The 230686-nt window shown below is 47.5% G+C and carries 184 protein-coding genes and 1 riboswitch (2 of these 185 cut by a window edge); of the genes, 142 read left to right on the top strand and 42 right to left on the bottom strand.

Features of this window, described 5'->3' with window-relative positions:
* On the bottom strand, positions 1 to 214 hold the start of the coding sequence (locus MKY28_RS28120; RefSeq protein ID WP_340937603.1) for a hypothetical protein. The gene continues 701 nt to the left of window position 1, outside the view; 214 of the gene's 915 nt are visible here — the first part of the coding sequence; its start codon is at positions 212 to 214; its stop codon lies off the left edge, out of view.
* 375 nt (positions 215 to 589) lie between these two features.
* Here MKY28_RS28120 and MKY28_RS28125 point away from each other — a divergent pair, with 375 nt between their 5' ends.
* The 7 genes from MKY28_RS28125 (at position 590) to MKY28_RS28155 (ending at position 8275) form a co-directional block, all read left to right on the top strand.
* The gene (locus tag MKY28_RS28125) at positions 590 to 934 is read left to right on the top strand and encodes a Na-translocating system protein MpsC family protein (RefSeq protein ID WP_017691786.1); all 345 of its coding nucleotides are present in this window, start codon (positions 590 to 592) and stop codon (positions 932 to 934) included.
* Between the two features lie 250 nt (positions 935 to 1184).
* Positions 1185 to 2255, top strand: a complete 1071-nt coding sequence (locus MKY28_RS28130; protein WP_036613093.1) for an ABC transporter substrate-binding protein — start codon at positions 1185 to 1187, stop codon at positions 2253 to 2255.
* A 267-nt stretch (positions 2256 to 2522) separates the two neighbouring features.
* The gene (locus MKY28_RS28135) at positions 2523 to 3461 is read left to right on the top strand and encodes a nucleoside hydrolase (protein WP_340937604.1); all 939 of its coding nucleotides are present in this window, start codon (positions 2523 to 2525) and stop codon (positions 3459 to 3461) included.
* Positions 3462 to 3665: 204 nt separating this feature from the next.
* Positions 3666 to 4487, top strand: coding sequence for an ABC transporter permease (locus MKY28_RS28140; protein WP_036612869.1), 822 nt, complete (start codon positions 3666 to 3668; stop codon positions 4485 to 4487).
* Between the two features lie 4 nt (positions 4488 to 4491).
* Positions 4492 to 5283, top strand: a complete 792-nt coding sequence (locus MKY28_RS28145) for an ABC transporter permease (protein WP_017691790.1) — start codon at positions 4492 to 4494, stop codon at positions 5281 to 5283.
* A gap of 18 nt (positions 5284 to 5301) precedes the next feature.
* Positions 5302 to 6360 (top strand): ABC transporter ATP-binding protein, encoded by a 1059-nt coding sequence (locus tag MKY28_RS28150; protein ID WP_340937605.1) that lies wholly within the window; start codon positions 5302 to 5304, stop codon positions 6358 to 6360.
* A gap of 175 nt (positions 6361 to 6535) precedes the next feature.
* On the top strand, positions 6536 to 8275 hold the full coding sequence (locus MKY28_RS28155) for an adenine deaminase C-terminal domain-containing protein (RefSeq protein WP_340937606.1): 1740 nt from the start codon (positions 6536 to 6538) through the stop codon (positions 8273 to 8275).
* Between the two features lie 181 nt (positions 8276 to 8456).
* Here MKY28_RS28155 and MKY28_RS28160 read toward each other — a convergent pair whose 3' ends face one another.
* Together MKY28_RS28160 and MKY28_RS28165 are read right to left on the bottom strand one after the other, a co-directional pair.
* Positions 8457 to 8642: a hypothetical protein gene (locus tag MKY28_RS28160; protein WP_076332428.1), complete on the bottom strand. Its 186-nt coding sequence runs from the start codon at positions 8640 to 8642 to the stop codon at positions 8457 to 8459.
* A 209-nt stretch (positions 8643 to 8851) separates the two neighbouring features.
* Positions 8852 to 9115 carry a hypothetical protein gene (locus MKY28_RS28165; protein ID WP_340937607.1) on the bottom strand — a complete coding sequence of 88 codons (264 nt, stop codon included), beginning with the start codon at positions 9113 to 9115 and terminating at the stop codon, positions 8852 to 8854.
* Between the two features lie 288 nt (positions 9116 to 9403).
* Between MKY28_RS28165 and MKY28_RS28170 the strand changes: the two genes are divergently transcribed.
* The 3 genes from MKY28_RS28170 (at position 9404) to MKY28_RS28180 (ending at position 12342) form a co-directional block, all read left to right on the top strand.
* Positions 9404 to 10141, top strand: a complete 738-nt coding sequence (locus MKY28_RS28170; RefSeq protein ID WP_340937608.1) for an HAD family hydrolase — start codon at positions 9404 to 9406, stop codon at positions 10139 to 10141.
* A gap of 382 nt (positions 10142 to 10523) precedes the next feature.
* Positions 10524 to 11003 carry a Dps family protein gene (locus tag MKY28_RS28175; protein ID WP_179088680.1) on the top strand — a complete coding sequence of 160 codons (480 nt, stop codon included), beginning with the start codon at positions 10524 to 10526 and terminating at the stop codon, positions 11001 to 11003.
* Between the two features lie 127 nt (positions 11004 to 11130).
* Complete coding sequence (locus MKY28_RS28180) at positions 11131 to 12342, top strand: nitric oxide synthase oxygenase (RefSeq protein ID WP_340937609.1); 1212 nt, start codon at positions 11131 to 11133, stop codon at positions 12340 to 12342.
* 49 nt (positions 12343 to 12391) lie between these two features.
* Here MKY28_RS28180 and MKY28_RS28185 read toward each other — a convergent pair whose 3' ends face one another.
* Positions 12392 to 13753, bottom strand: coding sequence for an MFS transporter (locus MKY28_RS28185; protein ID WP_340937610.1), 1362 nt, complete (start codon positions 13751 to 13753; stop codon positions 12392 to 12394).
* Between the two features lie 255 nt (positions 13754 to 14008).
* On the opposite strand from MKY28_RS28185, the gene MKY28_RS28190 reads away from it, so the two are divergent.
* Genes MKY28_RS28190 through MKY28_RS28205 form a run of 4 tightly spaced genes read left to right on the top strand, consistent with a single transcriptional unit; the run spans position 14009 to position 17795 of the window.
* The gene (locus MKY28_RS28190) at positions 14009 to 15118 is read left to right on the top strand and encodes an ABC transporter ATP-binding protein (protein WP_036612848.1); all 1110 of its coding nucleotides are present in this window, start codon (positions 14009 to 14011) and stop codon (positions 15116 to 15118) included.
* Positions 15108 to 15941 (top strand): ABC transporter permease, encoded by an 834-nt coding sequence (locus tag MKY28_RS28195; RefSeq protein ID WP_017691799.1) that lies wholly within the window; start codon positions 15108 to 15110, stop codon positions 15939 to 15941. The genes MKY28_RS28190 and MKY28_RS28195 overlap by 11 nt, the downstream gene beginning before the upstream one ends.
* Entirely contained in the window at positions 15916 to 16725 is an 810-nt protein-coding gene (locus tag MKY28_RS28200) for an ABC transporter permease (RefSeq protein ID WP_036612847.1), read from the top strand. Before MKY28_RS28195 ends, MKY28_RS28200 begins: the two co-directional genes overlap by 26 nt.
* Entirely contained in the window at positions 16722 to 17795 is a 1074-nt protein-coding gene (locus MKY28_RS28205) for an ABC transporter substrate-binding protein (RefSeq protein ID WP_074092622.1), read from the top strand. The genes MKY28_RS28200 and MKY28_RS28205 overlap by 4 nt, the downstream gene beginning before the upstream one ends.
* Positions 17796 to 18121: 326 nt before the next feature.
* On the opposite strand, the gene MKY28_RS28210 is transcribed toward MKY28_RS28205, so the two are convergent.
* The 6 genes from MKY28_RS28210 to MKY28_RS28235 form a co-directional block, all read right to left on the bottom strand.
* Positions 18122 to 18622, bottom strand: coding sequence for a hypothetical protein (locus tag MKY28_RS28210; protein ID WP_253503891.1), 501 nt, complete (start codon positions 18620 to 18622; stop codon positions 18122 to 18124).
* Between the two features lie 252 nt (positions 18623 to 18874).
* Positions 18875 to 19771, bottom strand: a complete 897-nt coding sequence (locus tag MKY28_RS28215; protein ID WP_179086526.1) for an Abi family protein — start codon at positions 19769 to 19771, stop codon at positions 18875 to 18877.
* Between the two features lie 172 nt (positions 19772 to 19943).
* On the bottom strand, positions 19944 to 20945 hold the full coding sequence (locus tag MKY28_RS28220) for a cation diffusion facilitator family transporter (RefSeq protein WP_143781454.1): 1002 nt from the start codon (positions 20943 to 20945) through the stop codon (positions 19944 to 19946).
* A gap of 144 nt (positions 20946 to 21089) precedes the next feature.
* Positions 21090 to 21686: an SMI1/KNR4 family protein gene (locus MKY28_RS28225; protein ID WP_076328695.1), complete on the bottom strand. Its 597-nt coding sequence runs from the start codon at positions 21684 to 21686 to the stop codon at positions 21090 to 21092.
* Positions 21687 to 22009: 323 nt separating this feature from the next.
* The gene (locus MKY28_RS28230) at positions 22010 to 22780 is read right to left on the bottom strand and encodes a DODA-type extradiol aromatic ring-opening family dioxygenase (RefSeq protein ID WP_340937612.1); all 771 of its coding nucleotides are present in this window, start codon (positions 22778 to 22780) and stop codon (positions 22010 to 22012) included.
* Entirely contained in the window at positions 22780 to 23454 is a 675-nt protein-coding gene (locus tag MKY28_RS28235) for an alpha/beta hydrolase (protein ID WP_100528303.1), read from the bottom strand. Before MKY28_RS28235 ends, MKY28_RS28230 begins: the two co-directional genes overlap by 1 nt.
* 228 nt (positions 23455 to 23682) lie before the next feature.
* Here MKY28_RS28235 and MKY28_RS28240 point away from each other — a divergent pair, with 228 nt between their 5' ends.
* Both MKY28_RS28240 and MKY28_RS28245 read left to right on the top strand, forming a co-directional pair.
* The gene (locus MKY28_RS28240; protein ID WP_340028182.1) at positions 23683 to 24048 is read left to right on the top strand and encodes a glyoxalase superfamily protein; all 366 of its coding nucleotides are present in this window, start codon (positions 23683 to 23685) and stop codon (positions 24046 to 24048) included.
* A gap of 67 nt (positions 24049 to 24115) precedes the next feature.
* Complete coding sequence (locus MKY28_RS28245; protein ID WP_036667855.1) at positions 24116 to 24655, top strand: helix-turn-helix domain-containing protein; 540 nt, start codon at positions 24116 to 24118, stop codon at positions 24653 to 24655.
* Between the two features lie 292 nt (positions 24656 to 24947).
* On the opposite strand, the gene MKY28_RS28250 is transcribed toward MKY28_RS28245, so the two are convergent.
* The 5 genes from MKY28_RS28250 to MKY28_RS28270 all read right to left on the bottom strand — a co-directional run bounded on the left by MKY28_RS28250 (position 24948) and on the right by MKY28_RS28270 (position 29397).
* Positions 24948 to 25667 (bottom strand): 3-ketoacyl-ACP reductase, encoded by a 720-nt coding sequence (locus MKY28_RS28250; protein ID WP_340028183.1) that lies wholly within the window; start codon positions 25665 to 25667, stop codon positions 24948 to 24950.
* 78 nt (positions 25668 to 25745) lie between these two features.
* The gene (locus MKY28_RS28255) at positions 25746 to 26645 is read right to left on the bottom strand and encodes a DUF4097 family beta strand repeat-containing protein (RefSeq protein ID WP_340028184.1); all 900 of its coding nucleotides are present in this window, start codon (positions 26643 to 26645) and stop codon (positions 25746 to 25748) included.
* A complete protein-coding gene (locus tag MKY28_RS28260; RefSeq protein ID WP_340937614.1) occupies positions 26642 to 27235 on the bottom strand; it encodes an HAAS signaling domain-containing protein in 594 nt (197 codons plus the stop codon). The genes MKY28_RS28255 and MKY28_RS28260 overlap by 4 nt, the downstream gene beginning before the upstream one ends.
* The gene (locus MKY28_RS28265; protein WP_036667851.1) at positions 27228 to 27557 is read right to left on the bottom strand and encodes a PadR family transcriptional regulator; all 330 of its coding nucleotides are present in this window, start codon (positions 27555 to 27557) and stop codon (positions 27228 to 27230) included. Before MKY28_RS28265 ends, MKY28_RS28260 begins: the two co-directional genes overlap by 8 nt.
* Before the next feature lie 295 nt (positions 27558 to 27852).
* Positions 27853 to 29397: an FAD-dependent oxidoreductase gene (locus tag MKY28_RS28270; protein ID WP_340937615.1), complete on the bottom strand. Its 1545-nt coding sequence runs from the start codon at positions 29395 to 29397 to the stop codon at positions 27853 to 27855.
* 368 nt (positions 29398 to 29765) lie between these two features.
* On the opposite strand from MKY28_RS28270, the gene MKY28_RS28275 reads away from it, so the two are divergent.
* Entirely contained in the window at positions 29766 to 32588 is a 2823-nt protein-coding gene (locus MKY28_RS28275) for a glycoside hydrolase family 3 C-terminal domain-containing protein (protein WP_340937617.1), read from the top strand.
* A gap of 148 nt (positions 32589 to 32736) precedes the next feature.
* On the opposite strand, the gene MKY28_RS28280 is transcribed toward MKY28_RS28275, so the two are convergent.
* From MKY28_RS28280 to MKY28_RS28290, 3 genes are all read right to left on the bottom strand, one after another.
* Positions 32737 to 33576, bottom strand: a complete 840-nt coding sequence (locus MKY28_RS28280; RefSeq protein WP_340937618.1) for a methyl-accepting chemotaxis protein — start codon at positions 33574 to 33576, stop codon at positions 32737 to 32739.
* Positions 33577 to 33792: 216 nt separating this feature from the next.
* Entirely contained in the window at positions 33793 to 34302 is a 510-nt protein-coding gene (gene nrdG / locus MKY28_RS28285) for an anaerobic ribonucleoside-triphosphate reductase activating protein (protein WP_036667845.1), read from the bottom strand.
* A complete protein-coding gene (locus tag MKY28_RS28290; RefSeq protein ID WP_051447284.1) occupies positions 34299 to 36260 on the bottom strand; it encodes an anaerobic ribonucleoside triphosphate reductase in 1962 nt (653 codons plus the stop codon). Before MKY28_RS28290 ends, nrdG begins: the two co-directional genes overlap by 4 nt.
* A 481-nt stretch (positions 36261 to 36741) precedes the next feature.
* Between MKY28_RS28290 and MKY28_RS28295 the strand changes: the two genes are divergently transcribed.
* Complete coding sequence (locus MKY28_RS28295) at positions 36742 to 38379, top strand: hybrid sensor histidine kinase/response regulator (protein ID WP_100528311.1); 1638 nt, start codon at positions 36742 to 36744, stop codon at positions 38377 to 38379.
* Between the two features lie 153 nt (positions 38380 to 38532).
* Entirely contained in the window at positions 38533 to 39471 is a 939-nt protein-coding gene (locus MKY28_RS28300) for an aldo/keto reductase family protein (RefSeq protein WP_047840782.1), read from the top strand.
* Positions 39472 to 39611: 140 nt separating this feature from the next.
* Here the strand turns inward: MKY28_RS28300 and MKY28_RS28305 are convergent, their stop codons facing one another.
* Positions 39612 to 40724: a GGDEF domain-containing protein gene (locus tag MKY28_RS28305; protein WP_100528313.1), complete on the bottom strand. Its 1113-nt coding sequence runs from the start codon at positions 40722 to 40724 to the stop codon at positions 39612 to 39614.
* Positions 40725 to 40995: 271 nt separating this feature from the next.
* Here MKY28_RS28305 and MKY28_RS28310 point away from each other — a divergent pair, with 271 nt between their 5' ends.
* From MKY28_RS28310 to MKY28_RS28410, 21 genes are all read left to right on the top strand, one after another.
* Positions 40996 to 41391 (top strand): Fur family transcriptional regulator, encoded by a 396-nt coding sequence (locus MKY28_RS28310; protein WP_036612807.1) that lies wholly within the window; start codon positions 40996 to 40998, stop codon positions 41389 to 41391.
* Positions 41367 to 42173 (top strand): winged helix-turn-helix transcriptional regulator, encoded by an 807-nt coding sequence (locus tag MKY28_RS28315; RefSeq protein ID WP_036612804.1) that lies wholly within the window; start codon positions 41367 to 41369, stop codon positions 42171 to 42173. Before MKY28_RS28310 ends, MKY28_RS28315 begins: the two co-directional genes overlap by 25 nt.
* A 290-nt stretch (positions 42174 to 42463) precedes the next feature.
* Positions 42464 to 43927, top strand: a complete 1464-nt coding sequence (locus tag MKY28_RS28320; RefSeq protein WP_047840780.1) for a catalase — start codon at positions 42464 to 42466, stop codon at positions 43925 to 43927.
* Between the two features lie 208 nt (positions 43928 to 44135).
* Complete coding sequence (locus MKY28_RS28325; RefSeq protein ID WP_036612800.1) at positions 44136 to 44552, top strand: BlaI/MecI/CopY family transcriptional regulator; 417 nt, start codon at positions 44136 to 44138, stop codon at positions 44550 to 44552.
* A 1-nt stretch (position 44553) separates the two neighbouring features.
* A complete protein-coding gene (locus tag MKY28_RS28330; RefSeq protein WP_036667841.1) occupies positions 44554 to 45414 on the top strand; it encodes a M56 family metallopeptidase in 861 nt (286 codons plus the stop codon).
* A 50-nt stretch (positions 45415 to 45464) separates the two neighbouring features.
* The gene (locus MKY28_RS28335) at positions 45465 to 45878 is read left to right on the top strand and encodes a DoxX family protein (protein WP_340937620.1); all 414 of its coding nucleotides are present in this window, start codon (positions 45465 to 45467) and stop codon (positions 45876 to 45878) included.
* Positions 45879 to 46174: 296 nt separating this feature from the next.
* Positions 46175 to 46876: a pirin family protein gene (locus MKY28_RS28340; RefSeq protein WP_127548899.1), complete on the top strand. Its 702-nt coding sequence runs from the start codon at positions 46175 to 46177 to the stop codon at positions 46874 to 46876.
* Between the two features lie 44 nt (positions 46877 to 46920).
* The gene (locus MKY28_RS28345; protein WP_036612792.1) at positions 46921 to 47256 is read left to right on the top strand and encodes a hypothetical protein; all 336 of its coding nucleotides are present in this window, start codon (positions 46921 to 46923) and stop codon (positions 47254 to 47256) included.
* Positions 47257 to 47430: 174 nt separating this feature from the next.
* On the top strand, positions 47431 to 49026 hold the full coding sequence (locus MKY28_RS28350; RefSeq protein ID WP_340937621.1) for a spore germination protein: 1596 nt from the start codon (positions 47431 to 47433) through the stop codon (positions 49024 to 49026).
* 4 nt (positions 49027 to 49030) lie between these two features.
* Positions 49031 to 50230, top strand: coding sequence for a Ger(x)C family spore germination protein (locus MKY28_RS28355; protein WP_100528317.1), 1200 nt, complete (start codon positions 49031 to 49033; stop codon positions 50228 to 50230).
* A complete protein-coding gene (locus MKY28_RS28360) occupies positions 50223 to 50444 on the top strand; it encodes a hypothetical protein (protein WP_127548905.1) in 222 nt (73 codons plus the stop codon). Before MKY28_RS28355 ends, MKY28_RS28360 begins: the two co-directional genes overlap by 8 nt.
* Positions 50445 to 50500: 56 nt before the next feature.
* Positions 50501 to 51703 carry a GerAB/ArcD/ProY family transporter gene (locus MKY28_RS28365; RefSeq protein WP_340937622.1) on the top strand — a complete coding sequence of 401 codons (1203 nt, stop codon included), beginning with the start codon at positions 50501 to 50503 and terminating at the stop codon, positions 51701 to 51703.
* A 131-nt stretch (positions 51704 to 51834) separates the two neighbouring features.
* Positions 51835 to 52665 carry a uroporphyrinogen-III synthase gene (locus tag MKY28_RS28370; protein ID WP_340937623.1) on the top strand — a complete coding sequence of 277 codons (831 nt, stop codon included), beginning with the start codon at positions 51835 to 51837 and terminating at the stop codon, positions 52663 to 52665.
* A 205-nt stretch (positions 52666 to 52870) separates the two neighbouring features.
* Positions 52871 to 54370, top strand: coding sequence for a cobyrinate a,c-diamide synthase (locus MKY28_RS28375; protein WP_340937624.1), 1500 nt, complete (start codon positions 52871 to 52873; stop codon positions 54368 to 54370).
* 178 nt (positions 54371 to 54548) lie between these two features.
* Complete coding sequence (locus MKY28_RS28380) at positions 54549 to 55271, top strand: SDR family oxidoreductase (RefSeq protein ID WP_340937625.1); 723 nt, start codon at positions 54549 to 54551, stop codon at positions 55269 to 55271.
* A gap of 43 nt (positions 55272 to 55314) precedes the next feature.
* On the top strand, positions 55315 to 55953 hold the full coding sequence (locus tag MKY28_RS28385) for a ThuA domain-containing protein (RefSeq protein WP_036667831.1): 639 nt from the start codon (positions 55315 to 55317) through the stop codon (positions 55951 to 55953).
* Positions 55954 to 56025: 72 nt separating this feature from the next.
* Complete coding sequence (locus tag MKY28_RS28390; RefSeq protein ID WP_036612779.1) at positions 56026 to 56406, top strand: phasin family protein; 381 nt, start codon at positions 56026 to 56028, stop codon at positions 56404 to 56406.
* Positions 56407 to 58077, top strand: a complete 1671-nt coding sequence (locus MKY28_RS28395; protein WP_340937626.1) for an ABC1 kinase family protein — start codon at positions 56407 to 56409, stop codon at positions 58075 to 58077.
* Between the two features lie 518 nt (positions 58078 to 58595).
* Positions 58596 to 60047: a SulP family inorganic anion transporter gene (locus MKY28_RS28400; RefSeq protein ID WP_340937627.1), complete on the top strand. Its 1452-nt coding sequence runs from the start codon at positions 58596 to 58598 to the stop codon at positions 60045 to 60047.
* A gap of 325 nt (positions 60048 to 60372) precedes the next feature.
* The gene (locus tag MKY28_RS28405) at positions 60373 to 60597 is read left to right on the top strand and encodes a hypothetical protein (RefSeq protein ID WP_340937628.1); all 225 of its coding nucleotides are present in this window, start codon (positions 60373 to 60375) and stop codon (positions 60595 to 60597) included.
* 994 nt (positions 60598 to 61591) lie between these two features.
* Positions 61592 to 63214, top strand: a complete 1623-nt coding sequence (locus tag MKY28_RS28410; protein WP_340937629.1) for a DEAD/DEAH box helicase — start codon at positions 61592 to 61594, stop codon at positions 63212 to 63214.
* 491 nt (positions 63215 to 63705) lie between these two features.
* On the opposite strand, the gene MKY28_RS28415 is transcribed toward MKY28_RS28410, so the two are convergent.
* Positions 63706 to 64638 (bottom strand): hypothetical protein, encoded by a 933-nt coding sequence (locus MKY28_RS28415; protein WP_340937630.1) that lies wholly within the window; start codon positions 64636 to 64638, stop codon positions 63706 to 63708.
* A gap of 408 nt (positions 64639 to 65046) precedes the next feature.
* On the opposite strand from MKY28_RS28415, the gene MKY28_RS28420 reads away from it, so the two are divergent.
* The 21 genes from MKY28_RS28420 (at position 65047) to MKY28_RS28520 (ending at position 100246) form a co-directional block, all read left to right on the top strand.
* Complete coding sequence (locus MKY28_RS28420) at positions 65047 to 66840, top strand: vWA domain-containing protein (protein ID WP_340937631.1); 1794 nt, start codon at positions 65047 to 65049, stop codon at positions 66838 to 66840.
* 296 nt (positions 66841 to 67136) lie between these two features.
* Positions 67137 to 70526, top strand: coding sequence for a tubulin-like doman-containing protein (locus MKY28_RS28425; RefSeq protein WP_340937632.1), 3390 nt, complete (start codon positions 67137 to 67139; stop codon positions 70524 to 70526).
* A gap of 1 nt (position 70527) precedes the next feature.
* Positions 70528 to 72975, top strand: a complete 2448-nt coding sequence (locus tag MKY28_RS28430; RefSeq protein WP_340937633.1) for a transcription initiation factor TFIID — start codon at positions 70528 to 70530, stop codon at positions 72973 to 72975.
* An 85-nt stretch (positions 72976 to 73060) separates the two neighbouring features.
* Complete coding sequence (locus MKY28_RS28435; protein ID WP_340937634.1) at positions 73061 to 74344, top strand: vWA domain-containing protein; 1284 nt, start codon at positions 73061 to 73063, stop codon at positions 74342 to 74344.
* A gap of 19 nt (positions 74345 to 74363) precedes the next feature.
* Positions 74364 to 75011 carry a beta-mannanase gene (locus MKY28_RS28440; protein WP_076209731.1) on the top strand — a complete coding sequence of 216 codons (648 nt, stop codon included), beginning with the start codon at positions 74364 to 74366 and terminating at the stop codon, positions 75009 to 75011.
* An 89-nt stretch (positions 75012 to 75100) separates the two neighbouring features.
* Positions 75101 to 76360 carry a TRAFAC clade GTPase domain-containing protein gene (locus MKY28_RS28445; protein ID WP_024632789.1) on the top strand — a complete coding sequence of 420 codons (1260 nt, stop codon included), beginning with the start codon at positions 75101 to 75103 and terminating at the stop codon, positions 76358 to 76360.
* The gene (locus MKY28_RS28450; RefSeq protein ID WP_340937636.1) at positions 76357 to 79572 is read left to right on the top strand and encodes a GAP1-N2 domain-containing protein; all 3216 of its coding nucleotides are present in this window, start codon (positions 76357 to 76359) and stop codon (positions 79570 to 79572) included. The genes MKY28_RS28445 and MKY28_RS28450 overlap by 4 nt, the downstream gene beginning before the upstream one ends.
* A 487-nt stretch (positions 79573 to 80059) precedes the next feature.
* Positions 80060 to 80944, top strand: a complete 885-nt coding sequence (locus tag MKY28_RS28455) for an ABC transporter ATP-binding protein (protein WP_036612750.1) — start codon at positions 80060 to 80062, stop codon at positions 80942 to 80944.
* Positions 80945 to 81183: 239 nt separating this feature from the next.
* Positions 81184 to 81663 (top strand): glutathione peroxidase, encoded by a 480-nt coding sequence (locus MKY28_RS28460; RefSeq protein ID WP_047840764.1) that lies wholly within the window; start codon positions 81184 to 81186, stop codon positions 81661 to 81663.
* Between the two features lie 485 nt (positions 81664 to 82148).
* Positions 82149 to 83510 carry an FAD-dependent oxidoreductase gene (locus MKY28_RS28465; RefSeq protein WP_074092585.1) on the top strand — a complete coding sequence of 454 codons (1362 nt, stop codon included), beginning with the start codon at positions 82149 to 82151 and terminating at the stop codon, positions 83508 to 83510.
* A 377-nt stretch (positions 83511 to 83887) separates the two neighbouring features.
* Positions 83888 to 84739: a formate/nitrite transporter family protein gene (locus MKY28_RS28470; RefSeq protein ID WP_340938067.1), complete on the top strand. Its 852-nt coding sequence runs from the start codon at positions 83888 to 83890 to the stop codon at positions 84737 to 84739.
* Between the two features lie 424 nt (positions 84740 to 85163).
* On the top strand, positions 85164 to 87227 hold the full coding sequence (locus tag MKY28_RS28475) for a molybdopterin-containing oxidoreductase family protein (RefSeq protein WP_340937637.1): 2064 nt from the start codon (positions 85164 to 85166) through the stop codon (positions 87225 to 87227).
* A 192-nt stretch (positions 87228 to 87419) separates the two neighbouring features.
* Positions 87420 to 88643, top strand: a complete 1224-nt coding sequence (locus tag MKY28_RS28480) for an MFS transporter (RefSeq protein ID WP_026081431.1) — start codon at positions 87420 to 87422, stop codon at positions 88641 to 88643.
* Positions 88644 to 88848: 205 nt separating this feature from the next.
* Entirely contained in the window at positions 88849 to 89763 is a 915-nt protein-coding gene (locus MKY28_RS28485) for a class I SAM-dependent methyltransferase (protein ID WP_340937638.1), read from the top strand.
* 269 nt (positions 89764 to 90032) lie between these two features.
* Positions 90033 to 91580, top strand: a complete 1548-nt coding sequence (locus MKY28_RS28490) for a response regulator (RefSeq protein WP_036667809.1) — start codon at positions 90033 to 90035, stop codon at positions 91578 to 91580.
* Positions 91581 to 91912: 332 nt separating this feature from the next.
* Entirely contained in the window at positions 91913 to 92773 is an 861-nt protein-coding gene (locus tag MKY28_RS28495; RefSeq protein WP_235193717.1) for an ABC transporter permease, read from the top strand.
* 15 nt (positions 92774 to 92788) lie between these two features.
* The gene (locus MKY28_RS28500) at positions 92789 to 93658 is read left to right on the top strand and encodes a carbohydrate ABC transporter permease (protein WP_036667808.1); all 870 of its coding nucleotides are present in this window, start codon (positions 92789 to 92791) and stop codon (positions 93656 to 93658) included.
* A gap of 27 nt (positions 93659 to 93685) precedes the next feature.
* Positions 93686 to 95335: an ABC transporter substrate-binding protein gene (locus MKY28_RS28505; protein WP_340937639.1), complete on the top strand. Its 1650-nt coding sequence runs from the start codon at positions 93686 to 93688 to the stop codon at positions 95333 to 95335.
* A 92-nt stretch (positions 95336 to 95427) separates the two neighbouring features.
* Positions 95428 to 97203, top strand: a complete 1776-nt coding sequence (locus tag MKY28_RS28510) for a sensor histidine kinase (protein WP_340907293.1) — start codon at positions 95428 to 95430, stop codon at positions 97201 to 97203.
* A complete protein-coding gene (locus tag MKY28_RS28515; RefSeq protein WP_340937640.1) occupies positions 97182 to 98474 on the top strand; it encodes an ABC transporter substrate-binding protein in 1293 nt (430 codons plus the stop codon). Before MKY28_RS28510 ends, MKY28_RS28515 begins: the two co-directional genes overlap by 22 nt.
* Positions 98475 to 98671: 197 nt before the next feature.
* Positions 98672 to 100246, top strand: a complete 1575-nt coding sequence (locus tag MKY28_RS28520; protein ID WP_340937641.1) for a hypothetical protein — start codon at positions 98672 to 98674, stop codon at positions 100244 to 100246.
* A gap of 52 nt (positions 100247 to 100298) precedes the next feature.
* On the opposite strand, the gene MKY28_RS28525 is transcribed toward MKY28_RS28520, so the two are convergent.
* The 3 genes from MKY28_RS28525 to MKY28_RS28535 all read right to left on the bottom strand — a co-directional run bounded on the left by MKY28_RS28525 (position 100299) and on the right by MKY28_RS28535 (position 104875).
* Positions 100299 to 102011, bottom strand: a complete 1713-nt coding sequence (locus MKY28_RS28525) for an ABC transporter ATP-binding protein (RefSeq protein ID WP_036612711.1) — start codon at positions 102009 to 102011, stop codon at positions 100299 to 100301.
* 78 nt (positions 102012 to 102089) lie between these two features.
* The gene (locus tag MKY28_RS28530; protein WP_340937642.1) at positions 102090 to 103118 is read right to left on the bottom strand and encodes an ABC transporter substrate-binding protein; all 1029 of its coding nucleotides are present in this window, start codon (positions 103116 to 103118) and stop codon (positions 102090 to 102092) included.
* A gap of 110 nt (positions 103119 to 103228) precedes the next feature.
* Positions 103229 to 104875 carry an AraC family transcriptional regulator gene (locus MKY28_RS28535; protein WP_340937643.1) on the bottom strand — a complete coding sequence of 549 codons (1647 nt, stop codon included), beginning with the start codon at positions 104873 to 104875 and terminating at the stop codon, positions 103229 to 103231.
* Positions 104876 to 105405: 530 nt separating this feature from the next.
* Between MKY28_RS28535 and MKY28_RS28540 the strand changes: the two genes are divergently transcribed.
* On the top strand, positions 105406 to 106395 hold the full coding sequence (locus MKY28_RS28540) for a LacI family DNA-binding transcriptional regulator (protein ID WP_076253661.1): 990 nt from the start codon (positions 105406 to 105408) through the stop codon (positions 106393 to 106395).
* A gap of 161 nt (positions 106396 to 106556) precedes the next feature.
* Positions 106557 to 109949, top strand: a complete 3393-nt coding sequence (locus MKY28_RS28545; protein ID WP_340937644.1) for a GH36-type glycosyl hydrolase domain-containing protein — start codon at positions 106557 to 106559, stop codon at positions 109947 to 109949.
* Positions 109950 to 110028: 79 nt separating this feature from the next.
* Here the strand turns inward: MKY28_RS28545 and MKY28_RS28550 are convergent, their stop codons facing one another.
* Positions 110029 to 111228 carry a methyltransferase domain-containing protein gene (locus MKY28_RS28550; protein ID WP_340937645.1) on the bottom strand — a complete coding sequence of 400 codons (1200 nt, stop codon included), beginning with the start codon at positions 111226 to 111228 and terminating at the stop codon, positions 110029 to 110031.
* Positions 111229 to 111495: 267 nt separating this feature from the next.
* Between MKY28_RS28550 and MKY28_RS28555 the strand changes: the two genes are divergently transcribed.
* Together MKY28_RS28555 and MKY28_RS28560 are read left to right on the top strand one after the other, a co-directional pair.
* The gene (locus tag MKY28_RS28555; RefSeq protein ID WP_340937646.1) at positions 111496 to 111996 is read left to right on the top strand and encodes a GNAT family N-acetyltransferase; all 501 of its coding nucleotides are present in this window, start codon (positions 111496 to 111498) and stop codon (positions 111994 to 111996) included.
* A 26-nt stretch (positions 111997 to 112022) separates the two neighbouring features.
* Positions 112023 to 112811, top strand: coding sequence for an SDR family oxidoreductase (locus MKY28_RS28560; RefSeq protein WP_047840749.1), 789 nt, complete (start codon positions 112023 to 112025; stop codon positions 112809 to 112811).
* Between the two features lie 113 nt (positions 112812 to 112924).
* Here the strand turns inward: MKY28_RS28560 and MKY28_RS28565 are convergent, their stop codons facing one another.
* The gene (locus MKY28_RS28565) at positions 112925 to 113473 is read right to left on the bottom strand and encodes a GNAT family N-acetyltransferase (RefSeq protein ID WP_036612698.1); all 549 of its coding nucleotides are present in this window, start codon (positions 113471 to 113473) and stop codon (positions 112925 to 112927) included.
* 126 nt (positions 113474 to 113599) lie between these two features.
* A complete protein-coding gene (locus MKY28_RS28570) occupies positions 113600 to 113863 on the bottom strand; it encodes a DUF2164 domain-containing protein (RefSeq protein ID WP_076253656.1) in 264 nt (87 codons plus the stop codon).
* Between the two features lie 259 nt (positions 113864 to 114122).
* Here MKY28_RS28570 and MKY28_RS28575 point away from each other — a divergent pair, with 259 nt between their 5' ends.
* Positions 114123 to 115856, top strand: coding sequence for a glutamine--tRNA ligase/YqeY domain fusion protein (locus MKY28_RS28575; protein ID WP_127548964.1), 1734 nt, complete (start codon positions 114123 to 114125; stop codon positions 115854 to 115856).
* 259 nt (positions 115857 to 116115) lie between these two features.
* Entirely contained in the window at positions 116116 to 116673 is a 558-nt protein-coding gene (locus MKY28_RS28580; RefSeq protein WP_036612690.1) for a stalk domain-containing protein, read from the top strand.
* 191 nt (positions 116674 to 116864) lie between these two features.
* Here MKY28_RS28580 and MKY28_RS28585 read toward each other — a convergent pair whose 3' ends face one another.
* Positions 116865 to 118094, bottom strand: a complete 1230-nt coding sequence (locus tag MKY28_RS28585) for an MFS transporter (protein WP_340937647.1) — start codon at positions 118092 to 118094, stop codon at positions 116865 to 116867.
* A 126-nt stretch (positions 118095 to 118220) separates the two neighbouring features.
* Between MKY28_RS28585 and mobA the strand changes: the two genes are divergently transcribed.
* On the top strand, positions 118221 to 118850 hold the full coding sequence (gene mobA, locus MKY28_RS28590) for a molybdenum cofactor guanylyltransferase (RefSeq protein WP_340937648.1): 630 nt from the start codon (positions 118221 to 118223) through the stop codon (positions 118848 to 118850).
* On the opposite strand, the gene MKY28_RS28595 is transcribed toward mobA, so the two are convergent.
* Positions 118820 to 119764 carry an AraC family transcriptional regulator gene (locus MKY28_RS28595; RefSeq protein WP_340937649.1) on the bottom strand — a complete coding sequence of 315 codons (945 nt, stop codon included), beginning with the start codon at positions 119762 to 119764 and terminating at the stop codon, positions 118820 to 118822. The genes mobA and MKY28_RS28595 overlap by 31 nt on opposite strands.
* Positions 119765 to 120039: 275 nt before the next feature.
* Here MKY28_RS28595 and MKY28_RS28600 point away from each other — a divergent pair, with 275 nt between their 5' ends.
* The 6 genes from MKY28_RS28600 (at position 120040) to MKY28_RS28625 (ending at position 128585) form a co-directional block, all read left to right on the top strand.
* Positions 120040 to 122043 carry a beta-galactosidase gene (locus MKY28_RS28600; protein ID WP_340937650.1) on the top strand — a complete coding sequence of 668 codons (2004 nt, stop codon included), beginning with the start codon at positions 120040 to 120042 and terminating at the stop codon, positions 122041 to 122043.
* A 329-nt stretch (positions 122044 to 122372) separates the two neighbouring features.
* Complete coding sequence (locus MKY28_RS28605; protein WP_340937651.1) at positions 122373 to 124163, top strand: sensor histidine kinase; 1791 nt, start codon at positions 122373 to 122375, stop codon at positions 124161 to 124163.
* Entirely contained in the window at positions 124160 to 125269 is a 1110-nt protein-coding gene (locus tag MKY28_RS28610; protein ID WP_340937653.1) for a response regulator, read from the top strand. The genes MKY28_RS28605 and MKY28_RS28610 overlap by 4 nt, the downstream gene beginning before the upstream one ends.
* Positions 125270 to 125416: 147 nt before the next feature.
* Positions 125417 to 126697: an ABC transporter substrate-binding protein gene (locus MKY28_RS28615; protein ID WP_047840742.1), complete on the top strand. Its 1281-nt coding sequence runs from the start codon at positions 125417 to 125419 to the stop codon at positions 126695 to 126697.
* A gap of 179 nt (positions 126698 to 126876) precedes the next feature.
* Positions 126877 to 127761, top strand: coding sequence for a carbohydrate ABC transporter permease (locus MKY28_RS28620; RefSeq protein ID WP_017691891.1), 885 nt, complete (start codon positions 126877 to 126879; stop codon positions 127759 to 127761).
* Positions 127758 to 128585 carry a carbohydrate ABC transporter permease gene (locus MKY28_RS28625; protein ID WP_047840740.1) on the top strand — a complete coding sequence of 276 codons (828 nt, stop codon included), beginning with the start codon at positions 127758 to 127760 and terminating at the stop codon, positions 128583 to 128585. Before MKY28_RS28620 ends, MKY28_RS28625 begins: the two co-directional genes overlap by 4 nt.
* A gap of 161 nt (positions 128586 to 128746) precedes the next feature.
* On the opposite strand, the gene MKY28_RS28630 is transcribed toward MKY28_RS28625, so the two are convergent.
* Positions 128747 to 130240, bottom strand: coding sequence for an aminotransferase-like domain-containing protein (locus MKY28_RS28630; protein ID WP_340938069.1), 1494 nt, complete (start codon positions 130238 to 130240; stop codon positions 128747 to 128749).
* Between the two features lie 135 nt (positions 130241 to 130375).
* Here MKY28_RS28630 and MKY28_RS28635 point away from each other — a divergent pair, with 135 nt between their 5' ends.
* On the top strand, positions 130376 to 130984 hold the full coding sequence (locus tag MKY28_RS28635; protein WP_340937655.1) for a LysE/ArgO family amino acid transporter: 609 nt from the start codon (positions 130376 to 130378) through the stop codon (positions 130982 to 130984).
* A 213-nt stretch (positions 130985 to 131197) separates the two neighbouring features.
* Here the strand turns inward: MKY28_RS28635 and MKY28_RS28640 are convergent, their stop codons facing one another.
* The 3 genes from MKY28_RS28640 to MKY28_RS28650 form a co-directional block, all read right to left on the bottom strand.
* Positions 131198 to 132034 carry a methyl-accepting chemotaxis protein gene (locus MKY28_RS28640; RefSeq protein WP_036612668.1) on the bottom strand — a complete coding sequence of 279 codons (837 nt, stop codon included), beginning with the start codon at positions 132032 to 132034 and terminating at the stop codon, positions 131198 to 131200.
* A 376-nt stretch (positions 132035 to 132410) separates the two neighbouring features.
* A complete protein-coding gene (gene moaA, locus MKY28_RS28645) occupies positions 132411 to 133412 on the bottom strand; it encodes a GTP 3',8-cyclase MoaA (RefSeq protein ID WP_100528370.1) in 1002 nt (333 codons plus the stop codon).
* Between the two features lie 119 nt (positions 133413 to 133531).
* A complete protein-coding gene (locus MKY28_RS28650; RefSeq protein ID WP_340937656.1) occupies positions 133532 to 135757 on the bottom strand; it encodes a methyl-accepting chemotaxis protein in 2226 nt (741 codons plus the stop codon).
* A gap of 364 nt (positions 135758 to 136121) precedes the next feature.
* Here MKY28_RS28650 and MKY28_RS28655 point away from each other — a divergent pair, with 364 nt between their 5' ends.
* From MKY28_RS28655 to MKY28_RS28705, 11 genes are all read left to right on the top strand, one after another.
* Positions 136122 to 136946 carry an ABC transporter ATP-binding protein gene (locus tag MKY28_RS28655; protein WP_340937657.1) on the top strand — a complete coding sequence of 275 codons (825 nt, stop codon included), beginning with the start codon at positions 136122 to 136124 and terminating at the stop codon, positions 136944 to 136946.
* Positions 136927 to 137739, top strand: coding sequence for an ABC transporter permease (locus MKY28_RS28660; RefSeq protein WP_340937658.1), 813 nt, complete (start codon positions 136927 to 136929; stop codon positions 137737 to 137739). Before MKY28_RS28655 ends, MKY28_RS28660 begins: the two co-directional genes overlap by 20 nt.
* Positions 137736 to 138674 carry an ABC transporter permease gene (locus MKY28_RS28665; protein WP_340937659.1) on the top strand — a complete coding sequence of 313 codons (939 nt, stop codon included), beginning with the start codon at positions 137736 to 137738 and terminating at the stop codon, positions 138672 to 138674. The genes MKY28_RS28660 and MKY28_RS28665 overlap by 4 nt, the downstream gene beginning before the upstream one ends.
* Positions 138675 to 138814: 140 nt before the next feature.
* Positions 138815 to 139879: an ABC transporter substrate-binding protein gene (locus tag MKY28_RS28670; RefSeq protein WP_340937660.1), complete on the top strand. Its 1065-nt coding sequence runs from the start codon at positions 138815 to 138817 to the stop codon at positions 139877 to 139879.
* A 21-nt stretch (positions 139880 to 139900) separates the two neighbouring features.
* A complete protein-coding gene (locus MKY28_RS28675) occupies positions 139901 to 141274 on the top strand; it encodes an aspartate aminotransferase family protein (RefSeq protein WP_340937661.1) in 1374 nt (457 codons plus the stop codon).
* A gap of 97 nt (positions 141275 to 141371) precedes the next feature.
* A complete protein-coding gene (locus MKY28_RS28680) occupies positions 141372 to 142661 on the top strand; it encodes a M20 family metallo-hydrolase (RefSeq protein WP_340937662.1) in 1290 nt (429 codons plus the stop codon).
* A 4-nt stretch (positions 142662 to 142665) separates the two neighbouring features.
* Complete coding sequence (locus MKY28_RS28685; protein ID WP_340937664.1) at positions 142666 to 143547, top strand: nitrilase-related carbon-nitrogen hydrolase; 882 nt, start codon at positions 142666 to 142668, stop codon at positions 143545 to 143547.
* Between the two features lie 49 nt (positions 143548 to 143596).
* Entirely contained in the window at positions 143597 to 144964 is a 1368-nt protein-coding gene (locus tag MKY28_RS28690) for an NAD(P)-dependent oxidoreductase (protein WP_340938070.1), read from the top strand.
* Positions 144965 to 145443: 479 nt separating this feature from the next.
* Positions 145444 to 146739, top strand: a complete 1296-nt coding sequence (preA, locus tag MKY28_RS28695; protein ID WP_340937666.1) for an NAD-dependent dihydropyrimidine dehydrogenase subunit PreA — start codon at positions 145444 to 145446, stop codon at positions 146737 to 146739.
* A complete protein-coding gene (gene hydA / locus MKY28_RS28700) occupies positions 146736 to 148181 on the top strand; it encodes a dihydropyrimidinase (RefSeq protein WP_340937667.1) in 1446 nt (481 codons plus the stop codon). The genes preA and hydA overlap by 4 nt, the downstream gene beginning before the upstream one ends.
* Complete coding sequence (locus MKY28_RS28705) at positions 148181 to 148408, top strand: hypothetical protein (protein ID WP_047840726.1); 228 nt, start codon at positions 148181 to 148183, stop codon at positions 148406 to 148408. Before hydA ends, MKY28_RS28705 begins: the two co-directional genes overlap by 1 nt.
* A gap of 16 nt (positions 148409 to 148424) precedes the next feature.
* On the opposite strand, the gene MKY28_RS28710 is transcribed toward MKY28_RS28705, so the two are convergent.
* The 8 genes from MKY28_RS28710 to MKY28_RS28745 all read right to left on the bottom strand — a co-directional run bounded on the left by MKY28_RS28710 (position 148425) and on the right by MKY28_RS28745 (position 158095).
* Positions 148425 to 150065 (bottom strand): PucR family transcriptional regulator, encoded by a 1641-nt coding sequence (locus MKY28_RS28710; RefSeq protein ID WP_340937669.1) that lies wholly within the window; start codon positions 150063 to 150065, stop codon positions 148425 to 148427.
* Between the two features lie 498 nt (positions 150066 to 150563).
* Positions 150564 to 153788, bottom strand: coding sequence for an efflux RND transporter permease subunit (locus tag MKY28_RS28715; RefSeq protein ID WP_340937670.1), 3225 nt, complete (start codon positions 153786 to 153788; stop codon positions 150564 to 150566).
* A gap of 33 nt (positions 153789 to 153821) precedes the next feature.
* The gene (locus tag MKY28_RS28720) at positions 153822 to 154769 is read right to left on the bottom strand and encodes a TetR/AcrR family transcriptional regulator (RefSeq protein WP_340937671.1); all 948 of its coding nucleotides are present in this window, start codon (positions 154767 to 154769) and stop codon (positions 153822 to 153824) included.
* Positions 154770 to 154982: 213 nt separating this feature from the next.
* Positions 154983 to 155114, bottom strand: coding sequence for a hypothetical protein (locus MKY28_RS28725; RefSeq protein ID WP_256721316.1), 132 nt, complete (start codon positions 155112 to 155114; stop codon positions 154983 to 154985).
* A gap of 209 nt (positions 155115 to 155323) precedes the next feature.
* Entirely contained in the window at positions 155324 to 155638 is a 315-nt protein-coding gene (locus MKY28_RS28730) for a DMT family transporter (RefSeq protein ID WP_017691901.1), read from the bottom strand.
* Entirely contained in the window at positions 155638 to 155979 is a 342-nt protein-coding gene (locus MKY28_RS28735; RefSeq protein ID WP_047840722.1) for a DMT family transporter, read from the bottom strand. The genes MKY28_RS28730 and MKY28_RS28735 overlap by 1 nt, the downstream gene beginning before the upstream one ends.
* Entirely contained in the window at positions 155976 to 156599 is a 624-nt protein-coding gene (locus MKY28_RS28740) for a TetR/AcrR family transcriptional regulator (RefSeq protein ID WP_340937674.1), read from the bottom strand. Before MKY28_RS28740 ends, MKY28_RS28735 begins: the two co-directional genes overlap by 4 nt.
* Before the next feature lie 125 nt (positions 156600 to 156724).
* Positions 156725 to 158095: a phospholipase D family protein gene (locus MKY28_RS28745; RefSeq protein WP_253509316.1), complete on the bottom strand. Its 1371-nt coding sequence runs from the start codon at positions 158093 to 158095 to the stop codon at positions 156725 to 156727.
* A 372-nt stretch (positions 158096 to 158467) separates the two neighbouring features.
* Between MKY28_RS28745 and MKY28_RS28750 the strand changes: the two genes are divergently transcribed.
* From MKY28_RS28750 to fni, 9 genes are all read left to right on the top strand, one after another.
* Positions 158468 to 159412 carry a MerR family transcriptional regulator gene (locus MKY28_RS28750; RefSeq protein ID WP_340937676.1) on the top strand — a complete coding sequence of 315 codons (945 nt, stop codon included), beginning with the start codon at positions 158468 to 158470 and terminating at the stop codon, positions 159410 to 159412.
* Positions 159413 to 159676: 264 nt separating this feature from the next.
* Positions 159677 to 161227, top strand: coding sequence for a phytoene desaturase family protein (locus MKY28_RS28755; RefSeq protein ID WP_340937677.1), 1551 nt, complete (start codon positions 159677 to 159679; stop codon positions 161225 to 161227).
* Complete coding sequence (locus MKY28_RS28760) at positions 161224 to 162687, top strand: phytoene desaturase family protein (RefSeq protein WP_340937679.1); 1464 nt, start codon at positions 161224 to 161226, stop codon at positions 162685 to 162687. Before MKY28_RS28755 ends, MKY28_RS28760 begins: the two co-directional genes overlap by 4 nt.
* The gene (locus MKY28_RS28765) at positions 162684 to 163556 is read left to right on the top strand and encodes a phytoene/squalene synthase family protein (RefSeq protein ID WP_340937680.1); all 873 of its coding nucleotides are present in this window, start codon (positions 162684 to 162686) and stop codon (positions 163554 to 163556) included. The genes MKY28_RS28760 and MKY28_RS28765 overlap by 4 nt, the downstream gene beginning before the upstream one ends.
* Complete coding sequence (locus MKY28_RS28770; protein ID WP_076253629.1) at positions 163556 to 164323, top strand: carotenoid biosynthesis protein; 768 nt, start codon at positions 163556 to 163558, stop codon at positions 164321 to 164323. The genes MKY28_RS28765 and MKY28_RS28770 overlap by 1 nt, the downstream gene beginning before the upstream one ends.
* Complete coding sequence (locus MKY28_RS28775) at positions 164292 to 165053, top strand: lysophospholipid acyltransferase family protein (protein ID WP_076328725.1); 762 nt, start codon at positions 164292 to 164294, stop codon at positions 165051 to 165053. The genes MKY28_RS28770 and MKY28_RS28775 overlap by 32 nt, the downstream gene beginning before the upstream one ends.
* Position 165054: 1 nt before the next feature.
* Positions 165055 to 166203: a glycosyltransferase gene (locus MKY28_RS28780; protein WP_340937681.1), complete on the top strand. Its 1149-nt coding sequence runs from the start codon at positions 165055 to 165057 to the stop codon at positions 166201 to 166203.
* Positions 166200 to 167681 carry a phytoene desaturase family protein gene (locus MKY28_RS28785; RefSeq protein ID WP_036612606.1) on the top strand — a complete coding sequence of 494 codons (1482 nt, stop codon included), beginning with the start codon at positions 166200 to 166202 and terminating at the stop codon, positions 167679 to 167681. The genes MKY28_RS28780 and MKY28_RS28785 overlap by 4 nt, the downstream gene beginning before the upstream one ends.
* A 334-nt stretch (positions 167682 to 168015) precedes the next feature.
* The gene (gene fni / locus MKY28_RS28790; protein WP_036612604.1) at positions 168016 to 169083 is read left to right on the top strand and encodes a type 2 isopentenyl-diphosphate Delta-isomerase; all 1068 of its coding nucleotides are present in this window, start codon (positions 168016 to 168018) and stop codon (positions 169081 to 169083) included.
* Between the two features lie 149 nt (positions 169084 to 169232).
* Here the strand turns inward: fni and MKY28_RS28795 are convergent, their stop codons facing one another.
* Together MKY28_RS28795 and MKY28_RS28800 are read right to left on the bottom strand one after the other, a co-directional pair.
* Positions 169233 to 169685 carry a hypothetical protein gene (locus MKY28_RS28795; protein ID WP_340028236.1) on the bottom strand — a complete coding sequence of 151 codons (453 nt, stop codon included), beginning with the start codon at positions 169683 to 169685 and terminating at the stop codon, positions 169233 to 169235.
* A 70-nt stretch (positions 169686 to 169755) separates the two neighbouring features.
* Positions 169756 to 170190, bottom strand: coding sequence for a hypothetical protein (locus MKY28_RS28800; RefSeq protein ID WP_340028237.1), 435 nt, complete (start codon positions 170188 to 170190; stop codon positions 169756 to 169758).
* 215 nt (positions 170191 to 170405) lie between these two features.
* On the opposite strand from MKY28_RS28800, the gene MKY28_RS28805 reads away from it, so the two are divergent.
* The 47 genes from MKY28_RS28805 to MKY28_RS29035 form a co-directional block, all read left to right on the top strand.
* Positions 170406 to 170876 (top strand): GNAT family N-acetyltransferase, encoded by a 471-nt coding sequence (locus MKY28_RS28805; RefSeq protein WP_340028238.1) that lies wholly within the window; start codon positions 170406 to 170408, stop codon positions 170874 to 170876.
* A gap of 192 nt (positions 170877 to 171068) precedes the next feature.
* The gene (gene ychF / locus MKY28_RS28810; RefSeq protein WP_340028239.1) at positions 171069 to 172169 is read left to right on the top strand and encodes a redox-regulated ATPase YchF; all 1101 of its coding nucleotides are present in this window, start codon (positions 171069 to 171071) and stop codon (positions 172167 to 172169) included.
* A 638-nt stretch (positions 172170 to 172807) separates the two neighbouring features.
* Entirely contained in the window at positions 172808 to 173875 is a 1068-nt protein-coding gene (gene prfA / locus MKY28_RS28815) for a peptide chain release factor 1 (RefSeq protein WP_017691918.1), read from the top strand.
* A 24-nt stretch (positions 173876 to 173899) separates the two neighbouring features.
* Positions 173900 to 174784, top strand: coding sequence for a peptide chain release factor N(5)-glutamine methyltransferase (gene prmC, locus MKY28_RS28820; RefSeq protein ID WP_340938072.1), 885 nt, complete (start codon positions 173900 to 173902; stop codon positions 174782 to 174784).
* An 85-nt stretch (positions 174785 to 174869) separates the two neighbouring features.
* Positions 174870 to 176090 (top strand): FtsW/RodA/SpoVE family cell cycle protein, encoded by a 1221-nt coding sequence (locus MKY28_RS28825; RefSeq protein ID WP_076254008.1) that lies wholly within the window; start codon positions 174870 to 174872, stop codon positions 176088 to 176090.
* Positions 176091 to 176360: 270 nt separating this feature from the next.
* A complete protein-coding gene (locus tag MKY28_RS28830; RefSeq protein ID WP_047840705.1) occupies positions 176361 to 177581 on the top strand; it encodes an FtsW/RodA/SpoVE family cell cycle protein in 1221 nt (406 codons plus the stop codon).
* A 256-nt stretch (positions 177582 to 177837) separates the two neighbouring features.
* Entirely contained in the window at positions 177838 to 178497 is a 660-nt protein-coding gene (gene spoIIR / locus MKY28_RS28835; protein WP_340937685.1) for a stage II sporulation protein R, read from the top strand.
* A 469-nt stretch (positions 178498 to 178966) separates the two neighbouring features.
* Positions 178967 to 180139 (top strand): L-threonylcarbamoyladenylate synthase, encoded by a 1173-nt coding sequence (locus tag MKY28_RS28840; protein WP_445670913.1) that lies wholly within the window; start codon positions 178967 to 178969, stop codon positions 180137 to 180139.
* Between the two features lie 175 nt (positions 180140 to 180314).
* On the top strand, positions 180315 to 180875 hold the full coding sequence (locus tag MKY28_RS28845) for a manganese efflux pump MntP (protein ID WP_076209792.1): 561 nt from the start codon (positions 180315 to 180317) through the stop codon (positions 180873 to 180875).
* A gap of 58 nt (positions 180876 to 180933) precedes the next feature.
* Positions 180934 to 181506, top strand: coding sequence for a low molecular weight protein arginine phosphatase (locus MKY28_RS28850; RefSeq protein WP_036612575.1), 573 nt, complete (start codon positions 180934 to 180936; stop codon positions 181504 to 181506).
* 96 nt (positions 181507 to 181602) lie between these two features.
* Positions 181603 to 181684, top strand: a riboswitch (ZMP/ZTP riboswitch).
* 141 nt (positions 181685 to 181825) lie between these two features.
* A complete protein-coding gene (locus MKY28_RS28855) occupies positions 181826 to 182419 on the top strand; it encodes a TIGR01440 family protein (RefSeq protein ID WP_340937687.1) in 594 nt (197 codons plus the stop codon).
* A 217-nt stretch (positions 182420 to 182636) separates the two neighbouring features.
* On the top strand, positions 182637 to 183884 hold the full coding sequence (glyA, locus tag MKY28_RS28860; RefSeq protein ID WP_164783303.1) for a serine hydroxymethyltransferase: 1248 nt from the start codon (positions 182637 to 182639) through the stop codon (positions 183882 to 183884).
* A gap of 425 nt (positions 183885 to 184309) precedes the next feature.
* Positions 184310 to 184939, top strand: coding sequence for a uracil phosphoribosyltransferase (gene upp, locus MKY28_RS28865; RefSeq protein WP_017691929.1), 630 nt, complete (start codon positions 184310 to 184312; stop codon positions 184937 to 184939).
* Between the two features lie 38 nt (positions 184940 to 184977).
* On the top strand, positions 184978 to 186135 hold the full coding sequence (gene wecB, locus MKY28_RS28870; RefSeq protein WP_036667768.1) for a non-hydrolyzing UDP-N-acetylglucosamine 2-epimerase: 1158 nt from the start codon (positions 184978 to 184980) through the stop codon (positions 186133 to 186135).
* A gap of 185 nt (positions 186136 to 186320) precedes the next feature.
* On the top strand, positions 186321 to 186575 hold the full coding sequence (locus MKY28_RS28875) for an AtpZ/AtpI family protein (protein ID WP_340937690.1): 255 nt from the start codon (positions 186321 to 186323) through the stop codon (positions 186573 to 186575).
* Positions 186568 to 186945, top strand: coding sequence for an ATP synthase subunit I (locus tag MKY28_RS28880; protein ID WP_017691932.1), 378 nt, complete (start codon positions 186568 to 186570; stop codon positions 186943 to 186945). Before MKY28_RS28875 ends, MKY28_RS28880 begins: the two co-directional genes overlap by 8 nt.
* Positions 186946 to 186990: 45 nt before the next feature.
* Positions 186991 to 187809, top strand: coding sequence for a F0F1 ATP synthase subunit A (atpB, locus tag MKY28_RS28885; RefSeq protein WP_340937691.1), 819 nt, complete (start codon positions 186991 to 186993; stop codon positions 187807 to 187809).
* 78 nt (positions 187810 to 187887) lie between these two features.
* Positions 187888 to 188112 carry a F0F1 ATP synthase subunit C gene (gene atpE / locus MKY28_RS28890; protein WP_017691934.1) on the top strand — a complete coding sequence of 75 codons (225 nt, stop codon included), beginning with the start codon at positions 187888 to 187890 and terminating at the stop codon, positions 188110 to 188112.
* Between the two features lie 113 nt (positions 188113 to 188225).
* Positions 188226 to 188714 carry a F0F1 ATP synthase subunit B gene (gene atpF / locus MKY28_RS28895; RefSeq protein WP_036612568.1) on the top strand — a complete coding sequence of 163 codons (489 nt, stop codon included), beginning with the start codon at positions 188226 to 188228 and terminating at the stop codon, positions 188712 to 188714.
* Positions 188711 to 189259, top strand: a complete 549-nt coding sequence (locus MKY28_RS28900) for a F0F1 ATP synthase subunit delta (RefSeq protein ID WP_076319220.1) — start codon at positions 188711 to 188713, stop codon at positions 189257 to 189259. The genes atpF and MKY28_RS28900 overlap by 4 nt, the downstream gene beginning before the upstream one ends.
* A gap of 16 nt (positions 189260 to 189275) precedes the next feature.
* Positions 189276 to 190790, top strand: coding sequence for a F0F1 ATP synthase subunit alpha (atpA, locus tag MKY28_RS28905; protein ID WP_036612563.1), 1515 nt, complete (start codon positions 189276 to 189278; stop codon positions 190788 to 190790).
* 209 nt (positions 190791 to 190999) lie between these two features.
* Entirely contained in the window at positions 191000 to 191872 is an 873-nt protein-coding gene (gene atpG, locus MKY28_RS28910) for an ATP synthase F1 subunit gamma (RefSeq protein ID WP_076319219.1), read from the top strand.
* Positions 191873 to 191965: 93 nt separating this feature from the next.
* Entirely contained in the window at positions 191966 to 193369 is a 1404-nt protein-coding gene (atpD, locus tag MKY28_RS28915; protein ID WP_036612557.1) for a F0F1 ATP synthase subunit beta, read from the top strand.
* A gap of 62 nt (positions 193370 to 193431) precedes the next feature.
* Positions 193432 to 193836 carry a F0F1 ATP synthase subunit epsilon gene (locus MKY28_RS28920; RefSeq protein WP_036612555.1) on the top strand — a complete coding sequence of 135 codons (405 nt, stop codon included), beginning with the start codon at positions 193432 to 193434 and terminating at the stop codon, positions 193834 to 193836.
* Between the two features lie 606 nt (positions 193837 to 194442).
* Positions 194443 to 194700, top strand: coding sequence for a DUF1146 family protein (locus MKY28_RS28925; protein ID WP_017691941.1), 258 nt, complete (start codon positions 194443 to 194445; stop codon positions 194698 to 194700).
* Positions 194701 to 195222: 522 nt separating this feature from the next.
* On the top strand, positions 195223 to 196569 hold the full coding sequence (murA, locus tag MKY28_RS28930) for a UDP-N-acetylglucosamine 1-carboxyvinyltransferase (RefSeq protein ID WP_017691942.1): 1347 nt from the start codon (positions 195223 to 195225) through the stop codon (positions 196567 to 196569).
* A gap of 468 nt (positions 196570 to 197037) precedes the next feature.
* Positions 197038 to 198378 carry a stage II sporulation protein D gene (gene spoIID, locus MKY28_RS28935; protein ID WP_340937692.1) on the top strand — a complete coding sequence of 447 codons (1341 nt, stop codon included), beginning with the start codon at positions 197038 to 197040 and terminating at the stop codon, positions 198376 to 198378.
* 1119 nt (positions 198379 to 199497) lie between these two features.
* Positions 199498 to 200238 (top strand): M23 family metallopeptidase, encoded by a 741-nt coding sequence (locus MKY28_RS28940; RefSeq protein WP_192134995.1) that lies wholly within the window; start codon positions 199498 to 199500, stop codon positions 200236 to 200238.
* Positions 200239 to 200408: 170 nt separating this feature from the next.
* Positions 200409 to 200696: a sporulation transcriptional regulator SpoIIID gene (gene spoIIID / locus MKY28_RS28945; protein ID WP_024632710.1), complete on the top strand. Its 288-nt coding sequence runs from the start codon at positions 200409 to 200411 to the stop codon at positions 200694 to 200696.
* 219 nt (positions 200697 to 200915) lie between these two features.
* A complete protein-coding gene (locus MKY28_RS28950) occupies positions 200916 to 201914 on the top strand; it encodes a rod shape-determining protein (protein WP_036612542.1) in 999 nt (332 codons plus the stop codon).
* Positions 201915 to 202016: 102 nt separating this feature from the next.
* Positions 202017 to 202901, top strand: coding sequence for a flagellar hook-basal body protein (locus tag MKY28_RS28955; protein ID WP_340018641.1), 885 nt, complete (start codon positions 202017 to 202019; stop codon positions 202899 to 202901).
* A gap of 353 nt (positions 202902 to 203254) precedes the next feature.
* Positions 203255 to 204094, top strand: coding sequence for a flagellar hook-basal body protein (locus tag MKY28_RS28960; RefSeq protein WP_076319216.1), 840 nt, complete (start codon positions 203255 to 203257; stop codon positions 204092 to 204094).
* A gap of 12 nt (positions 204095 to 204106) precedes the next feature.
* The gene (locus MKY28_RS28965; protein WP_017691949.1) at positions 204107 to 204331 is read left to right on the top strand and encodes a DNA-directed RNA polymerase subunit beta; all 225 of its coding nucleotides are present in this window, start codon (positions 204107 to 204109) and stop codon (positions 204329 to 204331) included.
* A gap of 488 nt (positions 204332 to 204819) precedes the next feature.
* The gene (fabZ, locus tag MKY28_RS28970) at positions 204820 to 205251 is read left to right on the top strand and encodes a 3-hydroxyacyl-ACP dehydratase FabZ (RefSeq protein WP_036613058.1); all 432 of its coding nucleotides are present in this window, start codon (positions 204820 to 204822) and stop codon (positions 205249 to 205251) included.
* Positions 205252 to 205362: 111 nt separating this feature from the next.
* On the top strand, positions 205363 to 207084 hold the full coding sequence (locus tag MKY28_RS28975; protein ID WP_047840692.1) for a phospho-sugar mutase: 1722 nt from the start codon (positions 205363 to 205365) through the stop codon (positions 207082 to 207084).
* Positions 207085 to 207495: 411 nt separating this feature from the next.
* Complete coding sequence (locus MKY28_RS28980) at positions 207496 to 209517, top strand: DUF5693 family protein (RefSeq protein ID WP_017691953.1); 2022 nt, start codon at positions 207496 to 207498, stop codon at positions 209515 to 209517.
* Positions 209493 to 210674 carry a polysaccharide pyruvyl transferase CsaB gene (gene csaB / locus MKY28_RS28985; protein ID WP_340937694.1) on the top strand — a complete coding sequence of 394 codons (1182 nt, stop codon included), beginning with the start codon at positions 209493 to 209495 and terminating at the stop codon, positions 210672 to 210674. The genes MKY28_RS28980 and csaB overlap by 25 nt, the downstream gene beginning before the upstream one ends.
* 7 nt (positions 210675 to 210681) lie before the next feature.
* Positions 210682 to 211443, top strand: a complete 762-nt coding sequence (locus MKY28_RS28990; protein ID WP_340937695.1) for a WecB/TagA/CpsF family glycosyltransferase — start codon at positions 210682 to 210684, stop codon at positions 211441 to 211443.
* 411 nt (positions 211444 to 211854) lie between these two features.
* Positions 211855 to 212982: a glycosyltransferase family 4 protein gene (locus tag MKY28_RS28995; protein WP_036667762.1), complete on the top strand. Its 1128-nt coding sequence runs from the start codon at positions 211855 to 211857 to the stop codon at positions 212980 to 212982.
* 164 nt (positions 212983 to 213146) lie between these two features.
* Entirely contained in the window at positions 213147 to 217130 is a 3984-nt protein-coding gene (locus MKY28_RS29000) for an S-layer homology domain-containing protein (protein ID WP_076254028.1), read from the top strand.
* 206 nt (positions 217131 to 217336) lie between these two features.
* Positions 217337 to 217678 carry a hypothetical protein gene (locus MKY28_RS29005; protein ID WP_036612519.1) on the top strand — a complete coding sequence of 114 codons (342 nt, stop codon included), beginning with the start codon at positions 217337 to 217339 and terminating at the stop codon, positions 217676 to 217678.
* A gap of 519 nt (positions 217679 to 218197) precedes the next feature.
* Complete coding sequence (locus MKY28_RS29010) at positions 218198 to 221194, top strand: S-layer homology domain-containing protein (RefSeq protein ID WP_340937696.1); 2997 nt, start codon at positions 218198 to 218200, stop codon at positions 221192 to 221194.
* A gap of 315 nt (positions 221195 to 221509) precedes the next feature.
* A complete protein-coding gene (locus tag MKY28_RS29015; protein WP_340937698.1) occupies positions 221510 to 224125 on the top strand; it encodes a hypothetical protein in 2616 nt (871 codons plus the stop codon).
* 134 nt (positions 224126 to 224259) lie between these two features.
* Entirely contained in the window at positions 224260 to 224826 is a 567-nt protein-coding gene (locus tag MKY28_RS29020; protein ID WP_076254034.1) for a hypothetical protein, read from the top strand.
* A 148-nt stretch (positions 224827 to 224974) separates the two neighbouring features.
* Positions 224975 to 225247, top strand: coding sequence for an alpha/beta-type small acid-soluble spore protein (locus MKY28_RS29025; RefSeq protein ID WP_076254036.1), 273 nt, complete (start codon positions 224975 to 224977; stop codon positions 225245 to 225247).
* Positions 225248 to 225502: 255 nt separating this feature from the next.
* A complete protein-coding gene (gene metK / locus MKY28_RS29030; RefSeq protein WP_076254038.1) occupies positions 225503 to 226705 on the top strand; it encodes a methionine adenosyltransferase in 1203 nt (400 codons plus the stop codon).
* A 208-nt stretch (positions 226706 to 226913) separates the two neighbouring features.
* Positions 226914 to 230686: the 5' portion of an S-layer homology domain-containing protein gene (locus MKY28_RS29035; protein ID WP_340937702.1), read on the top strand. The gene runs 49 nt beyond the window's last position; the window shows 3773 of its 3822 coding nt (coding positions 1-3773); its start codon is at positions 226914 to 226916; the stop codon falls past the right edge of the window.

Below are 230686 nucleotides of genomic sequence, written 5' to 3' on the forward strand. Positions count from 1 at the left end.
CCTTGTGAATGGAGACGGATGGTGTGTTGGATGGAACGGATGCCTGGGAAGAGGTAGCCTGCGTGCTGGACCAACGGGTATATTCAGGTTCGGAAGCAGCAGATTCCGAGTTCGGTACAGGAGTTGGTGATGAGGTTGTTTGCGTTAGATTAGAGCCGCACCTCTCGCAAAAATGGGCATCTCCATTTTCGTGATTACATACTGGACATTTCATGGTATAAGCCTCCAATTTCTAGAAAATAAAAACATGTCAACATTGTGTCTCATTTTAACGGTTAATGACGAAGTTTGTCTATGTTTCGCAGGAATTAGTACCCAATTAGGGAAAGTTGAAACAAAGGCCTCGAATCCTGTGTATGAAAACGGAGTATAGAAGCAACAATAGTATAGGAATGACATGCAGGCATATTAATGTAAATTCACTGTGGTTTAAGACGAATTGTTTTTGGCTGTTAATGTCTCATCGTTCGCTTTTATGTGTTATTCTCATGTTAACTATATCTTTTGGGTTGCCTATGATCGTATATTTATGTATAATCAATCGTGTTAACACGTCGAATGTACGGTAGTAAGAGATGTGGGTGAGTTCATGGAACTACTGGACAGCAATGAGAGCAAGAAGAAGATGTGCCAGTATTATAACGAAATCTCGAAGGAACTGTTCGGATTTGGCACCACTCTCCTGAGAGTGACCATTGACCAGAATATTGTGACCTTCTACGCGAAGCACCGACGTTCACCGCGCTCTGACGCCCTGGAAGGGGAGGCCCCCGGCTTAAAGCTGGAAGTGGACTTCCGCATGTCTGTCTTATATAAGAAGAAATTCCGGGAGAAGCTCGAGCAACACATGGGTTTGCCAATTGAAGCTATATTACGGGATTATGATGCGTCCACTCAGTGGGCGATCACAAATGTGATTCTGGAACAGGCCTAGGATGGATCGGCAGGATTGATTCTTGTTGATGTATACAGAGGTTATGGCCCGGATTCATGATCAGGTTCCGTACAATTTCATATGATGGCGTCTGTCTTTGGATTGATTCTGAAGCAGAAACCGATGATGTACCGGCAGCGGGTGTCGCTTTCCTTTGTTTACGAAGAAAAGTGTTCTTGTTTATACAAGAGCACTTTTCTTTTTGTTTTTTCATACACATCACAATATATCAGGGGGAATCAGGATCATGATGAAAAAGTGGATTAGCGGTTTGGCAGCAGTGGCAATGACATCGGTATTACTTGCAGGTTGTGGCAGCAGCACGGATGATGCAACAGGCGGATCAGGCAGTGGGGGAACCGCAGCGAACAAATTGGTTATCTCCACTTGGGGCTTCTCTGAAGATTTCTTCAATGAAGAAGTATTTGGTCCATTCGAAAAAGAACATAATGTAGACATCGTGCTCGAAGTCGGCAATAATGCTGAACGTCTGAACAAAATTCGTCAAGGTACATCAAATGTCGATGTTATCTACCTATCTGATTATTATGCACAACAAGGTATCGATGAAGGTCTGTTTGAGAAAATTGACCGCTCCAAAATTCCTAATGTAAATGACATTTATGATATTGCCAAAGCACCACTTGGTGAAGATTATGGCCCGGCCTACACGGTTGGACAGCTCGGTATCGCTTATAACCCGGATCTTGTATCCAAAGAAGTGACTTCATGGAGTGATCTGTGGGACCCGGCGTTCGAAGGTAACCTGACCATCCCGAATATTACGGCAACAGCAGGCCCAATGGTTGTGGATGCAGCTTCCCGTGTAGCCGGAAACGATACGTTTAATGAAGATGCGGCATTTGCTGAACTGAAAAAACTGAGCGGCAATGTGGTGAAATTCTACAGTCAAACATCCGAATTCGTGAATATGTTCTCCCAAGAAGAGATTGCTGGCGGACCGATCATGGAAATGTATTTCAAAGATCTGAAAGCAGCCGTGCCTAATGCAAAGTTTGTTACACCTAGCGAGGGTGCATATGCCGTGATGAACACAATCAATGTCGTGAAGGGCAGCAAAAACAAAGAGCTGGCTGAAGAGTTCATCAACTGGCAGCTTAGCCAGGATGTACAAGCAAAATCTGCTAAAGCCAAAGTCGATTCCCCGGTTAACACCAAGGTTGAACTGACTGCTGAAGAAGCAGAAGGCGTAACATACGGCGCTGAAGTTGTGGAGAAGCTGAACAAGCTGGATATGGAATTCGTGAATCAACAGGTTAAAGGCTGGACAGATCGCTGGAACCGTGAGATTGCACAATAAAAAGTAACCGACTAAATAGTTATCTTTGATCCTATATAGTTTAACTAAACTTTTTACACGAGAACGGAGAGGGCAGAAATAACGTGAAGAAGCGAAGCGTTCGCCTTTATCCCCGGATTTTCCCCTTGAAGAAGGGATTCAAAAAAATCTGGGGATAACAGCGATCGGAAGGTTATTCTGTCATCGGAGTGGTAAGTGTAAATATTCTTTAGTTCAACTTATCATTTGCAGCAAGCAACCATATCACCGCATAGGAGTTGAGAACGGATGAGTGAAGCGCAAAATCGCATCATTCTGGACGTGGACACGGGGATTGACGATGCACTGGCGATTTTGCTGGCCGTCAAAAGTCGGAAGTTGGACATTCTCGGCATCACCACAGTCTGTGGGAACGTATCACTCCAGCAGGCAACAGAGAATACGTGCAAAATTCTTGAACTCGCGGGTGCACCAACGATCCCGGTCTTTGCCGGAGCAGCTGGACCGCTCACTCGCAAGTCTCATTATGAACACCGGGTACATGGACAGGACGGATTGGGCGGTGCGCTGCCTGATCCGGCCGTGTCTAAGAAAGCCGAGGAAGGTTTTGCGCCAGACTTTATCGTGGAACAAGCCAAGCAATATCCGGGCGAACTGACATTAATCATGACCGCACCCTTAACGAACTTTGCACTCGCGCTGATGAAGTGTCCTGAATTACCTTCTTTATTGAAGGAAGTCATCTTCATGGGTGGTGTTGTTCGCGGACACGGCAATATTACACCAACCGCCGAGTACAACACATACGCTGATCCAGAGGCCGCACGTATCGTACTGCACGCAGGCATTGAGAAGCTTACTCAAGTCGGACTGGATGTGACGCGTCAAACATTGCTGAATGAAGCAACGATTGAGCGTCTCACTGATCCTGCACTGCGCGCATACGTTGCTCAAAGCACGGAGATTTACATCAACCGTTACGAACAAATGAACGGCGTCCGCGCTTGCGCTTTACATGATCCACTAGCCGTAGGCGTAGTCCTTGCCCCGGAACTGGTAGGACGCAAATCGTATTACGTCGATGTCGAAACCGCCAGCCGCCTATGCGATGGTCAGATGGTATGTGACTTCCAAAACCGTTTGGGCGAGCAGCCCAACACCCTCGTCTGCGAAACCGTAGATGCGGAAGCATTCCTTGAACTGTTTATCAACGCATTAAACGCGTAGTTGCTCTGCCCCAATTAGATATTTATACGATTGCGGAGAGTGCAGAACCGATCTGGAGAAGCGAAGCGTTCCCCTTTATCCCCCGATTTTTACCTATGAAAGTGAATCAATAAATCGGGGGATAACAGGGATCGAAGGACGGTACTGCAATCGGAGTATTCAAGTATCAATCTCGAATTAAATTTACAAGTCAGGAGTATCGCGATGAAGAAATCAGTAATCTACTGGCTATTGCTGCCGGGATTCGTGTTTTTGGCGGCATTTATGATCATTCCGATTGTCCTGACGATCGGGTCGACGTTTTTCCAAGAAAACTCCTTCACGTTTGAAGGATACATGCATTTTTTCAGAGACCCATACTTTTTGAAAATATTGCTTACGACGCTGCAAGTCAGCGTGGTCACCACCATCGTCTGTGTGGTGCTCGGATTCCCGACAGCTTATTATATTTCGCAGAAAGCGCCACGCCGCAAAGGCATTTTGCTGGCACTGGCGATCTTCCCACTGCTGACGAGCCCGGTCGTGCGCTCGTTTAGCTGGATGATCATTCTTGGACGCAAAGGGCTGATCAATAACACCCTTGTTGGCCTGGGTATCGTGGACAAGCCGCTGGACATTCTGTACACGCCGGCAGCTATGATGATCGGTCTGACACACCTGTTCCTGCCACTGATGATTATCTCTCTGGTGGGTGTGCTTGAGAACATTGACGGTGACCTGCTCAAAGCAGCACAAAGTCTGGGGGCATCGCGCATTACGGCATTCCGCCGGGTTGTGTTCCCGCTGGCTGTGCCAGGACTTGTGATCGGAGCCGTGCTTGTTTTTGTCGGAAGCCTGACGGCGTATACCACACCTGCCCTCCTTGGAGGTAAGCAGCGAGTGATTGCTACGTTCCTGTATCAAAACGCTATGACCCTCAACGACTGGTATCTGGCCTCGGTTGTTGCCGCGATTATGATTGTAATTACATTTGTCGTGGTCGGTGTCATGAACAAAATGGCCAAAACTTTAAATCCGAAGGGGTAGACATATGCGGGAGAAACATATCGGGCTGGGCCTGTTCAGTCTGCTGGTCTTTATCTTTCTGCTGGGCCCGCTTCTGATCATATCGGTCACTTCGTTTGAACCGGGAACGGTACTCAAATTTCCGCCGGAAGGGTTCTCCTTCCGCTGGTATGAGAATATTTTCAACACAGGCGGTTTCCTCCGCACATTCCAGACGTCCATCATCATTTCCCTGCTGGGGAACCTGTTGGCACTGGTACTCGGAGTACCGGCTGCGTATGCACTCAGTCGTTACGATTTCAAAGGCAAGTCTGTGCTGAACGCACTGTTCCTGTCCCCGGTACTGATCCCGGGAATCGTGCTTGGTTTTACATTGATGAAATACCTGATCGTAATCTACCATCTGCCGATGTACCTCGGATTGTTGATCGGTCATACGATTATCATGCTTCCATTTATCATTCGGGTTATCGCGTCGAGTCTGTCGAGCTTTGACTTTGCAGTGGAAGAAGCTGCGCTGAGTCTTGGTGCGGGACGGGTAAGAACGTTCTTCACGATCGTGCTGCCTAACATCCGCTCAGGAATTATCGCTGCCGTGCTGATTGCCTTCCTGGAGTCCTTCAACAACGTGGACATCTCGGTGTTCATGACCGGACCAGGGGTAAGCACATTACCGATCCAGATGCTGACGTATGTGGAGAATTATTTTGACCCAACGATTGCAGCGATTTCCGTGCTGTTGATGGTACTGACCGGACTATTAATGTTCGTGATCGAACGGATCATGGGCGGATTTTCATACTTTACTAAACGTTAATTGGAGGCGCAGAACGCTATGGCATTGCTGACATTAGACCACGTATCCGTGGCATACGATAAGCAGACAATCCTGAAGGATTTTCAGTTGGAGCTGGAAAAAGGTAAACTGCTCTCCCTGCTCGGACCGAGCGGTTGCGGCAAAACAACTACGCTGCGCCTCATCGCCGGATTTCTGGAAGCATCACAGGGCAAGTTTATGTTCGGCGGCAAGGATTATACGAAGGTTCCGGCGAACAAGCGGAACTTCGGATTTGTATTTCAGAGTTATGCGTTATTCCCGCATCTGTCTGTCTATGACAACGTGGCCTTTGGCCTGCGGATGCGCAAGGTGAAAGACAAGGATATCTCTTCCCGTGTGATGCGAATCCTGGAAGTCGTTAACCTGAATGGATTTGAGAAACGTTTTCCACAAGAACTGTCCGGTGGACAGCGTCAGCGTGTAGCCATTGCTCGTGCATTGGTCATTGAACCTGACCTGCTCTTGTTCGACGAACCGCTCAGTAACCTGGATGCCAACCTGCGCCTCAACATGCGGGTGGAAATTCGCCGGATTCAGCAAGAGCTGGGCATTACAACGTTGTATGTCTCTCATGACCAGGAAGAGTGTTTCTCGATCTCGGATCAGGTAGCGATTATGAACAAAGGCGTGGTTGAGCAGCTCGACCGCCCGGAAACGATTTTCAAATATCCGGCAACGGAGTTTGTAGCACGATTTATCGGGTTCCATAATTTCATTGAATTCGCGGAGCGCAGCGATGCAGGTGAATTAATCACACTGAGCGCAGGTGGACGCACGTTTACAGCAACCGCGCATCCCGGAACAGTACGTCCTGGTGCACGTAAAGGCGCGATTCGCCCGGATGATCTGATTGTCAGTGGAGATACCTCTGCGGATGTGGTGAACGCCTTGCCGGGGATTATCAAGGTCAGCACGTATCTGGGACGCAGTTATCAGTATGTAATCGAGACGGAACTGGGTGACTTTACAGCAAATCAGGAGATGGAAACACCGTACCTTAGTGGGCAGCGTGTTAGCCTGATCTTCCCACAGGACAAGCTTGTATTGGTAGAGTAGTCGTGAATGTAGGGAGTTAGCATCAAGTAATAAGAGCAGCAAAGAAGGCATTTCATGCGATGATTCCGGACGAGGCAGTGGTACGCAATCAAGTACAGTGCATCTGATTAAAGTACAGGTTCATTGTTCAGTCCGGATCGCGGTGAAATGCTTGTGAAGAAGGAGATTATGCCCCATGCGTGCAGATCAACTAATTGTGAATGTACATGTGTATAACAGTTATTATAAACGGTTTGAAATGAACAACGTCGCTGTGTTGGGCGGCAGATTCCTGTATGTTGGACCCGGTGGACCTGAGTTGATTCAGGCAGACGAAGTCATTGATGCGCGGGGAAGATACATGATTCCTGGCTTGATCGATATCCATCTGCATATCGAAAGTACGATGGTGACACCGGAAACCTTTTCTCATGGTCTGATTGGCTGCGGGGTAACATCCATTGTCGCAGAACCGCATGAGATGGCGAATGTGTTCGGGCTGGAAGGTGTGCAGGAGATGATGGCTGTGAGTCGGGACACCACCGTGGATATGTTCTATGCGATCCCAAGTTCCGTTCCGGCAACCCCGATGGAGACAACAGGTGGTTCGATCGAGATTGAAGATATGGACGTGTTGCTCGCGACTGGCGAGATCATCTGTCTGGGCGAGATCATGAACTATGTCGATGTCATCCGTGATCCGGAGTGTAAGACAAACCAGATTTTACAGCATATTCGCAAAAACTATCCCGACCTGGTGATCGAAGGTCATACACCGAAACTGCTTGGACTTGATCTGCATCGACTGATCTACGCTGGCATCGATTCCGACCACACTCATCAGAGCATTGAGGGATTGCAGGCGCGGATTGCGGCAGGTATGTTTATTGAAATTCAGGAGAAATCAATGACCCCGGAAGTCATGGAGTACCTGATTCAACATGATGTGGCGCAGCATTTCTGCTTCGTAACGGATGATGTGATGCCGGATTCACTGGTGGAGCGTGGTCATCTGGATCATATCGTACGGAAGGCAATTCAGATGGGGATGTGTCCGGAAGACGCGATTTATGCAGCAACATCAACCCCTGCTTCCCGGATGAAAATGACCGATCGTGGCAGCGTTGCCCCAGGCAAAGTGGCCGATTATGTGTTGGTATCCAACCTAGAGGAGCTCGCTATTGATCAGGTGTACAAAAACGGCCGCAAAGCTTATGACGATTACGAACCGTATAAGCAGGAGCGCATAACCGGGCAGTTCCCACCTCACTTCTATAAGAGTGTACAGTTGGAGAAGCTGGGCGTAGCAGATTTTGCGATTCAGTTGTCAGACCCAAAAGTCAGTGGATCAGGTGTTGAACTCGCTGGTGAAGGTGAGCACCAATGCCGTGTCATGATGGTGAAGGATGGTTCTACTTTTGTGGAAGAGCATATTGCACCAGTTCAGTCTTCGGATGGCGAATTGTTATGGGAAGAAAGCGGATATGCACAAATCGCTACCTTTGAACGTTATGGCGTGAACGGCAATCGTGCACATGGTCTGATCGGTGGAGACACCATCAAGCGTGGTGCTATTGCAACGACATACTCACACGACAATCACAACCTGCTGGTTGTAGGACGTAATCGTGAAGATATGATATTGGCAGCTAACACAGTGATTTCGAGCCAGGGTGGGTTCTGTGTGGTGGAAGATGGCAAGGTGCTGTCCCATCTGGAACTTCCCGTAGGTGGCATTTTGACGGAAGAACCACTCGCAGTGGTATCCCATCAAGTGAAGGAACTGAGAGCAGCGATGTTGTCTCTTGGGTACGTGCATTACAATCCGATCATGTCGATTAGCACGCACTCCCTTGCGGTAAGTCCCGCGCTGAAGATTACGGACTATGGCCTGATTGATGTGAATGCAGGTGAGGTTGTATCGTTAATTGTTTAAGTTTGATAGACACATCTGGTGATCTGCTTGCGATGATCCCTTAGATTATTCGTTGTTATAACGTTTGTGTGTTTTATAAAAAAAAGAAGCCCCAGTTCACTCAGGTGAGCCGGGGCTTCTTTTTCACGGATTCATATTCGTATTATCATGTTCGTGTAATTATATATAATCCGAACCCCGCTTATTTTAATTTCTCTGGATTTTTCACCTTAATGGAGACCACTTCCCCGCAATCCAAACAAACGGTATATACTCTTTCCGAACCAATTGACAATTTCTTATCCAATGGACGAAGATTGATGAAGTCTGATGCCTGTACGAAAGACGTGCTTCCACAATCGGTGCATTTCTTTACAGAAGTACTCATATTTTCATTCCACCTTTTTATCATTTTGGATGTGCTCTTTAATAAATTATATTCCAGTAACTGGGATGAGGCAATCACTGATTGTCCACGGCTAATATTTGAGCAAGGCTATGTACTCCATTGGAAAAGAGTCCTCCACCATCGTGTCCTACTATTCATCATAAATAGCAGGACACGATGATGTAAGGAACTACTCTTCTATATTTGATCTACCAGGTAAGCCAACCGCTTGTACGTTTATAGTTGTACAGAAGATCATATTGCTCATAGTGCATGAGACGCTTCATTTTGGTTCTATACGGACGATAATCATGTTTACGATTGGGTTTACATTCTTTGTTGTAATGCGTGCTCTTGATTCCTTTACGGTGATCTTTCAGCTTTTCTTTTCTTGGATCAATGAACTTCTTGTTGTGTCTCTGTGCAAAAGCTGTTTCATTTTCCCATGATTGAATCTCTTCCTGTGTGAACATCTTCATCCCCGTTGTACCGGGCTAGATTTTGGCTTGAGTAGCCAGTGCCTTGAGCACAACTAATAGAAGAAGAATTTTGGGTTGAACATCGTCATCACCTCAGATTTAATCATCCTTATTTTAACATATAAAGCCGTCCGATCAATTCTGGTCTAAGCGTTATTATGGGCACTGTTCTGGAGTAGAGATGATCACGCAACAAATCCCTTTTGGACGATGCATAGGAATACATATATAGTAGTAAGAAAAGAGTGTTTGGACGCAAAAGCAGGAGGATAGACAACCATTATGAATGAAATAAATAATGCTAAAACGATATTTTTCGACGTAGATGATACGTTATATGATCACTTGCAGCCACTTCGTGGCGCGTTGCAGGACGTTCTCGGCCTGCCCGATGAGTTCCCTTATGCTGAGGCCTATCATCGTTTTCGTTATTATAGTGACTGGCTGTCTGCACAAGAAGATCTGTCCGCTGTACCAGAAACGGATGGAGTAGAGCGAATGCGCCGTCGGAGGTTTGAGTTGACGATGGAGGAATTTGGACTACCCCTACAATCGGGACAGGCTGAAAAACTGCAAGCACAGTATATGAGCAGACAGTTCGAGATTGTACCTTTTGAAGGAGCGTATGAGTTAATCAGAAGGCTTCAGGCAGAAGGCCATACCGTTGGTCTAATCACCAATGGAGAAGGAGAGCATCAGCTCCGCAAGCTTGAAGCACTGGATGTGCTCAGTCTCGTGGACGAGCATCTGGTCTTTATCTCCGGTACGACTGGTTATGCGAAGCCGGATCGAAGGTTGTTCGAATATGTGAGTAAGCAATCCGGGACAGATGCCCGATCCAGCTATTACATCGGCGACTCGTGGCGTAATGATGTGGTAGGTGCAGTGGATGCAGGTTGGACAGTCATCTGGTTTAACCATCGGGAGGCGCTGCCGGAGTCCGATCATCAACCTCATTTTGTAGCATCAAGCTATGAAGAGATCAGTCGCATCCTGACTTTTGAGTTTGTTAAGCAATAAAATTGTACAGGTGGGTTCATGCAGTCCTATCATCTCACGGAGATGAAGGGCTGTTTTTGCGTTATTTGCACTGTGAGAATATTCGCAGTATGTGAGCGTAATTAAAGGTATAAATAAAAAGTGGGATCTGGTGCAAGCAGTACTACAGATCCTCATTAATCAGCCGTGTGGCCAGTGAACTCCACTTTTTATAATGATATAGGATGAAGCTCAGCTTCATGGAATCTTCATGCACAAGACAGGGCAAAATCCTTCCCAAATAGTATATGCAGTGTTATAATTAAAACAAGATTTAGATTAAGTCTAAATTAAAAGAAGCGAATCAAAGCAATCCATTATAAAATTCAAATTCTATTTTTATATTCGAGAGGGGATAAATTCCATGAGCACAATCCAAACTAGAAACAACACTTTTGCTAACAATGCCACAGCACTTCAAGAGGTTTTGAACCGTCAGATCGCAGGTTGGTCCGTATTGTACACGAAACTGCATAACTTCCACTGGTATGTCCAAGGACCACATTTCTTCACACTGCATGCCAAATTCGAAGAACTGTACAATTTGGCTACGGCAAATATGGACGAAGTTGCAGAACGTTTGCTTGCTATTGGTGGACGTCCGGTGGCTACGATGACTGAACAGCTGCGTCTCTCTCCGATTGAAGAGGCACAAGGCCGGTTGTCTGCTGAACGTATGGTAGAGTCGGTGGTTGCTGATTTGCACACGATGGTGGAAGTGATTCGTCAAGGCATTCACGAAGCAGGAGAAGCGGAAGATAATGCAACAGAAGATATGCTGATTGGATTCACCGCTGCCCTGGATAAAGAGGTCTGGATGTTAACCGCATTTCTGGGCAAATAAGCAAAGTCACCCTACATCCTGACAACGATATGTAGAGTCCGTGAACAAAGTGTCCGTTCGCTTACAAATCCGGTGCGCTTGCCGTATAATGATGGCATTCAAGATGTACAGAATGGTGGAATGAACAATGCGGTCAGACCTGGAACAATTGCAGGAAGAAGCTGAACGGTTTATATATACATGTTATGAAGAGCTGGGCCATTCGCGTGAAGACGCAGAGGCCCGGCTTGTTGCCGTTATGGGAGAGATCGAAGTAACCGGTACTTATGTGCATACCACTGAGGAATTGGAGCAGGGTTGTAAAATGGCATGGCGAAACAGCAACCGCTGCATCGGGCGGCTGTTCTGGGATAAACTTCGCATCGTGGACGCCCGTCATGCTGATACGGCAGGAACGGCAGCGGAAGCTGTGCTGAATCATATCCATGTAGCATCCAACGGTGGCAAAGTAATTCCGATGATTACCATCCTTCCACCGGCTGGGCCGAATGGAACTCCGGTACGCCTCTGGAATCATCAGCTTATTCGTTATGCGGGATATGAGACAGAGCAAGGTATTATCGGAGATCCTGCTTCGGTGGAGCTGACCAAGGCGGCGATGTCACTTGGCTGGCAAGGGGCAGGTAGCCCCTATGATGTGTTACCGCTCATTATTCAGGGACAAGGACAAGCCCCAGAGTGGTATGTTGTGCCAGAAGAAGAGATTGTGGAAGTTCTTATTGAACATCCGGAGCAAGTGGAAATTGCCGAGCTGGGCATGCGCTGGTACGGTGTGCCGATGATTGCTGATATGCGACTGGAGATTGGCGGTATATCTTATCCAGCAGCACCATTCAATGGTTGGTATATGGGTACCGAGATCGGCGCCCGTAATCTGGCGGATACGTTCCGGTATAACAAACTGCCTGCGGTGGCGGCAGCATTTGGATTGAATACGTCGAGTGAAACGACATTGTGGAAGGACCGGGCGTTGGTGGAGCTGAATGTGGCTGTGCTGTATTCGTTCAAAAAAGCAGGCGTGAGCATTGTGGATCACCACACAGCAGCAGCGCAGTTCGATTTATTTGAACAGCGGGAAGAGAAGGCTGGGCGTGAACTGACCGGAGATTGGGTGTGGCTGATTCCGCCAGTGTCCCCGGCGACAACACATATTTTCCACAGCTCCTATCGTAATGAGATCGTGAAGCCGAACTTTTTCCGTCAGGATCAGGCGTATACCCTGAAAGATGGCGTGGCATCTGCCGCAGAACTGCGAAGCAGTGAGCAGCAGAATGCACAGGTAGAGAATCACCAGCCGCAGGCCGGAGATGCACCAATGAAATGCCCGTTTGCACACTAAATTGTGCAGACGGGTTATTTTTTGTGATCCATTTTTATCAAACGAAGAACTACCCCTCTTTCAATCGATATCGACTGCGCATCGCGGCCTGAACTACAATGGCAGCAGCAATCAGCACCAGATTGAACATAAACACAGAGTAAAGCGATCCAACTTCCGTAAGCAACGCAGCAACCAGTGGAGAAACGATGGAGCCGATCTCGGCCGCAGAGACAATTTTGCCTATGACAGAACTTCGATTCTCGTCCGGGACATGATCACCAATATGAGCAAAGAACGAATCCATGTAACATGCACCGCCAACCCCGCCAATCAGCATGCCAACGTAGACCCATAGATGAGAGGACGTGCTTAGAAATACAACAACTTCGATTCCAATCAGGAACATGCCAAGCATGCAGAGCAGCAGACGATCGCCCATCCGGTCAGAGAGATAACCAACAAAGGGAGCAGCGGCAAGCGTAGAAATCCCGGAGACGGTGAAGGCGAGACTGGTGGCAAACGGGTCCCAATGCATGATGTGAGCTGCATACAGTGCAAAATAGGTGAGAAATACGGCATAGGCGCTCATCTCCAGAAAATGTACCGTACCGTAGCCAACAAGCTGTTGCCGCCTGGTGAACCCTGTGTATGGGCCAGTTGTTGTTGATTCGGGAGCTTGGTTGGATTGGGAGGTTAAGGAGGTATCCGCAGCTTGCGTATGCAGTGCATCAGATGTTGTTGAAGGTAAAGGAGGGGTGTCATCCGTGTGGAGCACCGGGTGTGCTGAGTTGACCAGAGGTTCCTGCTTAACAACACCCGAAGGATCTTCTAATAGATGATCACTTAACGTATCACCGGATTTAAGATTAGCTCTAGCTTGTGCCGTTGTCTTCATCCCCATCGCAGCGACCACGGCCATCAGACAACATACGGTAACGAGTAAAAAAGGCACCGACAATGGCCAGTGCAGCGCGAGCCAGCCACTTATGACCGGACCGAGCACCATGCCGCCGCCCTCACTACTGCTGATATATCCATTGTACAGGCCGCGGTTGTCTACATTACCCTCATCTCCGATGATGGAACGTACGACCACGGTAAGGCCCGTGGAAGCGAGCCCCTGTAGAAGTCGGAGCAGGCCGAATAACACCGCAGCAGTAGACAGCGCGAAGCCGCCCATACAGCCAGCCAGCAGGATCAGCATCAGGATGAGAGCCTTTTTACCACCTAGTTTCTTATAAATTGCCGCTGCTGGAACGCCACCAATTACTTTCCCCACATAAAAGAGTGCAAAAATAACCCCCATCATCCAGCCGGACAGGCCGAATTCCTCAATAAACAAAGGAAATAGGGGCAGGATCATGAATCCGCCCATCTGACTTAAGAAACAAATGGTCATCAGCAAAGGCAGGTTACGACGAATATCCAAGAGCCAAGACTCCTCTCACACATAAAATGGAATCCTAAAATCCTTCATTTACTCCATATGGGTACGTATTATCGACATTACCCGTAATGTATGCAGAATTTTTGAAAATAAGAAGAAATGACACGCGGCGTTTACATCAAAACCATTGCGGATATACCTGAATCATATATAATAGATGGGTTATCTATAAGGATGCATGAACGAAAAGTGTACAGACTTAAGAGGTACCTCAAGTATAAGGGGGCGATGTGAAGCATGTCAGAACAACAACCGATTATCCGCTTCGAAGCGGTGACTCAGCAATACGACCAGGATGAAGCCGTATTGAAGGCGGTCAGCTTTGAGATTGAGCGGGGTAAATTTTATACGCTTCTTGGCCCATCGGGCTGCGGGAAAACAACGATATTGCGGCTGATTGCCGGTTTTGCGGAGCCGACACAGGGCAGTATTTATTTTAACGGTGCGCTCATCAACCGAGTGCCTGCCCACCAGCGGCAGGTGAATACCGTATTTCAGGATTATGCGTTATTTCCACATTTGAATGTATTTGAGAACGTAGCCTTTGGTTTGCGAATCAAAAAGATGAAAACGGCTGAAATTCGCAGCAAAGTGTTGGAAGCCCTCAAATTCGTCAATCTATCCGGGTATGAAAACCGGGAAATTGGCGAAATGTCCGGCGGACAACGACAACGTGTCGCGATTGCACGCGCGATTGTGAACGAACCTGAAATTCTGCTACTGGACGAGCCGCTTTCGGCACTTGATCTGAAATTACGGACCGAAATGCAGTACGAGCTACGGGAGCTGCAACAGCGACTGGGCATCACGTTTATCTTTGTTACGCATGATCAGGAAGAAGCCTTGGCGATGTCCGACGAGATTTTTGTCCTGAATGGCGGCGTGATTCAACAGAGCGGTACACCGAATGATATCTATGATGAGCCGATTAACCGCTTTGTAGCAGACTTTATCGGGGAATCGAACATTGTATCGGGCAAAATGAAGCAGGACTTTGTGGTGGAATTCGCTGGCGCACAGCACGAGTGTGTCGATCAGGGTCTCCAGCGGGACGAGCCGGTAGAGATTGTCATTCGCCCAGAGGATCTGGAGATTACAACCGAAGACCAAGGCAAACTCAAGGTCAATGTGGATTCCCAGTTATTCCGCGGGGTGCATTACGAGATATCCACGTACGACGATGCGGGCAATGAGTGGCTTGTTCATTCAACCAAGAAAGCCGTTGTCGGCGCACGGATTGGACTGTATTTTGACCCGGAAGCAGTACACGTCATGCGCTTTAACGAGACCGAAGAAGAGTTTGACAAACGACTCGAAGCCTACCAAGAGGCCGCTCATGCAGACTAAGGCCAGCACACGCAATGCGTATCTGATTCCATATGTATTATGGATGGTGTTGTTTGTTGTGGCGCCGGTTCTGCTGGTCATCTATTATTCGTTCTTCGATGTGGAGGGTAACTTCACGTTTGGCAACTACGCCAGATTCTTCACACCGGTGTACTTGCAGATGACGCTCAGTTCGTTCTGGTATGCATTTCTGATTACGGCGTTCTCACTGCTGATCTCGTATCCAACGGCGTATATGCTGACCCGGACGAAGCACAAGCAGCTATGGTTGCTGCTGATCATTCTGCCAAGCTGGATCAATCTTTTGCTAAAAGCGTACGCCTTCATCGGCCTGTTCGGAACGTACGGTCTGACCAACTCCCTGCTTGAAGTGGTGGGTATTGGTACACAGCAGATTTTGTTCACCGATTTCAGCTTTATTTTTGTCTCGGTGTACATCTTCATTCCATTCATGATCCTGCCCATCTTCAATGCGCTGGAAGAGATGAATCCATCGTTGATCTATGCGGCGCGCGATCTGGGAGCCTCATCGTGGCTGACATTCCGCCGGGTTATCTTTCCACTGACGATTAGTGGAGTGAAATCAGGCTGTCAGGCTGTATTTATTCCTGCGCTGTCTCTGTTCATGATTACCCGCCTCATTGCGGGGAACCGTGTAATTACGCTGGGAACAGCGATTGAACAGCATTTTCTCGTCACCCAGGACTGGGGGATGGGTTCAACGATTGCCGTCTTTTTGATTATTGCGATGGCGATTATTATGTTCCTGACTGGATCAGGCAAGAAGGAGGTGCGTAATGGGAAGAAACGGAAAGCTGTCTAACGTCTATCTAGCCGTTGTATTCGCCATATTGTACGCACCGATTGCGTATCTGATCTTCTATTCCTTCAATAGTGGCGGCCACATGCGCAGCTTCGAAGGATTCACGCTTGAATGGTACAAAGAGGTGTTCGCTGATACTCGGCTGCTCATCATTGTGCTGAATACATTTATCATTGCGCTCCTGTCATCAGCGATCTCGACGATCCTTGGTGTAGCAGGAGCACTGGCGATCTACCATGTGCGTCGCAAACGGACCAAGAACACGCTACTGTCACTCAATAACGTGCTCATCGTTAGTCCGGATGTCATCATTGGTGCATCGTTCCTGATTCTGTTCACCATGATTGGTATCAAACTGGGCTTCACTTCGGTTCTGCTGTCTCATATTGCATTCAGCGTACCAATTGTCGTGATCATGGTACTGCCGAAGCTGCAGGAGATGAGTCCAACTCTGATGGACGCGGCACGCGATCTGGGTGCTGGTTCATGGCAGATTCTGACGCGTGTGGTGTTGCCATACGTGAAACCGGGTATTTTTGCCGGATTCTTCATGGCATTGACGTACTCGCTCGATGATTTTGCAGTAACATTCTTCGTCACGGGTAATGGATACTCCACACTCTCGGTAGAGATATACTCCAGAGCAAGGCAGGGCGTTTCGTTGTCCATCAATGCTCTGTCCACCCTATTGTTCCTGCTGACCGTGTTGCTAGTTGTTGGATATTACTTCATTAACCGCCGTGCAACACGGATACCTCCCGGAGGAAAGGGGCTGCGACCATGAAGCAACTGGTACGGACATTTGCGCTTGTTTTTGTCGCCGCGTTTGCCCTGATGATCCTGGCTTCGTATCTGAATAAGAGTCAGGGGTATTCTGGCGGAAACACGCTGACCATCTATAACTGGGGCGATTATATCGACCCCGATCTGCTCAAGGAGTTTGAGGACGAGACAGGCATTAAGGTTATCTATCAGACGTTTGATTCCAATGAAGCGATGCTGACCAAGATTGAGCAGGGGGGAACCACATTTGATGTGGCAATTCCTTCTGAATATGCGATTAGCAAAATGAAAGAGGAAGACCTACTCGTTCCACTCGATCATAGCAAATTGACCCACCTGGATAACATTGATCCGCGGTTCATGGACTTGTCCTTTGATGAAGGCAACAAGTACTCCATCCCTTATTTCTGGGGAACGGTGGGGGTTGTGTACAATCCCGAACTGGTGGATGGATTGACGTTTGATAGCTGGAACGACCTGTGGGACCCGCGTCTGAAAAACCAAATCCTGCTCCTTGATGGCGCACGCGAAGTCATTGGGATGGGATTAAACAGTCTTGGGTATTCTCTGAATGATACCAACGAAGACCATTTGCAAGAAGCGCTGAAGAAGCTGTCTACACTGACGCCAAACGTCAGAGCAATTGTCGGAGACGAGATCAAGATGCTGCTTGCGAACGAGGAGGCAGCGGTTGGACTCGTGTGGTCTGGGGATGCATCCGAGATTATGGATGAGAACGACAAGCTGGATTACATGGTGCCAGAAGAAGGCTCGAACCTCTGGTTCGATAACATGGTTATTCCGAAGACAGCGAGTAATATTGAAGGGGCTCACCAGTTTATCAACTTCATGCTGGACCCGGATCATGCCGCTCGCAATGCGGAGTATGTCGGGTATTCCACACCAAACGCCGAGGCACTTAAGCTGCTGCCAGAGGACATTTCGGAGGATGAGCGCTTCTATCCGGACGAGACACTGACAGGTAAGCTGGAGGTCTACGATAATCTGGGTAAAAAAATGCTCTCGCATTATAACGACCTGTTCCTGGAGTTTAAAATGCACAGTAAATAACCGCCAATAGGGTGTGCACAGTTCGTTAGATCTGAAAAAAATAAAGGGGTGCTGCTCGTCATTTCATTTGAATGACAAGCAGCATCCCTTTTTATTACCTGCTTCAAAGCAAAAGCGCTTGAAGTGCCATATAAGATGAACATTTAAGATCAAACGTTAACGGAGGGGACAGAACAAACGAAGGAAGCGAAGCGGTCGCCTTTATCAACGGATTTTCCCATTGCTAGATGGGATTCAAAAAAATCCGGGGATAACAGCGATCCGAAGTTGTGCTGTCACCGCAGTGACTCAGTTAATCGCACCCCATTCATCTTATATAATTGCCACTACATGCGTTTTTTGCGACCCACCATGATCCATGCCCCACCCATAATCAGCACAATCGCCACGAACGGTTGGATAAAGCTCAAGCTGCTCAGCATCGAGCCAATCGACATCACAGCGAAGAACAGCAGCGATATAACTGTTAGAATGTTGATGGGGATCAGCAACCATTTGTTCCGACCACCAAACCAATACAATTCGAACAAACCAACAGCTACAGCCAGAATGAAGCCCGGCCACATTGTACTCCAGTTGTTGAACAACATGGCGATCTGACAGACGATACCGACGGTGAGTAGCAGTCCACCAGGAACCAGCAGTCCAACCCCTCTGCCAATCATGGAGAAGTACAGCCAGTGGAAGAACAGCCCGAGCGGAATCACGAACAACGTGGGCCAGAATGTAGCGAAGATTGTACCCGGACCGAGTGAACCTCCCTGGTTCAGAATCAGGTACACGCCCAGCAAAATGAGAACAGGCGCAAGGATCGTACGTTTAGCCATAATATCTCTCCTTCTTAATACAAGATCAATTTTCCGAACAGTTGTATGTAGAGCAATTACTTTCGTTATTCACAGCATACCATGAACTGGAAAACTCTATCCTCCGTCTTTGGAGTTAAAATGAACCTAGACCAAAGTCTAGGTTCGAAAGATACTCAGTCGTTTTTTCATGCAAACAATCTGTGCCAAACGGTGGTGAACAAGTTACACAGAAAAATGTGATTTAGGCTTGCATGTTGCAAGAGAGAATTATCATTGCTTTCGTAGCAGATGCTCCCAGTTTGTAGGGAATCCCAAAAGGGATATATCAACTATAGTGTAAGCTTCGATTAATGAGGATAGCTCAGTCACCCAACTATCCCAGATTGTTCTATCCTTTATCAGGTACTTCGCATTGTAGATAGCTCCAAAAAGAAAGGCTTTGTCTAAGCCTAATAATTCATCATTTCGTGTGTATCTTATGGTAACAGGGATTCTATAATTAAAAAGTCTGCTGTAGTGAGCACATCTATTCCTAAAAACAGTTAAGACGTGGAACCAGTTCTCAAGTTCCCTATAACTTATGTTTCGAGAAGGGTAGTATTCTCGATCAATAGATTTTTTGTCAGACGTTTTTAAATTTTTATAGAGTGAGGACATCATAGAAATTGTACTAACTTCAAAGGCCGCCCAGATAGGATATCTATCTTGGTAATTCTCTCTATGATGAGCAATAAGCACTTCTTTGTGCTGTTTTTGAATGCATTTTTGCAAATCCTCCATAAAGCGTTGGTGAAATTGAATTTTAGAAAAATTAGCGGCATTCGTATATCCAAGAGCACCATACTTGTGGGCGAGCTTGTATGAAATTTGTGATCTTAAGGCAATCTCGATGTACTCGACAATCTTCATAAAGTGATTTCTAAGGGCTGCATCAAACAAATAATGCTTATACACTTTGTTGAAAGTCGTTCCTTCAATGTAGTTGTCCGAGGTATCCTGTTTAAAAGTTAAGGCATATGCAGTAAACCTGTAATAGTGAATGCGTTTCAGGATTGTAATTGCTTCTACATCATTTTCAATTGTCATTTTTCGGTTTTTAAACTTTTCGAGCTGTTCTTCATATGTAGTAGGCGCTTTCATTTCACGTAGCTGAACATCATCTGGCAAGGAAAATACCCCCATAACGCAAAAATGTCTCGCCCTGTTCCACATGCATAAGCAGAGGTGCGGGCGAGATCTGTTATTAATAATATACGATTCGTTGACTGTTTAGTCAACAGTTAAACTTAAATTGAGCAACTACTGAATGGTAAAGCTGAGTCATCCAAAACGAAGCTTGTTATTTCACCACATCCGAATGTTTCTTGCCCCAGCTGTTCACACCGTCATCCTCAATAATGGAGATGGCAGCGTCGGCGATGTCGGGGTTTGTCATCAGTTTCTCCTGAATACGGAACTTGATGTCATCCGCATCGGCAAGACTGAGTCCTTTGGTCAACTCAATCAGACCTTCGACATGATAATAACGGCCTTCCTGAATGATACGCATCATCTGAATGTCAGCAACGTGTGTGTCTGCCAGAATGGTTTGGGACACTTTGTCCTCAATATCCTGCGGAGCTGCAACCCCGATCAATCCGATCATATTATCATAACCGACACGGAAGGCTACAGCGATCATCAGACATCCAATAATCGTTGTCACAATGCCATCGAGCAATGCAAAGTTGGTCAAGGCAATCACCACGACGGAAATCAGCGCAAGCAGGGCACCGAGTACAGCGACAACATCTTCGTAGAACACGAGACGGGTTGGCGGTGCAGCACGGCCTACATTTTTAATGGCAGCAGGGACCAAGGCAAATCCGGCGGCTTTGGGTGCGCGTGCTTCTTTTAGAATTTCCTTCATGGCTTTGATCAGAATGGCCCCGTCGATCAGAATGTTCAAGACGAGCACTCCGATGTTAATCCATAGACCACCGGTATGACCAACAGGATGCTGCAACAGATGGATACCTTCATGGATCGTTTCATACGCCATAATGGTAACAACAATCACGGCGATCATGCAGAAAATGTTAATGACCCGTCCGAATCCGGTTGGGAAGCGGCGTGTAGGTTTTTTCTCGGACAACACACTTCCGACAAATACAAATCCTTGGTTAATGGCATCAGCGAGTGAATGCATCGCCGAAGCGAACATGGCACCACTGCCACTGAATAGGAAGGCTCCCCCTTTGCACACAGCAAGTACGGCATTACCTGCCATCGCTACGGCGGAGGATGTGTTTCCTTTTTTGACGAGAGACATAAAGCTCTCAGACTTCGGTTGTTCAGCCACTTCGTATGTTCCTCCCAGATCAATGTATTAGGTGTAGAAAAGGCAGTCTTATCTATACAGCATGTGCATTTCCACTAAATGTTATTATAACCGCTTTGACATATCCCAGCATTATGCAAAAAAGGTCATATCATCATGCGCATTTCAGTACTCAATGGCTTCCAAGGCACGTAAATTGCGGTTGGATTGTTCCAATAGTTCCGTAAACGTCCCAGCGACATAATATACAAAATCCGGGTCATGCACGTACATAATAATCTGTCCAACCGTTCCTTGCTCTGTCGGATCAAAGTCGAACATCAGATACAGTGAGCCACCTCCAAGCATGCCAAACGTGATCCATTTCTTTTGAAAAAGGTAGGGTTTGATTCGGGGATCAAGCTCACGGATCTCTTCTTCGGTAAAATAATCATCCATGCGGTTCTCCACCAGCGTGGACTGCTCCTTTTGAATTTTTTCCAGGGATAACAGGTAAAATGGTTCGGATTCCCGTCCTTCCTCAAGGCTTGGATACAAGACGTGAAAGCCATAACCACTCCCATTTTTACGTTTATAAAATGCACGAAAATCAGCAGGTAATCGAATATCGTGTTCCTGCTCGAATGCGTCGAGCTGCTCATCCGTCACGCCTTCAAACTCGCGATAAGCCTCCAAGAGCTCCCGGTTTTCCTCATCTTGTACCTTCTCCTCCAGCAACATATCCAGTTCATCCATCAATTCATATATACGCTGTTCTGGCATCCAATTCCCTCCGTATGAGCTATTCAGATAATATGGTGAGTGATATGCGAGCAAACTGTGCCTGATTTCACCTCATATTATAGTTATAATCCGGAAAAGCACACAAGAAACCGAAGTCCTTGCTTACATACTACAATGGTCTCATTATTCAAGGACGGTTGTTGCATATCAGCACACTTAGCCCCATCCCAATCGATTACGTACAACCATCATGAAATTCTCTCCTAACAACAAATAAAGCGTGAGCAACAGGAATGATCCCTGTAACCCACGCTAATTATTTATCTACTTTATAAATGAAACTAATCTTTTACATAGTCCTCTTAATCAAACTTCCAACAGGACAAGCTCAGGTTACCATATTGATAGGCTTTGAACAGGAGCGATGGACGTTTGTTCTGATCTCCCGCACCCATGGCGAGTAGCAGCGGTACAAAATGCTCCGGAGTAGGCACGGCGGCTTGAGCTGAAGGTGCCAGTTTATCATAGGAGAAGAGAGACTTTGTATCCCAGCTCACCAGCTTGTCATGCAGCCAGTTGTCGAACTCTGATGCCCACGGGTCAACGCCATTGCTTTCCCAGTTCAATCGACGTAGATTGTGGACAGTTCCGCCGCTGCCAATCACGAGAATGTCCTGCTCGCGCAAGGAAGCGAGTGCCTGTCCGACTTGATATTGCTGCTCACCTGTCAGATAGCGATTCACGGACAAGGCAATTACAGGAATATCCGCATCCGGGTAGAGCAGGCGTAGAACGACCCAAGCGCCGTGATCCAGTCCACGAACGTCATCGGTCTGTACCGGAATCCCGGCTTCTGTGAATAAACGTTCCACCTCGGCTGTGGTCTCTGCCTGTCCTTGAGCCGGGTACTTGATCTGATACAGCTCGGGCTGGAAACCGCCGAAATCATAAATGGTCTCATAGTTGGCTATCGAAGATACAAGCTGGGTTGTGGATTCCCAGTGAGCAGAGAACAACACAATTGCTTTGGGTTTTGGCAGTTCCTGTCCAAGTTTTTGCAAAAATTCAGTGTACACATTCTCCTCCAGTGCCAGTGATGGGGCACCGTGAGCAATAAAAAGAGATGGCATCATTATGAATTCAGTCCTTTCGGGTCTTCGGTAGTCAGATTTGCATCCGTCCGAAGCCAGTGTTGGAATTGTTGATATAGATCGGGGGTCACCTGGTGTCCACCGTTGTAAGGTACATATGTGACGTGATCGGTATGTTGACGGAAGAAATTGGCGTTATCTTCCCCCAGTTGCAGCGGGAATAGATGATCCTGATCCCCATGCGAGATGAACACAGACAGCTCCGAATCGGGGTGCAGCATGTACTCGTCTTTCACAAATTGCGGGATGTACCCACTCATCGCTACAATGCCTTTAATTGCATCTCCCATCACCAGCGATAGGGTCATTGCCATAATGGCGCCCTGGCTGAATCCGGCGATATAACGCCGCGTGGGATCAATAGCATATTTGGCGGACAGATCAACAATCAATTGTTGCAGTCCCTGAACGGAGGCATCATACAATTCACGGATGGGGTTGCCAATGCTTTTAATCTGAAAATAAGCATAACCACTACCCTGAACGATAGGTCCACGGATGGCGACGATAATAAAATCAGACTGCATAGGCTCCATCAAACGAAGCATATCTTGCTCATCTGATCCCATGCCATGTAAGGCGAAAATCACGGGATAACGCTGATCTGGATTGTAATGAGACGGTAATCGGACTTCATGTATATAAGGAGAATTCATTGAAAACACCACCTGAAGAGGAATGAGTTAAATATATCGTTCTGACAACTAAGTTCACCAATATGAAATAAATATTCTTATTTATGAACAAAATTTATCATGGTTTCATTGTAGGGTCAATACTTTTTTTGTATGATGAATATATGTTGTTTATAAAAAATCTTGAATGGTTCTACAATAAATGCCGCTGCGCATGGTTCATATCTTATTCCCGAGGACGTGATCAGGATGTTAAAAAGTATCGTGCCTATTTTGAGAATATTTGATGAAAATAAAGCTAGAGAGTTTTACCTTGAATACCTGGGTTTCCAATTGGATTGGGAACATCGATTTGAGCAAGATATGCCCTTATATATGCAGGTTTCGCTCGATTCCATCGTGATTCATCTGTCCGAACATCATGGAGATTGTACACCTGGAGCTGCCTTGCGCGTGGAAACGGATAACTTGGATACATTCCATGGTGCACTTCGTCAGAAAGAGTACAAACATGCGAGACCCGGTATAGAGGAGACCCCTTGGCAATCAAGAGAAATGACCGTGACAGATCCGTTTGGTAATCGGATTATATTTGTTGAGGCAAGCGCCGAATAGATAACCTGTAGTAGCTAAGCTTACGTCTGGTGTCTTATATAGATGAATAGAAGGGGAGGGACGCAATATGGATATTGGCTTGGCTATTCGTACGATCCGCAAACAGAAACAGATTACGATCATGCAGATGTGCGAGGGAACGGGGTTGTCCAAAGGTTTTATCAGCAACGTGGAAAACAACAAAACGTCACCTTCCATTGCTACGCTTGAAAGTATTGCGGATTATCTGGAAGTGCCACTTCCTTATTTGCTACTGACACCAGAGCAACGGATGAACGTGGTACGCAAGAACGAGCGTAAGGAGACGACAGCAGGAAGCGGACAGATCAAAGTGCAGCAGCTTACAGCCAAAGGTGCCATGCGTATGTCCATTGTGGAGTTACCGCCAGGTGCTTCGACCGGGATTAGCAAACATGCTGGGGAGGAGAGCCATCTGGTGTTGCAGGGCAAGATTCGTGCGGAGCAATGCGAAGATGTGGAAGTTCTTGAAGTGGGTGATTCGTTTACCTGGAATGCGATCGTGCCCCATGAAGTGACCAATATCGGTGAGGAGCCTGCGGTGGTGCTCATTGCGGTGTCCAAAGAATTGGGTCTGGATCATTTGTAAAATACAAAAAGGACGGCTCCCAAGTCATGAACATGCGAACCTGCATACATGTACAATGGGAAACGTCCTTTTATATTTCTAACGAACTGAGCGAACCCTATTAGATGATTCTAAGCAGATATCGAGATGTAACGAATCTCAGGCGCTTTATTTCACTGCTGTGTGTGTAATTTGGCTACATTCCACAGAATTCTGGCGAAATAACGTCGCTGAGATTCGTTACGTTCCTCATTTCCTGCATATGACAACAATAAGGTGCGAGAGATTCCTTAGAAAGGTCAGAAGCACCTGTCTATTGTGGATTAGTCGTCCAGATGCCTGCTGCTTTGACAAAGACACGGTCGGACAGCTTGAGCGTTGCGAGTGCAAGTTCAGCTACATCTTCCGCTTGCATCATGCGATCTTCCTCCCCAATTTTCAGTCCGGCATTGGTCGCAAGCTCCGTATTAACGGTGCTTGGAGTCAGTGCCGTTACACGAATGTTGGACTTGCGCACTTCCTGCATCAGAGATTCGGTCATGCCAAGCAATGCAAACTTGGACGCACAGTATGCCGAACCTGTAGCGAATCCGCGCTCACCTGCAGTGGAAGCAATATTGATAATGCTGCCGCTACTTTCCTTGATCATGCTCGGAAGGACAGCGCGTGTAACGTAATATGTACCCATAACGTTAACATGCAGGATGCGCTCCCACTCTTCCGGCTCCATCTCCATGAACGTTCCGAACTTTCCGATCCCCGCATTATTGATAAGGATATCCACCGCACCGAGTTCCATCTCGATGGCTGCTACAGCGGCTTCGGCCTGCGTGCGATCCGAGATATCTGCTACTGCACTGGTTACTTTCACACCGTATTCTTGACTCAGAGACTGTTGCAGAGCCTGAAGATCGGAAGCGGTACGTGCAATAAGGCCGAGGTGCACTCCTTCTTTGGCAAGAGCTTCAGCGATCGCACGGCCGATACCTTTTCCGGCACCTGTGATGATCGCTGTTTTATTTTTAAGTTCCATGTGGGTAATTCCTCCTTAGAAATGGACTAGCATTCAATTATACTATTATTACCCACAGTTCGGAAATTGGCTTCATCACTATTTGGTAATCTCGATGCTGCCAGAAGAAGTACGGGCCTTGATCACTTCCCGGCTCACCATTGGCGATTCAGGTACATCGACACTTCCGGAAGTAGCTTTAGCGTCATAAATTCCGTCAAAATCAGGTGCAGCTTGAATGAAAATATCTCCTGATGTTCCCGACGCATTAATCGGGGCGGAATGGGACTGTTCAATATGAATGCTACCCGAAGTGAATTGAACATCAGCTGCGCCGTTTAATTCAGTAATCTCAATATCTCCTGATTTAATCTTACTGTTTACATTACCGGCAATCTGATCTGCCGTAAAACTTCCGGATGTCTGTTTCACGGTCATGTCTCCATTAATCATGGAAGCGTTAATGTCGCCAGAAGTTAGAACCAATTCAATATTGGGCGCTTTGATGTTTTCCAGACGTATGGAACCTGAGGTGTTGTTCAGCTCAAGCTGATTGGCATTTAGACCTGTCAGATCCCATTCACTTGAAGAGGAGTCCAGCTTAACCTCATTTAATTGGTGTCCTTCAGGCAGAGCAACGGTTATTGTGGAGTCTTGCTCATTCCAGTACAAGGTGAAAAATTGCAATTGTTCACGTGCTGTCTGAGCCAGTTGGAATGTGCCTTTGGATAAGGTGGCTTGTTCGAAGCTTTTGACTATGGCAGGGTCCCATTTACCATCCACTTCGATATAACCATTCGAATCGGGGCATATGACAAATTCAATATCTGCACTGAAATTAGCATTCATGATAATGTTCTGCAATTCATCTGCTTTGAAATCCCATCGTTTGGAATAATGCTCCCGTTCATCCCCGAACTGAACGCCATAGATGGATGTCCCGAGCAAACCTATTCCGATACATATCACGGCAAGCGCAAGCCATTTTTTGGTACTCATGCGGAAACATCTCCTTTCATCGTGTTTTTATTCCATCTAATATATTGAAGAGTGACGATTTTGAAGGCTCTAAAGACATACTTCGATGCGATGGCAAACAAAATGCCGACACCGAAAGCGCCAATCGCAACGAAAATTTCCGGTTTATCGAGTTGGCCCAGGAATACAAAGTCCACAACTGCTGCTACAGGAGCCACTACCAGCAAGGAAAGGCTGGCAATAACAAGCCATACCGACCACATCATGAGACCAAGGGGGATGCCAAGGATCAGATTCAGGAACAACAGGCCGATGGCTGTGAAAAATTTGCGAGTGGCGCTGGTGTTGTTTCTGGGTGACCGCATCTCGCGATACGTCGGTGCATAGAACGCATCTGAACCCGGCGTATGCATGTCATAACGATCACCGAGTGCTTCCTTGGCGATTTCTTCCGGCTGTCCGAGTTCCCGAGCGATCTCTTCTTCCAGCTTGCCTTCTCGTAGTCCAAGCTCGAAATGTTGATCATAGTCGGCGAGCAACTCAGCCCGTTCGAATGGGTCCATCGGCCGTAGATGAATTTCCATGGCTTTCATAAATTGTTGTCTATTCATTGGGGATTCCTTCCTCAATCAGATTTGCGACATTGCGCACAAATTCATTCCATTCTGTCGTCAGTGCCGTCATGTAGTCGCGACCTGTATCGGATAGTCGGTAATACTTGCGCGGCGGTCCTTCGCTTGATTCTTGCAGGTAGGTGGTGCAGTAACCGTCATTCACAAGCCGGCGAAGCAAGGGATACAGTGCACCTTCAGCAACTTCGATATGTTTGGAGACTGCCTGAGCCAGTTCGTAGCCATACCGATCCTGGCGGTTAATTAATACCAGGACGCACAGCTCCAATACTCCTTTTTTGAACTGGATGTTCACATTCACACAGGTTCCTCCTTCGTAGCTTCATTTATCGCTAGTGTATATTGTTCAGTAGTGGTGAAGTCATCATAGCATCCAGTACTGTTTGATGCAAGGTAGTGACTTTAAAATAGTTCCGTATCACGATTGATCGATAATAAGTTTGTTTAATACTGATGATCAGCTGAAGCTGTCTGTTTAGCTATAATTCAGCATACGCAAAAACCGGATCGGTTACTTCCGTCTGGAGGCGGATTCCGATCCGGTCTGTGAGATGAACTTTTGTTTCTTTGGTTACAGGTTAATCGCTAAATGTCGGTTATTCTTGTGCATCCAGGACTTTAAGGTCTTCCACAGCAGGGCCCTCAATGACATGGCCTGCATAATCAAAGCGGGAACCATGGCATGGGCAATCCCACGAACGTTCGCCCTCGTTCCATTCGACTTCGCAACCCAGATGGGTGCAGGTGGTATCCACCAGAAACAGCTTGCCACTGGTGTCCTTGTAGGCGCCAGCACGTTTGCCATTATGACGAACGACGGCTCCTTCGTCTTCACCAATATCGCTAACCTTTTTATGCACAATGCCTACTTTACCGGAGATTAATTCCTTTGCTACATTCACATTTTCCACAATAAAGTGTTTCATACCAGGATCGGCCTTGAATCTTGCCGGATCGAATATGGCAGCATGAGGGTTGTCACGTCCAGTGATGCGATCTGCAAGAAGGTGTCCTGCCATCGTGCCAGTTGTCATTCCCCATTTGGCAAACCCGGTCGCCACATAGACTCGTTCATGTCTTCCGGTAATCGGTCCGATGTAAGGCACCTTGTCGATGGAGATCAGATCCTGGGCTGACCAGCGAAAAGGGATGTTGCGGATGCCAAATGTCTCCGCTGCGAACTGCTCTAGGCGTTCATAATGACCAAAGGTACAGATGCCTTGTCCAGTTTTGTGATTCTCACCGCCAAAGAGTATAAGTTCCTTACCATCATGTAAGACGGTACGCAAGGAGCGGTACGGTGTATCGTCCGAGATGTACATGCCACCCGCATAGGGTTTCTCCGGTTCGACTAATACAGCGTAGGATCGTTCGGCGTGTAATCGTGTGAAATAAAATCCGGGATCATAGACGGGAAAATGAGAAGCCACGACAATATGTTCCGCTGTTACGGATGGGCCATCTCCATAAGTTCTGACATGTAGTGAAGCATCCTCCTCCACATCAGTTACGGTGGTGTGCTCATAGATACGCACCCCTTGTTTCACAGCGGAATCGAGCAAGTAGTGCAGGTAGGCTAGCGGATCAAATCGTGCCTGACCCGGCATGCGAATGCCTGCCCTTGCGGGAACTGGAATAGGGAGTGGGTCTACCCACTCACCAGGGATATTGAGTTTGCCATAGGCGGTCAGCTCGATCTCCAGTTTTTTGATGTTTTCCTCCGATTGAATGTAGACGTAGGCATCTTCCTCTGCCCACTGGCAATCAACCTGTTTTTCCTTCACCAGATTGCGCATCCACTTCGCGGCATCGGCATTGCCTTCATAGTACATCCGAGCCTGTTCTTGTCCGAAGTGATGCATAATTTCATCAAATATGACACCGTGCTGTGCAGATACCTTGGCCGTGGTATGACCGGTCGTGCCATCCAATACTTTTCCAGCTTCTAGCACGACTACACGCATACCCGTCTGTGCGAGCAGATAGGCTGTAGTGATCCCGGCAATACCGGCACCAATAATCGCTACATCCGCGGTGATATCTTCTGTCAGTTTCGGATAGCTATCGAATTCATGCGTAGCACGCCACAGTGATTCGGGGACCGGGGGCAGACCCGTCTTGGGCTGCTGATTGTCGTTCATTTGTCTTCCTCCTTAATCATCATCATTCGGTTGATGCGGTTGTCGTTCAGCGCACATCGTTGTACTCTTATTCATGATTGCCAGACTATGCCAGGAAAAAACGGTGTTGTTCAGATTTTGCAGAGGGGATGTTCACAATTTCCTGTGCAGAACCTCTGTTTTTTTTGTTAAACATGCTATATGATAAGATTACCGAAATCGTTTTAGGTTTTGAAAAGGAGATCAAGTTTTACACCTGTAAACGTTGATTATAAAAGGATTAATTGATCCATCGGAAGAAAGATTTCATCCGAATTAACCCCTATCTTCTTATAATATATGTATTCGCTATCATTTAATTAACTACCGATAACCAAAGGAGATTCTATATGACGACCAACCAAACGAAATATCCGTTTCAAGATACAGCACTAGAGTTAGACACTCGGGTGAAGGACCTTGTATCCCGCTTGACGGAAGATGAAAAAATTGAATCCATGCTGCAATATCAGCCGGCAGTAGACCGCCTGGGTGTGCCTGCATACAAACACGGAACAGAAGCGGCCCACGGCTTGGCCTGGCTTGGAGAAGCAACATCTTTCCCACAACCGGTGGGGCTTGCATGCACATGGGATGCGGATCTGATGAAGGAGATTGGCTCCGTACTCGGAGACGAGGCGCGTGTATTTTATAAACGAAATCCGGCAGTGAACGGTCTTACGCTGTGGGCACCTACAGTGGATATGGAACGTGACCCGCGCTGGGGACGGAATGAAGAGGCGTATGGTGAAGATCCGGAACTGACAGCCGAGCTGACAACAGCATTGGTGAAAGGAATTCAGGGCGACCATCCGAAGTATTACAAAGCGGTCGCTACATTGAAGCATTTCCTTGCGAATAATAACGAAGTTGATCGTGGAAGCGGTTCGTCCAGCATTGATCCACGTAACATGCGTGAGTATTATCTGAAGGCGTTTGAGAAGCCATTTAAGGAAGGCGGCGCACAGTCCATGATGACGGCGTACAACTCTATTAATGGTACGCCAGCGTTGTTGCATCCTTTTGTGAACGAGATTGTCAAAGGCGAATGGGGCATGGATGGTTTCGTTGTCAGTGATGCAGGCGACGTAATGGGCATCAAGAACGATCATAAATACTATGATTCCCATACACCAGGTACGGTAGAGTCTGTTAAAGCCGGAATTGACAGCATTACCGATGATGCTGATTTGTCCAAACAGGCACTGCGTGAAGGATTGGAACAAGGTACACTCACGATGGATGACATCGACAAAGCGTTGTTTAATACGTTCCGTGTGCGTTTCCGTCTGGGCGAGTTCGATCCGGAAGAGGGCAACCCGTACGCTGCTATTGGTGAAGAGTCCATGATGACGGAGAAAGCAAAAGAACTGTCGCTCAGAGCTGCTAGAGAACAAGTAGTATTGCTCAAAAACGACAAAGGCACGCTCCCGCTGGACAAAACAAAAGCTGGTAAAGTGGCTGTGATTGGTCAGTTGGGTGGAACGGTCTATCGTGACTGGTATGCAGGCACCATGCCGTATAACGTATCCCCGCTTGAGGCGATCCGTGGCAAAGTAGGCAACGATAAAGTATCGTTTAAGGATGGTAATGACCGTATTACGTTAACTTCCGTAGCCAGTGGGAAGAAAATTGGACTGGCAGAAGGTGAAAAATCACCTGTGATTGCTTCGGGAGAAGCGGAGACGTTTATGGTTTCCGACTGGGGCTTCGGAAGTTATACCTTGCAGGCCGAAAGCAACGGCAAATATCTGACCACAGATGAAGAGACCGTAACGGCTTCCGCTGATGAAGTATACGGCTGGTTCGTGAAGGAAGTATTCCACCTGTTGCCACAACAGGACGGAAGTGTAGGTCTGACTACTTGGAATGGCAAAACGGTGACTGCACCTAATGGCGGAAACGATGCATTCGCGGTGTCCGAAGAACTGAAAACCTTCGGTGCCACAGAGACGTTCAAGCAGGATGTGGTTGTGAATGGACTTGAAGAAGCGGTAGCAGCGGCTAAGGCTGCGGAAACGGCAATTGTCTTTGTTGGTAATAATCCGCTTGTAAATGGTAAAGAAGAGATTGATCGTCCAAGTCTGGATCTGGCCGAATCCCAGCAACGTCTGGTTGAGGCGGTCTATGCCGCGAACCCGAAAACGGTTGTGGTCATTGTGGGTAGCTATCCATTCACATCGAATTGGGTCCAGGAGAACATCCCGGCGGTATTGTACACTTCACACGCAGGACAGGAACTGGGTAACGCAGTAGCAGACGTACTCTATGGCGACTATGCGCCAGCAGGCCGTTTGAACATGACATGGGTACAATCAGCAGATCAACTGACCGACATCAAGGATTACGATATCATTCAATCCGGTCGTACGTATCAATATTTTGAAGGCAATGTATTGTATCCGTTTGGACATGGTCTGACGTATGCAACGTTTAAATACAGCAATTTGGAACTTAGCCCAGCTCAAGTGGGTACAGAGGGCAACGTTACGGTAACTGTAGATGTAACCAATACCGGTTCAGGTGCTAGTGACGAGGTTGTACAGTTGTACGTTCGTGCAGGCAAATCTCGGGTAAAACGTCCACTCAAAACGTTAAAAGGATTCCGTCGTCTTCATATCGAAGCGGGAGCTACAGCAAAAGTCAGCTTCACCTTGCCTGTGCATGAACTGGCAATCTGGGATGTGACTCGTGATCGTTATGTCGTGGAAAGCGGAACATACTCCATCATGGTTGCCAAGTCATCCTCCGATGTTCAGCTGGTTGCAGACCTGACGGTAGAAGGAGAGACGATCCCTGCGCGTAATCTGGGTGTGGCTACTCGTGCCGAGAATTATGATGCTTACCTGGGTGTTGATCTGGATGAAAGCAAAGAGGGCGGAAGTGCTGTCCGTGTAGTTGGTGAGCAAGGATGGATTGCCTTTAAGGATGCCGATCTGGGTAGTGGGGCAACAGCAATTGAAGCGCGTGTATCCGCAGAACAAGCAGGCGCTGTGTTGGAAGTTCGACTCGGTTCACCAGACGGTACGCTCGCAGGACGTGTGGAACTGGCGCAAGGTGAAGCCCAGCAGTGGTCTACCGTGAAGGCGGAACTCACAGGTGCATCAGGTGCGCAGGATGTATACATTGTGCTGTCAGCAGGTGTGCGCATCAGTCACTTCGAGATCCGTTAAGTCAAATAGCTAATGAAAAAGCCTCCGAATACATTCGGAGGCTTAGTTTGTTGTTTAATGACCATTTTGCATAAATCCCCTGAGCGGTAGGAATCGAATTATGCAAATTTCTATGATATGAACCGCGTTTGTTTCATTAAACGTATTTTTATTTACCGTCAAACGTAATCATTTTTTGCACAAATTGCTTCAATTGTTTGTTGGTTTCATTCAATTGTTCAATTGTGCTCATGAAATTGTTTACGAGTTCAGCCTGCTCTTGGGAGCTTGCAGTGATCTCACCAAGTTCATTCTCCATGCCTTGAATGGATTGCCGAACCGACAGAAGAGAATCTTCAATACGGGCCGTTGCTTCTTTGGTATCCACAGACAGTTTGCGAATTTCTTTGGCAACAACGCCAAAACCTGCACCAGCTTCCCCTACACGAGCAGCTTCAATGGCAGCATTCAAGCCGAGCAGATTGGTTTGTTCGGAGATTTCACGAATGAAACTGGCGACCTGAGTGACATTGCCTGATTTCTGTACGGCTTGTTTGGAATTATTCCGGATCTCTTCAGTTGTGGCACTGAGTTCCTCGGAGTGTGCAGCTACATGCTGTACACTGTCAATTAACTGGTTAGTCAGATTTTCGGTAGCATCCATGAGCTGTTGCAACTGGTCCTGATCATTCATACTGTAGAGCAGGTTAAACAGGGCGATGACTTCACCTTGTTCATTTTTAATGGGAATAAAAGCCACGTCAAAAGGAACACCGAATAAATCTTTAGGATAGTGATCGAATCGTTTGACTGTACTGCCGTTGAGATCAGCAAAATTTCGATTTCCATCCAATAGAGGGTCGCCGGGTTGATAATTCAGTTGTTTTAACGATTCCCCTGCTGAGAAATATAGGAATTTCTCATGATCAATCACGGAGAGGGTTACATCCTGACGAATCGTATCTCGAAAGAAAGGCATACATGTAATTAATGCTTGAACAATATCCATATAAAAGATGATTCCTCCCTGGTTACCTTATGTAAACGGTTAAATTTTAAATGCTAACTTAATAACTACCTATATTATATATCGTCATGCAATAGAGAAGAAAATAGAGAGAATGGATAAAACCTATTTCTTAAAGAAGACCGCTATACGCCAACAAGACACGAGTCCGCTGGGGACCCGTGCCTTGTTAGTTGGTGAGGGGAATAAAACCAATGTTTACAGCATACTGAGCTGCATTGTAACGATGGTTCGAGTGGCTAGTGTTGCACGGACATCAATCAAACGCTGATTCCGGCTGCCGCGGAAGGGAAGGGAAACATCACGCTCCGCTTCAACGTATCGACCGTCAATAATCACATCGCACAACCGGGCAAGCTCCGCTCTTGCAGGGTCGGTAATCAGTTCTTCATATTCGAATCCCGTGTAGGCCCATACCGTCAGATCAGGACGTGCAGCGCGGAGCTGCTGGACCCAAGACGTACATTCTGCTGCCGAGAAAAAGGGATCACCACCACACAACGTAACGCCATCCAGCAATGGATGGGTCGTCACTTCATGCAGAATCTGCTGCTGCCGCTCCTCTGTAAAGGGCTCACCCGCTCGAAAGCTCCATGAATCCGGACTGAAGCAGCCCGGACAGGCGTGACGGCATCCGCTGATGAACAACACGGCACGCAGGCCGATTCCTTCATTCACCGATTCCGGGATGTAACCATATAGATTCACCGGTGTTTCACCCGATCCCGCACTTCGGCTTGCTTCGCAGCATTGAAGCGTACTTTGTAATCTCCGGTCAGATAGCCAGTTACGCGGCGTAACCGCTGGAAGTGTACATGGTTCTCATGGGCTTCACAGCTTGGGCATACATCCCCAATGACGCCTTCATAACCACATGCAGGGCAGCGATCAATTGGATGATTAATGGAGAAATAACCGATATCCTGCGCCAGTGCATACTGTACGATCCGCAGGAAAGCTGCGGTGTTGGCCCGAACGTTTCCGTCAAGCTCCACATAGGAGATTGCACCCGCGTTACATAACGTATGGAACGGTGCCTCCAGTTCAATCTTCCGATATGCTGGAAGCGTGTGGTAGACCGGGATATGGAATGAATTCGTATAATACTCCCGATCATTCACTCCGGGAATAATGCCATAACGCTCTCTGTCGATCTTCGTGAATTTGCCGGACAACCCTTCAGCAGGTGTGGCAAACAGGGTGATATTCAAGTTATGCTGCTCGCTCATCCGGTCACAGAACTCTCTCATGGTCCGAATAATGTTGAGCGCTTCGCGATGTACATGAGGGTCCTGCCCATGATGGCGCCCATAGAGAGCTGTCATACATTCCGCGAGACCGATAAAACCAAGAGATAATGTTCCATGCTTTAAAAGCTCGGCAACCGGCTCGTTCGGGCCAAGCTGTTCTCCACCTTCCCATACACCCTCCCGCATCATGAAGTCCGATGCCTTGGCAGGCTGCAATGTCTGAATTCGGTAGCGGTGCAACAGGCCGGAAGCGGCATTATGCATAACTGACTCCAAAGCAGTATAGAATCCGGCTCGGTCAGCGACAGCTCTTGCACCTTGGCAGATGCCAAACCGGATGCCGAGCTTCACGAGGTTAATGGTGTTGAAGGACAGATTACCTTTACCACTTTGACGATTGCGACCAAACCGGTCAGCCAGTGTACGTGTGCGGCATCCCATAGTTGCAATGATCGTATCCGGATCTTCCGGATGATAGAAAGGCAGATTGAAAGAGGCATCCACATTGACAAAGTTAGGATACATCCGCCGGGATGAACAGGTGACTGCGAGCCGGAACAGATCATAGTTCGGCTCTCCTTGAGCCTGATTGATCCCCTGTTTACATTGGAAAATATGTTGAGGGAACACGGGAGTCTCCCCGTTGCCCAGGCCACGAATGGTTGCTTCCAGCAACGAGCGTGATACCAACCGTCCTTCCGCAGAAGTACATAATCCATAGTTCAGTGAAGTAAATGGAATCTGACCACCCGCCCGGCTGCTCATCGTATTCAGGTTATGAATCAGTGATTCAGCAGCTTGTCCTGTCTCCAATTCAGTCTCTTCATAGGCGAAGGCATATGCCCGCGGACATTGATTCTTCGCTTCGATGCTATCCAGATGAAGCTGTTCATCCCCGATCAGAACATTTTCACCAAAGAGCCGTTGCCCTTTGCGGTAGTGTTTGCGGAACGATCGCTGTACATAAGGGGCCAGATCCCAGTCAATTTTATTGGCCGATACACCGCCATATTGACTGTTCTGCTGGGATTGGAAGATGATCGCAACCAGAGCCATGGCAGACATGATCGTCTGAGGTGTGCGAACCGATCCGTTACCTGTGTTGAAACCCGCAGCAAGGAGACGGTCAAACGGGATAAAGATACAGTTGGTCGTTCCAAGTGCATACTGATCCAGATCGTGTACATACAGATCCCCATTCTCCACAGCTTGGGCAAGCTCTTCCGGCAACACATGACGCAGAGCATGCCACTTGGCGGTCTCCGAACCGAGCCTGCTCATCTTACCACTGAAGGAATCCCCGTTCAGATTCGCATTTTCCCTCAGCGTATCGGCGTCTTCTGCGCCAATAATTCGTCTTCCCAGGTCGGATAATAGATCGGATGCCAGTGGGGTGGCATACTCAAGCATGTTCATGTAAGGTTCCTCCTAAAATGATTTTGGTTATCATTCAATTCACGTTAAATACTATATGTAGATTCGTCTTATCCATTTATAAACTATATGTGGTTTTTTGGGTGTGATAATGATCACACAGCTTACTGAACAAAGTGGACTTTCCTTTAATTGCTACGGATAAAGGTTCCCAAAGTCTGAGCGGAAGCGTATAATTTCTAGTTATTCTGCAAGTATAATATCCGAAGTCGGACAAGATGGACTTTAATCAAGCTGAAAAGGCGAGTTGCAATGAATTCGCGGTCGTTAAACCATCCGTTTAAGACCTGCTTTTGTCCACAAATGGGCAATAGGCAGGGAGTATGATTCTCTTATACTTCTACGGTGTTAATCATATAAGTATAGATTGTGACAGCTATTCGGATTTTTGATGACCCCTGTACGTGATTAAACATTCTGAAATACAGATTTGAAAGTGCAGCTAAGATAAGAGGGGTGAATCATGGGGACGGCAGAAGGCATTACAAGAGGCTTCTATGAAGATATAAAGGAAGCTGCGGCTCATATCGTAGACGTATTAAGTGGTATATTGAAGGTCAATACCATCTTTGTTGCCACGAATGACGGGGTGACCAATGTCATTTTGGAGGCCTTTAATCGTACGGAAGAGTTAGTTGTTAAAGGCAGTGCACTTCCATTTACGGATTCATATTGCAGCCTGGTATTAAGAGACAACGGTAGCGTTCTTACGATCCCGGATACATGTGAACATCCGATGACACGATCCATGGGCGTTACGAGCGGACTTGGCAATCGCTTCTTCGTGGGCGTGCCTATTATGAGAAGATCGGGCGAAACATTTGGTACCATCTGTCTGATGGATGATCCTGGTTATGTGATCAGCGAAACCGATATGAAGACACTGAAGGCAATGGCTGTATTCCTGGGTTATGTTGTTGATCTGGAAAGCACGTTGCATGTTCAGGAGCAGAAATTGAGTGATTCGGAACAAATGCAAGAACAGCTCCAGGCAGAGAAAGAACGTGCCGAATCTGAGGCTATGACCAAAACACAGATGTTGAAGCTAATGAGTCACGAGATTCGCAATCCTTTGAACGGTATTTTGGGACTGACAGATCTGATGCGCACACCGGATATGCCTGAGGAGCAGTCCGAATATGTGAACATGATTGAGACAAGCGGCAATATTCTGCTTTCCTTGCTGAATAATATGATGAATTTCAACATTAATGAAGCAGGTAAAACGGTTATACATGATGATCCGTTTGATCTGGTAGGCACCATTGAGAATACCGTGTATCTCTATGCCGGGATTGCGACGGGCAAGAACATTGAGCTGGGATTAAATCTTGAACTGAATGTATCTCAAGTGTTTGTTGGTGATGAAGTCAAGATTGGACAGTTGCTTGCACACGTCATTCAATATGCTCTCGATTCAACGCGTGAAGGTTCCGTTCTGATCACAGCAGTGGTGAACGGAGGAGAATTGGAGGAGACCGGTACACTTCAGCTCAAGGTGAAGTACACGGGTCAGATGTTATCGGACAAGAAGACACCAACCTTTAACAGCCAAGATGAAAATTTGAATATCCAAAAACTGATTGGAAGCAATCTGGGTTTAGCTGTAAGCCAGAATCTTGCCATTCTCATGCATGGCCGTATTCAGGTGAGCAGTGTGAAGGAAAATGAGACGGAATTCAACATCTCCCTTCCGTTGCGCAGATACTGGGAGTTACCTCAACTCGCAAGTGTTCAGCAGCGGTTAAAAGGGAAAAAGGTGTTGCTTGCCAAGGACCCTGACATTTTGCAAGGTGTCTCTTCCCTGATGCGTAGGTGGGAGATGGATGTACACATGACCTCGGGTGTGACATTAGCGCATGATTGGATCAAGGAAGGATTCATGCCGGATGTAGCCGTTGTGGATATGGGATTAATGGAAGGCGGCGCGGTTGATTTTGTACATGAACTGAAACAGCGACTGGAGAATCTGCCCGTCATTGTTCTTGTTCCTTATGGTATGCACATTGAATTGCATGAAGCAGAAGCCTTTGATGCTGTTCTGACCAAGCCGGTCAGACAGGCTGATCTGTTGAATGCATTGAGCATTACTTTGCCTTAGATCATGATCATAGATCTTTATTCGGCGCACCTTATAGGTGCGCCTTTTTTCATTTTCCATTTTCTGAGCCAAAGCCCTTTTATTCCGAGCTGGTTACGTTACAATAGAAAGTGAACTTCATCTTTATAACCAACAGAGGAGGATATGCAATCAATGGATTATCGCAGATTAGGTGGAAGCGGACTGAAAGTAAGCGAGATTAGCCTGGGAAGCTGGCTGACGTACGGAGGGTATGTGGAACGTGAGAATGCGGTGAAATCAATTGAAACTGCATTTGATGAAGGCATTAACTTTTTTGATACTGCCAATGTATACGAACGGGGTGCAGCAGAAGAACTGCTGGGGCAGACGCTCAAAGCATATTCCCGTGACTCTTATGTACTTGCAACCAAAGTATTTGGCAAAATGGGTGATGGTCCGAATGACCAAGGGCTGTCTCGCAAACATATCAAAGAGCAATGTGAAGCCAGCTTGAAGCGCCTAGGCGTTGAATATGTGGATATCTATTACTGCCATCGTTATCATACCGAAACACCAATTGAAGAAACACTCCGCGCGCTCGATGATCTGGTACGCCAAGGCAAAGTGTTATATGTAGGCGTCAGCCAATGGACTGCGGCTCAGATGGAAGCTGCGTTGGGTACAGCAGACCGTCTGCTCCTGGATCGTATCGTGGTCAATCAGCCGGTGTACAACATGTTTGACCGTTATATCGAAAATGAAATTATTCCGCTCGGCGAGCGTAAAGGCATCGGACAAGTTGTATACTCCCCGCTTGCTCAAGGTCTATTGACCGGGAAATATACGTCCGTTTCCGATATCCCAGAGAATAGCCGTGCTGCCAAACTAGGATGGGACGAAGGAAAGATCAATGCGGATCGTATCGGGAAAGTTCGTCAACTGATTGAAGTGGCAGACAAGCTGGATCTGAAGGTTGGCCAACTGGCCCTGGCCTGGATTCTGCGCCAGAACAATGTATCCAGTGCACTTGTAGGGGCGAGTCGTCCCGAGCAGGTAAAAGAGAACGCAGCTGCATCTGGCGTGAAGCTGGATGCTGCCATTGTGGAGGAGATTGAGAGCATCCTTGCTTGATCTCCTGTCATTACACAAGCTGAGATGATATGCAATGATCCATAAAGCAAGGGATGTCCTGTGCGCCTGAATAGGCGAACGAGACATCCCTTTTTTGGAGAACGTTGAAAGGTTAGATTATTGAAAGGTTAGATCTTACTTTAAAGCGTAAGAGGCAAGGAACGAAAAGTTAAGGCACACACACGGTTACGCCCTGTATTCTTGGCTTCATATAAAGCACGATCGGCCTGTTCGAAGAAGTCATCATCGTCATGATCATCACAATGATCGGGGTACACGGCTACACCAATGGAGATGGTTAGACGTGTCGTGTGCCCGTCAGGCAGAGCAAAATGGTATTTCTCTACAGCCTGTCGTATAGATTCGGCGGTAGCCACGGCCTGACGGTGTCCACAGTCGAGCAAGAGAATGGCGAATTCTTCCCCACCGTTTCGTGACACGATATCAGCAGAACGTGCATGCTCAACAAGCAGTTGTCCAAGTTGCTTCAGGACCGCATCGCCAGCGGAATGACCATAGGTGTCGTTTACCTTTTTGAATCGGTCAATATCAATGGCAAGCAAGGAAAGCTTCTGTTGGTAATCCCGCGCACGCTGGAGTTCCAGTTGAAGTGATTTTTCGAACTGTCGTCGATTGCTCAGGTTGGTAAGATGATCAGTAGAAGCTCTTTTTTCCAATAGAAATAACATTTCATTGGATTTATTAATGAATTCTGCAATGAAATAGATAAATATTCCACCGGCAAAAGAAATGGTCATTTGTAACGGATATATCTTCATTAATGAATTCATGCTGTCCGTGTTCAACATAAGGATGATAAAGATTAATGTCATGCCAAGCAGATTCATTGTAATTATTTTGGTCAGTCTGGACCAAGGAGCATAGGCGAAGTATACACCGGACAGTCCGATCAGAGTCATGACAAAACCTGCATCTATGGCAGAGGATGATAAGCCGAACATCAGAATACGAATGACCGAGATCATGAGTCCCGTAACGACTGAAGCTAATCCTCCCATATATACCGCTGCGGTAACGATGGCCAGATGCCGTAGATCTACAATCGTAGTTTCGTTCAGAGGGAAAGAATAGTTCATGAGTACTGTGCCATATATACCGAATAATAAGCCGCCGATCAACTGAACACGTAACGAGGGAAAAGGCAATCGGATACTATAGAACTTTGCGATGATCCCGGACACATACATAAACGTAATCATGACACAGATATTAATGAAAAAAGTGCTAAACAACCGACATTCCCCCTTTTTACGCACATCCCTATATTTTATCTGAAAAGTGGTGCTGTAGCGAACCATATTATCCCAAATTTATGAGGGGATTGCTGGTAAAGGTGGTTTATTTGCATATCAGGATGTTAGAGTGATATTGACTTCAATATGCAATGAGATTTATACTTAATCTAAATCAAAATATATTCCTTCTTTTTGGGAAGACCATCATAAGTAGAAGATCAGTGTCTGATTTCATATAAAATGGATCAATAATAAAGGAGAAATGGTTGTGAGAACTTTAAATCTGACGATACAACGGCAAGCGGTATATGATGTGGTGCGCCATTCAGAGGATCATCCGACAGCTGCTGATGTCATGAATCGACTCGTGGAACAAGGATATAATCTGGCCTATGGTACGGTGTATAATTCTCTTCGTTATCTGACGGACAAAGAATTGATACGGGAACTTAAACTCGGAGAGACAGCAAGCCGATACGATGCCCGTATGGATGATCATCAGCACATTATGTGTGAAGTGTGCGGCAAAGTGGACGAGGTGATGACGGAAGTTCCTCCACAATGGATGAAACAGGTAGCTGAAGAAACCGGATATGCAATCGATCATGCTCATGTGGTCTTTGGAGGTGTCTGCGGGGAATGCAGAAACAAACGGATCAAGTGAAAATAAAACTGCCTGGCCGCCGTTTACCCCTAAGGGTTAAACCAGCCTTGTCTGACTCAACACCCCTTGTGGACAATTGTCCGGTTACACGGCGTGTTATTCTGATCAGCCCGATGCCGGGGCAGGTTCATGAACTGGTAAAGGCCTTAACGGATAGTTGCTTTGATGTACTGGTCTTCCATCGCTGGGAACCGGATCTGCATGAGCGTCTTGTCTTTGATCTGTTGATCTATGATCTGTCTGTTGCTGGAACTATTGATGCATTTGCCGGCATTAGCAGCCGATTGAATCGTGAGGCTGAGCATACAACCCCTTGTCTGTATCTGGTTGGTGAGAAGATGATTGGCAGTGCAAGTGGACCGATGCTTCAGGAGGAGTTGCTGGTGTGGCCTGCACGCCCGCAGGAAGCACTTTACCGGGTGCAGCGCATGATTGGCAACAGTCCTGCTTTGCCCAACCGTGGTTTTTTGCCTGAGGAAGGACACCGTATCGGATTTAAAGATCTGTGGCTTGATCGTGAACGGATGAGTGTGCAGCGCGATAATAACCGCATTCATCTAACCAAGACCGAATATGATCTGTTACTCAAGCTGATCGATGCCAAAGGTGCAGTCATTTCCCGTGAGGAGATGCTCAGCGATATCTGGGAGACGGACTTTACGGGTGGAAGTAATGTGGTCGATGTTCATATCAAAAGCTTGCGCAAAAAATTGGGCGATAATGCGTCTTCGCCGCAATATATTGTAACAGTAAGAGGAGTGGGCTACCGCCTGGCGGATTAGTCCGCTTTTTTTTTTGCCCAAATTTTATCTTTCACTTCATGCTTTTTCGGGTACTACCTAATAGATAGGCAGATCAGAATCATTCCCTTAAAACATGTTCATAGTTCATTCATGAATGTTGAAGAACCTCATCTTAATCTCATGTGAACCTCATGCAAGAGCAGAGTGGGACATGTTAGAATCAATTTAACAGTTAGATCAAGTCTAAATGTATATTTAAACCGAAGCCGAATATGATTTTAATAGTAGATATATAACAGCCGTGAGACCCATTAGAGGAGGACGACATGATGACAGAACGTATGACAACAAATCAGGGAGCACCTGTAGGTGACAACCAGAATTCCCGCACAGCAGGCAGAAGAGGGCCGACACTGCTTGAAGACTACCATCTCATTGAGAAAATAGCCCACTTTGACCGTGAACGTATTCCCGAAAGAGTCGTACATGCGAGAGGTGCCGGAGCTCATGGTGTATTCACGCTGGAGCAGAGTATGAAGGCTTATACAACAGCTGACTTCCTGCAAGATCCAGGTACGGAGACGGATGTGCTGGTTCGTTTTTCAACCGTTATTCATGGTACGGGATCACCAGAGACTGCACGAGATCCACGTGGATTTTCCGTCAAATTTTACACACGGGAAGGCAACTATGATATTGTCGGTAATCATCTGCCCGTTTTCTTCATTCGTGATGCGATGAAGTTCCCTGATATGGTGCATTCCTTGAAGCCGGCTCCGGATACAAACATTCAGGAACCTGCCCGATATTGGGACTTTATGACCCTCTCACCGGAATCAACACATATGATGACCTGGTTGTTCTCTGATCTGGGCACACCAGCAAGTTATCGGGAGATGGATGGTTTCAGCGTACATGCTTTCAAATGGATTAATGCACAGGGACAGGTCCACTATGTGAAATACAAATGGGAGTCTGCACAAGGCGTGCGAGGCTTCTCTCGTCAGGAAGCTGCCGAGGTACAGGGGCAAGACTTTAATCATGCTACCCGGGACCTGCATGAACATATCAAGAACGGGCAGTACCCACAGTGGAAGCTTCAGGTACAGCTCTTGAAGCCTGAGCAAATGGATGATTTTGCTTTTGATCCGCTCGATCCAACCAAAACATGGCCTGAAGATGTATTGCCGTTCCATACGGTAGGGACCATGACCCTGAATCGGAATCCGCAAAACTTCTTTGCTGAAGTGGAACAGGCGGCCTTTTCTCCTAGTGCGCTTGTACCCGGAATTGAGCCTTCCGAAGACAAATTGTTGCAAGGACGCCTATTCTCCTATCCAGACACACAGCGTCACCGGCTTGGACCGAACTATCTGCAAATTCCGGTGAATTGCCCGTACGCACCCGTTCGTAATCATCAGCGTGATGGACTCATGAATGTGAATCAGGACCCATCTCCGGTGAACTATGAACCCAACAGTTCCGGAAACAGCCCGCAAGAAGATCCGGCATACCGGGACAGTCAGGTTCCGTTGCAAGGGCATGTTACAAGAGAGAAAATCGAGAAGACGGATGATTATACGCAGTCAGGTGAGCTTTTCCGTTCATTTACTCCTGTAGAGCAGCAGCATTTGCTTGATAATCTGATCAATGACCTTAAGGGCGTATCTGTTGATATTCAAATGCGTGCCCTGTGTCACTTCTTCCGAGCGGATGGACAGCTTGGCGGACGTTTAGCTCATGGACTCGGCGTGGATATTTCTGCACATATGCCGTCACAGGATGGAAAATAAAGTACAGTTTGACCATGTTCTACAACATCATACGGACTAATATTCGTTGAAGACCGGGCAGAACCGCGAACGTGCGGAACTCCCGGTCTTTGGCCTTTTTTACTGAAATGGAAAACAAATTTACAAATCATTTACATAAAATAGCTGACATAGAGGTTGACTTCTCATTTGATGGCACTACAATGGGTAGTGTGAGGGGTGTCAGAAAATGAGAATACACAATTTCAAAGTGGGTGAGCGTGGGCTCAACCGATTTTTCGGTCCGCTGGAAGCCAAGATTATGGACATTTTATGGGCTCATCCTGGCAGTAGCATCCGTGAAGTGCAGACCGCACTTGAACAAGACAAAGACGTCAATTTTAATACAGTCATGACCGTGATGAACCGGCTCGTAGACAAGGGACTTCTCGGAAAGTCACAAAAGGGCAGAACATCTTTGTACCAACCGGTACAGAGCAAGGAGGAGTTTATGAACGACCAATCCAAGGAACTGTCACATGAGTTGGTAGATGAATTCGGAGCTTTGGCATTGAATCATATGCTGGATGCGCTGGACGAAGCAGATGCGGGTCTGATTGAACGCTTGGAACAGAAGATCAAACAATGGAAAAAGGATAGCGATTAAGATGTGGAAGACCCGCTCGAAACTTTTGTTTACCGTCGGGTTTGGCATTCCGTTACTCGTGTTCATGCAGATGTTCATGTACGCGATGTACAAAATTTTTGGCTGGGATATCCCGTTTAACCTGCTCTGGCTCTGCAATCATTGGATGAGTCGACTGGGATGGTTATCCGTGGGACATTTCCTGCTGGCACTGGTATTGCTGACATTTGCGGGAACAGGTTGGTTGTTAATGGTGCGTATGATGAAAACCAGAGCAGCCGTACGTAAACTTCGCTCCATGGAGGTGCGTGCATTGTCTCGCGAACTGGAGTCCAAGTATCACCATCTCGGACAGCCAGGATTCATTGTAGTGGACAAGCATTCTCCGGTTGCATTTACAATTGGTTTATGGAGACCTTGCATCGTACTCTCCACGGGACTTCTGACGATGCTGGATGCAGAAGAGGAGACTGCAGTTGTGTACCACGAAGTCCATCATCTGTGGCACCGTGACCCACTGAAGACAACACTGTTATCGGTATTTGCAATCATGATGCCGTACATTCCCGTATTGAAGCATACTTCGAAACATTACAATATCGTTAGAGAAATTCTGGCAGACAATGAGGCCATTGAGCGTACAGGCAATGTGGCAGGCATTGGCAGTGCTTTGCTCAAGCTGCTCCGTGCTTGTCCTGAACCTTGGGGGGCCAAAGAACTGACCGTTCAATCCTCATTTGCGGATACGTCGGTGAATGTCCGGATTTCACGTCTGCTGGACCCGGAACAGGACGTAACGTTGAGGTTGCCACGTTATGCTGTTCTGATGTCGGCTACTGTTTTTCTATTGCTGTCTATCTTGTTTGTTTGGTCCATCGGATAGATTAATTGGGCTACATGTGAAGTCGAATATAATGAGGAAGGAAGATGAACATGAATAATAAAAGTTTAGAGATTGGATTGCTTTTCTCAAGGATTATGATCGGTTTGATCTTTGTATTGCACGGCTGGAGTAAATTTGAAGGTGGAATCAGCGGTACGGTAGGTTTTTTCGAAAGCATTGGTATTCCCGGATTTCTTGCATCCGTTGTAGCCATCATTGAGTTGGTAGGTGGTGCAGCGATGATTCTGGGTCTGGGAACACGTGTGTTTGCTGCCTTGTTTGCCATCGTGATGGTTGGCGTTCTGTTTACAGCCAAAGTGGGTGAGCCGTTCCTGAGTGGTACCGAGTTAGATTACCTGCTTCTTGCGGGTTCCCTGACACTGCTCTTCACAGGAAGCCGCCTCCTGGCCGTGGATTATCTGTTCTCCAGACAGGGGAACGCTCGCCAGAATGTGAGTGCTTGATTTGACTAACGATTGTTAAAAATAATGAAGTGCAGGATGAGTCCTGTAACGAGGTTCTTTATTGGCCAGGCCGGTTCGGGAATTGATTTGCGAACCGGGCTGATCAGTAGAGAACTTTTTTCGAAATATAGGGAGTTATGTTATTTCACCATCCTTCTCTATATTTCTTCGGAATGAAACACGTTGAGCCGCTAGAGGACGGCGACAGCCGTTTCACCTTGTTTGGACGACATGCCTGAGGTTTGCTACAATGAGAATAAGTATGCTACTAAGAAAAAATAAGGAGGATGCATTTTATGATTAACGTCATTCCATCCGATGCCCGCTCCAGCTTCGATCGAGGCTGGCTCCGTGGTAGTCACAGCTTTTCTTTCGGAGAATACCAAGACCCGGAGAATACGGCGTTTGGACCGATGCGGGTAGCGAACGACGATGTGATCGCGCCTGGTCGCGGTTTTGGGGCTCACCCGCATAGTGATATGGAGATTGTATCCATCGTACTGAACGGCAAGTTACGACATGAAGATAACCTTGGGAATGTAGCCGTTACAGGCTTTGGTGGTATCCAGCGGATGTCAGCAGGCAGTGGCATGATTCATACCGAACATAATGCATCCGATACCGAAGAAGTACGTTTGCTTCAGCTCTGGTTCATGCCACAGACAAAAGGGTTGGAGCCCTCCTATGAGACGACATCATTTGATCCAGCGGCATTGGCAGGAGCACTCGTGCCGATTGTATCCCCAGATGGGGGACCAAGAGTTGCGACCATTCATCAGGATATGACGATCTACCTTGGCCGATTAGCCAAAGACGAAACGTTAACCTTTAATCAGGATGCAGGCCGCCGAATGTACATTTTCTCCATCGAAGGCAAGCTGGGATTGGACGCAGAGTACCTGTTGAACGAAGGCGACACGGCTCGTGTGGAACAGCGGGATTCAATCGAACTGCAAGGAAACGAAGATACGTTCTATATGATTATTGATTTGCCGTAGATGGCTGATGAAATGAACTCCAAGATGAAGGAGGATATACACGTATGGCGCAACAGGAATGGTTTATGGTTAAACATGCGGTGACCGGGCGAGGGTTAGCTAATAGCAAAACAGATTCGCTGTCCTATCGGTTCCAACAGGAGGGTACAAGTTTCATATTTACCGTTACGGGTCTGGACGAGCAGATTGTGGAACAGATTATGGAGCTTAGACAGGAACTGAACGTATTTCGATTTGTCCAACGTAAGGATCAGCCCCTTTTGAAACACTGGTATTACGTAGATGGTGAACGGGTAGTATACGACAGGGAGAGTCACACGCTAAGCATCTATGCGAAGTCGGAGATTCGTTATGTGCCTGAAGATTATTTTGCGGATTAACTTATAAGTAACTATAGAACTTGGAACATCCCAGAGGTCTCTGTTAAATACAGAGGCCTTTTTGCTGTCTGAAAACTCAGAGAATTTAATCGTAATTTTGCAAAAAAGACCACATAATTCCCTGCTGTCTGGCACAAGCTACCTTGTATAAAAACAAGAACGGAGGGGCGGCATATGGCAGACAAAACATCTGGGAAAGACAAGTCCCGACAACCGGGACGAGCTTCAGAAGAAAAAAAACATATTCCTTTGGGACTGCCGTCCCCGCCTTTTCTTCGGCAGCCGATTAGTGCAGTACATGAAACTCAGATTAAGGCGGTAAAAGAAATCTTCTCCGATTGTTCTGATGTGGTTTTTCGCAACGTCATGATTACGCCTGAAGTGAAAGGACTTCTGGTCTATATCGAAGGCATTGTTAATTCGGCTGATATCCAGGAACACATGCTGCGTCCGATTATTCGAGGGCTGGTGCAGCAGCGAACAGATGAACCTGATGTTCCACTGGATGATACAACCGTTGAGCTAACACAGGTGAAGCGAGTGGATACCTGGGCTGCTGCGACAGAAGGGGTGCTGGCATCCTCTGCCCTTCTGGTGGTCGATGGAAGTAACAAAGCCTGGATGTTCAATGTCAAAGGTGGCGTCAGACGTGGTGTGGAGGAACCGCAGACAGAATCCGTGATTCGGGGACCGCGGGAGGGATTTACCGAAACGCTCCGTGTGAATACGGCCTTATTGCGGTTCAAGCTGAAAACACCTGCTCTCAAGATGGTGAGTATGACCCTTGGAACAGACACCAAGACAGATATTGTGCTGACCTACCTGGAAGGTATTGCCGATCCAAAAACGATTCAAGATGTTAAGAAACGTCTGGAAAAAATCAATATTGATGGCATCCTGGAGACGGGTTATATCGAGGAATTGATTGAAGATCATCCGTACTCGCCTTTTCCTCAGATGCACTACTCGGAGCGGCCGGATACCGTTGCAGGCAATCTGTTGGAGGGACGCTTTTCCATTATGGTAGATGGAACCCCCTTTGCGCTGATTGCTCCAGTCACGATGTGGCAGATGCTGCAAGCCAGCGAGGATTATTACGAGCGATTCTTTATCAGTAATCTGTTGCGCTGGATTCGCTTTTTGTTCGTAGCCATTGCGTTATTTCTGCCAGCCCTATACATCGCTATTACGACATTTCATCAGGACATGCTGCCAACCACATTGATACTGAGTATCGCGGGGGCACGGGAAGCTATTCCTTTTCCGGCACTGGTCGAAGCTCTCATCATGGAGCTATCGTTCGAAGCTCTCCGGGAAGCGGGGGTCAGGTTACCCAAGACAGTGGGTCAGGCTGTCAGTATCCTCGGTGCACTCGTGATCGGACAGGCCGCAGTTCAAGCGGGGATTGTATCCGCACCGATGGTTATTATCGTATCCATGACAGGAATAGCTTCCTTCACGATCCCGCGATTTAACTTCGCGATTACGGTGCGTCTGCTCCGATTTCCGATCATGTTACTGGCAGGTATGCTTGGATTATACGGCATCGTCATCGGCTTGGTCCTGATCTCGGTGCATCTGACACAGATGACTTCGTTCGGTGTCCCATATCTCTCTGGTCTTAGCCCGTACAGTAAAACAGATACCAAAGACATTCTCATTCGTGTGCCATGGTGGAAAATGATTAATCGTCCTTCTACGGTACATCGGGATCAGAAACGGATGACCGAAAAGATCAACGGTTCCCCTGAAGCTGAGGAAGGGTGGTGAACCCATGCAGTTCATATATAAGTACCGGGCAGTGATAGCACTGTTGTTATGTACCACTTTTATTTCAGGTTGCTGGGATCGTAAGGAGATTAATGATGTTGCCTTTGTGATTGGTATTGCTGTTGATAAGGAGGGGGACAATTACAGATCCAGTCTTCAGATTGCTCTGCCGGGACAATCCGGTTCTTCCGGTAGTGAGGGAGGCGGAGGCGGCACGAGTGGGGATAAATCCTGGTTCATGTTATCCAATACAGCCAAATCATTGCATGGTACGTCTATTGAAGGTCAAAAGGAACTCTCACGAACAATCTATTATGCGCATCGCCGTACGATGCTTATTGGTGAGGAGCTTGCCCGGGATGGCGTGGCCTCCATGCTTGATCTGTTTACGCGGTATCCGCTGAACCGATTCTCTGCATTGCCAGTGGTCACAAAAGGTGCAGCATATGAGGTCATGGATACGGATGCACCTATAGAGAAGTTTCCATCCGAGATGGTGCGGGAACTGTGCTTCCTCAATATGCGGAATCCACGTTCACTTAAAACGTTTATAGATGCCATTCTGAGTGAAGGTGTCGATCCATTCCTGCCGGTCGCTTCGAAAGTGAGCAATGTTCCAAAAGGGTGGAAGGACGCCAAAACAAACATCAAGCTGGATGGGTTGGCCATTTTCAAGAAAGATAAGCTGGTTGGCATGATCGACAAAGCTCCAGCCGATGCGCTCATTCTTGCTATGGGCGAGGCCAATGCGCCGGAGATTATGGTTAAAGCTCCTGGCGGAGATGGAAATATGTTCATCAAGTTGAACGAGAACAACGCTTCACTACATCCCAGTATCAAGGCTGACAAGGTCACCGTGAATATTGAATTATATGCCAAGGGAGTTCTCGTAGATAACGAATCCAATTATGGTGACCGGCGTGAGAATGAGATTCTGAAGTTACATGAAGCCATTCACGAGAAAATAAAATTGGATATCGAGGAAGGTGTCCGGTTGGTTCAGGGAAAATACCATGCGGACATCCTTGGAATTGGTCGATCCATTCATCAACATCTGCCGGCCAAGTGGGACACGATGAAGGATCGTTGGGATGACATATACCCTGAAGTTGAGGTGACGGTTACCCCCCATGTCCTTATTGAAAACGTTGGGGTGAGCAACAAACCAATCGGCGTTGTAGAGGAGGAAGTTGTACATGATTAAACCACTCTTATTTACCTACCTGGCCATGGTAATCGCGGTCATTTTGATGGATTACAGACATTTGAAACAGGCAGCTGCCATTAATCGCTGGCTATCCTATAGTTTGATAGCAGTGGGTACAGGCATTTGGTTCTATGTGACTAATCTAAGCAAAACCTTATTTGTATCGGTATGGATAAGCCACGTTATCCAGCGCTTACTGCCACTGCCCTAGGTTGTCGACAGGATGCATTAAGTTTGCGAGATCGCGAGAGGGAAAGGAGGTATATCATGAATCAGAGAGTGACACACCGTCAGATGATCCTGCTCGTGCTGCTGCTCAGTATTTCAGGAACGTTAATTCAGCCTCACGCGCAAGCTATCTACTATGCGGAACAACACGCTTATCTCTCGTATATACCTGTAGTCGTAGTGATGCTTGCATCCATGTGGATGTTAAGTCGGGTCCAGCGGAGATTTCCGGATCAGGATCTATTTCAAGCCCTTGCTGGGCGATTCCCCTTTTTGGGAAGGCTCGCAGGATTGATGTACATTTTGTTTTTTTTCTTTGTGTTTGCGAGGGATATCCGGTTAACGGGGGATTATATCAGCATAACTCTGTTAGAGACCACGCCCATCTCCATCATTGTGTTATCACTGATCGTTATGGGAGTTTTTATCGTTAGAGGTGGGCTCGGCTCCTTAATCGGTATGTCGGAGTTGTATGTGACATTGTTTCTTTTAAACTCCGTGATTGTGCCTTTCATGCTCATTCAACAGATCAATATGGATAATTTGATGCCGTATTTTCACGTTGATGTTACGGGAGTGGGCAAAGGGAGTTGGTACATATTTTCGTTTTACGGAGAGATGATTGCATTACCTTTTGTTATCAAAGGCAGTGATTTTCGATATAAATCGGTTGTGTCAGGTATTATCCTCTCTGCACTCCTGATGATGCTAATCCTTGTGGAGACCATTACCTCCATTGGAGTTCCTATCGCTTCAAGGTTGGTGTATCCCTCCTATGAACTGGCAAGACAATTGCAAATCAGTGATTTCTTGGATCGGTTTGACCTTGCGCTGGCAGCGGCAACCTTGCCTACTATGATCACGAAGATTGCATTTGACCTGTACTTTGTCTGCTGGGGATTGAAGCGAATGATTCCGAACGTATCGGGAAAGGTGTTGACAGGCCCGATTGCCCTCGTCGGATTTGTCTGTGCATTCTGGTTCTTCCGAAATGCCATTCAGCTCAATCGTTTTACTCGGGAATGGACATGGGTTGCCATTGTATTTGAAGTGCTGTTCCCTATTGTGCTGTTTCTTTTCCTTCGTCCTCGCAAAAAGGATAAAAAAGAATCTACCCAACAGAGATCGGGAGAACAGTCAAAGAAAGAGAAACATGAGCCGGAACAAAAATCGGCTGATTCGGAGAAGGACGGAGAGAAAAGACGGAAAGATTCTCATGGCGGAGAACTCCAGCCTTCCTGATGCATTCCATCAAAAATCCTTATAGATGAACGGGCAAAAAGAGGGAAAGTACAGTTTCCCTCCACAGAAGTACCCTGTATACTGTAGTCAGACTGATGAACATTCGGCTGAACTAACGGGGGGGAACATGAATGGCTCAACATTTGGCAGGTGTGCGTGTAGCATTGACAGGACCACGAAAATCGAAAGAAATGTCCATACTGGTTGAAAAAATGGGTGGAATCCCGCTTGTGCGACCGGCACAGGGGACTGTATTCCTGGATGATCGGAGTATCAGGGATGGACTGGTATCCTGGATCTCAGACCCGCCAGACTGGGCGGTGTTAACTACGGGTATGGGATTGGATGCATTGTTTGAAATGGCTGAGGATATGGAAGTCGCAGGCCAATTGCTGGATGTATTATCGGAATCCTCAATTGCGGCAAGGGGATACAAGACGGTGAATGCGCTCAAAAAGCGCAAGTTAACACCGCTGGTACGAGATGATGACGGTAGCACGGACGGGCTCATTCGAGAATTCTCCCCACATGATCTCGCAGGGAAAAAGGTTATGTTGCAGCTTCATGGGGAGACAGCTCCCAAACTCGTTGCATGGTTGGAAGAACAAGGTGCAATCGTCAGACAAGTGCTTCCTTACCGCCATGTACCGCCAGAAGAGGCAGAGTTGGAACAGTTATTAAATGAGATTCTAAAGTTCGAAGTAGATGCTGTTGCGTTCACAAGTGGACCACAGGTTAGATTTCTGACGCAATATGCGGCCTCCCAGGACAAGCTTGAGCCGTTGCTTGCAGCCTTCAGACAAGGTGTAATTCCTGCGTCTGTAGGTAAAGTTACCGCAAACTCCATGCGTGAAGAAGGCATTGAGGCACTGGTCATTCCGGAGGAAGAGAAGATGGGAGCACTCATCGTTGAGCTTGGACGTTACTTTGCAGCAGGGCGTGCGGCCAAGATTAGAGATTAGAGGCCTGCTTTTAGATCAGTTCGACAAAAGCTTTTGGCGTCGCTTCATGAATAAAAAGTGTGCATTAATCTTAACCGCATCGCTATATGATGCGGTTTTGTTTAGATTATAGAATTTATACGTTATAACTAAAATACGAATGTACATCCTTGATAGTGCTTCGATTAGAAGCTTTTCGTATCTCGAAGAAAAGGTGGAAATGACGATGACCATTTCAGATCGTAATGCCAGACCCCGACTGATCATTGCAGGCACCGGAAGTGGTGCAGGGAAAACGACAGTAACCTTGGGGCTAATGAGGGCACTCGCTCAGCGTGGCTTGAGTGTACAAGGGTTCAAATGCGGCCCGGACTATATTGATCCGACATACCATACCGCCGTCACGGGCAGACCGTCACGTAATCTGGATGCATGGATGACATCGCCTGAGTATGTGAGAGATACGTTCGAGAAGGCATCGGCGGGAAATGATATTTCCATTATAGAAGGCGTTATGGGCCTCTACGATGGCAAAGATCCGCTCAGCAATACAGGCTCAACTGCAGAGATTGCTCTAGTGACCCAGACTCCTGTGATCCTGGTTGTGGACGTACGCAGCATGGCTCGCAGTGCGGCCGCGATTGTACTAGGTTTTCAACAGTTGGAGCCTGAATTAAATATTGCCGGAGTGATCGTCAACCGTTGTGGAAGTGCGGGTCATTATACCATTGTGCAAAAAGCCATTGAGCAGATGTGCGGCATTCCGGTGGTTGGCTGGCTTAAGCGGGATGAAGACATGTCCATCCCCGAGAGACATCTGGGGCTGGTGCCTGCCATTGAGCGCGGTGAACTGGAACCCTTATTTCAGCGGGCTACCGATGTGTTGATGGAGGGCACCGATCTGGATCTTCTGCTGGAACTGGCGACAAGCGCCCCGCCTTTGAATGCAGAAGAAGTGAGTTCTGCAACTACTGCCCACGCTGATTCGGCTAATGATGAATCAGGCTCGAATTACGATCCACTTTCCAATTCAGTGATCCACGTTAATAATCGACATGTATCATATGCGATGCAGCCTGTCATTGCCGTTGCGCGCGATGCGGCATTTAATTTCTATTATCCCGATAATCTGGAATTGCTCGAAGCGGCCGGGGCTCGATTACATTACTTCAGTCCGCTCGCTGGCGAAAGTATTCCAACGGATGTGGATGGCGTTTATTTGGGCGGCGGGTTTCCAGAGGAGTTTGCAGCAGAGATTGCCGGTAACCAAGATTTCTTGGAAGGACTTCGACAGGCAGTACAATCCAACATGCCTTTATTTGCCGAGTGTGGTGGTTACATGGTACTTGGAGAAACGTTGACCGACCGTGAGGGTGTCACCTTCGATATGGCGGGTATTATTCCCGCACAGGTGCAGATGCAGAAGAAGCGCGCTGCGCTTGGCTACCGTGAAGCGAGTAGCGTTCAGGATTCCTTTTTGCTGAAAAAGGGTGAAGTACTTCGGGGTCATGAATTTCATTATTCGACAATGACCTATCGTGATGAAGAAACGATTCCTTATGCGTATGAGACCAAGGGGATGCGTGGCTTGAAGCAAGAGGGATATGCCGCAGGCAACATCGTGGCGGGGTATACGCACGTTCATCTGGGCTCTTATCCGGCAGCTGCTCGAAGATGGGTGGAACATTGTTTAGCCTATCGGCAGGAGCGAGATATGCAGAGATAATAACAGCTATTTATAGCTCAAATAGATAGCTGAATTCAATAAGCAAAATGGCTCTAATCTCGCTTTTACCTCCTGAGTCTTTGGTCGTGAAGTTGGCAATCCTATTCTGAATTAAAGGTTTTCAGATGAATATGTGGAATGAATAAAAGACAGAATCATTATGCGAGGGAGGGACATCATGATGAGAACCGTATGTGTAACGGGAGCTGCTCGTGGATTGGGATTGGCTTTGACGGCACAGATGCTGAAGAGAGGGTATCTCGTGTATGCGGCCGGTCTGGACGTAGAAGATTCCGAGGGAATTCGTATGCTTGCAGAAGGATATCCTGACCATCTGCGCGCCATCGAACTGGATATCGCGGACGACCTGTCGGTAGCACTGTTCACGGAGACATTGAAGCTGGATACGAATCATTTGGATATGCTGATCAATAATGCGGCTATACTAGGAAGTATTACGGATCATATCCGCGGGCCGTTGAATATGGCGGAGATGGCTGAAGTATTTAATGTGAACACCTTAGGTTCACTGCGTGTGACTCATTCCCTGTTACCCCTCCTTCTTCAAGGACAGGTCAAGCTGATTGTTGATATCTCTTCCGAGGCTGGAAGTATAGAGCAATGCAGTCGGGATGGGTGGTATGCCTATTGTATGTCCAAAGCTGCTTTGAACATGCAGGCCCGTCTTGTGCACAATGGTCTGAAGGATGAAGGCGGACAAGTGATGCTTGTGCATCCCGGTTGGGTACAGAGTTATATGAGGGGCGAATTGGATGTTGCTGCGGATCTCACGCCCGAGCAATCTGCACAGCATATCGCAGTACTTATCGACCACCATGAACAGTTTAAAGGAGATCAGCCCGCATATGTGGACTACAAGGGAGAGAAGCTCCCCTGGTAGTTGGTTTTATACAGTGAGGTGAACAAGAAAGGAGATTAATTGAATGGATCATCGTAAAAAAGCATTACTACTTGGCGATTATACACATCCGGATTGGCACCCGCTTCAGGGGGTGGATGCGGAGATTAGCCGAATTTTTCATGATACTATGACTGTGCAGTGCAGTGAGAATCGGAATATGCTGCTGCAAGAAAATATAACCGGGTTTGATGTATGTATCTCATACATGGACGATTGGAAGGGGAAAGTCTCTCCACAGCAGACAGCAGGTTTGTTGTCCTATGTAAGTAATGGGGGTGGACTGGTCATTATACATAACGGCATTTCGCTCCAAAATCGTTATGAGCTCAAACAGATGATCGGTGCCAAGTTCCTGCATCATCCGGCGTATGCACCGCTTGAATTCACTGTAACGGCGGAAAGCCATCCCGTGACGGAGGGCATTTCGAATTTCACAATGGAAGAAGAACCGTATCAGTTCGAATTTGGTTCTTTTGCCGAAACGAAAATATTGCTGGAATATCAATCCGAAGAAGGACCAAAGCCTGCGGTTTGGGCTCATCGATATGGTGTTGGGCGTATTGTTTATCTGATGCCAGGTCACCATGTGCCGTCTTTTGCACACGAAACGTACCGGAAGTTACTGCTGCAAGCAGGCAAATGGGCTGCACGTTACGTCTGATCGGACTGACATTTTTGCATGCAGAGTATAAGGGGTATAATATAGAGATCAACGAAGAGGAGGATGACAAAAATGAGCGATTTGTTCAAAAAGGCGATCTCGTTAGGGCTTGGTCTTACTGTCGTAAGCAAAGAAAAAATTGAGAAAACCGTGGATGATTTGGTCAAGCGCGGGGAACTTGCGCCCGGTGAATCCAAAGCTTTGGTTGAACGTCTGCTGGAACGGGGCGATGAGGAGCAAGGCCAGTTCAAGAGAGTGATTCAGGAACAGGTCAAGCGTGTGCTTCAGGAAGCTGGTGTGGCATCCGAAAGTGATGTAACCAGTCTGGAACAGCGCGTTGCTGTCCTGGAGAAAAAACTTGCCGAACTGGGCCACTCACCACAGCTTCAACCTGATGAATCCCCAGCTCCACTTGAAGTTCCTCCTCCTCTCAAAGGAAACGAGATCGAGTAGATGGCAGTGCGAATCAAACATGTCGGCAGATACCGTGAAATTGCCATGGCGCTCGTGCGTCATGGCTTCGGTTATATGGTCGAGGAGCTGGGTTTGTTCCAGTTGCTGGCTCTGCCCAGACGGTGGATGTCGCGTGAAGCACATACCACCAAAACGCTGAGTGAACGCATTAGGCTTGTGCTGCAGGAGCTGGGGCCAGCTTTCGTTAAGCTGGGGCAACTCGCAAGCACAAGGGCAGATCTGTTGCCTGAGTCTGTCATTCGTGAGCTGGTGAAGTTGCAGGATCAGGTCCCGCCGTTCTCTTCAGAGACGGCACGGGGTATTTTGGAACAGGAATTGGATACACCGCTGGAGGAGATCTTTTCCCGGTTCGAGGATACCCCTGTAGCCGCGGCCAGCATTGGACAGGTGCATCTGGGCAAACTTCAAAGCGGTGAATCGGTAGCCATCAAGATTCAGCGGCCGGGCATATCGCGTATTGTGCAGCGTGACCTGGATATTTTGCGTGAGCTGACAGCCATGGCTGAGAAGCGCTGGGACTGGGTGAAGCAATATCAGATTCCGCAAATGGTCGAAGAATATGCTCAGGCACTGATGGCCGAGCTGGATTATACGGTCGAAGGCCGGAATACGGAAAAGATTGCACAGCAATACCAACAGGACAACAAGGTGAAAATCCCGGCAATTTACTGGGATCAGACTTCGTCCCGTGTGCTTACTATGGAGTATATCGAAGGTATCAAGCTCAATGATCGTGAAGAACTGGTCAGACGCGGCCATGATCTGAATAACATTGCCGAGCGGCTGGTGGATTCATTATTGAATCAGATTTTTATTCAGGGATTCTTTCACGCTGACCCACATCCGGGCAATCTAATGGTATTGAAGGATGGACGTCTTGCTTTTATAGACTTCGGTATGGTGGGCAGTCTGAGTGATGAGATGAAACAACAGCTCGCTTCGCTTATTATTGGATTAATGCGCAAAGATACAGACAGTATGATCCGGGCGATTGAGAAGCTCGGCATGATGCCAGATGACATGGACCTGCGTGGTCTTCATGTGGATTTGGACAAGTTGCGTAGCAAATATTACGATATTCCCTTTTCCAAGATTAGTGTGGGTCAGGCGTTAAATGACTTGTTCGGCGTAGCCCAGAGGCACCGGGTTGTCATGCCTGCGGATATTCTGCTGCTCGGTAAATCGTTGCTAACGATGGAAGGTGTAATCGAACATCTCGATCCTACCCTGAGCATTGTAGATATGGCCGAGCCTTTTGGGCGGAAGCTGATCAAGGAACGTTTTAGCGCAGGAAGAATCAAGAATCGGTTGTTCCGCAGTGCGGCTGATATGGCAGAGAGTGTCATTGGTCTGCCAGGGCAGTTAAGGCAATTATCATCCATTATTAGCAAAGGCAAGCTGAGGCTGGAGATTAGTGTCCCTGAACTGGATGCACTCATGCGCAGAATGGATCAGATTAGTAATCGGCTGTCTTTCAGTATTGTGTTACTTGCCTTCTGTATCATTATGGTGGGCCTGATTATCGGTTCGTCGATCAGTCATCAGTCCACGATGCTGTGGGATATTCCGGTCATTGAGATTGGTTTCCTGGTGGCGATTCTAATGGTGGCTTTCCTGCTCTATTCGATATTCAAATCGGGAAGGTTCTAGCAACGGCATTACATCACAAGAATACCCGTAAAGAGACTTTCTTCAAAGGATCTTTGCGGGTTATTTTTTGTGAATAGAGAATTGGTGAGTAAATTATAGAAAGATTAAGATAATAGAAGAAAAGGTTCTGTTTTTTCGCCTTAACTGTATTAGTACATATCCGGTCCTGTGACTATAATAATAGGTCAGTACATTAACGGACCCGGTTTTTCTGAGAGGGGAAAACCTATTGGCATCAGGATCAGCTCCTGATGTCGCACGAGTAAGACAACTGAGGCAGTAATGGAACACCAGCGGTACACACTGGAACGGAAAAGACATGAGTGCATATTAACCCTTCAAAGCAATATGGATGGTAAATAATGATGCAACTCAGGGATGAGCATAGGTGAATGACGCGGAGAGGAATCCGTTGTTTTGTGCTGTCCTGGGTAGATGGTTAGTGTGAACGGCTTCCGTTACTGTTCAGCGGGATTGTCCATTATAAGGAATACACGTAGGAGGAACGGCAAGAACATATGAATACTTTAAAACAACAATGGTTTGGCAACATTCGCGGAGACGTGCTGGCAGGCATTACGGTAGCGCTGGCGTTAATTCCGGAAGCCATTGCGTTCTCCATCATTGCGGGTGTTGATCCGATGGTCGGATTATACGCTTCGATTACGATTGCGATTGTGATCTCGATTGCTGGTGGAAGACCAGGCATGATCTCGGCGGCAACCGGTGCCATGGCGGTACTGATGGTTGGACTCGTCAAGGATTATGGCGTGGAATATCTTTTTGCGGCGACGATTTTGACGGGCATTATCCAGTTTCTACTGGGCATATTTAAGGTTGGACGGTTTATTACGTTTGTGCCTCATTCGGTACTGACCGGATTCGTTAACGCACTGGCTATACTCATCTTTATGGCGCAGTTAACCCACTTCACGGGAGCGAACTGGATTATGTATGCGATGGTAGCGGGCACGCTGGCGATCGTTTATATTTTGCCACGGTTTTTCAAAGGCATTCCAGCTCCACTGATTGCAATCGTCGTGATGACGATTATTACCGTGGTGTTCCATCTGGACGTAAGAACGGTAGGCAATATGGGAAATATAACGAGCACTCTGCCGATGTTCCACTTGCCAAATATTGCGTGGACTTGGGACACGCTGATTATTCTGTTGCCTTATTCATTCACCATGGCACTGGTTGGTTTGCTGGAATCCCTGCTGACTGCAACCATCGTGGATGAGATGACCGAGACCAAGAGCAGCAAGAATCGTGAAGTCCGTGGTCAGGGTATTGCGAATTTTGTTAACGGTTTGTTTGGCGGCATGGGCGGCTGTGCGATGATTGGGCAGTCGGTCATTAATGTGAAATCTGGTGGACGTGGAAGATTATCCACGTTTACTGCGGGTGCGTTTCTCGCGATTCTGTTGCTGCTGTTTAGCGGTGTGGTGAAACAGGTACCGATGGGTGCGCTCGTTGGTGTGATGTTTATGGTGTGTATCGGAACATTCGACTGGAGTTCTATCAAAAATATAACTCGCGTGCCGCGCGCGGAAGCCTTTGTCATGATCGTGACGGTGGCAATTGTGGTCTATACCCACGATCTGTCGATCGGGGTTATGGTCGGCGTTGTGCTCAGTGTGCTGCATTTTGGCTGGAAACAGACCAAGATTCGCGTACAGGCGAGCCAGGAACAAGGGCAGAAAGTATATCGGGTTCACGGACCATTCTTCTTTGGCTCTTCGTCCCGCTTTGTAGATGAGTTCGATGCAGAGGCCGATCCGAAGGAAATCACGATTGATTTCGGAGGTTCACATATCTGGGATAACACTGCGGTTGTGGCTATCGGCAAAGTGAAGTTCAAATACGCGAAGCTAGGCAAAACAGTGCACCTGCGTGGGTTAAACGAGGAGAGCACTCGTATTCTTGAACGGAGTGGGTTTGCTACAGCTGGAGGGCACGGTTCGTAACTTGGTTGCAACGAAGGTTGTTGTCCAAAGGTGCAATGTCGAAACGTAGTTACGCAGACAAGGTGAAAAATGAACGGTTTAGTAAATCTGGAATTAAGAATTTAAACAAGCATTGAAGTTATGAAGGGCTACTGTCCTAAAGTAGTGTTGAGCAGACATGCGACAGCCCTGTGTAGTAGATAACATAAAAAGATACTTTCTATCAGCGGCGCACGTTTTCCCAATGTAAGTTCGGGGAGAGGGCGTCGTTGTTTTTTTATAAGAGAATGTGGTCTGTACTGCGAAGTAGTAGTAGTAGTTCTAGTAGAAGTATAGGTAGTGTTGGTTGTTTTCGGTTGATAATGATAATGATGGTGTTGGTGTTGGTGTTGGTGTTGGTGTTGGTGTTGGTGTTGGTGTTGGTGTTGGTGTTGGTGTTGGTGTTGGTGTTGGTGTTGGTGTTGGTGTTGGTGTTGGTGTTGGTGTTGGTGTTGGTGTTGGTGTTGGTGTTGGTGTTGGTGTTGGTGTTGGTGTTGGTGTTGGTGTTGGTGTTTCTAGTTCGTTTTTGTAGTTGATGTTCTGGTTCTAGTAGATGTTGTTATTGCTGTAGCTGATGTTATTGTGTTGAAACTTGTGTCTTTCAGTGTGTGTAAGTTCTAACGAATCTGGCACGTCTTATATGGGGTTATTTGAGGTTTTCGTTATTCTAATGAATCTCAGACATCTTATTTTGCCAATATCGCCAATAAAGAAGCCGTACAGCGGATGTTTCCGGGTAATAAGGTGACTGGAGTTCGTTAGAAAATCCAAACGGCTTTAATTGGCGTAATAGGGTGTCCTGGATTCGTTAGAATTAGTGGTAGGAGGGAGGTTCAGCGTAAGAGTTATTTTCGAACCGCGAGAAATCTTGAATCTTGATCTCAATGTACAGAGTTATGTAAGGTACCTTTCAAATTCCTGAAACCTTTGCAAAATAGCTTCCTTTTGATCTGTTTTTAGGATGACCTTCACAACAATTTATAGAATCATAGCAGCTATCTCAATCTCAACGATATCTCTAAACTATCCAAGGATTATGAACATAACGATCCAATACATCTTTCTCAAGGAGTGCCATCAGACACTGTAGCCCGCTATAACCTCCGCCTGACCATGTGCAGTTCAATCCTCAACCCCATTCTACAGAGTCAGGGTCATACTTCGGGCTAGCGCTTTAGCTTACTCCACTCATCATCATTCTCAGAGGGGCTCCTATAGTTACTCTCAAAACCAACCTCACACTCTCTCTCATAACCATCCTCAAACTCACTTGGTCGATACAAGTTACGCTGATCTTGGAATTTTGTGCTACAAGTTGGGGGTGTAACGCTGTATCCCCTTTTGTTTTGCTTGACTAACGTGTAAACTACAGGGTATGGAGAAGAAGAGCAACGAGTGGATTGCTTTTTAAAAAATTCATTTCATAATCATGATTGATATAAGGAAAACTAGTCTTGATGGCAGATACTGATACTAAGGTCATTATGAAATGGACTTATCTAAATGAATATACAGAGGTGTAACGATTGGCAAACTTTGAACAACTGGGCATTCGCCCGGAATGGTGCGAGATCCTGAAACATCAGGGAATCGCCGTGCCGACTCCGGTACAGGAGCGTTCGATTCCGGTACTGTTGGGTGGACGCGATATTATCGCTGAGGCACAGACAGGAACAGGGAAAACGCTGGCATTTTTGCTGCCGATTATTCAGAAAATTAACGTATCCGACCGTTCGCCACAAGCGCTGATTATTGCGCCTACGCGTGAGCTTGCGCTGCAAATTACGGAAGAAGCGAAGAAGCTTACTGCTAACGACGATAAACTGCACGTGCTTGCCGTATACGGTGGGCAGGATGTGGACAAACAACTGCGTAAATTGCAGAACGGTACCCAGATCGTTATTGGTACACCGGGTCGTCTGCTGGATCACCTGCGCCGTGGCACGTTGAAGCTGGATAATGTGAAAAAACTGGTGCTGGATGAAGCTGACCAAATGTTGCACATGGGCTTCCTGGACGATGTGGAGACGATTCTTAGCGAGCTACCACATAAACGTCAGACAATGCTGTTCTCAGCAACGATGCCTAAGGGCATTCGCAACCTGGCGAAGACCTACATGAAAGATCCGGAAGATGTAAAAGTATCTTCCCAATCTGTTATCCCGATCAAACAAATTCGCCAGCAAGTGCTGGAATGTACGGATCGTGGTAAATTAGAAGCGCTTCGCGGCATGATTGATACGTATCGCCCATACTTGGCGATTATTTTCTGTCGGACCAAGCGTCGTGCATCCAAGCTGAACCAAGATCTGCGTGAAGCAGGTTATGCAAGTGATGAACTTCATGGAGATCTGTCCCAATCCAAGCGTGAAAACGTAATGAAAGCGTTCCGCGATGCCAAACTGCAAGTGCTGGTTGCTACAGATGTAGCTGCACGTGGACTTGATGTTGAAGGCGTTACGCATGTATTTAACTACGATATGCCGCATGATGCGGAAAGTTATATCCACCGGATTGGTCGTACGGGCCGTGCAGGCGGTACAGGTCTTGCTGTAACGTTTGCAACAGAGCACGACAGACCGGAACTTGCACGTATTGAACAAGGTATTGACCAAAAGCTGTCCCGTATCCAGTGGACAAGCGAAGGTCCAATTGCTTCAACTGGAGCAGCTAGACGTTCCATCAACAGTCAAGGGGATGACGAACGTTCAGGTGGACGCTCTTCCGGAACTGGCAGTGCTCGTCGCGGTGCAGGCCGTAACGATCGCAGAGATGGCGGACGTGGTTCCCGCGGCGGCGAAGGTGGTCGTAGCGGTGGTCGTAGCGGTGGCCGCAGTGGTGACGAGCGCAGCGCAGGCCGTGGTTCCGCACGCACCAGCGACAGCAGTCGCGGTGCAGCAGGCCAAGGTGGACGCGGTGCGGGTCGCAGTGGCGACGAGCGTAGCGCAGGGCGTGGTTCCGCGCGCAGCAGCGACAGCAGTCGCGGTGCAGTGGGCCAAGGCGGACGCGGTGCAGCTAGCAGCGGCTGGGCTGGCCGTAGTGCCGACAAGCGCACCTCCGGGCGCAGCAGCGAAGGCTCTCGCCGTCCGGAATCCGCAGGACGCGGACCGGCGAAGGGCGACCGTCGCGATTCTCGTCGCGGACGGTAAAGCCTTGGCGCAAGCGGCGATGCAGCCGCACTTGCGCAGGCACCATGCCATGCCACAGGGTTTGGCATGGCACATATGAGAGGATTCGGGTACACATGTACCGAACCCTCAGATCAAGGGTCGCGACGGAACCACGTCGCGGCCCTTTTTCAACAGGACAGATGCTCATTTCCGCTTATTCTTTTTGTCATCTTCGAGTGCCTGTTTGCGCGTCTGCTTGATCCATGGAAGATGCCATTTAGGTATTCCCCATCTAGTTTTTCTTTTTGTCCGTGTACTGCGTATAGCACTTGGCAGACTACCATAAAATTCAAAACACCTCATCCTAGACCTAAGGATGGGGTGTTTTTGGATTAATTCTTATATCATTAGAATCATAACCTTCGATCAGTGGTGCTGACTTGCATGCAGGGGTGGATGAAATTGCATTCGTCTATATACACGGAGTGAATTTGCACTAAACTACGTTTTTCTTTCTCAATATATCATCCCTACAGCTGAACATCTGCGTATTGATTCCGATATTTCTCGTTATACACCCGACCTACCGACTCTGCCAATCCCCCTCGTGCCTTGCTCGGATAGCGTTCAATCGTGTGATAAAGTCTCATGAATCGATCCTTGGGCATAAAGCGGGCGTAGCGGGTAATAAGACTAGGGAATAACTCAATATATTTGCTCTTGCGCACGGCAGCAGCAGCTACGGCTGTAAGTATCTGAATTCCATTGTGGAGCTGTAAAATGTTCACTTCATAGGTTGCGATATAACGAATCGCATCTTCACGAATCAAATCCGGCTTAAGCCGAGCAATCTCACCGATATATTCAGCCAGCAGCCGCTCGAAGCTGCTTAACAACAAGGGCTTGAGCTGCAGATCCATATCACTGCGTAGGACAAAGGATTGTAACAGTGCAACCTGTTGCAGTCGAATCCGGTCATTGTAGACGAGTGAGCCGATCTCGCGGAGCATCTCATAGGCAAGTGCTTCATCCTGTTTTCGAGCTTCGGCGACCAGAGCCCAATTGCGGTTAATACCCTGGCGGATGAGTTCCTCATCCTGTTGTAACGTGCGCTTCAACTCGCGCTGCTGCTCTACCTCGAATGAACGTTTCTGCATGAAGATCAGTAAGGCCAGAAGCAACAGGGAAACGCTGGCTGCCGCCATGGTCTGATCTATGGTCTCACCGAAATAGGTAGCAGCTACACCGAACAATGTCGTAATGAACAAGTCGCGTGCAATCCGGCGTTTTACACGGGAAGTTGCCTTCGCTTGAACGGAATTGAGGGTACCCCGGCCACAGGCCGTGCACTCATCTTCCCACAGGCAGGTGTACTGTCCACAACGTGAGCAGACTTGCAACTTTTCATAGGCATAGGTCGTTCGATGAAATGGTCTTATGGATACAACTAGTTTAGTACTCATGCTCAATCACGCTCACCATTCAGAATAGTGTAGAGGGTACGATCCGTGTCTTCGCGGGAAACCAGTTTCCGCCGATGGAGCTGGAGTGCAAAACCCTTTATCATGACAAAAAGAAACAATATGGCGAGGCATCCGTATGTAACCATAATCCGTTCCCTTCTATGGCTTGGTGAACAAGCGCTGTTATATTGCAGTTTGCTGGCAATAACTATATCATATTTCCATAGTTGGTACTTTTGTGCCAGTTCAAGGCATGAAATCGTCGATTTTTGTCAGTCATTACAAAACTGTAACTCAAGATAGGGGTGCTTTTCAGAATTTGTTAGTAGACTGTTAAGATTTCCTTAAGGCTTGACGCCTATAATAAACTATTCCCATTTTAATCTCAAACGTGAAGGAGTACACCCAATGCTGCGGACACGCAAAATACGCTGGCTCAGCGGAACGATGGTTCTGCTGGCAATTCTAACGCTACTGTTACCTCAAGCGTTGCTGCCACAAGCTGCAGCGGCTCAGGCACAGACGAGCGGAATCGATGCGGTACTTGTAGCCGATGTAAGTAATTCGATGAATACAAGTGACCGTGACAAGATCAGTAATGAAGCCATGAAAATGTTTATTGATATGCTGCCCGTCCAGGGGGACAAGGTAGGAATTGTCGCTTATACCGATCAGGTGGAGCGGGAAAAGGCTATGCTGGAGATTCAGTCCGATGCGGACAAGAGCAACCTGAAGGATTTTATAGATCAGCTCGGCCGGGGGCCATATACCGATGTCTCAGTTGGTGTCGCCGAAGCCGTGAACATACTGAATCATGGTGCAGACCCATCCCACTCGCCAATGATCGTGCTGCTGGCGGATGGCAACAATGACTTTAACAAAACCAAAGGCCGTACACAGGCACAATCTGATGCTGACCTGGCAAAAGCCGTGAAGGAAGCACAGGATCAGGGTATTCCGGTGTATACGATTGGATTGAACGCCGATGGCAAGCTGAACAAGAATGCACTCGCAGACCTGGCTCAGCAGACTGGAGGTAAATCATTCATTACCGATACGCCGGATGATCTGCCACAGATTCTGAGTGAGATCTTCGCCGATCATGCCAAACTGAATGTGGTGAAGCTACCCTCTGTAACGGGAAACGGCAGTTATCAGGAAGTTACCGTGAATGTACCGAATGACAGTGTATTGGAAGCAAACATTTCGATCATGTCTTCGAAGCCGGTGGAAGTGCAATTGACGGACCCTTCCGGACAAGCCGTGGATCTGAACTCGGATGCAGCCAAGCTCTCCACGTCGAAGAGTTATTCGCTTGTGAAGCTGTTGAAACCCCAAGAAGGAGACTGGAAACTTCGGGTAAAAGGGGCTCCGAAAGACAGCATCGATATCAACCTGTTGTTCAACTATGATCTTCAGCTCGTTGTGGACCCAATTAAGACCAAGTCCTATACCAAAGGGGACAAGGTTGATCTTGCAGCCAAACTGGAGAATGGCGGTCAGCCACTTCAGGATAATGATCTGTATACAGATATGAAGGCCACGCTGGTTGTGAAAGATGTGGATACAGGTAAAAGCGAGGAACAACCGCTGGAAAACACAGGTTCTGGTTTTGCCGGAACGTTTGAAGTACCAGACAATCATAACTATGAATTAGTCATCCGTGCGGAAGAAGACAGCTTCTACCGTGAAAGTGAGCCAATCACGATCAACGCGAGTGGATCAGCCGGAAGTGGATCTCAACCAACAACGTCAGGCGGTGAACAGGACAAGCCGTTTCCTTGGTTGCCTGTCATCCTGGGTGTTATAGCTCTGATTGTGGTCGGTGTTGGTGCCTGGTTCTTGATGGGCTGGCTGAAACGCAAAAACCAGGGATTTGTAGGTCAGATGGTTGTGGAGATTCGTGATGAGAACACGGGAGATAAGTCATATCCACAATATAAAAAGCTGGTATCCTTCCGCGGTAGATTTCATCTGCATCAGTTGTTGCAACTGGATCCTGAGCTGAAGGAAACCGAAAAATACGTATTTACGCCCAGCAATGGGGATCGAATTATAATCCGTAACACCGCAGGCGGTACGCTGGAGAAATCCGGTCGTGCAGTCGATGCAAGCTCAGGCGTTGAACTGAAGAACGGTGACCGACTGAGCATCCCGCTGCAACAGGCGGACAAGACCATTTTGATCGAGTATTTGGTGTGAAGGATTATAGCTAAATGAATGTAAGCTATATAAGTTGAACTAATCCATTTACACGAGAACGCAGAGGACAGAGAAAACCTGAAGAAGCGAAGCGTTCGCCCAAAAGCTTTCTGAAAGAAAGCTACATCGGAAGCATAGGCTATCCCCAGATTTTCACCGTTGAAAAAGAGAATCAAAAAATCTGGGGATAACAGCGATCGGAAGGTTGTTCTGTCAACGGAGTGGCAAGTGTAAATATTCTTTAGTTTAATTATATAGATTGAAGCATACGTGCGTTAATCTAAGGAGGACATGGAATGAAACCGATTGTTAGAGAACATATTCAGCAACTGGATGTATCACTTGGCGGAGGTATTGTCAGTGAGAAGATCAGAGTTGATACGATTGATAATCCCATTCTGATTATTGGTCTGGGAGGAACGGGAATTGATGCGCTGCTGCGCCTTAAATATCAGATCAACCGTCGTTTCAAGCTGCCACAGGACCCGGTATCCAAGAAAAAAATGGACAAGCCGGACAATGTGGAGTTTCTGGCTTTTGAGACAAACGAACAGGATCGTGCCAAAAAGTATAAAGGGATCGGACTTGATCCGATCAATGAATTCGTGCTGCTGTCCAATGCTGAGATTGGCGGACTTCTACAGAACCGCAGCGTGCTGGAGCCGTACATTACGGACTGGCTGTCTCCCGAACTGAGCATCACGGACGGTATGAACGGCGCCGCAGGTGTACGTCAGGCTGGACGTCTGCTCCTGTTCACCAAGATTAATCAGGTCGTACAGGCCATCGACAAAAAGATCAAAACCTTATCCGTAGGCACCAACAAAAAACTGATGGTGTTCCTGCTGACAGGTCTGTCCGGCGGTACAGGTAGCGGCTGTTTCCTCGATATTTCCTATATCGTGCGCGGCATTATCGAACGTGATCACGGCTCTGCCGGGATTGACCGCGTGAATACGCTGGGATATCTGTTCACGCCAGATGTGAACCTGTCCAACAAAAGCTTGAGTGAGCACACTCGTGAATACATTCGTAAAAACGGATATGCTGCGCTCAAAGAGCTGGATTACTGGATGAACGTGGATAGCCGCGGTGAGCGGTTTACACAGAAGTACGGCAATATTTTAACCGTCAACTCACCACTGCCTCCATTTAACCTGTGTCATCTAATCTCTGCTACGAATACCGAAGGCAAATTGCTGGAGAACGCCTACGATTACTGCATGAACGTCACGGCCGAGAACATTACCAACTTCATGGCAAGTGAGGAGAAGCAGTCAGGTGAGGAGTTTGCGATCCATGACTATATCAGCAACATTCGCACCAACATTGCACAGATGAACAAGGTGTACCCGGCGAACTATGATTACAACATCATCGGTGCATCTTCGGCTGTCCTGCCGATTGAAGAGATGACCACTTATCTGGCGTATCGCATGTTCGATAAAATGAACACCATGTTCTCCAAAGCACCAAACCAGGAGGATACCGAGAAGTTTGCCCGCAAGCTGGGTATTGATCTCGAAAGTGTGGTCAAGTCCTTTGAAGCGCGCGTGCCAGAGCCACTGCCTGGGTATCAGAACAGCGAGCGTTTATCCTATGGCAACGTGGTGAAATCACAGGTTGTGAACATGGATACCGAACTGGAGCAGAACTTCCTGGCTCGTGCCCGCGAGGAATATATCAAGGCGAAGAAACAGCTGCCTGGTGAGATTGCGGGTCAGTTCACTGAACAGATCCGGCGTATGTTTTTGCATCCCGAACAAGGTCCGTTTTATGTCTCTCGTCTGATTTATACGGAAAAAGGTTTCTGTGTACTGAAGATGATTCAGTCGTACATCGAAACGCTGCGTGAGAATGCCTTCCGCATTCCGCGTGATATTGAAGCAGCTCAGGAGCAGTCCGAAGAGAAACTGGGCGATGCGAAGAGTGCTTTTATCTCCAAAGAGAAGAAAAAGAATGCTTATATTGAAGCAAAAATTCATGAGTACTGGCTGCACGCCGACGTGGAACGCAACGATCAGATGATCGAGTTCTATGAAGATCTGTATGAGTTGCTGAACCAGGAGAACAGCCGCATTTATAACGTATTTACCGAAACGCTGAATGCCCTTAGCTCGATATTCGCCAAGAACGGTGATCTGCTGACACGCGGCGAGGAACAAGCCGATCACAAAGGCAACAAAACATATTACTGGAACGTTGTAAGTGTACCGGATATCGTCAGTGTGGTGGACGGCCTGTTGGATAAGCGTGATACAGATGATCTGATCCGTGACTTCTCTCGTGAATTGCTGGAAAACTCCAGCCAGTGGGTGAAAGAAAACGAGATTGATATCGTCAGCTCCATCTCCGACTTCCTGAGTGAGAAATTCGGTGATCTGATTACCCGTTCCATGGAAGATTTCCTGGTGATCAAATATGGTCAGGATGAGTCGGTTGAGAAATTCGTGGAACGTTTCATTGCTGGCAAGTTGGATGATGAGGCTGTTCCGGTGTTCAATCTGAGCAACAGTACAGGCAGTCTGCATTTCCCTTCATGGGGATTTGTATCGGTGCCGGCACAGGCGCCAGGCATCTTGAAAGGGATTCGCAATTATCAGAACAATGCGGTGGGCAAGTCTCATTTTACCGTTAAGGAAAGTGAAGTGCGTAACCGGATATTCTGGCTGAATACCCGCAACGGGGTACCACTCTTTGTGTATACACCACTCAAAGTATATGAGGAAAGTTATGAACGTACCATTTTGGACAAAGAAGGCATCGGTCGTCACTTAGTGCAAACGGAGAAAAACAACTGGACCTATCTGCCGTCTCCGATTCCGGAGAAATCATGGGGAGATGTGTACGAGAACGCCCGCGTGAAGCAGTATAACGCCCGTGTGCGTAACGAATTTGAGCAGGCGCTTGGATACAACATTGTGACAGCCAAATCCATTGATGAGAATACAAGCAACCGGTATGCGATTGTGACAACAGAAGCGTTTGATTTGTCTGCCAAACTGGGAGCCTACGACATGCGTCTGACGTCCACCACGCCGAACCTCGGCGAAGTGAAGCGGGCGGTGATCGAGCTGAAACGTCTGCAATCCGAAGGGTTGCCGCGTGTAGGCGTTAAGGATATTTTCGGCAGTATTAATGAAGATATGGCCAAAGAAAACCTGGTACGCTCCCCGCAGCTGATCGCGCGCGTACGTGAGGAACTGGCGAAGATGAATGCCATCTCGGCCAAAGTCGCCGAACTCGAAGGCATTCTTGCCCAGTACCAGGACGAGGAGCAATGGTATGACCGCTTCATCGAAGCGTTATATACCGACACCATCGTCAAAAAAGGTGCCCTCTACGTCTATGACCGTGACCCGGAAGAAGACGCATGGGAGCCGTTCGCAAACCTGATGAAGAGCCGTAACTTTGCCGAGTATGAAGTGTTTGGCAACTTCCGCGGTCTGGCGGAGAAGGATCGCAGTACATTGCTGCGCAAAGCCTCCCGCCGCGATAACGATCTCACGGCTTCAGAAGATATCACCCCACTGCTGACAAAGCTGGATGATCTGGCTGCGCTGTTCATGGAATCGCGTGATCGTCTGGAATATGAGCGGGTAGAACTGGCTAACGGAGAAGACATCTATCAGTTCTACAGAACAATGTCGTCCAAGCTGAACGACATTCGCAGAAGGCTGAAGTAAGATGGCGGCCGGGATGGAGTTCAATTCGAACAATACCCTGAAGCGTGATCTGGAGAAGTATGCAGCGCAGTATGCAATAGAGCAGGAGCGTCAAGGCAGCTTGGGTGATGGACGCAGCAGTATCCATTACCCGGCTTTGTTCCTTTTCGTGGGTGATCTGGTTGCACCCGCGGTGTCTGCCGTGCAGGAGATCAATCGGCTGAAATGGGATAACGGAGACGGTGTGGTCTACGTTCAGATTGGTACAGAAGATCAGAAAGAGCATCCGGGTGGAACGAGGAATGGTGGCTCGTCCGATGATGGTCAGGTGACTTGTCATCGCTTGCCTTTGTCCGCTGGGCAGACGGAGCGACCGTCCAAAACACGGCGTAAGGATGTACATCGCAGTTTCCACGAATCGGATCAGGCGCTCTACGATCTGAATCGTACGCTTCGGCGGGTCAGTAACCGAATTGCCGAATATGGACGGTTATACTCGTCATTTGATCGGATTTACGTTACGGTGGTAACCAGAGCGGATGATCCGTTGAATGTATTGTTGCCGGAGCTCACCAAGCTGACGGAGACCATTTTGTCCCAAGCCTTCAAGTCGGTGCAGACGGATCTGCATGTATTGGTCAGCGAGATGGAACAGGTGGATTCCTTCGGGTATGCCAGCGCAGCAGGCCTCGCTTTTCTGCGGGAACTGGATTATATGCAGTCGCTGGACTACACGTTCAGCGGTAATCTGCTGGTGACGGAGGATGGGATCTCCATTCCCGTTACACATCCCGCTTCCCCGTTGTTTGATCTGGTATATCTGTTGTCCGACAAAAATGAGCGTGGAACCGGCGTTCCCGGTGGCTGGATCGAAAATGCCGAGATCATCTGCCGCATCTGCCTGCTGAAGAACAGGAAGCAGGATGTGGATCACTCAGGTAGTGTTTCAAGCACGGGAGCGAACACGTACAACAATACATCTTTTAAAAACAATATTCGTACTACCTCTGATCAGCATGGTTATGCCAGCGCGGGTTTTGCCGAGATCAGGCGGCCAAACAAGCCGATTGCACTGGCGGTGTTATATCACATGTATCGGTATCTGCTCGCACGCATGCGGCAGGAGCCGGACTGGAGCATTAAGGACAAGCTATCTTTCTTTGGACTGGACGCGGCCTCGGTGGAACGCAAAGTCGAAGGCCTGCTGCCCGATGAAGATCTGGTTAGTGGCATGAGTGGCATCATGACGCATAACGTCAGTTTCTCTGATCTGAAGCCGCTCTCACTTCGTGAAGCGGAGAGAGCGTTGTTTGGACAAGGAGCCGAAGCGTACTTCCGCGATAACGTTGTCCGTCTTGTCGAAGAGCGTGTGCGTGAGCGCAGCTCTGGCGGCTCTCTGCGCCGTCAGGCCGAACAATCCCGCGCGGAGCATCCAGAGGTTGGCTACTTCCAGTGGGCGGCCTGGAGTGACAGTGAGCCTGGCAGTGTACGTGAAGCGCTGCTCGGACTGATTCGGGATAAATCGATGCAGCTTGAATCGGCACGTGCTCTGCTGGAGCAACGTCAGCAAGAGCGAGTGGAAGATCAGTCGTTCAAACGAGCGTTGTTCCGTGATAAACAGAATGTGCGCAATCTGATTGACTGCATGCTGGAGCGAGTGTATGTACCAAAGGTAGAATTACTGCGACTGGAAAATGAATTACATCTGCTGCGTATCTACGATACGGAGATGGAAGAACTTCACCGTTTTAGTCGCCACGTCACAGCAGCACTTGAAGCGCTGGAACGCACACTGCGAGAGACAGCTGCCCAAAGTATCGCTGCTGCCGATGAATACATCGGCCAGAACGTGATGGAGTACTACGGCAAAGTGACGGAAGAGCTAATCATCGACCTGGAAGCCAAACGCGGACGGGATGTATGGTTTGAGGACCGTTACATGGGAGACATGAACCGGCTTGCCACAGAAGGCGATGACCGTCTGTTGAAACGACTGATGGAGGTATGTCACTCGTTGCTGCTTACAGCCGAGCCATTGCGATTGCCATTTGAAGAAGAACTGTTGCAGCGTGCTAACGTTACGATTGCCTACGGAGATAAAGACGTATTAACCCGGGATGATCTGTTCCGCAGGTTGTACCACACGCTGGAGGATCAGGCGGTTGTTCGGGTCCGGGTATTCGATTATACGCAGGAACATCGATATGAAGAGAAGTATTTCTTTGGTGACCATCATAGTGCTTTCATGGACTACGCGGCACATGCCGAAGAGACGTCACGTATCTACAAGTTGGGTGTGGTGTACGAAGAACGCAGTAGTGGCGTGGAGAAGCTGAATCTGATGGGCGGTTTCCATCTGGAGGATCTCATGGTGTATCGGAACGGCAAGGTATATTATGACTCGTACACGGAGAATGGCTATGAACTTCACCCCGCTGGTCTAGTGGAAAAGTTGTCACCCATTCGTTAAGACGCCGGCGGTGTCCTGACACCCAGCACCAATCTTGTATTAACTCAGCCTGTTTACGGCTGGTATGGAAAGGATGCATGTAGACATGCAGCGAAAAATCAATCTTCTCCTGGTCCTGTTCAGCCTGATTGGCGGGGCAGTGGGCTTTGCAGCAGGAGAAATCATGCTGCGTCAATGGCTTGGGGAGATGCCACGTCTGTTGCTGATGGGATTATACTTTGGCGTACTGGCGCTGAGCGTTGGATTGTTCTGTTTGATCGCAGAGATGATCTCACCCAAGCTGAATGGCGCTTCATGGAAGCTCCGGTATCTGGGACTGTCGTGGAAATTGCTTGTTCCGGCAACACTGGCTCTGTTATTTGTTGTTGGACTCGCCCTGCAATTGTTGTATCAGATCAATCCGGGCGGTGTGAAGCAAGTGAAGGACATCGTACTGATGATCGATAACTCGGGCAGCATGAGCGAGACAGATCCGGATAACGGACGTTTTGAAGCCGCCAAGACACTAATCAGCCAGATGGAGAGTGACAAACAGGTAGCTGTCATTACGTTTGATGACCAACCGCAGTTGTTACAGCCGTTTATTGCGCTGGATAGTGAAGCGGCCAAGAATGAGGTTTATAGCAAAATCGATGGCATTGTCACGACTTCGGGAGGCACCAATTTTGATGCCGTGCTGCGGGAAGGCATGGAGCAGATTCAGGGCAAACAGGACCCGAAACGCGGTACCGTTGTCATCTTGTTATCCGATGGCTTCAGTGAAGCGGACACGACCGATATTTTGTCCCAATATAACAACGAACAGATCTCTATTAATACAGTCGGACTAAGCCTGGTGGACCCATCAGGTACGGATCTGCTGCGTAATATTGCTCAGCAAACGGGCGGCATGTACTATGATGTACCAGATTCCGGTGGTCTGAATCTGGCATTCCAGCAGATCTACGATACGATTGATGAACGGACGCTGGTAACGGAGCGTACAGGCATGATGGAGCACAGCGTTTATCTGGCGATTTTCCGTGTAGCAGCAGTGTTACTGATTGGCGTGGCGCTGGGTGTGTCACTCGGACTCGTGTTTGATAACCGTCATCTCGCGCTCAGCTTTGGTATAGGCGGTGCGGTGTCGGGTCTACTGGCAGGGCTTCTGCTGGAGTGGGGACTCGACGGTTCGAACGTGGGGGATACATTCGTACGTCTTGGTGCGATGCTCATTTTGGCTGGCGTATTGACCCTCTTCTCCTGGATTGTTCCGATTAAGGAGAACACGCCGCGGAAGAGCAGGGGTCGTCGTGAAGCTGGTGGCGGAACTTCTTCAGCTGAAGGATTCGGTCAGAGACCAAGAGATACACGCAGCAAAGGATTCTAACGTCGGGAGGTCAATGGAAATGCGGTTTACGGATGCAGACCCTTCGACACCCTTGATTCGAAAACTGACACTTGCGGTGGACGAAGGGCGTTGTACACTTCGCTGGCTCTGGCCGGAACGGGTAGAAGCTGTGTATGTGGAACGGCTGGAGCTGGATATGATGAGCGATGATCGTACCGGGGAAGAGCCTGCACAGGGCAAGCTGAAGCTGTACACGAGAGAGGAATATAAGGCGAGCAATGGTTACACGGATCGGATCACAGGTTTTGGTGCCATCAAGTACACCGTGTATGTGTGTCAGATGGAGGAAGAGGGACCTGTACTAATCCGTCAACGAGACGAGGACAACATGGTGATTGCAAGCGCAGGGAAGGCGGATATCCGCTTTTCCATTCGCTACAAGAGCGGTTTTTTTCAGAAACGAAAAAGTGTATTGATCACCGTCACAGCGGAAGTACCTGTTCCAAAGGAAGCCCTCTGTTATGTTCGCAAACAGGGCGGGGTTCCGCTGAATAAGGAAGATGGTACGGTGTACCCTTTTGTGAGTGATTTTGCTCCCGGAAGAAATGAGATGCCGCCCGTTGAAGTTGCCAAGGATGATTATGTGCGATTATTCTTCACGGACGGACCGAAATATGGAGCCGCCTATCGGCTTATATCAGACTAGATAGTTGGACTAGCGATTGGAAGGTTACTCTGTCATCGTAGTGCAAGTGTAAATCACCTTAGTCTGACTGATCAGGGAGGGGAGTGGCTATGAGCTTTTTTAGTCGGTTTTTGAAGAGACAACAGCCGGAGGAACGTCCGCTGTTTTATGATATTGTATGCCCTTATTGTTTCAGCAAGTTTTCACCGGAAGAGGTAGTGTTCCGCGCCGCCCATCACCGCGATGATGACGAGGACTACGCACTCGGGGAAGATGCAAAGTTGAATCGGTATCGCGAAAGGTTCGGACTCGACACGGTATTTGATATGGAGGCGGTATTGGCACCCCATGATGTACCGGAGGAACACCGTATTTATTCCGATAACATCGTGATGGGGCTGAACGATCGGTATGGTGTCGTTACGCGTCGCCGGTTGTGTCCGCAATGTCATAACGAGCTACCTGTGACGGCGGGTAAAGCACCGAGCAATATCATATCCATCATTGGTGCATCCCAGGTAGGTAAATCCGTCTACATGACTTCATTAATTCATACATTGCAGCATTATACGGCCGATCATTTTGACGCGGCTTGCATGCCATTGAATGCGGAGATCAGCCGCCGGTTCCGCGCGGATTATGAAGAACCGTTGTTCGAACGGGGCGACCTGCTGGATTCCACGCAGAAGGAAAAGTTGCAGGAGCCGTTTATCTTCCAGTTTGTGTTCAAGGACGAAGATAAAGCGCCGCTGACACTGGTGTTCTTTGACGTTGCGGGTGAAGGTATGGTGGAGCAGGATTATCTCGGACTTCACGGGCAGCACATCAAGAACTCGGCAGGTATCCTGTTTATGGTGGACCCGCTTCAGATTCGTTCGATTCGGGACAAAATCCGCATTAACCTGGGCAACGAGCCGGGAGAGTGGACACCACGATACGATGAGCCGCGTGATGTGGTGCTGACGATGTTTGGAGATTTTATCGCGTATCAGGACAAAGCCAAGACCAATATTCCAACAGCGGTTGTGCTCACCAAAAGCGACATGCTGCATTCCCTCAAGGATGAAGAGGGGGATTATATCAAATCCAACAGTAATGTCTTCCGCAACATGGTGCACCGCGATTGGTTCGACTTAACCGAGTTCGAGAATATCGACGGGGAGATCCGGCGTTTTATCGAGAAGGTGGATCGCCCATTCAAGGGCACGATGGATGTGTACTTCAAGGATACAGCCTATTTCGCAGTCTCTGCGCTGGGTAGCAATCCGGTGGATATGAAATTGCAGGGTGTGGTTAGCCCGATCCGCGTGGATGAACCTTTCCTGTGGCTCCTGTACAAGCTGAAGTACATTGAGGGGAGAGTGGGATGATGCGTTCTTCCGTAACCCCGCCCATTGAACAACAGCTGTATACCCGGGAGCGGCGCGGGGTGTTTCGCACAACAGAGGGGTTTGATACGGTTGCGGCATCGCCGGGACTGGACCCTTCTTTTATCAAAAAAGTGCTTCACCCCTACTGTGTCTATGATGCTCCAGCGGAGCTAACAGGCCGTAGCGAGAAGGACGAGACGAAGTTTCCGGCTGCCATTCACCTGCTTCATCTGGAGAGTGGGGAGACAATCCTTGGGCAAAATGTGTACCAGTCTGCGGATTTCACCGGGCTGCGCAGTGCCTTTTTTGCACATAATTACGTCTTGTCTCCCGAACGCTCGGAAGAGCAGATGAAACAAGGCGGCTGGCTGGATGCCGTGTTCGCCACGTCCTATGACATCGAACAAGGTACAGTTCTGCCAGCACTTGCTGAATTGCCTATATCACCTAGGAGCGGACAGGGTGGGGCGACCGATGCTGGCGTAGGATCACCCACCCAAGTGCTGAGCACCTTGAAGATGAACGAAGTGCTGTTCAAGCGCCTGCTCTATGCGGTAATGCAGTCTGTAGCGACACGCAGAAAAGTATACATTGCTCTGGACCTTCCCGCAGAGGAAGTGACCGCAGGGGCCAAAGGATTGTTACGTTTGCTGTACACGGCTTTACCATACGCATTCCGGCGGCAGCTGGGATTCATGACGTTTGCCAAGGAGCCACAGGCCAAGAAGGGCATCCACGTCCAGTTTGTTGAGCGAGGGACGTTACGTCCGAAAGACCGGAATACGGAGAAGGATTTCACCTTTGATCTCGTATCAGGCAGAGTGACACATGCGGATGCATCTGTGGCGAAGTTACCTTATGCAGAATTCGCTTGGGCCTTATTGCAGGAACCTGCGGCGGCGGATGCGTTCTATACGTTTGCGGATGAAATGTTGTCCGGCATGGAACCTGGGCGGGAACTTTCCATTGAAGCTTATGGCGAACTTGCGGTGTTCTATGGTCTTGAACAAGGCATGGAAGACTTGTATTTGGATAACAAAAGTCATGTCCTGAGTGGCTTGCTGACCTATTTGAAGCCGGATGGTGGATTACAGCAACGTTCCCGTCTGAACGAGCTGTTCCTGACCTTGCTCAGCAGGGAACTGGACAGCGTGAAGCGTGAGAACGTACCCGAAGAAGACGTCGCAGCTCGCATTGGCGAATATTTCAGTGTTGCCACGCCCGTGGTGCAATCCCGGCTTGTGGACTATTTTATCTACGGTGTGAATAATGCCCGCGCCCAGAAGCGTATGCGCGCTGTGCAGGAATTGTATGCTGTGCTGGATCGGGATCCGCAGCTGAATCGGGCTTTCTTTGATAAAGTGCTGGCCAATGAATCGCTTACCAAGCTGTTGTTCGAGCCTTATCTGGACAATCAGCTGAAACGCACGGAATCGGCAGCGAACGTTGTGGAAGTGATCCGAAGATGGGTTACGTCCCATCCATCTGCGATCCACTACAGCTTCTTGCAGGAGCGGACAGCCAATGAGCTGCGTGAACGGTTATGTTCTGCGCCTAATCCGGTACAATCTGCGAATGAAGCCCTCCAGCGTGTTAGCATACTGGATCGGGTATCCGCTGATGTCACCTATGATACAGGCATTACGGCACGAATTGGTCAATCTGGAGCTACAGCCCGCCCTAATCGCAAAGGGGGATCTCCGTCTGCCAGTCAAGATCCGGCATATCAGGAGGAGTTAACCCGCCTTGCAGACAAGCTTGCTTATGTCATTAACCTGTTTATGATTCAGGATCTGGATCTGGAACGGGTTAACCGTGAACAGCTATTAAGCATTGATATTTTGCAGCATGGCAATGAGGTTCGGGATTGGGCGGCACGTCAGGGTTCTGATGTATCTGCTCGAACGAACATGATGCTGGCTGCGAGAGTGTGGCTTAGTGGCGAGGGGAATGAAGAAGAGGCCTTGGAGGCACTTTCCCTGGCAGAACGCAATGAACTTCAACGCTGGACGCGTCGCTGGCTTGCCGGAGAGCTGCAGGCTCATCCGGGGATTGCGGCATATGAAGCTTTGCCGATGGCTTTTTATAGGGGAGGAAGTGGCAGCAATCGGTTGGATTATCCTGGCCTGATTGAATTCATCCGCACCAATGCAAGTCGTGCTGAAGGGCTGTATCCATTCTTCGAATGGTCAGGAGATCATCGGATGTTTGTCCGGGGTTCCAATGCGCATAAAGGATATGCGGATGCCATCGTGGCGTATTTCAAAGCCCATGACCGTGAAGCTTTCAAGTCGAAGTCAGCTTTCAAACCGTATTATGTGAGAGCCAGCAAGACAATGAAGCCGGTCTATGACCGTGCGAAGACGGAATTGTCCTCTCCACTGGTGCGGATGCTAACGGGTAAAAGGAAAAATCTGTTCGGATTAATCCTCTTGATCCTGGTTCTGGGTATTGCTGGCGGTACATATGCATGGATGAAAGATTCTGTAGAGCCGCCAGCGGCATCCCCTCCATCTACCCAGGAGCCTGTCATACCGGCTGAACCGGAGGTGCAGCTCGCGGAGCAGATTGCTTATATGATTCCTGTGAGTGAACAGGAGGGTACGGAATCACCTGCTCAACTGGTGATCCGTTTCAGGAATGATACGGGAAGCACTGAGTTTGAGCAAGGCAAACTTCAATTGACGATGAAGGATGGCAGCACTCAAGATTTGGATGCTACAGGCAAGTGGGAGAGTTTTAATCGGAATGAGGAGCCAGATACCCAAGATACCTCCGATGGTGGCTCAGGAAGTACTTCCGAAGGAAGCACGGATGGTTCTTCAGCGGGAAACGCGGGGAACATAGAGCAGACGGAGGATGGCGATCAGCAGGCCGATCCTTCAACATCGGGTGATTCCACTTCAGATCCTGCTACCGATACAACAACGGATACAGGGACGAATGCATCGTCTAATGCTGCGAGTGGAGACACGGATCAAGGTACGGATGCAGATCAAGTTACTGGTTCCACATCGCCTGACACATCTGTATCCAATGAACAGGATGCGAACACTCCTGCACAGATGTCTATTGGAGAGGTAGATCGTCTCTATCCGTATGGATTGCAGATCGATCTTCCAGCGAATATGGATGCCGAGAGCATTGTCAGTGTGAAGAGTACGCAGGGCAATATGACGGTGATCCAATTGATGCCGCAGCCGAAGCTGTAAGTTATTTTATATGAGCGTGTTGCATAGATTCATTAAGTGTCTTTTAATCCAATAATGAAAAATGCTGACTTCATACCTTATTAAACGAGCGTATGTGAGATGACCTTGAACTTTAGATTTCAAGGTCATCTTTTTTTATTTGATATGGCGGATACAGCCATTGCATGAAAAAAACTCACACATTCACAATTCAGACACAAAATTTGCGATTCAAGAGTTTGAAAAACAGTCAGAAGTGATAAAGTGCGCGGAATGAATGAGAAAAGATCTCATGTGTACTTGAGAAAAGAGCGGGATTTCTGCTACAGAAAGTCCAAATAAAGCACGAAAAGAGAAGAAAATTTGGTTTTTTATGTTGACAAATGATAATGATTATCAGTATCTTTAGTGTAGAAGATATTTGCGTCGGAAATCACAGAATTACAATTTCGTTTTTGTTGTCATAGCCGGATTACATAACCGGGATAAATGAGAGAGGGATGATCGCATGTTTCGTCTGGAGACGACCAAGCTGGATATCGCTTATGAGGAAAGACTAATTGTAGAGGATCTGAATATTCAGATTCCCCAAGGAAAAATTACAGCACTTGTTGGAGCCAATGGTTCAGGGAAGTCAACCATCCTGAAAACGATGGCACGTATTATGGCTCCAAAAGCAGGTAATGTATTGCTCGACGGGAAGTCCATCCATAAACAGTCCACGCGTGAAGTTGCCAAGCAACTTGCGATTTTGCCACAGAATCCAACAGCCCCTGAAGGTCTTACCGTTACTGAATTGGTATCGTATGGTCGCTTTCCTTATCAAAAAGGATTTGGCTCCATGCGTGCGGAAGACAAACGTATGATTGAATGGGCTATTGAAGTGACAGCCATGACTGAATTCCATGATCGTCCGATTGATCAACTGTCCGGTGGACAGCGTCAACGTGCCTGGATTGCCATGGCACTTGCACAAGAAACAGATATCCTTTTCCTGGACGAGCCGACTACATTCCTGGATATGGCTCACCAGCTCGAAGTATTGCAATTACTGGAGCAACTGAATGCCACAGCCAACCGTACCATTGTTATGGTTGTGCATGACTTGAATCATGCTTCCCGCTACGCACATCACATGATTGGTATCAAAAAAGGTAAAGCCATCGCTCATGGTTCACCTGTGGAAGTTATGAACTCAGATGTACTTCGTGAAGTATTCAACATTGAAGCAGATATCGTGATTGATCCGCGTTCCGGTGTACCGCTCTGCTTGCCTTACGCTCTTGCAGGCGAACGCCAGCAATCGAAGACGCCAGAGCAGCTGGTCATGAACAGCGCGATGGTTCATGCTGGAGGACGGGCAGAACCACGTGTTCAAGCGACAGGAAGTTAACGAAATGGGCCATATGTGGTCCTTACATTATAGAATGAAGCCGCTGTGCGCTATCGCACGCGGCTCTTTTGCATTCATGGGGGATTTGCAATGCATGGGAGCAAAGGGGACGAGTAGACCCGGGATTTGGTAATCACATTGGATCAGGTTTATAATAATAGGACAGGCTGTGGGTTCATTGGTTATGCCAACGTGCTCGCAACAGCCCAAACCAACATATGTCATGGGAGGAATCAGTCATGTCCGTATATTCATATCAGGCGGTAACCACCGCGAACCAAGAAGTCTCACTGGATCTGTATCAAGGTAAGGTATTGGTCATTGCCAATACAGCCAGCAAGTGTGGGCTGACCCCGCAATACGGTGAATTGCAAAAGCTTTATGATCGTTATCGCGATCAAGGCTTGGTTGTACTGGGTTTCCCTTGTAACCAGTTTGGAGGGCAGGAGCCAGGTACAAGTGAGGAAGCGGAATCATTTTGCCAGATTAACTATGGTGTGAATTTCCCGGTGTTTGCCAAGGTAGATGTGAATGGTGAGGACACTCATCCCCTGTTCCAATACCTGAAGGAGCAACAACCTGGCGTAGGTGAAACAAGCGACATTCAATGGAACTTCACCAAGTTTCTTGTTAACCGTGAAGGTGAAGTGGTAGGTCGTGTTGAACCGAAAGAATCTCCGGAGACAATGATTGCAGATATCGAGAAGTTGCTCGGTTAATACATGAACGTTTGAGAAGCCTGTCCTTGCATAAGCAAGGACAGGCTTCTTTGATTATTTTATACACGCAGATTTATTCTGTTCACAGGTATGAGTTGGATCCATGAAATCAACTCTGTAATGAAAATTGAAGCCATTTATTTTTTGTATAAGTCAAACATGAATGCAGAAGACGCCTCTAACTTTATACGTCCACACTGCATTCATACAGGGATCACGGAAGCCATTACATAGCATAAACCCGCCCAAATCCGGGGACAATGAAATCAATACAATGAAGGGAAGAAAGGCTTAAATACAGGGAAATGACCTCCTTCGACAAACTTTTTTTGCTCAACCTATTGCAATGTGAAAAATATCACATTATAATGAGTGTATAAAGTGAAATAAATCACATACACAGTTTCGAACAAGAAGTGAAATGTTTCACAACCATAACAACCTTATATTCAAACTCATTTATATATTTCGAGGAGGAACTTTTAATGAAAATCGCAGTTATCGGATGTACACACGCAGGAACCGCAGCCATCGTAAATACCGCTAAATTGTACCCGGATGCTACCATCACCGTGTATGAGCGCAATGACAATATTTCCTTCCTATCTTGTGGCATTGCACTCTACGTAGGTGGGGTTGTGAAAGACCCTGACGGTTTGTTCTATTCTTCGCCTAATCAACTGGCAGAGCTTGGTGTTGAGACCAAGATGCTTCATGAAGTAACAGCAGTAGATGCCAAGGGCCATACCCTTCAGGCTAAAAACCTGCAAACCGGGGAAGAATTTGAAGATACGTTTGACAAACTGATCGTGACAACGGGGTCATGGCCTGTCGTTCCGAAGCTTGAAGGCATCGAGATGGACAACATTTTACTTTGCAAAAACTACAATCATTCCAACACGATTATTGAAAAAGCCAAAGATGCCAAACGTGTTACCGTTGTAGGTGCAGGATATATCGGCGTAGAACTGGTCGAAGCTTTCCAGATGAACGGCAAGGAAGTTACCCTGATCGACAGTGTGGACCGGATTTTGAACAAATATCTGGACCCTGAATTCACGGATGCGATTGAAGATACGTTGACTGGACGCGGCATCAAGTTGGCTCTTGGTCAAACGGTACAGAAGTTTACTGGTGAAAATGGCAAAGTGACTAAAGTGATCACGTCCAAAGGAGAGTTCGAAACCGATCTGGTTATTCTGTGCATTGGTTTCCGTCCAAATACAGAGCTGCTCAAAGGCCAAGTGGATATGCTACCAAACGGCGCAATCATCGTGGATAAATATATGCAAACGAGTCAAAAAGACGTCTTCGCTGCGGGTGACAGCTGTGCTATTCATTACAACCCAACAGGCAAAGCATCTTACATTCCACTGGCAACCAACGCCGTGCGGATGGGTACACTTGTAGCCCGTAACCTGGTTCGTCCTACGACACCGTATATGGGTACACAAGGTACATCGGGTATCAAAATTTACGAGCAAAATATCGCGGGTACAGGGATGACGGAAATGTCTGCTGCTGACGAAGGCTTGATTGTTGAATCCGTGGTACTGGAAGACAGCTACCGTCCGGAGTTCATGCCAACGGCTGAGAAACTGTTGCTTAAAGTGGTATATGAGCAGGCTACTCGTCGGATCGTTGGAGCACAGGTGATGTCTCAGGTTGATCTGACCCAATCGATTAATACGATCTCGGTCTGCATCCAAAATAACATGACCGTAGATGAGCTGGCCTTCATCGACTTCTTCTTCCAGCCACATTACAACAAACCATGGAACTTCCTGAACACGGCGGGTCTGCAAGCACTGCCTCCAATAGAAGTAAAAGCACCAGCAATGGTGTAAGGAAGCAGAATAGATGGTTGAACAGCGATCTTGATAAACGCCATACAAAGATAAGTCATGCTTATCCGTAAATATGAGGTGTACAATAACTGCCAAGATTATGAAACAAGGCGGACGATTATAAAGGAAAAAGAAGACTGGCGAGTTTATCGTCAGTCTTTTTTGTGGTTTTTTTAGCTATAAAAGGCTTTACTATACTTTTGCTGACTTAACTATTTAAAGACGCTCTTAAAGTATCTTTTTAAACAACATTGTGATAATTTGCACAAAGTTATGTTTAGGACCGAGATACAATTAGGATGTGGTATTCAACGCATAACTAATGAATTTCAGATGGTTTTATCCAATGATGAACAATGAAGGAGAGGATGAATGATATGGCAGCAAAAACACCTCTTGAGGTTGCACAATATACGGCGCAGACAGGCATGAAGAAGGCTCAATATCCGGCGTCTTCTGTACTGGTGCTTAGTTTTCTGGCAGGTGCTTTTATTGCGCTGGGTTTTTTACTGGATATTCGGGTGATTGCTTCTGCGCCAGCTGAGTGGGGAAGTTTGGTCAATCTGATTGGAGCAGCAGTGTTCCCGGTTGGATTAATCTTGGTACTCATCGGTGGTGGAGAGCTGCTGACAGGTAACATGATGGCAGTTCCACTTGCAACGATTGCAAGAAAATTATCCGTGGGTAGCATGTTGAAAAATCTAACCTTAGTGACGATTGGTAATTTTGTTGGAGCTTTGTTTGTCGCGTACGCGTTTGGACATGTGCTGGGCCTGACCGGAGAGGGTGTATATCTGGCGAAAGTGGTGGATATGGCTGGGCATAAGCTGCATGACGGTTTCCTGCAAGCTTTCATCTCTGGCATCGGCTGTAACTGGCTGGTCGCGCTGGCCGTGTGGTTATCTTATGCTTCGGATACGATGAGTGGCAAGGTACTGGGCATTTGGTTTCCAACGATGGCATTTGTGGCGATTGGATTCCAGCACGTTGTGGCCAATATGTTCCTCATCCCGGCGGCAATCTTTGAAGGACATTATTCGTGGGGCCAATATGTGATGAATTTCATTCCGGTATGGCTCGGGAATCTGACTGGAGGTGCTCTGTTTGTAGCTGCAGCCTATTGGATGGTGTACCTGCGCCAAACTGAGCCAAAAGTGAAGCCGGAGATAGCAACGTCGATCGAAGCTGTGGAGACGGAGGCTAGAGTGATGTTGAGCAAACAAGCATAGTGGGCACAGCGAGGTATGGATACACATGTATTAGAAGTGAAGACGATTCTGATCTTGCTCGGTTCATGGCGAATATGCTGTGATGGAGCAGGGCGGGATCGTTTTTTGTATGAGGTCCTTGTTGGAGTTTAACGCAAAATAAATTCGCCATGACAAGGTTCGGGGGAACGAAACCTGTTCATGGCGAATTTCGGGAGTGGTCCATGATATGGCATGAGGAGGAAGTGGGGAAACACTAGCCTAATGCCTTATTTTTAATTTACCCCTGAATTCTGAAGTTGAATCAAACTCAAAAACATTTTTTTGAAAATAATTTAAAGCCGCTATAGCGGCGAATATGAAGCAAAAACATACTGTTCTCTTTACGCGATAACCTCGAAGAAGATATGATATAGGGATAGCTTTTAAAGAGGGGAGCCTTACGATGATCGATCAGGAGAATGGTATATTTGCGGCGGTGTGCCCGCTCGACTGTCCGGACACTTGTGGTCTGTTATTACATAAAGAGAACGGCAAAATTGTGAAGGTGGCAGGCAATCCGGATCATCCCATAACCAAGGGTGCCATCTGTAATAAAGTTAGAAATATGACTGAGCGGGTGTATCACCCCGAGCGTCTACAATATCCGATGAAACGTGTAGGAGCCAAAGGTGAAGGCAAGTTCGAACGAATTAGTTGGGATGAAGCGATTCGCGAGATTACGACCAAATTCACTGCATTGTCCGAAACCTACGGCCCGGAGAGCATCCTGCCCTACAGCTTTTACGGTAACATGGGCATTCTCGGCGTAGACGGTATGGATCGGCGTTTCTTCAATGCGCTTGGTGCGAGTGTACTGGAGCAGACGATCTGTAACTCCGCTGGAAATACCGGCTGGAAATATACGATGGGTGCCAATCGGGGAACGGTGCCGGAAGATACGGAGCATGCGGATCTCATCCTGGTGTGGGGTGGCAATATCGTCAGTACAAATATGCATCAGGTCGTTTTGGCGGAGAAAGCCCGCAAGAAAGGCGCCAAGATCGTCGTCATCGACGTTCATCGCAATCGCACGGCCCAGTGGGGCGACTGGTTTATTCCGCTGTATCCGGGCACGGACAGTGCACTGGCGCTAGGATTAATGCATGTGCTGTTCGAACGGGGACTGACAGATGAATCGTTTATGCAAAAGTATACGGTGGGTCATGAGGCACTACGTGATCATGTCCGCAGTTACAACCCTGAACGTGTTGCACGCATTACGGGCGTGCCGGAGGAAACGATTGTGGAGCTGGCCGAACTATACGGCAACGCACAGGCAGCCCATATTCACATCGGCAATGGCCTCCAGCACCATGATAATGGGGGGATGAACGTGCGTAGCGTTGCATGTCTGCCTGCTATTACAGGGCAATGGCTGAAGCAAGGCGGCGGTGCCGTTCGCACTAACAGCTACGCGAGCACAAATAGCGACGCGCTCGAACGTCCGGAGCTGCGGCAGAATCCGGAGCCGCGAGTGGTAAACATGAACCGGATTGGTGAAGCGTTGCTGGAAGCAGAGCAGCCAATCCGAGCGATGATGGTCTACTGCAGCAATCCACTGGTGGTGGCACCGGATACCGAGCGGGTGGAGCGAGGTTTTGCACGGGAAGATCTATTCACGGTTGTACATGATCTGTTCATGACGGATACGGCGAAATATGCAGATATCGTCTTGCCAGCCACATCTTCATTTGAAGCGACGGACCTGTACACCTCTTATTGGCATCAGTACGTTCATCTGCAAGAGCCGGTGATTGCACCGATTGGGGAGAGCAAGAGCAATGTGGAACTGTTCTCACTGCTTGGGCAGGCTATGGGGTACGATTCTGCAATCTTCGGAGAAACACCGGAACAGATGATTGAGGACGCACTTCAGGGCACAGGCAACCCCTACATGAATGGGGTCACGTTGGAAGGACTGAAGGAACATCGATTCGTGAAGCTGGATATGACGCCACATGCTACATATCTGGATCAGCTGCCCACACCTTCAGGCAAAATTGAATTGTATTCCGAGACGATGGAACAGAGAGGGCTTCCGCCGCTCCCTACCTATAGTGCTCTGGTTGAAGGATATGATGGGGAGAATCCGGCTGGACCTGCCGATACGTATCCGTTGATGTTCCTGTCGCCGCCAAACCATAATTTCCTGAACTCCACCTTTGGTAATTCAGCCAAACATCAGCGTTTGGAAAAGATGCCTTTATTGCAGATACACCCCGAGGATGCCATCCGTAGAAATGTGGAGGATGGCGATGCAGTAGTCGTATGGAATGATCGTGGGCGCATTGAACTTACCGCCAAAGTAAGTGAAGCCATGTTGCCGGGAACCGTCATCAGCCAAGGCTTATGGTGGGATGGTGACGGCAAGAAGCAGCGAGCGAATTCACTGACGTCCAATCGGTTGTCGGACATGGGGAACGGGGCTACCTTCTTCTCAGCCACTGTTGAAGTGAAGCGTCAATGAGTGTGCTTGCAGCATGATTTTTTTGAGGTAAGATGAACAAAGGCTAGAATTTGAGCAGGATTATAGTGCAATAGATGTAACACTTCATAAAACCTTCGCTCTGGCTGGTTATGGTTATGCCGTCAGGGCAAAGGTCTATTTTTTATGGTTATTTGTTTGTGCAGAGGTACTAAGGAGAATGAATTAACGATGATGAGATGGCTGGATAATTATCCAAAAGAAGTGAGAATATTTTTATTAGCAAGTCTGGTTAACGCAACAGGCAGTGCCTTGATGTGGCCGCTGACCACCATGTATGTATTTGACGAACTTGGACGGACGATGGCCAACGCCGGTTTTGTGATCCTGATTCAGTCCCTGGGTGGCATCTTTGGACAATTGCTTGGAGGTTCATTGTACCATCGGGTGGGTGTGAAGAAGCTGATCATTGGTTCACTGGCGCTTAATGCGTTAGGTTTGTTTGCGTTGCCTTGGATTAGTGCGTATTGGGTCGTATTTATATGTGCGATGGGCTGGATTGGCCTGTTCAGTTCATTGTCGCTGCCGGCGATTCAGGCTTTTATTGGCTTCCGGTTTGCGGAGCGACGCGGGGAATTATTCAATATTATCTATGTAGCGAACAATATCGGGGTGGCGATAGGTACGGCGCTGAGTGGTTTTCTGGCTGACTTTTCCTATCACCTCAGCTTTGTACTGAACGGGGTGACCTCAGCCGGATTTGCAATTTTCTTCTGGTATTATCTGTCGCGGGTTGAACCGGATCAGGGGGAAGTACATCTGACCAAACGGAAAACCGTCCCCGATGGGCCGGGCGTCTGGGCATTGCTGGGTAATACCCGACTATATCTGTTTATGAGCTTGGGCGTACTCTTCCTGTTATTCGGCAACTCCATCTGGAACACAGGTGTGTCCCCGTATATCATCTCTGAGGGTATGGAAAAAAGAATGTACGGTCTGCTCTGGACCCTGAACGGGGTGCTGATCTTTGTGGGCCAACCTTTTACCAGCTGGGTGAAACGGACCATGGCCCGTACCTCCACTGCCCAGATGACGGCGAGTGCGGTATTCTATGGCATGGCCTACATTGTGATGATTACCATGTACAGCTATCCAGGCATGGTGCTTGCAATGGTACTTGCCACGTTTGGAGAGATGTTGATCTCCCCTGCAACACCTGCGTTTATCTCGGAGCATGCCGGCAGGGCGGCACCTTTTTACATCGGGATATCGGGTGGGATCGGTGCGGTTGGACGGGTTATCGGCCCCTATGCGATGGGGGTCATGTATGACAAACAGGGACTTATTCCGGTAGCGTGGCTGGCAACAGGCACAGCAGCTATTGCGGTACTTGGTTTTGTGTTGCATGCGGTGTTGAACCGTAATCGTGAAGTGAAGGAGTATGGAATGGACGCCTAACAGATCTCATCGGGTTGGATAGGATGCGGAAGGAAGAACGAGTTGAAGTGGACGGTAAATCCACTGTAAACTGTCTGTTCATCCGTTAATTATGGTTGACAAAAAAATGTATTTATGCTATAATTTACATATAAAAATATTCCGTATATAATAAGATTCTCCTGGCCAGGGGAATCTTATTTTTGTTTGTACGGGAGGAATAAGTATGAAGCAAAATGAATCCAGTATCACATCATTGATTTCGACTTTTGGCCGAGCTTATCACAGCCAACATGACACACCCCTCATTTTCGATGATTTTATGGCGAGATTGCTGATCTCTCCTCAAGAGTTTTCAGATATCAGCAATAACATGGTTAGAGGCATTCATTTTTTCAACCCGGATATGGCTAACGAGCTCAAGGACGACCCGGAAAAGGTTCTAAAATGGATTACCCAGGTACAGTTATCTCCAATAACTCTGGCTCGGGCCGCTTACTGTGAGCATGTACTTTTGCATGAAGTCGCGTTGGGATTGAAGCAGGTAGTCATTCTTGGCGCCGGGATGGATACGTTTGCTTTGAGGCATCCGGAATTGGAGGACACGCTGGATATCATTGAAGTGGATTATCCGGCTACACAGCAATTCAAGAAAGAGCGGCTGAATCAGGCCGAGCTGACTATTCCGGACAATCTTCACTTTGTACCCATGGATTTTACGCGTGAGCTTTCGAATGACAGCTTGACTATTGAAGGTTTGAAGAAACGGAAGACGTTGGCTAGTCTCTTGGGTGTTTCGTATTATTTGCCCCAAAATGATCTGTTTAACGTGATTCGTCATGTGTTTGCGAACCTGCCAACCGGAAGCTCCATAGTTCTGGATTATGCAGATGAGCACCTTTTTGAGGAAAAAGGAATGTTTAATCGGGTTGAAAATATGGTTAAATTGGCTGCAATGGGTGGTGAGCCCATGCAACCCGGCTATGCATATGTGGAGATGGAGGCCTTGCTTGATGAAGCAGGGCTACTTATTTATGAGCATCTGACTCCCGAGGCGATTCAGGAACAGTTTTTCCAGGATCGAATTGATCATCTAAGGGCATTTGAAACGATACATTTCATTCACGCAGTAAAAAAATAAATCGATCCGGGCATGTAAGTCACCTATATAGCCCGCATTTGCATAGCAGCGGCAAACCTTCACCCTGTGGCAGGGTGAAGGTTGTTTGGTTTGATCAAAGGAACAGCACAAACCATGATTCTGTAGCCAATAACATCACACGTGATACAAATGTTCAACAATCAGACTTGTTAGGGTGCAATTCCATGTCATTCAATGTCCTCCCCTCTATTTGTGCATAATGCCCATATAATAGAATGGAACTGGTTAAAGGCAGGAGGATGCATACGATGTACAAGGTTTTGCTGGTTGATGATGAATTTATGATCTCGGACGGGATCTCCAGTGTGGTGAACTGGTCCAGATTAGGAACAGAACTGATCGGCATTGCTCAAGATGGATTGGAAGCGCTTGCTTCAATTGAGCGGCAACGCCCGGATATTATCATCTCGGACATCCGCATGCCGGGAATGGATGGGTTACAGCTGGTTGAAGCTGTGGCAGAGAAGTATCAGCATATCTCATTCATCATGCTCACGGGTTTTACGGAGTTCGAATATGCGAAAACGGCCATGCAGTATGGGGTGAAGCACTATTTGCTTAAGCCCTGCAGCGAGGAGCATCTTGTACAGGCTATCAGTGAATTGGTCAGTGAGAAGCGAGAGTTAACCGATCAAGAGCGTTTTGTGCAGTCGATCCAATATAATCTGGAGCGTGTACTGCCGCATGCCAAGGAATATTTTCTGAAAGAGCTAGTCACGAACAGAACATACGGGGTCAAGGAATGGAAGTATTTCGAGGAATTATTCGATGTACAGTTTCAGGATCAACGTGTGCGGTTGCTACTGGTAGAGATTGAGGGGGATCATGAGTATTTGCACTTGTTCGCGGTGAAGAACATTGCCGAAGATATTTTTCACAATCCAATATTAAGTGCCACGGTTGGAAGGCATGTGCTACTAATTATGGAGGACAAGTTGTCTGAAACGCAGTTGTTCCATAATATCGATGAGATTCGCGCCACATTTACCCGATATTATCATGATGATCTCACGATAGCACTAAGCGAGCCAGGAGACCTCTCGCAGGCACGCCATTTGTACATGCAGACGCTGGTTTATCTCAATTACCGCTTTTACCTCGGTGAGGGCAGTCTCATTATGGAACGGGATATTTACTCTCCCGGAGAACGCATTCTTCCTGAATTCGAATACGATCCGGAGCGGATGGTTACTGCAATCAAGGCGGGACACTGGCAGGAAGTTGGATCAGAGCTGAACCGGATGTTTCAGCTGCTTGCCAGCTTGCGATACGATATATCCCAAACGAAGTCCTATCTTATTCAGATGTTTATGGAGATGATTCGACTTAGTGGCTCTGCCGAGATGAAAAGGTATATGGACCAGTTGCCAGGCATGATTGAATCCAGCACCCTGCATTCTTTTCAACAGTTTCTGCTTGCCGTCGCCAAAGAAATCACCTTGCGCCGCTATGATCAACATCGCTCCAGACAATCGCAGATGGTAGGCAGTGTGAAACAGTTGGTAGAGAAACGCTACAAGGACGAGACATTAACACTCCAGTCCATCGCTGGGGAAATATACATGAATCCAGACTACATCGGCAAAATGTTCAAAAAAGAAACTGGTGAGAAATTTACGAACTATGTGTTAAGCTACCGCATCCGTAAAGCGTTGGAGCTTCTGGAGCAGGACGGGAACTACACTGTATCCTCGCTTGCCGAGCAGACAGGGTTTGGTGCCAACTGGCCGTATTTCAGCAAAATGTTCAAGAAATACACGGGTTTCTCCCCTTCCGAGTATAAAAAAGTACCCTAAGACAGCGTTGCTGTCGCTTCTACATAGCTAATCTTTATATCCGATCTACATCTAATCTGTGATCGGGCCCTGTACGCCATTCATCGGCAGCAGGGTCTTTTTTTGTCGGACGGAACTCGGTTTTGAACATCCATTTATCGGAAATGAGCATGGGAAGAAAAGGCGCTCGCTTCTATCATTAGAAGTGTCATGTTAGTGAATGAACATCGAGAGTGGAGGTTGAGTGGATGGAGCTGAATCGAAGCCGGGGGATTGAACCTGGGCGTTTGAAGCCAGCTGGCAAATGGAGTTCGGTGAAAAAGGAACTTGTCCGCAACAGATACGTTTATCTGATGCTCGTTCCTGTGGTAGCCTACTATCTGATTTTCAGCTATGGGCCAATGTACGGGCTACTGATGGCATTTCAGGAATCCTACAACCCGATCAAAGGAATCTTGGCAGGCGAATGGGTCGGATTTGACAACTTCACCATGTTTTTTGAAAGTTATTATTTCTGGCGACTGATTAAGAACACACTGATTTTGAGTTTTTACAGTATTGTGTTTGGTTTCCCGGCTCCGATTCTACTAGCGCTGTTGCTGAATGAAGTCCGGAAGAAGTGGTTCAGAGGTGCAGTACAGACCATCAGTTATATGCCGCATTTTATTTCGGTTGTCGTCGTGGTTGGAATGTTGAAAACGTTCTCATCTTTGGACGGTGGCTTGTTTAACGTCATTCGTGACTTTTTCGATCTGCAGCCAATTATGTTTTTGGCAGAAAAAGATATGTTCCGTCCGATGTACATTCTGTCCAACATATGGCAGGGCGCAGGCTGGGCCTCGATTATTTTTTTGGCAGCACTAAGTGGTATTGATCCTCAGTTGTATGAGGCTTCCAAAATTGACGGCGCAGGCCGCTGGAGACAGCTGTTACATATTACACTGCCGGGCATTATGCCCACGATTGTGATCATGTTAATTTTGCGTATGGGGGCGGTCATGAATGCGGATTTTCAGAAAATATTGCTGATGCAAACAGCACCGACCTATGAGACATCGGATGTCATATCCACCTTTGTTTATCGATCCGGTATTTTGGAGGGGAACTATACGTATTCAACCGCCATCGGACTATTTAACGGCGTCATTAATTTCGCGCTGCTCATTATCGCAAACGCGATCAGCAGAAAGCTTAACTCAACCAGTCTATGGTAATCGGAAGGTGAAGCGATGAAACAGTCTATAGGGGAACGACTTTTTGATGTATTTAATACACTGCTGCTCTTGGTGATCATGGTTTTATGCTTGTACCCGATGCTGTACGTGTTCAATTCTTCAATCAGCGACCCGGACCAGATGCTGCGTTCCCGTTCACTGATGCTCATTCCTGAAGGTTTTCAGCTGGGAGCGTACAAGTCGGTATTTCAGGATACTCGCATCTATACGGGATATATGAACACCTTGTTCTATGTTGTGGTGGGTACCGCCATTAATCTGCTCATGACTTCACTGGCTGCATATGGGCTGTCACGCGGTGATCTGATGGGCAGAAAAACGCTGATGAAATTAATTACGTTCACGATGTTCTTCGGTGGGGGTATGATTCCAACTTTTCTGCTGATTCAGAATCTGGGCATGGTGGATACCCGTTTTGCGCTTATTATTCCGGGTGCCATCAGTACGTTTTATTTCCTCATTATGAAAACAAACTTTGAAGGCATTCCGATCAGTCTGATCGAATCGGCGAAGCTTGATGGTGCCAATGACTTTCTGATTTTGTTCCGAATTGTACTGCCTTTGTCAAAGCCAATCCTGGCGGTCATGATGCTGTATTATGCGGTTGACCATTGGAATGATTATGTCGGACCGATGCTCTATCTGCGCAGTCAGGAGTTGTATCCGATCCAGATTATTATGCGTGATATTCTGATCAGCAGCAGTACAGAGGCCATGGGCGCTGGCGCTGATACCGGCTTTGCCATTGGGGAGAACATCAAATATGCGACTATTATTATCTCCACACTGCCGATTATGCTGGTATATCCGTTCATCCAACGTTATTTTGTTCAGGGCGCTCTAATCGGTGCTGTGAAACAATAAAAAATGTATCCTATGGAGGCGAATTACGTGAAAAAAAGAATGGGGTCCATCCTGTTGTCATCGCTACTTACCATGTCTTTACTGGCGGGCTGTACGGGGGATAATGAACCAGGTAACGCAGAGCCAGCAGAAGGAACAGAACCTGCGGTTCAGGCGTTGACCGAGATTCCGCTACCGATTACAAGTGAGCCTTTTACCATTGACTACTGGCGCGCCAATGATGCCAAATTGACAGCTTCCTTGAACAATTTTGGCGATATGGCGGCTTATAAGGAAAAGGAGAAGCTGACGGGTATCCAAGTGAAGTTCACACATCCTCCGCTTGGACAACAGCGTGACCAGTTCAATCTGCTGATCTCCACGAAAGAGCTACCGGATGTCATTTATTATAACTGGGCGGATGCGGTTGGTGGACCAGAAAAAATGATCAAGGATGGTCGAATCATTCGATTGAATGAACTGATCGACAGTTATGCACCAAACTTAAAGCGGATTATTGAATCCGATCCGGATGTGAAAAAGCAGATTGCACTCGACGATGGAACGATCTATATGTTCCCGCTGCTGAAGCTGGATGCATTGAAGCTGAATGCCACTTCAGGTTTAATTATGCGCCAGGACTGGCTTGATAAATTAAATCTCAAAGTACCTACCAACATTGATGAGTGGTATACGGTGCTTAAGGCTTTTAAGGAACAGGACCCTAACGGCAACGGCAAGCCAGATGAGCTACCATTCACCGGAAACTGGGGACCGGGCAACCTGACCAAGCTCCATGATTTTGCCGCGGCATTTGGTGTAATTGGTGGTTTCCAGATGAATGGAGACAAGGTGGAGTTTGGACCGATTCAGCCGGGCTACCGTGATTTCTTGGAGACCATGGCCAAGTGGTACGAGGAAGGGCTGATTGATCCCGAGATCATGACCAATGACGGTAAAGCTTTCGATTACAAGGTCACCAGCAATCTGGCAGGCGCATATCAGGGTGGTGTGTTCAGCGGCATGGGGAAATACTTCAATCTGATGAGAGATACGGATCCGAACTTTAACGTGACGGGTGTACCATGGCCTGTATCTCCGGATGGAACTTCGTATGCGACATTTAATCTGGACGCTAAAGTGTTGTCTTATGGTGAGGCTATTACGGCTTCCGCAGACGAAGACCAATTGAAATATATTGTTCAGTGGATGGACTACAACTATAGCGAAGAGGGTAGTGATCTGTTCAACTTTGGTATCGAAAATGACAGCTATGTTCGTGACGGGGAAGGTGTCAAATTCACAGATACCATCATTGATAATCCGAACGGTCTAACGTATGACCAGGCACTGGCTTCCTATGCCTTATCCATTATGGACGGTCCAATCAATCAGGATAGCCGTTACCTGGATGCATTATTATTTGACGATGGACAGCGTGCGGCGAATGCGGAATGGATGAAAGCAAGCTCAGCATTAACGCTTCCTCCAATTCGTTTGTCAACAGATGAGGTGACCACAAGTACATCCATCATGAGTCAGGTGAATACGTATTTGAATGAGACGATGACTGCCATTATTAGCGGACAGAAGCCGATCACCGAATTTGACAAGATGGCCGAAACAATCAAGAGCATGGATATTGACCGGGCGATTGAGGTTCATCAGGCTGCGTATGATCGATATCAGTCCAAATAATACGTGAGAAATCGAGCGCTAAAACTTTGGGGAAACCTTCCTGTATGTGATATACCTAGTAGTATCACGTGGTTCAAAGGAGCGCTTTGGTCATGACAGCCTACCGCAAACTCAGCATCAAAATGAAAATGTTTCTGATGATTATGTTCATGATGGCGTTTGTCATCATCCTCGCGTTTGGGTCCTTGTATTATACGTACTCGGTGTATGACAAACAGCTGTTTGATAAGTCGTCCCGACTTCTGAACCTTTCTTCGTCTACAGTGGATGTTGAACTTCAGAAGTTGGAAGCGTTATCATTAAACATGATCTCCGATACGCAGATTCAAAGAGCCTTGAAGTCGTTGCTGGACGACGATAGCGCATATTCAAGCTTTATTGAACGAAAAAAGATCACGGATCGGCTATGGGAGCATATTAGTGGGGCTGCACGATATGTGCAGTCCGTTCATCTGATTGATTCCAGGGGAAGAGTCAATAAATATGGCGAGACACTAACCGTATCTCAGGAAAAATATGATCGGATGATTGCGGCTGCGGAGCAGGCCAATGGTGCAGTGCGCTGGTTATACCCGGATGACGATGACCCGATGCTGGTTATGGTGCGTCAAGTGCGAGCCTATGAACCGATGACCCTGGAACCGGTAGGCATACTGTTTCTGCGTATTAATATCGAGCGACTCGTCGAGGAGTATGCGGGCATCGATAGCCAGGACAGTGACATTATTTTAAAAGCAGGCAGTGATGTGGTGTATCCTTATCGCCAGCTTCCAGAAGCGGTGTCCGCCGGACTGAATCCACTTCCAGGCAGTGGGGGATATGAGATCAAGAATCTGGATGGGAGGGAGATATTTCTTTCCCAGAAGAAATCCGCATACACCGACTGGGTGTATTATAATATGGCCTCTTATGATGAAATTTTTGAACGTATTATATGGTTGAAAAATATACTGATCGTCGTTTATCTTATCGCCATTCTGGTTGTTCTCGCGCTTGGTATGGTGTTCGCACGAAGTCTGACAAGGCCGATCAGGCAGCTCATCAGTCAGATGAAGGAGGTTCAGTATGGGGATCTGGAGAATATAGACGCCAATCTGTCCATTCCAACGCACCAGCACATGGATGAACTGGGGTTACTACAGCGTACGTATCGACTGATGATTACACATATTAATACATTGATTAAAGAAAATTATGCAAGCCAGTTGGTCATTAAAGAAACGGAGTTCAAGGCGCTACAGGCGCAGATCAATCCCCACTTTCTGTATAATGCGCTGGATTCGATCCATTGGCTCGCCAAAAAGAACAGGCAGGAGCAAATCTCCAGTATGGTGCTGTCACTTGGGTATTTGCTGCGTTCCTCCATCAGCTTCAAACAAAATATCATTACCATTGCGGAAGAGCTGGAGATCGTCAATCATTACATCACCATTCAGACCTACCGTTTCCGGCAACGGCTGGATTTCCGTATGGATGTGCCCGCTCCTTATCTGGGGTGTGCCATTCCAAAGTTGACCCTACAGCCATTACTGGAGAATGCAATCCAATACGGTTTGGAACCACAGGTTGGATCATGTCTGATTCGAGTGTATGCCGAGATATCAGGTGGCAAGCTGGCTCTTATCGTGGAGGATCACGGCCCCGGCATGGAACCCGAATATGTGGAACAGGTGCTGCGCGGTGAAGTGAAAACCAGAGGCACAGGTATTGGTCTACTGAATATCAGGGAGCGGGTACGTCTGGCTTTTGGCGAAGAATATGATGTTCTGCTGGAGAGCAAGCCGGGGCATGGAACTAGAGTAATGGTGCTGCTGCCACCCCCATCACCAGGTAAGGAGGAGAAGTTATGGGAAGATGGATGCGAATGATAGGCATACTCTGCCTTATGCTGACTCTTCCTGGCTGCGTGAACCAGTTGGATCAAAGGCCAGGCATGATTGTGGAAGAAGAGCCGATAACGCTGCGAATCGCTTGGTGGGGTGGAGAGTTCCGCAACAATGCAACGATAGCCGTTATCAACCTGTATGAGAAGTTGAATCCACATGTGAACATCGAATACGAATATAGCAGTTTCAACGAATACTGGAGAAAACTTGCCCCACATGCAGCAGGCAATGCGTTGCCCGACATTATCCAGATGGACATTTCCTATCTGTCCCAGTACAGCTCGCTGCAACTGTTGGAGGATATGACGCCGTACATGCAGAGCGGACTGATTGACGCGACAGATATTGAGAAGGAACAGCTGGAGAGTGGTAGCCTGAATGGAAAAACCTATGGTCTCAGTTTGGGGGTTAACGCCATGCTCAGCATCTATGATCCGGAAGTGTTAAAGGCCAATGACATTGAATTGCCAACGGATACGTGGACATGGGCGGATTTTGACCGGATGGGCGAGCAATTGCTCGGGAAAGGCATCTATCTGGGAACCTATTTCACGCCGGAACAGTTTTTCGCGTATTACTTGAGACAGTATGGTTCCAAGCTATACGCCGAGGATGGCAAGAGATTGGGATATGAGGATGATGGGCTGTTTATTGAGTACTTTGGCAGGATGCAGCAGCTCGCAGAGAAGAAGCTTATTTTTGCACCGGATATCTGGACATCAGATATTGGCCAGCCTGATAACGACCCGTTTTATCTGGGAGAGGCTTTGTTTAGCTGGGGGTATTCCAACCAATTTATCAGCACCGCTCAGCGTTATGGCAAACCCTTAACCATCTCCCCAATGCCTGGGCCAAACAGTCAGGATGGATTGTTCTTGAAGCCAGGCATGTTTTTCTCCATGGCGGGCAATTCCAGACACAAGGAAGAGGCAGCCAAGTTCATCAGCTTTTTTGTGAATGATTTGGATGCCAATCTGCTGCTCAAAGGGGAGCGGGGTGTGCCTGTCTCATCCAGTGTCAAAGAGCGGATGAAGCTGGTGGTTGAACCGGAGCTGGCGCAGGTGTTTGATTATATCGATTGGGTTGCGGATAACAGCACTCAGATGGACCCGCCTGATCCTGTAGGTGCGCCAGAGGTCACTGCGGTGTTACGTGAGTTGTACGATCTCCTGTTGTTTGGCAAAATTACGCCTGAGCAGGCGGCGAAGGATTTCCGTGAGCGGGCGAACGCAATTCTGGGTGGGAAGTTATAAGAATGGACTAGATCATATATGTATTTAATGGGCTTGGGGCTGTTGTCGTTCACAAGCTCAACCTTCATTCTACTCGGGTGAGGGTTTTTGTTATGGAATGGTGTATATTTCCTCTAGTATAATGAAAATGGGTAGTTGTCCTATCTGTAGATTAGATAGATTCTATCCATATATTAATGGATGAGGAGTGTCAGGACATGTCCATACATCAGATAGGTCACAAGGTGTCTTTTGCCGATATGAAAACGAAGTTGCCTCAGGAGAGCTGGATGTACACTCAGAATGAAGCGCACAACGGTGAATTTGAAGCCGAGGAAGTATGGTTACATTCTGGTGATCTTCATATCAGTGAACTGTTGTTGGATGAAGGACCTTTTTTGATCTTGGTTGAAGGAAATCTGACAGTGGATCGTTATATTGGAAATACAAGTTCCGACGCGGCCAGTTCAAATCTGGTTGTACTTGGGAATCTCATAACGCCCTATATGATCGTGGGTGGGCAGGAAATATATATTACAGGTAATCTCTATGTGGAGGATATGTTCTGGGGGGATTATAACCATGGAGAATTGACAGTGAGAGGGAATGTAGAAGGTGGATTGCTGGTAAGTACCGATCAATATACGATTCAGGTTCAAGGACAGCGTAATGTGAAGCGTCAGCTTGAAGAATGGGAGGATCTCGGACCATGGCGGGGCTTTGACATGTTGGCGTTATTCGTTCCTGAATGTGTGATTGATGAAGATACAGAGCCGTTTCCTTGGCGAGAAGAAATGTTAAAGAGGCTGCAACAAGGACAACCTGTAATCAACCGAAAGTACATTCATGCTGATGAATCAGAGCCAGATGTGCCGGATTGGTTCGAAGATCATCGTATTACCGCTGAGAACATAGAGCGTCTTACTCATCCATCTTTGTTGCCTGTAAGAGAGGAGGATGAGTTACTCAACAGCTATGAATTTTGGTTGAACGAGCAATTTTGCCGAGTATCGGTCTATGGAGATGAGCATACGGAGGGGTATTTCCGCAGTCTTTATTTTCAGGATGACCATAACTGTGCATTGTTGCTTAAGATGGAGCCATCAGATCAAGGTTCCAACACTCCTGATAAACATATCCTACAACCGGGTAAACCTGTCTGGATGATCTCAGGTGCATATCGTTATCTTCACAATGAGAATTCGGAATGGAACGTATTTTCGGAGAACTCACCTGCTGATATTCAGCAGTTAAGCGAGCAAGGATGGAGCACCTTGTTGCAGTCTGTATCGAATTATCAGTATGCCCGTTCCTTAATTTCGCACCAACTGATCCACGATTTATTAGCACTGCCTGTCGTGGAGCCATATGACGATTATTATGATGATGATCGGCACGGACTGTGGATTGGAGAGTTATATTATGCATTTCGACAAGCAGGTCAGATGTCTGATGGTGTTCCCCAGCCAGCTATGCTACGTATTGGAAGAGAGTATGTGGATGCTCAAGGGGAGACGCAGGTGGAGAAATACTATTATACCCTGCACCAACATGCGGACGGCTCGGAAAGTGTGTTGATCGAATACTCGGCTCAGGATGGCGAGGAAGAAGATCCATTGTTGCTTGAACTTCATTACATCGGCGGCTCTCAATTACTACATGCCGTTCAATTGCTCGAACGTGGACGCCAAGTACTCATTCAAGCAAATGAGGATCTACTGAATGGGGAGCTGCCTTACGCTGCTGAATCATTTGCAAAACGATTTTGGAAATCCAAAGGATACCTGAAATGAATAAAACAACCTTCACCTCTAGTTCTGAGGGAAGGTTGTTTTGTCGTTGTATTTAACCAAACTGGGCTTGATGCAGTCGGCTGTACGAGCCTTTGCGCGCGAGCAGTTCTTCATGACTTCCTTGTTCAGCAACGCTGCCGTTCTCCACCACCACGATGCGATCGGCGTGTCTAATGGTCGCCAGTCGATGGGCAATCACCAATGTCGTACGGCCTTGAGCCAGCTCGGACAAGGCCAGTTGAATGGCAGCTTCCGTCTCGGTATCGAGTGCGGATGTTGCTTCATCCAAAATGAGAATAGGTGGGTTTTTCAGGATCATTCTTGCGATGGATAAACGTTGCTTCTGTCCGCCGGACAATTTCACGCCACGTTCACCGATCATGGTGTCCAGTCCATCTGGCTGGGATTGTACCAGCTCTTCCAATTGGGCCCGGCGAATGGCTTGCCAGATTTCCTCATCGGAAGCATTCAGTTTGCCGTATGCAATATTTTCTCGAATTGTTCCATCAAACAGGAAAATATCCTGCTGCACAATCCCGATATGGGAGCGCAGTGATTCCAGCGTCATGTCCTTCACCGGAATGCCATCGATGGAGATATGTCCTGCATCCACATCGTAGAAACGTGGGATCAGACTGCATAACGTCGTTTTACCTCCGCCCGAAGGTCCAACCAGAGCAACCGTCTGGCCTGCCTGAATATCCAGATTAACCTGAGACAGCGTAGGTTTGTGTTCTCCATAAGAAAAGGTAACGTTATGGAAAGCAATATCTCCTTTGACATCCGGAATCGGCTTCGCCTGTGGTGTATCTTCTACATCCGGTACAGCTTCAAGCAGCTCCAGGTAACGTCTGAATCCGGCGATGCCTTTGGGGTACGTCTCGATGACGGAGTTAATTTTCTCGATCGGTCCAAGGAATACATTGGAGAGCATCACAAAAGCGATGAATTCCCCGTAGGTCATACTGCCTTGAATGACAAACCAGGTTCCACATACCAGTACAAACAGCGATACAAATTTCATCAGGATAAAACTAAGTGAAGAGTTCCAGGCCATAATACGGTAGGTGATTAGTTTTGTAAGCCGGAAACGTTCGTTGTTCTCAACGAAACGTCCTACTTCATGTTTTTCATTGGCAAAAGCCTGTACCACACGGATGCCGCTCACATTATTCTCGACCCGTGCGTTATAATCGGCGATATCCGCAAACATGCGCTTGAACGCCTTGGACATTTTGCGACTGAAATACAGCGACAGGTAGATCATCAGCGGCACAATGATGAACGTCATCACAGCAAGCTGCCAGTTGATCCCCAGCATAATCCCGAAAGCTCCAGCGAGTGTCATGAGGGCAATGAATAGATCCTCGGGTCCATGATGCGCGATCTCACCAATATCCATCAGATCGTTGGTCATGCGGGAGACCAGATGCCCGGTCTTATTGTTATCGAAGAAGCGGAAGGACTGTTTCTGTACACGCTGGAACAGTTCACGCCGCATATCGGATTCGATGTTAATACCGAGCTTGTGGCCCCAATAGGTCACTGCATAATGGAAAAAGGAACTGAGCAGGTAGATACCGAGCAACCCGACACACGCCGCTAAGATCATGGACCAATTGCCAGCCGGAAGCAGTTGATCGACTACCCGGTTAACGGCGAGTGGAAAGGCCAGCTCCAGCAGAGCGGCAGCGATGGCACAGGAGAAGTCCAAGATAAAGAGTCTTTTGTAAGGACGATAATAAGACATAAAACGCCGAAGCATATGTAAGTCCTCCTCGATATGACACAAATGCCCGAGCAGGATAATTAGCCTGTCCGGACACCTGTATTCATGCTTATGTTATTTACGGTTTTGCTCTGCACGTTCTACGATCATATCGGCAAATTCTTCAGCCTGACCTTGAATCGCAATCGGGTCAAAGTACCAGTAACGGTCTTCCAACAATTCGTACACCTGATTGTTTTTCACAGCCGGCAGGGATTTCCAGATGGAATCGCCTTGGTAATTTTTATTGTTCTCTCCAACGGTTAAGAAGATATGATCCCCTGCATAATCACCAACAACTTCACGCGAAATTTCTTTCCATTGGGTATCACCCATCAGTTCTTTTTTGGTGATTTCGAGTGGGGCAAGTTGCAAAGCACTGTAGACCGCTTGTCCTCCTCGACCAAAATTGTCTCCATATCCATAATAACTTTTGTCGGATACTTCAAGGATGGAGAAGGTTTCCTCCGGTTTAATGACTGTTTTCACCTTAGCGCGAGCGGCTTCAATCCGTTCATCGTACGTTTTCAGCCAAGCTTCGGCTGCTTCGGATTTGTTCATCAGCTCTCCGAATCCCCGGATTTCGTCGTGTACATTGGTGAAAGTACCATACGGAATGACCACGGTCGGTGCGATTTTTTGATAACTCTCAATTTCGCTGGCCTGATCAGAGTAGGTAATGATCAGATCCGGGTTCAAGGCAACAACCTTCTCCATGGATACCGCCGCCCGATCACCAATACTCTCTATGCCCGCTACCTGATCTGCATAGAACGGGTTTTCCAAATAATATTGAACAGCACCAACGGGTTTCACACCCAGTGCGAGCAGATCACTTACGTACATATCGGTAACGATTCGTTTCGGTTCAGCCGGAATTTCAACATCTCCGCTTAATGACTTGTAGATCCGTGTAGCATTTGAATTGTCTGAACCGGACGACGTGTCTGTGTTCGTCTCGGAAGAGGCTGTTGTTGTTTCGGTTCCCGCTGCCGAAGTCTGTTCAGTGGCAGTCGAGCCTGTTCCGCTACTACATGCAGCCAGAATCATAATGATGGCGAGCATAAGAAGCAAGCCAGAAAAGCGTTTTTTTGCAGCAAACATATTTTTGTTCCCCCTGTGTATAATCAATAATGATTATTATTCTCATTAATAACATAGAGGAAGATGTGATATTTGTACATGGACAACTATGATCACTACTGCATGGACAATTATGATGTGAGGTGACGCATGATATGCTGCAACTGCTCCATAACGGACAAGGGATCAAATCCATAGAACATGTCGGCATCAATCTCGTATACGCGTCCTTCACGAACGGCAGAGAGGGTGCCCCAAGATTCCTGATTCAGCAAGTTATCCAGCATTTCTCGTTCGGTAGGTTCCTCAGGGAAGGCGACAAACATGTGATCTGCGGCATACAAGTGAATCTCAGACAACGGAACATGAATGTATCCCGTGAGTAACTGCCCATCCTGCTCCATCCGTGAAGGTGGGGTGAAGCCCAGCGATTGATACAGTACATGAGAAGCTCTGCCCCAGCCATGACCATAGATATAAGCGCCGTCCTCTCCAATCATAAACATGCAAACGGCGGACCCTCGTGTTCCTTCCATCTGTTGGTCCAACGTATGATTGGCTTCTTGCTCAAGTTGATGATATTGATCTAACAACGCTTGTGCATTGGACTCAAGCCCTGTAATTCGACCCAAAAGAAGAAGCTGCTCCTGCCAATCAATTTCCTCAAAGGGCATCAGAATGGTTGGTGCGATCAGACGTAGTTCATCGGAAGCGGGATGCGGTGCATACCCGATAATGACATCAGGCTGAGCGTGTGCAATCAGATCCGTATGTTTAACAAGCTCATATTCGGAATGTCGCTCAAATGGTTCATGACCATCATGATCATGTTCCCCCAATTTTTCTTCCATCCAGCTGGCGACGGCGCCCATGTGGGGAGTATGGCCCAGTGCCAGAAGTGAGGCCGTATAATTGTAAGTCAAAGATACAATCTTTTTGGGCATTTTCCGGTAGTGTGTTGGTGCTAATCCAACCATCTGTTTGAATTTGCGGCTCAGATAAAAGGTGTCCCTGTAGCCTGTCAGTTGTGCAATCTCCTGTAGCGTAGGGTTCGCGAATAACAGATGTTCCTGAGCCATCCTGATTCTGAGACGAGTTACATATTCAACAAACGTAAGACCTGTATGTTTCTTGAACTCCCGTGAAAAATGCTCAGGACTCACATTTGCATCCCGCGCCAATTGTTCGCGGGTCAGCGGATGGGTATACATCTGATGGATATGTCTAAGCACGGCATCAAGCCAGGAGTGATCTTCATGAGCAGAATGAGCCACATGATCCCGCAAAATATCCAGTAACTCATAGAAAAGTATATGTGGCCTAAAGGGGCTGGAATCACGGCCTGCCGTACTGGCTTGAACCAGCTCTACTGCCCTGTCGGTGAGAGTACGACTCGCAATGAGAACTGGTATCCCGAACGGCCAGAACAGCTGTTCATTTTCAGTGGAATCAAAAGCAATAGCAATGCCCTGTACTGGCGACAGGGAGCCGCGTTTGTTCTCGTGCTGAAGCAGGGTTCCAGCTTGTCGAACGACTGCAGAGCCTGCATTTAATGTCAGTTTACCCTCTGCACTGATCAGCCTGGCCTGGCCAGCAGTAATGACGTATAACACATGAAGAGTGCTCCACATCTCATCTATGCGGGAGAATGCCTCGCGGTCGTGAAGCTGCACCAGATGGCACAGCTTGAAGAGGGCAACAGGTACGGACTGAATCTTCTGCAAGGAAATGGGACGGGACAGCGATTTTTTATGGTAAATAGGCTTGGAAATATTCATTTGATAACTGTCTCCTTACATAAGTCAGCAGGGACAGTATTCGTCTCATACCCCTGGTGTACTGGCGTAATTCTCGGATCTCGACTATTATGCAGTATATACTATAAACGGAGTGACGTGGATGGACAGATTGAACAAATCAACTTTTTATTTGAAAAATAGATAAAGTGGTTGAAATCGCTATCAACACCGACTATAATGAAAATGTCGAAACGTTTCAATCTGGCGTTTACTGCTAGTTTCATTGTATTAGGCACGAACTGTTTATAGAGCGCCAGATTGAAAGACGTGTCATGACCATCACTAATGGTACGGACTGGAACGGGATGCATTCAACCGTGGCCCCATAAGGATGGAAACGAGGGTTTTTTTTGAGAACGCCTCGAAACGTTTCGATTGACATCCATCGCTATGATATGTATAAAGATTAATAAACGATAATGAAGGATTTAGTGGTTGTTCTAACCATGTATCGTATAAAATGTAGATAACCTTAGAATTTGTTTTAGTTTAGAAGGAGCGAACGTGGAATGGCAACGATTAAGGATGTGGCAAAGCTGGCAGGTGTAGCACTCTCGACTGCTTCCTATGCGCTGAGCGGGGATAGCAAGGTTAGTGCCAAGACCAAGGCTAAAGTGCTTGAGGCAGCACGAGAACTGAATTACCGCAAGAACGGCTTTGCCATGGACCTGAAACGGAGCCGGACAAACACGATCGCTTTGATCTTGACCGATCTGTCGGGCCCATATTACTCGGAATTGATCCGTAGTGTACAGGATGTAGCCCTCGCGAACGGGTATGACCTGATTGCTTGCAGCTCCATGGGTGGACGGGACTCAACGGCAGTGAGATTTTTGCGTGAAAAAAGAGTAGATGGAGCAATCATTCTGGCGCATAACATTCATGATGATATTCTGGTAGAATCTGCCGGTCATCGGTTTCCGATCATTGTGATGGATCGTCAGCTGTCGAGTGACCATCTGGTCAACGTGCTGGTGGATGGAGAGCAGGGTGGTTACCTTGCAACCCGCCACCTGATCCAGGCTGGACATCAGAAGATTGCTTATATCAGCGGTCCATCCAACTCGTATGACAACGCGCTCCGTTACCAAGGGTATCTGCGAGCGATGCGGGAAGCGGGACTTGAAGAAAAGTCCAAATGGCGTCTGAACGGCAATTTTGTGCGTGAGGGCGGATACAGTGCAACCAAAATGATGATCATGCAGGGCGATCTTCCCTCAGCGGTATTTTACGGTAACGATGAGATGGCGATTGGTGGCCTGAAGGCATTGGAAGAGCGTGGTGTATCGGTGCCGGATGACATTTCCGTGATCGGTTTTGATGATATTCAGTTGTCCGAATATGTGCATCCACCGCTGACAACGATACGCCAGCCGAAGCATGAAGCCGGGTCGCTCGCCGGACATCTGTTATTCCAGATGCTCAATGGCGAAGCGGTTGACCCTTCATATACGCTAACGATTAATATGATCGAGCGCAGCTCTGTACGTTCGATTTAGACCAAGTCTGAACAATAAAGAACTGTCTGCATGCTGAAGTAAAAGTTTAATGATGGGGTTATCGTCCGGACGGGCTGTAAAAAGCCGGTTTGAAGAGGCCCCTATTCTTTTTCAAATTTATCGAAACGTTTCGATTTTAACTAATTTAAGGAGTGAACCTTATGACAACGATGATTAATGAACCGATCCGGTTAAGTGCCGGAGAGTTATCCTTTACCTTTTTGAACAGTGGCGACCTATACCAAGCTACATCCGGCACAACGATGTTAAACCAGTTGCTCAGCAACCAGATTGATGGATCTTTGAACAACCTGTACCTGCGTGTACACGAGGGAGAGAATATCAGCTCGTTCCCGTTGCTCGGTGTACGTTCGAACAGCAAGGTGATTACAAGCAAAACACAATCCAGCAACCAGTTGATCTGGGAGGGCACAGTCCAGCTGGAAGGTAGCGAAAAAGGTATTGGCTATCAGGTCGTATTTACAGCTACACCTCAAGGTGTATGGTTCTGGGATGTGAAGCTCACAGGACAACAAGATAACGTAGACGTGGTGTACGGACAGGATGTAGGGCTTGCTGATCCAGGTGCGGTACGCAGTAATGAAGCTTATCTGTCACAATACATTGACCACACGGTGTTTGAAGATGAAGCGAAAGGTTATGTCGTTTGTTCCCGTCAAAACCAGCCTCAGGGCGGCGCATTTCCATATATGCAACAAGGTTCCCTGACCAAAGCAGTTGGTTACTCCACAGATGGATTCCAATTCTTCGGTCTGTCGTACAAGGAAACGAATCAACCAGAGAGCTTGAATCGCCCAACGCTGGCAAATGAGACATATCAGTATGAATTTGCCTATACGGCATTGCAATCTGAACTGGTGAATCTGAACGGAGAAGCTCAGGTGGTCTTCTATGGACTGGCGAAGCCTAATCATGCCGAAGGAATCTCTGCACTGGAATTTGGAGATGAAGTTACCGCAGCATGGAATGAAGTACAGGCTCTGACTGTGGAAAATGGTGATACGTTGGAACAGGTGAAACTGTCCTCCTTCCTGGGTGAACCACTGGTAACACTCGATCTGACGCAAGATGAGATTCATGATCTGTTCCCTGATCGTCATCAGGAAGAGCACAGCGGTGAGGAACTGTTGTCCTTCTTCACAGGTAGCTATGAGCATATCGTTCTGAAAGCAAAAGAATTGCTCGTAGAGCGTCCACACGGTCACATTCTGATGAGTGGTGGCAACGTGCAACTTGGAGCACAGGTTATTACGACAACATCGTATATGTACGGTATTTTCAACTCACAACTCGTTATTGGTAACACCAATTTTAATAAAATGATCAGTAATGCTCGCAATGCATTAAACGTGCCGAAAACGGCGGGACAACGCATCTATGTGGAAATGGACGGACAATATCGTCTGCTGACGATGCCTTCCCTGTTCGAAATTGGCTTCAACTATGTACGTTGGATCTACAAAACGGCATCCGATACGATCATCGTAACGAACTATACAGGGGCACACACCACCGAAGTGAGCATGAACGTACGCTCCACAAGTGGCACAGCATACCGTTACCTGGTAACAAACCAGATTACGATGAATGTGAATGAATACGAGTATCCACTGCATATGACGCAGGACGGCGATACTTTGATCTTCAAGGCTGATCCACAAGCGATTAGTGCAGGAACGTACCCAGATCTGCAATACCGCATGTCGGTGGATGGCGCAGCTGTGAATGTAGGAGACGAAACGTTGCTGGCAAGTGGTATCCGCAGTGGTTCCGCATCTCTGGTAACGCTTAGTCTGGAAGCGAGTGCTGAATGGACGCTGAAGGTACAAGGAGTATTGGAAGGTCAAGCGGATAGCGGAGTGGTAGCAGGCTCAAGCCTTACGTTTGAAGAGGAAGTGCAGGCATACCGCGAGTTCTTCGCAGGTGTGATGAACGGGTTCCGTTTGTCCCGTGGAGAAGGTCAGAGTGCTGAGGATTTGTTCAAAGTAAATGCGCTGGCTTGGTGGTACACCCACAACATGCTGGTTCACTACTCCGTGCCTCACGGTTTGGAGCAATACGGTGGTGCGGCTTGGGGTACACGGGATGTGTGCCAAGGTCCAGTGGAGTACTTTATGGCAACACAAAAATATGAGCAAGTTCGCGATATCATCAAAATGGTTTATACCCACCAATACGAAGATGATGGCAACTGGCCGCAATGGTTCATGTTTGATAAATACTTTGCGATCCAACAGGAAGAGAGTCATGGCGACATCATCGTATGGCCGTTGAAAGTGCTGGCGGATTACCTGACAGCGACTCGTGACTATGCAATCCTGGATGAGAAAGTACCTTATACCGTTAAACATAGCTTCGGGTTCACGGAAGAGACGGCAACGGTACTGGATCACGCGAAAAAAGAGATTGAATATATCCGTTCGCACTTCCTGCACGATACGTTCCTGTCTTCCTACGGAGATGGCGACTGGGATGATACGCTCCAACCAGCCAATGCACAGCTGAAGCAATACATGGTAAGCAGTTGGACGGTGGCATTGACGTATCAGTCCGTGAATGTGCTCTCGCAAGCGCTGAAATTCAAGGATGCGGACTTTGCACAGGAGCTTGATGTGCTGGCTCAAGGCATTCGTGAGGACTTTAACCGTTACATGCTGGGCACAGATGTGATTCCAGGTTTTGTATACATGGAAGAAGCCGACCAAGCGAAGCTGATGCTTCATCCAACAGACACAGAGACAGGCATTCAATATCGTCTGCTGCCAATGACGCGCAGCATGATCGGTGAATTGCTGAATGCGGAGCAAGCAGAATCGCATTATGCCTTGATCCGTGAGCAGTTCCTATGCCCGGATGGCGTGCGTCTGATGAATCGTCCGGCTCAATATGCTGGTGGTGTAAGCACACACTTCAAACGTGCAGAGCAAGCGTCCAACTTCGGACGTGAGATTGGTTTGCAATATGTGCACGCCCATATCCGTTACGTGGAAGCGATGGCGAAGCTGGGTAAGACAGATCAGGTGTGGAATGGTCTCGCGATGATCAACCCGGTTGGTATCGGCGAGGTTGTACCTAACGCGGAGATTCGCCAAGCGAACTCATACTTCAGTAGTTCGGACGGTAAGTTTAATACGCGTTACGAGGCACAGGAGCATTTTGACCAGCTTCGTAAAGGGACTGTACAGGTGAAAGGCGGATGGAGAATCTACTCCAGCGGCCCTGGAATCTACATGAACCAGCTGATCTCCAATGCACTTGGCATTCGTCAAGAGGGTGGCGATCTGGTCATTGACCCGGTACTGCCAACTGAGCTGAACGGCATGCAATTCGAATTCGAGTATGCGGGTGAGCCAGTGACGTTCATTTATCACTTGAACGAAGGTGCTGTGAGCCGTGTAGCGGTGAATGGCAAAGACATTCGTACTGAGCGTACAGCGAACCGTTACCGTCAAGGCGGAGTAAGCATCTCACTGGATGAGTTCAGACAAGCACGCAGTGCAACTGAGCGTACGGTTGTTGATATTTATATGTAATTTTGTAGCATGATGTATACCAAGGTCATCCTCCTTTAATCAAGGCGGGATGGCCTTTTTGGCATATGCTCATAATCCACTAGCGCAGTGGAACCGCCAACAACGTATGTAACAGCTCGTTATGCCGCACATGTTTTGTTACGTAGCCCTGTTGCTCCAGCCAGCCGCATAGCTCATCCAGCAGAGGGAAGTGACGCTGGCGTAAGGCTAGCAGCTGTTCCTCGTGTCCTGTGGTTTCTGCCTGCCGAATATAGGAATCACGGTGAGTCGCATCAACAAACATCAGATCCGTTAGACCGATACGTCCACGCGAGGTTAATACCCGCTGCATCTCCTGTAAAGCCAATAGTTGCTGATCTGGACTTAGATGATGGAAAGCAAAGCTGGATACAACAAAGTCGAAGGAATGATCGGTAAAAGGCAACGCCAGAAAATTACCAAGTTTCACATGCATCTCAGGATATTTGGTACGACATCTGCGTAGCATCTCCCGGGATTGGTCGATTGCAGTCATGTCTGCGCCGTGCTGTAGCAGTTTCCCAGCCAGATTACCTGTGCCTGTACCAATATCAAGTCCTTTCTCACCAAGGGCGGGAGAGATCCAATGAGCTGTCTGTTCGAGCGCTTCGTCATAGTTGTGATACAGATAAAAGGAAGACTGTACCGTATCATTGGAATCGCCCGGCGTGGAATGACCTGCATTATGGTTTGGATGTGAAACTTCATTCTCATCGCTTATAGGCGAGGGGTTGGCCGAATGATGCCTGTCCTCTGAATTGGGGTGTTCAGTACTGACTCTGCCTTCTGCCTGCACTCGCTGATCATGGATGGCTGCCTGCATGTCATAATTCCACCGATCATGCCAGTTCTGCCGTGCTTCACGCAGGCGACGGGCACTGTCTGCGAGATCGTGCAGATGGCTGACATCCAACGGGCCGTCCTGACGATTCAGGTCAATCATGCGCTGGGTTGTATCCATCATACGTTTGAGCTCAATCCACTGGGCATACATGACGGCCTGTTGTAGCTCCAGATATTCTTCCAGCCGCTGCTGATTCCCTTGATCAATCTCTCCGAGCGCATGTGTAATATCCTGTAGCGACATGCCAATCTCACGCAGCGCAGCAATGGTCTGAAGCCGCCAGATATCATTCTCCGTATAGGTACGATACCCGTTACTGGACTGTTTGGCGGGGAGAATTAATCCTTTTTCCTCATAAAAACGAATGGCTCTCGCCGATACACCAAGCCTGCTTGCTGCCTCTTTGATGTTCATCATGCATCCCCCTCCTTATCGAATCAGTATAAACCATGACGTTACGGCAAGGTTAAGTGTTTATTTCATTTTGCGAAAAGGTTCAATACCGAGTGGAATTTTAGTCAAAGCTGAGGCTATGCTACAATATATAGAACAAAAAACTTAAATAGTGGAGTAAACGAACAATGTCTTCCTATTCCTAAGTTTCTCAACGTTCTTAACTCTCTTAACTTTCCCGACGTTGTAACGCACAGCGTTGTCGACTATAGCACGAAAGGTTGAATCATTATGCTTACCAGCCATACATTTACGATTCGTCCATCCGAGATTAAAGATGCAGCCCAGCTAATGGAGTTGGATGCCCTGGTATGGGACAAATACACCTCTCCTGCACCGATGCAATGGCGTTCCATACAACAATATCTGCAGCATTGCCCGCCAGGCAGTCAATTGATTGCGGTGCAGGGAGAGCGGGTATGTGGTTATGTGGGCTTTAATCCAGCCACAGGTATGCCCGTCAACCGTCATGTCTACGAGATTCATATTGCGGTTCATCCTCATGATCGGCGTTGTGGCATTGCCACAGCTTTGATGGATGCCATTAAGCAGCATGCGGCCCAACAAGGCGTTCGCAAGCTCAGGCTGCGCGTACTTTCCAGCAATCCGGGAGCCATCACGTTTTATACACAGTGTGGATTTGTGACGGAAGGCAGGTTGGTGTCCGAGTTTTATATCGGAGGCAAATATGTGGACGATATTCTTATGGGTTATTTTATCCAGAACAAATAGAAAGTAGCTGAGGAGGAGGAACAACGATGGACATGGGACTTCAAGGTAAAAAAGCACTGGTGCTGGCTTCCAGTCGAGGACTGGGCAAAGCGGTAGCCGCTCAATTGGCAGCAGAAGGTGCTGACGTCATGCTTGCCAGCCGGAGCGAAGAAAAGCTCGCAGCAGTGAAGCAGGAGCTTCTGGCGCTTGGTGGTGGCGGACGTGTGGAATATTGTGCAACCGATGTGACACGCAAGGAAGATATTGAGGCTCTTATTCACAAGACAGCGGAGCTGTTTGGACAGATTGATATTCTGGTGAACAATTCGGGTGGCCCGCCATCGGGTTCATTTGAGTCACTGACGGATGAGGATTGGGAACGTGCATTTGAATTAAATGTACTCAGTTATGTAAGGCTGATTCGCGGTGCTCTTCCTTATATGAAAGAAAGTGGAGGACACATTGTCAATATCGCTTCAACTTCGGTGAAACAGCCGATTCCGGGTCTGGTGCTGTCCAATACGTTCCGTACCGGCGTGTTTGGATTGGCGAAGACGTTATCCCAGGAGCTGGCTCCATACGGAATTTTGATCAACACGGTGGCGCCGGGACGTATTGCAACAGACCGTATACGTGAGCTTGATGCAGCACGGGCTGAGCAGAACGGAATCAGTGAGGAAGAGGTATCTGACCAATTCCGTAAAGAGATTCCACTGGGCCGTTATGGTCAACCAGAGGAGTTTGCCAAAGCGGTGGTGTTCCTGTTATCCGGGGCCAATACGTACATTACCGGAACCTCATTGATCGTGGATGGTGGCATGGTCCGAGCCCTATAAAAGTCATGGATACAATAAAATACCCTCTGTCACTACATTCTGTGGAGATAGAGGGTATTCCAGTTATTCCGATATGTTGGGAGAGATCACTCCCGATTCATTATGTAAGCGAATTAGCGCAAGAGTTCCCATTCATGCTGAAGCATGCCGTACACCGCATGGTTCACGTAACCTTTAGGCAGTTTCTCTGCCTGACGAATGACCCCCTCGAGAACAAATCCGAGTCTTTCAGGGATAGCACGACTCCGTTTGTTATTCGTTGCCGAGCGAATCTCGACGCGATTCAGATCCAGGGTCACCAGAGCATAATCAACCAGAACGCGACAAGCGCTTGTCATCAAGCCCTGACCCTCAAAACCTTTGCCAAGCCAATATCCGATGCTTACCGAGCGGTTGGTCCAGTTAATTTCGTGGAATCCAATGACGCCAGCTAGATCCCCTTTTGACCATACTCCGGCGGTGAATCCGCCATTCTCGGCACCTTGTTTTAACGCGTTGGTAATAAAGTTCGAGGTGTGTTCCACTTCTGTCACATGATCCACCCACGGCAACCAATGTCTCAATTGATCCCGCGAGCGATCCGTCAGTTCAAACAGCGGTTTGGTATGTTCCATGGCCAGTGGCCGGAGTTCGGTATATTCATCCAATGAATAGGTAAACATGAATGCAACCTTCTTTCTTTGTATAGTGTTGTTCAAAAAAGTCCACTTTTGATTACGAATTATGCCTAGCGGCATTATTAGCATCGAATATGAAAACCAGATTTTTGAACACGTATTTGTAGTGGATTAACGGGAAGTCTTGGGTAACTTTTGCTCCAGTGCAAACAGGTCTTCTTCCATTGAGGCCATGCGTTGATTGACTGTTGTGCGTGCGTCACGGAGTGCCTGATTATATATGTAGGGAGCGAGCTGTGTCATGAACAGGTCGAGGACACCCCAAGCAGCCAGATCACCCAGTTCTTCGCCACGTTCCTCTTCGAAATACGACTGGATGGTGCGAATGGCTTCATCCTGCTGTTCTTTGGTCAGTTTAAGCGAGTTCGATGGAATGGGAAACCCTCCCTTTAATTTGTTTTTACTATCATGCTACATGATTCGAGCGAACCCGTCAAAATGGTTTAGGGCCTATTTATGCACGGCTAATCCTGACTTTGGTGCCGTTCTTTATTGAACTCCTCCCCCGTTAAAGGTATATTTAAATGAAACGCGTACGAAACTTTCCAAGAAAATAGATTTTTTCAGGAAATGACTTCGTTATTAAGGAATTATAGCCGGAATTGCTGCAATTCCCTAAGGCTCCAATCCATTCATGAAAGGTTTGATACCTGTGGACAATCGTACAACCCCACCTAACTTTATCAAAAATATTATTACCGAAGATCTCCGGTCTGGGAAAGTCCAGGAAGTTATTACCCGTTTTCCTCCGGAACCGAACGGTTATCTGCATATCGGCCATGCCAAGGCGATCTGGATTAACTTTACGCTGGGCGGCGAATTTGGCGGCAAAACGAATCTGCGCTTTGATGACACGAACCCGGTCAAGGAAGATGTAGAGTACGTTCAATCGATTCAGGAAGACGTGAAATGGCTCGGATACGAGTGGAATGAGAAACGTTTTGCCTCGGATTATTTTGACGAGATGTACAATCGTGCTGTCTTGTTGATTAAAAAAGGTAAAGCTTACATCGACGACCAAAGCGCCGACGAAATCCGTGAAATGCGCGGAACGCTGACGGAACCGGGTAAGAACAGCCCGTACCGTGATCGTTCAGTGGAAGAGAATCTCGACCTGTTCACACGTATGCGTGCAGGTGAATTCAAGAACGGAGAGAAAGTGCTGCGTGCCAAGATCGATATGTCTGCACCGAATATCAACCTGCGCGATCCGGTTATTTACCGGATTTCTCATGCACATCATCATAACACGGGCGACAAATGGTGTATCTATCCAATGTACGCCTTTGCTCACCCGCTCGAAGATGCAATTGAAGGTGTAACGCATTCCCTCTGCTCCTTGGAGTTCGAGGATCAGCGCCCGTTCTATGACTGGGTTATTGCCGAGTGTGAGATGGAGAACCAACCACGTCAATACGAATTTGGTCGCCTGAATCTGTCCCAGATGGTAACAAGCAAGCGGAAGCTGAAACTGCTCGTAGATGAAGGACATGTGGATGGATGGGATGATCCGCGCATGCCAACGATTTCGGGTCTGCGCCGCCGGGGTTATACACCGGAAGCTATTCGTGATTTTGTATATGAGACAGGCATTTCCAAAAACTATGGAGTTATCGACCTGCAAACGCTGGAGCACTTTGTACGTGAAGACTTGAAACTGAAAGCTCCACGCACGATGGCTGTCCTGCATCCGCTCAAAGTGGTCATCACCAACTATCCTGAAGGACAAGTGGAATGGCTTGAAGCAGAGAACAATGTGGAGAACCCAGAGATGGGTAATCGCCAAATTCCGTTCTCACGTGAGATTTATATTGAACAAGACGATTTCATGGAGAATCCGCCGAACAAATATTTCCGTTTGTTCCCTGGCAACGAAGTTCGTCTGAAACATGCATACTTCATCAAATGTAACGATGTGATTAAGGACGCAGAAGGCAATGTAACCGAGATTCATTGTACCTATGATGTGGAGACGAAGAGCGGCAGTGGATTCACTGGCCGTAAAGTCAAAGGAACAATCCACTGGGTAGAAGCGACTCAAGCGGTACCTGCTGAATTCCGTCTGTACGAGCCGTTGATCCTGGATGAAGCACCGGAAGCAGAGGTGGAAGTGGCAGTAGCTGGGGCTGAAGCTGAGGTTGTGGAAGAGCAACCGGAGAAAACGTTCCTGGATCAATTGAACCCGAACTCCCTTGAGATTGTTAATGGGTATGTGGAACAAGAGATGAAAGAAGCGAATGCTCAGGATAAATTCCAATTCTTCCGTCACGGTTACTTTAGTGTAGATCCGAAACATTCCGAGCCAGGACGTCCGGTATTTAACCGGGTCGTATCCCTGAAAAGCTCGTTCCAACTGCCGAAGGCGTAATGTGAACATAGGTAGGACGATAGGTTAGCAGTAAACTTAAATCTATGAACGTAAAAGGCGTCTCCAGGGCAATAAGCCAATGGAGACGCCTTTTTCTTGTGCGCCTGCAATTGATTAAAGAAGGTTGTACTAATACAAGTCCTGGTTCTGCGTGGATACACAAAAAATAATTATTAATACAACGGGATACTTAAATGAACATTTTTCCAACTTTCGACGTTTAAGTTAATGTGAACAATAATTTCAAGGAGGAATCAAGATGAAGCGATTTGTTTCTTTATTGTTGATGTTAACTTTAGCTGTCTGTGTAGGCTCTGTTGCCTCTGCTGCTTTGGACCAATCCCTAATGGATCTACCCTTTAAGGAACGTGCGGCGAATGTGTACAATTCATCACTAAAAAAAGTTGAACTAAGTGTCATAAAGGATGGAAAGGCAACAAAAACAACTTATAAATCCATTTATATCCCAGTGAAAGATGTTTTTAAACGATCTGGAGCAACGTTTAAATGGGATGGAAAGAAAAAAATCACCACGATTAAAAATGAAGGACAAGAACTGATTCTTAATTTCTCTGGCAAAGAAATCACAGCGGGTAACAATCAAGTTGTGCTCCCTCAAGAGTGGGTACAATTGAAAAACGGGGTCTCGAGTATGGATGCATTTGTCTTAGCATATATTTTTGAACTCTCGACTGATGACTCCGATCAAGAAAGAGTAGACTGGAAAGAGAAACTGAATTTCTTGGATATCAAAGGTACAACCGGTTTTCCAGGATTAGATAAGTATATGCATGTGTTTGTTCAGTTTAATGATTAGTTAAAATCTATAGAGAAACTAGCATCGTGTTCATATTATGATAGAACGAACTACAGCTCCGCTTTATCTCCGGATTTTACCCTTTGAAAAGGGAATCAAGAAAATCCGGAGATAACAGCGATCAGAAGGTTGTTCTGGCATCGGAGTGCGCCAGTGTAACTTTAATCGTTCGAATAGCCTGTAACAAAAGATTATCTGTCCTCATTCATATTACCCATCTCTGTCAACACAACTGGTTGATAGCCGTTACGTCGATTCGATAACCACATGATACTAAATCCAACAGCGCCGATGAGCGAGAAGAATACGCCAATGCTATACATGATTTCTGCACCGAAGCTCTGGAACAACCAGCCACCGAACAGACCGGCAATCACGCCCGAGAGACCGCCCCAGGCCATTGTGTAGACCGCTTGACCGGAGGAACGATAAGGTCTTGGAATGAACAGCATGGTCAGCTGTGTGCCTACATAGAAGTATCCACCAAACGTAATGGAGTGCATTAACTGAATGAATACAATCTCCAGCGGGTTGTTAGCCATTGCCATGAGCTGCCAGCGAAGTGCAAACAGCACACTGATCAGGATGAGAGATGCCAGGAGCATGCTCATTTTGCGTTTGAGTAAACGGTCGAGCAGCAGGAATACGCCGACTTCGAGAATGGATGAGGTGAAGATGGCCCAGCCGACCATCTGTTTATCGCCACCCATCTCTACTATGTATAGCGACATAAACGTACTATTCATGGCATTAGGCACCGATACGAGTACACCCAGGCCGATAAATGCCATAAAATACGGATTGAACATGACTTTGCCAAACCGCCGAAAAGTAACCACGGGTGTATCCGAAGCGATTGGCTGTCTAGGCAGAAATACGGATAATACAAAGGCGGTGGCAATCATGCACGCAAATATAATGGATACACTGCCGATGCCAAAACGGTCAATGAGCGGTCCGGCTGCGACAGCAGTCAGTGCCCAACCGAGTGAACCCCAGAGCCGGAATGACCCGAATTTTTGGGTTGTACCATCGATATATCCGAGAATCAGGCTATTAGTTTGGGCGAATAATGGACTTTGAAAAAAATAAAAGAAAATCATAGCTACATAGATCCATGTATAAGTGGGCGCATAGAATACACCCTGGGCGAGCACAAATGTGCCTCCCATCATAATCATCAGAATGATGCGAATGTTGCGAGATTTATCGCTCCAGAAACCCCAGAACGGGTTGGCAAACAAGGATACAAAGGGTCCAATCGCCATCAGACTGCCAATCTCCAGTTTGGTCATACCAATCTCTTGCAGATACAACTGCAGGAATCCGGCAAAGATCGAGATGGCTCCATATATGAAAAAGTTATATAGTTTCAGAGAAACCAATGAGGGATTGCCTCTTGAAGGTGCAGGTCTGTCCAATTAAGCCATTCCTTTCAAATGCATATTGTTCAATGTATCATTTGTTGAAAGGGGATTCAATGCATAGCGAACGTTTTGAAATTGATGTAGTCAAACACATATCGTGATCTGAGGGAGGATAACAACATGAACACGCGTGAATGGACAGGCATCATATTGGCAGGAGGGTTATCCAGCCGCATGGGGACCAACAAAGCCGTGTTGGAACTGAACGGTTCCGTTGTACTGCAACATGTCACAAAGGCCATGAGACCCGCCGTATCCCGTATCATCGTGGCTGCCGGACCCAATGTGACAACCTACGGTACAATGGGCTACGAATGCGTTCAGGATCACTATCCGGGGAAGGGGCCACTCGCCGGTCTTCACGCGGCACTGGAGGCTTCCGGTACGGAATGGAATCTAGTCTGCGCCTGCGATATGCCGCTCCTGCAAACGACTTTCTTTGATGGAATAAAAAAACTGGTCGAATCGCATAACTCTTATTCTGCTATCGTTCCACGCGTGGATGGACATGTCCACCCTCTTGCAGGGGCTTACCACAAACGAGTGCTCCCTGATCTGGAGCAGCGTCTGATACAAGATCTTCTTCGAGTCATGCGATGGCTTGAAGAGATCGGTTGCTGTTATGTCGAAGCGGAAGAGCTTGAGAGAGCTGGCGTTCATCAAGTAGCGATGCAAATGAGTAATATGAACACGCCGGAAGAGTACGAGCGCATCCGTAATCAAGGTTCTGGACTCGATTCCGATCTGTAGGATACAGGATCACCTGATGCATCTGCATGATGATTGCGATATTGAAGCGGACTTTGGCCTGTCCAACGTTTGAATTGTCTGCTGAAATGGGACAGATGGGTGTAGCCGAGCTTCCACGCAATTTCCCCGAGCGACAGCTCTGGCTGTTCGATCAGCACTTTGGCCTCCTGCAACTTCAAGCTGGACAGGTAAGCCCTGGGCGATCGTCCATACACCTTGCGAAAGACCTGTAGACCATATCCCGGGCTGATGCCAAACGAGGATATAATCTGCTCTACTTTGACCGTGGATACACTGCTTTCCTTGGTTCGAAGCTGGGCATGGAATGCCTGCTTGATTGCCTCCGCTATAGCTCCCGCATAATGCATGGCTGTTGGAGCTGGTGCATGTGAAGCAGCAGCGGAAGTGGTGGCCTCCGGTTCATTGTCAGCGGCTTGGGACAACAGGGCGAACAGTTCAAACATGCGTGCCTGCATGATCATTTTGTCAGTGGACGTGTAGGCTTCAGATACGTTAATCATCCCCATCCAACTCTCCAGCACAACGCGTATTTTCCTATTATCAGCCGTACCTGCTGCGTAGATTCGGCTGTGCTGTGACATCAGCTTCAGGGTGAAGACCGGATCATCCACATTAAAATGAGCGCTAAAATAAGTCATGCCTTCCGTGGATACACATTGATTTGTATGTTTGAACCCGGGAGGAATGAGAAGAATGGAACCTTCCTCCACGGTATAGGTATAACCATGAATCACACTCTCCTGCGTACCTTCGATGATCAACATAATCTCAAAGCCCGGATGTGATTCCTCCGGCATCGCCCATCCACAGGGTACTTGTTGGCTGTGAGCACCATAGAATTTGATGTTACAGTCGATAATAGGCAGCCAGTGGGCCAGCGTATGGTGTGGCATTTCTCGGAGCTGTGATCGGATATCCATCATAATCACCTCGGAAAAGGGTAAAAACAACTTGCCTTATACAATCGGCACCCGTAGTATACTTCATTATAATCAGTTTAACGCAAGCATGGATAATCCATGGAACACATCAGCTTTTCAAGTGGTTGCTGAACAATCCAAGTTCTTCAACCGACATTAATGTAAACGCTACCATTATGGATTGGAATATGTCAACTCTTGCACACGTCAAGATCATTATATTTTCCACCTAAAAAGGAGATTAAATCATGGACAAATTATTATATGGCGTAGCTTACTATGATGAATATATGCCTTACGAAAGATTGGACAAAGACATTCAGATGATGAAAGATGCAGGGATTAACGTGGTCCGCATTGCAGAATCAACCTGGAGTACCCATGAACCGCAGAATGGCGTATTTGACTTCTCTTCCGTAGACCGTGTGCTCAATGCCATGCATGAGGCAGGGATTCAGGTTATCATTGGCACACCAACGTATGCTGTTCCTACATGGATGGTCAAGGAACATCCGGACGTGCTGGCTACCACCTCACAGGGACCTGGTAAATATGGCGCAAGACAGATCATGGACATTACACACCCAACCTATCTATTCTATGCCGAACGGATCATCCGCAAGCTGATCTCTCGGGTAAGCACACATCCAGCGGTAATCGGTTATCAGACAGATAACGAGACGAAGCATTACAATACGGCTGGAGATAATGTACAACTGCAATTCGTGAAATACATGCGTAACAAGTTCAGCTCCCTGGATGAACTCAACAAGGAATTTGGCCTCGATTACTGGAGCAATCGGATCAATAGCTGGGAGGACTTCCCGTCTGTTGTAGGAACGATCAACGGCAGTCTGGGTGCTGAATTTGCCAAGTTCCAGCGACAGTTGGTAACCAACTTTTTGGCTTGGCAAGTGGGGATCGTGAATGAATACAAGCAGGAAGGACAGTTTGTTACCCAGAACTTTGACTTCGATTGGCGTGGATATTCCTACGGCATTCAAGGGGATGTGGACCATTTTGCCGCATCGAAACCTTTTGACATCACCAGTGTGGACATCTACCATCCTTCCCAGGATGATCTGACCGGCATTGAGATTTCATTCGGCGGGGATGTGGCGCGTTCGACCAAACAATCGAATTATCTGGTACTGGAGACCGAAGCGCAGGCTTTCTGGCATTGGGTTCCCTATCCGGGACAGCTGCGTTTGCAGGCATTTAGTCATCTGGCATCAGGGGCGAACATGGTCGCTTACTGGCACTGGCACTCGTTGCACAATTCGTTTGAGACGTACTGGAAAGGATTGCTCAGTCATGACTTTGAACCGAATCCGGTGTACAACGAAGCGAAGACCATTGGCAGGGATTTTGCAAGACTGAGTCCTAAGCTTGTGAATCTGAAGAAAAAGAATCGGGTGGCCGTGCTGTTCAGCAATGAGGCGCTCACATCCATCAAGTGGTTTGGGTTTAACTTTACCAGTGACAAGAACTACAATGACGTGGTGCGTTGGATGTACGATGAATTGTATAAAATGAACATTGGCTGTGACCTGATCGATCCATCGGTTGAGAGTTATGCGGAGTATGACGTGCTCCTTGTACCTGCTCTGTATGCTGCTTCGGATGCATTGCTGGAAAAATTGAATCAATTCGTACAGGATGGCGGACATATCGTCTATTCGTTCAAAAGCGGATTCACAAATGAGCATATCAAGGTACGCTCTACCCGCCAGCCCGGCCTGATTAGTGAGGCATGCGGGATCAGCTATAACCTTTTTGTAGAGCCAAAACATGTTTCGCTGCGCGATGATCCATTCGAGGTTGGTCAGGAGCAGAACCAGATTCACACCTGGATGGAACTGATTACACCAACAACGGCTGAAGTACTCGCTTGGTATGATCATCCACATTGGGGTGAATATGCAGCAATTACCCAGAATGCCTATGGAAAAGGCAAAGCAACCTATGTCGGCTGTTATACCAGTTCTGCGGTGATCCGTAAGGTGTTGGAACGTGTCATGAAGGAAGCGGGCGTATGGGGAGCTGATCAGGAGCTGGCTTTTCCTATCATTGTGAAGACAGGTGTGAACGATCAGGGAAACACGATTCGCTACTATTTCAATTATGCAGGTGAGGCAACATCCTTCGTAAATGCTTATCGAAAAGGAACTGAACTTCTGGCAGGAACCCCGATTGCTGAAGGAGAGAAGATCGAACTGGAGCCATGGGGCATACGGATTGTCGAACAATAATAGAAAATAATAGAGTAGGCAATGGATGTTGAACTATAAATTTACACAAAAACGGAGATGACAGAAATAACCTAACGAAGCGAAGCTAAAAGCTTTCTGAAAGAAAGCTGCATCGGAAGCATACACCTCGCCTTTATCCCCGGATTTTCCCTTTTCAAAAAGGGAATCAGAAAAAATCTGGGGATAACAGCGATCGAAGGTTGTTCTGTCATCGAAGTGTCCGTGTAAATAGCATTAGTTGTAACATTTCCAAACGAATATAAAGACCAAAGCGCCCTCAGCTTCCATGCTGGGGCGTTTGTCTATTTTAGCTCAGGAGTGGATGCGCTGTGTTTACCGAATGTTATCGGAAGCTGATAGATCCTTTCAAACGCAGCATTCGCAATAAATTGATTCTTACCATGACGCTGCTGGCCGTTCTGCCCGTCATTGCCATGACCGCTATGGCTGCTGAGAATACCCGCTCTTCCATGGAAGAGGAGATTATGGAGACCAACCGAGCCAATATGAACTGGGCCTCCATCTATCTGGGTGAACAGTTCGCGCGCATGAACAACATTATCTATTCGATTCAGATCAGTGACGAATTGCATCAATATCTGGCGTTGAACGAGGAAGCGCCGGCGGCCAGCCGATTCGATGAACAGAAGGCCATGTTCAATATGCTGAACAGTGTATACTATTCCGCTGGCAATTATGTATTTGGCGTTGAACTGTACCTGAAGGAATTGGACACCTTGTTCACCTTCAACTCGATGGATTCTCGCATCAAAGCGGTATCGGAAATACCGGAAGGATATCATGAGCTTTTTGCACAACATAAAGATTTTACGATTATCAATGATCCGGACGATCCGCAAAAGTTTCACATGACCCGCAGCATGAACCGCTTCGAGGATCAGGCACAGATCGGGGCCATCAGTCTGGAGGTCAAGTGGGCTGAGTTCAACCAGACGCTGGAGCTGCTGGATAGCCGGGGTGACTATGCGGTATACATTGCTGACAGCACGGGGAGTCCGGTCTATCAGCCAAACCAAGATATTCAGCCTTCAGCGGAAGCACTGGAGAAATTGGCAGGCACAAAAGAAAGTTCGGGGTTTATCCGTACAGCCAAGGAGTACGTATTCTTTCATTCCATTGAGCCGTCAGGACTGCGTGTGATCAAGATTGTACCTGCCCATGTTGTTAACGAAAGTGCCCTGGAAACGATGAAATACGGATTGGTTGTGGGTGGCCTGGCCACTGTCATATCTGTAGGACTAGCTGCGCTCGTAGCCTGGCGTACATCGAAGCCCATTGTCAGATTGGCAAATTCCATGAAGGGTATTCAACTGATCAAGGACAGGGAAGTGGTGCGAAGTGGCCGGGTAGATGAGATTGGTCTGCTGGAGAAAAATCTGCACGGCATGGCTAGTCGTATCCGGGAACATATTCGCGACAACTATCTAATGAATCTGGAGAAGCAGACGGCCGAGCTCAAAGCACTGCAATCACAGATCCATCCGCATTTCCTGCAAAATACACTGCAGATGATTGGCGGCATGGTCTACTCGCAAAAACCGGCAGACAGTTACAAGGTCATTCGAGCCTTAAGCGAGATGTTTCGTTATATTGTGCGAGCGCCGGATGGACTGGTGCCCCTGCAGTCTGAACTCGATCAGTTGGAGCATTATATGCTGATTCAGAAGCAACGTTTTGCCGGCAGGCTTGAATATACACTGGAGATTACGGGAGAACTTCGGGCGTGTTATATCCCCAAGTTGTCTTTGCAACCCATTGTGGAGAATGCATTTTTGCATGGTCTGGAGAAGAAACAGGGCGAATGGAAGCTGGGCATTGAGGTCGTCTATGAACCTAAAGATGTAACCATTCGAATTTGTGATAACGGTGTGGGTATGGATGCTGAGAAACTAACGGAGATGAAATCCAGATTGGAGCGGCTTACCCGGCAGGCAGATCGGGTGTGGAGTTCAGGTACAAGTATTGGACTGGTCAATGCGGCCTCACGAATTGTAATGCATTTTGGACCTGAATACGGGATGAGCATGGAAAGTGAATATGGACAGGGGACGAGCGTTACGATACGAATCCCCTGCAATACAGGAGGCGAAGCCTTGTGACAAAGGAACTGTACAGAGTGCTACTGGTGGACGATGAACCGTGGAACCGGGATATTTTGCGCAATCTCGGAGATTGGAATGAACTCGGCATGACCGTTGCAGGTGAGGCAGAGGATGGCGAGCAGGCCATACAACTGGTCAAGCAGCATCAGCCTCACATTATCATTACGGACATGCGCATGCCCGGTACAGACGGTGTGGAGCTGTTGCAGACGCTTAGCGGACAATACCCACAGATCAAGGTGATCGTGGTGAGCGGATATGATGACTTCAATTATGCAAAACATGCAATCCGGCATCGGGCTGCAGATTATCTGCTCAAACCGGTGAATCCGGATGAACTGAATGGTGTACTTGCTAAATGTGCAAAGGAATTGGAAAAGGTTGAATCAGCACCTGAATCATGGGAATCGTACCCATCTTCGTTCGCAGGTGAGTTCTCCCTGTTTCAGCAGCAGGCTCGCTTGCGGTTTAATGACCTAAACGTTCAGAGTCTGCGGGAGTGGTTCCAGCAATTACAGCAGAAGCTGGAACGATGCGAGATTAACAGACCTCGGCAGCTTGGAAGGGTGGCTCATGAATTACAGGCTTTGCTGGACGAACTGTGCGTCTCCAATGGCTTGTACGAGCGGCCCGAAGCAACGGCGCTACCTCCTGCGTCTGCGCTGGCTTCCATCGAATCCACGATCACATGGATTTCGACTCCGTACTATCAGGCTTTGGAGCAGCTGATTGCGCAGCGTAAATTCAAGAACAAGCTGAACCTGAATGAGGTGAAGCAATACATTGAGCAGCACTGTATGGAGATGATTACGCTGGAGCAGCTCGCCCAGATCTTTTTTGTTAGTAAGGAATATCTCAGCAAGGTATTCAAGAAAGAGTATGAGGTGAATGTGACCGACTATGTTGTCCAATTACGTATGACGAGAGCGAAAGAATGGGTGATGGATGAACAGATTCCGTTCAAGCATATTGCCGAGATGGCGGGTTATGAGGATGTGTCCTACTTCTATCGAGTGTTTAAGAAGCATTTCGGAATATCTCCAGGGGAGATGCGGAAGGGACAGGCTCGTATATCAGGTAAATCAGGCAGTAGTAAGGAATGAGACATTCGAGAGAGCATTTGCGGCAGGATTAAGGTTTAAAATAATCCAATACACAAGTCTAATTTTGTCCAATGAAGCGCTTTCATTTACTGATATATAATGATCCTATGAAAGACAAACCAGTTACACACCGGGAGGTCAAAAGAGATGAAAGTATGGAAAAGCGTAGCAAGTGCGGTACTGGTCAGTGTTCTGCTCGCAGGTTGCGGTTCCAATGCAGGAACGGACAATGGGCAGGAGGAATCCGCATCAGGCAGCACGGTATCACTCAAAGTATTCGTTGCACAACCTCGGCTGAAAGAACATTACGACAAATATATAGAACAGTTCAAAGCTAAGGAGAAAGCAGAGAAAAACATTGAAGTGAACGTGCAACTGGAGATGCCGCCTGCGGACAATGCACCTCAGATTCTGAAGACTCGTCTCGCCTCCAATGATGCACCGGATGTGTTCGCCCTGCATGCAGTCAATGAGATTCCACCATTCAGCAAAGCTGGTTATCTGGAAGACCTGTCGGGCCAACCTTTTGTCGATAAGCTACTGGATTCGGTTAAACCTTCCATAACGGATGCAGAGGGTAAAATCGTAGCTATTCCATTGGAAACAGTATCATGGGGCTATCTGTACAATAAAGATATTTTTGAAGAGCAAGGGCTGGAAGTGCCAACGACGTTAACGGAAATGAAAGCGGTCGTGGAGAAACTCAAAGCAGCCAACATTACACCGTTTGAACTGTCCTACAAAGAAGCCTGGATTCCGCAATTATTCCTGCCACTTACCGTGGGTGCATTAACTCAGTCTGAGCACAAAGACTTCGTGGAGAAGATGAATCAGGATCAGGGCTCCTTCTCCGATATGAAAGCATTGTTTGATATCTTTGATCTCGTCAATGCCAATGGAACGGACAAAGCGCTGGAAGTGGGCGGAGATGATGGTTCAGCAGCCTTCGCATCAGGAAGCGCCGCGATGTGGATTCAGGGACCATGGTTTGCCGAGACCATTCTGAAGTCCAACCCGGACTTGAACTTTGGTGTAGCACCAATGCCGATCAATGACAATCCGGATGATACCAAAATCAATCTGAGCACCTCCACTTCATTGGCAGTATCGTCATCTAGCAAAAACAAAGAAGTGGCACTCGATTTCGTGAACTACATTCTCGATGACAAGGATTCAAGTGCATTCTTCGAAGCGCTCAAATTCAATCCGATTGCCAAGATCCATGACTTCAAGAGCTTCCCGTGGGTAGACGATGCCCAGAAATATGTGAGTGAAGGTAAAGCTTATGAGGACCCATCCCTCCCTCAAGCGGTGAAAGACGAGTCAGGCAAAGCGTTGCAAGGTTACTACTCTGGGCAATTAAATCAACAGCAGGTTATCGATGCGCTCGACAAGGCGTGGAAATCCTACAACAAAGTCAACAAGTAAGGAGCTGTGAGGAATGGAGTATCCGCCTTTGTTGGCAAATCTCAACGGTCTGAGAGTTTTGTCAACAAATTAGCGGTACTTTGTTTCGTCACAGTCTCCAAGCAGATGATACGGCAGGCAGAACGTTCTTCGTTCCCTCGTTTACAATCATCCGCTTCGAGTGAAAAGGGGGAGAACCAATGGCTACGAATGTGTTCAAGAAGTATCTGTCACTGCTCGCGTTCACTGCGCCTGCCTTTGTCATCTATGCGATTTTCCTGCTGTATCCCACGTTTAGTGGCATGTTCTATAGTCTGACGGATTGGAACGGACTTAATCGGGATTACAGCTTTATCGGTCTGGGCAATTTTGTGGAATTGTTCAAAGAAGATCCTGACTTTCTGAATTCCCTGTGGTTCACGATGAAATATGTAATATTTATGCTGATTCTGCAAAATGGAATTGCCTTGCTGCTCGCTGTGTTGATTGAGTCACGAACGCGCAGCAAAGGGCTTTTCCGGACGCTGTTCTTCATGCCTAACATGATCAGTACAATCATCAGTGCTTTCATGTGGACATTCATCTTCTCTCAGGTGCTGCCACAGCTCGCAGAGAAACTGGCCTTTTCGTTCCTCGACCAGCAATGGTTGGGTGATCCGAAGTTTTCATTTTACTCCATTCTGATCGTATCGCTCTGGAACGGTGTAGGGTATATGATGATCATCTATCTGGCTGCTCTCCAGGGTGTGCCGAAAAGTCTCAAAGAAGCGGCTGTTATTGATGGGGCCAACGCATTCCAGGTACTGCGCAATGTGGTGTTGCCAATGATTACTCATGCCGTGACCATCTGTTTCTTCCTGACGCTGAACGGAGCATTCAAAGTGTTTGAAGTGGTGTATGGACTGACTGGTGGTGGACCGGGCCGGGCCACGCAGGTGATCACGATGAATATCTATGAAGAAGCGTTCTCCAACAACTTCAGATATGGCTATGCGAGTGCCAAATCGGTTGTGCTGTTCATCATCGTACTCATCTTTACACTCATCCAGATCACCGTCATGAAGAAGAAAGAGGTGGAAGCATGAGGATGCAACGACTGAACAGTTATCTGATTCGACTGCTGCTGATTCTGGGCTCTCTCGTCGCTATGCTGCCGATCTACATGGCGGTTGTGAACTCTTTCAAAACACAGGGTGAGATGTTCCAATCCTTTCTCGCGCTGCCAACAACGTTGCACTGGGAGAATTATTCGGACGCGTTTAACAAAATCAATCTGTTGGGCAGTTCCATGAACTCGGCAATTGTATCCTTTCTGGGGATCGGGGGAATCGTCTTCTGTGCCTCACTTGCGGGATACAAGTTGTCACGTACCTCCGGCCGTTTGAGTAACCTGATCTTCTTCCTGTTTGTTGCATCCATGCTGGTGCCGTTCCACTCGATCATGATTCCGCTGACACGGGTAGCCAAAGGCATGGGGGTGCAAGGAAGCACGTACGGATTGGCCCTGATCTATATCGGACTTGGCGTGAACATGGCAATCTTCCTCTATCACGGGTTTGTGAAGTCCATTCCGCGTGAATTGGAAGAATCAGCTCAGATGGACGGATGTAATGAGTTCCAGACATTCTTCCAGATTATCTTCCCACTCTTGCTGCCGATCACAGTCACCATCGCGATTCTGGACTTCCTGTGGATCTGGAATGACTTCTTGTTGCCACTGCTCATGCTGACCGATGTGAATCGTTATACGCTGATACTGTCCACAAACATGCTGTTTGGTGAATATAACAAGGAATGGCCGTTGATTCTGTCCTCCCTGGTACTGACTGCGATTCCGGTTATTCTGATCTATGCGTTCTTCCAGAAGTTCATCATGGAGGGTATTGCGGAGGGTGCGGTAAAAGGGTAAAACATTCGAGGGAATTCTTAACTTCACCGGTAGCTACGCGCTTTTGGTATTCGAACACACTTAGGAAACTTACGCAAATAGCCTTGATCTGAAGGACGTGGTCCTTCAAGGTCAAGGCTGTTTTTTTTGATTGTGAAATCAGGAAAAAGCATTCGTCAAAGTCAGAAGCCAGAATCCATAAGCCTGTGGACAGCCTCTGCCAGGCATTGTAGTCCACGCTCCATCTCATCGGGGGAAGCATAAGCGTAAGACAGCCGAATATGACTCGCATCTAACCGGTCATACAGATAACCCGGGTGGATAAGTACATTTTGCTCCAGACAGGTATGGAACAATTGGCGGATAGAGAGCGGAGAGACAGTGAATTGCAGCCAGATGTAAAACCCGCCAGCGGGTATTTCCCACTCCGCAATCCCATGGAAGTGACGTTGAAGCAGCTCCAGCATGAAGTCTCTGCGTTTGCGAAGTTCAGGACGAAGGCGTTCCATATGTCCAGCGTGATGTCCTTCTGCGAACCACAGGGCAGCAGCTTCTTGGGCGAGTGAACTGGTACCATAATCGGTCTGCATCTTGATATCTGCGAGACGGCGAATGACCGGCTCTGGCCCAACCAGCCATCCGAGGCGCAGACCAGGACTGACTGCCTTTGACAGAGTGCCCATATGCAGCACCCGTCCTTCTTGGTCACGCGCCTTCAGCGATGACGGAGGAGGTGTATCCAGCCACAGATCACTATAGGCGGCATCCTCCAGTATGGAGATGCCTATTGTTCGAGCGGTGGTCATGAGTTCTTCCCGGCGGTGATCACTCATGACAGAGCTGGTGGGATTGTGAAAGCTCGGGATCGTGTAGAGAAGCGAGATATGATCTTGATCTTTGACATGCTGCGCAGCATCCTCCAGGCGTGCAATGTGTAGGCCTTCGTTATCCATCGGGATACCACTCATTTTCAACCCTGCTGACTGAAAGGCGTGAATGGAATAGAGATACGACGGTTTTTCCAGCAGAACCGCTGATCCGCGAGGGAGCAGTCCGACCGAAATCAAGTGTAGCGCCTGAAGAGAACCCGATACGATCAGTATGGAATCTGGAGAGGCCTGAATGCCGGTAGTCTGCAAATGGACGGATAAAGCCTCACGAAGCTCCAGGCTTCCTTGAGGTTCCAGGTAGTTCAGTGTACGAGAACGATGGGACAGGGAGTACAGAATGTCGTTAAAAGCATCCTGAGGCATCAGGTCCGGGGCAAGTTCCCCTGTACCAAGACGTATGATGCCAGGCCTGAATTCAGCCTGATTAATCTGCTGGATCTCGGGCAGGTTGGGATAATACCAGCCCTCCTCAATGGCTTCGTTCCAGTTGGGCATGGCTCCGTGAGCCATGCCATGCCAACCGGAGCCGGAAATATAAGTTCCCCCGCCATGTCTGCCTTCAAGCAGACCCGCGGCGGCCAGATTATCAAGGGCAGTGACCAATGTACTGCGGTTTACTCCCATGGACTCAGCCCATATTCGCTGTGATGGGAGACGGTATCCTGCGGACCATTCGCCCGTTGTGATTTTCTGCCGGATATAGGCTTCAATCTGGCGATATAAGGGCAAGTCGAGAGAAGTATTTGGCTTCCAACCCATGTTTAGCCGGGAATCAGAGCGTTCCATAACCGGCAGAATCACCTCCGTTTTTCTTTGTAACAAACACTATATCATTTGGTTGGGTCTGATGCCATCCAAGTGGTTGGTTACGTCAGTTATCATCTGCCCTAATATGGAGGACAGAGATAAGGGGGAAGAACGATGGAGGTTGTTATTCATGCAGTGGTTCTGGCGTTTGGCCTGATCTTGCCACTGGGTGTGCAGAATGTATTTATTTTTAACCAGGGCATGAGCCAGAGGCGTTATATACATGCCCTGCCTGCTGTAATAACGGCAGGGGTCAGTGATACGTTGTTGATCGGGGCAGCCGTCGGAGGGGTGTCGCTCATTTTGCTGCAATGGCCATTGCTGGCGAATGTGTTGTATGGCGCAGGAAGCTTGTTTTTGCTGTATATGGCATGGAGTATCTGGAGGTCATCCGAATCTGTGGAAGGTTCGGGGATGGTAATGTCAGCGGGGCGACAGATTGCGTTTGCCGCATCGGTGTCTTTACTCAATCCGCATGCTCTGCTGGACACGGTTGCTGTGATTGGCACCAGTTCACTTCAGTATGAAGGGGTGGAGCGCATTTATTTTGCCCTAACAGCCGCGGCTGTATCGTGGATATGGTTCTTGGGACTTGCAGGCGCAGGCAGGGTGATTGGCAGAACGGATCGAACTGGACGCATCAGTCTGGTGTTTAATCGGTTCTCCGCTGTGGTCATGGTTGGGCTTGCGTGTATGATGCTGTGGAAGCTCATCTATTCATAGAAGGACCGTGATGTGGCTGGCACAACTTGTTAAAATAAAAAAACTCCCCGTGACGTTAATCGCACGGAGAGTTCAATGTGGATGCTGAATTTGGTAATCAGCATAGCCTGTTGAATTAGTTATTGAGTAGGAATATGTAGTGCTCGATAATGCATCGGTATTGCGTCTCTTATATATGGTTAGTCATTTGAGTTAAGTTCATCGTAATCGGATCTATTCCGCCTTCAGCAACATGGATTCAATAAACACTTTCAGATCACGGCTTACACTGTTCAACTGATCAATGACCTCGCTGAACTCGGTTACCAGCACCGCTTGTTGGTTGCTAGACTGTGAGATGGATGTGATCTCCTGCTCCATCTGCTGAATGGAATGCTGAACATCTTTCAAGGAACGTTCGATATTCACCGTAGCTTCTTTGGTACCTGTAGAAAGTTTACGCACTTCAGATGCAACGACGCTAAATCCGGCGCCCGCTTCACCTGCTCGGGCCGCTTCGATGGCTGCATTCAGGCCGAGCAGATTGGTCTGTTCTGAGATTTCACGGATGAATGCGGCGACTTTGTTCACTTCGCCTGAGTTCTGCACAGCCATGCGGGTATTATCCAAAATTTGCGTGGAAGATGCCGTCAATTGCTCGGATTGGGCGGCTACCGTCTGCACCATATCTGTTAATTTTCCGCTGATACCGCCGATCAATTCAGTGAAGTACTCCAGTTTTTCCTCGTTCTGAAGAGAGAAACCAATGGCAAGTGTGCCCACGATATTTCCTTGTTCATCTCGAAGTGGGGTGGCCGCCGAGTTGATTGATGTGCCATAGAATTTCGCATCAATACGGTTCGCTGAAGTTTCCCCATGTATAAGTGCCCGGCGTAGTGTAGGGTCATCGAGGGAAACGGGGTCTCCAGCCTTGATGCCCAGATCGAGTTCGTTGCTGGGAACATAATACCAGAACTTCTCCGTGTCGGTTACCGCAATCATGATATCGTGTTCTTTCAGCATAATTTTAAAATATGGACTTGCTGCAACGAGTGCTTCAACGATGTTCAATAAGGTTCAGCTCCTATAATGTATGTGTATCATCTAGATGTATTGTATACATCGTCAGAATGAGGTTAATCTTGAAGGCCTGATAAGGGCATAACGTATATTAATTAAATTTTTAACAAATGAAACAGGGGAATTGATGATTTTCAGAAATTTATGAAAATATAACGAAAAAGCAGACAAGAACATCATGTTCTTGTCTGCTTTGGCTATCCATCTATGCCTTATGACACGCTCCACTTCACGTTATGAAAGCTGATTTACGTAAGGGGTCACCGCGCCAGCGTTACCTCATCCGTTGTGTGAAGAGGTCATCCTGACGGTAAAGATATATATCCATATGCAGGAATACGCGGTTGAGTTATATTGCGTACTGTTGTTATCCGCCAATCTGGGACATGCGGCGTACCGTCGGTGTATGAGATTGCATTTTTTGTTCCAAAGCCAAAGCCATCTCATGATTCTTCGGTTTCGTACCCAGCGCTTTGAGGAAAAGTGCCGCCATGGCATTCGGATCATCCACGAAGCGGCGAACATTATACTCATCGGACCAGTAGAGGCAGGCTTTGATATGTCCGTCAGCGGTCAGCCGAAGTCGGTTGCAATTGTCACAGAAGTGATCGCTTACGGGATGAATCAATCCAAATGTGCCTTCGGAGCCCGCAATTTTCATATTTCGTGATGGGCCATTGCCCGCAGGGCCTGTTGTATTTTCTACCGTCCAGCCTGCTTCAGCACATACATCAGTCACGGCTTCCAGCGGCAAATAGGATTTGCGCCATGAATCCGAAGCCTGTCCAATCGGCATATATTCAATAAAACGCACATGAAGAGGTTGATCAATCGTCATTGCAATAAAATCCTTGATCTCATCATCGTTGATACCCTTCATCAGCACAACATTCAGCTTGATCGGAGCAAGGCCAGCAGCTGTTGCAGCTTCAATGCCTTTCAGTACCTTGTTCACATCTCCGCCGCGGGTAATCATGGAGAAGCGATCAGCGCGCAGGGAATCCAGACTGATGTTAATCCGGTTCAACCCAGCATCTTTCAACGCCTGAGCTTGTTTGTCCAGCAGAAGAGCGTTGGTAGTCAGGGCAATATCGTCAATCCCATCAATTGCCGAGATCATGCTGACGAGCTTATGCAGATCCTTGCGTACCAACGGTTCGCCCCCGGTGAGTCGGACTTTGCGCATGCCCATCGGGGCAAGTACCTTCAGCACCTGTGCTATTTCTTCGTAGCTCATAATCTCATCATGCGGAGCAAACTCCATACCCTCTGCAGGCATGCAGTACACACAGCGTAAATTACAGCGGTCCGTAACAGAAATACGGATGTAGTCATGTATCCGGCCAAATGAATCCTGAAGCAGTTCCATGCAGACCACCCTTTCATCGGTTCAGATTGGAAATCTTCTATTATAAATGATACGACAATTTCAAAAGGAACAGTTGCATCAAATTTTAGCTATTTCTCCAATCCGCGTCAACGATGACGTCAGATGACAGCATTTTTGGCGGGGTGATTCAGATGGAATTGTCCCACGAGTTGTTGCAGAAAGACCGTAATGGCTTCCACGTTATGCGAAGAATGCTGAACCTGCAACATATCACGGATCAGCTCCATCATCTCTGCTTCTACCTCGGCAGAAGTCGCCCGATTCTGATGGCTGATTGCAGCAATATTCTCCATCAGCATGACCACCTGATCCACGACTTGTGTGCGCTCAGGTTCTTCAGCGGTAGCATTTTGCAGAAGTTGCGAAGCGGCCTGAACCAGTGTTGTTCCTTCAGCCAGTACCTGATCACCCTCTGTGATCAATTGAGATGCAGCTCCTGCTGCCGTTGAGATTCGGTCCAGAATCTGATGAATATTTTCAGTTGAAGAGCGGGATAACTCGGCTAGCTTGCGGATTTCCCCTGCCACGACCGAGAACCCTTGGCCATGTTCGCCCACGCGTGCGGCTTCAATTGTAGCATTCAGAGCGAGCAGGTTCGTCTGAGCTGAAATTTCATCAATGACAGCCAGTGCACGGTAAATCTCTTTCATGGTATCTATGAAGGACAGGATGGTACGGTTGGTATCGGACACCGCTCCTGAGATTTGGGTCATTTTGTCGCCGATTCGTTCCACTTCCTGCTGGGCTACGCCGATCTGTTTAGTTGCAGAGGTCTCCAGTTGTTGCAGCGTTATGCGCATGTGATCAGCAGCGATCTTGGCCTGGTCGAGATCTTCCAGTTGGGTGCGAATGGCCTGAATCATCGAACCAAGCTTGTAATTCACGCGCTCAGTCGTACCTTGTGTTGTCTCTGTTGAAGTTCGCATCTGATACTGATTATCCATAACGTCTACCGTGGCAAGTTGTACCTTCAGCATAATGCCTTCCAGAGAATCAATCATGTTGTTGATCCACTTCGCCAGTTCACCCGATTCATCTTGGGCAAAAGCAGACGTGTTCAGGCGCTGGGTCAGATCACCCCTGCCTTCGGCGTTAATTCGAATAAATCGGCTGATGCGACGCAAGTCTCCATGAACTCGTCGATATTGGCTGCGATGCAGCTGTAATGCAGTGAAGAATCCAAATAACACATTAAATGCTGCCATCGCTGCCGCGCCCCATCCACTACCAGTGAGGGCATAGACAAGGGCGGCTCCTGCAACGCCTGACAAAAGCGTGAAGAGACTGTGCTGCTTGAACTGGCGCCAGCCGATGCTTCGTATCCGATACACTTCCTCCAGATCTCCTTCACACATCATGCCCCAGCGATCAGGACAGTGTGGCAGCTGGAAGGTGATGCCTTTGCCAATCACAGAAATATGGCGATAATCCGAGTAGCCGGGAAAAGCTACAAACAGATTGGAACCATTCTGAATGGTGTTTGCTACTCCGGGGTGTAGTTCTCCGGTCGATGGATCAGTGAACATGAGTTCCAGTTCGGTATGCTCCTTAACGGAAACGATACCCCATTCGGTGGTGAGACCATCTTTGAGATTTTCCCCATGTGTAAAAGTACGATCCTCGAAGCGGCTTCGGGACAAGGCGGTGCCTGGTTGCAGATGGGGCCGTAATATCGACTCAGCCATAAAGAGGTAATTGTCACCGGAATCGGGATAGATATGACCTGATTCTCGTTGGATCAGGTCACCAAGTACATCCCCGGGAACACGGCTGCATAATGAACCGACATATCGACCTTCCTGCAGGATTGGGGAGATAAACAGCAAGGTGACATCATCGTGAAAAGCGGACGAGCGGGGACCAATATCCAACGTCAGTGGATCAGAATATGGACCATACAAGCATTTTTTGCCATGACGATCTGCTCTGGAGTATTTCAATCCTGGTCCAATTAAAGCTTCGTAATCTTCATAGATCTGTCCAATATGTTTCTTATATGTAGAGAATACCACCTGATTCTGTTCGTTCAGCATAAATAGCTCCGTACTGTCTACGGCTCGAATATAACTGGATTGAAACCATGTATCTAGTTTACTTCGTTGCTGTGAACCTTGTAATACATCTTGTAATCGGACCGACTGTATCTGTTGAAGCAAACGATCCAGGTGATTCCATTGTTCATCTGCCCAGTCCATCATAAGCTGCCGTCTCGTTTCGGCAATTCCCTCAAAAATCTGTTCCACATCTTCCTTCATATGTGCGTTCAACCGATACGATCGCCACAGCGGCAATCCTTTTCTCCATCCCAGCCAATCAAACATCATGACCACCCCGATTTCTGGATTCTCTATTCAATCTTTATACAAGAAAACGAACAAGAATACGAGGGGATATGTCATATTTTCCGAATATTTAATCAATAAATACAAATGATTGTGCGCTTTTTGTTAGGTGAAATGTATGTTAGCTATCTACGAAGAAAACTCACATGTATGTATCTGAGAATCCGTCTCATTTTACATTGTGTAACATGAACAGGTCCATACTCAAAACACACTGTATAATGTAATCCCCGCCCAAAGCGATATAGTATTATCTAACAAGCAAAACCTGTTACGTTTGTGTATATAAACCTCCCATTCAGCCTTGGTGTGCAATGAAAACAACTTCTCACAAAGGAGAATGCCCATGTCCTCCATATCCTCAGCCACAGTCCCCGAAGCCTGCCATATTGATGTAGATCATGTGTCCGTTGTTTTTGGTACAGGTACACAACAAGTGACTGCCTTGTCGGATGTTACATTCCAGATCCAGTCCAATGAGTTTGTCTCTCTGCTGGGCCCTTCCGGCTGTGGCAAGTCGACCTTGCTCCGGCTGGTGGGTGATCTACTTCAACCTACCTCAGGCACCGTACGCATTGCAGGTCAGGAGCCTGAGCGAGCTCGACTACAGCGACAGTTTGGAATCGTTTTCCAAACACCCGCCTTGTTCGATTGGCGCACCGTTCGTCACAATGTGGAATTGCCCTTGGAACTGCTGGGTACCCGCCGGAAGGAGTGCCGCCGCATTAGCGGTGAACTACTTGAAATGGTGGGGTTAACCCGCTTCGCAGACCATTATCCATGGCAGCTCAGTGGCGGGATGCAGCAACGTGTATCCATTGCACGTGCACTTGCACTTGATCCGCCATTGCTGCTCATGGATGAACCCTTTTCCGCCTTGGACGAATTCACGAAAGAAAAGCTTCAATTGGAGCTGCTTGAGATCAAGCGCTCAACAGGCAAGACCTTCCTCTTTGTCACACACAGCATCCCCGAAGCCGTATTTCTGTCCGACCGGATCATCGTGCTCTCGGCACATCCGGGGCAAGTACATTCCATTCATTCCGTCAATCTGCCTTCCGAACGTCATAGTGAACTGAGAGAAACGGAAGCCTTCTACCACATGATCACGACCATTCGCAACTGCTTCTACGAGGAGCGTGATGAATCTTATGTCTCTGCGGTTCTTTAAACCGGGATATCGATCCTGGGTTGTCATCTGGATTATGGCCATATTGGTGCTATGGGAAGGAATCGCCTGGATGCTCCAACTGTTCCTGTCACCTCAGCAGGCGGCGTCTCGCCTTCCTTATCTGCACGAAGTCCTTGCAGCCTTGTTTCGTTACTCGAGTACGCTCGCAGAGCAGGGGGCTGTCACGTTTGGCAATGCAGCCATTGGTTTTGGAGGGGGAACGTTGCTTGGTCTGGGTCTGGCTCTACTCATGAGCGGGGCTGTCTGGCTAGAGCGCACGTTATCGCCATATGTTGTCTCCTCACAGATGGTTCCGGTTATTGGTCTCGCACCAATTGTGTACGGCATCATCCACAACGCGGAGTGGGCGCGGATTGTTATGGCTGCGTATGTCACTTTCTTCCCGATCATCATCCATACGTTAAAAGGATTGAAAAGTGCAGCACCAGAGCATTTGGAGCTTATGCGTTCCTGTGGAGCTTCATTGACTGCACGATATATCAAATGTCTGCTGCCTTCTGCACTGCCGGGACTATTTTCCGGTATGAAAATAGCTGCTCCGCTGGCGGTGACCTCCTCCATCGTTGTGGAATTGATGGGGGCCCCCGATGGGCTCGGCGTCCTGATGGTCAGTTCGTTATATTACGGCCATGCCCAAGTTGGCATGTTCTGGGCAACCATCATGCTTAGCATTGGCATTGGCCTGATCTCATATCTGGCCATCAGTCTGGCTGAACGTTGGCTAACCCCTTGGCAGCCTGAATTCAGGACCAAAGGAGGTGATGCCATATGAGTGAAGGTAGAGTTTTGCAACGGAAGCGGGATGAAGGTGTAGCCATTGCTGCTGTAACTGGCGCGGCTACGAACCTCTCTGGTTCACAGATGACGACTGTTCCAGGTTCGGAAATTCATGGACAACAGGGACAAGCCGAAAAGGCCAGATTGGGCTCTGGCGTTCGCGGACGATCGGTTGCGCTGAGTATGCTTCCTTGGGGTGCGGGTGTGTTGTTTCTCGCCCTCTGGCAGCTCAGGGTGTTTCATTGGATATTTTCGTTGGAAAGCTACCAACTGCCCGTGCCTTCCGCCATTGCGGCATCCATTCAGGAAAATGCCAATATGCTCTTTCGATATGCGATGTACAGCGGAACCGAAATGCTGGGAGGCTTTTTGCTCGGTTCATTGTTGGGTGCTCTGGCGGCAGCGGGTGCATCGTTCTTTCCAACAAGCGGCAGGGCCGCGGTTACGGTTCTGTCTGCACTTAATGCTGTTCCGATCGTGGCCCTTGCCCCGATTATGAACAATTGGTTTGGTGATGAGATCTGGTCTCGTATTGCAGTCGTCACGGTGATTACGATGGCCGCCATGGCCGTCAGCCTGTTCAAAGGACTGACTTCCATTCAGCCGCAGTACAGTGATCTGCTGAGTGGTCTAGCCGCGAGCAGGATGCAGTTTTTTTGGAAGCTGAGACTGCCTCATGCGCTGCCTTCCCTCTTCGCCGGTCTGAAGATCAACATGTCGACCAGTATTATCGGGGCCATTGTGGGTGAATTTTTCATCGCCTCCCAGGGGCTGGGGTACTTGCTCTCGGATCAGATTCGACTGGCAAACATGCCCTTGGCCTGGTCCTGCATTGTCATCGCCGCCGCGCTCGGCATTGTGTTGTATGAAGCGGTTGTCCTGGCAGAAAAACGACTCATTCCGTGGAATCGTGCACGCACAGATCACTAACATACATCAGGGTATCAACCATCCATAGATCGTAATACCTGATAGAGGTTGTTCAAAAAGTCCACGGTACTGAAAAGTAGACTTTTTGAACACGGACTGATGCTTGATAAATCGTATATAAACAGGGGGTTGTTCTGTACATGTACAAAACGTTGAAGCCGGGTTTGCTGGTATTGGTCCTGTTGGTTGTTACGATGCTGAGCGCATGTTCTACGAAGTCCGAGCCGGCGGCTGAGCCTGTTGCTGCGAGTTCAGGAGGGGCGGGCGAAGCAGATCAACCCTTAACCAAAGTGAAAATTCAACTGAAATGGGTGCCGCAGGCGCAGTTTGCCGGGATCTATACAGCGAAGGAAAAAGGTTTTTTTGCAGATGAAGGCATTGATGCCGAGATTATTCCGGGTGGTCCGGATATCGTGATAGAGCAGCAGGTGGTCAATGGTGCGGCCGATGTGGGCATTACGGGTGTAGACAGTCTGTTAGTCAGTCGGGATAATGGCCTGCCGCTCGTCTCGCTCGCCCAGATCTCGCAGAAGAGCAGTTATCGTTTGATTGCCAAGAAGTCCCTAGGCATTACTGATCCGGCTCAGATGAAAGGTAAGAAGGTCAGTACCTGGTTTGGCAGTCAGCAGTTTCAGGTGCTCGCGTTTATGGAGAAGAATGGACTCGATCCGAAGAAAGATATTGAACTGGTGAAGCAGGGGTTCACGATGGATCAGTTTTTCAACGATCAGGTAGATGTGGCGACGGCAACGATCTATAACGAATTTCACGTGGTGCTGGAAAGTGGGATGAAAGAATCCGATCTGGATGTATTCAATATTGAAGATGCCGGTGTTGGGATGCTGGAGGATACGCTGATTGCCAAGAAGGATTGGGTAGACAACAACCGTGAGCTTGCGGTTAAAGTGACCCGTGCCATTCTGAAAGGTTGGAATTACGCCATCGACAATCAGGATGAGACGGTGGATATCGTGATGAGTAATGTGACGGATGGCAGCACCACCCGTGAACATCAGGTCACGATGCTCGAAGAGATTGCAAAGCTGATTCGCCCGGAAGGATTTACGGAGCAGCAAGTCGGCAGCTTTGTGGATGAGTCGTTTACCCGAACTGCGGATATTGCACTGAACTATGGTTTGATCAAAAAAGCCGCCAACCTGGATGAAGCGCTGGAGAAAAGCATCTATGAAGAAGCGGTGAAATAAGCGCGTGGAGGAGGATGACGAATGAGTTCTGTAGATCAGCAGCCCCAGCCGCTTGGCGGTACGAAGGAAGAATGGCTGGAGAAGGATCGCAAATATGTATGGCATCACATCTCACCTCATAACGATCATCCGATGATTGCAGTAAGCGGGGAGGGCAGTTGGATCACCGATCAGGATGGTACGCGTTATTTGGATGCGATGTCGGGACTGTGGTGTGTGAATGTGGGCCATGGCCGTGAGGAGATTGCGAGGAGTGCCTACGAACAGATGAAAGCACTCGCTTATGTCCCGATGACGCAGAGTCACGAACCGGCGATTTTGCTGGCGGAGAAGCTGAATGAATGGCTGGAGGGGGAGTATCGAATATTCTTCTCCAACTCAGGTTCAGATGCGAATGAGGTGGCTTTCAAAATAGCCCGTCAGTACCACCATCAGAATGGTGAGCCTACTCGGCACAAATTCATCTCCCGTCACCGTGCCTATCACGGTAACTCCATGGGAGCGCTGGGCGCCACCGGGCAAGCCGCCCGCAAGATCAAATACGAGCCACTCGGCGTAGGTTTCTCTCATGTTCCACCACCGTATTGTTACCGCTGTCCGTTTGGACGAAACAAGGATGGATGCGGACTCGAATGTGCAACCATCTATGAAGAGGTGATTCGTTGGGAAGGTCCTGAGACGGTTGCCGCAGTAATTATGGAGCCAGTGATTACAGGAGGCGGCATGATTGTGCCCCCGCCGGATTATATGCGTACCGTGCAAGAGATCTGTCAGCGCTATGGCGTGCTGCTCATTGTGGATGAGGTAATCTGCGGTTTTGGTCGCTCCGGGCAGAAGTTTGGTCATCAGAACTATGGTGTACAGCCAGATATCGTGACGATGGCAAAAGGCATGACCAGTGCGTATTCGCCGCTATCGGCAACGGCCGTGCGAGCCGATCTGTATGACACGTTCCGCGAACCCGGACCGGATGCCCATTTTCGCCATGTGAATACATTTGGCGGAAATCCGGTGTCCTGCCGGGTGGCACTGGCAAATCTGGAGATTCTGGAACGAGAGAATCTGGTCAGCCGGGCGGAAGAACTGGGATATCTGCTTCGTGAGAAGCTGGAGCCACTACTGGAGCTGTCCATTGTGGGGGATATCCGTTCATTCGGATTCGCCTGTGGCATTGAATTGATTGAAGCAGACGGATCTCCTGCGGAGGCGGATAAAGTAATGAAGGTACTCGCCAGTTGTAAAAGGGATGGCATCCTGATTGGCAAGAACGGCGATACCGTACCGGGGTTTGCAAACATTTTGACGATCTCTCCGCCGTTTGTTACCACCGAGGAAGAGCTGGATCTGATCGCTGGAAGTTTGCTCATTGCGCTACGTAGTCTGGACGCAGGTTAGTTGCCATACACAGGTACGACAGGCGTTTACGGTTTAGCAAGCAAAATGAAAATTTTCATATCATTACGCGAAAATAAGCGCAAGGAGGCGAGGAAGGATGCAGACCACAACAGGCAAACTCATTAATCAGCTTCGGCTGAATGAGCGAATTGAGCAGTTGTCACAGATTGGCCGAATCTCGGAGACGGGTGTTTGCCGACTTGCCCTGACCCCGGAAGATATGGATGGCATCATACAAGTTCGTCTCTGGATGGAAAATGCCGGTCTGACGACACGACTTGATGCCTTCGGTAATCTGATTGGTCGTCTGGAGGGTGCGGATCAGGCGCTGCCGCTCCTCATGATTGGTTCCCACATCGACTCTCAGCCTTATGGCGGTCGATATGATGGAGCGATTGGTGTGCTAGGCGCGCTCGAAGCAGTGCAATGCCTGATCGAAAATGGCATTCAGCCCCTAATGTCAATTGAGATAATTGCCTTTTGCGACGAAGAGGGTTCCCGTTTTAACAAAGGCCTTTTCGGCTCACGTGGCATAACGGGTCAGTTGGAAGAAGGCGAACTGGAGCGGCAGGATAAAAATGGAGTGACCCGCCGGGAGGCACTGGAAGCCTTTGGCTGTTCTCCTTCGGATTTTGAAGAGGCGATCTATCCGCCAGGTTCCATAGGCAGTTATCTGGAGTTGCACATTGAGCAGGGGCCGGTGCTGGAAGCGATGAATGCACCAGTAGGTCTGGTGACGGGCATCTCGGGTCCGTTGTGGCTTACGGTGACGATGAAAGGCATGGCGGGTCATGCCGGCTCCGTTCCGATGGGAATGCGGCATGATGCTCTGGTAGGTAGCGCCAAAGTCATTGCGGCTTTTGACGATATGGTGAGAGAAGACCCGGAAGTCCCAACCGTAGGTACGGTGGGAAGTCTGAGGGTGTTTCCAGACTCGCGTAACATCATCCCGGAGGAAGTCAGCTTCACGGTTGATTTACGAGACATGGAGATGGAGCGCAGGAACCGGCTTGAAGCCCGATTGATGAACATTTTGGATGACGTGAGTTTCCGATATGGTCTAACCTACTCGCTGACAGAGGATACGAACAGTGAGCCGCGGTATTGTGCAGAGTCAATCATGTCGGTGATTCGTTCATCCGCGGAAGAGATCGGGGTTACTTTGCCAGAGCTGATGAGTGGTCCGTTCCATGATGCATTGGCCCTTTCGCTTGTGTGTGATTATGGCATGATTTTTGTCCGCAGCAAAGACGGCATCAGTCATCATCCCAGCGAATATTCCTCCCCGGAGGATATTGGACTCGGCACGGAAGTGTTATATCGCACCATTCGGAGGATGTGTAGTGGAGTGAACCAACCAATCATTTTACCCGAGGAGGTGTTGTGACGTTATGAGCAAAATCAGCATCGGATTAATCCAGGCTTCTCATGAAATTGAAGGTTCGGCTCCCGTTGAGGTACACAAAGAAGCTGCGGTTCAGAAACACATTGCGCTGGTCCGTGAAGCTGCTGCAAGAGGCGCCAAGATCATCGGGTTGCAGGAAGTATTCTATGGGCCGTACTTTTGCACAGAGCAGAATCCCAAATGGTATGCATCCGCTGAACCGGTGCCGGAAGGACCGACGACCAGACGTTTTCAGGAGCTGGCAAAGGAGCTTGCGGTGGTGATTATTTTACCTGTATACGAGGTGGAGGGCATTGCTTCGTATTACAATACGGCAGCCGTTATAGATGCGGATGGTTCATATTTGGGAAAATACCGCAAACATCATATCCCACATGTGGAAGCAGGTGAGGGTACGAATGGGTTCTGGGAAAAGTATTATTTCAAACCAGGTAACCTTGGGTTTCCGGTATTTGATACGGCCTACGCCAGAGTCGGCGTGTACATCTGTTATGATCGTCATTTTCCGGAAGGGGCACGATTGCTCGGGTTGGCGGGGGCAGAGATTGTTTTCAATCCTTCAGCTACGGTTTCGGGTACATCGGAATATCTGTGGAAACTGGAACAGCCCGCTCACGCGGTAGCTAACGGCTATTATGTAGCGGCCATCAACCGGGTTGGCGTGGAAGCGCCATGGAATATGGGTGAATTTTATGGACAGTCGTACCTGGTCGACCCGCGAGGCAGAATGGTAGCGATAGGCAGCCGGGATCAGGATGAGGTCATCATTGGCCAGATGGATACGGAGATGATTCGTGAGGTACGTAATGTGTGGCAGTTCTACCGAGATCGCAGGCCGGAAACGTACGAACATCTGGTTAGTCTGTAAAAGTAGCTGGAAGCTGCGCGGATCAAACTTCAGGAGGTGCATGACATTGATGAACAGCTCAGGAACAACGTTATCCGATTATGGGTGGGAGAGTAGTTTTGCCGAGATGAAACCCGCCATGACAGGCAAGGAAGCGATGGAGGAGTCAAACCGCTGTCTGTACTGTTACGATGCACCTTGTATCAAAGCCTGTCCAACCGACATTAATATCCCTTCTTTTATTAGCAAAATATCCACAGGGCACCTGAAAGGATCGGCCCGCACCATCATGGATGCAAATCCGGTTGGAGCCAGCTGCGCACGTGTCTGTCCCACAGAGGAATTGTGTGAAGGTGCATGTGTTCTGAACGAATCGTCGAAGCCGATTCGCATTGGTGACTTGCAGCGTTACGCCACCGACTGGGCGCGGGCGAAGAATGAGCCGTTATTCCAGGCAGCACCTGCCAATGGGAGAACCGTTGCTGTTGTGGGAGCGGGGCCAGCAGGACTATCGGCAGCACGTGAACTGGGGCGTGCAGGATATGAGGTGACGATCTATGAAGCAAAACCCAAAGGCGGGGGGCTGAACACGTACGGCATCGTATCCTTCCGTTTGCCCGAATCGGTTGCGCTATGGGAAGTGGAGCAGGTGGAGGCACTTGGTGTACAGATCCGCTATGGGGTGCGTATTGGTGTGGATATCCCTGCTTCGCAGTTGCTGGAGCAGCATGAAGCGGTCATTCTGGCCTGTGGCATGGGTCCAGTACCTATGCTGGGCATTGAAGGGGAGACATTGGAAGGTGTCTATGATGCGATTGAACTGGTGGAGTCTACCAAGCAAGGTGTTCCGCCCGCGCTGAATGGTCTGAAGGTCGCCGTTATTGGCGCGGGCAATACGGCGATAGATGCAGCAACCTGTTCGGTACGTCTTGGTGCCGAGCGGGTGCAGATGTTATATCGGCGCGGGGAAAGCCAGATGACGGCGTATGCGTTTGAATATACGTTTGCCAAGCAGGAGGGTGTGGAGTTCCGCTGGTTTACGATGCCGCAGCGAATCATTGGAGACGAGAACGGTCGGGTTCAAGCTGTGGAATGCGTGAAAATGGAGTTGATTACCCCGCCTGGAGGTGGGCGTGCATTGCCTGTGCCTGTGGAGGGATCGGAGTTCATGATTGAATGTGATACGGTCATCCGGGCGATTGGGCAGCATCGGTTATTACCATTAATCGAAGCGTTTGGGCTGCGTCACCACTGGGGTGTTGTCGAGATCGAGCCGCATACGTACCGTACCTCACACCCTCAGATCTATGCGGCAGGAGATGTCATTTTTGGTCAGGGCCAGGGTGAGGCGATGGTTGTCTCGGCTGCACAGCAGGGTAAGCTGGCTGCCGCCGCAGTCATGAAGGCATTACCTGGACAGGTGGAAGAGACGGCGTGAGTTGTGAGCGAGACAAGGAACAGTGGAGAGTACACGGAAACCGTGCAATGAAAGGGTGTAAGGAGAGAATACAAGGAGAGGCGAGGGTGGGAGGGCGCAAGCGACTGCTAGAGTGATATAGGTGTGGATCAGATCTGAGCAAGAAGTGTGGGTACATCAAATTCTCGTGTACCTGACACGCTAACGAACCCTACACACCTTATAGTGGCAATTACCGAGGATTGGAAAATTTAACAAATCTCACACGTCTTATTTTGACGAATACCTGTTGAAATGAAGCCGAAATGAGCGATTACAGCCAAATAAGCTTTCTACGATTCGTTAGATTTTTAAAGTGCCGCTAATGAGCCCAATAAGAGGTGTACGGTTCGTTAGAATTTAGGTGTTATCCAGAAACCCCACTACTACGCAGAGATCCTGAGCGCGACCAAATGTCCAGTACAACTAATATGTTCAAACAACACCAAGGAGGGATCGTTATGGCTGACTTATCCATTAATCTGGCAGGTATTCGATCACCCAATCCATTCTGGCTGGCTTCTGCACCACCAACCAATACGGGATATCAGGTCCAGCGTGCGTTCGAGGCGGGCTGGGGTGGTGCGGTGTGGAAGACACTGGGTGAGCCAATTATCAATACATCCTCGCGTTTCGCGGCAGTCCATTTTGGTGGGCAACGGGTGGCGGGGTTTAATAATATTGAGTTGATATCGGATCGTCCGCTGGAAGTGAATCTGCGGGAGATTGTCGAGACCAAGAAACGATTCCCGGATCGTGCGGTTGTGGCATCACTGATGGTGGAACCTACGCGAGAGAAGTGGCATGAGATTGTGAAAAAGGTGGAGGCTGTCGGTGTGGACGGCCTGGAGCTGAACTTTGGTTGCCCGCATGGTATGGCTGAACGTGGCATGGGAGCTGCCTCCGGTCAGCAACCTGACCTGGTCGAACTACAGACGATGTGGGTGAAGGAAGTGGCGACCACACCGGTGATTGTGAAGCTCACGCCGAATATCACGGATATTACGGCGACAGCCCGGGCAGCTGTACGAGGTGGCGCGGATGCGATCTCCCTGATCAATACCATTAACTCCCTGGCAGGTGTGGATCTGGATTCGTGGAATACCGTGCCCCATGTGGGCGGCAAAGGAGCGCATGGTGGATACTGTGGCCCAGCTGTGAAGCCAATTGCACTGAACATGGTTGCGGAGTGTGCACGTAATCCGGAGGTGGGTGTGCCGATCTCTGGCATAGGCGGCATATCTGATTGGCGGGATACCGCAGAGTTTCTGCTCATGGGCGCTACAGGGGTTCAGGTATGTACCGCAGCGATGCATCATGGATTCCGTATTGTGGAGGAAATGATTGATGGGCTGAACGATTATCTGGATGAAAAGGGTCTGAGCAGTGTAGCAGAACTGGTAGGTCAGACGGTTCCACGTTACTCGGATTGGGGCAATCTTGATCTGAACTACAAAGTCGTCGCCCGCATCAACCGCGATATCTGCATCAATTGCAACAAATGCCATATTGCTTGTGAGGACACCTCGCATCAATGTATTGATATGTTGACCGACCCGTCCGGCTCCTATCTGGAAGTGGTGGAAGAGGACTGTGTTGGCTGTAATCTGTGTTCGATCGTTTGCCCGGTGGATGGGGCGATTGAGATGATTGAACTTGTACCTGAGCAGGAACCTGTAACCTGGAATGAACGTCAGTCTGCGATTGCGATGCTGCAATCGGTTAGAGATCAATCAACCAAGGAGGCGATATCATGAGTACCCGCAAATTGATTCGTAACGGTGTTTTGGTCACAGCGTCAGATACTTTTGAAGCAGATATTTTGATCGAAAAGGGTAAAATCACACAGATTGGCATCGGACTGGTGCCTGACGAACGAACGGAGGTTGTGGATGCAGCGGGTTGTTACGTCATTCCGGGCGGGATCGATCCGCATACGCATCTGGATATGCCCTTCGGTGGAACGGTCACGGCGGATGATTTTGCGACGGGAACGACAGCAGCAGCTTTTGGCGGTACAACAACGATCATTGATTTCTGTCTGACACAAAAAGGCCGTCATTTAATCGAATCACTCCAAGAGTGGCATGCCAAAGCCGAGGGTAAAGCAACCATCGACTACGGTTTCCATCTCATGATCGGCGAAATGAATGATCAGGTGTTAGAAGAACTGCCGCAGATCATTGAAGAAGAGGGTGTGTCATCCTTCAAGGTGTTCATGGCGTATAAAAACCAGTTTCAGGCCGATGACGGGATTCTCTTCCAGACGTTGCAAAAGGCAAAAGAGTACGGCGCACTCGTGATGGTTCATGCCGAGAACGGGGATGTCATTGACCTGCTGGTTCGACAGGCGCTCGCCGAAGGGCGCACGGAGCCGATTCATCATGCGCTGACTCGTCCATCCATGCTGGAGGGAGAAGCAACAGGGCGTGCGGCGCGTCTGGCTGCACTTGCGGATTCACAGTTGTATGTCGTGCACGTGACCTGTGCGGAAGCAGTGGAGCAAATTGCGCGTATGCGTGAAATGGGCTACCGGATCTGGGGGGAGACCTGTCCTCAGTATTTGATACTGGATCAATCGATCATGGATCAGCCGGACTTTGAGGGTGCAAAGTATGTCTGGTCCCCTCCGCTGCGGGAAGTAGCGCATCAGGAATTGTTGTGGAATGCATTGAAAAGTGGTCAGTTGCAGACGATTGGCTCCGATCATTGCTCGTTTAATTTCAAAGGGCAGAAGGACTTGGGCAAAGATGATTTTAGCAAAATTCCTAACGGGGGGCCAGTCATCGAAGATCGTCTCAGCATTCTGTATTCCGAAGGTGTAGTCAAGGGGCGGATTACGCTCAATCAGTGGGTTGATCTATGTTCGACAAGAGCGAGCAAGTTATTTGGACTATTTCCGCAGAAAGGGACTCTCGCTGTCGGGACAGACGCGGATATCGTTATTTTTGACCCCTCTGTAAACAGGGTGATCTCGGCAGATACGCATCATATGAACGTGGATTACAGTGCATTTGAAGGTATGCAGGTACAGGGATGTCCGGTGACGGTGTTGTGCCGCGGGGAGTATGTCATTCGAGATCGGCAGTATACCGGAACAGCAGGGGCAGGCCAATATGTGAAGCGCAACAAGTATGATGCAGGCGCGCCCATACCGATGAAACATCCTGTGACGGCAGTGAATGGAGGGAGAAGCTGATGTCGGATCATGATGTGTTTGAGACCGAGAGGATCGCCATAGAGCGAATGGTTGCACAGGGTTATCGGATCTATGCGGTACGGGAACATCTGGAGGGTGCTCACGTCATATGGGGGCACCCGGATCTTCCCGAAGAGAAACAAGAGCAATACGTAGGCACGGCGTCTGGACGGAAGTGGTTCAGTCACATCCTGATTCGCCAGCTTCAGGAGCAACGGGGAGCGTAGACCATACTGAAGCTTTTCATGCGATCGGGCCGTGTACGTACTCATATGCGTAGATGGCAAGTTCGATCGCGACCCTTTTCTCGGGGAGGATATAGTCTTCTCCCAAAAGGGCTTCGATTTTGTCCAAACGGTGATACAGTGTCTGTCTGACGATATATAGAGCGGTGGCCGTCTCTTGCTTGGAGCAGCACAGGACCAAATATTGCTTGAGGGTCCGCAGCAGCTGACCTCCTTTCTCCACATCGTAACGAATGAGCGGCCCCAAATATTCTTCGATGAAATCATCCAGATTCCCACTCTGCTTCATACTGGCGATGATGCGGTAACAATGAAGATTACTGTAAAAAGGCTGTTGCATCACACCGATGTCTTTCTGAATTCGCAGTGTCTCCTTCGCGGATTCCAGGCTCTCCTTGAGACGGGAGAGGTCCGTGCAGTTATGACCGATACCGATCAGGCCTGAGAAGAGGCAGTGGGTCTGTTCCTGCTCGTGCTGCTGCAGCTGTTCGATGCAGCGCCAGAGACTGCTTTTACGCTGAGATCCAGGTAGTGGGTCGAGAATGATAAGAATGATCTGGTGGTTTAGAACGGTGCTGTAGAGGGTGAAATTCTCCCGAGCGAACACGGAACGGGCAACGATGTTGCGTTGGATCAATAACTTCTGAAGTCTGAGGCTATCTGTGTACGCGGGGTTGCTGTCGAATAAGATTATGGTGGCTTTGCTCGTTGCGAGAAGGGGATTAACGGTGGATACATATTCATGGATTTCCTTCGTGGAGTGATGTCCGTTAAGCCAGTCAATGACCCACATATCTTCTTTGTAGCGGCGTTTCTCTTCCATGTATTTGGTACGCATCCAGTCCTGGGCAATCGCGGCCGCGCAACGTTCCAGTGCCTGAATGACGAATTCATCTGAGGGTTTGATTGATATATTTGAATCGTGATCCGGCAGCTTTTGATGCATCAGCACAAGGTCAGCAAAGGTATACTCCAACGCCTGAACAGGCATGCTGATCACATCCAATGTGTTATCTGACAGCTGCATTAAATTCGGAATATCCTCCCCCGCCAAATGTTCCCGCTGCAAAAACCAATCCTGCCGACGAGTCTCCAGCTGCTCTGGAGAGCAATAGGGAACGCTACTCGCTTCCCCCTCAAGTGGATATAACGCCACGGCACATCCGGTTGTTCGTGACAATAATCGAAGCAGAGGTTGTACGCCATCTCCATTCAGAAGAAGTTGGTTAAATGAGGTGGTGAGACTATCGAGTTCAGCGATCATCCGCTGATGACTGCGAATCAAGGTAAAATGCAGGTCTTGCGTAATATCGATATAACGAACTTGTTCGTGAAACCAGATCAACGGAAAATCAGCTGCTACTGCAATTTCTTTCATAGCCCCGAGCTGCGACTTGGTGTGATCCCCCAGTTCCATACAGAGTCCAGCAGCCCCACGTGCAATTAACTGATGCAAAAAAGACAGGCCATGCTGCTCACCTTCCTGCCAGCCAATGCCTGTCGTAAGAACCAATTCCCCTCCATTGAGCAAGTCCCCTACCTCAGGAACCTCCATGATATGAACCCAGCGAACATACCGCTCCAGCGCACGATCACTGGCCAGAACTTCCGCCTTGCGAAACACAGGACGTTTTAACATGTCTCTGACTTGAATATGAAGCGTTGTCTCCCCCACACAAACACCGCCCTTCCCCAATAACATGTGATCTATCTGGAGTCTGGAATCCGTCAACTTACATAATTAATCCATATTATAAGTCTATTTACAGCCAATGGGCTGAAATCTAACGTTCATTTGTTTCAAATGACAAATGGGACTGTTCTTTTTGTAATTTTGATTAAAATAAAGAATTTATATGTCAGTCTATGTCTCGTGTGAATTTTCATCAGCATTTTGCATAATTCGATTCCAATCGCTCACGGGTACAAGATATAGACGAATAGAATCATTTCGATCTATATCTTGCTGATTGGAAGACGCTCATGGGATTTATGCAAAATGCTTAAATAAAAAAAAGCCCCTTAACATCACATCGGAATTCAATCATTCCAATATACGCTAAGGGGCGAGAAGCTAATATTATAGTCTACATTTAAGTTGTACTCGAACCGTTACATGAGTACAATCAACGACTTCTTAATCTTCGATTCTTTTCTTTTTAAATTTCATCAGGAACTCATACACAATCGGTACGATAACCAGCGTGAGCAGCGTGGAGCTGATCAGACCACCGATTACGGTAATTCCGAGTCCTTTGGAGATGATACCCGCACTCTCTTCGAGACCCGTTACCAGTGGCAAGAGGGCACCGATGGTTGCGAGAGCGGTCATCAGAATTGGACGCAGACGTGTTGCACCGGCTTCCAGCAAGGCTTCACGGGTAGGCATACCCTCTTTTTCCTTGTGAATAACACGGTCGATCAACACGATAGCGTTGGTGACCACGATACCGATGAGCATCAGTCCACCCATCATGGCCGAGACGTCGAGCGTACCACCAGCGATGAACAGACCTACCATAATACCAATGACCGTAAATGGCAGGGAGAACAGGATTGCGAATGGTGCCAATCCGCCGCCGAATGTAACAACGAGCACGAAGTATACAATGGCGATGGCCGCCAGCATGGCGAGACCCAGTTGAGTAAAGGTATCATTAATCTGTTCGGTTGTACCGCCAAACTTCACTTCAACGCCATCAGGCAGATCCAGCTTGTCGATCTCAGCCTGTAGGTTACTCGAAGCTTTCGTTACATCCGAAGCCAGGATGTTGGCTGTGACTTGTACGACAACTTTACCATCAATTTGCATGATGGAGTTCGGGGACGTACCTTCTTCTACTTTGGCAACATCTTTGATTGGTACTTCGATGCCAAGCGGTGAAGTGACGGTTTCATCCTCAATTTCTTTAATACTGCTGAATGTTTTGTTGTCTGTCTCTACATATACTTTGTACGTTTTGTTATCGATATCGACTTCCGTAAGCACAGGACGTTCCCGTGCCGGGCTCAGCGTCATCGCCAGTTGGCCTGCAGTCAGGCCCAGGGAACTCAATTTCTCCTGATCCGCCACGAGCGTATACTGCCCGTAGGTGTCAGCAAGTGTTGTATCTGCTTTTTCAAAATTATCCTTATCCGCTTCAACCAGTTTCAGAATTTCATCCGATACAGGTTTAAGTTGCTCTACATTATCGCCATAGATGGAGAGGCTCAGGCCGCTACCACCCAGACCGCCGGACATGTCGAGCTCATTCCAGGTACCTACGGTAACTTCTTTCTTCAGACCTTCTACAAGCTGTTCCTTCACTTTGGTAAAGTCTTTCGTATCTTCGTTATATTCGATATAGAATAGAGCCGAGTTTCCGCCACCGCCACCCATACTGCTCAGTGGGTTCGTGCCGCCGATGGAATATTGCATTTTCTCCAGACCTGGTTGTTCCAGCAACCACTTCTCGGCAACGAGTGCTTCTTTTTCGACATCTTCACGCAAAGCTCCGGTTTGTGGGCTGTACGTAATAGTCACGTATTTATCCTGTTGTTCTGGCAAGAAGCTTGCACCGATGAACGGGTACAGGAACAAACTGCCGACCAGCAGGATCACTGCAATACTGACCGTGATGAGTTTGTGTGACAGAGTCCAGTTCAGCAGGCGTTTGTAACCTTCCGCCATTTTGCCTGGTTTTTCTTCGTGATTCTGTTTGTTCTTCAACCCTCCACGGAACAGGGTGTGCGCAAGCATCGGCACAATGGTAATGGCAACGATCAGGGATGCCAGCAAAGCGAATACCATGGTCAGTGCAAATGGCGTGAATAACTCACCGACCATACCGCTTACCAATGCCAGTGGCAGGAATACCGCAATAGTTACGATCGTGGAAGAAAGGATTGGCACAAACATCTCGCGAGTTGCTTCGCGGACTAGTTCACGGCCTTTCAGTTTCTCACCTTTGAGTGTTAACCTGCGGTAGATGTTCTCGATAACAACGATGGAGTCATCGACAACCCGTCCGATGGCAACTGTCATCGCACCCAGCGTCATCATGTTCAAAGTAATATCCATCATATTGAGAGCAGTCAATGCCATGAGCAAGGAGAGCGGGATCGAGATAATGGAGATAATGGTTGAACGAATATTACGCAGGAAGAGCAGGATGATCAGGATGGCAAACAAGGCGCCAAAAACGGCTTTGCCCAACATCGTGTTCACGGAGTCCTGAATCGGCTTACCTTGGTCAAGCAATACAGTCAAATCAGCATTTTTGAACTGCGATTGCAACTCTTCCGCTTTATCTTTGACTGCGTTAACGACATCAACCGTGTTGGCATCGTTGGATTTTACAATGGAAATACCAATCGATTCCTTGCCGTCTGTCCGGGAAATGGATTCCGCTTGACCGATGACTTCGATCTTGGCAAGTTCACTTAATTTCACTGTCGGGATACCAGATGCGTTGGCAGCACCTGAAGGGCTACCCACACTGGCATTACCACCAGCGGCTTGGTCCGTTCCTTGTGAAGCACTTGGAGCGGTACCTTGACCTGCTTCACCAGTTGGTGCTCCAGAGCCTTGTGGGGATGCGTTTGAACCATTGCCTGCGGAAGCTCCGGCACCGCTGGGTACAACTGGAATGGCAAGGTTTTTCAGATCATCGATGTCGATGATGTTTCCATCTACGACAACGGCTTTCTGGGATTTATCCAGTTCAAACAGTCCAAGGGGCACACGAATGGATGAACCCTGAACGATGCCGTTTACCGTATCTTCGGTCAGGCCCAGCTCGGCCATTTTGGCTTGGTCAAACTTCAATTGAACTTCTTTCACATATTGACCGGACACCTGGACCTGAGCTACACCGTCAATATCTTCGAGTGCAGGCTGAATATCCGATTCAACCAGTCGTGTCAATTGTTCCAGGTCACCGCCGTCCTTGTCGGACAGGCTCAGAGATACAACCGGGAAAGAGTTAATGCTGAACTTGGAAATGGTAGGCTTCTGCACGCTGTCAGGCAATTGAACTTCATTCAGTGCCTCACGAACGGTTGCAGTTGCGTTGGTCAGATCTGTTCCATAATCAAATTCGAGTGTGATCGATGCTGCGTTCTCCATGGAAGTGGAGGTAACTGTCTTCACGCCATCTACATTACGTAGTTTTACTTCCAGCGGCTTCGTGACATCCTCAACAATTCCCTCCGGTGCAGCCCCCGGATCAATGGCAGTGACATTCAGAAACGGTACGTTGATGTTTGGGATTGTCTCTTGTTTCATCGTCAATCCGCTGTACAAACCTGCGAAAGAGATGATAATCGTCAGAATCCAAATCGCAAACTTGTTGTTCAGTGAAAAATTAATAATACCTTTCATACGATGGTTTCTTCTCCTCTCTGTTTCTCCTGTTTATATGTGTGACGAGTCAGCCTGAATAAACCGGCTATACTTGGCATCCAGACTGTGCTTAAGCTCAGAGTGCAAAGGTTTGATGGCAGATACGCTCTCCAAATTGTGCATCATGCCAAGAATGATGGCACGCCTAGGCGTAAATTCCATCATCTCCTGTCTGAGAATGGCGATGGTTTCAAGCACATCATTCTTTGTTTGCCCTGATGGCAAATCGGAACCAGCGATATCCTGCATTTGCTTAATAATGTGAATGGGATGACGCATCACAGTGGAGTCTGTGTTTGGATCACTACTCCATGCGGGCCAGTCTTCCAACAAAATCAAAGGCGCAGGGCGATGATCGAGCAAACCGTAAGCTGCATAATCAATCATCTGTAGCATATTGGTTGCCATTTTGGAGACGGTAAGGGAAGGCATTTCCGTAAACCAGATCTTAACGTAGGAGAGGAACAGACCCTGTATTAGCAAAATAAGATCTATCGTATAGGGTTCAATCTCCGGTCCGTACATATCTTCCAGTTTGTCCTTGAAACCGTGTAGTGTAAGGACCTCCAGATCTTTATGCTGTGGGTTGCATTTTTCCTTGCGATGTGGCTCATCATTCATCATCATGCTTTGCATTTGCACACGTAAAAATTCCTTTAGCTCGGACACATGGCCGAGCAGTGTCTCAATCTGTTTGTGTGAACGTTCTCTCGGAGTAAGGTCAGCTTCATGTTCGATCTGGGATAGTTCGTCTATGAGCGTAAATAAACAGTACTCCATCGTGCTGTCTTCCAATTCCTCTTTGGATTTGAATATAAGGTAAAGGCTTCCCTTGGACATCCCGCATATCTCAGCAATCTCCTGCATGGAGGTTGCGGCACTGCCTTTGGCCGAGAATAGCTTGAGTGCTGTAGTAATGATGAGTTTTTTCTTCTCATTCATCTCATGTATAGGGTTCATTAACGATACTTTCACCTCATCAGGGAACTTGTGAGTTCTTGAATTGACTTTAAGGTCAAAATAAGTATAAACGATCTGGTTAAAGGAATTCAAATGGGAGTAAATTGGAAAATGTATATTGGGAAAAGTGGCTGATCAAAGGGAAGGAGAGACGGCAAGTAACAAAGTGCAGCCTGTATGTACGATAGGGATAAGGTATCAAGAACGTTTAAGTTAGTTTCCTCCAGTGAAGGCGTACAAGGCGAGTATAATAATGGCGACTAGAGCGATGAGATAGAAAATGGCCATGCCGATCAGAAGGGTATACCCTGTATAAGAGCCCATGCGTGCCAATAATTTTCTCATGATTACGACATCCTTTCTTACGTGGCAAAGTATAAAGAGGTTCCCTATTTATATCATTCCCCAAAAAAGACGACTTTCTGATCGAAGTCGTCTTTTTTATATTACAGAATTTAATAGTATCATAATGGAAGCTAAGAATTACACGATAACGGAGATTGGAAAGTGGGACTGCAATCGGAGATATAAAGTATAACTTCATTTTACTTTCGTTACGTGATGAGTTTCAGCCCAACAGCTGCCACCAAAATCATCGCGATAAACAGGATACGCTTCGCTTCTTTCCGTTCACCGAACAGGAACATGCCTGTTAACGTACTGCCGACCGTCCCGATCCCCGTCCACACGGCATATGCTGTGCCCATGGGAATGGACGTCATGGCGTAGGACAAGAGCGAGAAGCTGAACACAAACGACACCAGCATAAGTACGATGTATGGCCATCCTTTCTTGGTGGAAGCACCATTAATACCGATTACGCCGAAAATTTCACATATCCCTGCACCTACAATTGCCATCCAAGCCATTATACTGTACCTCCTTTGGCTTCTTGCTGATCCGTAACCAGCTTCAGTCCGATTACGCCGCAGAGCAGCAACCCGATAAGCAATACTTTGGCCAAGCGGAACGGTTCACCGAACAATACCATTTCCGTCAGGACGGTACCCGCCGTACCAATTCCCGTAAAGACGGCATACACCGTACCCACAGGCAACCTTTTGGAAGCGGCAATGATCAGTCCAAAGCTGATCACGATGGCAATCCCCGTTAAAGTCCACTCCCAGGCATTCGAGGCATGTTTCAGCCCGCTTACCCAGACAATCTCAATAATTCCGCCGATAAATACATATAACCAGTTGCGGTTCATGTTGTTGAATCTCCTTCCGGCACAACGCTGTGTGCCTCGTCGTTCAAATGATGAATGCCATGCCAAAATACAGGCCAGGATGCTTCCAACCGTCTCTTATACCGACGGGAACTTCCATAGATAATCTCCACGGTAATGCCGTCGAGGAGCGTCATGAATGCAATGGCGGCTTGTTCTGCGGGAATGGCTGGAATATCTCCATTACGCATTGCCCTTTGCAGCAGACGAGTCAGTGCGCGTTCCATACCATCGATAAACGGATACACTTGATCCATCACTTCGCCATACAGGGAAAGTGGTGGGTAGAAACAATTACGCAACATCAATCGAGCCGAAGCATGGGCATTGTATTCTTGTTCGAACCAGATCAGCAAGCCTTTCAGCCTCTGCTCCAATGGCAGATCCGCATGATCGCGGAAATATTCCAGTGTGTGCCGTGTTACCTCGTGAAATGCAAAGTCCAGTGTGTGTAAAAACAAGTCATCCTTGCAGCTGAAATGCGCATATATGGACGGTTTTTTAATCCCGACTTCATCAGCAATTGCTCTCAGAGAAGCTCCCTCATAGCCATCTCTGGCAAAATGGAACAGGGCTGCATCCCGAATGGATTGTGCAGTCATTCAATCACCTTCCTAACGGTCGTTAGGTAATTATATTTCCACACTTTACATCACCTGTCAAGATGAAAATATCCGCCTGCACAGTGAGTACAGGCGGATATAACAGGTATGGATGTGGTTTCTGATCAAAAGGTCGTAAGACCCAGAATCAGTTGCAGCTTATATAGGATACCTTTCAAAAACGTAGTCTTCTCCTGGAACTCATCCAGGTCTAACGTGAACTCGGCATCATTATTATTCCATATGCGCTCAAAATAATTCGCGATATCGAGTGTGAACTTATTGTCTGGAGGTGCAGCAACCCATAGATCATTCTCCAGATTGTAGTCATTCATGTTTCGGGGGGTGAAATTGGTTGAACCCCCGAGGACAATATGATCTCCGGTTGCTTTGGCAAGATAGATCATCTTGGTATGGTATTGCTCCTTGGTGGTGTTATACCAGCGGATCTGAATTTTACCGTCCGATTTATCATGCAATTCAGCAGCGACAGGACGGTTCGGAATGCCGATCTTTTCCTGACCAAAAGCATTTTCATTTGGATCTAGTACAAGCCGGATCTCGGTTCCTCGTTTTGCCGCTTCCAGCAGGGCTTCCAATACTTTCGGAGAGGCCACATAGAACATGCCCATCCATAAGGTGTCACCTTTGCCAGCTTGATTGATCTCATGGAGTACAGCGTCATTCACTTTGCCTTCAGTTAAATAACGTATTCGCAAATCTCCCGTGTTTGAATTCGAGGAAGGAGCTGTGTAGGCAGGAACCTTGCCTCCGCCTGAGATGTCGAGAACAGCTTGCTCGGACTGAAGAATATCGCCAATGATTGGACCTGTTACTTCAAATGCAATATTCGAGTGGTAGGCACTCGCATCATGAATATTGCCAGAAGAGACAATCGCCGTCTTCTCACTAACAACAACTTTGCGATGATTTGCTTTCACGTTGAGCAGCTTGAGATAGGAACGGACCGTTACATCCGGACCATCCGTGGCCATGAGGTTTTTGATCCAGCCATCTCCGGATTGGCCAAACCATTGGAAGAAGGTCCGCCAGACCGCAGAGTACACTGGAGTTGAATCACGCAAAGGGTCCACATCCGTGATGACCACATGAATGCCTGCTTGTTTCATTTGTTCCAGCAACGGATTGGGTGCTGAGTTATAGTTGGTATTTACTTCATCTGTAATGAACCAGATGTCCATATCAGGATGCTGATTTTTTTTGGTGACCAGCGCTTCGGTGAATTCAGTACTCACGGGAGGAAAGTTCTGTCCCTTGTGTTGATAATTATTGAACAAAAACATATCCACCAGGACAAACTGCTCTGCTTCCTCCACAATTTGCATCATGCGCTGGAAAATCTGCTGTTCGTGCTCCATCTGTCCGTCGGAGGAAGGATAAGTGAGGTCGTGCAGGAACTCGACTTGATCCACACGGTATTCTGGACTTTCATAGGAAATGCCCGCTGGTAATGGTTTGTAGGTCTGATAGAGCATGACGGCGATGAGCCATAGGACCAATAGGACAAGTCCTGTTCGTATGTATGGAATTTTGCCGCGTGAAGACTTGCGGTCTGATGTATGGCGGCGTAATGAGGCCAACGGTGGACTCCCCCTTCTGTACTTGCTGACTTCTATTACCACACGGATGATAACGTTGACGCAGGAGAACCCGCTAGCATAACGACTGTAGCGTTAAAATGCATATGGCAAAAATGGCAGTATGCAATCGACAGGTGTCTGAGCGTTGTGTATAATGAGTGTATTATTTTTGTAGAATGTTAGGGTTTTCATATGCCTGACAAGGACGGGGAACCAATGATATAACCTTTGAAATCTGGACATTTAGGAAAGAAAGTGGGTAATAAGGTGTATTCCATCAAACAAGTCGCTGCCATGCTCGGTATCCCGACGGTGACGCTCCGGGCTTGGGAGAATCGGTATAGTGCGGTCACCCCTGAGCGGACGGAATCGGGTTATCGAATGTATACCGAAGAGAATGTTGCGGATCTGCGCTGGTTGAAAGAACAGGTTGAGCTACATCAGACCAATATTTCGGAAGCGGTACGGATGTTGAAAGTAAACAAATTAAATCCGCCCGAGGCTGTGCCCACGCCGATCATGGCTCCGGTGCCTACGATGGAAGAAGCCTACGCACGCATGGCAGATCAGATCTATGACTCGCTCTACAACTTTCAGGGTGAACGTGCCAATGGTTTGATTGATTTTGGGTTCACCATGTATGGGTATGACTCGATGTTCTATCATGTGTTGGTGCCCATTCTGGTCCGGGTTGGAGATGCATGGGAGCAAGGTAGGGCTTCGGTGGCTCAGGAACACTTCATGACACAGCTGATATCACAGCGGTTTTATCAGTTTTTCCATCTGTTCCCGATCTATCCGCATCTGCCCAAAGTTCTGGCGTTGTGTCCGGAAGGGGAGCATCATCAGGTCGGATTGCTGCTGTTCTCTCTCTTTATGCGCAAAAATGGAGCGGAAGTACTGTATCTCGGTGCGAACACGCCAGAAGAAGGCATCTTCCCGATTATTCGGGAGCAAAAGATCAAGTTGGTCTGCCTGTCGATCACAAGTCCAGGGCTTCTTGTTAAATGTGATCAGCTCGTCGAGCGGATTATGAACGAGTTCCCGCATATTCGCTTTGTACTTGGAGGTAAAGGCTATGAGCGTGCAGAGCATGCGAGTTATCCGCAATGGATTATGCCGGAGAGTTCTGCGGACTGGCAGTCGTGGATGGAGCGTGAATATCTCTCCGAGCGATCACCTGGTGCACGGTTCGGACAGGCCAATAATTAAACATAATCTCAAATGATATGAATAGGTTAGTGTATAAAGGACATCCTTTGACGAAAGTGATCAAAGGGTGTTTTTTGTGTTTATAAATGGATTACCAGGTATTTTGACCGACGGGTCATTTTTTGGTTTACAAGCTCGTATAATATTTGTATTATATTTGTATAATGTTTTTGCTAGTTACCGCTTAAAGTGTTCTTGGGCGGTTTAATAATAGGTTAGGGGCTTGAGAACTATAGGAATTCCCTACATAGAAAGGTGAGTGGCATGATACCGAATCAACAACGCAAACGTGCAGCTGTCATTGGTGCAGGTCCAGGTGGACTTGCAGCAGCGATGTTATTGTCCGGTCAGGGGTACGAGGTAGATGTGTATGAGAAACAGCCAGTCATCGGGGGGCGTTCTGCCAGATTGGAACTGGGTGAATATCGATTCGACCGGGGTGCTACATTTTTGATGATGCCACAGCTGATCGAAGAGATGTTCGATGTGGTGGGACGCAAATTATCCGATTATGTGGATATGAAAGAGCTAACTCCGCTGTACGCACTGAACTTTGGTGACAAGGTGTTCAAGCCTTCTCGTAATCGGGAAGATACAGCTGCACAGATTAAGGAATTGTTTCCGGGCAATGAAGACAATTACCTTCGGTTCATGCAAGAAGAAGAAGTGAAGTTTGGCAAAGTTATGCCTCTGCTCCGTCGTCCTTTTGGCAAGTTGACTGACTATCTACGCAAGGATGCGGTAACAGCTCTACCTAAGCTTGATGTACACAATACAGTCTATGGAATCTTGTCCCGCTATTTTACAGACGAGCGTCTGCGCTGGGCATTTACATTTCAATCCAAATACCTTGGCATGTCTGCCTGGGATTGTCCGGGCACCTTTACCATATTATCGTTTATTGAGCATCACTACGGATTGTTCCACCCCATTGGCGGCGTGAATCGGATCTTCCAAGCCATGGCCGATGTCGTGGAAGAACACGGAGGACGCATACATACTTCCACCCCGGTGAAACAGGTCATCGTCCGCAATGGTCGTGCAGAAGGTGTGTTGCTTGAGAACGGTGAACGCATCGAAGCAGACCATGTGGTGGTGAACGCCGACTTTGCATATGCGGTTAACCATCTGTTTGAACCAGGCGTGCTTAAGAAATATACCCCGGAGAAAATGAAACGCAAAAAGTATTCCTGCTCTACAGCAATGCTGTATCTGGGCGTGGATGGTGATGTGGACCTGCCGCATCACTCGATCTATTTTCCCGAGGACTACCGGTTAAACGTTGATGAGATTACAAAGCATAAAATGTTATCAGCCGATCCATCTCTATATATTCATAACCCTTCCAGACTTGATTCGACGCTGGCACCGGAAGGGAAATCCGCTTTGTATGTTCTTATGCCTACGCCTAACCTTACCGCAGACATTGATTGGGAGGCAGAACGGGAGAATGTGCAGGAGGCCATGATGAAACGAATGGAAGGCATTCCTGAGCTGGCAGACATACGCAGCCGTATTGAGGAATGTATGCTGTTCACTCCACTTGATTGGGAGACTGAACTAGATGTGTATCGCGGAGCAACGTTTAATATGGCACATAACCTGGGTCAGATGATGTATCTGCGTCCCCATAACCAGTTTGAAGAGTTGAAAAGTGTATGGCTGGTAGGCGGCGGAACACATCCGGGCAGCGGGTTGCCCACGATTTTCGAATCGGCACGGATCAGTGTCAGACTGATTCAGGAAGAGGACGCACGCACACGTTCCAAGCCATCCTCTTATGTGAAGACGGCAGAAGCCAGAGGGCATTCATGAAGCGGGCCGCTATTGTAGGCGCAGGGATCGGCGGACTCACTTCGGCACTGTTATTGAACCGTCAAGGCTGGGATGTCACCGTGTATGAACGGGGTTCCCGCGTTGGCGGACGCATTGGATATGAGCAGGAAGGCGAGTATCGGATCGATCAGGGGCCAACGATCGTACTGCTGCCGGAGATGTTACTTGGCATCATGGAGGAGGCAGGCGTAGATCGTTCGAAGATTGAGTTACTTCGCTGTGATCCGTTATACAGAGTCCACTACCACAGTGGTCGTGTCATGACCAAGATGACCTCACGTGAAGAGCAGACGGCGGAGATTGAGCGTTTGTTCCCGGGAGAGAGCCGGGGATTCACACGATTCATGAAAGATATGGACACGTTGTTTCCGGCAGGCAGGGCAGCGTTTCTGGAAAGGGCTTTTCCGCGCAAAAGGGATTTCTTCACCCCTTCGCTCATGTCACTCATGGGCAGATTGCGTGCACACAAAAGTGTCCGGAAAGCAGTAGGCGATTATTTTGAGCATGAGGAATTGCTTGATGCGTACTCTCTGCAAAGTTTATACATCGGTGGATCACCGTTTGGAACGCCAGGTATCTATTCCCTTTTGCCTTACGCAGAGCATGAATATGGCATCTGGATGGTCAAAGGCGGATATGCAGCATTGCCAGCCATACTGGAACAGGAACTGATATCACGTGGTGGACGTGTCGTGCTGAATTCGGAAGTGAGCGGACTCAAGATTAAAAATGGTGTGTGTGAAGGTATAGAAACGGCAGCAGGCGCAGAAAATGTGGATGCAGTTATCTACAATGGTGATTTCCCCCATCTATCAGGTTTGCTTGGACAATCACCAGAGGTAGCACGTAAAAGAAAACCGTATCGTCCCTCTTCCGGATGTGTATTGCTCTATGTGGGCGTGGACAAAACCTGGGAAGATGCAACGACGCACCAGTTCTTCCTGCCACCGAGTCTTGAAGGCAGTTTGCAGGAAGTGTTCAATCAGCGACGCATTCCGGCAAAGTCCTCATTTTACGTATTTAATCCGGTCGCATTGGATGAAACTGCAGCGCCTCAAGGACAGAGTGTATTATATTTCCTCATTCCCGTACCAGATGCCGAAGGTGTCGACTGGGATCAGGAGAGTGAAGCATTGGCAGAACGTGTACTGGAAGAAGCGGAGCAACGAGGATTCCCGGGACTTCGTGCAGCGATCAAGTGGAAAAAGGTACGTACACCCGCTGACGCAGAGCGAGACGGGCTCTATGGGGGCGGAAGCTTTGGTATAGCACCTGTATTGTTCCAGTCCGGTGTATACCGACCGCAACCCAAACCATTCCCTAATATAAAGGGATTATATGCCGCAGGAGCATCTGTACATCCAGGTGGCGGAGTGCCGATTGTAATGCAGAGTGCACGGATGGCCGTCAATCAACTCATGAAGGAGATGGGAACATGAATGAAGCGATTTTGAGCAGGTGTGAAGAGTTGATGCAAAAGGGTTCTTCCTCTTTTTATCAGGCCTTTAGAGGGCTGCCAAGTCCACGTCGGGAAGCGGTATATGTCATTTATGCCTTCTGCCGCATGATTGATGACAGTGTAGACGAGCCGGAACATTCGCCCTATACGATTCACGAGATCCATGATTTGTTTGATCAGTTGGACGACGCGGAAGGACATTTTATCTGGCCAGCACTGAGATGGTTGTTCAACAGTTTTCCTCATCTGGATAAGGGGCCATTTTTCCGTCAGATGGAAGGGCAGCTCACGGATCTTAAAGTAACGCATTATACAACGATGCAGGAACTGGAGCATTATTGTTATCTGGTGGCCGGAACCGTAGGCGAGATGTTGTTGCCTGTATTGAGAGATGATAACGGCGCAGAAGTAGCGATGAACGGGATTGCTTTGGGTAAAGGAATGCAGATCGTCAATATTATTCGGGATGTTGGTGAAGATCGGGCCAGAGTGCGCCGGTATGTTCCGCTGGAGCTTATGGAGAAGCATGGTTACACCGAGCAGGACTTTGAAGACGGAATCGTGGACGAACGTTTTATTGCCATTGTTCATGAATTAAAAGCTGCAGCATTGAACTGGTTCCGTATTGGCATGGATCGTCTGGATACGTACCCAACGGAAAGTGCATTTTCCATCGAGCTGGCAGCAGCCTTTTACTCCACCATTCTACACGCCGTTGAACGCAACGACTATGACGTATATACCAAGCGGGCATATGTTAGCGATGAATTGAAACTGGAGATGCTGGGTGCGATTGTGAAACGTTACCCGATGCTGGCCTATCAAGCTTCCCGAACGGCGGTATCCTGATGATCCAGTGGCTTTACTGGGCGTGGTATGTCATTGGAGCAACCTTGATGCTAACGATCGGTGTGCCTGACGTATTATCTTTTTCAAATGGTTTATTTCTAATCTTCTACGCATTGTATGTGCTGGATCTGATCTATCAAGGGCGTAATCGGACAGGCCTGTCCGACCAGTCAGTCATCTGGCTGAAACCCGGACTCTGGATATCCTCTGTGATTATCTGGCTTGGAGGTATGGGTGTAGAGTGGGTAGGAGTGCATACGCATTGGCCCTTTGGTGAGTATGCTTACTCAGACTTCTTCGGGATTCATCTGTTCAGTGTGCCAGTTACGCTGGGTTTCGCCTGGATCGCAGTGGTGGGTAACTCGGCGCTGTTAAGTGGCGGTGGTTCAACGTGGACTGGCAGACTGCTTCGAGCAGTGAAGACCGGGTTCTGGGCTATTGTACTTGATCTGGTGCTCGACCCTGTTGCGCATGCAAGAGGATTCTGGGAGTGGCAAGCTCCAGGGGGGTTCTACGGTGTTCCGTGGACCAATTACATAAGCTGGTTTATCATGGGTGCATTCCTGTCCCTCTTCCTTCCGGCCATGCCTAATGACCGTAGCTCGTTGCTGCGTGCGAAATGGTTGTATCAGCTGTTTATTCTTCTGTTCGGCCTGCTTGCTCTAAAGGAAGGGATTACAGGCAGTTTTATCATCGCCATTGCTGGTGTGCTTCTTGCCGAAGGGAGCTGGCTCTATGATTCGCGCCGTAAAATCAAAACCGTTTAATCGTATTTTTGCCTTATACAATCACTATTATCTGCTACGTCGGCGCTTCCGCTCCTTCACGCTCACAGGGTCACTGGACCCGCAGGTGGACATCAGGGACAACTCCCCGATTGAACCGACTCGTCCCGTGATCTATTTCATGAACCACAGCTCCTGGTGGGATGGTCTGCTGCTCTATCATGCGGCCAGGCAGACATCGCGGGGTGATCATTATGTGATGATGGAGGAGCAACAGCTTCAGCAATATGCTTTTTTTCGTAAATTGGGTGCGTATTCGATCAATAAGGAGAGTGCGTCCGGTATTCGGACCTCTCTACAGTACACCAGTGAATTATTGGATTCAGGTAAAAGGGTCTGGATTTTTCCCCAAGGAGAAATTCTGCATCAGGAGGCCAGACCAATTCAGTTCCGTCCAGGCATCGGATTGTTGCTTCGTCGTTCTCCAAATGCCATCGCCGTACCGGTAACCTTGTGTCATGGGATGGTCCAGCATGATTTACCGGAAATATCGATGCAGGCGGGCCCAGCTGTGATGGAAGACTGGAAGGCATTGAAGAGTGAAGAGATTGCCGCCAGACTCGGCCATGTGCTGGAACAGCAGTTAGACGATCATAGATCAGAGCTTATACGGATGGGGCAGGGAAGTTTGCCAGATGCGATTCCACTGATTCGTCATGTACGTTCGACAAGTGAAAAATACGATGCGGCACGAAAGCGGGTGAACCGTTAGCATGAATGCATCTGAAATCTTCTGGATTGTGCTTACCTGCATATTGGGCGTACAGTTGCTGTTCGCTCTATGGAATGTCTCCTGTCTGTCCAAAGTACGTTCATTCCGAACAGACAAGATACAACCACCAGACCTGCTGGTCTCGGTGCTGATTCCAGCCAGAAATGAAAGACTACATATCGAAGGATGTCTGGAAAGTGTGCTCGCGAGCGATACAACGGGATTCCGGATGGAAGTAATGGTGCTGGATGATCGCTCCGAAGATGAGACAGCGGCCATGGTACAAGCGATTGCGGATCGGGATGCACGTGTGCGTTTGCTGCATGGCGTTGATCTTCCCGAAGGCTGGATGGGGAAATCCCATGCGTGTCACAGGCTGGTTCAGGAGGCCAAGGGAGAATGGTATATGTTCGTGGATGCGGATGTGCGTCTGGAGCCAAGTGCCATTCGGCAGACGCTTGCGGCAGGGTGTGAGCAGAGCGGGGGGCTTATAACCGGTTTTCCTTATCAGGTAACAAAGACGTGGATGGAAAAGCTTGTTGTGCCCATGATGGTCTTCACCATCATCAGTCATCTGCCCATTTTCATGATACGCAGATCATCCAGTCCGATGTTTGTGGCCGCTACGGGGGCTTTTTTGCTGATTCATCGCTCCAGTTACGAGGCTTCCGGTGGTCATGCTGCCATTCAGGCACATCTGGTGGATGATATGAGTCTCGCCAAAGCAGTCAAGCGTGCAGGTCATCCGGTGATGCTGACCGACGTGCATGACGTAACGAATACCCGCATGTATCAGAACGGTGCAGAAGTATGGAACGGATATAAGAAAAACATGTACGAAGGTATGGGGCGCAAAGACGTGCTCCTGCTTGGCACGATGTTAATGTATACACTGATGTATATTGTGCCCCCGCTAGGCTTGATTTTTGGACTCCTTATGGGCAGTTCGATGTCCATTCTGTATGGATTGTTAGGAACATTATTAGGTATGGCTGTGAAAAGAGTAGCGGATCATGCTGGCGGACAACCCTGGTGGCTTGCCCTTCTGCAACCGGTCAGCATGGCCTGTGTCATTGCCATCGGATTCGCTTCCTGGCAGGCAGGCCGCTCCGGCAAGGGGTATGTATGGAAAGGTAGGCGGTACAGTTGAGAGGTAACGTCATTATAATCGGTGCAGGATTTGGAGGTCTGTCGTGTGCAATACGACTGGCTTCACAAGATGTGCAGGTGACCATTCTGGAACGGCAGCAACACGTAGGTGGCAAGCTACAGCATTTTGTGCGGGACGGGTATCATTTTGACCGGGGACCGAGCACAATCACGATGCCATCGACCTTTCGTTCAGTCTTCGACCATGCGGGTGTAGCAATGGAAGATTACGTACAGTTATATGAGCTAGAGCCGCGCACGCGTAATGTATTTGCAGATGGCACAGTGGTAGATTTGTCAGGCAATCGCGGGTGGATGAAGGAGCAGATCGCAGCGTACAGTCCGGAGGATGCGGCTCGTTATGATGCATTTATGGATGAGTCTGCTGCACTGTATGCGGAAGCCAATCGTCATTTTCTGGGTAAGTTGCTGCTGTCTCCTTTTGACAAATACAATCTCCAAATGCTGCGCAGCCTGCTCCGCGTGCGGCCAACGGTGAAGCTGGATAAGTTGCTGCGCTCGTATTTCCGACATCCGCATACGCTGGCTATGTTCGGACGGTACGCGACCTATGTGGGATCATCGCCGTATCAATCGCCTTCGATCTTTGCCATGATGGGGCATGTGGAAGCAGAAGTCGGCATCTACGGGGTCAAAGGTGGAACCTATCAACTGATCGAAGGAATGACCCGGCTGGCTCGGGAAAAAGGTGTACAGATCATTACCGGCACAGAGGTCCGGCAGATTGTTGTTCGGAATGGTAAAGTGGCAGGTGTAGACACGGATCAAGGCTTTCGGGAAGCCGATCAGGTCGTTGCCAATGGAGATGTGCTTAGCGTGAATCGACTGCTGCTCGCACCGGAACATCGGAAAGAGATGAACAATGCGCGCATACAGAAATATGAACCATCCATCTCGGGATTTGTGACGCTGGCAGGTGTGCGAAGGCAATATGATGCACTGCTGCATCATACGGTTTTTTTCCCGGAACGGTATGAACCGGAGTTCGACCATATTTTCCGTGACCGTAAAATGCCCGAAGATCCGACGATCTACATCTGTTATTCCGGTTATTCGGAAGCGGGCATGGCTCCGGCGGGAGCCAGTAACCTGTTCATTCTGGTCAATGCTCCCTACTTGTCGGATTCATGGAATTGGGAGCAACAGACGGAACGTTATGGAGCGTTTGTGCTGGAACAGTTGGCAGGACGGGGAATCACCGGGTTGAATGAATCTGATGTGCTGATCCGGTACACACCGCGAGATATTGAACGGGATACCTTGGCGCATCAAGGGTCGATCTACGGCATCTCGTCCAACTCGGTGAAGCAGACCTTTATGCGACCAGGCAACCGAAGCAAAGATGTACAAGGACTCTGGTACGTCGGCGGAACGACACATCCAGGCGGCGGAACCCCGATAGTGACGTTGTCCGGACAGCTTGTTGGTGAGCAATTGGCATCGGAAATCTTGAGATAAGTTTGTTGTGCAGATGATGGAGTGAAAATGTGTTTTGTTGATCCATGTGCGTGTGTATCGTCTCTGCTAATTAACTTTGAAGCTGCTACGGATGATCCGTGCTGTTGAGTAGGTATGAGATAGTGGTGCTCCGGGATTTAAGTGAGACATTTGGTGTCGGGGCATCCTTTCAATAGCCGGTTTGGAACGTTATACTGGATAGAGTTAAACTGCTGAGCTGTAATGCTTATAGGATTAATGTTTTTGTCTTTTGCAAAAGACGTATATACATAGAAGTAAGGAACGGGCAGGTTATCCTGTCGATCCGCACGATTCTCACATAGGAGGTCTCATCATGAATGAACAAGAGCGAGCCGGCGAACGGCTGCTTCCCGAAGTGGCTACGGGAGAACGGAAGCTAGAGCACGTGCGCCTCTGTCTTGAGGAGAATGTGGCAGGAGAAGGGGTAACCAGCGGTATGGAGCGGTTTGCGTTTCGTCATCACCCACTGCCGGAACTGGATTTTGAAGAGGTGCATCTGGAGACTTCGTTTATTGGTAAAAAAGTACGTACACCCTTGCTCATCAGTTCGATGACGGGTGGAAGCAAAACAACGGGCGCCATCAATGAGCGCCTCGCTCGAGTAGCAAACGCCAGAGGCTGGGCGCTCGGCGTAGGTTCAATCCGGGCTGCCGTGGAGCAGCCGGAACTGGCAAGTACCTTCGATGTGCGGCGCTGGGCACCGGACATCCCGGTCATTGCCAACCTGGGCGCGGTGCAGCTGAACTATGGGTTCACCACGGCTGATTTCCAGCGTGCTGTAGATATTGCGGGTGCGGACATGCTCGTGCTTCACCTGAACACCTTGCAGGAAGTTTTCCAGCCGGAAGGTAACACCAACTTCAGTGGATTATTTCAACGGATTGAAAACTTGTGTCGTGAGCTAGACGTACCTGTTGGTGTGAAAGAAGTAGGTTTTGGCATCGATGGTGTGACGGCTCAACGCCTATATGAAGCAGGTGTCGCGTTTATCGATGTGGCCGGGGCTGGAGGTACAAGCTGGGTACAGGTGGAGAAGTACCGCAACAATAACCCGGTACGCCGAGCCGCAGCTGAAGCTTTTGCCGACTGGGGTATTCCGACAGCGGAATGTATTCAGGAAGTACGAGCGCTGAATCCTACTGGTTCCCTGATTGGCAGCGGTGGACTGTACACTGGCGTGGATGCGGCCAAAGCCCTCGCGCTCGGTGCAGATCTCGCTGGTTTCGGTCGATCTCTGCTCGAATCCGCAGTAGCTTCCGATGATGCGCTGAATGAGCGGCTGGAACAGGTTGAGTTTGAACTTCGTACCGTGATGTTTGGTATTGGCGCAGGTCGGATTGAGGATTTGAAGCAGACGTCACGTCTGGTGGAACGGCGTTAGACCGGGGTTGAAATGAAGATGATATAAACTTCATTAGGAGTTATTTAATTATATATTTTGAGTCTACTCGTATTGCTTCTATATAATCTGGAACAAAAATAGTGTAGAGGATACTTCATTAAGAAGTATCCTCTACACTATTTATAATATTAAAATTGTCGGGCGCTGATATTCATATCCATTTTATGACCTGTTGAACTATAGATATAAACTTTGACGTTTGTTGTGCCTATGACACCTATTCTTGTTGTTTTTTGAGTCCCTTTCTTGATTGGAATATCAATGGAGGAAAGATTGCCCACAGTAAGTTTGGCATAAATAGTATCCGTACTATTGTTTTGAATCCAAACATCTGCATCTTCCCCATTGTCAGGAACCAATGTGAATGATTTTTCGTACGCATTGTAACTGCTGTAATTGAATGGTCTGATAAGCTGTACATCCATTGGATTGATAATCGAATCCTCAGTGTTCTCCATAGTGATTGGAGAAGTAGTGAGAGCATCTTGCACTCTATCCTCTAAATCAACAGCACTAGCTGGATGTGCAGAAAGTAATATGGACAAAGCTACGCCTGCACCTAAAATTATGTTGAATAACAATGTAATTTCCTCCTTATTCAGTGTTATGTAATAATGTTTCAATTACTTACATGATCGTGTTGTCGAATTATTACATACATTCCTCTTTCACGGTGACATTCTCATTGGTTACAGTGACGTAGGAATTGCCGGACAAGTATTCGGTATAACCGCAAACTGTTTTGTTATAGGTTTTTCCGCGGCTGTCCGTAAACGCCAAGGAGACGGCCCCCTCCCCGGAACGTTTCAGTTGCGGAGCGAATTTCACGTTTGCTCCGCTGGGAATATCTTTTTTGAATATGTAGATGGAGCCACTCTCATTGTTGTTAAATGAGTTGTCGCCTTGAACTAGACTAGCCTGAATATGGGTGAGGTCATAGTCGGACTGATTGTAGATCGTGATCCTTAAGTGGCGAAAGGGATCCACTGCATTCAGAAAGCTCATAAAAGCGACTATGGCGATTCCGAGTATGATAGCGGATAAGATAATTGTTTTCTTTTTGGAGAATCGGCGACGTGTGTTCAATATGATCCACTCCTTTCCTTCATGAGGTATAAACGATGGGAAGAGATCAAAAGTTATAAATAAAATGGATGAATATGAAAATTGAAGTTCGAATCGTCAGAATAACTTCATGCGCTTAATAGGAGAAAAGGATACAATAAGATACTAGTAGTGCAAAAAGGGCTGCACAGAGATCATACATAATCAAGATCACTCGAAATAAGGAGGGGAATAACTTGGAACTTTCTCCAATGAATCAGGAAGATTATGCGAGTTTTCGCATTCGATCGATTAAGGATTTTGCAGAAGAAAAAGTAGAAGCGGGTACCTGGGCTGAGGAAGAGGCACAGCAACTGGCGGAGGAATCTTATGAACGTTATCTGCCAGAAGGCTTGAACACACCCGGAGCGTATCTCTACAATCTGGTGCATCCTGTGGACGGCAATGTAGGGTATATCTGGTTTAATATCACGGATAATCGTCGTGGAAAAGATGCTTTTTTGCTGGATATTGTGGTTGAAGAAGCACACCGTGGTAAGGGATACGGAACAGAGACGATGCAGGCGCTTGAACAGACGGCCTTGAGTCTTGGCGTGGATCGCATTGGTTTGCATGTGTTTGGACATAATGTGCGGGCGAGCAGCCTGTATCGCAAGATGGGATATGAGGTAACGGACCTGACGATGTACAAGGAAATCAGAGGGTAAATCTAAAAACGGATAATATAGGCCAAACTTAAGATCTGCGCAAAACGAATTATCAGCATTAACTGGGGATTTCGGGAAGCGGAAGGGACTCTGGTCGAATTGGCGAAGTTCCTTGATGCCTTGAGGTTTGTCATATATAATGTATAGGATTATCCATACCGAACAAGTAATCAATGAGGAGTTGTCATATACATGGCTTTGAAAGCAGGAATTGTAGGGCTTCCGAACGTCGGAAAATCTACGTTGTTTAACGCAATTACACAAGCAGGTGCCGAATCGGCAAACTATCCGTTCTGTACAATTGACCCTAACGTGGGGATCGTTGAAGTACCAGATGAGCGTCTGGACAAACTGACAGAACTCGTTGTACCTAAGAAAACAGTACCAACGGCGTTTGAGTTTGTAGATATCGCTGGTCTTGTTCGCGGTGCGAGCAAAGGCGAAGGTCTCGGTAACAAGTTCCTTGCCCACATTCGTGAGGTAGATGCGATTGTACACGTGGTACGTTGCTTTGTAGATGAGAACATTACACACGTCGATGGCAAAATTGACCCGGTAAGCGACATCCAGACAATCAATCTGGAGCTGATCCTGGCCGATATCGAGAGTGTTGAGAAGAAAATCGATCGCTCCAAGAAAAACATGAAGGGCGGCAACAAGACTGCCTCTCAAGAAGTAGAAGTATTGGAGAGAGTGAAGGCTGTTCTGTACGATGACAAGCCGGCACGTAGCATGGAACTTACGGATGATGAGCTTCTGATCGTGCGCGATCTGCACTTGCTTACCCTGAAGCCTGTTCTGTACGCAGCCAATGTAGCTGAGGACGAAATCGGCGACGTGGCGAACAATGCTTACGTGCAAAAAGTAAGAGAATTCGCAGCTGCTGAAAACGCAGAAGTGGTGCCGATCAGTGCAAAGGTTGAAGAAGAGATTTCTGAGCTGGAAGGCGAAGATAAACAAATGTTCCTGGAAGAACTCGGTATCGAGGATTCCGGTCTGAACCTGTTGATCAAAGCGGCTTACAAATTGCTCGGTCTGTACACATACTTCACAGCAGGTGTGCAGGAAGTTCGTGCGTGGACAATCCGTAAAGGTACCAAAGCACCTGGCGCAGCGGGTGTCATTCACACCGACTTCGAACGTGGATTCATCCGTGCAGAAGTGGTTTCCTACGACGATCTGGTTTCAGCGGGTTCCATGAACGGTGCCAAAGAGCGCGGACAACTTCGTCTTGAAGGTAAAGAGTACGTTGTAAATGACGGTGACGTTATGCACTTCCGTTTCAACGTATAGGTTGTTACACGTTTATATGTAGATTCAATAACATGACCCTGCGACCTTCTCGTGAAGTTCGTGGGGTCTTTGACTTAGAGTTTTGCAGATGAGGAACAAGAAAAAACATTGGGATTAGGTTGGTCGCCTTGCAATCCGGTGGTTTTTCATTCGTTTGATTGAAATTCGCCGTGGTCGCCCACCGGCCTTTGTTAGAGAAGTCACGATGTTAGCGCATCGTGGCTTTTGTTTATTTTACATTTCGGAACAACATCGAACAACAATTTCATTTTGTATTTCGCAGCACCAAAAATTAGTTCATCCGCATGCGGAACAGTTACTATTCAGAACCATAAGAATATGCTATAATTAAGAGTCGTATACCACGTTAAAATTCGCGCTTGAACAGATGAGCTTAAGCGAGTTTCATACAGGGTACGCGATTTCTTGATTTCACTTTAAAAGTAAAGGATTTGATGACGTTGTAGCGATGTTATACGTCGATCATACAGGAATGTGAATACATGCTGCAGTCAGGGGATTCGGTGAGAATCCTGTGCGTTGTGGAATATAGATTATAGATGTTATGAATAATGAAACCGAAATAATTATTAAAAACGATATTTGCATGGACAAAATAATGTGTGAGGTGACTATACATGTTGGATAAATTACAGGCGTTAGCCGACCGTTATGACAAGTTGAGCGAGCTTTTGTGTGACCCGGATGTGGCAAGTGACAACAAAAAGTTGCGGGAATACTCCAAAGAACAATCCGATCTGCAACCAACTTATGAAGCGTACAATGAATACAAACAGGTAAGTCAGGATCTCGAAGCTGCCAAGGAAATGCAGGGTGAGAAACTGGATGATGAGATGCGCGAAATGGTCAAAATGGAAATTGACGAACTGAGCACTCGCCAGAAGGAATTGGACGAATTGATTCGTGTACTCATGCTGCCAAAAGATCCGAATGACGACAAAAACGTTATTGTTGAGATTCGCGGAGCAGCTGGTGGAGATGAAGCAGCGTTGTTTGCAGCAGATCTGTATCGGATGTACACACGTTATGCAGATGCACAAGGCTGGCGTGTAGAGCTGATGGACGTTAACACAAATGATCTCGGTGGATTCAAAGAGGTTGTTTTCCTGATCAACGGACGTGGCGCTTACAGCAAAATGAAATACGAAAGCGGCGCACACCGTGTGCAGCGTATTCCAACAACTGAATCCGGCGGACGTATTCATACGTCAACTTCAACGGTTGCGGTTATGCCTGAAGCCGAAGATTTTGATATTGAAATTCATGACAAAGACATCCGTGTTGATACGTTCTGTTCCAGTGGTGCCGGTGGACAATCGGTTAATACGACGAAATCCGCAGTACGGGTAACGCACGTTCCAACGGGAATTGTGGCGACATGTCAGGATGGAAAATCACAGAACTCCAACAAGGAAAAAGCGTTGCAGGTTCTGCGTACACGTATTTTCGATATGAAACGTATGGAAGAGGAAGCAAAGATCTCTGTTGAGCGGAAAAGTAAAGTGGGAACGGGCGACCGTAGTGAGCGTATTCGTACGTACAACTTCCCGCAAAGCCGTGTGACGGATCACCGTATCGGTCTGACGATGCACAAGCTGGATCAGATCATGAACGGGGAGATTGAAGATATCTTGTCTGCACTGACGATTGCTCAGCAGACCGAGTTGATGGATAGAGGAGAATAATCTGTGACCCGCGCGCAGTTTGTCATGACGCCGGAACAGAGCTGTCGGGAAGCCTTCGTTGAGGCTTCCTCTTTTTTGGAGAAGTGCGGCGTGTACGAGCCGCAAAACAATGCCCGGCTGCTGTTGGAACATGTACTCGGCGTTTATGGCGCCGCGTATTACATGATGCAGCCGGAGCCTTTTCCCAGCGAGCATCGCAGCAGCTGGGAGGACGCCGTCACGCGCAAGGCTGCGGGTGAGCCGGCGCAATACATTATCGGCAGCCAGGAATTCTATGGGCTGCCGTTCGAGGTCACGCCGGCCGTACTGATTCCGCGGCCGGAGACTGAGCTGTTGGTCGAGGCTGTGCTGCGCGAAGCCGACCGCGTGTTTCCTGACGGCGCTCCGCTCGCCGTCGATATTGGCACGGGCAGTGGTGCCATCGCGGTGACGATGGCTTCACTGCGCCCGCGCTGGCAGGTAGGCGCCGGGGATCTCTCGGCGGCTGCCCTGCAAGTGGCCGCGCGGAACGCGGCCGCGAACGGCGTACAGATCGACTTCCGTGAAGGCGATCTGCTGGCCCCGTTCGCCGGGGCACGGGTGGACATCCTGGTGTCCAACCCGCCATACATCCCGGCGGCTGATATCGCCGGGTTACAGCAAGAGGTGCGCGATCATGAGCCGCGCATGGCATTGGACGGCGGTCCGGACGGGCTTGCACCGTACCGTATCATGCTGGAGCAGTTGGCGCTGTTGCCTGCGCCGCCGCAGATCATTGGTTTTGAGCTGGGCCAAGGGCAGGCTCGCGACATCGCAGCTTTGCTTGAAACGGCGGGACATTGGCCGGAAATTATCATTGTACCGGACCTTGCCGGAATCGAGCGGCATGTCCTGGGTGTTCGTACTTCGGAACAGGTGACGAAAATGTAAGGTTCCGCGGGTTTTCTTTTTGCCGTGAAATCCTCTACAATGAGATATACCGAAGATTTCTGAATGCTTGGGGGAACATAATTACATGCTGCACAAATTTAAAAAGATAGACTATTCTATTGTCTTTATACTCGTTATTCTGATGGGTATCAGTATTTTATCGATTTACAGTACAACGTTTGGTCGTCCAAAGCTGGAGGGACTCCCGAAAAGCGCAGTGATCTTTTATATTTTGGGCTTCGTAGTCTTTTTTGGGATGTCGATGATCAACTATAAATTCATAATCAAAAATTATTTATATATCTATGGCGTGGGGATGCTCCTGCTCATATTCGTTATGTTCTTTGGTAAGGAGTATTATGGTGCAAAAGGTTGGCTGTCCATCTTCGGGGTCAGTTTGCAACCTGCTGAATTGTTCAAGTTATGCCTGATTGTGTTTTTATCGGCCTTTTTGGCCCGAAAGAAGAACCGTCCGCTCTATTTTGGACGTGACGTTATTCCGATTTCGCTCTGTGTTCTGCCGCCGTTACTACTCGTATTGCTTCAAAATGACTTGGGAAATGCATTAAGCTATGTAGTCATTCTTGTGGGCCTACTGTGGATTGGTAACATTAAATTTACGCATGCCCTCATTGGCTTTATGATCGCAGTGGCTGCTTTTATCGGTGGTACACAGGCGTATATTCATTACCATGATGAGATTGTTAAATTCCTGAATGACATTGGACGTTCGCACTGGGCGGATCGTTTTGATCCTTGGCTTGTACCAGAGCTGACCTCAAGAGATGTACTCTGGCAGACGTATAATGCAAAGCTTGCAATTGGTTCTGGTGGGATTACAGGCAAAGGTTATATGGAAGGCACGACGATTCAGTCAAATCGGGTGCCGCTGGCCTATGCTGACTCCATCTTTGTGCAGATTGGGGAAGAATTTGGTTTCATCGGTGCCTCGGTACTGCTTCTCCTGTACTTTATCCTGATTCACAGGCTGGTGCTGATTGCACTGGAGTGTAAGGATCGCGCGGGGCCTTATCTCATTGTTGGGATCATAGCGATGCTGCTTTACCAGATCTTTGTTAATATTGGTCCATTCATTGGTCTGATGCCGTTGACAGGGATTACGCTGCCGTTTATCAGTTCGGGTGGTACCTCCATTATGATCAACATGATCAGCATGGGTCTTGTGATGAGTATTAAGGTCCACACGGAAGAGAATGAGGATATTCTTGGCTCTGCGGAACAACCGAGTATTACGGATCTGGTGAGAAAATTGCTAAGACGCAAGCCGTCCCAGCAGGAGCAATAACGTTTCTGAGTCAAACCGTGAAATAGCACGTCAGATTTATGTATATAAGCTAGATAACTATAGAACCCTGGAACAGACCAACCCAAGTTACATTGGGTGGATGTTTTGGGGTTTTTATTGTTTTTACGGCGTAATTCAGGCCGTTGAATAGTTCGTTTTTTAACCTGAAACGACCCTGATTTCCATTTTATTATCCAATTATATACAATGGTAATATTGAGTTCAATTGGAAATCATAGAATGCTAGATTTCAGGGGGATGGACAGAGTCATGTTGAGAATGTTGAAAAAGATGGACGGTGTTATTCTTTTTGTAATGCTGTTGCTCATGATTATTAGTGTATTTGCGATTTATAGCGGAACGCAGACAGATGCCAACTTGGCGAATCATCATGTCAAAACGATGTATTTCTATGTGGCCGGGTTCATTGCGGTGCTTGTGATCGGGCTTGTAAATTATAAGTTATACGTGAAATATGCGTTTTATTTGTATGGCTTGGGGATCATACTACTGATCTTGGCCAATGTCCTGGGAAGTTCAATCAATAACGCCAACGGTTGGCTGAAGCTGGGCGAAAACTTTTCTTTTCAACCGGCAGAGTTGTTCAAGATGATTCTGATTTTGTTTCTCGCCCATTTGATCGTGAAGAGACAACGAGGCACGCTGAAATTTTGGAGAGATATTGTGCCGATTGGCTGTTGGGCGTTTATTCCGTTTGCCCTTGTTATGGCTCAGAATGATTTGGGGAATGCGCTGGGGTATGTGGTGATTCTGGCTGCGGTATTCTGGATCGGGAATATGAGGCTGAAGCACGCATTGATTGCACTGGCGATTGTGGGAGTGGCGTTCTTTGGTTTTGTCAAAGCCTATACCTTCTACCATGATGAAGTATTCACTTTTCTTGAGAAGATAAAACGTGAGCATTGGGCGGAGCGGATTGATCCCTGGCTTGTACCGGAAAAGGCTACCTCAAAGGCTTCCTGGCATACGAAAAATGCAGGTTTAGCCATCGGTTCAGGGGGCATCATCGGCAAAGGTTATTTGCAAGGAACATCCGTTCAGAGTGGACGAGTCCCCTATACGTATTCTGATTCCATTTTTGTTGTGATCGCAGAGGAGTTTGGGTTTGTTGGTGCATCCGTACTGATTCTGTTGTACTTTATCCTGATCCACCGCATGGTGCTGATTGCTCTGGCATGTAGAGATCGCGCGGGACCCGTCATCATTGTAGGTATTATCGGAATGTTGTTGTATCAGGTGTTTGAGAACGTGGGGGCGTTCCTCGGACTGATGCCACTCACAGGTATTACGTTACCGTTCATCAGTTACGGCGGCACCTCTTTGCTTATTAATATGGCTTGCATCGGTGTAGTCATGAGCATTAAGTTGTACGGGCAAGAAGAGGAGGATGAACTTCTGATGGGAGAGCAGCAACCCCGGTTGTCGGAACGTTTATGGAATATGCTCAAGAAAGAGAAAAGTGCTGTGTAACTGTTGAGTCGGTGTAGGTGAAAAGTAAAGCGGTGAGACGTATAACGTGATCGTTTATAGGAATGAAGAGGTTGATTTGCCCTGTAACCAGGTGCGGATCAGCCTTTTTAACATGATGGGTGAGAAAGTGTAAATCATAGAAACGATTTAGTAGATTTATTGCAAATGCTAGGTTTACTTCCGTCTCTACCGGGCATACTGATAGACATGAGAGAGTTGCAGGCAACGTGATCAGAGAGCCGAGGGGGAGAACGGAATGAGCAGACGAATTGTAAAGCAAATTGGACTTATTATTGTATGTCTTATGATGATTATCATGATGTGGGAAGGTCAGAAAACGGATGCAGCTGTGGCGGCCACAGCAATTCCAGAACAATCGATTCGCTTGCGTATTCTAGCAAACTCGGATGCACCGGGAGATCAATTGGTGAAACGCGAGATTCGGGATGCTGTCGTTGCTCAGATGGGCGAGTGGGTAGCCGAACTGGAGAATCCGCAAAGTCTGGATGAAGCGCGCAAGGTTATTCGTGAGCATTTGTCCGAGATTGAGAATAGAGTAGGAGAAGAGCTGGCCAGTCGCGGTTTAAATTATGAGTATCAGGTGGAGCTGGGTTCCGTTCCGTTCCCGACCAAACTATATGGTGGCACTGTGTATCCTGCCGGAGATTATGAAGCGGTTCGGATTACGCTGGGCGAAGGAAAAGGTCAGAACTGGTGGTGTGTGTTGTTCCCGCCGTTGTGCTTCATTGATGCAGGGACCGGGGATGCACTGGCGAAACCTTCAACCGTATCAGCCGCAGCAACTGAACCAGGAGATGCCGAGGCATCTGTGCAGGGAGACACACCGGAAGCGAGATTCTTTCTGTGGGATATGGCTGTGAAACTATGGAGTTGGGTAACTGGATTGTTCTCATAACAACGTATTTATAATATAGTAGAGGGCGACTTCGATTCAGGGAGCTGCCCTTTTGATATGAATTAGTGGTGAATTTCCGGGCGAAGTTTGAAGGGCATCCGAGTTGGGACAGGTATGTTATAATTACTTATAGTGCGTGTTCAAAAAGTCTGGTTTTTCAGTACCAAGAAGATGGAATGAAGCTAGAAATGGAGTAGCGGAGCGTAGGAAAATTACGTGAGCAACCAAAATGTTTCCTTCGGAAACATACTTCGTAAGCCCCCGCTTATTTCGGCTGAATTTCATATTCGACGTTGATGATGCCGCTAGGCATCTATCGTAATCAAAAGCGTACTTTTTGAACAACCTCTTATATTGAATATGGATATGAACTAACCTACTTGAAGTTTAGGAATGATGATATATGAGCAGAGAAAACGAACCAGTGCAACACACCTCTGAGATGAGGGATGATAGAGAAGAACGTGATATGAAAGCTCCGGGAGAGCTGGTCACTGAGATGTGGGATGTACGCGTCTTGGTGAGCGCTGAGAACGATCACGGATTGGGTAATATTGAAATGTTGGATGTGAAAAAGGGGAGCGCCGATCAACAGGCGCTCGCCGACTTGCAGGCTGCCGCAGCCTGCATTCGTCAAGGTCAGACGGTGGCCTTTCCGACCGAGACGGTCTATGGCTTGGGTGCCGATGCGCGTAGCACAGCAGCCGTGGAGGCTGTATTTGTCTCCAAAGGCCGACCTTCCGACAATCCACTGATTGTGCATATCGCGCACCGTGACCAGTTGGATTCGCTGGTCACGGAAGTGAATGAAACGGCGGAAGCGCTGATGGCGGCCTTCTGGCCGGGACCACTGACGCTGGTGCTGCCGGTTAGGCCGGGGGCGGTGTCGCCGCGTGTCACCGCCGGTCTGGACACGGTGGCCGTGCGCATGCCGGACCATCCGGTGGCCTTGCAGTTGATCGCGGCGGCGGCATGCCCTGTAGCTGCGCCAAGCGCCAACCGCTCCGGGCGGCCAAGCCCGACACTCGCGTCTCATGTACGCGAGGATCTGGATGGCCGCATCGGCGGCATTGTGGACGGCGGCCCCACCGGGGTAGGTGTCGAGTCCACGGTTGTGCAGGTCGGTGACGACGGTACCGTCACCATCCTGCGCCCTGGCGGCATTACGGCGGAACAACTGTCCGCCGTTGCCGCCCGTGTCGCCACGGACCCCGCGCTACTCGCGGAGGGGGCCGATGGCGTGGGTAGCCCGGCGCCGCGCTCGCCGGGCATGAAGTACACGCACTATGCACCCGCAGGGGCGCTGTGCGTGGTGGAGGGGCCGCCCGCAGCGGTGGCGGCCTGGATCAGCGCCGCCCTCGCAGAGGCGGCGCAGCGCGGAGAGCGCACCGCTGTGCTGGCGTTCGCCGAGCACGCGGAGCAGTACCGCGCCGATGCCGTGTTCTCGCTGGGCGACGCCAGCGAGCTGGAAGAAGCAGCGCGCCGGCTATACGCCGCGCTGCGCAGTTGCGATGAGCAAGGCGCCACATATATTGTGGCTGAAGCCTGCTCACGCGAAGGGCTGGGAGCAGCCGTCATGAATCGGCTGCTCAAGGCTGCGGGGAACCAACTCATACAAGTTGGCAACCAGCGCCCCTTATAACCTCTCCTGATCATACAGTCAGGAGAGTAATCACTCTTTTTCCAAAACAAAATCAAGATTCTATAAAGCCAGCATCTGACCAGAGATCCGTCGCCGTTTGCCTTTCATCGGTCATGTTTAGGTCCTTGTCCGCATATCGTGTACAAGAACCTTTACGTGACTTGGGGGTATGGGGATGTGGGATGTGTCTGCCCATGTAGGGCAGTTGGTAACCATTTTGATCATGGCTATTGCGCTTGGCCTCGATGCGTTCTCACTCGGGATCGGAATTGGCATGAAGGGCATTCGGCTGCGGGATGTATTGCGAATCAGTATTGTAACGGCGCTATTTCATATCATCATGCCGCTCATCGGCATGTATATGGGCAAATACGTCAGCTCCCTGCTCGGTGACATTACGACGTATGCGGCAGGTGGATTGCTTGTTTTGCTGGGTGCTCATATGATTCTGAATGCATTCCGTGAAGGCGATACAAAGCTGGTGGACCACCGTTCCCTGCTCGGCGTTGTTTTGTTCTCCCTCAGCGTAAGTGTGGATTCATTCTCCGTTGGCGTATCCTTAGGGATGTTTAGCAGTGATCTGATCTTAACTGTACTTGCTTTCGGTGTGTGTGGCGGGGTGATGTCGGTTATGGGTCTGCTATTAGGCCGTCGGGTGAGCCAGAATCTCGGGGATTACGGCGAAGCAATTGGTGGCGCAATCTTGCTTGCGTTTGGACTTTTGTTTATATTTTAGAATAAAACTTGAGATATCATATCATTCGCATCATATGTAAAATGGGGAGGCTAACACAATGAAACATATTTTATTCGTATGTACAGGAAATACGTGCCGCAGCCCCATGGCAGAGGGGCTTTTGCGAAAACTGGCATCGGAGCGCGGCATTCAGGTAGAGGTTCGCTCCGCAGGGGTGGCAGCAACGTCGGGTATGCCGATTTCCCGACATGCTGAAGCGGTTTTGAGAGATCATAACGTTGAAGGTCCACCTCATTCCACACAGCTTAGCTCTAACCTGGTAGGTTGGGCCGATCTGGTTCTTACGTTAACACGGAGTCATAAGCAACATGTCATGCAGGTTTTTCCCGATTCAGTCCACAAAACTTATACATTGAAAGAATATGTGGAGGATGATGAACAGGTATTAAGTGATGTTCAGGAGTTGGACAGCCTGTTTGCAACGCTTGAGATGAAACGTGCCCTTGGGCAAGAGATCCTGGCATCGGAGCGTGAGCGAGCCATTGAGATTAGACAACGAATTCCAAGTTTCGACATCTCCGATCCGTTTGGGGGAAGTCGTGATGATTACAATATAGCTGCAGCTGAGATTCGGACGGCATTGGACCGGCTTTTGGATAAGCTGGGATAATTCTGATCCTGCGGGGCAGGTTATAGAAATAGGACACGTGATGTAAATTAACCGTTGATTTTAGACGCGGGTTGTTTTATGATGAAGGGGAAAACAGGGATCCGGTGTAACTGGCGACGAAGTGGGCATAACCACGATGGAGCACCGGAACAAACGGCCGGTCGCCTGGGCAAAAGAGCAATTCTGCGTTACCCGCAGACTGCTCTTTTTTTCGTCTTTCATCTGATTATTCGCTATAATAGTACCTGAGATGCCGTGCAAGAATACGAAGGACAGCTAAGAGACAGCGGGCATGATTTTATCGGGAGGCGATGATAGGATGACTATAGAGTTAGATTCGGAACAACCCGGATTGCAGGAACAGACCGCGTCTATTCTGCATGAACTGGCGCTTGCCGGACAGCTTGGGCCTGGACAGATCGTTGTGATCGGTACAAGCACAAGTGAAGTCGCAGGCGCTCGGATTGGTACGAGTGGTGCCATTGAAGTGGCGCAGCAGCTTCTTGCGGGTATACGCGAGGTGCAGGAGGAGTTCGGTTTTGACACGGTATTCCAATGTTGTGAGCATCTGAACCGTGCGCTGGTAATGGAACGTTCTGTGCTTACTCGACTTGGATTGACCGAGGTTGGTGCAGTACCCGTGCCCAAGGCCGGAGGTTCAATGGCATCCGCAGCATATCGTTCGCTGACCGATCCATGCCTGGCTGAACATGTGCCGGCCCATGCGGGACTGGACATTGGGGAGACGATGATTGGGATGCATCTCCGGCATGTAGCCGTACCCTATCGTACAGCGCTTCGCTATGTTGGAGATGCTCGTGTAACCACAGCGTTGACCCGTCCGAAGTTGATTGGCGGCGAACGCGCGGTGTATCGTATGGAAGAACAACCAGATTCGACATTTTGTGACTAACATATAAAGCGAGATTAATTGGTTACACTTCTGACTTTGATTGCATCACCATCTTCCGATCGCTGTTATCCCCAGATTTTTTAATTCCCTATTTAAAGGGGAAATCCGGTGATAAAGGCGACCACTTCGTTTCTTCAGATTGGTGTTGCACTCGCCGTTTTCGTGTAAACTTTAGTTTCACTTTATAACTTCACTTATACCTGGGAGGAATTTAATCATGGAACAATTGCGCAAGAATGACCCGGCAGTACTGGAAGCGATGAATCTTGAACTGAAACGTCAACAGAACAACATCGAACTGATCGCATCCGAGAACATCGTAAGTGAAGCAGTAATCGAAGCAATGGGATCTGTTCTGACCAACAAGTACGCTGAAGGATATCCAGGTAAACGTTACTATGGCGGTTGTGAGCATGTGGACATCGTTGAAGACATTGCGCGTGATCGTGCAAAAGAATTGTTCGGAGCAGAACACGTGAATGTTCAACCTCACTCCGGTGCACAAGCGAACATGGCAGTTTATCTTGCAGCGTTGAAACCTGGTGATACTGTACTTGGTATGAACCTTGCCCATGGTGGACACCTCACACACGGTAGCCCGGTTAACGCATCTGGTTTGCTGTACAACTTTGTAGCATACGGCGTACAGGAAGATACATTCCTGATTGATTATGATGAAGTACGCAAAGCGGCTTTCAAACACCGTCCTCGTCTGATCGTTGCAGGTGCAAGTGCATATCCGCGTACCATTGATTTTGAAAAGCTAGCTTCCATCGCCAATGATGTAGGCGCTTTGTTCATGGTGGACATGGCTCACATCGCAGGACTGGTTGCTGCTGGTTTGCATCCAAACCCGGTTCCACATGCGCATTTCGTAACAACAACTACACACAAAACGCTGCGTGGACCTCGTGGTGGTATGATTCTGTGCCGCAAAGCGTGGGCAGCAGCGATTGATAAAGCCGTATTCCCAGGTTCCCAAGGTGGACCTTTGATGCACGTGATCGCTTCCAAAGCGGTAGCATTCGGTGAAGCTTTGCAACCATCGTTCAAAACGTATGCTGAGAATGTCGTGAAAAACGCACAGGTTCTGGCTGAAACACTGATCGCTGAAGGATTGAACATCGTATCTGGTGGTACAGATAACCACTTGATGCTGATCGACACACGCAGTGTGAACATCACAGGTAAGGAAGCTGAGCATGTGCTTGATTCCATCGGTATTACCGTGAACAAAAATGCCATTCCATTCGACCCTACAAGCCCGTTTGTAACGAGTGGTATTCGAATTGGTACACCTGCTGCAACTTCCCGTGGCATGAACGAAGAAGCGATGGTCGCTATTGGTAAGATCATTGCTAAAACGCTGAAAAATCCAAAAGATACAGCGAAGCTGGATGAAGCCCGTGCAGAAGTGACTGCACTGACAGACCAATTCCCGCTCTATACCGATCTTAAATACTAAAAAACTTTGCTCATGGTGTTTGTATTTGAGTTTTTCAATGTAAACACTCGGACGGAGTAAACCGAAAGAACCTGAAGAAGCGTAGCGCTCGCCTTTATCCCCAGATTTCAACAATTATAATTGGATCAAAGAAATCAGGGGATAACAGCGATCGGAAGGTCATTCGGTTTGCGGAGCATCATCAGTGGTTACACGTTTTTGAACATACTCAATGACATAACAGCAAGAGCAAAACAGGACCGGATGGATCATTTTCCGGTCCTGTTTTTTATAGGATTCGGTAATCTGTAATGATTGGGTGCCCTTTGATGGTGTAATTCGTTGTTGGTGATGATATAATATACAGGATTTATCGAGCCCATGAATGGCGGCTAGGTATATTTGGAAATGCTGAACATGAAGAACTTACCGGAGGGACAAATTAGATGGGAAAATTAGTAATATGTGATCACCCTTTGATTCAACACAAACTGACGTTTATACGCGACATGCGTACGAATACGAAAGATTTTCGTGAATTGGTGGATGAAGTAGCAACGTTGATGGCTTATGAGATTACAAGAGATGTTGAACTGGAAACGATTGATGTACAGACACCTGTAGCTGCAACACAAGGTAAAGTCATCTCTGGACGTATGCTCGGACTGGTGCCGATTCTGCGCGCAGGACTCGGAATGCTGGATGGCGTTGTGAAATTGTTGCCGGCGGCAAAAGTTGGACATGTTGGTCTTTTCCGTGACCCGGAAACACTGCAACCGGTAGAATACTACACCAAACTGCCTACAGACGTAACAGAGCGTCAATTGATTGTAATTGATCCGATGCTGGCAACGGGTGGTTCGGCAATTGCAGCTATTGACGTGCTCAAAAAACGTGGCTGTACCCAAATCAAAATGATGAACCTGGTTGCAGCACCGGAAGGCGTAAAAGCTGTGCAGGATGCACACCCCGATGTGGACATCTATGTAGCAGCATTGGACGACCGTCTGGATGATCATGGTTATATCGTTCCAGGGCTTGGAGATGCAGGAGACCGTCTATACGGCACTAAATAAGCATATTGCATGCGGAGTAGAAAAGGGGCTTTGCTCGAATGTCCAACAAAATTAAAGTCATGACGATCTTCGGGGTGCGTCCGGAAGCCATCAAGATGGCTCCGCTTATTTTGGAATTGCAGAAACACCCTGAGTCTATTGAATCTATTGTTTGCGTAACTGCGCAGCATCGCCAGATGTTGGATCAGGTACTTGAAGTTTTCGACATTCATCCCGATTATGATCTGGATGTGATGAAGGACCGTCAGACATTGAATGAAATCACAATTCGTGTGCTTGGCGGTCTGGAGCCAGTGTTAGCCGAAGCTAAGCCGGATATTGTACTGGTTCACGGGGATACATTAACTACCTTTGTAGCGAGCTATGCAGCATTCTTGCAACAGATTCAGGTAGGACATGTGGAAGCGGGGCTGCGGACGTGGAACAAGCTGTCTCCATATCCGGAAGAGATGAACCGTCAGCTGACGGGAGTACTGGCTGATCTACACTTTGCGCCTACGGATTGGTCTTCTTCCAATCTTGCCAAAGAAAATAAATCGGAGTCTAGTACGTACGTCACAGGCAACACGGTAACAGATGTGTTTCAATATACTGTACGGGAGGACTACACACACCCGGTACTTGATTGGGCCCAAGGCAAACGCCTTGTGCTGATGACAGCTCATCGCCGTGAATCTCAAGGCGAGCCTCACCGCAACATTTTCCAGGCCGTCAAACGGATTGCCGACGAATTCGAAGATATTGCCATCGTGTACCCGGTGCATCCAAGTCCTGCTGTGAAGGAGCCGGCTCACGCGATTTTGGGGAATCATCCCCGTATTCAATTAATTGATCCACTAGACGTGGTGGATTTGCATAACTTTTACCCGCACACTCACTTGATTTTGACCGATTCAGGCGGTTTGCAGGAAGAAGCACCTTCGTTTGGTGTGCCTGTGCTCGTATTGCGCGATACAACAGAACGCCCGGAAGGTATTGAAGCCGGAACGCTGGAATTGGTAGGTACCGAAGAGGAACGTGTGTATGAACGGACCAAAGCTCTGCTTACGGACAAAACCCTGTATGCAAGCATGAGCCAGGCTGCCAATCCATACGGTGATGGACATGCTTCGGAAAGAATTGTCAATGCGATTTTGCATCATTTCGGTGTAAATAGTGAGCGTCCGGAATCATTTCACAGAAAATTCAAAAAATAATACATTTTTTCTGACGGATTTATAAAGGGCAAGCATACAGTTAAACTGTACGGTTTACGCGGGTTTATGGGCTTTGAGGGTCTGTATTCCCGTCGTTTCCCCCTTTAAAACGCTAAAATCATTCAATTGACAAAGGCTCTCATCATTCAGTAAAATTAACTGGGATTGCAAGGGTGGCGTGGAAAATGGCCGATTCGAACAAACCAAATTCATCCCGTAACCATGACGATAATGTATGGAAAGCAATGGGACTCGTGACAGTTTTTGGGATCGAGATTGCCATTCTCGCTGTTGCCGGATATTACGCTGGCTCCTGGTTGGACAAGACCATCGGAGGTAACGGAATATGGATCGCCGTAAGCGTTCTCTTTTTTCTTGCGGCAGGCGGTGTAAGTATCTACTTTATCGCGAAAAAAATCATGGGGGAAAGTGATGAGTGAACTAACCAGATACCGCAGATCGATGACTGTTTTCGTCATGTACTTTCTTATGATTTGTTTTCTCGCAGCGGCCTTTATGCCACGTGTGGAGACAATTGCTTTGGGACTGGCCCTGGGTACAGGAGTTAGCTGGATCAATGCATTTTACCTGGGCTACAAAGTAAGGAAAATGTCTGATGATGCGGCAGAAGGTAACTTGAAGCGTGTCAACTTGGGATTTTTGACAAGAGCGGCATTCGCTGTGCTCGGTATATTCATATCGATGCGCTTTCCGCAGTACTTCAATACATATGCGGTTGCAGGCGGTCTCGTCATTGCACAATATTCCTTATTGATTATAGGGATTGTCTATTCCCGCAGAGCAGAATGATGTTAAGGGCTGCAGCTTTCAAGTCGAGAAAGGGGTGAGAAAAATATGCATGAAGCTCCAATTATTATGCTTGGCGGATTTCGACTGGATCTATCGGTTCTGTTGATGCTGGTAGTTACAGGTGCAATTGTTTTTATTTTTGCTGTACTGGCAACACGGAGATTATCCGTTGAAAATCCCGGCAAGCTGCAAAATTTTATGGAGTGGGCAGTAGAATTCGTCCGCAATCTGATTTCCAGTACAATGGATATGAAGAAAGGTAAACATTTTATCTCTCTCGCTCTTTCCATGATTATGTTCATTTTTGTAGGGAACATGCTCGGCCTTCCGCTCGTGGCTGTATCTGAGGTAACAGATGTTAATCAGGCACAGGTATTCGGTAAGCCGATTGTTACAGCGGTGGAGGCGTTTGATAAAGCGCATGCCAAGGACCCTGAAGCCCACCCACATGTTGAACTGGCCTGGTGGAAATCACCAACAGCCGACTTGTCTGTAACGATGGGACTTGCTCTCGTAGCGTTCCTTGTATCTCATGGACTTGGATTGTTCCGTAACACAAAAGGATATCTCCAGCATTACTTCAAGCCATTCGCCTTGTTCTTGCCAATCAACTTGATTGAGACGGCATCCAAGCTGTTGACACACGGTATGCGTCTATTCGCGAATATCTTCGCGGGTGAGGTACTGATCGCAACGATCCTGAAACTGACCACATTCAAAGTGTTTGGTGCTATTGCAGCGATTCCGCTACTTATGGTGTGGCAAGGCTTTAGTATCTTTATCGGCGCGATCCAGGCATTTGTGTTTGTTATCTTGATGATGGTGTACATTTCACAGAGCATCGAGACGCATGACGAGCATTAAGTTTCAAGCCCTACGAAGATTTCTTCACCAGGCTGAACAATAAAAAATTCGATTTATCATTTTAAGGAGGATATACAAATGGGAGCAATGGCATTAATCGCAGCAGCAATTGTTGCAGGACTGGGCGCGTTTGGCGCAGGTATTGGTAACGGTATGGTAATCAGCAAAACGGTGGAAGGTATTGCCCGTCAACCGGAAGCAAAATCCACTCTTCAAACAACAATGTTTATCGGTGTAGGTTTGATCGAGGTATTGCCGATCATCGGTGTGGTACTCGCGTTCATGTTCTACGGTATGGCTTAATCAAATTTTAAAGGTTTGGCGGGGAAGGCCATAGCCATCCGCGCCTTCTTTTTAGGTAATGTCCGTTCTAACGGATGACGTTTCAAGGATACCTCCAGGAAGGAGTGAACAGATTGAGTTTCATATGGGAAAATACGCTTCTTGCGATTGTTGCATTTGCAATTTTATATTGGCTGCTTAGCCGTTATGCCTTCGGGCCTTTGTTCTCCATTATGGAAAAACGTCGTGAACTCGTGATGACGCAGATGAATGAGGCTGCACAGACTCGGGAACAGGCCATTGCCTATGTGGAGGAACAAAAACAAGCTCTTGAACAAGCACGTCAAGATGCTTACGACATCATTGAACAGTCCAAACAAACAGGTGGCAAACAAGCTGAATCGATTTTGGCTGATGCAAAAGCTGAAGCTAATCGTCTGAAAGACGATGCAGTACGCGAAATCGAGAGCGAGAAGAACAAAGCAGTCGCAGCACTTCGCAGCGAACTGGGTACAGCTTCCGTTCAGATTGCATCCAAGTTGATCAAAAAAGAAGTTGAGAACGGTCCTGCACAAGAAGAGCTTGTGAACCAATACCTCAATGAGGTAGGAGGCCGACAATGAGCCGCGATACGATTGTTGCCAAGCGTTATGCGAAAGCATTGTTCGAAGTTGCTCTTCAGCAACAGCAGGTACTTGAGGTTGAACAGGAACTGGTTGCGGTAGTCAGTGCATTGACCGGAGATGCAGATATCGAGAAATTTATCGTATCTCCTAATATCTCTGATGAAGTCAAGCAGAACGTGCTTCACTCAAGTCTTGATGGTAAGGTATCCGAACCTGTCCTTCGTACAGTCTTGTTGTTAATTGAACGCGGACGCGTTGAATTGCTGGGAGACTTGTTGAATGATTATCGGAAGATCCAAGGTGAGTCGCTGGGCATCGCTGATGCACGTGTCTACTCCACTTATGCGTTGAATGATGAAGAAAAAGAAGCGGTAGCCCGTCAATTCGGTGGCCGTGTGAATAAAAAGATTCGTATCGAGAACATTGTTGATCCGACTCTGCTGGGCGGATTGAAAGTCGCCATTGGCGATACGATCTATGACGGCAGCTTGGCTGGCAAGCTCGAACGTCTTGAGCAGTCTTTTAACAGACGAGTACAGTAGATTGGGGTGAGGACACTTGAGTATCAAACCAGAAGAAATCAGTACATTAATTAAGAGCCAAATCGAACAATACAAGACCGATATCGATGTAGTCGAAGTTGGAACGGTTATCGAGGTTGGTGATGGTATCGCTCGTGTTTACGGACTTGAGAACGTCATGTCCAACGAGTTGGTTGAATTCCCAAGCGGTGTTATGGGACTCGCCATGAACGTCGAAGAAAGCAATGTCGGTGTCGTTATCCTGGGACCTTACTACGATATTCGTGAAGGTGACCAAGTGAAACGTACTGGTCAAATCATGCAAGTGCCTGTAGGCGAAGCATTGATTGGACGCGTTGTGAACCCGCTCGGTATTCCTGTAGATGGCAAAGGGCCAATCGCTACAACGGAATTCCGTCCGGTTGAAGGTAAAGCACCAGGCGTAATGGATCGTAAATCGGTTCATGAGCCGATGCAAACAGGGATCAAAGCCATTGATGCAATGGTTCCAATCGGTCGTGGACAACGTGAGTTGATCATCGGTGACCGTCAAACAGGTAAAACATCCATCGCGATTGATGCGATCCTGAACCAAAAAGGTAGCGGCATGAAGTGTATCTATGTGGCTATTGGTCAGAAACAGTCTACGGTTGCTCAAGTTGTGGAAACTCTTCGTCGTAAAGGCGCAATGGAGTACACAATCGTTGTAACTGCAGCAGCTTCCGATCCATCACCACTCTTGTACATCGCACCGTATTCCGGATGTTCGATGGGTGAGTACTTCATGTACAAAGGCGAGCACGTTCTGGTTATCTATGATGACTTGACCAAACAAGCCTCTGCATATCGTGAGCTTTCCTTGTTGCTTCGTCGTCCACCGGGCCGTGAGGCTTATCCGGGTGACGTCTTCTACCTGCACTCCCGTTTGCTGGAGCGTGCTGCGAAGCTGAATGATGAACTGGGTGGTGGTTCTTTAACCGCACTGCCGTTCATTGAAACACAAGCCTCCGACGTATCAGCATACATTCCAACGAACGTAATCTCCATCACGGACGGACAAATCTTCCTGGAAGCTGACTTGTTCAATGCTGGACAACGCCCGGCAATCAACGTAGGTATTTCCGTATCTCGTGTCGGTGGTTCTGCTCAGATCAAAGCGATGAAAAAGGTTGCAGGTTCCCTGCGTCTCGACCTCGCTCAATATCGTGAGCTTCAAGCGTTCTCCCAGTTTGGTTCCGATCTGGACAAAGCGACTCAGGCTCGCCTGAATCGTGGTGCACGTATGATGGAAATCCTGAAGCAAGGTGTAAACCAGCCTCTGGCCGTAGAACAACAGGTGGTCAGCTTGTACACAGCCGTTAAAGGATTCCTGGATGAAATTCCTACAGGTGATGTGACTCGTTTCGAAGGTGAGTTCCTTGCCTTCATGGAGAGCAGTCATCCGGAAATTCTTGCATCCATCCGTGATACTAAAGAATTGACTGCAGACAACGAAAATGCACTGAAAGGTGCAATTGAGAAGTTCAGAAAGAGCTTTGCTGTCTCTGTCTAAATAAATGACTGCAGGTGCGGAGTTGTCTAACCGATTCCGCATGTCTGCATGTAATACTTTGACTCTGTCAAAAAAGATGATGCTTACGATGTAGTTTTGACTTTGTCAAAACTAGTGGTGATGCTTACGAAGTAACTTTGACCCCGTCAAAGTAGGGTTGTGCTTACGATGTAGTTTTGACTTTGTCAAAACTTTAAGGTGGTGAAATCATGGCAAAAGGCATGCGCGAAATTAAGCGGCAAATTAAAAGCGTACAAAGCACCAAGCAGATCACCAAAGCAATGGAGATGGTAGCTGCTGCAAAACTGCGTAAAGCGCAGGAAAAAGCGGAAGCAGCCCGTCCTTATTCGGAGAAGCTGAAAGAAGTTGTAGCTAGTATTGCATCAAGCACGCAAGGTATACAGCATCCGATGCTGGAGAGCCGTCCGGTCAAAAAGACAGCTTACCTGATCATTACATCGGACCGTGGTCTTGCAGGTGGATACAATGCGAACGTTTTGCGTCAGGTTAATCAGACGCTCAAAGAGCGCCACAACTCCCAAGATGACTACGAATTGTTCGTCATTGGACGTAAAGGACGCGATTACTTCAGACGTCGTGAAATGGCGATGGCATCCACAACAACGGATCTGTCGGATTCGCCTTCATTTGCAGATATCAAATCCATCGCACACGAGGCTGTTCATGGGTTTGAACTGGCTGAATTTGATGAATTGTACATTTGTTATAACCGCTTTGTGAATGCGTTGACCCAGATTCCTACGGTAGAAAAACTTCTTCCGATGGAAACACCTGAGGTAACTGCTGCGGAAGGACCAACGGCAAGCTACGAATACGAGCCGTCTGCTGAGGCTGTACTGGAGGTTTTGCTTCCGCGTTACGCGGAAACGCTGATCTATGGTGCGCTTTTGAACGGTAAGGCGAGTGAGCTAGGCGCGAAAATGACGGCGATGGGTAATGCAACCAAAAATGCATCCAAAATGATTAACGAATTGTCATTGACCTATAACCGTGCCCGTCAAGCGGCGATTACGCAGGAGATTACGGAAATTGTGGCAGGTGCCAACGCAGCACAAGGCTAACTGTTTTTATTAATGAAGGCTTGCAGAGCAAAGATAAACGAACGGTACATTATTTTTGCAAAAGTAGCAGGCTTGTAGGAGGGGAACGTTAAGATGAACAAAGGACGCGTTGTGAGCATCATGGGTCCGGTTGTTGACGTCGAGTTTGATCGCGGCGGTCTGCCGGAAATCCTCAATGCCATTACGATCACTACAGTAAGTGAGAGCGGCGTAAGTGTGAACCTTACACTCGAAGCTTCGAGACATCTGGGTGACAACCGAGTACGTTGTATTGCGATGTCCTCCACGGATGGACTTGTTCGTGGTATGGAAGCTTTAGATACAGGAGCACCAATCTCTGTACCCGTCGGAGAAGCAACACTGGGTCGTGTATTTAACGTACTCGGCGAAGCAATTGATACTGGCGGTGCCGTAGCTGCTGAGCACAAGAACCCGATTCACCGTTCAGCACCTGCATTTGATGAACTGACTACCCAAGCAGAAATGCTGGAGACAGGAATCAAAGTTATCGACTTGCTTGCTCCTTACGCTAAAGGTGGTAAAATCGGTCTCTTCGGTGGTGCCGGTGTAGGTAAGACGGTAACCATTCAGGAATTGATCAACAACATCGCACAAGAGCACGGCGGTATCTCCGTATTTGCGGGTGTTGGTGAGCGTACACGTGAAGGTAATGACTTGTATCACGAGATGAGTGATTCCGGCGTTATCAACAAAACAGCAATGGTTTTCGGACAAATGAACGAGCCTCCAGGCGCACGTCTTCGTGTAGCCCTCACAGGTCTGACGATGGCGGAATACTTCCGTGATGAAGAAGGCCGTGACGTGTTGCTCTTTATCGATAATATCTTCCGTTTCACCCAAGCGGGTTCAGAAGTATCTGCCTTGCTTGGACGTATGCCTTCCGCGGTAGGTTACCAACCTACACTGGCAACAGAAATGGGTCAACTGCAAGAACGTATCACATCAACGAAAAAAGGTTCTGTAACATCCATCCAGGCCATCTACGTGCCTGCGGATGACTACACTGACCCGGCTCCTGCAACGACGTTTGCCCACTTGGATGCAACGACGAACTTGGAGCGTAAAATTTCCGAGATGGGTATCTACCCTGCGGTAGATCCACTGGCTTCCAGCTCCCGGATCTTGTCCCCTGAAGTTGTAGGTGAAGAACACTACAGCGTAGCTCAAGGCGTTAAACGTATCTTGGCACGTTACAATGAATTGCAAGATATCATTGCAATCCTGGGTATGGACGAGTTGAGTGAAGAAGATAGAGCGCTTGTATACCGTGCTCGTAAAATCCAACGTTTCTTGTCCCAGCCTTTCCACGTTGCTGAAGCATTTAACGGTATTCCGGGTAAATACGTTCCAGTTAAAGAAACGGTGCGCAGCTTTAAAGAGATTCTCGAAGGTAAGTATGATGATCTTCCGGAAGCAGCTTTCCTCTTTGTTGGTACAATTGAAGAGGCAGTGGAGAAAGCCAAAACACTGGTTTAGTCTGAATCCAGGATTGTCCTTATGAAGCGGGCTATCCTTCGGATATTTCAGGAGGGATGGAATTGAGCACCTTTTTGTTGGAAATCGTAACACCCGAGCGTTTGGTCTATTCAGAACAGGTGAATAGCATTACGGCTCGTGGTATTGAAGGGGAACTGGGCATTCTGCCAGGTCATATTCCTATGGTTACACCTTTGCAGATTGCACCAATCTATATCCATAACGGAAAAGAAAATAAACGAGTTGCTATCGGTGGCGGGTTTATCGAAGTTCGTAAAGATAAGGTTGTTGTACTCGCAGAGAGTGCTGAATTCCCGGAAAGCATTGATGTGGATCGTGCGCGTGCGGCGAAAGAGCGGGCAGAACGTCGGCTTGCAAGCCAAAGCAATCAGGACCACTTTGATCACCGTCGTGCAGAGATTGCGCTGCAAAAAGCGGTTAACCGGATTAATGTGTTCGGCAAATAAACGATTCTTGGAAGCCTGGCGGCTTAGTCTGCCGGGCTTTTTTGAGTTTGTTTAATAGAATTGTTTTATCGAATATATCAAAAGGGCTGACCACAAATCCATCCAATCCCTTCAGTAAACAGAAGTATTTTAAGCGAAATATTCACCGATTATGATTATTTGAATAGAATGTAGGACTAAAGTAGTGGGCGCATTTACCACTAAGAGAACCATTTTTTTCATGAGTAAATTTAAATTATTTCCGAGGAAATGACAGAATCGATATCGAAATAGCGCTCTTTTATGTCGTTTTAGTCACAAAATCCCGGCATTTTAAAATTAAAATATTTTAGAAGTGGAAATCAATGTAATTGACAATGTATGATGAAAGAGCCTATATTCCATAGAGTCAGCAGAAGCAGGAAGCTGCGTAGTAGATTCCATAGTCATGCACAGCCGCATTGTTGCTGCTCGGTGATTGGGCATCAGGAGATTCCTGCCTGGCAGGAGTAAATCTGACAGTACGCTCAGTATGTTGTGCTTAAGACATTCCAGTATACTAACAAGTTATGGGTGCCGGGCATATGATATGCTGATCGCTGCAACAAATGTGGAGGTAAAGAATATATGGATACTGATCTGACGAATCAGGTGAACCAAGCGTTAAGCACCAATGGCTTGGTCTCAATTATCGTCTCCCTGTTATGTATAGCGTTGTCTTGGTGGGCTTTGACAAATCTCAAACTGGATTTAATCATCAGGCAACCACGAGGTGCTCAGGGAAGACTGTTGCATTTGTTGCTCGCCATCATTTTGGGGCATGCCGTTGCTGGCTTTGTCATTGACTACTTGTCCTGGACTCAAATGTTGCGTAATTTGTTTTAATGTTGAGATGGTTGGTTAATCATCTGTTAGGTTCTTCAAGCTGCTCATTGTCGAATAACATCGATTAATTGTGTTAACAATTAGAGTATGAGTTGTCGGTAAAGAAATTAAGAAAAAAATGTGACGTAAAATTGGATGAATTTGAGATGTTTTATGTAAAAATGCTTGTATCGTACAATTCAACAATGTTATGATGGAAGTTAGGGAATTCACAATTGTTCACTTATTTTGTAGTTATAAACGGGATATCCGGTTCATGCCGGCTAATAACCATCCCACTCTGTCTGTTCTGATGCTCTGCTGGCTTGTAAGACACTGATTTTTACATGCTGAATAGCAAGATGCACGGCACATGGTATCATTGATATGGATTATAAAAACCAATTCTTTTCTGAACAGACATCTGTGGCAATATGCCAGAATATGTCGAAATTCCACACACAGCAACAGTCCTTTCTAGCATAGTGGGGCTTACGTATTCCGGAATGAAGAAAAGGGAATAAAAGCGCGGAGGGAACCATGATGAGCAAATTTATCGTCCGCGGTGGCAAAAGGTTGACCGGAAGTGTCAAAGTTAGCGGCGCTAAAAATTCTGTTCTTCCGATCATCGCTGCCTCTCTCTTAGGGGAAGAAGGACAAAGCGTTATTATTGACGCGCCTCCTCTAGACGATGTGATGACGATTAACAAGGTGTTGGAATCGCTGGGAGCGGGAGTTACATACCGGGACGAAGTGATTACCGTAAATGCGGAGAAACTTACTTCCTGTGAAGCCCCGTATGAATGGGTAAGTAAAATGCGGGCGTCTTTCCTGGTCATGGGGCCTTTGTTGACTCGTATGGGTCATACAAGAATCTCACTTCCTGGTGGATGTGCCATCGGTACACGGCCTATTGATCAGCATTTGAAAGGTTTTGAAGCCATGGGCGCAGAGATCAGCTTGGGCCAAGGTTATATCGAAGCTCGTAGCCAAGGTCGGTTGCGTGGCGCGAAAATTTATCTGGATGTGGCTTCCGTAGGTGCCACTCAAAATATTATGATGGCTGCAACATTGGCCGAAGGTGTAACTGTTCTGGAGAACGCGGCAAAAGAACCTGAGATTGTGGATCTTGCCAACTTCCTGAATGGAATGGGTGCCATCGTACGTGGTGCTGGTACTGGAGTGATCCGCATTGAAGGTGTGGAGAAACTGACAGGTGTTACACACACCGTTATTCCGGATCGGGTAGAAGCTGGTACGTATATGGCTGCTGCTGCAATTTCTGGTGGTGACGTGTACATTGAAGGTGCAATCTCTGATCATTTAGGCTCCGTTATCGCGAAGCTTGAAGAGATGGGTGTTACAATCCAACCGGATGAGAATGGCGTGCGTGTAATCGCAGATCGCCCTCTTAAGGCTGTGGATGTGAAAACATTACCATACCCAGGATTCCCGACAGATATGCAATCCCAGATGATGGCACTTTTGCTTGCATCTGAAGGAACAAGTGTCGTGACAGAGACTGTTTTTGAAAACCGATTCATGCATGTGGATGAATTCCAATTGATGAATGCGGAGATCAAAGTTGAAGGACGTTCGTCCATCGTCACAGGTAATGCCAAACTGAAGGGTGCCAAAGTAACGGCTACCGATCTGCGTGCGGGTGCCGCACTCATTATTGCAGGTCTTGTTGCTGAAGGTACAACGGAAGTGGGCGGTGTTCATCACATCGACCGTGGCTATGTACATCTCGCTGAGAAGCTTAACGGACTTGGCGCTGACATCTATCGGATTTCGGTTGATGAGCCTAAGCTGGAAGCAACCAAAGCACCTAGTGAAAAAGTGGAGAAAGAAGTACCGATGTTTAAGGTACAACCAACTTTGGCTTAACACTGGATTGAATAGAAAAAATATGGTCCCTCTATTATGAGTCACACGGTTGTGTGGATTATGAATGCGATGGAACGTATATTGTAAAAAATGATAAAGCTAAGCCATCTGGCTTGGCTTTTTTTGTGTTTACTTTTAAGAAGACAACGAGATATTTGATACCTGATTCTATTAATAGCTGGTCCTAACTTGTATAGCATAACATCGTATTCTGTATCGATTCTGAACCAAATGAAAGAGCATACTTTATATGGGTGTCGGATCCAGCTAAACACCGGTATACAGCGACAGATCAACGTTTCTAAGATGTACATAGCAAAAGAAAACAAGAAATTGAACAGAACGAAAAGGGCCTCGTTTCTCTCAAATCAGGTTCTATCAGATCAAGCCAGCTCATAACCTAAACTATGGATTTGAACAACACGACCGGCACATGACCGGCCATAGATAACGGAGGGTTATATTCGAATGAAAGAAGCTCGTGTACAGGTAAAGGTACCCCTTGTCCCTCGTCCAGGTATGCAAGAGCCGGAGGGAAATACCGTTTCTGGAGTGGAAAAAGACAAGCCTGCCCCGTTGAACCTGAGGACTGTTCCATCACAGCCTGCAAGATTATCCAATCCAGGACGGGTGTCGGCAGATGAACTGAACCGAAAGACAACCGAGCATATTCATATACCTGTTATTGAGCTGGACCAGTTCCGCCGAGTGAAGCGTCGCCGAATGCGGACATTTGGACGAAAACCCCGATGGGGACGTAATACGACGCGATGGCAACCTGCTGCCGCTGTATCTGCCTTATTGGCGATGGCGTTACTGATTCCGGTAATTCTGGTATGGCCGCGGACAAGCGAATCACCAAAGCCGATCCCTGCTCCAACAGATTCAAGCAGTACAAGAACCCCAGCTCCTGCGCCAGCCGTTCCTGTTACGTACCCTGAACCTAAAGTGCGCGTATACCTGTCTGCAACGGGCACAACGATGAATCTGCCATTGGAAGACTATGTTACCGGGGTTGTGGCAGCTGAGATGCCAGCGGAATTCAGACTGGAGGCGTTAAAGGCGCAGGCAATAGCTGCTCGTACATTTATCGTGCGTAGGTTAGCTGCGAGTGATACAAGCGGTGTTCCATCAGGTGCGGCGGATGTGACGGATACGGTCAACCATCAGGTGTTTATTCCGCCAGATCAGGTGAAAGCGGATTGGACGCGTCTAGGGAAGGCGAAGGAATGGGAGAAGCTGCAACAGGCTGTGCGCGAAAGTCGAGATACGGTGATGACATATCAGGGCAAGGCAATCACCGCATCCTTTTTTTCCACAAGTAATGGGTATACCGAGAATGCTGAGGATGTATGGGGGAACGCTGTGCCGTATCTGCAAAGTGTAGACAGTCCGTGGGACAAAAACCTGGCACCAGGATTCAAGCAGACCGTCACCATGAAGCGTAATGATATTCTGCAGAAGTTAAACTTGGATGCTATTCCGGTTACCGCCCAGAAGGGTGGATCGTGGATGGAAGTATTGTCTACAACCAAAGGACATCGGATTAAAGAAATGCAGATCGCAGGTGAAACATTCAGCGGACCCGAGGTTCGTAAACTGCTTGGATTAAGATCCAGCCAGTTCAGTTGGAAGACCACAGGTGACGAAATCCAGATTACAACGTACGGTTACGGTCATGGGGTTGGCATGAGCCAATGGGGAGCAAACGGCATGGCGCAGGAGGGACACACGGCCACCCAAATTCTCAAACACTACTATACCGGCATTTCATTCGGACAGGCATCCAAGATGCTTGCATCGAAGTAGGAGAGATGAACACGGATGGATAAAGCGAAATAATTCGAATGAGTAGGAGTATGTGCGAATGTATACAAATGTATGTGAATGAGAGCAGTTGCACGCTAACGAACCTGGGAGGCCTTATCAGGCGATATTACAACGAATGGAAATTTTAACGAATCTCAGACGCGTTATATCACGACATACCACCGAACTGATTCGATAATAGCGCCCAAAAGAGTGATTAGCGTGTCTACGGTTCGTTAGAATTTCTAAGCCACGATTTCCCCGCCATTAAGGCCGCCTGAGTTCGTTAGAATTATTTTAATATCCTAATCATTAGCAAAATTTAGGTTACTGCCGTTCACTACATGCTCATTCGCAATAAGCAAGCCGAACCAGAACCAGAACCAGAACCAGAACGTTGAAATCAAGTTTCCAAGCCCTAAGGTTAAAAAATTGATTTATGTTCCCTGTCTACCAAGCAACTTCTAACTATAATGTAACCATTCATGATCCAGTTTCTTTTAAATCAAGATGTTAGATGGAACATTCAGTATTGGCGCGCTTTGTCTATCTCTAATCTCACATCTCACTTTCAAAGAACCTGGGCGGTTTAAATCTGCAATATCCAGTCACACCCTATATCCTTTCTCTCACCGATAAATGCACTTCATAGAAGGATTGGCCTCTACAGGCAATCCGGACCAGTCTACCAACACCCATTCCGGAGCTTTCGAGATTCGGCTATATATGCGAAGAGTGCTAGCGTATGGAGAGCGCGGGGGACAGAAAAGACCTGTAGAAACAAAGTGTCCGCCTTTACTACCGGATTTCACCATTCCGGAGCTTTCGAGATTCGGCTATATATGAGGAGAGTGCTAGCGTATGGGGAGCGCAGGGGACAGAAAAGACCTGTAGAAGCGAAGCGGCCGCCTTTATCACCGGATTTTTCCATTGGGAGAAATAATCAGGAAATCCGGGGATAACAGCCGGTCGAAAGGTTTTCTGGCCCCGAAGCGGCGCACGCACTAACCACTCACCCTTCACATATATAGCACTCTCTGAAACCTCCGTGAAAATAATTAGAGTCGCGCGTGTATAAAAGAGTTGCACCCGGTAACACTTGTTACTGAGGTGATTAACATGAATGAACAAAACAAAAAAACAAACCAAGAAGAAACTCCTAAAACAACTCAAGGAGTACCGGCTAGTCAGCCCTCTTCATGGAAAAGAGCAATGTCCAAACGCTGGGTCTTCCCGGCAGCCTACATCGCAGCAGCAGGCATTATACTAACCTTAGTGTGGGTCTATCAGGGCACAGGCGACAAAACGCTAAACTCGGACCCTGCTAGCGGGGTAGTAGAAACAGGTGCATCGGCGGGTACAGAAGGAACAACAGTAGGCGGAGAAGAAGAAAGTGTGGAAGTTGTTGCAAAGTCGGAGAATTTTGTATGGCCGGTAGCGGTACCGTCCGAAATTTCGGTAGTAAAACCTTTCTATGATAGCGAAGCTTCAACCGAGGAACATGAAGCGGCAATGGTGCAGTACAATGATACATTCATCCCGAACACAGGTGTGGATCTGGCACGTGGGGATAACAAAACGTTTGAAGTAAAAGCAGCGCTTGCTGGTAAAGTTACCCGGGTTGAGCAAAATCCGCTCACAGGTCAAGTTGTGGAAATCACACATAGCGATAACCTGAAGACGGTGTACCAAAGCTTGGCAGACGTCAAAGTGAAACAGGACGACGAAGTGAAACAGGGAGATGCGATTGCATCCGCTGGCGTCAATGAATTGGGTAAAACGCTTGGCAACCATCTTCACTTTGAAGTGTACGAAGACGGACAGCCGGTTAACCCTCAAGGATATCTTCCGGAAAAATAAATGAATTTTACCGCAGCAACATGACGGGCAGGGGGTTAAACCTCTGCTCTTTTTGTGCTTTTCAGAAAATAATGGGACCTTCGAAGCTTGTCACACCTCTAAACCGCGAATATATAGGCATGCTCCTCATATAATGTACCAAACTATCCACACAGTAGGGAGGCGGGAGCGTGCACGATTACATCAAGGAACGGACCATCAAAATTGGTCGCTGCATTGTTGAGACGAGGAATACGGTCCGTACCATAGCCAAGGAATTCGGCGTGTCAAAGAGTACTGTGCATAAGGATCTGACGGAGCGTCTGCCGGAAATCAACCCTGATCTTGCTGACCAGGTGAAACACATTTTGGAGTATCACAAGTCGATCCGCCATTTGCGGGGCGGGGAAGCGACCAAAATTAAATACAAAAAAACGAGTGGCAAGAAACGTGAGGTGTTGGCTTCCGCCAAATCGTAAGCATCTTCACAAAGACGTAGGGCAAAAAGCTCACACATGCATTGAATCCCTCCCCTGAAGTATGATATGTTAAAAGCTGGTACAGGATCGAATTATGACATCTTATCAGCCCGATTTTTACATATATATGTTGCACTTTGTCGAACGAGCGGTGACGTGATAAGGGACTCTTTTTCACAGGATACGCTGACCAAATAATATCACTTTGGGGGCTCTTTTATGTTTAGCAAGGATATCGGTATTGATCTTGGCACGGCGAACGTGCTTATTCACGTGAAAGGAAGTGGGGTTGTCCTCGATGAACCTTCCGTCGTGACCATTGAAAGAGATACGAAGCGTGTCCTTGCTGTTGGGGAAGAAGCGCGTCGTATGGTGGGGCGTACTCCAGGTAACATTGTTGCAATTAGACCGCTGCGTGACGGCGTTATTGCGGACTTCGAGATTACAGAAGCGATGCTCAGACATTTCATTAATCGTGTGGGTGCAAGAAGCTGGTACAGCCACCCTCGAATTCTGATCTGTGCACCCACGAACATTACTTCCGTGGAGCAGAAGGCCATCCGTGAGGCGGCAGAACGCAGTGGTGCCAAAGAAGTGTTTCTGGAAGAAGAGCCGAAAGCGGCAGCGATCGGTGCGGGAATGGATATTTTTCAGCCGAGCGGCAATATGGTCGTGGATATCGGCGGCGGTACGACTGACGTTGCAGTCCTTTCTATGGGCGACGTGGTCACCGCCTCTTCTATTAAAGTCGCAGGGGACAAGTTCGACGAAGCCATTATCAAGTTTATCAAAGCCAAGTACAAGCTCATGATCGGTGAACGGACCGCTGAAGATATCAAAATTGCGATTGGTACCGTACATCCGGGTGGACATCAAACAGAGATGGACATTCGCGGACGCGATATGGTATCCGGCCTTCCTGTTACCGTAACGATATCGGGAAATGAAGTACAGGAAGCACTTTGGGATTCCGTGCAATCCATCATCGTGGCAGCCAAATCGGTATTGGAACGTACACCGCCTGAATTGTCAGCGGACATTATCGACCGTGGTGTTGTATTGACTGGTGGAGGTGCATTGCTGAACGGACTGGACGAGCTTTTGTCCAATGAATTGCATGTACCGGTATGGGTGGCGGAAGATCCAATGCACTGTGTCGTGAAGGGGACAGGCATAATGCTTAATAATTTGGATCAGGTGGTTAAGAAAAAGTTCTAATCTGCCGATATAAATAGCAAAGGTTCGCCATGCTCGGAAAGCAGAACGGACAAGCAGCCAACCTGTGATGCAGGTCAAGCGCTTGAGGAGAGGGGTTAATTCATGTTAAGAGGTCTGTACACCGCTACTGCGGGAATGATTACGCAACAACGCCGCCATGACACAGCAACACAGAATATCGTAAATATGAACACCACGGGATACAAACAGGTGAACAGCGTAAGCCGTTCCTTCCCGGAAATGCTCATTACTTTGGTAGGCGGAGATGCAAATCTTCCAACAAAGCGGCTGGGCAAGCTGAACACGGGGGTGTTCGCGGAAGAGAGTTTGTCCATGAATTTGCAGGGGACCATTATGGAGACTGGGCAGAAAAATGATTTTTCCATTTCATCCAATATGACGGTCAATGATCCGCAGACTGGACAACCTGTCCCGTTTGACGCATCAGGCAAGTTTGTACGGGCCGATGGCACGGTGACTTACCAGCCTCAGGCGTATTTTACAGTTCAGGATGCAGAAGGTAACACCGGATATACACGCGATGGTCACTTCGAGATCACTGGAACGGGACAATTGCTGAGTTCAACAGGTTCACAAGTGTTGGATAATAATGGACAACCTGTAGTGTTGACAGGTTCTGTGGAGCAATTTAAAGTGGATGAGCAAGGCCGTTTGGTAGATGCAGCAACGGGTACACCAACAGGGGTTACTCTTGGCATTAGTGTCATTGACCAGCCGAATCAACTGGTTCGTCAAGGTAATGGCAATTTCAGTCTCAGCGATGCAAACGGGGCAACGTCCCGGATGATGGCTGCTGGTGATAATGTGCAGATCCGTCAGGGATACCTGGAAGGTTCCAATGTGGATGCCTCACAGGCAACGGTTGATATGAACGCTGCATACCGTGCGTATGAAGCAAACCAGAAGATCGTACAATTCTACGACCGCAGTCTGGATAAAGCCGTCAATGAAGTCGGGCGTGTATAACGCCGACGTTTAAATATAACCGCGCAGCGGAGAGCCTATGCGAGGAATGCGTAGCAGTACCTGAGCGAAGCGACGGTCACGACAGCCCTTTGCGGAGCAAAGCAGGGAAGAGACCCCGCGGAGCTACACGCCGCATAAAGAGCGTGCCGTGCTATGATTCAGCCATGTGAAACGATGGCGGGAATCATAGTCGGGCAGTCGCGGCGCACATACACCACCGCCACTTAGCAAGATCGTACCCCACTTACCTAATCCGCCTGTTTCGGGAGTCCAGAGGGCAGCGCCATCTGGGGCCCTCCCTACTAGGGAGGGTTTGGGAGGGTGGACAGGACACAAGGGAGGGTATACCACCAATGAATAATTCCATGATTAGTGCCAAGGTTTCCATGACTGCCATACAGCAGCGTCTGGATGTCATTTCCGATAATATTGCCAACGTGAATACGGCAGGCTATAAGAGCAAGCAGGCGGCATTCGAGGATGTGCTGACCCGGGTTCAACAACAACCGGACAAGTACAAACTGGATGGGCGTTCCACACCGATGGGATATAACCTCGGTTTTGGTGCTCGTTTGGCAGATGTAACGAAGGATATGTCTCAAGGCCCCTTGAACGAGACTGGTCTTCCGACCGATCTGGCCATTGAAGGAAATGCGATGTTTGCAGTTGAAGCGAATGGGGAGAAAATGTGGACACGTCAGGGTGCATTTCATTTTGTACCTGATACAAGACCTAAGCCTACTCCGAATTCACCTGATATGATGGTGATGGTCAATGGCGAAGGCCACTTTGCCCTGGATCGTCAAGGCAATCGTATTACGGCACCGAATAATAGCAAAGTTGCTTTTGATGAAAATGGCAACCTGTTAATCCGACGCGGTAATGCGGCAAACGCAACCATTGGAGCACAGCTGCAAGTGGTAGACATTGAACGTCCTGAGGGGCTGGTGCAGTTTGCGGATAACCTGTTTGGTCTGGATGCGGGATTAACCGAAGATGATGTATTTGGCGCTAATGCAGCTACACGTCAAGCAGCGGCCTTGATCCGACCAGGATTTCTGGAGCAATCCAACGTTGATCTGACACAGGAGATGTCTTTGCTTATGCAAGGACAGCGGACATATCAGCTGGCGGCAAAGGCGCTAACTTCAAGTGATTCCATGTTGGGTCTTGCCAACAATATGAGAGCGTAAAAGGTGAATGTGATGACAGAAACACAGCAGCAGAACAGTAAGCCGGAGAAAAAGGAAGTCAAGAAGAAGAAGAGTGGATGGCGCATCGCAAGATGGTTCCTGGTTCCGGTCCTGCTTGTTCTTGCCCTCGCTGGCGGAATGGTAGCTGGATATGTGGTACTGGGCAAACAGGATATCGGTTCCGTATGGCAATGGAGTACATGGGAACATGTATATAATCTGGTATTCGCTCCATAATGTAACGAGTTAAGCGAAAACTCCTGCGCAGGCAGGAGTTTTCTTTTTGACGTTGAAAACAGTATAATGATGGATGACGTTTGACGTCACAAAAGAGGCCTCCCCTGCGAAAGACATTCGTCATCGCGAAGAGAGACCCCTTATCTTAACCTTCACTACTGCAGTCATGAAGGATATAACTAGTGTTAACCGAAAATATGCTTTCCATACAAAATTTAAAAATTAAAAACCTTTTATATGAGCTTCGACTTGATCATAATCAGGTTTTCCATGTCCGCACTAAAGTCAGTGAAGGGAACGGAATCGTTCGAAAGAAGCGAAGCGCTCGCCTTTGTTTCCTGATGTTATCCATCTGAAAAATAGTTCAGAAACATTAGGAAACAACAGCGATCGAAAGAACGATCCGTAACCGTAACGGTCACCTATGCGCACATGAAAAATCCATGATGAAGAACGCTCATATAAACATCCTGAGAGGAGATTACACTGTGCTCGATATCAAACAGATTCAAGAAATTATCCCGCATCGTCCGCCGTTCCTGTTGGTGGACAAGATTCTAGAGATTGAGGATGGCAAACGTGCCGTTGGTTTGAAAAACGTAACCATTAACGAACCTTTCTTCATTGGTCATTTCCCAGAGTATCCGGTAATGCCGGGTGTACTGATTACAGAAGCGCTGGCGCAAGTTGGTGCAGTAGCCATTCTGAATCTGGAAGGCAACAAAGGAAAAATCGGCTTTTTGGCGGGACTGGACAACTTCCGATTCCGTGGACAAGTTGTGCCCGGAGATACGTTGATTCTGGAAGTGGAGATTACACGTCTGAAAGGTTCTATTGGTAAAGGTAAAGCAACTGCCCGAGTCAACGACAAAGTGGTCGCTGAAGGCGAGATCATGTTTGCACTGTCTGACCCAAGCTGATTACATATGTGAGCATTGACATCATGCAGGAACGTAGACGGACCGAATGATGCAAGATGCTGAAGTAACTCAGCAAACCTGAATTTATATAGACGGAAGGGGTTTATCGGAATGGAACAGTTAAGCACAGCAGCAGCAGAGACGTTGCAGCAATGGTTGGAGGATGCTTCGATTGATGAAGCAACGAAACAGGAGCTTCGTGACTTGCAGGATCAGCCGAAAGAGCTGGAGGAACGTTTTTACAGAAACCTGGAGTTTGGTACAGGGGGATTACGCGGGGTCATTGGTGCGGGAAGCAACCGGATGAACCGCTACACCGTAGGTCGGGCAACGCAAGGATTTGCGCGTTATTTGCTTGAGCAGCATGGTGACCAAGAAGGCAAACCTTCTGTTGTCATTGCTCATGATTCCCGTCATTTCTCACCTGAATTCACACTGGATGCTGCGCTTGTACTGGCTGGAAACGGCATTGTAGCCAAGCTGTTCCCATCCTTGCGTTCAACTCCTGAGCTGTCATTCGCAGTGCGTCACCAGAAGGCAACTGGAGGGATCGTTGTAACAGCGAGCCATAACCCACCGGAATATAATGGATATAAAGTCTACAATCATGAGGGCGGTCAATTGGTACCGGATGAAGCGGAAAAAGTCATTCAGTACATCCAGGAAGTGCCTTCCCTTGCTGACGTGAAGAAACTGACGCAAGAAGAAGCAGAAGCTCAAGGACTCCTGATCTGGTTGGGTGAAGACCAAGACCAAGCGTTTGTGGATACCGTAGCGAGCCGTAGTCTGAGCCGTGAACTGATCCAATCCGGCATAGGCCGTGATTTCAAAATCGTTTACACACCGCTTCACGGAACAGGTAACATTCCTGTACGTCGCGTGCTGGAGCAGATCGGATTCGAGCAAGTGCACATTGTAGCTGAACAAGAACAGCCGGATGCTGAGTTCTCTACCGTGAAATCCCCTAACCCGGAAGAACGCGAAGCGTTTACGCTTGCAATGAAGCTGGGAGAATCCGTAGGCGCTGACATTCTGATCGGAACAGATCCGGATGCAGACCGTATGGGTGCTGTCGTGAAAGACAATGATGGCAAATATTTCGTCTTGTCCGGTAACCAGTCCGGTGCCATTATGGTACATTACCTGCTCAGTCGCCTGCAAGAGACAGGTACACTGCCAAGCAATGGTGCGGTTGTCAAAACAATCGTAACAAGTGAGATGGGTGCTGTTATTGCTGAACATTACGGTGCAGAAGTGATGAACACACTGACGGGCTTCAAATATATTGGTGAAAAAATGAACCAGTTCGAAGCAACAGGCAGTCATACATTTTTGTTCGGATATGAAGAGAGTTATGGCTACCTTTCCGGTAACTATGCCCGTGACAAGGATGCTGTCCTTGCCTCGATGCTGATTGCTGAAGCAGCTGCGTATTATAAGAGCCAAGGCAAGACGTTGTATGATGTCTTGCAAGAGCTGTACAACCAATTCGGATATTTCCTGGAGAAGCTGGAGTCCCGTACGCTGAAAGGCAAAGACGGCGTGGCTCAGATTCAAGCCAAAATGACGGACTGGCGTTCCAATCCGCCACAAGAAGTAGCGGGAATTGCTGTACAAGATGTACTGGACTACTCCCTTGGTCTGGACGGTCTTCCGAAGGCGGACGTACTGAAGTTCATTTTGGCAGACGGTTCATGGTTCTGCTTGCGCCCTTCAGGAACAGAACCGAAGATCAAAGTATACTTCGCCGTGCGTGGAGAGAATTTGGAAGATGCGGAAAGCTGGATCGAGCGTCTGGTGACTACAGTGATGTCGCGTGTAGACGCACAATAATACGAATGCAACAATGAGCAAGAACATGAGAAGGCCTCTCCGCACCGTAAGGTTGGTTGGCGGAGGGGTTTTTCTTTGAAATAAAATTACAGATGGATCTATATAAATTGAACTGAACATTTACACGAGAACGTAGAGGGCAGAAATAACCTGAAGAAGTGAAACGTTCGCCTTTATCACCAGATTTTCACCTTTATTAAAAGTGAATCTAAAAAATCGGGGGATAACAGCGATCGGAAGGTTGTTCTGCCATCGAAGTGGCGAGTGTAAATAATGCTTTAGTTCAATCTATATAGCATATAAGAGGGCTTGTTGACACAAGCTGTTTGTAACCTATTGTATAAATGTTAAATGAACGAATTACTTGAGCTGAACGTGCATTTGGTTCCAACACTTGAGGAGGTACATGTAGTGCGTCAAAAATGGCTTTATTGGAATAACGCTTCTCGGAAGTGGTTGTGGCTCGTCGTTATTATCGGTCTGGTCGCGTCCATCCCTGTAATCAGTGATCGGGTGCAGACAGAATCTTCTGCCAAAAAGGTGGAGCTTGTCTTTAACTATCGAGGACTGCTGGATATCTCAGCGTATCAGGCACATCCGCAAGATTTCATGAATGAACAATTGACTCGTCTAAAAGACGCAGGCGTAACAACGATGGCTGTGTTCGAAAGTACATTGGACGAGCTGAGAAAGACACGCCGACTAATGGTATATAACGGCCAGGATCTCGCAAACCTGACCAAAGATGTGATCCCTTCTAATGCAAATTACACGTATGTGTTATTTACATCGGAGGAAAACGCACAGACGTATACCCCTATTATTGAACAAACGTTCGCTGATCGGCAGATTCCGGTAGTACCATGGGAATATGAAGGTCGTAGCGGCTTAATATTGCAGACTCCTCCGGAGAATGCCAACATGCAGCCTTTGCAGCCCGATCCGGTTGCCGTGAAGATGCTGCGTGATAAAGGTTTCTACATTTTGCCGCGGATCTCGGACAGTGTGCCATACAGCCAGGAATCGATGGAGCGCTTGCTTACCTTCTTCGAAGAGAATGGCGTAAAGCGCATCTTGTTTGATGGTGATGCTGTGAAAGGGTACAATGATAATGCAGACATGAAAAGTCTCGACCAATTTGCACAGTTGCTGAACAAGCACAATATTGGTCTTGCAGCCATTGAGAACTTGAAGAAACCGCAGTCTGGATTCCAGACCCTTGCATATAAAACGGATTACAACGTTACGCGTCTGTACTCGCTTAGTGATGGAGATGCCAATCTGGACGTAGACACGATTGCTGACCGTTTTGTTCTCGCAACCAAGGATCGTAACATTCGTATGCTCTATATGAATGCATCGCCAAGCCGGAATACAGCAAAGGCTATGATTACAGATCCAATTGAGAATCTGATCAATAGTCTGGGCGAGCCGGGTCATGCGGTAGAACGCATGGCGAAGCATGGATTCGAGCTAGGACAAGCTGAAGCATTTACAGTTAAGGATTCTTCGATTCAGCGTTATGCCAAACTGGTTGCTCTTGTTGGTGCAATTGCTATGATTGCACTTATGGTTTCTTATTTTATCCCATTACTGACCTTGATCGCATTTGTGGTCGCTTTGGTGGGCAGTGCAGGATTGTTCCTCTTGAAACCAACGCTGCTGGAGCAAGGAATCGCCTTGCTTGTGGCAATCGCCGCGCCGACCATAGCGATGGTGCTGGCCGTTCGTACAGTGAACTATCAGCAACAGCGTCAACCTGACGCATCTGCGGGTCGTCGTTTGAAACAGACATTAGTTTTATATGTAAGAACTTCGATTCTGTCATTCCTGGCGGTACCTTTTGTCATCGCATTGCTCAACAGTATTACGTACAGTCTGGTCATTAACCAGTTCCGCGGCGTGAGTCTGTTGCACTTTGCACCTATGGCACTGGTAGCGATCTATATTGTGTTTTATCGTGGTTCAGGTTCGTTCTCTATTAAGAAAATTAAAGAAATGCTTCGTATGCCAATTAATGTTTTGATGGTTGTTTTGGCACTTGTTGCTGCCGTTGTTGGATACTATTACTTGAGCCGTACAGGCAACTCGGGTTCAGTAACACCATTGGAGATGTTCCTTCGTACCACGTTGGAAGATACGTTCGGTGTACGTCCGAGATTCAAAGAATTTATGCTGGGACACCCGCTATTTATCGTTGGCGTGTTCGCCGCTTTAAAATATCGTAAAGTCATCTTTGTGCTCATTATTGCAGCGATTGGACAGTTGTCCATGGTGGATACGTTCGCGCATATCCATACGCCGGCTGTATTGTCACTCATTCGTGGAGTGATGGGATTGGGACTTGGCTTAATCTTCGGTATCATTGCTGTGGGTGTGTGGCAAGTAGCGGAAGGATGTTGGAAAAAATGGTCACCACTTCTCAAAAGTTAGTCATCTCGGGGTATTACGGATTCCGCAATAGCGGAGACGAAGCGGTGCTAAAGTCGATTTTGACAGCGCTGGAAGAGGAAAGCCAAAGGTCGAACATAACCATTGAACCGATTGTTCTCTCGGGTGATCCCGAGTCGACATCCGCCATGTACGGTGTGCGCTCCGTGCATCGTATGAAATTGAAGGAAGTCCGTGAAGCACTCAAGGAGAGCGACGGGTTAATCAGTGGCGGAGGAAGTCTACTGCAGGATGCAACTGGACTGAAATCCATTCCTTATTATCTGGGTGTAATCAAGCTGGCCCAGTGGCTGAAAAAACCAACGTTTATCTATGCACAGGGGATTGGCCCTGTGAATCGTAAAATTTTTAATCCTATGATCAAATCGGTCTTTAAGGCCTGCACCTATGTATCCGTTCGGGATGAACAATCTGCAGACTACCTGCGTGGGCTCGGATTACAGTGGAATCAGATCCATGTTGTACCTGACCCCGTAATGGGTTTGCCATTACCTGAAACAAAAGTTGAGAGGGGCGCAGGTGCTGTCTCAGCAAATGCTGCTACTCAAGCTAATCGAGTGGAACCTTCAACTGGAGGACATACCAAGCTTCCTGTGATCGGCGTATCGGTACGTTTCTGGGAGTCAGACCGGAAGGAACTTACGGCTATTGCCGCCGGATTAAAAAAGCTGTGCTCCAAAAGAGCGGTGCACTTGCGTTTTCTGCCATTTCATTTGCCAGTGGATGAACAGGCATCACGTTTCCTTATGGAAATGCTCGGTGATGTGACCAGCAAAGGCAGCAAGATTAGCATCACAGAAGATCTGACCGACCCTCAGCTTATGCTGGAGGAAGTCAGCAAGTGTGATCTCGTCATCGGTATGCGTCTGCACAGTCTGATCTATGCAGCTTCGCAATATGTGCCTCCGGTGGGTATCTCGTATGATCCGAAAATTGATCAATTCCTGCTTCGTCTGGACAGTGAACCAGCAGGAAATACGGATACACTCGATGGAGATAAACTCGCCAAGACGGTCGTTGGACTGCTGGATCAACGTTCACAGTGGTTGAAGGAACATGAAGAAGGCATCACCCAACTGAAGCAGGAAGCCAGAGTGCCTGCACAGCAGATTATTAACTATTTAGGCCGCAAAGGATGAGATAAAGATGAGTCAGACCGGATCAATACCTACCGTTTCGATCTACGGCATTCCTTTTTCCAAACTGACGATGAAAGAAACGGTAAAGGTTCTCCAGGAAGCTGTGCTGTCCAAACAGACACCACATCAGGTCATTACAGCCAATCCCATTATGGTTATGGCCGCATTGGAAAATCCCGCAATTATGGAAGTTATGCAAGCTGCGGAATTGATTGTTCCTGATGGAACAGGTGTCGTATGGGCTGCAAACTATTGTGGAGATCCTGTAGCTGAGCGAGTGCCGGGTTTTGAGCTTTTACATGAATTGCTGCGTGTTGGAGAAAACTATCGATGGGGCGTATATCTGCTGGGTTCCACCCCTGAGGTGATTCAAGAAACGGCAGTTCGGTTACAACAGCAATATCCGGCGATTCGAATTGTGGGTTATCGCGACGGTTATTTTGGTCCGGCTGAGGATGAACAGGTCGTCGCTTCCATTCGGGAAGCAGCACCTGATCTGTTGTTTGTAGCACGTGGGGCCGACACCCAAGAACCGTGGATTCACAAGCACAAAGATGCACTACAGGTTCCCGTAACCATGGGCGTTGGCGGCAGCTTTGATGTGATTTCGGGCAAAACCAAACGTGCGCCTGTCCTGTTTCAAAAGTTAAGACTGGAGTGGTTCTATCGCTTATTGCGTGAACCAAGCCGGGCTGGCCGGATGCTTGCGCTTCCGAAATTCGCTGTTAAGGTGATGCGTGACAAAGAAAATGTGACAAAAGTCCGTTAAAAACAGGTAATTGCGAGATAAATGGGTGTTTTTGCTAGAAATTGAGGATGGCTTTTCGGGTGTGATGAGCGTATAATTCATTCCGGATTACATGTGTGCCACTCCATGAAAAACGGAAGTTGTTGCATACGGCCACTTCGATGTCAGAATAACCTTTTGATCGCTGTTATCTCTGGATTTCTTTTATCCACCTTTGCAAGGTTGAAATCCCGCGATAGCATATGCCTACAAGCTTTCTTTCAGAAAGCTTGTAGGCGAACGCTTCGCTTCTACAGGTTATTTCTGCACTCTCCGTTCTGGTGCAAATTGCATTTTTCATCAAAAGTGACTAACAAATAATTTTATATATAAAAAGAGATCAGGGGATTTATAATTTCGTACAGGTATTATAATTGGGGGTCGAATGTTCAAATGGTAGCGATCTTTATCATTGGATTTATCGTGTCAATGGGACTGGCTCTTGCCTTGACACCACTTGTCAAAAAGTTCGCAGTCCGCATTGGCGCAATGGATACGCCGAATGCACGTAAAGTACACACACGGATCATGCCACGTCTTGGTGGTCTGGGGATATTCCTGGCCTTTATTATTACAGTTGCTGCATTGCTTCCGTTTGTATCGGCATGGTTCACGACTCGGGATATGAGTTTTGTCAGCGCGTTTCTGATTGGTGGAACAATTATCGTACTGATCGGCGCACTCGATGATCGGTTTGAACTATCGGCCAAAGTGAAGTTGCTTGGTCAGATCGTTGCTGCTTCTGTCGTTGTATTTGGATTTAATATCCGGGTAGATTTCGTTAACATTCCGTTTCAGGATTCCTACTCTTCACTCGAAGCTTGGGTATCCATACCGCTGACGATCTTCTGGATCGTTGGTGTAACCAATGCGATTAACCTGATTGATGGTCTGGATGGTCTGGCAGCTGGTGTATCTGGTATTGCAATTGGTACCATTGCCGTAATGTCATTCCTCATGGGTAACATGATGATTGCCTTGATGTGCCTTGTGTTGTTGGGTAGTATTATCGGATTTCTATTCTTCAACTTCCACCCGGCCAAGATCTTCATGGGGGATACCGGATCACTATTCCTTGGTTTCTCTCTGGCGATGCTGTCCATGCTGGGATTCAAACAAATTGCTATTGTGTCCTTTATTACACCGCTGATCATTATCGGTGTGCCGCTCTCGGATACCTTCTTCGCGATTATCCGTCGTGCGGTACAACGGAAACCGATTTTCGCACCGGATAAAGGTCACCTGCATCACTGCTTACGTGAACTTGGATTCAGTCACCGTCAGACGGTGCTGATCATTTATGGAATTGCCGCATTCTTCGGAGTTCTGGCGATTATCCAATCTTCCGCTGCCATGTTTGAAGCGAACTGGGTAACATTTGTGGTCATCTGTATCATGATGTTCTTCCTCCAGGTGGGAGCAGAAGTCATTGGACTTGTTAGCAAAACGAGAAGACCGGTTATTAACTTTCTGATGCGCATGCGCGTCAAGTTGAATCCGGAGACCCGTTCGAAATCATAAATAGACAAATGTAATGGTTACAGCTATTTTTGAATATTATTCCAGACCCAACCTTATCCCTTGTGGATAAGGTTTTTTGTTTATTTTGAGATTTTTACTAAATAATTGGTACCTTTTGCCGATATATAAAGGTAACTGACTTAAAAGAGGAGAGATGATATTTAATGCAACAAAAGAAACGGCCGTTGGTCTGGATCATGTTGGTCACCATGGTGTTCTCATTGTTCCCACAAGGTCTATTCGGTGGGTCCGTTGCTTCGGCTGCAGATGCATTTTCAACGTATTTTACGCCATCTGATAGAACAATCCGAGAAAGCTCAAGACTTTCGCTTGTCTATGATTCTACTCAAGGCAAGGATAACTCCAACTTTCTGACAAGGGAACTTGTGTATAAAAGCCCTACTTCGTCCCTTGATATTACGGGCACATTTTCAATGGTTAACGGTTCGAGTCTAAAAGTGAAAGTTGAGCAGTTAAAGCTTGTTGAAGAAGGAAACTTGCGTACATGGGTTCCGGATGAAACACGTACTGTAACTACAGCTATCACGAATAGTGGCAGTAACCGTTTTACAGCTAGTAACGTAGGCTTATTTTCAGGATTCAACAGAATAACGTTTATTGGAACACAAGGAAATAGTTCTGTAGAAAGTTCTGATTCATTCTATGTAATGTATGATCCTGCTCCTTATATTGAAAACTTCATACTTTATACAGACCGTACCATCCCAGGTGGCGGTGTAGCGTATAACCTAAATGAAGGTACCGAGACCGTTGTGGATACAGAGCGTGTAGATTTCCAGGGTACAGTTAAGAATGCAACTCAGGTCTCCATTTCAGTCAATGGTGGAGAACCAATGGACCCCCCTGTAACAACGGATGGTAGTTTCTTTGCATCTCAAATAAAGCTATTACCCGGTAAAAATATTCTGAAGTTCAACATTGAAGGTCAGCCTAATGGGATTGAAACGGAACGTGTTGTTTATTATTTTGATAAAACAAAACCTTTCGTAGATCTCAAAGTAACGATTGGAAATGAGACTAAATCTGTAGTGAGTAAAACGGATTTGGCAACTTTCACGGACCCAGATAAAACAAAAGGGACATTAGCTGGTCAGATTCTGGTTCCTTATGTGGAGGGTAGTGGCAAATTCGCAGATGAGGGTACTGTAACCGTCCAAGGTAAAAGTTACAGTATTATAGTACAGGCCCAAGATGAAAAGTTGATCACAGGCCCAGATGGAAAATCTGTCAAGTATCGAATGGTAAGCTTTACATCCACTGAGGAGTTTGATCTAACTCCTAGTAGCACTGACAGTACGAAGGCTGCCAAGGATCAGACACTTGTAGTGAAAATAGCCCAAGGTGCGTTCAGTGCGGAATATACAGCTAGTTACGTGTATTCATCAGGTGCACAAGATATTACGAACCTATATTACCTGCCTAACTATAAGGGAGGAGCAGTTGACTCTAAGAGACCACTGAATGGCGCAACATTGCAAGATGATAAACTATATATCCTTGTAGAGTCAGGAAGCTCTCTTGACAAGTTACCAGTTCCAACACTTAAAGGTGTTTACTTACCATCAGGACTTAAACCGGTTGAACTAAAACAATATCTTGGTGCAACAGGTCTAAAGGATAACGAGCAGATATATGAGATTACCAGCCTTGCAAGTGGTAAACAGCAACTTCGTTTCTCATTCAGTGATAATCCTGAACCAGATCTGGCTAAGGTAGTTGAGGTTACCTATGCGACGATTAGCTCAATCTACGTAGGAAGTATCCAGACAGGAGAAACGTATACGTTTGATTCATCCAAAGGAACGCAATACCTGAATGTAGAGGGTGAATTGTTAGGTTTCAAAGACCTGACTGACTTGAAGGCAGAGATGCTTGTTAATGGTCAGTTGACTGCAACAACGGTAACAAGTTTAGTGAATGCTACTGATTTGAACAACACAGGGTCTACAACAGCTCCGGTCATTGCATTCCCGAAAACACAAAAATTCAAATTCAGTCTGCCAATCAAAAAAAATGGTCCGATTTATTACGGAGAGAACACCATTGATATTCGAGCTATTGTTGACGATGCGGGTGGAAGACCGAAAACGATAACATCGGTTCTGAAAATTAATGTAGTGGATTCGTATAACTCAACCATTGCTTCTTTTATGCCAACACGTATCCCTACAAGTAGAGAATTATTTGATAATAAAACAGTCGCGAACTACACGGAAGAGAAATTAAGTAGAATTTTTGCCGTGACTCCTGACTTTATTCTCAAAGACGGTAAGTATGTAACAAGTGAGAAAGAGTTCGATCTCGTGTTCCGAGGAAGTGGAGCGCAAAATATCAACTTGAGTTTCGGTTCAAAAGTGATTTTCAGTAAAACTGTTAATAATACAGAGGTGTTGGAAAGTACAGATAACGGTGCAACAGTTGGAGATATAACCGGCTCTGACTTTGCTGGTAATGAAGATTCATTCATCGGACGGATTCGTGGTCTGAAGTTCGATGCGCCGGGAACCCAAGTGTATACGCTTGAGTTGATTAATAGTACAGGCGCTCGTTCTACACAACGAATTGAGGTTGTACGTGAGCCTGCTCCATACCGAATTCTGGCTCCTCAGCCAACGGTGGGTGATCAGATTGTTGTTAATAAGAACTATGTACGATTTGATATCGAAGCAGAGGGTGCAACTCAAGTTCTGGTTGGCAAAGAACCTGCTGAGAAGCGTACGGATTACAATAATCGTTTTGTGCTTGATTATGTGGGATTGAAGCCTGATAAGGATAATAAAATCAAGATTGAGATCACTCGTGCTGGTGGAACAATTAGTGATACAGTATCTGTGTACTACACTAGTGCAGTGACAACGAATTCACAGTATATGGCTCCTAAAGTAGCTAACAAATATACAGCTTTTAATAAAAACTTACAGCTTTCTTTCCCGAAAGGAACAGTTTTGCAATCCCAAAATTCAATAGGTATTACAAAATTCTATCCAACTAACAAAGTGTTGTTTGGAATTGCAGAACCGAGAAAAGGAATTGTAGAAAAGATAAATGATTACGGGTATGATACTGAAGTTGGAGGCGAATATAAGCCGAAGATTGAAATTCCTCTCTCCGTTTCGGGTAATTTCTCATCTGCATTGGATACAAGTGACTTTGCGTTGATTTCCGATATTTATTGGATCAGTGGAGGTATTGGAGAACAAGGTAATAGAAATGATAGCAGTTATAAGTCAGCTACAGACGGAGTCACACCATACAGTATGGACGGAATTTTCACTACGTTTGCCGCTGAACGTATCCTTACTCCATCCAATCGTGGATCGTTAATCTTGAACTACGATCCGTCAATTGTAGATGATGTGGGTTCAACAATCACCGTATTCCGTCTTTCGGACAAAACGCAGGCGGGTACCTGGGTACCGATTGGTGGTAAAGTAGATACGAAGAAACATACGATCACAGTGCCATTTGATGAGTTCGGATATTATAAAGTAATGAAACAAAGCAGAAGTTACGCGGATATTACGAACCATCCATGGGCAAGAAACTATCTTAATGCGATGTATGCCAAAGGTCTGATGAAACCATTGAAGAGTAATTCGTTTGGTGCAGATGACCGAGTAACACGTGGGGAGTTCGCAACATTGTTGGTTAAAGGTATGGATATTCCAATTACTACTCCGACGCAGCAAACATTCAGTGATGTAGGAAAAGGTACTGGAGCTGAGATCTGGAGTTATGAAGCCATTGAGACAGCAGCACGTGTAGGGATTATAACGGGACGTAGCGATGGATTCTTCCAGCCGCAATTGCCAATATCCAGAGAAGATGCAGCCGTTATGATTGCGCGTGCGATGAACGCCAAACTTGCAGCCAATGATAGCAAGTTGTCTTCAGCACTAGGCAAGTCGTTCCTGGATTCATCTTCAATTGAGTATTATGCTCGTCCAGCTGTACAAGCTGTAACAAAGGCTAAGATCATGGACGGTAGTCCAGTGACTGTAGCAGGATCAACCAAACCACAATACCAATTTAATCCAAAAGGTAACATGACTCGCGCAGAAGCAGCGAAGATTGCTGTGGAATTGCTCAAAAAGAGCACAGGATTATTTCCTAAAACCTTGAGTTAATTCGTTTGATACATTAATGCAATTTAGGAAGGACCTGTCCCTTACTCTAAAGGGGCAGGTCCTTTTCATGGCTGTCAATGAATTGACATAGAGTACTTTTATAATAGAAGAAACAGAATTTTTACCAATAACTATTTTTGTAATTTGCTAGAGTATAAGATACAATAACGGTAAATACACAATGATCTAGAGGGTGAAGTTAGCTAATGAAACCGATTTATTCAAAAGCCCAGCTGGGCTACATGAAGGCAAAGACACAGTTTGAGAAGCAGGCAGTCATTCTGGAGAAAAAGTTGGAAGATACACGTAAGACTCAGGAAATCTCTCAGGAAGTTATGGAAGGGCTTGTACAGTCTACTGGCTTCCATGATGCGTATAACAATCTGGTGCTGGCTGAGAATGAGTTGATTGAATGGTCTCATACAACGATGAAGCATGAGAAAACGTACCGTGAGAACAGACAACCAATTGACGATATGTATCTGAGATTGAACAGCGATCCAAATATGCGTGCCCAAATTATTGAACTCGCGATGAAGATTAAATAACTTATATTTCCAGAACTGCAGGAAAAGCATCCCAATAGGGGTGCTTTTTTATTTTATTTTTTGTGAATTTTGTCGCTTCATAGGTTGAAGTTGCGGGTATAAATAAACGTTGGTAGCACAGACAAACCAGAGATCACAATTCCAGATTCACTGCTGTATCAACGGTTTGAAAAGGTTTTGAATGGCTTCGATACCCGCACTGTACCTATACATAAAAAAAAACCAAAACTTTTTTTGTGCAATCCGCAACTTTTTGAAATCTACTGCGTTTAAAGTGTAGAGTCGAAAACATTGGGCCTGTTACCAAGAATGACCTCGTGAAGAATCTTGTCTATTTTTTAGAAAAAATTGCTTTACGACACGAGAGACCCATTGTATAATACGTAAGGTAGGATTAGGAAACTACTCTATTTACGTGTGATTCTGCTTTACAAACTAGTTTACAAGTTTCTGTGATATGCTCACAGACATCATTTATATTAACTTGCTCACAACTCTGGAAAGGGGGTGCAACAATATATGAGGAATACGAGCGACCCTATTAAAAAAGAAAATTCAAATGTTATGAACGCCCAAGGAGGAGAAAAAAAGGTTATGAAGAAAATTTTATCCGTAGCATTGTCTACAGCAATGGCATTCTCAATGTTTGCATCTGTAGCATTCGGTGACACAGCAGTTTCCCCGCAACAACAGTTTGATGCATTGAAAGCAAAAGGTATCTTCAACGGTTATCCGGATGGTACAGCAGGTCTTGACAAAGACATGACTCGCGCTGAGTTTGCAAAAGTTATCACTAAATTGCTGGGTCTGAAAGAGATCACTGGAACTCTTTCTTACACTGACAAAAACTACACAGCTAAAAACTGGGCTGTACCTTACATCGAAGCAGTAACTGCTGCGGGTATCATGGAAGGTAAAAACGTTGAGAAGAAAATCTTCGACTTCAACGGTAAAGTGACTGTGTCCGAGATGGCTACAATCCTGACTCGTGCATTGGATCTTGAAATCCCAACTGAAACAAACAACACTGCTCCAGCTTGGGCTAAAGGTTATGTTCAAGCAGCAATCAATGCTGGTTTGGTTGATGCAAACACTAACTTCACAGCTAACGCTTCCCGCGAATTGTTGGTAGGTGCAGCTTTCGCAATCGATCAAGCTCAAAGCTTGAAAGTATCTTCTTACACTGTAACTGAAGCTGGTAAAGTTGTTGAGTTCAAAATCAGCGACGGCGAAACAGTAAAAGTAACTTTGGATAAAGCTCTCGAAGCTAACAAAGAAACTGAAGTGAAATTTACTTACAAAGATAAAGAGTTCACTGAAAAAGTTACTTATGTAACTACAGTAGCTCAAACGGTATCTTCCGTATCTGCTACAAACCTGAAAGAAATCACAGTTAAATTTGATGGTACTGTAGATCAAATGTCTGCTGAAAACCAAAACAACTATGTTGTTAATGGTCTGACTTTCAAAAGCGCTACATTGTCTGATGACAAAACTACTGTAACTTTGTTGGTATCTGAAGGTAACACTTCTTTGACTAACCAAAGATCCACTAGTCTTCAAATCAACAACGTTAAAAATGCTGATGCAACTAAAACATTCACACAAAAAGTAGAGTTTACTCCACTTGATGTTGCAGTTCCAGAAGTAAAAGAAGTTAAAGCTCTGGGAACAAAAGCTTTCAAAGTAGTATTCAGCGAGCCAGTTAAACCAGAATCTGTGAACGCTACTTCTTTCCGTGTAGATAACAACGTGATTGCTGCTTCAGTAAAATACGTTTATCCTAACACTGCAATTGTAACTACAGATTTGACTGCTGGTGAACACACATTGCGTGTGAGCGGCGTACAAGACTACTCTGGTCTGTCCATCGTTCCAGTAGAAAGCAAATTCACAGCAACTGAAGATACAGCTGCTCCTAAAGTTGTTGGTGTTAAATCCAATGACCTGAAAGAAGTAACTGTTGAGTTCGACGAAACTGTGAAAAGTGTAGCAAGTGCGTATGCTAACACTACTGGCAATACTGCTCAAACCATTGAAATCAACGATAATAAAGTTACGTTGACATTCAACAATCCGTTGAATGTATCGGAAAACACAGTTTACTTGACTGCAGTGTCCGACTATAGCAACAACTCTGCTTCCGTTGACACTAAAGTAACTCCAACATTGGACACAGTTCGTCCAACAGTTGTAGATACTAAGTTCAAAATGGAAAATGGTAACTACATTGCTGAAGTTCAATTCAGCAAATCACTGAAATTGGATTCCGCAGAAAACCCAGAGAACTACGTTCTGAAAGATGCAGAAGGTAAAGTTGTAACTGTATCTGGATTGACTTCTAAAGGATACCCAGTTATCAAACCAAGTTATAACAGCAACAATAAAACTGTTACTGTTAACCTGGGAAGCAGCTTGAAATCTGATGCAACTTATACATTGACAGTATCTGGTGTTATTGACACTGCAACAATCGGAAATGTATTGTTGCCTTATACTGCTACATTGAACGCTAACACAGCTCAAAACGGTAGTGTAACACGTGTATGGTCTGACGTGACTAATGGTGTTCGTTATGTATATGTTCAATTCAACAAAACTTTGGCTACTTCCGGTGACGGTAATGCTCTGGATGCAGCTAAATATATGGTAACAAACGTTGATAACACTGGTGCTCCTATTGGAACTCCATATCAAATCGCTAAAGAAAACAATGACATCACATTGATTTCTACAAACACTGTTAGAATCGCTGTTACAAATAACATTGCGATCACTGACTGGGCTAAAGCTAAAGTTTCCGCAAGCTACATTAAAGATTCCGAAGGTAAATACTTCAACAGTGGTAACTACACTGTAGGATCTAACGTAGGTTCTTCCGAAGTACTTGCGACAACTAACGATGTATATGCTACAAGCCGTAACGAAGTTAAAGTTAAATTCAACACAGCGTTGTCGAATGTTAACTTGGGAGACTTCGATCTGAATGGCGTTCGTCCAACAAGCTACACGTTGGCTGATTCCAACAAAACTGTAGTTCTGAAGTTTGCTGATAACACAATCTCTAATGATGTTAACGGTTATACTTTGAAAGCTACTAACCCAAGCACTCAAGATAGCTTCGGTAACAAGCTTCAAGCATTCACTGCAACTGTACTAGATGGAATTGCTCCAACAGTAACTCTGAACAACATTGTTAGAGATAATAACACTGTTACAGTAACTGTTTATGCTTCTGAGGCTCTTACTCAAGATGGCAACTATGGTTCTGCTTACATCCAAGGACTCTTCGACATTGATGCAGGTAGTGGCGTGACAACAACAATCACAGGTGCTTCTATTGGTGGTACTGACAACAGAACTATCACTATTACTGCAAATGTAGTTGGTGACACAAATGGTAAAGTTACAACTGTGAAATTCGATGGTTCTAAAAATAAAGCAGCAAAAGCTATTACTGATGCAAAAGGTAATGCGCTGGATGAGTTTTCTTTCGGAAAACAGTTGACTAATTAATATTTTTTCTGAAGCAGCCTTGCATCTTTATAGATGCAAGGCTGCTTTTTTTTTCGCCCGGCAAGCGTAAAAACTTGGCGGTTAGTTCGAAATAGTTTAACAGTAGAAAAACACCCGCTTGAGGTACTGTCGATTGCGCTCAAATGGTTGAACCGCCGTATACCGATTGTACGTACAAGGTGTGAGAGATAGGCTACTCAATTTTATTTAACTTAGAGAATTTTTAAATTGTTAATACACAACAACATCGTAACTTTCTACCCTTCTCGAACGTTTATACTATAATGTAACAAGCAACTTATGGGAGGTTTGGAAGTGAATCAAAAGAAAATGTTTGTGAGCTTGCTCGCGAGTGCGATGTTGATTAGTTCAACGGCTGGCATTGCCATGGCAGCGAGCACAATCAATAAAAAGTCTGAAACCAGTTCAAATAGCAGCACATCGAAGAAAACGGCATCAACCACGAAAAAGGTTGTACATACACTCGGTAACCTATCGGCTGTTAAAGTGACAGCGCGAAGTTCCGTAAGATTAACAGATGTAAATATCTTGGCACAGGATGATGGCAATGTGGTTACGTATACATTGTCTTATAAGAACAATGACAGCACCCCAATGATGATGCTCGATTACTGGAGCAAGGTGAAAACCAAGGGTGGAACATCGTTCTCACCTAAACTGATTGCGAAGGATCAGGAAAAGAAAACGGTCGCCCCTGGATCAACAGTTGAGTTGACCTATGTCATGAAAGTGGGTCGCGAGGTGAAACTCAGTGATCTGAACTTCCTCATCGTGAAATGGGATTTCAGTCAAGCTAACTATGAACGTACGCTGGGTAAGTTTAACGTGCCCGCATCTTATAGTATTACCACACCTGTAGGTAAGCCGAAGACGGTTCGTCTAAGCGACTCTGCGGTGAAGGTGAAAGTATCTGGAATTAAAGTGTTTCCAGGTGAAGATAAGAATCAGTATGTGAAAATTGGCGTGAATTTAAACAATATCAGTTATAAATTGCTTGAAAATCCGAATATCAAATGGATCTTACGTACACCAAGTGGTACCAACTATCCGTTAACTCCGGATAAAGACAGTACGAGTGTCAGTATACAGGCTCAAGCTAATAAGGCCCTCAGTCTGATGGCATCTCTTCCTACGTCAGTGAAGCTGCAAAAGTCTGAGCTATTGCTGGTAGAGGAACAGGGTGAAGAGAAAAGTGTTCTGCCTGTTGCTGCATTGCAATTGCCAGAGGCTAGCAAAACGAATGTAGAAGTCGCTGCTAATCAGCCAAACATTATTTCAGTTGAAGGACAACGACTGTCCACATTGATTGAATCTGCCAAAGTTCGAATTGATGATGGTGAGTACAATCTTAACCTTCAAATGAAACTCAAGAATGAAGGCAAAAAAGCCATTAAGGTGCCGACATATACCTTCGAGGTACGTAATACAGACGGAACAGTATATCCGATCGAAACCAAAGCATTGGATACATTGAAGTTGAACCCCGGCGATATCAAGACAATTAAGCTAAGTGTAACCCTTCAGGGTGATGGTGATACAAGCAAAATCAAGCTGTATGTAATGAGTCCTGTAGACAAAAATGAAAGCACAGAATCGACAACTTCTGCTCCAACGAATGGATTTGTTTTCTCTTATCCTGTGGGTGTCTATGCTATTCCTGAATCGGTATCCAGTGGAGATGGGTTGACGACCGAAACTGTCGTTAAGAATAACAAAGGTACATTTGGTGTGTCTTTTGGATCGTTACAGCGGTTGCCGTGGCTTGATAGTGATATTATTGCCGCAAAAGTGACCATTCGTAATGCGGGTAACAAAACAGTTCAACTTCCTGAGCTTGAAGCGATGTTTATGATTGATTCTGCTGAGATTGAAGGAGACAAGAAGCTAATCTACACACAAAGTGGAAAGCTACTTGGAGCCGGCATGACAACAGAGGCTTACCTGTTGACCAAGATTCCTTCCGAATTACGTATATCTCGTCTGGAACTAAGTCTTAACGAGAAAGTTAGTGAAGAAGAGACGAATGAGTGGATCACGTTAAATACGTCCGGATTAATTCCACCCTTATCTTATGTTGGAAGCGGCAAGACATACACTTCGGGTACTGCTGATAAAGAGACGGAAATGGGTGTGCGGAGAACGATTCGTTATCCGGGAACATCATCGGACATCGTATATACCGAATTCGAAATGACGAACAAATCATTGCGTCAAAGTGGTCTCGGTAAACTGGTAGGATACTTCAAAACATCGGATGGCCAGTATTACAGAGCAACTGCGAAACAAGCAGAGCGTCTGCCTGGGCCGGGTCAGAAGTCAATTGTTACGTTCTGGGCTAAGATTCCGAAGTCCGTTACCTTCTCAGACCTGCGCCTAATAGTGGGTGAAGGCATTGCAGACAGCAAGTTTGTAACCGGTGAAGGGGAAGCGACTGCTTATGTGAATGCTTTGGCATTCGAAGTACCGCCAACCTCCATTAGTGTTCAAGGCTCGCTAAGCAATATTGATCTCTATCCGTACTCTTGGACTGCTAACAGTGTGAGAGCATATCTGGCAGGTAGTTCATCCGTACAAGTAGAGGTGAACTATAGCTTGACTCGCAATGAAGAGATCGAGATGGGGGAGAACGAACACAAATTAATCCTCACGCTGACCGATCAAGCAGGAAAAACATATGAGAAAGAACTGACTTCGGGAACCGATCTGAAAGTGGGAACCAACCAGACGCTGAGCTGGAGTGTAGAAGACAGCTTCTTCGAAAAATTACGTGGTGGTTCGTATCGTTTGACAGTATATGATCAATTTCAAGGACAACGTATCCGTCTTGCAGAGCAAAGTTATGGATACGACATTTCTAAGCTTCCAAAAGAAGAACCGGAGTTCCCTACGTTCCCATCGGATGGGTTTTAATAAAAAACAGGCAGCACTATAATTATCCATAAAACCTCGTTTCCACCCAACGGAAACGAGGTTTTGCTTGTCGCATCCCTACTTTTTCTCTATAGTTAAAGTTAATAGATTACCAGAGGAGGAAAATGATTCACATGAAACCTTATATGAAAGTATCCCTTGCAGCGCTCGCGATTGGTGTTGGCGTGTGGGTTGGGTCGGTATACAGCAATACAGCCATCGGTGCAGGTACAAGCCAGCCAGGAACAGCAGACGATCCGGTTGTAACGAAGAGTTATGTAGACCAGCAGATTCAAAAAGCATTGGGTGGAGGTGCTAGCACGGGTTCAGGCAACACATCTGGTAACAACACTGGCTCTACAGGAACCGGGGACTCCGGTAGCACAGGTGGAGACACATCCCTTCCTCCACTGGTCTCGGGCGCTTCTGAAGCCGTTGAGATCGTAACCGTAAAGCCGGGTCAACAGCTGATCGGAAAGTCCGGCGCGGAGTTCATTGTACGTAGCGGCAAAGCTGTGATCGTCAGTGAAGGTACGAATGGTGTAGCTGATCTGACGGACGGGATTGATCTGACGAATGGACAGGCAGCGCCGACCAATCACCTGCTCTCTTTTCCAAGGGATGGACGGGGGATCACGGTATTGGAAGGAAACAAATATAGCCTAACTGTAATGGTTCGTGGTGGATATACTTTGAAATAGGATTTGTAGCTGTTAAAGGAATTATTCATTAGTCTTACTTTTCATTTGCTCAGATTACCCATTTCTAACAAACATTAATACGGCTAGCCAACCTTGTTCCTGCTCACTCTATAACTGTTGACAATCAATTAATGGAGGTGCAGGAACCATGGCTAGAAGCAATCGCAAAGTGGTACCCGAAAGTCGTCAAATGCTGGATCAGATGAAGTATGAGATTGCTGCAGAGTTTGGTCTCAATGTAGGTTATGGTGGCAGAGGTTTAGCTGGTGCGGATACAGAATTTGGATCTGAACTTGGTAAAGTGAGTGATCACTCCTATGGGCAATACAAAGGGTGGGGACATCTGACTTCCCGCGAGAATGGATCGGTTGGTGGAGAGATCACCAAAAGGCTAATTCGTCAGGCAGAACAGCACTTATAGGGCATTTTCCTTACCCCATTTCGTTTGACACGTCTTGACAAATACGTTAAGATGGCACTTGAGGTATGCAACCTTTTCCACTAGGGAAAGGTTGATTTTCGTTTGAGGCAATTACCTGAAAAATCCTTATCTTCGGTACTGCGGACCCTGCGTCCTTATTCCATTTTGGAAAGCTTCGAGGGTACAGTGAACGAATCGCTGTCATGTTTTGTTCGGGCAATCGCCATACTACTAGTTATGGGAGGTTGAAACTTCATGTCTGTTAAAGGCCGGCATCTATTTACATCGGAGTCTGTAACTGAAGGACATCCGGATAAAATCTGCGATCAGATCTCAGACGCCGTATTGGACGCGTTCCTGGCGAACGATCCTAATGCTCGCGTAGCTTGCGAAGTTTCCGTAGCCACAGGCTTAGTGCTTGTCATCGGTGAAATCAGTTCAGCTTCTGAATACGTGGACATTCCGTCCATCGTTCGTAATACAATTAAGGAAATTGGGTACACCAATGCCCAGTTCGGTTTTGATTATAACACTTGTGCAGTTCTGACTTCTCTGAATGAGCAGTCTGCTGATATTGCCCAAGGCGTTAACGCAGCGTTTGAGAACCGTGACCCGGAACAAATGGCTCGTGAGACAGAAAACATTGGTGCAGGTGACCAAGGTCTGATGTTCGGTTTTGCAACGAACGAAACACCTGAACTCATGCCTTTGCCAATCGCTCTGTCCCACCGTATTGCGCGTCGTCTGGCGGAAGTGCGTAAGAACGGTACATTGGAATATCTTCGTCCGGATGGTAAAACGCAAGTAACGATTGAATACGACGGTGACAAACCGGTACGTGTGGATACAATCGTTGTGTCTACTCAGCACGCTGAAGAGACTACGCTGGAGCAGATCCAAAAAGATATTAAAGAACATGTAATCTTGCCTGTTGTTCCAGCTGGATTGCTGGATGAGCAGACTAAATATTTCATCAACCCAACAGGACGTTTCGTTATTGGCGGACCTCAGGGAGATGCAGGCCTTACTGGACGTAAAATCATCGTAGATACCTACGGCGGTTATGCACGTCACGGCGGTGGTGCGTTCTCTGGTAAAGATCCAACAAAAGTAGACCGCTCAGCAGCATATGCAGCTCGTTACGTAGCGAAAAACCTTGTTGCTGCAGGTCTTGCAGACAAATTGGAAATCCAGCTCGCTTACGCGATTGGTGTAGCCAACCCGGTATCGATCAATGTGGATACATACGGAACAGGCAAAGTCAGCGAAGAGAAATTGGTTGAGCTTGTGCGCAACAACTTTGATCTTCGTCCGGCTGGCATCATTCGTATGCTGGATCTGCGTCGCCCAATTTACAAACAAACCGCTGCTTACGGTCACTTCGGCCGTACAGACCTGGATGTACCTTGGGAGCAAGTGGATAAAGTAGACCTTTTGAAAACTCAAGCAGGTCTGTAAGTTAGGTGCAATAGTAATGGAGCCCTTGATTCCGTTAAGGAATTAAGGGCTTTTTTGTGCTTCCATCGATTTCACTGCTTGTCATGGACAAAGGAAAAATTATGGAATAAATCCCCAAATAACTAAATGAAATCCCTTCTCTAACCGAAATACATAATGAGGTCTGTGCATCAGACAGGAGAAGAAATGCAGATAAGGGGGAAGATCAGTGGAATTCAAGAGAATTGCAAGAAAAGGCATGCTCGGAATCTTAATTGTTATGTTGACGGCTCAAGGTTGGCTTACGGGATGGAGTGGAGTCGAGCAGGAAGCATATGCGGCCAATGAATTAAGTGCAAATGGAATAACGAATACTGTTCCTGCGGTGAACGGCAAAAACGTCGATGGATCATTGCCGTTACGTATTGAATTTGCGAGACCGGTTTCAAAAGTAATCGGTCCGGAAAGTAAGATATCCATTAAACGTGTCAACGATGATTCAGAGGTTGTTTCTGTAGACGTATCCAGTGAACTGGTAACGATTGAAAGCTTAGGGCTAATCACGAATCCTTCTGTACCTGTGAACGATACCGAACCGTCTACAGGAGAAGATACAGCTTCACCACCACCTGAAGGGAAATTTGTAAGCATCCAACTCCCAGAAGGAAATATTCTTCCTGGTGGAACATATTACGTTCAAATTGATGCAAATGCATTTGCTTACATGGATGGTGAGAATCTTACTTTATTTCCAGGATTATTGAACAAAGCGTGGACGTTTAGTACTCAAAATATAGGCTTGCCGGCAGTTACAGGCAAGATACCCCAGAACGCAGCTGTTCAGGTGAAACCTTCGGATCATCTGACAGTGTCGTTTAGTCTACCGGTTGTTGCTGGAGCAGGCACACTTCAAATTTATCAAGGGAGCGGAACAGGAACTTTATTTGAAGCAATTCCAATCACGTCTAAAGGATCACCACGAATTACTGGTCTTGGCACTAAGACGATTACAATTGATCCTGTAAAAAATTTCAATAACAATAGTACATATTATATCGTGATACCTGAAGGTTTTTTACGAGATCAGCAGGGGAATGACATCCGTGGAATCAGCGGCATGGATTGGGGATTCAATGTGCAGTCGGACCCAACTTCCCTAACGGTGTCCACCTTGTCTCCTACCAATGGCACCACGAATGCGCCTTTGTCGGGCAACCTAACAGTGACGTTCAACAAGGAACTGGACCGTAGCTTCCCAGGTCAAGCTATTCTCAAGAAAGCAAATGGAGCAACCGTTGATTCGACGACAACCTTTAGTTCGAACAACAGACAACTGATTATTACGCCAACAAGCACATTAGAGAATAATATGAACTATGTTGTCGATATTCCTGCCAATACGTTTCGTGATCAAGCAGGTAATACATTCGCAGGTTTGAATGGATCTACATCATGGGCTTTCAAAACCTTAAGCAGAGATACAACAATACCTGTAATTAAGAGTGCCAAGATGCATAGTAACAACACGATTCGTCTAACGTACGACAAGTGGCTTAGCAGCATCAGCCCACTGAGCAGCAGTTATACCGTTACCGTGAATGGAGAGAATCGAAACGTCAGCTCCACTTATATCTCAGGTGACAGTGTATATGTTGTCTTGGATACGGGTGTAGCGGTAGGACAAGTTGTGCGAATCGCATATGCACCCGGTACTACAGGTAATCGTCTTACAGATCAGTCTTCCAATGCTGCGGCTGCTTTTGGCGCAAGAGATGTGGAGAACGGTTTAGATTCTGTTATGTCCAAGCCGCGAGAAGGTAACGTGTATTACAGTACAATGACGTTGTACTACCCTGAGACGGTATATATCACTTCAAGTGATGCAGCAAGACAATTCAGTGTAACTGCGGATCAGTCGGCTGTAGGCATTAGTAGCATATCGATCAATGGCAGCTCTGTGGTGACATTGAATCTTAGTCGATCCATTACGGATGGTGAAGTCGTTCAGGTTGCATACACGCCAGGTTCATGGCCTGTAAAAGATACACGTGGACAGGCTCTTGCTGGATTCAGCGGCTTCTATGTCCGCAATTCAATTGATACCAAATCACCTGAGTTCAAGAGTGCTGAGGTGAGTGGCAACAAGTTATGGGTGCGTTACAATGAACCACTGAACATGACGAATAAACCCCTCAACAGCCAATATTCTGTTCTGGTCGATGGTAAGCCAGTCTTCGTTAATGATTCCGAGATCGAAAATGATCTGGTCACGTTAACGCTGGCTTCAGCGGTGAAAGATACACAAAATATATCGTTATCATATGTACCTGGAGCATTGCGATTAACGGATCTAAACAATAACCCAGCAGGATATCTCAATCTGACTCCAGTAACGTACACATATGGAAATGGCAAAATCCTTTCGGCTACGCTTCAGGGAGACACGGTTCAAATTAATTTCCGTGATTCAATCCAGTCCCAGGCTGCACTAACAGCATCTCAGTTCAGTGTAGTGATTGGTAATTCAACCACAACTGTATTGTCTGCTTCAGCTTCTGGCACTGTGGTGACATTGAAAGTGGATACTTCAGCAGTTACATCGACAGCTACTCAGACGGGAACGGTGAGTTATGTACCTGGGGCTTTGCCGTTACGGGATGCGTCGAATGTCACGATAACAGCATTTGGTCCACTTACGTTACAACAGACGAATAATAGTTCGAACAATAATCAGTCGGGAAACCGTCCTTCCTGGTTGTCGGAATTGGATGCATTGAACTATGGTCAGTCTTTACTTGTGATGAATAATACTACGGCTTCTGCTGTATCTGCGATGTCCCACTATAATCGCCCGACTCGTCAATTCAACGTGGATGCAACCAAGTTGATTCAGTCCTTTGAATACGCTGGAGCAAACGGGAAATTGACTCAGCCGGTGGTATTTGAGATTCCGGACAGTGAATCGGCTGCGTATGTTGGATTCCCATTAAATGCACTGACTCAGATTGCTGCAAGTTATCGCACAGGCACTATTGGTGTGAAATATGGCGATCTTCTCTGGACGGTGCCACTGTCTAATTTAGATATGGCGGCTATGAGTCGGAGTGTAGGAACGTCAAACACAAGTGCTACGACAGCAGCAGCAGTTCCATCCTTATACGTTCAGTTAGGGACGGTACCTGTGTCTTCATCGGGGACGATGGAAGGCTTGATTGCAGGTGCAGGAGCGCAGAAGCTTGGCAACTATACGGACGTATATTTGTATACCGGTAATGGAACAAGCGATCAACGTGTAGATCAGAATGTCAAAAGCCAACTGGCCATGCAATTGGCTGCCAATACCCCGAGTGTAACATCTGGATTTACGTATATCGATCCAGTTACGTTTAGGTTATCCAATGTACCTAGTTCCTTTAAAAATACGACAGGTGGTGTAGTTGTTCGAGGACAGCTGAATGGCAATCAGTCGGTAGTCCCTGTTAACAACATCGTTAGTTATCCGGATACGGCGTCACACTGGGCTAGTGAGGTCATTAAGGAGCTCTCTGCCAAATGGATAATTAACACACCGGGTGGTTCCTTCTACCGACCGAATGAGAACATTACACGTGCGGAATTTGCTGAATTGGTCGCTAGAGGTCTAGGACTGAATGGAGAACCTACTGCAGCAAGTCGTTTCCAGGATGTTCGTAGCGGTAGTGTGACAAGTGCCTATATCGGTGCTGCTGCTGAAGCGGGAATCATTACAGGAAATACCGATGGTACCTTTAAGCCGGATCGCCCCATTACGCGTGAGCAGATGGCACTTATGATGGTACGTGCGATGAACTACGGTGGGAAAACAGTCTCTCTTCAATCTTCCGCTGCTACCACTCTATCCAAGTTCAAGGACAGCAACAAAATCCAGTCCAAGGATTCTGTTGCCAAAGCGGTGCAGGAGGGAATCATTCAAGGCATGACAGCCAGAACATTTGAACCTCAGGGAAATGCAACTCGTGCACA

The organism is Paenibacillus sp. FSL R5-0473 (genome assembly GCF_038004565.1).
In the GTDB taxonomy this organism is placed as follows: Bacteria; Bacillota; Bacilli; order Paenibacillales; family Paenibacillaceae; genus Paenibacillus; species Paenibacillus amylolyticus.

Bases quoted from the DNA above. Each gene is read 5' to 3' on its own strand.
- MKY28_RS28415 (WP_340937630.1), bottom strand. From the start codon at position 64,638: ATGAGTACTAAACTAGTTGTATCCATAAGACCATTTCATCGAACGACC.
- MKY28_RS29020 (WP_076254034.1), top strand. From the start codon at position 224,260: ATGAAACCTTATATGAAAGTATCCCTTGCAGCGCTCGCGATTGGTGTT.
- MKY28_RS28140 (WP_036612869.1), top strand. From the start codon at position 3,666: ATGAAGAAATCAGTAATCTACTGGCTATTGCTGCCGGGATTCGTGTTT.
- MKY28_RS28710 (WP_340937669.1), bottom strand. From the start codon at position 150,065: ATGTTAAAACGTCCTGTGTTTCGCAAGGCGGAAGTTCTGGCCAGTGAT.
- preA (WP_340937666.1), top strand. From the start codon at position 145,444: ATGGCTGACTTATCCATTAATCTGGCAGGTATTCGATCACCCAATCCA.
- MKY28_RS28260 (WP_340937614.1), bottom strand. From the start codon at position 27,235: ATGAATAGACAACAATTTATGAAAGCCATGGAAATTCATCTACGGCCG.
- MKY28_RS28380 (WP_340937625.1), top strand. From the start codon at position 54,549: ATGATGAGAACCGTATGTGTAACGGGAGCTGCTCGTGGATTGGGATTG.
- MKY28_RS28550 (WP_340937645.1), bottom strand. From the start codon at position 111,228: ATGATGAACATCAAAGAGGCAGCAAGCAGGCTTGGTGTATCGGCGAGA.
- MKY28_RS28320 (WP_047840780.1), top strand. From the start codon at position 42,464: ATGACAGAACGTATGACAACAAATCAGGGAGCACCTGTAGGTGACAAC.
- MKY28_RS28990 (WP_340937695.1), top strand. From the start codon at position 210,682: ATGAGTCAGACCGGATCAATACCTACCGTTTCGATCTACGGCATTCCT.
- MKY28_RS28280 (WP_340937618.1), bottom strand. From the start codon at position 33,576: ATGGATATTGTTCAAGCATTAATTACATGTATGCCTTTCTTTCGAGAT.
- MKY28_RS28925 (WP_017691941.1), top strand. From the start codon at position 194,443: ATGGATACTGATCTGACGAATCAGGTGAACCAAGCGTTAAGCACCAAT.
- MKY28_RS28680 (WP_340937662.1), top strand. From the start codon at position 141,372: ATGCAGACCACAACAGGCAAACTCATTAATCAGCTTCGGCTGAATGAG.
- upp (WP_017691929.1), top strand. From the start codon at position 184,310: ATGGGAAAATTAGTAATATGTGATCACCCTTTGATTCAACACAAACTG.
- MKY28_RS28735 (WP_047840722.1), bottom strand. From the start codon at position 155,979: ATGAACCGCAACTGGTTATATGTATTTATCGGCGGAATTATTGAGATT.
- MKY28_RS28475 (WP_340937637.1), top strand. From the start codon at position 85,164: ATGATCGATCAGGAGAATGGTATATTTGCGGCGGTGTGCCCGCTCGAC.
- MKY28_RS28775 (WP_076328725.1), top strand. From the start codon at position 164,292: ATGATTCGCGCCGTAAAATCAAAACCGTTTAATCGTATTTTTGCCTTA.
- atpD (WP_036612557.1), top strand. From the start codon at position 191,966: ATGAACAAAGGACGCGTTGTGAGCATCATGGGTCCGGTTGTTGACGTC.
- MKY28_RS28725 (WP_256721316.1), bottom strand. From the start codon at position 155,114: ATGAGAAAATTATTGGCACGCATGGGCTCTTATACAGGGTATACCCTT.
- MKY28_RS28745 (WP_253509316.1), bottom strand. From the start codon at position 158,095: ATGCTCTATCAGACCTACAAACCATTACCAGCGGGCATTTCCTATGAA.
- MKY28_RS28375 (WP_340937624.1), top strand. From the start codon at position 52,871: ATGACCATTTCAGATCGTAATGCCAGACCCCGACTGATCATTGCAGGC.
- MKY28_RS28555 (WP_340937646.1), top strand. From the start codon at position 111,496: ATGCTTACCAGCCATACATTTACGATTCGTCCATCCGAGATTAAAGAT.
- MKY28_RS28275 (WP_340937617.1), top strand. From the start codon at position 29,766: ATGACGACCAACCAAACGAAATATCCGTTTCAAGATACAGCACTAGAG.
- MKY28_RS28435 (WP_340937634.1), top strand. From the start codon at position 73,061: ATGCAGCGAAAAATCAATCTTCTCCTGGTCCTGTTCAGCCTGATTGGC.
- MKY28_RS28175 (WP_179088680.1), top strand. From the start codon at position 10,524: ATGAGCACAATCCAAACTAGAAACAACACTTTTGCTAACAATGCCACA.
- MKY28_RS28490 (WP_036667809.1), top strand. From the start codon at position 90,033: ATGTACAAGGTTTTGCTGGTTGATGATGAATTTATGATCTCGGACGGG.
- MKY28_RS28940 (WP_192134995.1), top strand. From the start codon at position 199,498: ATGAATGAACAAAACAAAAAAACAAACCAAGAAGAAACTCCTAAAACA.
- MKY28_RS28575 (WP_127548964.1), top strand. From the start codon at position 114,123: ATGAAAGGTTTGATACCTGTGGACAATCGTACAACCCCACCTAACTTT.
- wecB (WP_036667768.1), top strand. From the start codon at position 184,978: ATGTCCAACAAAATTAAAGTCATGACGATCTTCGGGGTGCGTCCGGAA.
- MKY28_RS28660 (WP_340937658.1), top strand. From the start codon at position 136,927: ATGTCTCTGCGGTTCTTTAAACCGGGATATCGATCCTGGGTTGTCATC.
- MKY28_RS28705 (WP_047840726.1), top strand. From the start codon at position 148,181: ATGTCGGATCATGATGTGTTTGAGACCGAGAGGATCGCCATAGAGCGA.
- MKY28_RS28515 (WP_340937640.1), top strand. From the start codon at position 97,182: ATGGGAAGATGGATGCGAATGATAGGCATACTCTGCCTTATGCTGACT.
- MKY28_RS28855 (WP_340937687.1), top strand. From the start codon at position 181,826: ATGACTATAGAGTTAGATTCGGAACAACCCGGATTGCAGGAACAGACC.
- ychF (WP_340028239.1), top strand. From the start codon at position 171,069: ATGGCTTTGAAAGCAGGAATTGTAGGGCTTCCGAACGTCGGAAAATCT.
- MKY28_RS28880 (WP_017691932.1), top strand. From the start codon at position 186,568: ATGAGTGAACTAACCAGATACCGCAGATCGATGACTGTTTTCGTCATG.
- MKY28_RS29025 (WP_076254036.1), top strand. From the start codon at position 224,975: ATGGCTAGAAGCAATCGCAAAGTGGTACCCGAAAGTCGTCAAATGCTG.
- MKY28_RS28360 (WP_127548905.1), top strand. From the start codon at position 50,223: ATGATTAAACCACTCTTATTTACCTACCTGGCCATGGTAATCGCGGTC.
- MKY28_RS28465 (WP_074092585.1), top strand. From the start codon at position 82,149: ATGAAAATCGCAGTTATCGGATGTACACACGCAGGAACCGCAGCCATC.
- MKY28_RS28225 (WP_076328695.1), bottom strand. From the start codon at position 21,686: ATGCCAGAACAGCGTATATATGAATTGATGGATGAACTGGATATGTTG.
- MKY28_RS28975 (WP_047840692.1), top strand. From the start codon at position 205,363: ATGGAACAGTTAAGCACAGCAGCAGCAGAGACGTTGCAGCAATGGTTG.
- MKY28_RS28760 (WP_340937679.1), top strand. From the start codon at position 161,224: ATGAAGCGGGCCGCTATTGTAGGCGCAGGGATCGGCGGACTCACTTCG.
- MKY28_RS28955 (WP_340018641.1), top strand. From the start codon at position 202,017: ATGTTAAGAGGTCTGTACACCGCTACTGCGGGAATGATTACGCAACAA.
- MKY28_RS28510 (WP_340907293.1), top strand. From the start codon at position 95,428: ATGACAGCCTACCGCAAACTCAGCATCAAAATGAAAATGTTTCTGATG.
- MKY28_RS28540 (WP_076253661.1), top strand. From the start codon at position 105,406: ATGGCAACGATTAAGGATGTGGCAAAGCTGGCAGGTGTAGCACTCTCG.
- MKY28_RS28615 (WP_047840742.1), top strand. From the start codon at position 125,417: ATGAAAGTATGGAAAAGCGTAGCAAGTGCGGTACTGGTCAGTGTTCTG.
- MKY28_RS28565 (WP_036612698.1), bottom strand. From the start codon at position 113,473: ATGTTTACCTATTCATTGGATGAATATACCGAACTCCGGCCACTGGCC.
- MKY28_RS28425 (WP_340937632.1), top strand. From the start codon at position 67,137: ATGAAACCGATTGTTAGAGAACATATTCAGCAACTGGATGTATCACTT.
- MKY28_RS28160 (WP_076332428.1), bottom strand. From the start codon at position 8,642: ATGAGTACTTCTGTAAAGAAATGCACCGATTGTGGAAGCACGTCTTTC.
- MKY28_RS28470 (WP_340938067.1), top strand. From the start codon at position 83,888: ATGGCAGCAAAAACACCTCTTGAGGTTGCACAATATACGGCGCAGACA.
- MKY28_RS28270 (WP_340937615.1), bottom strand. From the start codon at position 29,397: ATGAACGACAATCAGCAGCCCAAGACGGGTCTGCCCCCGGTCCCCGAA.
- MKY28_RS28145 (WP_017691790.1), top strand. From the start codon at position 4,492: ATGCGGGAGAAACATATCGGGCTGGGCCTGTTCAGTCTGCTGGTCTTT.
- MKY28_RS28370 (WP_340937623.1), top strand. From the start codon at position 51,835: ATGGCTCAACATTTGGCAGGTGTGCGTGTAGCATTGACAGGACCACGA.
- MKY28_RS28200 (WP_036612847.1), top strand. From the start codon at position 15,916: ATGGGAAGAAACGGAAAGCTGTCTAACGTCTATCTAGCCGTTGTATTC.
- MKY28_RS28315 (WP_036612804.1), top strand. From the start codon at position 41,367: ATGCAGAAACAAACGGATCAAGTGAAAATAAAACTGCCTGGCCGCCGT.
- MKY28_RS28385 (WP_036667831.1), top strand. From the start codon at position 55,315: ATGGATCATCGTAAAAAAGCATTACTACTTGGCGATTATACACATCCG.
- MKY28_RS28525 (WP_036612711.1), bottom strand. From the start codon at position 102,011: ATGCTTCGGCGTTTTATGTCTTATTATCGTCCTTACAAAAGACTCTTT.
- MKY28_RS28655 (WP_340937657.1), top strand. From the start codon at position 136,122: ATGTCCTCCATATCCTCAGCCACAGTCCCCGAAGCCTGCCATATTGAT.
- MKY28_RS28545 (WP_340937644.1), top strand. From the start codon at position 106,557: ATGACAACGATGATTAATGAACCGATCCGGTTAAGTGCCGGAGAGTTA.
- MKY28_RS28960 (WP_076319216.1), top strand. From the start codon at position 203,255: ATGAATAATTCCATGATTAGTGCCAAGGTTTCCATGACTGCCATACAG.
- MKY28_RS28770 (WP_076253629.1), top strand. From the start codon at position 163,556: ATGATCCAGTGGCTTTACTGGGCGTGGTATGTCATTGGAGCAACCTTG.
- MKY28_RS28170 (WP_340937608.1), top strand. From the start codon at position 9,404: ATGAATGAAATAAATAATGCTAAAACGATATTTTTCGACGTAGATGAT.
- MKY28_RS28740 (WP_340937674.1), bottom strand. From the start codon at position 156,599: ATGACTGCACAATCCATTCGGGATGCAGCCCTGTTCCATTTTGCCAGA.
- MKY28_RS28635 (WP_340937655.1), top strand. From the start codon at position 130,376: ATGGAGGTTGTTATTCATGCAGTGGTTCTGGCGTTTGGCCTGATCTTG.
- MKY28_RS28675 (WP_340937661.1), top strand. From the start codon at position 139,901: ATGAGTTCTGTAGATCAGCAGCCCCAGCCGCTTGGCGGTACGAAGGAA.
- MKY28_RS28300 (WP_047840782.1), top strand. From the start codon at position 38,533: ATGGATTATCGCAGATTAGGTGGAAGCGGACTGAAAGTAAGCGAGATT.
- MKY28_RS28150 (WP_340937605.1), top strand. From the start codon at position 5,302: ATGGCATTGCTGACATTAGACCACGTATCCGTGGCATACGATAAGCAG.
- MKY28_RS28840 (WP_445670913.1), top strand. From the start codon at position 178,967: ATGAAAGCTCCGGGAGAGCTGGTCACTGAGATGTGGGATGTACGCGTC.
- MKY28_RS28900 (WP_076319220.1), top strand. From the start codon at position 188,711: ATGAGCCGCGATACGATTGTTGCCAAGCGTTATGCGAAAGCATTGTTC.
- MKY28_RS28670 (WP_340937660.1), top strand. From the start codon at position 138,815: ATGTACAAAACGTTGAAGCCGGGTTTGCTGGTATTGGTCCTGTTGGTT.
- MKY28_RS29005 (WP_036612519.1), top strand. From the start codon at position 217,337: ATGAAACCGATTTATTCAAAAGCCCAGCTGGGCTACATGAAGGCAAAG.
- MKY28_RS28625 (WP_047840740.1), top strand. From the start codon at position 127,758: ATGAGGATGCAACGACTGAACAGTTATCTGATTCGACTGCTGCTGATT.
- MKY28_RS28765 (WP_340937680.1), top strand. From the start codon at position 162,684: ATGAATGAAGCGATTTTGAGCAGGTGTGAAGAGTTGATGCAAAAGGGT.
- MKY28_RS28295 (WP_100528311.1), top strand. From the start codon at position 36,742: ATGGGGACGGCAGAAGGCATTACAAGAGGCTTCTATGAAGATATAAAG.
- MKY28_RS28395 (WP_340937626.1), top strand. From the start codon at position 56,407: ATGGCAGTGCGAATCAAACATGTCGGCAGATACCGTGAAATTGCCATG.
- MKY28_RS28780 (WP_340937681.1), top strand. From the start codon at position 165,055: ATGAATGCATCTGAAATCTTCTGGATTGTGCTTACCTGCATATTGGGC.
- atpG (WP_076319219.1), top strand. From the start codon at position 191,000: ATGGCAAAAGGCATGCGCGAAATTAAGCGGCAAATTAAAAGCGTACAA.
- MKY28_RS28290 (WP_051447284.1), bottom strand. From the start codon at position 36,260: ATGAACATGCTTGAGTATGCCACCCCACTGGCATCCGATCTATTATCC.
- MKY28_RS28205 (WP_074092622.1), top strand. From the start codon at position 16,722: ATGAAGCAACTGGTACGGACATTTGCGCTTGTTTTTGTCGCCGCGTTT.
- MKY28_RS28830 (WP_047840705.1), top strand. From the start codon at position 176,361: ATGTTGAGAATGTTGAAAAAGATGGACGGTGTTATTCTTTTTGTAATG.
- MKY28_RS28445 (WP_024632789.1), top strand. From the start codon at position 75,101: ATGAGCTTTTTTAGTCGGTTTTTGAAGAGACAACAGCCGGAGGAACGT.
- MKY28_RS28195 (WP_017691799.1), top strand. From the start codon at position 15,108: ATGCAGACTAAGGCCAGCACACGCAATGCGTATCTGATTCCATATGTA.
- MKY28_RS28235 (WP_100528303.1), bottom strand. From the start codon at position 23,454: ATGAATTCTCCTTATATACATGAAGTCCGATTACCGTCTCATTACAAT.
- prmC (WP_340938072.1), top strand. From the start codon at position 173,900: ATGACGCCGGAACAGAGCTGTCGGGAAGCCTTCGTTGAGGCTTCCTCT.
- mobA (WP_340937648.1), top strand. From the start codon at position 118,221: ATGAACACGCGTGAATGGACAGGCATCATATTGGCAGGAGGGTTATCC.
- MKY28_RS28995 (WP_036667762.1), top strand. From the start codon at position 211,855: ATGGTAGCGATCTTTATCATTGGATTTATCGTGTCAATGGGACTGGCT.
- MKY28_RS28135 (WP_340937604.1), top strand. From the start codon at position 2,523: ATGAGTGAAGCGCAAAATCGCATCATTCTGGACGTGGACACGGGGATT.
- MKY28_RS28155 (WP_340937606.1), top strand. From the start codon at position 6,536: ATGCGTGCAGATCAACTAATTGTGAATGTACATGTGTATAACAGTTAT.
- hydA (WP_340937667.1), top strand. From the start codon at position 146,736: ATGAGTACCCGCAAATTGATTCGTAACGGTGTTTTGGTCACAGCGTCA.
- MKY28_RS28630 (WP_340938069.1), bottom strand. From the start codon at position 130,240: ATGGAACGCTCTGATTCCCGGCTAAACATGGGTTGGAAGCCAAATACT.
- MKY28_RS28240 (WP_340028182.1), top strand. From the start codon at position 23,683: ATGTTAAAAAGTATCGTGCCTATTTTGAGAATATTTGATGAAAATAAA.
- MKY28_RS28330 (WP_036667841.1), top strand. From the start codon at position 44,554: ATGTGGAAGACCCGCTCGAAACTTTTGTTTACCGTCGGGTTTGGCATT.
- MKY28_RS28350 (WP_340937621.1), top strand. From the start codon at position 47,431: ATGGCAGACAAAACATCTGGGAAAGACAAGTCCCGACAACCGGGACGA.
- MKY28_RS28720 (WP_340937671.1), bottom strand. From the start codon at position 154,769: ATGAACCCTATACATGAGATGAATGAGAAGAAAAAACTCATCATTACT.
- MKY28_RS28665 (WP_340937659.1), top strand. From the start codon at position 137,736: ATGAGTGAAGGTAGAGTTTTGCAACGGAAGCGGGATGAAGGTGTAGCC.
- MKY28_RS28255 (WP_340028184.1), bottom strand. From the start codon at position 26,645: ATGAGTACCAAAAAATGGCTTGCGCTTGCCGTGATATGTATCGGAATA.
- MKY28_RS28685 (WP_340937664.1), top strand. From the start codon at position 142,666: ATGAGCAAAATCAGCATCGGATTAATCCAGGCTTCTCATGAAATTGAA.
- metK (WP_076254038.1), top strand. From the start codon at position 225,503: ATGTCTGTTAAAGGCCGGCATCTATTTACATCGGAGTCTGTAACTGAA.
- MKY28_RS28650 (WP_340937656.1), bottom strand. From the start codon at position 135,757: ATGATGTTTGATTGGCTGGGATGGAGAAAAGGATTGCCGCTGTGGCGA.
- MKY28_RS28495 (WP_235193717.1), top strand. From the start codon at position 91,913: ATGCTCGTTCCTGTGGTAGCCTACTATCTGATTTTCAGCTATGGGCCA.
- spoIIR (WP_340937685.1), top strand. From the start codon at position 177,838: ATGAGCAGACGAATTGTAAAGCAAATTGGACTTATTATTGTATGTCTT.
- MKY28_RS28520 (WP_340937641.1), top strand. From the start codon at position 98,672: ATGTCCATACATCAGATAGGTCACAAGGTGTCTTTTGCCGATATGAAA.
- MKY28_RS28755 (WP_340937677.1), top strand. From the start codon at position 159,677: ATGATACCGAATCAACAACGCAAACGTGCAGCTGTCATTGGTGCAGGT.
- MKY28_RS28600 (WP_340937650.1), top strand. From the start codon at position 120,040: ATGGACAAATTATTATATGGCGTAGCTTACTATGATGAATATATGCCT.
- MKY28_RS28340 (WP_127548899.1), top strand. From the start codon at position 46,175: ATGATTAACGTCATTCCATCCGATGCCCGCTCCAGCTTCGATCGAGGC.
- MKY28_RS28230 (WP_340937612.1), bottom strand. From the start codon at position 22,780: ATGATGCCATCTCTTTTTATTGCTCACGGTGCCCCATCACTGGCACTG.
- MKY28_RS28460 (WP_047840764.1), top strand. From the start codon at position 81,184: ATGTCCGTATATTCATATCAGGCGGTAACCACCGCGAACCAAGAAGTC.
- MKY28_RS28620 (WP_017691891.1), top strand. From the start codon at position 126,877: ATGGCTACGAATGTGTTCAAGAAGTATCTGTCACTGCTCGCGTTCACT.
- MKY28_RS28950 (WP_036612542.1), top strand. From the start codon at position 200,916: ATGTTTAGCAAGGATATCGGTATTGATCTTGGCACGGCGAACGTGCTT.
- MKY28_RS28480 (WP_026081431.1), top strand. From the start codon at position 87,420: ATGAGATGGCTGGATAATTATCCAAAAGAAGTGAGAATATTTTTATTA.
- MKY28_RS28825 (WP_076254008.1), top strand. From the start codon at position 174,870: ATGCTGCACAAATTTAAAAAGATAGACTATTCTATTGTCTTTATACTC.
- MKY28_RS28850 (WP_036612575.1), top strand. From the start codon at position 180,934: ATGAAACATATTTTATTCGTATGTACAGGAAATACGTGCCGCAGCCCC.
- csaB (WP_340937694.1), top strand. From the start codon at position 209,493: ATGGTCACCACTTCTCAAAAGTTAGTCATCTCGGGGTATTACGGATTC.
- MKY28_RS28560 (WP_047840749.1), top strand. From the start codon at position 112,023: ATGGACATGGGACTTCAAGGTAAAAAAGCACTGGTGCTGGCTTCCAGT.
- MKY28_RS28390 (WP_036612779.1), top strand. From the start codon at position 56,026: ATGAGCGATTTGTTCAAAAAGGCGATCTCGTTAGGGCTTGGTCTTACT.
- spoIID (WP_340937692.1), top strand. From the start codon at position 197,038: ATGAAAGAAGCTCGTGTACAGGTAAAGGTACCCCTTGTCCCTCGTCCA.
- MKY28_RS28530 (WP_340937642.1), bottom strand. From the start codon at position 103,118: ATGTTTGCTGCAAAAAAACGCTTTTCTGGCTTGCTTCTTATGCTCGCC.
- MKY28_RS28400 (WP_340937627.1), top strand. From the start codon at position 58,596: ATGAATACTTTAAAACAACAATGGTTTGGCAACATTCGCGGAGACGTG.
- MKY28_RS28325 (WP_036612800.1), top strand. From the start codon at position 44,136: ATGAGAATACACAATTTCAAAGTGGGTGAGCGTGGGCTCAACCGATTT.
- MKY28_RS28125 (WP_017691786.1), top strand. From the start codon at position 590: ATGGAACTACTGGACAGCAATGAGAGCAAGAAGAAGATGTGCCAGTAT.
- atpB (WP_340937691.1), top strand. From the start codon at position 186,991: ATGCATGAAGCTCCAATTATTATGCTTGGCGGATTTCGACTGGATCTA.
- MKY28_RS28535 (WP_340937643.1), bottom strand. From the start codon at position 104,875: ATGAATATTTCCAAGCCTATTTACCATAAAAAATCGCTGTCCCGTCCC.
- MKY28_RS28440 (WP_076209731.1), top strand. From the start codon at position 74,364: ATGCGGTTTACGGATGCAGACCCTTCGACACCCTTGATTCGAAAACTG.
- MKY28_RS28875 (WP_340937690.1), top strand. From the start codon at position 186,321: ATGGCCGATTCGAACAAACCAAATTCATCCCGTAACCATGACGATAAT.
- MKY28_RS29010 (WP_340937696.1), top strand. From the start codon at position 218,198: ATGAGGAATACGAGCGACCCTATTAAAAAAGAAAATTCAAATGTTATG.
- MKY28_RS29000 (WP_076254028.1), top strand. From the start codon at position 213,147: ATGCAACAAAAGAAACGGCCGTTGGTCTGGATCATGTTGGTCACCATG.
- MKY28_RS28730 (WP_017691901.1), bottom strand. From the start codon at position 155,638: ATGGCTTGGATGGCAATTGTAGGTGCAGGGATATGTGAAATTTTCGGC.
- MKY28_RS28450 (WP_340937636.1), top strand. From the start codon at position 76,357: ATGATGCGTTCTTCCGTAACCCCGCCCATTGAACAACAGCTGTATACC.
- MKY28_RS28250 (WP_340028183.1), bottom strand. From the start codon at position 25,667: ATGGAACTTAAAAATAAAACAGCGATCATCACAGGTGCCGGAAAAGGT.
- MKY28_RS28595 (WP_340937649.1), bottom strand. From the start codon at position 119,764: ATGCCACACCATACGCTGGCCCACTGGCTGCCTATTATCGACTGTAAC.
- MKY28_RS28500 (WP_036667808.1), top strand. From the start codon at position 92,789: ATGAAACAGTCTATAGGGGAACGACTTTTTGATGTATTTAATACACTG.
- atpE (WP_017691934.1), top strand. From the start codon at position 187,888: ATGGGAGCAATGGCATTAATCGCAGCAGCAATTGTTGCAGGACTGGGC.
- MKY28_RS28245 (WP_036667855.1), top strand. From the start codon at position 24,116: ATGGATATTGGCTTGGCTATTCGTACGATCCGCAAACAGAAACAGATT.
- MKY28_RS28210 (WP_253503891.1), bottom strand. From the start codon at position 18,622: ATGGCTAAACGTACGATCCTTGCGCCTGTTCTCATTTTGCTGGGCGTG.
- MKY28_RS28335 (WP_340937620.1), top strand. From the start codon at position 45,465: ATGAATAATAAAAGTTTAGAGATTGGATTGCTTTTCTCAAGGATTATG.
- MKY28_RS28365 (WP_340937622.1), top strand. From the start codon at position 50,501: ATGAATCAGAGAGTGACACACCGTCAGATGATCCTGCTCGTGCTGCTG.
- MKY28_RS28485 (WP_340937638.1), top strand. From the start codon at position 88,849: ATGAAGCAAAATGAATCCAGTATCACATCATTGATTTCGACTTTTGGC.
- MKY28_RS28165 (WP_340937607.1), bottom strand. From the start codon at position 9,115: ATGTTCACACAGGAAGAGATTCAATCATGGGAAAATGAAACAGCTTTT.
- MKY28_RS28715 (WP_340937670.1), bottom strand. From the start codon at position 153,788: ATGAAAGGTATTATTAATTTTTCACTGAACAACAAGTTTGCGATTTGG.
- MKY28_RS28965 (WP_017691949.1), top strand. From the start codon at position 204,107: ATGACAGAAACACAGCAGCAGAACAGTAAGCCGGAGAAAAAGGAAGTC.
- MKY28_RS28845 (WP_076209792.1), top strand. From the start codon at position 180,315: ATGTGGGATGTGTCTGCCCATGTAGGGCAGTTGGTAACCATTTTGATC.
- MKY28_RS28355 (WP_100528317.1), top strand. From the start codon at position 49,031: ATGCAGTTCATATATAAGTACCGGGCAGTGATAGCACTGTTGTTATGT.
- MKY28_RS28455 (WP_036612750.1), top strand. From the start codon at position 80,060: ATGTTTCGTCTGGAGACGACCAAGCTGGATATCGCTTATGAGGAAAGA.
- MKY28_RS28430 (WP_340937633.1), top strand. From the start codon at position 70,528: ATGGCGGCCGGGATGGAGTTCAATTCGAACAATACCCTGAAGCGTGAT.
- prfA (WP_017691918.1), top strand. From the start codon at position 172,808: ATGTTGGATAAATTACAGGCGTTAGCCGACCGTTATGACAAGTTGAGC.
- MKY28_RS28130 (WP_036613093.1), top strand. From the start codon at position 1,185: ATGAAAAAGTGGATTAGCGGTTTGGCAGCAGTGGCAATGACATCGGTA.
- MKY28_RS28180 (WP_340937609.1), top strand. From the start codon at position 11,131: ATGCGGTCAGACCTGGAACAATTGCAGGAAGAAGCTGAACGGTTTATA.
- fni (WP_036612604.1), top strand. From the start codon at position 168,016: ATGAATGAACAAGAGCGAGCCGGCGAACGGCTGCTTCCCGAAGTGGCT.
- moaA (WP_100528370.1), bottom strand. From the start codon at position 133,412: ATGGAACTGCTTCAGGATTCATTTGGCCGGATACATGACTACATCCGT.
- MKY28_RS28190 (WP_036612848.1), top strand. From the start codon at position 14,009: ATGTCAGAACAACAACCGATTATCCGCTTCGAAGCGGTGACTCAGCAA.
- MKY28_RS28580 (WP_036612690.1), top strand. From the start codon at position 116,116: ATGAAGCGATTTGTTTCTTTATTGTTGATGTTAACTTTAGCTGTCTGT.
- glyA (WP_164783303.1), top strand. From the start codon at position 182,637: ATGGAACAATTGCGCAAGAATGACCCGGCAGTACTGGAAGCGATGAAT.
- murA (WP_017691942.1), top strand. From the start codon at position 195,223: ATGAGCAAATTTATCGTCCGCGGTGGCAAAAGGTTGACCGGAAGTGTC.
- MKY28_RS28420 (WP_340937631.1), top strand. From the start codon at position 65,047: ATGCTGCGGACACGCAAAATACGCTGGCTCAGCGGAACGATGGTTCTG.
- MKY28_RS28345 (WP_036612792.1), top strand. From the start codon at position 46,921: ATGGCGCAACAGGAATGGTTTATGGTTAAACATGCGGTGACCGGGCGA.
- MKY28_RS28690 (WP_340938070.1), top strand. From the start codon at position 143,597: ATGAACAGCTCAGGAACAACGTTATCCGATTATGGGTGGGAGAGTAGT.